This window comes from Escherichia sp. E14S1 (assembly GCF_004211995.1).
In the GTDB taxonomy this organism is placed as follows: Bacteria; Pseudomonadota; Gammaproteobacteria; order Enterobacterales; family Enterobacteriaceae; genus Escherichia.
The window spans coordinates 57071-287756 of record NZ_RHJQ01000010.1 but is presented as its reverse complement, the minus strand read 5'-3'; the positions used below and the strand labels follow the sequence as shown (position 1 = coordinate 287756).

The following is a 230686-nucleotide window of genomic DNA, read 5'->3' as shown; positions in this document are numbered from 1 at the left end:
GAAAAACAATTTAGCGATTGATTATTTGCTTATAAAAAAAAGAACGTATGTCACTGTTATCAATAAATAAAACACGTCAGTAATGGCGATGATATTTTGTGATTAACTATTTAAGTTGAATATAATAAACAGGTTGACAATCCCCCTGTAAAGCAGAAGAGAATAACAAATTTTTTGCGGTGAATATTGACTAGCATGATAGTTTTGCGCTTGATTATTTATGGCGATAAATATGTTTTTAAATCAAACAGGGGCGCATTTATCACCGTATATATTTTCCGTGGAAACTATTATTAAATTAAAAAATAATGATGGGGATTATCATTCGCTAACCAATAACTGTGCACACTGATAAGGAAGTGCCTCGCATGAAGGCACTTCCAACAACCAACGAGCCCACTCTGGATTCAGAGTGGTTTGTTAATCGCGTCATAAAGATGGTTCAACGTTGTTAAGCGCTTTCTGTATATTTCTCTCAGGCAGGGTTTGTCACTGCCACAACGGCGTCGTTCTGTCAGCCACTGTGCCTGTGATTCTTTTAGTTCCCCGGCGGCACCCATTGCGTAAAGCCCATGGAGAAATTTATATTTAACGCTCATCTCCACATCCATGTCATTGAGGGTACGAGATGCACAAATCGCTTTTTCATCCGCACTGCGGGCCAGTCGACAGTCAAAACTGGCTGCCGTGACAGAGAAAGCAGGCAACGTAATGATGAGAAATGCCGTAAGTATATTTTTCACTGGTTGGCTCCTTCAGATCGAATAACTGGCCCTGGAGCCATGGTCAGGGCTCTGTTTCTCGTCAGCCTGAATCCTGTTGCTTCCCCGGTTTTTACTGACAGTTGGCATTCGAAGTGAAACGGCGTCCAGCTAATCCCCCTACGGTACTGGCCATTGCCTGTCAGTAGTGCAGGTGAGAGCAGTCGCTGCATATTATGTTTTCCCTGATCGAAAATAACCTTATCTACGTCGGGGTACTGCTTCTGCAGCTCTTTTAGTGCGAGCGGTCGGCAAATAAATTCGGCTACGCGCTGAGCTTCAGTCCAGTTGTTATTAACAAAATTACGGTCATTCGTCCCTTTTACCTCACGATTGATAACACTATTCAGATGTTTTACCTGGACAGAGTTCAATGTGACGTTCGTTGCAAATGCAAATCCGGTATACATACAGGATATCGCAGTAATAACAACCAAATACTTACTAATCCGAAATACTCCATTACGCATAAGTACCTACTTTTACTGTGCAATTACAATGTCTATGTGAATATAAGTGGTGAAAATAAATAATTTGCTGCGCTGCATCAATGTTTATGCTTAATCAGAGTATTCCTGAAGAGGCTTTTGGATGCAAAAATGCAAAATTCCGATTGTCTTAAATAAAAATATTAATAAGTAAACCTTCTTTCTACGGTATTTAACCTAATAGAAACTGGTTTGACTTTAAGCTGGAGCGTGCAAAGAGAAAATGCCAGTGCACGGTGAATATTCACGGTTTACTTTAGTGATAGGTTTTATATACAAACGAATTACTTCGATATTACATCGCAAAAACACTCAGGGCTGCCGCCTGAGGACCATGAAGAATGTTGTTATATAATAAGTCAACATTTCGCACTTTGTACAATCTGGGTTAGGGTATAAAAAATAATGTAGTTACGTAATGAAAATATAATTCAGAACATGTATAGAGTCGTTTTTAATTGCTTGATATGTCTGAAGTTATTTTTGTTTTTTGGCAGATTTCTTATTGTTTTTTATACTCAATTTATTGATCTATATTGTTTTTTTGAAATTGATATTGCCCTAGTATCTGGTTAAGGAAATATTGTTATTAATTTGACTTTAACTGAATTACGTGAGGGAACTATGAGTGACAGCTTCCAGCGGGAGATCCCGAAGGCCCGTATTAATCTAAAATTAGAACTGCATACAGGTGGCGCAAGCAAAAAAATGGAATTACCCCTTAAGTTACTTATTGCGGGTGATTTTAGTAATGGTCAGGAATCCGCGCCATTATCAGAACGTAAAAAAGTTAATCTTAACAAAAATAACTTTGATGCAGTCCTTTTTGATTATTCGCCAAAAGTAAATCTTATCGTTAAAAATACGCTTGCTGATGACGATAGCGAAGACAGCATCAAACTGACATTCCGCAGTATAAAGGATTTCTCCCCGGAACAAGTCTCCCGACAAATACCGCAGCTGAAGGCTATGCTTTCCATGCGTAATTTACTTCGTGATTTAAAAGCAAATCTTCTGGATAACCAGGCTTTCCGCAAAGAACTGGAAAATATTCTGCTGGACCCGGCATTAAGCGCAGAACTCAGAGCCGAACTCTCAGCCCTGGCCCCAAAACAGCCATAACGATCATGACGATTTAACGGATTAATAAGGAATATGTTGATGTCTGTAAATAATGAGAATGCCACTGCTGGCGAGAGTGTGGTCCTTGAACGTCCTGTGGCAAGTGGAGTTTATGCGTCCCTGTTTGAAAAAATTAATCTGAGCCCAGTCTCAGAGTTGAGTGCACTGGATATTTGGCAGGATGCACAGGCGATGTCGGATGCGACCGCGGATGAACGTTTAACGGCCGGGATGCAAGTGTTCCTAGAATGTCTGACTAAATCCGGCTCTAAAGTTGAAAAGCTCGACAAAAATTTGATTGACCACCATATCGCTGAACTGGATTACCAGATAAGTCGTCAACTTGATGCAGTTATGCATCATGAGGCCTTTCAGGCGGTAGAAAGCCTGTGGCGGGGCGTGAAATCGTTGGTTGATAAAACCGATTTCCGCCAGAACGTGAAAGTTGAACTGCTGGATATCTCTAAAGAAGACCTGCGCCAGGATTTTGAAGATAGCCCGGAAATTATCCAGAGTGGTTTGTACAAACACACATACATCGATGAGTATGACACTCCGGGCGGCGAGCCGATTGCCGCGCTGATTTCCTCTTACGAGTTTGATGCTTCTGCGCAGGACGTGGCGCTGATGCGTAATTTGTCAAAAGTGTCTGCTGCGGCACATATGCCCTTTATCGGTTCTGCGGGGCCGAAATTTTTCCTGAAAGAGTCAATGGAAGAGGTCGCGGCCATCAAAGATATTGGTAACTACTTTGATCGCGCCGAGTACATTAAATGGAAAAGTTTCAGGGATACGGATGACTCCAGATACATGGGGCTGGTCATGCCTCGCGTGCTGGGCCGTTTGCCGTATGGCCCGGACACAGTACCGGTACGTAGTTTTAACTATGTTGAAGAAGTAAAAGGCCCGGATCACGATAAATACCTGTGGACCAATGCCTCCTTCGCTTTTGCGGCCAACATGGTGAAAAGCTTCATCAACAACGGCTGGTGCGTGCAAATCCGTGGCCCACAGGCCGGTGGTGCAGTGCAGGACTTGCCCATTCATCTGTATGATCTCGGCACGGGTAATCAGGTAAAAATTCCGTCAGAGGTGATGATCCCGGAAACCCGCGAATTTGAGTTCGCAAATCTTGGATTTATTCCCCTGTCGTACTACAAAAACCGCGATTATGCCTGTTTCTTCTCGGCGAACTCCACGCAAAAACCTGCGCTCTACGACACTGCTGATGCCACTGCAAATAGCCGCATCAATGCGCGTTTGCCGTACATCTTCCTGCTGTCGCGAATCGCTCATTACCTGAAGCTGATTCAACGGGAAAACATTGGTACAACCAAGGATCGTCGTCTGCTGGAACTGGAGCTTAATACCTGGGTTCGTGGTCTTGTGACAGAAATGACCGATCCGGGCGATGACTTGCAGGCTTCTCACCCGCTGCGTGACGCGAAAGTGCTGGTGGAAGATATCGGGGATAACCCAGGCTTCTTCCGCGTGAAACTCTTTGCTATCCCCCACTTCCAGGTGGAAGGGATGGACATCAACCTATCACTGGTTTCCCAGATGCCAAAAGCCAAGTCGTAAGGCGAGGGGAAATCAAGGATGAAAATTTTTCGCCCACTTTGGGAGGACGGGGCTGCGCTGGCCCCGCAACAGTTCCAGCAGCAGGCCCGCTGGAATGCGCACGTTGCCGATACCGTTGCAAGGATGGGGATTTCCCATCCCTGGGGCGTGGTGAATGCTGAATTTGACACCGCCGCCCTGGCGCTGTCACGGCTAAATGCTACCCGTCTGGTGGTACGTTTCCAGGATGGCACGATTGTTGATACCGACCTGGCGGATAATCTTCCTCCGGTTTGTGATTTATCCGTCGCAATGTCGGCGACCACCTTGCCTTATACCACCATCTTACTGACACACCGGCAGAACCTAAACTCCAGGCCCAACAGCGTCTGCGCGCTGATGGTGCACTGCTGGATGACTGGCATCGTCGCGGTGAGCCTGTGCGTTATCGCCTCGGACTGTATCAGGGACTGCGTCTTGTACCTGTTATTGAAGCCGTCATGGATGACCTGGCACCACCGTCGTTCTCTTCACCTGTTATCCAAAAAATCGTCCCGGGGCAGAAGATTATCCGCCTCGACAGTATGTCGCTATTTGATTCCGGCAAATCGGTGCTGAAGGCCGGGGCCACCAAAATGTTGGTTAATTCACTGGTGGGAGTCAGAGCAAAACCGGGCTGGTTGATTGTGGTCGCTGGCCACACGGATAACACCGGGAACGCACAACTAAACCAGACGCTTTTTCAGAAACGTGCCGAAGCGGTGCGCGTCTGGATGCATGAAACCGGTGACGTACCGGAAAGCTGTTTTGCGGTACAGGGCTATGGCGAAAGCCGTCCGGTCGCAACCAATGACACCCCAGAGGGCCGTGCGCTCAACCGGCGTGTCGAAATCAGTCTGGTACCGCAGGCTAATGCCTGTCAGATACCTGGACACACCCTGGCGTCATCGCAGGATGATGGCGCATCACAACATAATGGAGAGTAATTCCATGGCAATACCTGTTTATCTTTGGCTGAAGGACGATGGCGGCGCGGACATCAAAGGGTCTGTGGACGTTCAGGATCGTGAAGGCAGCATCGAAGTCGTGGCTCAGGAACACAACCTGTACATCCCGACTGATAACAACACAGGCAAACTGACCGGCACCCGTATCCATACCCCGTTCCTGTTCACCAAGGAAATCGACTCCTCCAGCCCGTACTTGTACAAGGCAGTGACCACCGGTCAGACCCTCAAGTCTGCCGAATTCAAGTGGTACAAAATCAACGACGCAGGCCAGGAAGTGGAGTACTTCAACACCAAACTTGAGAACGTGAAAGTGGTGAAGGTGAATCCTGAAATGTATGACATCAAGGATCCTTCTAAAGAGAAGCACAACCACCTTGAGCGCATTGAACTGCGTTACGAAAAAATCACCTGGACCTACAAAGACGGCAACATCATTCATTCCGATTCCTGGAACGAACGCGCCACCGCCTAAGCCACGAGCGGACAGAGTTTCTCTGTCCGTTTTTTGTTTTTGCTGAACGTCTGAAGCCAACGGGCTTTCAGCAAAAACTCCACAATCTGTCAGCACGACCGTATGCGCTTTGGTCTTCCTCACGGAAAACAGCGAGGGGCGGTAGTGTGTTCAGAAACCGACAAAGAGAGATATTCATGGAAAATCCAGCCATTTTGCTGCGACGTCTGAATCCTTATTGCGCCCGTGCGATGGAAGGCGCGGCTTCACTCTGTCAGATTCGCGCGCATGCGGAAATTTTGCCAGAGCACTGGCTGCTGAAACTTCTTGAGCAGGGCGAGGGGGATCTCACCGTGCTGGCACGCCGCTACGAGTGGGACATGGACACTCTCTGGCAAGATTTGCTTGCCTGGCTCGACAAACAACCGCACTCGGTGCGCCATCGCCCGCAGCTTTCAGAAAATATCCAGGTATTGATGCAACAAGCCTGGCTGATTGCCTCACTGGCGGGAGAAGAACAGATTCGAAGTCACCACCTGCTGATGGTGATGGTGGCTAACCAGAAGCTGGTGCGCTGCGATGGTCTGTGGCCATTGCTGACTCTGGGACAGAGCCAGTTAGAGTGCCTGCGCCCGCTACTGGATGCTCAGTCAGACGAGCGTGCGCAAGTACAGCAGGAAGCCGAAATTACGGGGAGCCATGGTGGGGACGTGGAGTTTATCGGGCGTCCAGTAGGGAGTGAGATGAAAGATGGGGAACTGAGTCCGGCGCTGCAGAATGCGCTGGATAAATTCACCCATGACGTCACCGCCCAGGCGCGTGAAGGTAAAATTGATCCGGTATTTGGCCGCGATAGTGAAATCCGCCAGATGGTGGACATTCTTTCTCGTCGCCGAAAAAATAACCCAATCCTGGTCGGTGAGCCAGGTGTCGGGAAAACCGCACTGGTTGAAGGTCTGGCGCTCAGAATCTCTGACGGTAATGTCCCTGAATCCCTCAAACCGGTGGTGCTACGCACTCTTGACCTCGGGCTGCTGCAGGCGGGGGCGGGAGTGAAGGGGGAATTTGAGCAGCGCCTGAAAAACGTGATTAATGCTGTACAGCAGTCTCCGGTACCTATCTTGCTGTTTATCGATGAGGCCCATACCATCATCGGCGCAGGTAACCAGGCTGGTGGTGCTGATGCTGCCAATCTGCTGAAACCAGCCCTTGCGCGCGGTGAGTTACGTACCATCGCCGCGACGACCTGGTCTGAGTATAAACAATACTTTGAGCGCGATGCCGCACTCGAACGCCGCTTCCAGATGGTGAAAGTTGACGAGCCGGACGACGACACGGCTTGTCTGATGTTGCGTGGCCTGAAATCCCGTTATGCCGAACATCATAATGTGCACATCACTGATGATGCGGTGTGCGCTGCCGTTACGTTATCCCGACGTTATCTGACAGGCCGTCAACTCCCGGACAAAGCCGTTGACCTGCTCGACACTGCAAGCGCTCGCGTGCGTATGAGTCTCGACACCGTACCCGAACAGTTGACCCGTATCCGTTCCCGGATTACCTCTCTTAAAATGGAGAGACAAGCTCTACAGGAAGACATTACCGTCGGTAATCAAAACCACGGTGAACGCTTGACGGCAATTGAACAGGAAGAGAAAAACGTCATCGTTGAACTCCACGAACTTGAAACCCAGTACGGCCAGGAACTGAAACTTACTGAACAACTACGGGAATGCCGCCAGGACATTTCCCGTCAGAGCGAAACGCATGCCCTGCAACAGGAGCTGAACGGTTTACAGCAGGGCAATCCGTTGTTGTCGGTGGATGTGGATGTACGCACTGTTGCAACAGTGATTGCCGACTGGACCGGCGTGCCGCTTTCTTCGCTGATGAAAGACGAACAGACTGAACTGCTTACCCTGGAAAATGAAATCGGTAAACGTGTAGTCGGTCAGAATATTGCGCTTGAAGCCATCGCCCGGCGCCTGCGCGCCGCTAAAACTGGCCTCACCTCTGAGAACGGTCCACAGGGTGTATTCCTGCTGGTTGGTCCAAGCGGTGTAGGAAAAACTGAAACCGCGCTGGCGCTGGCGGATGTGCTGTACGGTGGCGAAAAATCGCTGATTACCATTAACCTGTCGGAATACCAGGAGCCACACACAGTTTCCCAGCTGAAAGGTTCTCCACCTGGTTACATCGGCTACGGCCAGGGCGGCATCCTTACCGAAGCCGTACGTAAGCGTCCGTACAGTGTGGTGCTGCTCGATGAAGTCGAAAAAGCGCACCGTGACGTGATGAATCTCTTCTATCAGGTATTCGATCGTGGTTTTATGCGCGACGGCGAAGGGCGAGAAATTGACTTCCGCAATACCGTTATTTTGATGACCTCCAACCTTGGTAGCGACCACCTGATGCAGTTGCTGGACGAACAACCGGAAGCCACCGAGGCAGACCTGCACGAACTGCTGCGCCCGATACTGCGCGACCACTTCCAGCCCGCGCTGCTCGCCCGTTTCCAGACCGTGATTTACCGTCCGCTGGCAGAAGCAGCCATGCACACGATTGTGGAGATGAAACTCTCCCAGGTCAGCCAGCGCTTACAGCGCCACTACGGCCTGACCACGCTGATTGACGAAAGTCTGTACGACGCGCTGACCGCAGCCTGCCTGTTACCGGACACCGGGGCGCGCAATGTCGACAGCTTACTCAACCAACAAATTCTGCCGGTGCTGAGTCAGCAATTGCTGACTCATATGGCGGCGAAACAAAAGCCAGCGTCGTTGACGCTGGGGTGGAATGATGAAGAAGGGGTTGTGCTGGAGTTTAAATATGACTGAAGGAACCTTATGAGTCTGACAGATACCATCTTCAGCACGGCGAAAGTGGTAGTGACAGACCCGGTCGCCAGCACGAACCGTGATGCGGTGGAGGTCAATTGATGAGCACGTTAAATGCCCTGGTTAGCGCCTGTCAGACAGAGCCGACGACACTCCTTGACGCTACCCGTGAGCGAGTGGTGCAGTGGAGCAATTGGCTGCAGCCGTTACCCGGAGAGTCATCAGTGGGGGATGACCCAGGTTATGACGATGGCTTCCAGCAAATGCGCGAGGAGGTCAACAAACTTTCCGGGGCGGATACTGAGCTTATCTGCCAGTTGGCGGAGAAAGTGCTCACCACCACCGCTAAAGACATTCGTGTGGCGACGTATTACTGCTGGGCCAGGTTGCATCGTGAAGGCGAGCAGGGGCTGGCAGAGGGACTCGAACTGCTGGCGGGTCTGATAGACCGTTTCGGTGCGCAACTGCATCCACAGCGCAACCGCAGCCGTAAGGCAGCACTGGAGTGGCTGGCAGGTTCACGCATGACGGATTCTCTTTCACTGTATCCGGAAGTGGTCAGGGAAGATGCGCTGCGCACCATCGGTGCGCTGCTGCTGATAGCGCAGCTCACCGAAAATGAGCCGGATGAAACCCGCCCAGAACTTAACGCGCTGTATGGTGCGCTGGAAAACCGCCTGCAGAAAGCGGGCGGTGTGGATGCAGTTGTACCGCAGAACGCCAGCACTACTGAGACACTTTCCACTGCGAGTCACAGCGATGCTCCAGCTATCGGGAGAATCACTTCCGGTCAGGATTTGCTGGCGCAGGCGCGCACACTCAGCGAATACCTGCGCGAACAGCCCGACGGTTGGTTGTCGGCGCACCATCTGATGAAAAGTCTGCGTCACGATACCCTGCAGGCTATTCCGGCTCCAGACGCACAGGGGCGAACTCGCATCGAACCCCCAAGAGCAGACCAGCGAGCGCTGCTCAAACGTCTGTACCTGCAGCAAAACTGGGCTGAAATTCTGGAAACGGCAGACAGTACCTTTTCCCGCGGTGCTAACCACCTGTGGCTGGATCTGCAATGGTATATCCACCAGGCGCTGACGAAGTCCGGTAAGGAGATAGTGGCTGACATTATTGCCGCTGATCTGAAGGGGCTACTGACTCGACTATCCGGGCTGGAGACGCTGGCATTCAGTGACGGTACGCCGTTTGCTGATGAAGTGACGCTTAACTGGATCCAGCAGAGCGTACTGGATACTACTGCTGGGTGGGGCAATGAAACGCCTTCCGCCCGTATGGCCGAAGTGAACGACGACATTCTGGCGCTGGAGTCGGAAGCCGTGGCGCTGGCGGACAGCGAAAGCCCGGATGCGGCACTGAGCTGGTTACAGCATCGACCAGGCATCGCCACTGCGCGGCAGCAGTGGCTGCTGCGCCTGCTAATGGGGCGTATTGCAGAACAGTACGGAAAAAATGAGCTCGCGGTGCACCTGTTTGCAGAGCTGGGTGAGCGTGCCACAGAAGTGGCCCTTAGCGACTGGGAACCCGAGCTGCTGTTTGAGGTACAGGCCCGTCATCTGAAACTCCTCAGACTGAAAGCCAGTCGCAGTGAGGCTGACAAGATTCGCCTCGGGCCTGCTATGGAAAAATTGCTAGGCGGGCTGATTCAGCTCGATCCGGCGCGGGCCGCGGTGTTATGTGGTTAGAGAAAGTTATTGGCTGGATAAAAGGAGGATGAATAAGTGTGGCTCATAATTTATAGCAAGGTACTTTCTCACATTTTTTATCTGGTCAGTCATTCAGAAAAATAACTACTGAATTTGAGATTTTAAATGAGGAGATAAAACCTATGTCTCTGACTACTCGCGAAGTGGTGAGATAACTTCCACTTTTGGGGAAGAAAACATTGTTTCCTATATTTTGAGTAACTATTTTATGGAAAATTTAACCCCGCGTTATTACGACGCAGAAATGCGCTACCTGCGTGAAGCCTCGAAAGAGTTTGCACACAATCATCCGGACCGGGCAGCGATGTTAGACCTGGATAAGGTCGGCACTCCGGATCAGGTGAATAACACCTGGCGGATCGTGTTGAGTCGTGACGACCTTGACCCGGATTCAGCCAGAATCATTGAAGCAGGGAGTGAACGGTTGACTCTGAAGGCGTTGAAAGATGAATGACACTCCGCGTCCGTCGCTATATGAAACCCTGTTTGGGAATTTTACCGGAGGTCTGGATCTGAATCAGGTTAGCGAGCAGAACCAGATAATCCTCTCAGTACTGGACAATATGCAGCGCATTCTTAACAGTCGTGCCGGCACGCTGGCACATCTGCCGGACTATGGTCTACCGGATATGACCAAAATTCTCCAGGGAATGCCGGGGACGGCGCATGAAATGATGGGGACGTTATCTACCGTACTGCTCAAATATGAGCCGCGTCTGAAAAAAATAACCGTTGTTCTGCTGGAACAGGCAGTCCCTGGCGAGCTGTGCTATGCCATTGACGCTGAACTCAAAGATGTTGGTCTGGTGCGTTATGGCACTGAATTTATGCCTGAAGGGCGAGTCCTGTTGAGACACCTGAAACAGCAGTATCTCGACACGGCAGCTCGTATTTAAGGTCTGGTTTTAGCGTTTCTCCCTAACCCCGTCAGTATCTGCTACGCCCTGAATATGCAGAACACCAAGCTGCATAAACAATCATCTTCTATAACCGCAAGTACGTCAGATGGATAACTGGTCATGAATGACATTACCCCACGTAGAATTAAAACCGGCGGTGACCCGCGAAGGCTACCGGATTATGCCGCTTTGTGTGATGAACTCAATAAGCTAACGCATCCGGCACGTCCGGATGTGAACTGGCGTTATGCTGAAAAACTGTGTCTCTCACTGTTTGAGCAAAATGGTGTTGAGCTGCAGACTGCGGCCTGGTATACGCTGGCCCGTACGCAGCTGGCCGGATTGTTTGGTCTGAATGAAGGGTTGGCAATACTGGAGGCTCTGATAAGCCATCAGTGGGGCGTGCTTTGGCCACAGCCTGTCCATGTTCGGATTGAGATCCTCAGTAATCTGAGCCAGCGTTTGCAACAACGGATGCGCTCACTCCCGCTGAAATACAGCGACCTTAGCCAACTCTATCGGGCAGAGCAACTGCTTACCCGTTTGGGGGCAGTTTTACAGCGCCTGGAACTCAGACATCTCAGTCAGCTGGATACATTGCGTACCCTGATACATAACAACGCTGTCAGGCTGGAGAACAGCGATGACACAATCTGTACAGGGGCGACAATTCAGTCGGGTATCGTTTCGCATGCTCCGGTCATGAATGACGTGGGTATAACAACAGGTTCCCATACTGGTCGTTCGTTTGAAGATATCCGGGCGCCAGACAGTGCAGTGCAATGGGTGTACGTTACACAGCCGAACGTGGAGGTACTGCCGGCAATACCTGAGCCAGTAAAAAAATGGAAATCTTTTGTCGGTGGGATGTGTACCATGCTGGTGATAGGTGCAGCAACGCTATGGACGTGGCAGTTTTTGCATCGGCCGGACCCGTTACAAACCCAGTTTACTGCCTCTCTGGCACCGTTACCCGCAGTACTCACGCCTGAACAATTGGATTTATTGCGTCAGCAATCTCCGTTGCCACAAGCTTTAATTACGCAAACACAACAGCAGCTTACGCTTCTGGACAAGCTACCGCCGGACTGGCTCATAACCCGGGAAAGGCAGCTTGTCGAACAGGCCCAGGTGATATGGCCGGAGCGCGCAAAGCCCCTGATACAGCAGTGGCAGCAACAATTTAATGTCGCTGCGTTGCCGACAGAAAATTTGAATGGCTGGCATCAGGGAATGGTTACGCTACAGAAACTGAGTGAACGACTGAACGGACTGGATGAGCATAAGGGGAAATACATGACGGTCAGTGAGCTGAAGTCAGTGGTGTTTTCAACGATACAGTCTTTTAATCAATCCATACCGGCTGAAGAGCAACTGCGGATACTGGAACAGTCGTCGGCAGGACAACCACTTCCTCCTGCCGCAGGGGCTGAGGCAGAGATGCATCTGAAACAGCTCATCGCCAGATATGCCGACATTAGACAGAATGCTTTGAAATTAAAAGGCGTTAACGATTACGAATGACCTGTAGCAACGATCTGAAATTTACCGTAGCCAGAAAAAGAAAAAGCCCCGCTTTGCAGCGAGGCCTTATAAATTTGGTGCCCGGACTCGGAATCGAACCAAGGACACGGGGATTTTCAATCCCCTGCTCTACCGACTGAGCTATCCGGGCAACGGGGCGCATTAAACCTGATTCGCCTCGTCTCGTCAATCAAATTTCTTCAATTTACGGCAGACTGCACAATCTATCATCAGTTTGCCGTTATCGCTCGAAATGTCAGGCAAACCAGGTGGTCCAGGCGGCGGAAAGCGGCATTGCCAGAAGGAGGGCAGGAAGCATATTGACCACCGGAAACATTTTTATGCCGCAGATGCGTAAGCCGGTTGCCAGCAGCAATAAACCACCTACGGCGCTGAAGTCCGCCATCATCGACGGTGTGGTCAGCGGTAATATCAGCGCAGCAGCCCACGCCAGCGTTAACTGGATGATGAGCAATGGAATACTAATCACCGATACCGCAATGCCAAGTGAACAGGCGAAGATCATCGCTGTAAAGAAATCAAGAAATGACTTGGCGATTAAAATACTCGGATCGCCTGTCATCCCTTCATTCATCGCGCCGAAGATCCCGGTGCCGCTGGCACAAAACAGGACAATAATTGCGACAAAATTCTGAATAAAAGATTCATGCGCAGATTTCTTGCTCGAGTGACGAAACAGATTCTGCGCTTTAGCGACCGCAGTGTTGACGCCTTTTTCCAGCAGACAAATTTCGCCGATTAATGCCCCGAGTAGCGTAGCTAAAACCATCGCCGGAAGGTTGGCACATTTCACGACCAGTAAAATACCAATTCCCAGCGACGCCAGGCCAAAAATGGACGTCATAGAGACGCGGATGTGTTCCGGTAAGCGTTGGCTAAGCAGTGCGCCGAGGGCGCCACCCAGTAATACTGCACTTGCGTTGATAAAAGGGCCGATGACCACAATAGTTCCTGTTAATTGTGTTGTTTGATGTTTTTATTATGAACTTTTTGCCCCGTCGATTGCTTGTCTGGTCGCAAAGTCCTGGCTTGCACGCGTTAGCGAAAAGTGCCATGATTGCGCGAATTTTCTCCTTCCTGTACGGAGCTTGCCTGATGCACGCCGCCTCCTTACATTCTTTCGCTTATCGCCGTTTCGCGCGAAATGTCTCCTGTTCTGTGACGCTGCTTTTTATGCGGTGACGTTAACGTATGCTCACTGCAGGGCAACAGTAAAATCAGAGCGTTTCTGCTTTTACTGATGTCTGGCGGTCGGAGCTGGTGACCAGTTTGACCCACATCTCATGGGGCAGGGGGGTCCACCTTGCCCGGTATTTTTACTTCCCCGAAACGGGTTTTGCGCTTATGAAATCAATGAGTATTGCCGCCAGTGGTGAACTGGTTTCCCGACTTTCTACCCATCGCCGCGTGGTGGCGCTGGAAGATACTGATTTTACGGACGTCGCGGCAGTCGTCATTACCGCTGCGGATAGTCGTAGCGGCATTCTTGCGTTACTTAAGCGCACCGGTTTTCATCTGCCGGTGTTTTTGTATTCTGAAGATGCGGTTGAATTGCCCGCGGGCGTTACGGCTATCATCAACGGCAATGAGCAGCAGTGGCTGGAGCTGGAATCCGCAGCCTGTCAGTATGAAGAGAATTTGCTGCCGCCATTTTATGACACGCTGACCCAGTACGTTGAGATGGGCAATAGCACCTTTGCTTGTCCTGGGCATCAACATGGTGCGTTCTTTAAAAAGCATCCTGCCGGACGCCATTTTTACGATTTCTTTGGCGAGAACGTCTTTCGCGCAGATATGTGTAACGCTGACGTAAAACTGGGCGATTTGCTTATTCATGAAGGTTCCGCAAAGGATGCACAGAAATTCGCTGCCAAAGTCTTTCATGCCGATAAAACCTATTTTGTGCTGAACGGCACATCGGCGGCGAATAAGGTTGTGACGAATGCACTGTTAACGCGTGGTGATCTGGTGCTCTTCGACCGTAACAACCATAAGTCGAATCATCACGGTGCGCTGATTCAGGCGGGGGCGACGCCGGTCTATCTGGAAGCCTCACGCAACCCATTCGGGTTTATCGGCGGGATTGATGCGCACTGTTTTAATGAAGAGTATCTGCGCCAGCAAATTCGCGACGTTGCGCCAGAAAAAGCCGAACTGCCGCGCCCGTTCCGCCTGGCGATTATTCAGCTGGGAACCTATGACGGCACTATCTACAACGCCCGCCAGGTGATCGATACCATTGGGCATCTGTGTGATTACATTCTGTTTGATTCTGCATGGGTAGGGTACGAGCAGTTTATCCCGATGATGGCGGATTGCTCACCGTTGCTGTTAGAACTTAACGAAAACGATCCGGGGATCTTTGTGACCCAGTCGGTGCACAAACAGCAGGCGGGATTCTCGCAGACGTCGCAGATCCATAAAAAAGATAACCATATCCGCCGACAGGCGTGTTTTTGCCCGCATAAACGGTTGAACAATGCTTTTATGCTGCACGCCTCTACCAGCCCGTTTTACCCGCTGTTTGCTGCGCTGGATATTAACGCCAAAATTCATGAAGGGGAGAGTGGGCGTCGGCTGTGGGCTGAGTGTGTTGAGATAGGGATTGAAGCGCGGAAAGCGATTCTTGCGCGCTGTAAGCTGTTCCGCCCGTTTATACCGCCAGTTGTTGATGGCAAATTGTGGCAGGATTATCCGACGTCAGTGTTAGCCAGCGACCGCCGTTTTTTCAGTTTTGAGCCGGGGGCGAAGTGGCACGGCTTTGAAGGATATGCTGCGGATCAGTATTTTGTTGATCCCTGCAAGCTGTTACTCACTACGCCGGGTATCGATGCCGAAACCGGCGAATATAGCGATTTTGGCGTTCCAGCGACGATTCTGGCGCACTATCTGCGTGAGAACGGCATTGTGCCGGAGAAGTGCGATCTCAACTCCATTCTGTTCTTATTAACTCCGGCGGAAAGCCACGAGAAGCTGGCACAGTTGGTGGCGATGCTGGTGCAGTTTGAACAGCATATTGAAGATGACTCGCCGCTGTCTGAAGTCTTGCCGAGCGTTTATAACAAATATCCGGTGCGCTATCGCGACTACACCCTGCGCCAGTTGTGTCAGGAGATGCACGATCTGTATGTCAGTTTCGACGTCAAAGACCTACAAAAAGCGATGTTCCGCCAGCAGAGCTTCCCGCCAGTGGTGATGAATCCCCAGGACGCGCATAGCGCTTATATTCGTGGTGAAGTGGAGTTGGTGCGCATTCGTGATGCCGAAGGGCGAATTGCGGCGGAAGGCGCGCTGCCGTATCCACCTGGCGTGCTTTGCGTGGTGCCTGGAGAAATGTGGGGCGGAGCGGTCCAGCGTTATTTCCTTGCGCTGGAAGAAGGCGTGAATTTGCTGCCGGGATTTTCGCCGGAGCTACAAGGTGTCTATAGCGAAACCGATGCGGATGGAATGAAACGGTTATACGGTTATGTGTTGAAGTAAGAATAAAAAACGGGGCACCTTCTGGCGCCCCGTTTTTCTTTGCGTAATTAGTGGTTAACAGTTTGTGTACCGGCAGGGACACGAACGTGTTTGTATTTAAACATCGCCATGAATGCGAAGGCCAGAATCACGGAGTAACCTGCGAAAATCAGCCATACGGTCTGCCAGTCGGTAATGCCGTTTTGGGTGTACATCTCAACCACTTTACCGCTCACGATGCCACCGAGGATACAGCCGAAGCCGTTGGTCATCATCAGGAACATCCCTTGCGCACTGGCGCGAATCGCCGGGCTAACTTCTTTTTCGACAAACACCGAACCAGAGATGTTGAAGAAGTCGAACGCACAGCCGTAAACAATCATCGACAGAACCAGCAGTACGGTGCCGAACGGAGTCGGGTCGCCGTAAGCAAACAGCGCAAAACGCAGGATCCACGCCACGATACTGATCATCATTACGTTCTTAATGCCGTAGCGGCTTAAGAAGAACGGGATGGTCAGAATGAACAGGGTTTCAGAGATTTGCGAAATCGACATGATGATTGACGCATGCTGCACGATGAAGCTGCTGGCGAACATCGGATCTTTGTCGAAGCTGTGCAGGAAGGTATTACCGAACATGTTGGTAATCTGCAGTTCCGCGCCCAGCAGCATCGAGAAGATGAAGAAAATCGCCATACGCTTGTTTTTAAACAGCGCGAATGCATCGAGGCCGAGCAGCGTCGTCCAGCTCTGATTAGCTTGCTGTTTAGCAACCGGAATATACGGCAGCGTAAAGGTGAACAGCACCAGAACGGCGGAGAGTGCTGCGCCAATATATAGCTGCATGTGGCTCAATTCAAAGCCAGACAGGCTCACAACCCACATCGCCATGATAAAGCCGATGGTGCCCCAGATACGGATTGGCGGGAAATCAGTCACGATATCCATTCCGGCATTTTGCAGGCGATAGTAGGAGATGGTGTTGATTAACCCAAGCGTTGGCATATAAGCAAACGAGTTAATCAATATCACGAGGAACATCGCCTCCGGAGTGGTAACTTGTGCCGCCATGAAGAGGGTGATTGCGCCGATGGTGTGACAAATAGCATACACCCATTTCGCACTTAACCATTTGTCGGCCACAATGCCCAGCAAAGCAGGCATAAAGACCGCAGCGATACCCAGTGAGCTATAAACAGCGCCAATGGAAGCACCGTCGAACTTCAGGGTAACGAACATATATGAGCCGAGGGTCGTCAGCCAACTTCCCCACAGACAGAACTGCAGAAAAGAGAGGATTTTCAGCTGCAGCTTAAGATTCATGTTAATTTCCTCACATCGTGATGCGGATGAGTGTTTTAAAAAGCACATTTGACCGTGCAAGATGATGCGATTCTATCAACTTCACTGACTGTTTTTTTGTTATCCGTAGCAAATAATTGCAAATAAACTCAATTTGCAAGGCAAAATTGTGATGCGTATAACACTTTGTCTCGGAGTATTGTCAGAGGCAAAGATGAAATTATCGGCGGCGGTAAGATTTCTGGGCCATGTTCACTTTATAAAGATAGCGACGAGATTCCGCAGACGGATGGCGGGTTGTCAGCGTCTGATAAACATCGCCCGGCGTCATAGTATTTATAATAGCGGCAGCCTGAATTTTATCGTTCGAGAAGACGCGTAATACGCTGCCTGCACCACCGTTATAGGCGGTGATGACGGCATAACGCCGCGACGTTGGGTTATCAATTCCGCCGAGATAAACATTATTCAGCATCGCCAGATACGCGGTGCCGGTATCAATATTGCTGGCAGGATCAAACAAGAAACTGCGGCTCGGCGTGCCGGATTTCCCCTGTGAGCGGAACACATCTTTCCCGGCAGTATGTTGTACCACCTGCATTAATCCCAGCGCATCGGAACGGCTGACCGCATACGGGTTAAAGGAAGATTCGGTCTGCATAATCGCCAGAATCAGCGACTCATCAACGCCATATTTCCGTGATGCCTGGCGGACCATGCCGAGATATTTGTGCGCACGTTTATCAAGGTGGTTCGGCACCATGTTAATGGTGACGCTGTAGATGATACGCAGCCCGTTGCTGCGGCTTTTGAGGCGGTTTTTCAGCAGATAATCCGCGAAGTTACTCGCACGGCCTTCCCAGCGAATCGGCTGCCCGGTGTTATCCACCACCTGACCGTAAAGGAAAGGTTCTTTCGAAATCGTAATATCATCAACGTCGGAATAGAGATCGACCGAACTCGGATCGTCGCCCATCAATAATGTTTTGATGATTGCCCGGCGCAAATGCGCAGCAGGTTCTGTCCCGGCGATGGTTTCGATAGTAATCGTGCCGTCATCAAAGTTGATGTGGCTGCGGGTCTGATATTGATCGGTGTATTTCACGTAGTCCTTAGGACCGGCGATCACCACCTCTTTGAATCCCCAAATGTTCTCAATATTGTGGGCAAATTGCCCCATCAGAATATCAAAACCGTTGGTATCTTTGACCCAGGCTTCATTATAGGTATCGCCTTTTTTGGTCGTCGAACAGGAGATGAGCAACGGCGCAATCAAAGCCAGCGCGAGATATTTTTTCATCATACCGGGTGCGTGTTGTGTTTGTATTTATGCAAGTTGCCGGAGGCGTGCTCCGGCACTGTTTTTATTTTTTATCTTCCGGCGTATAGCCCTCGATATGCACCTCTTTACCTTCGAACAGGAAGTTAACCATCTCCTGCTCCAGCAGCTTGCGGTGCTCGGCATTCATCATGTTGAGTTTCTTTTCATTAATCAGCATGGTTTGTTTGTGCTGCCACTGCGCCCAGGCTTCTTTGGAGATCTCGTTATAGATGCGTTTTCCCAGTTCGCCGGGGTACAGCTGAAAATCCTGACCTTCTGCTTCACGTTGCAGGAAAGTACAAAAAATCGTTCTGCTCATAAATCATCCTCTTTATCGACTCACGCGCTAAACCGGCGCGCCAGTGCGTAACTGCTGTAACAAACGCTCCACGGGAGCCGCCAGGCCAACTGACGGCGGTTGCGCTAAGTTATACCAGAGCGCATTGCCTTCATCCATGCAGCCGGTGAATGACGACACGGGAAGCCACATAGGCACAATATCTAAGTGGAAATGGCTGAAGGTATGACGAAACGCGGTCAGTTGCGTCAGGTTATCGGCAGCAATCTGCCGTTGTGCCAGCCATTGCCGCAAACTTTCTTCGTCGGCAAACTGTGGGAAACAGTATAAACCGCCCCACAATCCGCTCGGCGGACGCTGCGCCAGCAATACTTCATCTTCGTGCTGTAACAGCAGAAAGTAGCCGGTGCGCTCCGGCAGCGTCTGTTTCGGCTTTTTGCCCGGATAAAGCGACCAGCTATTATTGGCGGCGGCAATACAACCGTTTTGCAGCGGGCAGAGCGAGCATTTCGGCTTCGAACGCGTACAAATCATCGCACCTAAATCCATCATCGCCTGATTAAACCGCTCCACGCCAACCGCGGGCGTCACCTGCTCGCTCAAACTCCATAATTTATTCTCGACCTCTTTTTTCCCAGGCCAGCCGCTTACAGCATAGCAGCGCGCCAGCACGCGTTTGACGTTACCGTCGAGAATCGGAAAGTGCTTACCCAGAGAAAGTGAGAGAATCGCGCCAGCAGTGGAACGCCCGACGCCCGGTAACGCCGCGACTTCTTCAAAGGTTTCCGGGAAATTACCGCCGTGTAAGGTGGCAACTTGTTGTGCCGCTTTATGCAGATTGCGCGCGCGGGCGTAATAGCCAAGCCCGGTCCACAAGTGGAGAACTTCGTCGAGCGGCGCGTTGGCGAGATCGGTCACCGTCGGGAAGCGCGCCATAAAGCGTTCAAAATAGGGGATAACGGTCGCAACCTGAGTTTGTTGCAACATCACTTCTGAGAGCCATACTTTGTAGGGCGTCTTGTCAATTTGCCAGGGCAGCGTTTTCCGCCCGTATTTATCGTACCAGTCCAGAACCTGGGCTGAAAATTGCGACGCTTGCATGGTCACCGAATTCACTGTTGTTGGGGGCAAGATTGCAGCACAGCCGCGGCGGGGTGTAAACCGGAACTTTCCGCAGCCACGGCCTTATCATGCTTGCATCCGGCAACTAACTTTGGATAATGCCCGTTTTCAGAACACTTTCACAAGCGACTAAATCTTTATGAAAAACGACGTCATCTCACCGGAATTTGATGAAAACGGCCGCCCACTGCGCCGTATCCGTAGTTTTGTGCGCCGCCAGGGGCGACTGACCAAAGGCCAGGAACATGCGCTGGAAAACTACTGGCCGGTGATGGGCGTTGAATTCAGCGAAGATATGCTGGATTTCCCTGCGCTGTTTGGCCGTGAAGCGCCGGTGACGCTTGAGATTGGTTTTGGCATGGGGGCGTCGCTGGTGGCAATGGCTAAAGATCGCCCTGAGCAGGACTTCCTCGGCATTGAAGTGCATTCACCGGGCGTTGGGGCTTGCCTGGCTTCCGCGCATGAAGAGGGCTTAAGCAACCTGCGCGTGATGTGTCACGACGCGGTCGAAGTGCTGCATAAAATGATTCCTGACAATTCATTGCGCATGGTGCAACTCTTTTTCCCTGACCCGTGGCACAAAGCGCGCCATAATAAACGCCGTATCGTTCAGGTGCCGTTTGCTGAACTGGTAAAAAGCAAACTGCAGCTGGGTGGCGTATTCCATATGGCGACCGACTGGGAACCTTATGCGGAACATATGCTCGAAGTGATGTCTTCTATTGACGGTTATAAAAACCTATCAGAGAGCAATGATTACGTACCGCGTCCGGCATCACGTCCGGTGACGAAATTTGAACAACGTGGTCATCGTCTTGGTCACGGAGTATGGGACTTAATGTTCGAGAGGGTGAAATAATGGCAAAGAACCGTAGCCGTCGTCTGCGTAAAAAAATGCACATCGACGAATTCCAGGAATTAGGATTTTCGGTGGCATGGCGATTCCCGGAAGGTACATCGGAAGAGCAGATTGATAAAACCGTTGATGACTTTATTAACGAGGTTATCGAACCGAACAAACTGGCCTTTGACGGCAGCGGTTATCTGGCCTGGGAAGGTCTGATCTGCATGCAGGAAATCGGCAAATGCACCGAAGAACATCAGGCGATTGTGCGTAAGTGGCTGGAAGAGCGCAAACTGGATGAGGTTCGCACCAGCGAACTTTTCGACGTTTGGTGGGACTAATAAAGCATACGGGCGATGACAAATGCAAAACTGCCTGATGCGCTACGCTTATCAGGCCTACAAAGATGCACGATCGAGTAGGCCGGATAAAGCATTTACGCCGCATCCGGCATGGACAACGTGTACTTTGTTATCAATCTGGGGCCAGCAAATGCTGGCCTGATTTGTTCTTGAGGGAAGACTATGATGCGCAAAATGCTGCTGGCGGCAGCACTTTCAGTGACGGCAATGACCGCTCACGCCGACTACCAGTGCAGCGTCACGCCGCGTGACGATGTGATTGTCAGCCCGCAAACCGTGCAGGTGAAGGGCGAAAACGGCAATCTGGTGATCACGCCAGACGGCAATGTGATGTACAACGGCAAGCAATATTCACTGAACGCCGCCCAGCGCGAGCAGGCGAAGGATTATCAGGCCGAACTGCGCAGCACGCTGCCGTGGATTGATGAAGGTGCGAAAAGCCGCGTAGAGAAAGCACGCGTTGCGCTGGATAAAATTATCGTTCAGGAGATGGGCGAAAGCAGCAAAATGCGCAGCCGTCTGACCAAACTTGATGCGCAGCTGAAAGAGCAGATGAATCGCATTATCGAAACGCGCAGCGATGGCCTGACGTTTCACTATAAAGCCATTGATCAGGTTCGCGCCGAAGGTCAGCAGTTAGTGAATCAGGCGATGGGCGGAATTTTGCAGGACAGCATTAACGAAATGGGCGCGAAAGCGGTGCTGAAAAGCGGCGGCAACCCGTTACAGAATGTGCTGGGAAGCCTGGGGGGACTGCAATCCTCAATCCAGACCGAGTGGAAAAAACAGGAAAAAGATTTCCAGCAATTTGGCAAAGATGTTTGTAGCCGTGTTGTGACTCTGGAAGACAGCCGTAAAGCTCTGGTCGGAAATTTGAAATAATCCTCTAGTTTAAGACGGCATAATGCTTTTTTATGCCGTTTAATTCTTCATTTTGTTACCTGCCTCTAACTTTATAGATCTCCAAAATCTATTCACAAAGTAAATTGTTTAACGTCAAATTTCCTATACAAAGCTAAGGGATAATACGTAGCGTTCACGTAACTGGAGGAATGAAATGGAGTTTTTCAAAAAGACGGCACTTGCCGCACTGGTTATGGGTTTTAGTGGTGCAGCATTGGCATTACCCAATATCACCATTTTAGCGACTGGCGGGACGATTGCCGGTGGTGGTGACTCTGCAACCAAATCTAACTACACAGCGGGTAAAGTTGGCGTAGAAAATCTGGTCAATGCGGTGCCGCAACTGAAGGACATTGCGAACGTTAAAGGCGAGCAGGTCGTTAATATCGGCTCCCAGGACATGAACGATAATGTCTGGCTGACACTGGCGAAAAAAATTAACACTGACTGCGATAAGACTGACGGCTTCGTTATTACCCACGGTACCGACACGATGGAAGAGACTGCTTACTTCCTCGATCTGACGGTGAAATGCGACAAACCGGTGGTGATGGTCGGCGCAATGCGCCCATCCACCTCCATGAGCGCAGACGGTCCATTCAACCTGTATAACGCGGTAGTGACCGCCGCTGATAAAGCCTCCGCCAATCGTGGCGTGCTGGTAGTGATGAACGACACCGTACTGGACGGTCGCGATGTCACCAAAACCAACACCACCGACGTAGCGACCTTCAAGTCTGTTAACTACGGCCCTCTGGGTTACATTCACAACGGTAAGATTGACTATCAGCGTACCCCGGCACGTAAGCACACCAGCGACACGCCGTTCGATGTCTCTAAGCTGAATGAACTGCCGAAAGTCGGCATTGTTTATAACTACGCTAACGCATCCGATCTTCCGGCTAAAGCCCTGGTAGATGCGGGCTATGATGGCATCGTGAGCGCTGGTGTGGGTAACGGCAACCTGTATAAATCCGTGTTTGACACTCTGGCAACCGCCGCGAAAAACGGCACTGCGGTAGTGCGTTCTTCCCGCGTACCGACGGGCGCTACCACTCAGGATGCCGAAGTGGATGATGCGAAATATGGTTTCGTTGCCTCCGGCACGCTGAACCCGCAAAAAGCGCGCGTTCTGCTGCAACTGGCTCTGACGCAAACCAAAGATCCGCAACAGATCCAGCAGATCTTCAATCAGTATTAATCACCTCGCCCCGGTATCGTGCCGGGGCTTTTTCACTTCAGACTCACGTCCATTGCCAATTTTCATTACCCTAATGATAATCACCGGAATAAATTATTCCGTGCGAGGGTTTTCGGGTGAAAAAGCAATGGATTGTTGGTACGGCGCTGCTTATGTTGATGACTGGTAATGTCAGGGCAGATGGCGAATCGCCAACTGAAAATATCTTAAAAGATCAATTCAAAAAGCAGTATCACGGCATTCTCAAGCTTGATGCCATCACCTTAAAAAATCTTGATGCTAAGGGTAATCAGGCCACCTGGTCAGCGGAAGGCGATGTCTCTTCCAGTGACGATCTCTATACCTGGGTCGGTCAGTTGACAGATTATGAACTGCTGGAACAGACCTGGACGAAAGATAAACCAGTAAAATTCTCGGCGATGTTAACCAGTAAAGGAACACCCGCGTCTGGCTGGACGGTGAACTTTTACTCTTTTCAGGCGGCAGCCAGCGATAGTGGGCGGGCGGTCGACGATATCAAAACGAATAATAAATATCTGATCGTAAATAGCGAAGATTTCAATTATCGCTTTAGTCAGCTTGAATCAGCGTTGAATACCCAGAAGAACTCGATTCCTGCGCTGGAAAAGGATGCAAAAGAGCTTGATAAGCAAATGGTGGCGGCGAAGAAAGCAGCAGATGCATATTGGGGAAAAGATGCAAATGGCAAGCAAATGACCCGCGAAGACGCCTTTAAAAAAATTCACCAACAGCGTGATGAGTTTAATAAACAGAATGATAGCGAGGCGTTCGCGGTTAAATATGACAAAGAGGTTTATCAACCGGCGATTGCGGCATGTCATAAACAGAGTGAAGAGTGTTATGAAGTGCCGATTCAGCAGAAGCGAGATTTTGATATCAACGAACAACGGCGACAGACTTTTCTGCAATCACAAAAACTTAGCCGTAAATTGCAGGATGACTGGATAACGCTCGAGAAAGGGCAATATCCATTAACGATGAAGGTTTCAGAAATAAATAGTAAAAAAGTCGCGATTTTGATGAAAATTGACGATATCAACCAGGCTAATGAACGCTGGAAAAAAGATACCGAACAACTGCGGCGCAATGGGGTGATTAAGTAATTTTTGCGATGATGCATGACTTGTATCCGGATGCTGCGCACACGCCGCATCCGGATACACAAATTTACTCCACCAGAAAAAGCTCCAGCAGCGAATTTAAAAACAACTTCCCATGTTCCGTTATCTGCCAGTAATCCGCACATTCTGTGAGATAGCCCTGAGCGATAGCCTCGTCTAACTGAGAGCGAATAACTTCTTCAGAAAGGCCAGTAAACTGGCTAAACTCCACGCGCGGCGCGGCCTCCAGCAGACGGAAGCGATTCATAAAGAACTCAAACGGCTTATCTGCGGCTTCGACATCACGCTGGCTTTCCAGATACCGCCCCTGCATAAAACCGCGCGGATGTCGCGTTTTGGTGGTACGCAGAATGCGCCCATCCGGGAAGGTCACTTTGCCGTGCGCGCCGCAGCCAATACCGATGTAGTCGCCAAATCGCCAGTAGTTGAGATTGTGCTGGCACTGATAACCGGGCTTGGCGTAAGCGGAAGTTTCATATTGCTGATAGCCTGCCGCGGTTAACAACTGATGCCCCTGTTCGAAAATATCCCATAACGCATCATCGTCCGGCAGTACGGGAGGGCGCGAGCCAAACAGCGTATTGGGTTCGATGGTCAGTTGATACCAGGAAAGATGCGGCGGATTCAGTTCAATGGCCTGGCGCAGATCGCCTAGCGCCTCTTCCAGTGATTGATCCGGCAGCCCGTGCATCAAATCGAGGTTAAAGCTACGCAGCCCCAGTCCGCTTGCCAGTTTTGCTGCACGTTTCGCTTCTTGCGGGCCATGAATGCGTCCAAGTCGTTTCAGCTTTTCTTCGCTAAAACTCTGCACACCAATAGAGATGCGGTTCACACCAGCACGCTGATAATCAACAAAGCGATCGGTTTCAACCGTACCAGGGTTCGCTTCCATAGTAATTTCTGCATCCGCTGCCAGCGGCAAACGCGCACGTACGCCGTCCAGCAGCGTTTGCATCGCCGGGCCGGAAAGCAGGCTCGGCGTACCGCCGCCAATAAAGATTGTCTGCACTTCACGGCCCTGAGCGTAAGCCACATCGTTGTCCAGATCGCAAAGCAGATGCTGAACGTAATCGTCGTGCGGCACTTCCCCTTTCAACGCGTGAGAGTTGAAATCGCAGTACGGGCATTTCTGCACGCACCACGGGATGTGAATGTAGAGACTCAGCGGCGGTAATTTAACCATTACGTAAAGCGTCCAGCAGCAGTTTCAACGCCCGACCACGGTGAGAAATGGCGCTCTTTTCTTCGCGGGTCAGTTCGGCAGCGGTTTTCCCTTCGGAAGGTACGAAGAAGATTGGATCATAACCAAAGCCGCCAGTACCCGCTGGTTCACGAGTAATCACGCCCGGCCAGCTGCCGTGGCACACCAGCGGAGTGGGATCTTCCGCGTGACGCAGATATACCAGCACGCAGTGGAAACGCGCCTGACGTTGGTCGTCCGGTACGTCTTTCAGTGTTTCCAGCAGTTTTTGCAGATTCTTTTGATCGGTCGCGTCTTCACCGGAATAACGCGCGGAGTAAATACCCGGCGCGCCACCCAGCGCATCTACCGCCAGACCGGAGTCGTCGGCAATTGCCGGTAAACCGGTCACTTTTGCCGCATGGCGCGCTTTCAGAATCGCGTTTTCGATAAATGTCAGGCCGGTTTCTTCAGCGGAATCTACGCCGAGGTCTGTTTGGGCCACGATATCAAGACCGAAGTCGCTAAGCAGCGACGCCAGCTCACGCACTTTACCGGCATTGCCGGTTGCGAGGACAACTTTTTGCATAGGATACCTAATTAATTAACGCCGCGATTTCTGGCGGGATTTGTTGCGGATTAATGATTTTAATTTGTTTGTGGCGGCCAAGTTCGCCTTTCTCAATCACCACCTGGCTTTTGGCAACCCGGAATTGCTTACCGAGAAACTTCACCAGATGGCTGTTGGCCTGACCGTCAACTGGCGGCGCGGTAATGGCGACTTTTACCTCGTCGCCATGTAAACCGACAATAGAATCACGGCTGGCTTTCGGCTGAATATAGAGCCGTAAAACCAGACCGTCATCATTAACTGTTACGGCACTCATAACGCCATCCACAGCCCCGGCAGCAGCATGTTTCCGGTCGCCTGCAGCACTTCTGCGACACCCATATTAATGACATACAGTAGCAGAACGAGGATCATCGGCGAAAAATCAATCCCACCCATTGCCGGTAGCAGGCGGCGAATCGGACGCAGCAGTGGATCGGCAAGTTGAATCAGCACATATTCAATTGGGCTACGACCCTGGCTTACCCAGCTCATAATCGCCATCACCAGCAGGACCCAGAAAATCAGCAGGCCGATGGTTTTCAGCAGAATCAATAAACCGGCAATCCAGATGATCGGCAGGAAGGTCACCACTTTAAACAGCACGATGGCTTTGATGAAACTGAGAATATAGGCAACCAGCAGCGAGGCGCTATCAATTGGCCCCATTGCCGGAATAACGCGGCGCAGTGGCCCGATAATCGGTTGTGTCACCTTCACCACAAACTGTGAGAAAGGGTTATAAAAATCACAATGAGCCCACTGCATCCAGATGCGTAATAACAGCACCATGGTATACAGCTCAATGACCGTTGAAAGCAGGAAAGTCAACGTATTCATGGCGTTCTTAAGATTCCTTATTTTTTAGAGTAATCACGTGCACCAAAGATGGCAGTGCCGATACGAACCATCGTGCTACCTGCCGCAATGGCGGCTTCCATATCGTCCGACATTCCCAGAGAGAGCGTGTCGATATCCGGGTAGCGCGTTTTCAGTCCGGCAAATGCTACAGCCATTTGGCGTGCAACTTCAAACTGCCTTACATATTCTGACTCAGGCGCCGGGATTGCCATCAGCCCGCGTAGACGTAAACGCGGTAGTTCAGCGACCGCAGCTGCCAGCTCGTCCAGTTCCGCCAGTTGAATCCCTGACTTGCTGTTTTCATCACTAATATTAATTTGAATCAGCACGTTAAGAGGGGGAAGTTCTGCCGGTCGCTGGTCGTTCAGGCGTGTGGCGATACGCAAACGGTCGATGGTATGACACCAGTCGAAATGCTCTGCCACCAGGCGGCTTTTATTAGACTGCAACGGGCCAATAAAATGCCATTCTAATCCTGTTACGCCCAGCTCCTGAAAGTGGCGAATTTTATCTACCCCTTCCTGAACGTAGTTTTCACCAAATTGACGCTGCCCGGCATCAATGGCTTCTGCGATGGCGCTCGCAGGTTTTGTTTTACTGACTGCAAGCAGCGTAATTTCTTCTGGAGAACGGCCGCAACGCGTTGCAGCCGCTGAGATTTTGTCCCGGACCTGTGCCAGGTTATGCGCAATATCGTTCATTTTCCGAGGATCTTAGTATGAATATGGAAGAAATTGTGGCCCTTAGTGTAAAGCATAACGTCTCTGATCTACACCTGTGCAGCGCCTGGCCCGCACGATGGCGCATTCGCGGCAGAATGGAAGCTGCGCCGTTTGATGCGCCGGACGTCGAAGAGCTACTGCGGGAGTGGCTGGATGACGATCAGCGGGCAATATTGCTGGAGAATGGTCAGCTGGATTTTGCCGTGTCGCTGGCGGAAAACCAGCGATTGCGCGGCAGTGCGTTCGCGCAGCGGCAAGGCATATCTCTGGCGTTACGGCTGTTACCTTCGCACTGCCCGCAGCTCGAACAGCTTGGCGCACCACCGGTATTGCCGGAATTACTCAAGAGCGAGAATGGACTGATTCTGGTGACGGGGGCGACGGGGAGTGGTAAATCCACCACGCTGGCGGCAATGGTTGGCTATCTCAATCAACATGCCGATGCGCATATTCTGACGCTGGAAGATCCTGTGGAATATCTCTATGCCAGCCAGCGATGTTTGATCCAGCAGCGGGAAATTGGTTTGCACTGTATGACGTTCGCATCGGGATTGCGGGCCGCATTGCGGGAGGATCCTGATGTGATTTTGCTCGGAGAGCTGCGTGACAGCGAGACAATCCGTCTGGCGCTAACGGCGGCAGAAACCGGGCACCTGGTGCTGGCGACATTACACACTCGCGGCGCAGCGCAGGCAGTTGAGCGACTGGTGGATTCGTTTCCGGCGCAGGAAAAAGATCCCGTGCGTAATCAACTGGCAGGTAGTTTACGGGCGGTGTTGTCACAAAAGCTGGAAGTGGATAAACAGGAAGGACGCGTGGCGCTGTTTGAACTACTGATTAACACACCTGCGGTGGGGAATTTGATTCGCGAAGGGAAAACCCACCAGTTACCACATGTTATTCAAACCGGGCAGCAGGTGGGGATGATAACGTTTCAGCAGAGTTATCAACAGCGGGTGGGGGAAGGGCGTTTGTGACGTTGCTGTGCCTGATACGAATTGTAAACATGCCCGATGCGCAAGCTTATCAGGCCTACAAACGTAGTCATTCACACCGCATCCGGCAATGAACGTCTGATGCGACGCTGATGCGTCTTATCAGACCTACGACCGCTGCCACATGTGGGCTGGATAAGGCGTTCACGCCGCATCCGGCAAGATGGCGGGATGACGGTAACGACTATCCGCCAGGCTTTTAAATCGCCTTAATATCCTTGCTCGAAATAACTTTCGAGAATAATAACCGCAGAGGCAGAGTCGACTTTGCCTTTGTTGAGCGCCCGATAGCCGCCCTGTTCAAACAGACCGGAACGCGCTTCCACGGTGCTAAGACGCTCGTCATGGAGCTTTACTTCAACACCGAAACGGCCATGAATACGGTTGGCAAATTTACGCGCTCTGGCAGTCAATGGTTGCTCGGTGCCGTCCATATTCAGCGGCAAACCGACGATGATTTCGTCTGGTTGCCACTCTTTCAGTAAACGCTCGAGGATGTTCCAGTCCGGCGTACCGTCCTGTGCTTTAATTGCGGGCAGCGGGCGAGCGGTGCCGGTAATGCGTTGGCCGACCGCTACGCCAATGCTTTTGGTGCCGAAGTCGAAGGCGAGTAATGTTCTGCTCATCAGGCATGCCCTGCCACACCAGGCATGGTGAGAATATCAACACCAATCAGCCTTGCCGCATCGCGCCAGCGGTCGGCTATCGGTGTTTTGAACAGAATATTCAGATCTGCCGGGGCGGTTAACCACGCGTTATCGAGAATTTCTTGTTCCAGTTGGCCTTTATCCCAGGAGGAGTAACCAAGGGCTACCATCACGTCAGCAGGTTGTTTATCGGTGCCGAGTGTTTCCAGCACATCGCGGGAAGTGGTCATCACCGTGTTATCTGAAATGCGAATGCTGGACGCAAAATTGGATGGAGGGGTATGCAAAATAAACCCGCGATCTTCAGCCAGCGGGCCGCCAAGCATAACCGGTTTGTCCAGACGGACAGATTCATCACGCGGCTCCGGCGTGATCTTCAGCTTTTCCAGAATCCCTTCAATTTTGAGATTTTCCAGTGGCTTGTTAATGATGATCCCCATTGCTCCATTGGTATTATGTTCGCAAATGTAGACCACGGAACGACGGAAAATCGGATCCTGGAGAGCAGGCATGGCAATAAGAAAGTGATGCTGTAAATTCATTGTCAGAGGTTCTGTTTCCTGGTTCAAAAAAGCAACAGCGCCCAGTATGCGTGGAAAGTATGGCGCTGTCACTCATAGTCTCAACGAGATCCCTCTCGCTAAACAGGGTTACTGCTGCTGTAATCGTGCTTCAATAGCATCCATTAACATTCCGGTGATAGACACCGGAAACTCTGCTTCAATCTCACGAATACAGGTTGGGCTGGTGACGTTAATTTCAGTCAGGCGGTCACCGATGATATCCAGACCAACAAAAATCAGCCCTTTTTCTTTCAGCGTCGGTCCTACCTGACGGGCGATTTTCCAGTCGCTTTCCGTTAGCGGACGAGGTTCGCCACGACCACCGGCAGCCAGATTGCCACGGGTTTCGCCGCCCTGTGGAATACGCGCCAGACAGTACGGTACTGGTTCGCCATCCACCACCAGCACACGCTTATCACCATCTTTAATCGCTGGCAGATAATTTTGTGCCATGCAGTAGCGAGTGCCGTGCTCAGTCAAGGTTTCGGCAATCACACCAAGGTTCGGATCGCCTTCTTTCACGCGGAAAATCGACGCGCCACCCATACCGTCCAGCGGCTTAAGAATGATGTCGCTGTGTTTTTCCCAGAACGCTTTCAACTGCGCTTTATTGCGCGTGACCAGCGTTTCTGGCGTTAAGTCAGAGAACCAGGCGGTAAACAGCTTCTCGTTACAGTCGCGCAGGCTCTGCGGCTTGTTAACAATCAGCGTTCCTTTCTCTTCGGCGCGTTCCAGAATATAGGTCGCGTAGATAAACTCGGTATCAAACGGCGGATCTTTACGCATCAGAATCACGTCGAGATCGGCCAGTTGCAGATCCTGCTCACCCGTGAACTCGTACCATTTATCGTAGTTCTGTTCGACGCTCAAAGTACGGGTACGAGCGCGAGCCTCACCATTGATCAAATAGAGATCGGCCATCTCCATATAGTGGAGTTCGTAACCACGACGCTGTGCTTCCAGCAACATAGCGAAACTGGAATCTTTCTTGATGTTGATGCTTGCGATGGGGTCCATCACGATGCCGAGCTTGATCATTATTCTTCTCCGTTAGCCCAGATCGCCAAAACGCACTTGTAGCGCGGTAATGGCGGTGAGCGCAGTTGTCTCAGTACGCAGAACGCGAGGTCCCAACAGGATATCAGTAAATTGATAGCGGGCAGTCATGGCAATTTCATCTGCCGATAAACCGCCTTCCGGGCCAATCAGCAGGCGGACGCGTTCGACTGGTAACGGCAGCGTGTTGATGCTGTTACTGGCGCGCGGGTGAAGATTGAGTTTCAAGCCTTCATCTTGCTCTGCACACCAGGCTTCCAGATCCATCGCCGGACGGATTTCTGGTACCCGATTACGACCACACTGCTCGCAGGCGGCAATTGCAATTTTCTGCCACTGCTGGAGCTTCTTGTTCAGACGTTCACTATCCAGTTTAACGCCGCAGCGTTCAGAAAAAAGTGGCGTAATGAGGCTTACGCCAAGTTCTATCGATTTCTGGATAGTGAATTCCATTTTTTCTCCGCGCGACATCACCTGACCGAGGTGAATATGCAAGGGAGATTCACGATCGTCTACCTGGCCTTCCAGCACTTTAACTTCCACGCTTTTTTTGCTGGCGCTGGTGATTTCTGCGTCAAAGACCTGGTTGCTGCCGTCAAATAACTGTAATGCCTGACCTGGCCCCATACGCAGGACGCGCCCGATATGGTTAGCGGCATCTTCACAAAGCGCGATCTGCGAATTGCTGGTGAGTGGTTCAGGATGATAAATGCGGGGGATACGCATGGTTAAATATCCGCGTCGTCTCCCCACGCGGTTGCGCGCGTGGGGTAGGGTTAACAAAAAGAATTTCGCTAGTGTAGGTTAGCTCTTTCGCGCCTGGCAAGCGCGTTGCACATACGGGTTGTGATTGCCTTGCACCTTCGCGATGCGTTCGTCACGCTCACACTCCCAGTCGGTGACCGGATACATTTTGTTCCAGGCGTTAAACAGCTGCGTTTGCTGGCGTGAGAGTGTCAGGTTGTACTGGTCACGCATGTAGAAGTAAATCCGCGCAATGGAACCACGGGCATGAGCTGGCGGTTCAGCAACTTTTTCTTTGAAATCAATCTTCATGGCGCACTGCCCATACTGGCCCTCGCCGCCATTCCACTGGCTGTACATAAAGTTGCCGCGATCGCCGTTCACTTCACCTATCGCGGGCTGCAGGTTATGCATATCGCTTTCCATTTGGCGATAAACCGGATCTTTAGCGCAGTTTTTACGACCGCCTTCCTGCCAGCACTGACGCTGGTGGCCGAACTGCCAGGCGGGAACAACATGTTCCCACTCTACGCGGCTGGCGCGGTTTTCATTTTTGCGCACCTGATACCCGCACGACTCCAGATCCACGATGCCTTTTTTACCCTGCCAGTTGATTTTACATCCGCAGTAAAATGTTCCCGGCACATCAGCGTAGACTTTTACCGCTGCTGTTTTCGCCTGGGAAAAACTATTGATGCCTTCGGCTAACGCCGTGCCGGATAATGCTGCGCTCAGTACCACCGCAGCCACAGACAAATTACGGTACATCACTTACTCCGTGTTAAAACGAGCGAGCAACGTAGCGAAAGTTGTTTTGGTATGCAATCAGCCAGATCAGTAAAATTCCTGATAGTTCTGCTGGTTATTGAGCAACCAGTTGTTCGCCGCAGTGAACACAGCGATAGACGGCTTCGCCTCGTACCACGCGGTTATGACGACGTACGGTAAGCTGATGCTCCTGGCATTTGCAACGGTAGGGGAAAGTGTTACGGCGCACGGATTGCAGTTCAAACTGATGCGTACGGCGGGCGGGAACGCCCAGCACGCTTTCCATCATCCACTTCCACTCTTTGCCATGTGGCGCTACGCGACCAAAGTGTTTCCATACCAGCAAATGCGCCAGTTCGTGTGGCACCACTTCTTCTATAAAAGCCTCGCTGTTTTCCATCAGCAACACCGGATTGAGGCGAATTTCATAGCTTTCCAGCCAGGCCGTTCCGGCGGATGTGCCACGCTGGGTATAAGAGAGTTTTGGCTCCGGATAGTTACGCCCCAGCTTCAGGTTGGCCTGGGCGAGTTTTTCCCGCAGGCGACGCATAACAGCCTGTTGGATGGCGATAGGGAGACGGGATGTTTTCATAGCGGCAGAGGATAGAGCGAAGAAAAGATGACTGCAAGAGGTGGCTTCCTCCGCGACGGGAGGAAGCCTGAGGAGATTAATCGTGAGCGCCGATTTCGCGCAGTTTACGACCTTTCATCAGATTACGTTCAATGTGTTCCAGCGAAACGTGTTTGGTTTCCGGCACCAGCCACAGTGTCAGCAGGATAAACAGCACGTTCAGACCTGCGTAAACCCAGAAGGTATTGGCGTTGCCCAGCGTGTTGAGCATAGTCAGGAAGGTTGCGCCGACAATCATGTTGGCAATCCAGTTGGTAGCGGTGGAGCAGGTGATACCGAAGTCGCGGCCTTTCAGCGGCTGGATTTCAGAACACAGTACCCAAATCAACGGACCCGCGCTCATGGCAAAACCGACAATAAACATCAGCAGCATGGCGATGGCGAAATATTGCGCCGACGGTGAGTGAATACCGATATGCATCATTGTACCCAGTACGCCCATGCCCACAGCCATCACCATGAAGCCCAGCGTCAACGTTGGTTTACGTCCCCAACGGTCAACAAGACCGATTGCGATAAAGGTGGCAAGTACGTTGGTCAGGCCGACAATCACGGTCCCCCACATTTGTTCCGTCGTGTTGGTATATCCCGCCAGTTCGAAGATTTTTGGCGCGTAATACATGATGACGTTCATCCCGGTGAATTGCTGCATCACCTGCAATAGTACACCCAGGAACACCGCGCGACGGAAGTTACTGTTCTCTTTAAACAGCGCCCAACCGCTCTGTTTAACCTGCAAACTTTCACGGATTTCATCCAGTTCACGTTTCGCTTCCGCGCTGGTGTCGCGCAGGCGCAGTAGCACGCGTTCGGCATCAACAAAGCGGCGTTTAGCGGCAAACCAACGTGGGCTGTCTGGCAGGAAGAAGACGCCAATCAGTAGCAGAATTGCCGGGATGATAATCACACCCAGCATCCAGCGCCATGCGCCGGTGTAGCTGAAGGCGGTATCAGAAAGATAAGCACCGAGGATCCCGATAGTGATCATCAACTGATACATCGAGATCATACTGCCGCGAATTTTCTCTGGCGCAATTTCAGAGAGGTACAGCGGCGCGGTATAGGAGGCCACACCTACCGCCAGTCCCAGCAGCACGCGGGAAAGAATCAGCACTTCAACGTTCGGTGCAGCAGCAGAGAACAGCGAACCGGCAACAAACAGGATTGCGCCGATCATCAGGCTCTTTTTGCGCCCGAGTTTAAAGGAGAGCCAGCCGCTACCCACCGCACCGACTGCCGCACCGAACATCATGGAGCTTACGACCCATTCTTGCGTGTGCGAAGTAATCTGGAATTCATCTGCAATAAACGGCAGTGCGCCAGCAATTACACCGATATCCAGGCCAAAGAGTAATCCCGCCAGAGCAGCAAGGAAGCAGACGAAAAACGTCATTGCCTTGTTTGACCGCCCCTGTTTTTTAGCGTCAGGCATGATGCCCTCCAATATGGTTATTTTTTATTGTGAATTAAGATAGGTGAGTACGACGTAAAAAGATGTGAAGCAAATCACATCAGTGTAATCGATTACACTAACATTCATTATGATTATAATTTAAGTGTATGAAAATAATTGAGTTATATAATCATAGGTTAAACATAGTTATCTGCATTTAAGACTTTACTGAAAGGAAATGTAACGATTATAAAAAATGAATCATACGATGAAAATATTGTGAACATTTGCTCTGTGTTGCTGGTGTAATCGGTTTCAATCGTGATGATGATTTGCGGGTAAAACGTGTTCAGGAAGAATGATATCATTGCGCGGGCGGCTTTTTGCCGGATGCGGCGTGAACGCCTATCCACCGCGGTGAGGTAAAAGAAAAGGCCAGCGCGAGGCTGGCCTTTGAAAGCAGGTGAAGAAAGATTACTTCAGACCGGCAGCTTCACGCAGCAGTTGCGCTTTGTCGGTTTTTTCCCACGGGAAATGTTCGCGACCAAAGTGACCGTATGCTGCGGTTTCTTTGTAAATCGGGTGCAGCAGATCCAGCATCTGAATCAGACCGTATGGACGCAGGTCGAAGAACTCACGTACCAGCAGGGTCAGCTGTTCAGAAGGCACTTTCTCGGTACCGAAAGTTTCCACCATGATGGAGGTCGGTTCAGCCACGCCAATTGCGTAGGAAACCTGAATTTCGCAACGGTCAGCCAGGCCAGCAGCAACGATGTTTTTCGCGACATAACGTGCTGCGTACGCTGCGGAACGGTCCACTTTTGATGGATCTTTACCGGAGAACGCACCGCCACCGTGACGCGCCATGCCGCCGTAGGTATCTACGATAATTTTACGACCAGTCAGACCGCAGTCACCCATCGGGCCGCCGATAACAAAACGTCCGGTCGGGTTGATGAAGAATTTGGTTGCGGAAGTCAGCCATTCAGCCGGCAGAATCGGCTTGATGATCTCTTCCATTACCGCTTCTTGCAGCGATTTCTGGTCGATATCTTCAGAGTGCTGAGTGGAAAGCACAACAGCATCGATGCCGACGATTTTGCCGTCGTCATACTGGAAAGTCACCTGGCTTTTCGCGTCCGGGCGCAGCCACGGCAGAGTGCCGTTTTTACGCACTTCAGCCTGACGCTGTACCAGACGGTGTGCATAGGTGATAGGTGCTGGCATCAGCACGTCGGTTTCGTTGGTTGCGTAGCCAAACATCAGACCCTGGTCGCCCGCGCCCTGTTCCAGCGGATCGGCACGGTCAACGCCCTGGTTGATGTCAGGAGATTGTTTGCCGATGGCGCTCAGGACCGCACAGGAGTTAGCGTCAAAGCCCATGTCGGAATGTACATAGCCAATTTCGCGAACGGTGTTACGGGTGATCTCTTCAATGTCTACCCAGGCGCTGGTGGTGATTTCACCGCCAACTAAAACCATGCCGGTTTTTACGTAGGTTTCGCAAGCAACGCGTGCTTTCGGATCCTGTTCGAGGATCGCGTCTAAAACGGCATCAGAGATTTGGTCAGCAATTTTGTCAGGATGCCCTTCAGAGACGGACTCGGACGTAAAAAGGTGTTTTGCCATATTTAATATCACCTAAAGAGAATTTGGTTAGCTCAAACTGTTGTGTGGATTTTCTGTGGTAGCGGATCCTACCACGACTCGACAGGTTAAAAACACTGGCAGTCTGAGTGTTAATCAGTATGGATGGATTAACATCTGGATGGCTATTTTAGGTCAATCCTTCACCCGATTTCCACTTTTTTTTGAATCGTGTCTCATTCTGTTAAAAACGTGGCTGGAAATTTTTCCTGACAATGCTGGCATTCTTTGTATTTATCTTTTGCAATTTTCTGCCATTGTGGGGTATAAAACGCGACGCGCGGCTTAAATAAAAAGCACACGACGTTTCTTTCGTGTTGCCACTTCCAGCCGGGTTGAAATCAGAGTTTTGGCTTGTGGGTTCGTCTTAACGGGCGACCGTGGAGGTGATACGAAATAATGAACCGTTGTCTGCTGCTTAACCTGTCTCACCGTTCTGGTGAAGATTCGTTCCCCGCACTCTGCATCTCTGCTTTGCATACCTGCCGATGTTATACCCATCTCGGCGCTTCTCAGGATTCAAGAGCTGGTTACAGTTACTGAGGACTGAACAAGGGCGCTCTTGTAAAAACAAGAGTTTTCTCGTGGTTTCGCCGAACTGTCACACTTACGTTCGGTTATGTGCTTAATAATGTTATGAAAAAGAAACCGGTTGCGCAGTCGGAGCGTCAGCATACACTGCTAGAAAATCCATGTGCTTATGGGTTGTTATCGCAGTTTCAGGCTGCGATAGTGGTTAACTGTTTTACACTTAATAAAATAATTTGAGGTTCGCTATGTCTGACGACATGTCTATGAGTTTGCCTTCGTCAGCGGGCGAACACGGTGTACTACGCTCCATGCAGGAGGTTGCAATGAGCTCCCAGGAAGCCAGCAAGATGCTGCGTACTTACAATATTGCCTGGTGGGGCAATAACTACTATGACGTTAACGAGCTGGGCCACATCAGCGTGTGCCCGGACCCGGACGTACCGGAAGCTCGCGTCGATCTCGCGCAGTTGGTGAAAACCCGCGAAGCACAGGGCCAGCGTCTGCCTGCACTGTTCTGTTTCCCGCAGATCCTGCAGCACCGTTTGCGTTCCATAAACGCCGCGTTTAAACGTGCGCGGGAATCCTACGGCTATAACGGCGATTACTTCCTCGTTTATCCGATCAAAGTTAACCAGCATCGCCGCGTGATTGAGTCCCTGATTCATTCTGGCGAACCGTTGGGGCTGGAAGCAGGCTCGAAAGCAGAGTTGATGGCGGTGCTGGCGCATGCTGGCATGACCCGCAGCGTGATTGTCTGTAATGGTTATAAAGACCGCGAATATATCCGCCTGGCATTAATTGGCGAGAAGATGGGCCACAAGGTCTATCTGGTCATTGAGAAGATGTCAGAAATCGCCATTGTGCTGGATGAAGCAGAACGTCTGAATGTCGTTCCTCGTCTGGGCGTACGTGCACGTCTGGCTTCGCAGGGCTCGGGTAAATGGCAGTCCTCCGGCGGGGAAAAATCGAAGTTCGGCCTGGCAGCGACTCAGGTACTGCAATTGGTTGAAACGCTGCGTGAAGCCGGGCGTCTCGACAGCCTGCAACTGCTGCACTTCCACCTTGGTTCGCAGATGGCGAATATTCGCGATATCGCCACGGGCGTTCGTGAATCCGCGCGCTTCTATGTTGAGCTGCATAAGCTGGGCGTCAATATTCAGTGCTTCGACGTCGGCGGTGGTCTGGGCGTGGACTATGAAGGTACCCGTTCGCAGTCCGACTGCTCCGTAAACTATGGCCTCAATGAATATGCCAACAACATCATCTGGGCGATTGGTGATGCGTGTGAAGAAAATGGTCTACCGCATCCGACGGTAATCACCGAATCGGGTCGTGCGGTGACTGCGCATCACACCGTGCTGGTGTCTAATATCATCGGCGTGGAACGTAACGAATACACGGTGCCGACCGCGCCCGCAGAAGATGCGCCGCGCGCACTGCAAAGCATGTGGGAAACCTGGCAGGAAATGCACGAACCGGGAACTCGCCGTTCTCTGCGTGAATGGTTGCACGACAGCCAGATGGATCTGCACGATATTCATATCGGCTACTCTTCTGGCACCTTTAGCCTGCAAGAACGCGCATGGGCTGAGCAGCTTTATTTGAGCATGTGCCATGAAGTGCAGAAGCAACTGGACCCGCAAAACCGCGCTCATCGCCCGATTATCGACGAGCTGCAGGAACGTATGGCGGACAAAATGTACGTCAACTTCTCGCTGTTCCAGTCGATGCCGGATGCGTGGGGGATCGACCAGTTGTTCCCGGTACTGCCGCTGGAAGGGCTGGATCAAGTGCCGGAACGCCGCGCTGTGCTGCTGGATATTACCTGTGACTCTGACGGTGCTATCGACCACTATATCGATGGTGACGGTATTGCCACGACAATGCCAATGCCGGAGTACGATCCGGAGAATCCGCCGATGCTCGGTTTCTTTATGGTCGGCGCATATCAGGAGATCCTCGGCAACATGCACAACCTGTTCGGTGATACCGAAGCGGTTGACGTGTTCGTCTTCCCTGACGGCAGCGTAGAAGTGGAACTGTCTGACGAAGGCGATACTGTGGCGGACATGCTGCAATATGTACAGCTCGATCCGAAAACGCTGTTAACTCAGTTCCGTGATCAAGTGAAGAAAACCGATCTTGATGCTGAACTGCAACAACAGTTCCTGGAAGAGTTCGAGGCAGGTTTGTACGGTTATACCTATCTTGAAGATGAATAATTAAGATTATTCCGCTGGCGGGTCGATTTATTTACGTAAATTGGCCCGCTTTCTTTTTATATATTCTTAAAAATAATTTAGCTGCTTTTCTTATTAAATAATCTCCCTACAATCGCTGCATTAATTAAATGCAGAGGGAACGGTTATGAAAAAATGGAAAGTACGTAGCGCGTTGGTGGCATTAATCGTGCTGCTGGCAGGTTGCGCAAGTAATGCGCAGTATAATAGCAGTGCATCGGGCAATGTCGGCACCGCCTGGGGTGGAGATGTGCACTCAACGGTTCAGGGCGTATCTGCTGAGCGAGCCTGGCGCGATCCGGCGGAGATGATCGTTATTAGTTATTCGACTAATGTTCCTTCCGGCTACGACCGCGTTTATAGCATTCGTATTAACGAACTGGAATATGCTATTCGCGATGGTAATTTTAATTCTCTACCTATTACGCGGGTTTATGATTCATCAAATAATGAACCACGCTATATTGTCCATGCCAGAGTAGGAATGAATTATCAATTATATGTCCGCAATTACAGTCGTAACACCAACTACGAGATCGTTGCTACGGTTGATGGCCTGGATGTTCTGAACGGTAAGCAAGGTTCGCTGAATAACAACGGTTATATTGTGAATGCCGGAGATTCGTTAGCGATTAAAGGATTCCGCAAAGATAAACATACCGAAGCGGCTTTTCAGTTCGCCAACGTTGCTGATTCCTACGCAGCCAATTCGGCGCAAGGCGATGTGCGTAATATCGGTGTAATCGGCTTTGCCGCCTTTGAATTACAAGGCCCGGCGCAAAACGCGCTGCCGCCGTGCTCTGGGCAAGCGTTTCCGGCGGACAACAATGGCTATGCGCCGCCGCCGTGCCGTAAATAGTAACCTTGCTTGATGCCTCGCCCATTTAGGGCGATAATTAGCACAAACTTGTGTTTCGCAAATCCAACCCTTCCTCGTCGGGCCTAACGACGCGGAAGGGTTTTTTTATATCGACTTTGTAATAGGAGTCCATCCATGAGCACCTTAGGTCATCAATACGATAACTCACTGGTTTCCAACGCCTTTGGTTTTTTACGCCTGCCGATGAACTTCCAGCCGTATGACAGCGATGCTGACTGGGTGATTACTGGCGTGCCGTTCGATATGGCCACTTCTGGTCGTGCGGGTGGTCGTCACGGTCCGGCAGCTATCCGTCAGGTTTCGACGAATCTGGCCTGGGAACACAACCGCTTCCCGTGGAATTTCGACATGCGTGAGCGTCTGAACGTGGTGGACTGCGGTGATCTGGTATATGCCTTCGGCGATGCCCGTGAGATGAGCGAGAAGCTGCAGGCGCACGCCGAGAAGCTGCTGGCTGCTGGTAAGCGTATGCTCTCCTTCGGTGGTGACCATTTTGTTACGCTGCCGCTGCTGCGTGCACATGCGAAGCATTTCGGCAAAATGGCGCTGGTACACTTTGATGCCCACACCGATACCTACGCGAACGGTTGTGAATTTGACCACGGCACCATGTTCTATACCGCGCCGAAAGAAGGTCTGATCGACCCGAATCATTCCGTGCAGATTGGTATTCGTACCGAGTTTGATAAAGACAACGGCTTTACCGTGCTGGACGCCTGCCAGGTGAACGATCGCAGCGTGGATGACGTTATCGCCCAGGTGAAACAGATTGTGGGTGATATGCCGGTTTACCTGACCTTTGATATCGACTGCCTGGATCCTGCTTTCGCGCCGGGAACCGGTACGCCGGTAATTGGCGGCCTGACCTCCGATCGCGCCATTAAACTGGTACGCGGCCTGAAAGATCTCAACATCGTTGGGATGGACGTAGTGGAAGTGGCTCCGGCATACGATCAGTCGGAAATCACCGCTCTGGCAGCGGCGACGCTGGCGCTGGAGATGCTGTATATTCAGGCGGCGAAAAAGGGCGAGTAAGTAATCTGCCAGGTTGAATTTTTTGCACAGTCCCTTGTCTGGCACAAGGGACTTATCATTTAAAACCTATCCTGTTAATTAAGTCATCTTTACCCTGACTGCTGTTTTTTAATGGATTGTTATTATCGCGTTTTTAATGGAATAAATAGATGAAACGCACTCTTCCCTGGAAGCCTCTTCTTTGTTTGTTATTTCTTTTATCAACTGGCTGCGATAGAGCAGAAAAACAGAAAATTGCCGCACAGCTGCAACAAGACAAAGAGGCCATTTCCTCTGTCGTCAAAAAGAGTTATCACGCATTATGTGGCCCTGAGTTTGTCACCAGCACAGATTCGCACGATCGCCTTGCGGAAATGCAGCAAGTATTTACGCCTGCTTTAATGGAGCCTGTACTGAAATACTGGCAAGAGTCACCCAAAACGTGTAAACGACGTTTCCCCAGTTATAGCGATCCTTTAGCGACCTTCGTCGAAGGCGACAAGGCGCAGATTGGTGCTTTTTTTGGTCACCAATCTGATATTGATATTCCAATGGAATTAATCCGGGAAGGGGATGGTAAATGGAAGATTGCTGCGATTGATATTGCATCGTTACACGAGTTTGAAAAAAACGGTCGGGTTACTGATGAGGTGCAGAAAAAAATAGATTTGCTTAAAAAACGCTCATTCAAGCAACATATGGATTCCCCTGTGTTGACGAGGACCGCGCCAGACCGGGTCAGTGAGTCCCCTTTGACATCGGTGGAGCAAACAGTTACGGAGCAAGACTCTTCCTGGCTGGATGTCTTACTGACAATAGGAAAATATGCCCTTTATCTGGTAGCGATAATACTTATTCTCGCATTTGTGGCTGTTTTGTGGATTGGTTATGGCCTGGTGTTCGCCGGACATCGCCTTTTCAAAGCATCCTGTAAAGATCCCTCAATTCAAAAAATTCCTGCGGCTGAACGTTGGGCGATGGCAGTCGGCGCGCCTTATGCCATTGCGGGTAACAATCACTGGGCGCGACGAGTCGTTAATGATGATTCCGTGGAAGCAGAGAATGATTGCAAAAGTGAAGTTGAGTCACTTGCTGACATGTGGGGCGTCTTTGATCGGGATTCGTTACTTGAGCAACTCTTAGCTTTGTTTGTAGCAGGGCATCGTTCAGTTTATGAAGAACAGATCAAAAACGATAGCGAAATGCCGGATGCTGAGTATCGCGCGTTCGCTCAGCAATTAGCTCAGAACGCGAAATCAAGTAGCGAAGCGAAAGAGCGTTTGTGGCAGCTACAGATGGTCAGAAAAAATCGACGTAAAATATGCGACATAGATTTTTGTGCCTGGGATATGGTGCGTTTTGTCATGCTATGTAATAGCGGGGCGCAAGTGGGATACATTACCCAGCGTGAAATGGTCGATTTTTCGATGCTGGCAGCCAGACGCGTGCAGCAACATTATAGAAGCTGGCGCGAATTGGCCGGACATTTTTTGCTGGCCCGTTGGTACTGGAAAGCAACGGATAAACGGCACCTGATTACCCATATTCTTTTTAAGAAAGCCATTACATCTTTATTAAAAGAGCAGGGGAGTCCGTGGCGTACTTTACCCTGGGATACTCCATTACCTGAAGGAACAGAGACGGCTTTTGCCTGGGCTTGTGGCGTAAGCACTGCCGATGTAGTAGAGGTGCGATTGGATACACCAGAGAAAGCAATCTACGAAGCGAATTGATGCCCCAAATGATTGAGCTTGTTTAATGACTGTGGCCGGCCCTGAATGAAAATTTCTCCGACATTCCTGTCGGAGAAATATGAAATCACTTTATCCCATCCGCGCTCATACGATCGCGAATATGCTGGGCGCGTTCGGCGGATGCCGGATGGTCGTCAAACATTGAGCTTTGGCGGCCTTCTTCCAGTTTCGCCAGTTTTTCAAAGCTGGTGGCAAGGCCTGCCGGGCTGATGCCGCGTTGACGCAGCAAATCGTAGGAATAATCATCCGCCTCTGCTTCCTGGCGCTGGGAGAATTGCGAGTTGACTAATTTTTCGCCCAAGTCACCGAGTTGTGATTGCGATAAACTGCCGACAATCCCGCCCGCAGAGGCCGCAGCTACTCGTACGGCATTTGTACCAAGCGCTACCTGCATCCCTTTCTTCACATGGCCTAACGCCACATGGCCCATTTCATGGCCGATCACCGCTTCAACTTCGTTATCGGTCATCATATCCATCAGGCCGCTATAGACGCGGATACAGCCGTTTGCCATCGCAAAGGCATTCACATCCTTCGCCATATACACTTTGTAATTTACCGGCTGGCCGTTGATGTTATTTCCCAGCGCATTAGCAATAGTGGTCAGACGTTTAGCGTATTCGCTACCGTCTGGCGCAATCGTCGCCTTGCTGTCCATCTCCTGGCACGCCTGATCGCTCAGGGCTTTTACCTGCGCATCGCTCAAACTGTAAGCCTGAAAAGCTTCCGCTCCTGATGAGAGCAGTCCACTGGAGTCCATATTCTGGCAACCGGTCAGTACCGTTGCCATGCTCATTGCTACCAATAAGACGCGAATTTTCATGTTTTCTCTTCCGCACAAGGTCAGGATTATTCTAAAAATGCGCCGTTTGCAGGTGAATCGACGCTCGTCCTAAGTATAAGAAAAAGCGCAGCGGACGGGCGAGCAGATTGCGCAACATGCGAGCATGATCCAGAGATTTCTGAAACGGCAAAAGGATGTTCCATGTACATGACGCGCGGCTTGCGGTAAATTGTTGGCAAATTTTCCGGCGTAGCCCAAAACGCGCTGTCGTCAAGTCGTTAAGGGCGTGCCCTTCATCATCCGATCTGGAGTCAAAATGTCCTCACGTAAAGAGCTTGCCAATGCTATTCGTGCGCTGAGCATGGACGCAGTACAGAAAGCCAAATCCGGTCACCCGGGCGCCCCTATGGGTATGGCTGACATTGCCGAAGTCCTGTGGCGTGATTTCCTGAAACACAACCCGCAGAATCCGTCCTGGGCTGACCGTGACCGCTTCGTGCTGTCCAACGGCCACGGCTCCATGCTGATCTACAGCCTGCTGCACCTTACCGGTTACGATCTGCCGATGGAAGAACTGAAAAACTTCCGTCAACTGCATTCCAAAACTCCGGGCCACCCGGAAGTGGGTTACACCGCTGGTGTGGAAACCACCACTGGTCCGCTGGGTCAGGGTATTGCCAACGCAGTCGGTATGGCGATTGCAGAAAAAACGCTGGCGGCGCAGTTTAACCGTCCGGGTCACGACATTGTCGACCACTACACCTACGCCTTCATGGGTGACGGCTGCATGATGGAAGGCATCTCCCACGAAGTTTGCTCTCTGGCGGGTACGCTGAAGCTGGGTAAACTGATTGCGTTCTACGATGACAACGGTATTTCTATCGATGGTCACGTTGAAGGCTGGTTTACCGACGACACCGCAATGCGTTTCGAAGCCTACGGCTGGCACGTTATTCGCGACATCGACGGTCATGACGCAGCATCCATCAAACGCGCAGTAGAAGAAGCGCGCGCAGTGACCGACAAACCGTCCCTGCTGATGTGCAAAACCATCATCGGTTTCGGTTCCCCGAACAAAGCCGGTACGCACGACTCCCACGGTGCGCCGCTGGGCGACGCTGAAATTGCCCTGACCCGCGAACAGCTGGGCTGGAAATATGCGCCGTTCGAAATCCCGTCTGAAATCTATGCTCAGTGGGATGCGAAAGAAGCAGGCCAGGCGAAAGAATCCGCATGGAACGAGAAATTCGCTGCTTACGCCAAAGCTTATCCGCAGGAAGCCGCTGAATTTACCCGTCGTATGAAAGGCGAGATGCCGTCTGACTTCGACGCGAAAGCGAAAGAGTTCATTGCTAAACTGCAAGCTAATCCGGCGAAAATCGCCAGCCGTAAAGCGTCGCAGAATGCTATCGAAGCTTTCGGTCCTCTGTTGCCGGAATTCCTCGGCGGCTCCGCTGACCTGGCACCGTCTAACCTGACCCTGTGGTCTGGTTCTAAAGCAATCAACGAAGATGCTGCGGGTAACTACATCCACTACGGTGTTCGCGAGTTCGGTATGACCGCGATTGCTAACGGTATCTCTCTGCACGGTGGTTTCCTGCCGTACACCTCCACCTTCCTGATGTTCGTGGAATACGCACGTAATGCCGTACGTATGGCTGCGCTGATGAAACAGCGCCAGGTGATGGTTTACACCCACGACTCCATCGGTCTGGGCGAAGATGGCCCGACTCACCAGCCGGTAGAGCAGGTCGCTTCTCTGCGCGTGACCCCGAACATGTCTACATGGCGTCCGTGTGACCAGGTTGAATCCGCGGTCGCGTGGAAATACGGCGTTGAGCGTCAGGACGGCCCGACCGCGCTTATCCTCTCCCGTCAGAACCTGGCGCAGCAGGAACGTACTGAAGAGCAGCTGGCAAACATCGCGCGCGGTGGTTATGTGCTGAAAGACTGTGCCGGTCAGCCGGAACTGATCTTCATCGCCACCGGTTCTGAAGTTGAACTGGCGGTTGCTGCCTACGAAAAACTGACTGCCGAAGGCGTGAAAGCGCGCGTGGTTTCCATGCCGTCTACTGATGCATTCGACAAACAGGATGCGGCTTACCGTGAATCTGTACTGCCGAAAGCGGTTACTGCTCGTGTTGCAGTAGAAGCAGGCATTGCTGACTACTGGTACAAGTATGTTGGCCTGAATGGCGCTATCGTCGGTATGACCACCTTCGGTGAATCTGCTCCGGCTGAACTGCTGTTTGAAGAGTTCGGCTTCACCGTTGACAACGTTGTTGCGAAAGCAAAAGCGTTGCTGTAATCGGTAAGATGCTTTGTGAGAAGGGCCGCGAAAGCGGCCCTTCAGATTATTGGCAAAGTGCGCGTTGTTCATGTCGGATGCGGCGTGAACGCCTTATCCGACCTACAAGATCGTGCAAATTCAATATATTGCAGGAAGTATGTAGGCCTGATAAGCGTAGCGCATCAGGCAGTTTTGCCTTTGCCATCATTCTCAAGGGCCGCGAAAGCGGCCCTTTTTTTACTTAGTAGAGATAAACGGAACTGTGCTACCTGGAATCATGGTATCGGGCAGCTTACCGTCCCAGCGCTCAGCAGTGGTGAGGGCAACAAGTCCGGGATTATCTCGCAGAGCTTCCCCGCGCAGGCGGATAGCTTCTGCTTCAGCCGCACTTTTTAAACGAATAGTTTCAGCTTCGGCCGCGCCTCTTACGCGAATAGTCTCTGCTTCTGCTTTGGCTGCCGCCAGTTTACTGTCTGCTTCTGCCTGGGCCTGAGTTACCGCAATTTGCGCCTGGATTTTCTCTGTTTCCAGATTTTGCTTACGCGTGGCAATGGCGACTTCTGCTTTCATTCGGTCTTCAATCGACTTTTCATAAGCGTCAGAAAAATCGATGTTTTCAATCTGGACCCCGTCAATTACCACTGGCCCAACAACGGCTTTGCGCATGGCATTTTGCAGATCCTGAACCAGTTTTGTACGATCCTGTACGGCGCTGATGGCGGTATATTGGCCGAAAACGTTCTCCAGTTGAGTTGGCAACTGACGGACAATCAGACGATCTTTTAATGCTTCAATGGTGTTGTAGGTGGTATAAACCGCGCCTGCTTCTGAAGGTTTTATGTGGAAGCTGACTGATACTGTCATTTGTGCCGGTTGCTGGTCGCGGCTGTAGGCCTGTAATCCCTGATAGACCACAGCCTGATTACGCGTGGAAATTTTCTCCACGCTTTCCATAAAAGGGATCTTAAAACCCAGACCCGGCTCGGCAACTTTTACGATTTTTCCGTAGCGCAGCAAAATGCCGCGTTCACCTTCATTAACGGTGTAATACGAGAGAAATGGCAGCACAACCACGGCAAGCACGCCAATGGCGATAGCAATAGATTTTTGTGGGCGAAATGAGGTTATAGAAACAGGTGCTTTCATGACAATCTTCCTTGAGTAAAGTATGGGAATATGTCACATGAGGTGAGGAGAAAACAGCCGACAGGTGAGAATTCAGAATCTATAAAGGGGTATAGCGAAAAAACATTGCATTAGAAAAGTATGTTTTCGAACATTCAATAAACAAATAGAGATATGCATCACAAATACAATAACAAACAAAATATTGATTTTGTGACAAACATGACAAATACAAAGTTGACTTTAAAAATATCAATTTCATATTGTTGTTATTTAAGGTTTTATTATTTTGGTTTATGGGGTTTTTCTTCTCGCGTACCCAATTGCTTTCATTAAACCGCACGAGTATTTTATTTTTACCGCCGGACGGTACCCTAAAAATAAAATAAGGATAATTTATGCGGCTTATTGATTATTTTCCAGAATCATCAATCTCAGTTATACATTCAGCAAAAGACTGGCAGGAAGCTATCGATTTCTCGATGGTATCATTGCTGGATAAAAACTATATCAGCGAGAATTACATTCAGGCAATTAAAGATTCCACCATTAACAATGGCCCTTATTATATTCTCGCAACAGGCGTGGCAATGCCTCATGCGCGACCGGAATGTGGGGCGCTTAAAACCGGGATGTCACTGACATTACTCGAACGACCAGTGTATTTCCCGGGGAATGACGAACCGATTAAATTACTCATCGGGCTTTCGGCTGCCGATGCTGATTCGCACATTGGCGCTATTCAGGCGTTAAGTGAATTACTGTGCGAAGAAGGAATACTCGAACAACTATTAACAGCAATATCAGAAAAACAATTAGCGGACTTAATCAACCGCGGATAATTACTCTCTCCTCTACAGGATAATATTATGGAAAACAAGTCTGCTCGTGCAAAGGTCCAGGCTTTTGGGGGCTTTTTGACGGCAATGGTCATCCCCAATATTGGTGCTTTTATTGCCTGGGGTTTTATTACTGCATTATTTATTCCTACGGGTTGGCTGCCTAACGAACATTTCGCCAAAATTGTCGGCCCGATGATTACCTATTTATTGCCCGTGATAATTGGTTCTACAGGTGGTCATCTGGTCGGTGGTAAACGCGGTGCGGTCATGGGCGGAATAGGGACGATTGGCGTTATTGTCGGTGCTGAAATTCCGATGTTCCTTGGCTCAATGATCATGGGACCGTTAGGTGGGCTGGTCATAAAATATGTCGATAAAGCACTGGAAAAACGCATACCTGCTGGTTTTGAGATGGTTATCAATAACTTCTCATTAGGTATCGCGGGGATGATTCTCTGTCTGCTGGGTTTTGAAGTCATCGGCCCGGCGGTGTTAATTGCCAATACTTTCGTCAAAGAGTGTATTGAAGCACTGGTACATGCAGGCTATCTGCCTTTGCTGTCAGTCATCAATGAACCGGCGAAAGTGCTTTTCCTCAATAACGCGATAGATCAGGGCGTCTATTATCCGCTGGGGATGCAACAGGCATCAGTTAATGGCAAATCCATCTTCTTTATGGTGGCATCCAACCCTGGGCCCGGCTTAGGACTGCTGCTGGCATTCACTCTGTTTGGTAAAGGGATGAGTAAGCGCTCTGCACCTGGTGCGATGATTATTCACTTCCTCGGTGGGATCCACGAACTGTATTTCCCGTATGTGCTGATGAAGCCGTTGACCATTATCGCCATGATTGCGGGCGGTATGTCTGGCACCTGGATGTTTAACTTACTGGACGGTGGTCTGGTTGCAGGCCCAAGCCCAGGTTCTATCTTTGCTTACCTGGCGCTGACGCCGAAAGGCTCGTTCCTGGCGACAATTGCCGGAGTTACGGTAGGCACGCTGGTGTCCTTTGTCATCACTTCCCTGATACTGAAGATGGAAAAAACAGTGGAGACTGAGAGCGAAGATGAATTTACCGAGTCAGCCAATGCGGTTAAAGCAATGAAGCAGGAAGGCGCATTCTCGTTAAGCCGTGTTAAGCGTATTGCCTTTGTTTGCGATGCAGGGATGGGCTCCAGCGCGATGGGCGCAACCACCTTCCGTAAACGCCTGGAAAAAGCAGGGCTGGCAATTGAAGTAAAACATTACGCCATAGAAAACGTGCCTGCGGATGCGGATATCGTCGTTACTCATGCCAGTCTGGAAGGGCGCGTGAAACGTGTGACGGATAAAACGCTGATATTGATTAATAACTATATTGGCGATCCAAAACTCGACACTTTATTTAATCAATTAACCGCCGAACATAAAAACTGATTGCAGAGGTAAAAATGAAAACCAAAGTTGCTGCTATTTATGGCAAGCGGGATGTCCGTCTGCGCGAATTTGAATTGCCAGAAATTACCGATAATGAACTGTTAGTGAGTGTAATTTCTGACAGCGTCTGTTTATCGACCTGGAAAGCGGCGTTACTCGGTAGTGAACATAAACGCGTACCCGACGATTTAGAAAATCATCCGGTCATTACCGGGCATGAATGTGCCGGGGTTATTGTCGAAGTGGGTAAAAATCTCACCGACAAATATAAAAAAGGTCAGCGTTTTGTATTGCAACCGGCGATGGGGTTACCAAGCGGATATTCAGCGGGCTACAGCTACGAATATTTTGGCGGTAACGCCACCTATATGATTATTCCAGAGGTAGCCATTAATTTGGGCTGCGTATTACCGTATCACGGCTCTTATTTTGCTGCGGCGTCGCTGGCAGAGCCTATGTGCTGCATTATTGGCGCTTATCATGCCAATTATCACACCACGCAATATGTTTATGAGCATCGCATGGGCGTCAAACCTGGCGGCAATATTGCACTGCTGGCGTGTGCAGGTCCGATGGGAATTGGCGCTATCGATTATGCCATTAACGGCGGCATACAACCGTCGCGGGTGGTGGTGGTCGATATCGACGACAAACGTCTGGCGCAGGTGCAGAAGTTGCTGCCAGTGGAGCTGGCGGCCAGTAAAGGCATTGAGCTGGTGTATGTGAATACCAAAGGGATGAGCGATCCTGTCCAGATGCTACGGGCGCTGACGGATGATGCCGGGTTCGATGACATTTTTGTTTATGCGGCGGTGCCTGCTGTTGTTGAAATGGCGGATGAATTACTGGCGGAAGATGGCTGCCTGAACTTCTTTGCCGGTCCGACGGATAAAAACTTCAAAGTGCCGTTTAATTTCTACAACGTCCATTACAACAGCACTCACGTCGTCGGTACATCCGGTGGTTCAACGGACGACATGAAAGAGGCGATTGCCCTTAGCGCCACGGGGCAGTTGCAGCCGTCGTTTATGGTGACCCATATCGGTGGCCTGGATGCGGTGCCAGAAACCGTGCTCAATCTGCCGGATATCCCCGGCGGCAAAAAACTCATTTATAACGGCGTGACCATGCCGCTCACTGCCATTGCCGATTTTGCCGAAAAAGGCAAAACCGATCCGCTGTTTAAAGAGCTGGCGCGGCTGGTTGAGGAAACGCACGGCATCTGGAATGAACAGGCCGAGAAATATCTGCTGGCGCAATTTGGCGTTGATATTGGGGAGGCCGCGCAATGATGTTCCTGGCGTGGCCATTATTTCGCGTTACGGAACAGGCAGCGTTGGCTGCCTGGCCGCAAACCGGCTGTGGCGACAAAAATAAAATTGATGGCCTGGCGGTCACCGCGATGCGCCAGGCGTTGAACGACGTCGCTTTTCGTGGGCGAGTGGTTATCGGCGAGGGAGAAATTGACCATGCGCCGATGCTGTGGATTGGCGAAGAGGTGGGCAAAGGCGATGGGCCAGAAGTCGATATCGCGGTTGATCCCATTGAAGGCACGCGGATGGTGGCGATGGGGCAGAGCAATGCGCTGGCGGTCATGGCTTTCGCCCCTCGAGATAGCCTGTTACATGCGCCCGATATGTATATGAAAAAGCTGGTTGTTAATCGACTGGCTGCCGGGGTGATTGATCTGTCTTTGCCCCTGGCGGACAACCTGCGCAACGTGGCGAAAGCGTTAGGCAAACCGCTGGACAAGCTGCGCATGGTTACGCTGGATAAACCGCGCCTGAGAGCCGCAATTGAGGAAGCAACACAGCTGGGCGTGAAGGTTTTTGCCCTGCCGGATGGCGATGTCGCCGCCAGCGTGCTGACCTGCTGGCAGGATAATCCTTACGATGTGATGTACACCATCGGTGGCGCACCGGAAGGCGTTATTTCTGCCTGTGCTGTTAAAGCGTTGGGTGGGGATATGCAGGCGGAATTAATCGATTTTTGCCAGGCCAAAGGTGACTACACCGAAAATCGGCAAATCGCAGAACAGGAGCGTAAGCGTTGTAAGAATATGGGTGTTGAAGTCAACCGTGTGTACTCACTCGACGAACTGGTGAGGGGGAACGATATCCTCTTTAGCGCTACGGGCGTGACGAGCGGCGAGCTGGTGAACGGTATCCAACAGACGGCGAATGGGGTGCGGACGCAGACATTACTGATCGGCGGCGCGGACCAAACGTGTAATATAATAGACTCCCTGCATTGATGGTGATCTATCGGAAGACGAATGGCGACGCTGACAGAAGATGATGTGCTTGAGCAACTGGACGCACAGGACAATTTATTGTCATTTATGAAAACTGCGCATTCTATTTTGCTCCTGGGGATACGCCAGTTTCTGCCGTCGCTGTTTGTCGATAACGATGAAGAGATCGTCGAATATGCAGTGAAGCCGTTACTCGCCCAAAGCGGCCCGCTTGACGATATTGATGTTGCGCTGCGTTTGATTTATGCGTTGGGGAAAATGGATAAATGGCTGTATGCCGATATCACGCACTTTTCCCAGTTCTGGCATTACCTGAACGAACAGGATGAAACGCCCGGATTTACCGATGATATAACCTGGGATTTTATCAGCAACGTCAATAGCATAACCCGCAATGCGACGCTCTATGATGCGTTAAAAGCGATGAAGTTCGCCGATTTCGCCGTCTGGTCAGAGGCGCGTTTTAGCGGGATGGTCAAAACGGCGCTGACGCTGGCAGTAACGACAACTTTAAAGGAATTAACGCCGTGAAAATCGAACTGACGGTGAATGGACTAAAGGTACAGGCGCAGTACTCTGATGATGAAATTGAGAATGTACATAAACCGCTACTGCGTATGCTGGCGGCCTTACAGGCGGTAAATCCGCAGCGACGTACGGTGGTTTTTCTTTGCGCTCCGCCGGGGACGGGTAAATCTACATTAACTACCTTCTGGGAATATCTCGCGCAACAAGACCCTGAATTACCCACTATCCAGACGCTCCCGATGGATGGTTTTCATCATTACAATAGCTGGCTGGATGCGCATCAATTACGCCCCTTCAAAGGTGCACCAGAGACATTCGACGTTGCGAAACTGGCGGAAAATCTGTGCCAGGTCGTGGAAGGGGATTGTACGTGGCCGCAGTACGATCGACAAAAACATGATCCGGTAGAAGATGCGTTGCTCGTTACCGCACCAATAATCATCGTCGAAGGAAACTGGTTGTTGCTGGATGATGAGAAGTGGCGCCAGCTTGCGCAATTTTGTGATTTTTCGATCTTTATCAACGCGCCCGCAGCTGCATTGCGTGAACGGCTGGTGGGGCGCAAGCTGGCGGGGGGGTTATCGCTGGCAGACGCAGAAGCCTTTTATGAACGTACCGACGGTCCGAATGTTCGCCGGGTGCTTGAAGAGAGTCTGCCTGCAAATTTGACCTTAATGATGACAGCTACGGGTGAATATCGACGCTGCATCAGTCATATTCTGATATAAGTCAGGGTTTATGACGGCACAACGAAAAGATTTTGCTACGCTTATTCGTGATTCTGCAAAGTGGAATAAATTCCAACGCATCAGGCCGGAAAACGTGACGCAAGTCAGATAATTGTCTTCTTTGACTGGACAATCATTCCTTTTATTCCATGTTTCGCTTATCCTAGCTGAAGCGTTTCAGTCGATTAAATGTTCGACAATTAACCAATCAGTCGCAGTTTGCGACAGGTAAGGTTTCCCCGAACGATTTGCTGGATTACTCTGTCTGGCAAATTTGCTCAGGGAAAGCCTTGCAGGAGATCTATGACCGTACGCGTAGCGATAAATGGCTTCGGTCGCATCGGGCGTAATGTGGTTCGTGCTTTGTATGAATCAGGACGCCGGGCGGAAATTACCGTGGTGGCAATCAACGAACTGGCGGATGCTGCGGGCATGGCGCATTTGTTGAAATATGACACCAGTCATGGCCGTTTTGCATGGGAAGTCCGTGAGGAACGTGATCAACTTTTTGTTGGTGATGATGTCATCCGCGTATTGCATGAACGTTCACTGCAATCGCTTCCCTGGCGTGAACTAGGCGTTGATGTGGTTCTCGACTGCACCGGCGTATATGGCACCCGCGAGCATGGCGAAGCGCACATTGCCGCCGGGGCCAAAAAAGTGCTCTTTTCACATCCTGGCAGTAACGATCTCGACGCGACCGTTGTTTACGGCGTCAATCAGGATCAACTTCGTGCGGAACACCGCATCGTTTCTAACGCTTCCTGTACCACGAATTGCATAATTCCTGTCATCAAATTGTTGGATGATGCGTACGGTATTGAGTCCGGCACTGTGACTACAATTCACTCCGCCATGCACGATCAACAGGTTATTGATGCATACCATCCTGACCTGCGCCGCACCCGGGCAGCCAGCCAGTCGATCATTCCGGTCGATACCAAACTGGCCGCCGGTATCACACGATTTTTTCCGCAATTTAACGATCGCTTTGAAGCGATTGCGGTACGTGTGCCAACCATAAATGTGACGGCAATCGATTTAAGCGTGACGGTGAAGAAACCTGTAAAAGCCAATGAAGTCAACCTGTTGCTGCAAAAAGCAGCACAAGATGCATTTCATGGTATAGTTGACTATACGGAATTACCGTTGGTCTCTGTAGATTTTAACCACGATCCGCACAGTGCCATTGTCGATGGCACCCAAACCCGGGTCAGTGGCGCACACCTGATCAAAACGTTGGTCTGGTGCGATAACGAATGGGGCTTTGCTAACCGAATGCTCGACACGACGTTAGCTATGGCTACTGTTGCTTTCAGGTAAGACGCAAGCAGCGTCTGCAAAACTTTTAGAATCAACGAGAGGATTCACCATGTCTGTAATTAAGATGACCGATCTGGATCTTGCTGGGAAACGTGTATTTATCCGTGCGGATCTGAACGTACCAGTAAAAGACGGGAAAGTAACCAGCGACGCGCGTATCCGTGCTTCTCTGCCGACCATCGAACTGGCCCTGAAACAAGGCGCGAAAGTGATGGTAACTTCCCACCTGGGTCGTCCTACCGAAGGCGAGTACAACGAAGAATTCTCTCTGCTGCCGGTTGTTAACTACCTGAAAGACAAACTGTCTAACCCAGTTCGTCTGGTTAAAGATTACCTCGACGGCGTTGACGTTGCTGAAGGTGAACTGGTTGTTCTGGAAAACGTTCGCTTCAACAAAGGCGAGAAGAAAGACGACGAAACCCTGTCCAAAAAATACGCTGCACTGTGTGACGTGTTCGTAATGGACGCATTCGGTACTGCTCACCGCGCGCAAGCTTCTACTCACGGTATCGGTAAATTCGCTGACGTTGCGTGCGCAGGCCCGCTGCTGGCAGCTGAACTGGACGCGCTGGGTAAAGCACTGAAAGAACCTGCTCGCCCGATGGTGGCTATCGTTGGTGGTTCTAAAGTATCTACCAAACTGACCGTTCTGGACTCCCTGTCTAAAATCGCTGACCAGCTGATTGTTGGTGGTGGTATCGCTAACACCTTTATCGCGGCACAAGGCCACGATGTGGGTAAATCTCTGTACGAAGCTGACCTGGTTGACGAAGCAAAACGTCTGCTGACCACCTGCAACATCCCGGTTCCGTCTGATGTTCGCGTAGCGACTGAGTTCTCTGAAACCGCTCCGGCTACTCTGAAATCTGTTAACGATGTGAAAGCTGACGAGCAGATCCTGGATATCGGTGATGCTTCCGCTCAGGAACTGGCTGAAATCCTGAAGAATGCGAAAACCATTCTGTGGAACGGTCCGGTTGGCGTGTTCGAATTCCCGAACTTCCGCAAAGGTACTGAAATCGTGGCTAACGCTATCGCAGACAGCGAAGCGTTCTCCATCGCTGGCGGCGGCGACACTCTGGCAGCAATCGACCTGTTCGGCATTGCTGACAAAATCTCCTACATCTCCACTGGCGGCGGCGCATTCCTCGAATTCGTGGAAGGTAAAGTACTGCCTGCAGTAGCGATGCTCGAAGAGCGCGCTAAGAAGTAAAAAATCACAGGGCAGGGAAACCTGCCCTTGTTGCAGCGCGCTTTTAAAGCACGCACTTTTTCATACTCTAAATAATTCGAGTTGCAGCACAGCAACTTGAGGTATGGCGAGTATAAGGCCCGACGATACAGGACAAGAGACATGTCTAAGATTTTTGATTTCGTAAAACCTGGCGTAATCACTGGTGATGACGTACAGAAAGTTTTCCAGGTAGCAAAAGAAAACAACTTCGCACTGCCAGCAGTAAACTGCGTCGGTACTGACTCCATCAACGCCGTACTGGAAACCGCTGCTAAAGTTAAAGCGCCGGTTATCGTTCAGTTCTCCAACGGTGGTGCTTCCTTTATCGCTGGTAAAGGCGTGAAATCTGACGTTCCGCAGGGCGCTGCTATCCTGGGTGCGATCTCTGGTGCGCATCACGTTCACCAGATGGCTGAACACTATGGTGTTCCGGTTATCCTGCATACCGACCACTGCGCGAAGAAACTGCTGCCGTGGATCGACGGTCTGCTGGACGCGGGTGAAAAACACTTCGCTGCGACCGGTAAGCCGCTGTTCTCTTCTCACATGATCGACCTGTCTGAAGAATCTCTGCAAGAGAACATCGAAATCTGCTCTAAATACCTGGAGCGCATGTCCAAAATCGGCATGACTCTGGAAATCGAACTGGGTTGCACCGGTGGTGAAGAAGACGGCGTGGACAACAGCCACATGGACGCTTCTGCACTGTACACCCAGCCGGAAGACGTTGATTACGCATACACCGAGCTGAGCAAAATCAGCCCGCGCTTCACCATCGCAGCTTCCTTCGGTAACGTACACGGTGTTTACAAGCCGGGTAACGTTGTTCTGACTCCGACCATCCTGCGCGACTCTCAGGAATATGTTTCTAAGAAACACAACCTGCCGCACAACAGCCTGAACTTCGTATTCCACGGCGGTTCCGGTTCTACTGCTCAGGAAATCAAAGACTCCGTAAGCTACGGTGTAGTTAAAATGAACATCGATACCGACACCCAATGGGCGACCTGGGAAGGTGTACTGAACTACTACAAAGCGAACGAAGCTTACCTGCAGGGCCAGCTGGGCAACCCGAAAGGCGAAGATCAGCCGAACAAGAAATACTACGATCCGCGCGTATGGCTGCGTGCCGGTCAGACTTCGATGATCGCTCGTCTGGAAAAAGCATTCCAGGAACTGAACGCGATCGACGTTCTGTAAGATATTCCTCTCTGCTTATCTCAAGGCCCGCTCTGCGGGTCTTTTTTTCGCCAAAAGCAAAATTGCCTGATGCGCTACGCTTATCAGGCCTACAAGTGTCCTGCAATATATTGAATTTGCAGGTTTTTGTAGGTCGGATAAGGCGTTCACGCCGCATCCGGCATGACAAAGTGCACATTGTCATCTGTCTGAGGCCCGCTCTGCGGACTTTTTTTCGCCAAAAGCAAAATTGCCTGATGCGCTACGCTTATCAGGCCTACACGTATCCTGCAATATATTGAATTTGCAGGTTTTTGTAGGTCGGATAAGGCGTTCACGCCGCATCCGGCATGACAAAGCGCTCTTTGTCATCTGTCTGAGGCCCGCTCTGCGGGTCTTTTTTTCGCCAAAAGCAAAATTGCCTGATGCGCTACGCTTATCAGGCCTACACGTATCCTGCAATATATTGAATTTTCAGGTTTTGTAGGCCGGATAAGGCGTTCACGCCGCATCCGGCATGACAAAGCGCTCATTGTCATCTGTCTGAGGCCCGCTCTGCGGACCTTTTTTTCGCCAAAAGCAAGGTGATGTACTTAAGAAATCTGTGATCTATTTGGCAAAATTATGCTTTATTGTTTACCCTTGTCAGACTGCCCGTCGTGAGGCGGCGGAGTATGTTTCTCCAATTTAAGTCAGTTGAAAAGGAATATTGAATGGAAGATTTGAAAGTTGTCGATAGCATAAACGGCGCAGGATCCTGGTTGGTAAATAACCAGGCGCTGTTGCTGAGTTATGCTGTAAACATCGTGGCGGCACTCGCGATCATCATCGTTGGTTTGATTATCGCGCGGATGATTTCCAACGCGGTGAATCGCCTGATGATCTCCCGTAAAATCGATGCCACCGTTGCTGATTTTCTTTCTGCATTAATCCGTTACGCAATTATCGCCTTTACGTTAATTGCAGCACTGGGCCGCGTGGGCGTACAAACCGCATCGGTCATTGCCGTACTCGGTGCCGCAGGTTTAGCTGTAGGTCTGGCCTTGCAGGGGTCACTATCTAACCTGGCTGCTGGCGTTTTGCTGGTTATGTTTCGCCCGTTCCGTGCAGGAGAATATGTTGACCTCGGCGGCGTTGCCGGTACTGTGCAGAGTGTGCAGATTTTCTCCACCACCATGCGTACCGCAGACGGTAAAATAATTGTTATTCCGAACGGTAAAATTATTGCCGGTAATATTATTAACTTCTCTCGTGAGCCGGCGCGCCGTAACGAATTTATTATTGGCGTAGCGTATGATTCTGATATCGATCAGGTTAAGCAGATCCTGACCGATATTATTCAGTCCGAAGATCGTATTTTAAAAGATCGTGAAATTACAGTACGCCTGAACGAACTTGGCGCATCGTCGATTAATTTCGTCGTTCGTGCCTGGAGCAACAGTGGCGATCTGCAAAACGTGTACTGGGATGTGCTGGAACGTATTAAACGTGAATTTGATGCTGCTGGCATCAGCTTCCCGTATCCGCAAATGGATGTGAACTTCAAGCGGGTGAAAGAGAGCAATAGCTAATTATGTACGAGGGCTTATCAAGGTGATAAGCCCTCATTTTTAACAACTAAAATCAAACCTCATATTTTTAAAGTCCAGCCAGGCATTACCTGCACCGAAATTATACCCACCGAAATACTCTTCAAACTCAATATAATAAGGCGACATTCCGTTTGGTATAGACTGCACGGGCGCCATTGAACCACCGAGATGATTGTGCAGATGTGCACTATGCCACCGGTGAGTTTCACATTTACTTTTTCCCTCTGCATCTTTAGAAAAATAACGAATGGACTGATATTCCATATTATTTCTTTCTGTGGGGCTAATTCCCACATTAGGATCAAAAGCGCGCGGCTCGCATGAAATCGCCAGATTGAAAGCCAGCGACTGCTCAGGAATGGTGCCCATTTTACGGTATACAAAATTGCTTTCAGGCGTATCTTTTGGCCTGACGTTAGCCTGAAAATAACTAAACGCACTGCCAATAGTCAGCCATTCTGGCGTATCTTGCTGGTCGCGATAGTGGTTAGGTATAAGTTCAGGCGGCTCACAAAATGGGCCGTTGAACTCGTGCTGGGTGAGTAAAATCACCGCATAAGAACAGCCTAATATATCTTCCATCCGAAATAGCCGTGGATGTCGTTGCTTTTCTGCCTGCCAGAAAACATAAAGATCTGGATCTTCAGGTGGGGGGCAGGATTCAAAATTCTCAAACACATCCAATATTTCTTCTGTACATGGTGTTCCGCCATCGTTGTGCTCGGGCGCAACAGCAAAGAAAGATAACGCGACAATCTCTGGCCCATAAATCCGATAATCTTCCGGCAACAGCAGGGTAAATCCATGATTCAATGGGAAACCATTATTTGGATCCAGCGGCCACTGTTCGGGCGTTATGCCTGGCGGTAGGCCAAAGCACCAACCTTGTTGGCGCGGTATATTTTCGTGGATAGGGTAGGGGAGAAGAGTGAGATCATAGGCTTGCATAGTGTTAGTCCTTTACAACGCTAGCAGGAAAGAGAGCCATAACGCCGTTTATGTTATGGGGGAATGATGAGATCTTTATCCTAAAATCAGTTACCGAATAGAATTATTTATTTTTTTATTAAAATTATTTATATGCTATTAGCATTATAAATTTTATCTAATAACAATCCCGCGCTATAGTCTCTTTATCAGATAATCAGTTCGGAATATTCAACGTGTTTTCTTATTATTTTCAAGGTCTTGCACTTGGTGCTGCTATGATTCTGCCGCTTGGCCCGCAAAATGCTTTTGTGATGAATCAGGGCATTCGTCGTCAGTACCACATTATGATTGCTTTGCTCTGCGCGATAAGCGATTTGGTCCTGATTTGTGCCGGGATTTTTGGTGGTAGCGCGTTATTGATGCAGTCACCGTGGTTGCTGGCGCTGGTGACCTGGGGCGGTGTGGCCTTCTTGCTGTGGTATGGCTTTGGTGCTTTTAAAACGGCGATGAGCAGCAATATTGAGCTGGTCAGTGCTGAAGTCATGAAGCAAGGCAGATGGAAAATTATCGCCACCATGCTGGCGGTGACCTGGCTGAATCCACATGTTTACCTGGATACCTTTGTGGTATTAGGCAGCCTGGGCGGACAGCTTGATGTAGAACCAAAACGCTGGTTTGCGCTCGGGACGATCAGTGCCTCTTTCCTGTGGTTTTTTGGTCTGGCGTTATTAGCCGCCTGGCTGGCGCCGCGTTTGCGTACCGCCAAAGCGCAGCGCATTATCAATCTCGTGGTGGGCTGCGTTATGTGGATTATCGCCCTACAACTGGCGAAAGAGGGTGTTGCTCATGCACAAGCCTTGTTCAGTTAGGCGCTATCTGATGGAAAAATAAAACAGAGACGCTAAGCTTGCCTCCAGAGGTCCTGAATTTTGGGCAAGTCAATTAACACGGAGAGACTAACGTGAAGTTCAAAGTTATCGCCCTGGCGGCATTGATGGGTTTCAGCGGGATGGCTGTGCAGGCCAATGAACTACCGGATGGTCCGCACATTGTCACTTCAGGAACGGCAAGCGTTGATGCGGTGCCAGATATCGCTATTCTTGCTATTGAAGTTAACGTGACGGCGAAGGATGCCGCTTCTGCCAAGAAGCAGGCGGATGAGCGTGTCGCGCAATATATCTCTTTCCTTGAACTCAATCAGATCGCGAAAAAAGATATCAGTTCCGCGAATTTGCGTACCCAGCCAGACTACGATTACCAGGATGGTAAAAGTATCCTGAAAGGCTATCGTGCCGTGAGAACGGTGGAAGTCACGCTTCGTCAGTTAGACAAACTGAATTCCTTGCTGGATGGCGCGCTGAAGGCCGGACTCAACGAAATTCGTTCTGTGTCGTTGGGCGTGGCACAGCCAGATGCCTATAAAGACAAAGCGCGTAAGGCAGCGATTGATAACGCGATTCATCAGGCTCAGGAGCTGGCGAACGGCTTTAATCGCAAACTGGGGCCGGTATATAGCGTGCGCTACCATGTTTCCAATTATCAGCCCAGCCCAATGGTACGCATGATGAAAGCCGATGCCGCGCCGGTTTCCGCCCAGGAAACATACGAGCAGGCCGCTATTCAGTTTGATGATCAGGTCGATGTGGTCTTTCAGTTAGAACCAGTGGATCAACAACCCGCTAAAACACCTGCCGCACAATAATACCTGTAGCCCGACTCATTTGTCGGGCTAATGTCTTTATCTGATATCGCCTCTTTTTTCTGTAATTTTCTGTAAAACCATGACGTAAACACCTATCTTTGCTTGCGATTTCATTAAGGATTAACTTACTGAAACGGTTAAGCGGACAGGGATGTTTGGAGGAAGCGGCGATGGATATTTTTATTTCGAAAAAGATGCGCAATTTTATTTTATTAGCACAAACCAATAATATTGCCCGAGCGGCAGAAAAGTTACATATGACTGCTTCACCGTTCGGCAAAAGTATTGCCGCGCTAGAGGAGCAAATTGGTTATACATTATTTACCCGTAAAGATAATAACATCAGCCTTAATAAAGCCGGGCAGGAGCTTTATCAAAAGCTTTTCCCGGTTTACCAACGGCTTTCTGCGATCGATAATGAAATTCATAATTCTGGACGTCGTTCTCGTGAAATTGTGATAGGTATCGATAATACCTATCCGACGATTATTTTTGATCAGTTAATTAGCCTGGGTGATAAGTATGAAGGCGTGACGGCCCAGCCGGTTGAATTCAGCGAAAATGAGGTTATCGACAATCTCTTCTATCGTCAGCTTGATTTTATTATCTCTCCGCAGCATGTTTCCGCTCGTGTACACGGGTTGGATAATCTAACAATGAGTGAACTGCCGCCGCTGCGACTGGGGTTTCTCGTTTCTCGCCGTTATGAAGAGCGTCAGGAGCAGGAGTTGTTACAGGAGTTGCCCTGGTTACAGATGCGCTTTCAAAACCGTGCTAATTATGAAGCGATGATTGATGCGAACATGCGCCCTTGTGGGATCAATCCAACAATTATTTATCGCCCATACAGTTTTATGGCCAAAATCAGCGCCGTTGAGCACGGACATTTTCTTACGGTGATCCCACATTTTGCATGGCGGCTGGTGAACCCAGCTACGTTGAAATATTTTGATGCACCGCATACGCCAATGTATATGCAGGAATACCTTTATTCACTGAAAAATCATCGCTATACCGCCACGCTGCTACAGCAAATTGCTGAAGATCGTGACGGTACGAGCGATTAACCTAGCATTGAGCCCGTTTCGATCAAATTGCGATGCAGATCGAAAACGTGGCTAAGATCGTGGTGAATATGCCCGCCGGGTGCATTCTCCAGATAGCGATGCAGATAGTCACGGTACATCGGATGTGCGCAGTTATCGATGATAGTGCGCGCGCGCTGAAGTGGGGAGAGGCCACGTAAGTCGGCGATCCCTTGTTCTGTGATGATCACTTTCACGCTGTGTTCGCTGTGATCAACATGGCTGCACATAGGCACGATGGTTGAGATCTTGCCTTCTTTAGCAATCGACGGTGCCATAAAGATCGACAGATACGCGTTGCGTTCAAAATCACCGCTACCGCCGATACCATTCATTAAATTAACGCCGACGACGTGCGTGGAGTTGGCGTGTCCGTAAATATCAAACTCGAGGCCGACATTCAGAGCGATAACACCAAGGCGGCGGATAATTTCTGGATTATTGGAAATTTCTTGCGGACGTAACACAATGCGACTGGCGAAGTAATCCATATTGGCGTAAATCTTGCGCAGTGAATCGGCAGAAATTGTCAGACTGGAGGCGCTGGCCCCGGTAATTTTGCCGGTTTCCAGAAGATGAACCACAGACTCCTGTAGCACTTCCGAATACATCATAAACGGAGGAATTTCCGGGTTTTCCCCCAGACGCGCCATTACCGCATTATTGATGTTGCCTACCCCGCTTTGCAGTGGCAGAAATTCCCGTGGAATACGCCCCTGCGCCATTTCACGCAACAAGAAGGTGACCACATTGTCGGCGATTTGCTGGCACACAGGATTTTGTTTATCCAGCGAGTTACCTGCATCAGGTAAGTTAGTTTCCACGACGGCGACAATTTTTTTCGGATCGATTTGTACATAGCGGGTACCGACGCGATCCATCGCATGGAAGATCGACACGCTATTGCGCCGCGGTGGTGCGCCAGGAGTCACAATATCTGCCAGTTCTGCAACGCGCGGATCGTGATAATGATTGAGTTCAATGATCACTTTCTTTGCGTGCAGCAACCAGGTCGGGGCATTACCGATCCCACTGGTTAACCAGACGCGACCATCCGGAGCGAGGGCTGAGGCTTCAATTACCGCAACATCGATGTCGCCGAAAAAGCCGTAGTTGACCATTTGCGCAACTTCGCTCAAATGCAGATCAACAAAACTAACCGATCCCTGATTGATCTTTTTACGCAATCCCAATGATGTCTGGTATGGCGCGCGCCATGAAACGGCGTCAGCTTCAGAGAGTATGTCATCGGCGGCGGCGCTAATCGACGCTCCGGTCAGCAGGCGAATTTGATACGGTTTTTTCGCCTCATGTTGTTCATTGGCGCGACGGGCAATGGCGACAGGAAGAGCCTTGGGCGAACCCGCAGGGGTAAAACCACTGAATGCCACCATATCGTTGTGCTGGATTATTTCCGCCGCTTCATCGGCGGTCATCCTTGTCCGGGTAATATTCATCCTTTGCTCCTTAGTTCGTGGATCATTAATGACCGACGAAATTAGGTTTACGTTTTTCCAGGAAGGCGTTCATACCTTCCTGATAATCTTCGCTGTCATAAACCGCCCGGCGCATCCCTTGAATACGCTCAAATTCATCTGAATTCATAGTGTGCGCTTCACCCAACACGCGCAGCTCTTCCTTGATTACTGCAATGGCTAACGGTGCTTTTTCGGAAATGTGGTGAGCCGTTTGTAAGGTGAAATCTTCAAGTTCATCGGCCTCAACAACGTGGTTAAGAATGCCAACAGCCAGCGCGCGTTGGGCGGTGATTGGCGAAGCGGTAAAAATCAGCTCTTTGACAATGTGGAAGCCCGCGTCGCGAGTCAGGTTGTGGATCCCCACCAGGTTATACGGTACGCCCAGGTTGACTGGCGTCATTGAGAAGGTAGATGTACTGGCGGCGATGATCAGATCAGAGCTCATGATCATTTCAAATGCGCCACCCCAGACGCTACCTTCGACCATCGAAATTACTGGTTTAGGGCATTTTTGGATCACGCGGGTAATTTGACGTAGCGGATCATCGTAAGAGAGCGGATCGCGACCTCCTGACGGCAACTCATGAATGTCGTGACCTGCGGAAAAGACTTTGGAACCACTTGGGGCACGCAGAATGATGCAGCGGATTTCTGGACGATTGAGATCGTTTAATGCCTGAATCAGGTCATCAATAAAGACTTTACTTAACGCATTGAGTTTGCGGGCATAGTTAAACTCAATGACCGCCACTTTGTTGATGATGGCTACATTAACATACTGATAAGACATAAAAATTCCCTTAATTAAAATATTGAGTCTGGATAAAATCACTGAGCTGCCGCAAACCTGTGCGCGGCGAGAGCATATTATTTTTGACCGCTAGTAGCGTTTGGCTGTAATAGCGATCGAAATCTTCATTAGTGAACAGGTGGCGTAGCACTTCTTCTTCGGTCTGTTTACGCAGCCATTCCACCGATTGTTGTTGCCGCACCTGTTGTAAACGACCGCTGGTAGTCAGTGCGGTTTTGAAATCGATAATTGCGCGCCATATCTCATCGATACCGCATTTTTCCAGTGCGCTACAGGTGAGGACCTGTGGCTGCCATTCGTCATATTTGCGGCGCAAAATATGCAGAGCGCTTTCGTACATATGGCGGGCAATGGCAACATTGGTGTGGTTATCACCATCATCTTTGTTGATGACAATCAGATCCGCCATCTCCATCAAACCCTTTTTAATGCCCTGGAGATCATCGCCACCACCGGCAATCTGTAGCGAGATAAAGCAGTCCACCATGCGGGCGACTTCCGTTTCTGACTGCCCGACGCCGACGGTTTCAACGATCACCACGTCATAACCCGCCGCTTCACATAACAGCATTAACTCCCGCGCCCGCTGACTGGCGCCGCCAAGGTGACCAGATGACGGAACCGGGCGAATAAACGCTGCATCGGCACGCGCCAGTTCGGTCATGCGAGTCTTATCCCCAAGGATGCTGCCACCGGTCACTGGACTGCTGGGATCGACCGCGATAACCGCGACCTTAAGCCCCTGGCGAATCAGTAACATGCCAAAGGCTTCAAGAAAGGTACTTTTTCCTGCTCCTGGCGTGCCGGTAACGCCCAGTCGCAGGGCGTTGCCACAAAACGGCATGATGGCATCAAGCAGTTGAGTGCTGAGTGCCTGATGGCGAGGGTGACGGCTCTCAACCAGCGTCATGGCCTGGGCGAGCGTGGCTCGCTCACCCAGACGTAGGCGTCGAATGCTGTCTGCCAGCGTGGCTTCGTTAATCATGATGTTGGCTAATCCGGTTGAGCACATCACGCACGCTGTCGAGCATGGGAGTACCAGGACCATAAATCGCCGCCACGCCACGCTCTTGCAGGAAGGCATAATCTTGCGGCGGAATAACGCCACCGGCGACCACGCAAATATCTTCGCGCCCCCATTTTTTCAGGGCTTCAACCAGTTCCGGGATCAGCGTTTTATGTCCTGCTGCAAGCGAGGATGCGCCCACCACATGAACGTCGTTTTCCACTGCCAGGCGGGCGATCTCTTCCGGCGTGGAGAACATGGGACTCAAATCAACGTCGAAACCAAGATCGGAATAGGCGCTGGCAATGACTTTCGCTCCGCGATCGTGTCCATCTTGTCCCATTTTGGCGATCAGAATGCGCGGGCGACGACCATTGTCGGCAAGGAACAGCTCCGTTTGCGCAACAATGGCATCAAACTCGAAGGCTGATTTTTCCGACTGATGATAGCTTTGCGCAATGACACCGGTAACACACTGGCTCGGTACCAGATAACGGTCAAAAGCGGCTTCCAGCGCATCGGATATTTCACCCAGCGTCGCGCGAACGCGAGCCGCATTAACAGCGGCAGCCAGCAGGTTTTCGTTATGCTGTGCAGCGTGAGTCAGAGCGTTCAACGCGGCGGTTACGGCGGCATCATCACGGGTGGCGCGAATGCGTTCCAGCGAAGCAATTTGCTCGTTACGCACCATCACGTTGTCGATTTCAAGGACATCAGTTTCATCTTCGTGATCCAGTTTGTACTTGTTGACGCCGACGATCACGCGTTTGCCCTGGTCGATCAACGACTGTTCACGAGCAGACGCTTCTTCGATCATCCTTTTTGGCAGACCTGCTTCGATCGCCTTCGCCATGCCTCCGGCTTCGTCGATCTGATCAATGATGGCTCTGGCCTGTTTCACGATCTGATCGGTTAGTGACTCAACGTAATAAGAACCGGCCAGCGGATCGACGGTGCGACAGAGTTCTGACTCTTCCTGAATAATGATCTGGGTGTTACGGGCAATACGTGCCGAAAAATCGGTCGGCAAACCAAGCGCTTCATCAAAGGCATTTGTATGCAGCGACTGGGTTCCGCCAAGGGTAGCTGCCAACGCTTCAATGGTGGTGCGGATAACGTTGTTATACGGATCCTGTTCGGTGAGACTCCAGCCGGAGGTTTGACAGTGGGTGCGTAGCGCCAGCGATTTCGGATCTTTAGCACCAAACCCGCTTACTGCTTCGCTCCAGAGATAGCGTGCGGCGCGCAGCATGGCGACGTTCATAAACAGGTCCATGCCGATACCAAAGAAGAACGACAGGCGCGGGGCGAAGTCATCAATTTTTAAGCCAGCAGAGAGAGCTGCTTTGATGTACTCAATCCCATCGGCGAGAGTAAACGCCACCTGTTGCACACAGTTCGCACCGGCTTCGCCCATGTGGTAGCCGCTGATGCTAATGGTATTGAAGCGCGGCATATTGCCGGAACACCAGGCGATAATGTCAGCGATAATGCGCATAGAAGGTTTCGGTGGGTAAATATAGGTATTGCGGCAGAGGTACTCTTTGAGGATATCGTTCTGAATTGTACCCGTCAGTTTATCGGGGGGAACGCCTTGCTCTTCTGCCGCCACGATATAAAAGGCCAGCACTGGCAGGACTGCGCCGTTCATGGTCATCGAAACCGACATTTTATCCAGCGGGATTTGGTCGAAGAGCACTTTCATATCTTCTACGGTGTCGATAGCGACGCCCGCTTTGCCAACATCGCCCGCCACGCGCGGGTTATCGGAGTCGTAGCCACGGTGGGTGGCAAGGTCAAACGCCACGGAAAGACCTTTTTGCCCGGCAGCCAGGTTACGGCGATAAAAAGCGTTGGACTCTTTGGCTGTCGAGAAACCGGCATACTGACGGATGGTCCACGGTTGGGCGGTATACATGGTGGCGCGGGGACCACGAACGTACGGCGGCAAGCCAGGAAGGGTACCGGTCACTTCCAGATTGTCGAGATCGGCTTCGGTATACAGTGGCTTGATGGCGATCCCTTCCGCCGTTTGCTGAACCAGTGAGTCGACGGTTTTCTCCCGACGGCTCAACTCCTTGTTGGCAAGCTGTTGCCACTCTTGCACGTTTGACATTATTTGCTCCATAAAACGCAATAAAAATGAGGGTGTTTGCGCTTACGGTGAGCTTTTTATACGGGTTTGTCGCCAGCAAAAAAAATGGAATGGGGCGTCGTTTTTTGCCGTGTGAGATTTGTCTGTTTTGTGACGTTATTCAAAGAATAAAAAAGAAAAAAAGAAAAACGCCTGATATGTGCTATCAGGCGTTAACTGATTGATTAATCCTGACGAAGCACTTTGTGACCATAGTCGAGCAAAGCATCAGTGACTTTACGCATCATGCGGCTTTCAGGGGCAAAGCGATGCCAGTAGAGCATTCGCCGTTGGAATAGCCCGGGCGTCAGATCAATCAACTCTCCGCTGGCCAATTCTTTTTCAATTTGCAGGTGTGGGATCATACAGCAGGTTGTACCCTGGCGAGCGAGCTGCACGAAGGCTTCGGACGAGTTAACGATATGGCACGGTACGCTACCAGGCGGCAGATCGAAGTTTTGCTGCAAAAATGCCTGGTGCATATCGTCAAGATGGTCAAACGCGACTACTGGTGCTTTGAGCAGCGCAGAACGACTTACTCCGTTGGGGAAGTATTTCTCGGCAAACGGTTTGGAGCTGACGAACAGATAGTCGAGCGCGCCAAGTTTATCGACCAGGCAACTGGGCAGCGCCTGATGTTGAATACTCACCGCGCCGACCACTTCACCTCGACGCAGACGCTCCTGGGTGCGAGTTTCATCTTCCACCTGTAAGTTCAGGCGAATAGGCGAATCAGCCAGTACAGGAGCCAGTGCCGGAAGCAACCAGGTTGCCAGACTGTCGGCGTTGACTGCCAGCGAGAGCAGTAGTGGGGTGGAACCGGTTTGTTCATCGCCCAGCCACTCTTCTTCCAGCAGCTCGACCTGGCGAAGCAGTGCCAGTAATTTTTGCCCTTGTTCTGTCGGGCGCGGGGGAACCGTTCGCACCAACAGCGGCTGCCCGAACATATTTTCCAGCTGCTTAATGCGCTGTGAGACGGCTGATTGCGTAATGCACAATTTCTGTGCCGCGCGCTCAAATCCTCGTTCACGTATCACCGCATCCAGTGCCTGTAATGTCCTGTAGTCCGGGCGTTTCATTGCTTTAACCTGCTCCTCAAATTTTCTTATGCCGAACTATGACATAATTTTGCTTTGGGTACAGAGCATTTAACGTATGCAAAAGCAGTCATAATGGAAATTTTGGTTGGCTTTATCGTGCTTTTTTAGTCTTTGTGAGGCGCGAAACCCGCAATGGATATTATTCATATTCGTCATATTATCAAGCCCCTGGCTTACCAGGGCAAAAGAGGATGTCCGGTGTTACCTGTTATTTCATGGATAAATGCGTCGCCGACTTGCTGACGGGGTCCGGGTCGCTTTTTTTGTATATAATGCGTGTGAAATTTCATACCACAGGCGAAACGATCATGACGCAGGATGAATTGAAAAAAGCAGTAGGATGGGCGGCACTTCAGTATGTTCAGCCCGGTACCATTGTTGGCGTAGGTACAGGTTCCACCGCCGCACACTTTATTGATGCGCTCGGCACGATGAAAGATCAGATTGAAGGGGCAGTTTCCAGCTCGGATGCATCCACTGAAAAACTGAAGAGCCTCGGCATTCACGTTTTTGATCTCAATGAAGTAGACAGCCTCGGCATCTACGTTGATGGCGCAGATGAAATCAACGGCCACATGCAAATGATCAAAGGCGGCGGCGCGGCTCTGACCCGTGAAAAAATCATTGCTTCGGTTGCGGAAAAATTTATCTGTATTGCAGACGCTTCCAAGCAGGTTGATATTCTGGGCAAATTCCCGCTGCCAGTAGAAGTTATTCCGATGGCACGTAGTGCAGTGGCGCGCCAGCTGGTGAAACTGGGCGGTCGTCCGGAATACCGTCAGGGTGTGGTGACCGATAATGGCAACGTGATCCTCGACGTCCATGGCATGGAAATCCTTGACCCGATCGCGATGGAAAACGCTATAAATGCGATTCCTGGCGTGGTGACCGTTGGCTTGTTTGCTAACCGTGGCGCGGACGTTGCGCTGATTGGCACACCTGACGGTGTCAAAACCATTGTGAAATGATCTGACGGGGGAATCTCCCCCGTTAAAAAAATTCTCTTCATTAAATTTAGTGACATGTGTCACGTTTTTACCAGGCTATTGTCGATTGCTCTAAATAAATCCTCTAAACCAGCATATTCATCCAAGAAATATCTTTGCGTGATATTTCCTCAACATCGCGACGCAAACGTTCATATTGCCGCAATATTATTTTTTGATATGTTGAAAGGCGGACGCAAATCCGCACACAACATTTCAAAGACAGGATTGGGTAAATGGCAAAGGTATCGCTGGAGAAAGACAAGATTAAGTTTCTGCTGGTAGAAGGCGTGCATCAAAAGGCGCTCGAAAGCCTTCGTGCGGCAGGTTACACCAACATCGAATTTCACAAAGGCGCGCTGGATGATGAACAATTAAAAGAATCCATCCGCGATGCCCACTTCATCGGCTTGCGATCCCGTACCCATCTGACCGAAGACGTGATCAACGCTGCTGAAAAACTGGTCGCTATTGGCTGTTTCTGCATTGGGACCAACCAGGTTGATTTGAATGCTGCGGCAAAACGCGGGATCCCGGTATTTAATGCCCCGTTTTCAAATACGCGTTCCGTTGCTGAGCTGGTGATTGGCGAACTTCTGCTGCTATTACGCGGAGTGCCGGAAGCCAACGCCAAAGCGCACCGTGGCGTATGGAACAAGCTGGCCGCAGGTTCTTTTGAAGCGCGCGGCAAAAAGCTGGGCATTATTGGTTATGGTCATATTGGTACGCAACTGGGCATTCTGGCAGAATCGCTGGGGATGTATGTTTACTTCTATGATATTGAAAACAAACTGCCGTTGGGCAACGCCACTCAGGTGCAACATCTTTCCGACCTGCTGAATATGAGCGATGTAGTGAGTCTGCATGTGCCAGAGAATGCGTCTACCAAAAATATGATGGGCGCGAAAGAGATCTCGCTGATGAAGCCGGGCTCGCTACTGATTAACGCTTCGCGCGGAACGGTGGTTGATATTCCGGCGCTGTGTGACGCTCTGGCGAGCAAACATCTGGCAGGGGCCGCAATCGACGTGTTCCCGACGGAACCGGCGACTAACAGCGATCCATTTACCTCTCCGCTGTGCGAATTCGACAATGTTCTGCTGACGCCACACATTGGCGGTTCGACTCAGGAAGCACAGGAGAATATCGGCCTGGAAGTTGCGGGCAAATTAATCAAGTACTCTGACAATGGCTCAACGCTCTCTGCGGTGAACTTCCCGGAAGTCTCTCTGCCACTGCACGGTGGGCGTCGTCTGATGCACATCCACGAAAACCGTCCGGGCGTGCTGACTGCGCTGAACAAAATATTTGCCGAGCAGGGCGTTAACATCGCTGCCCAGTATCTGCAAACTTCTGCCCAGATGGGTTACGTCGTTATTGATATTGAAGCTGACGAAGACGTTGCCGAAAAAGCTCTGCAGGCTATGAAAGCTATTCCGGGTACCATTCGCGCCCGTCTGCTGTACTAATTCCCCTTCTTTGACAATCAACGGGCAGGTCACTGACTTGCCCGTTTTTTTATCCCTTTTACCGCGCTAATTACGGCATTTGCATCGCTGTGTAATCGCCTTTGCGAGCCTGCTCGAAGAAATAAATTAAAGCCAGATCAATGCGTTGTGTTTATTCAAAGAGGATTTACGATGGCGGGGCAGCACAGGGCTGTAACGGTAAAGCCCTCACCGAAGCGAGGGCTTAAAAGAGAAGGGTTATGATGCGACTTGTCATCATACTGATTGTACTGTTACTCATAAGTTTCCCAGCTTATTAACAGTCAGTCTCAGGGGAGGAGCAATCCTCCCTTACCCTTACTCACTAAATTAGGTTAAAGAATCAACTATGTCAATCAGGGCGATGCAGGTGTGTCGCTCTCACCACTCCCAGATTTTCGATGGCGTAACCACCGCAGGCAGCGGGACGTCCCATTCTTCTACGGGGAGTTTTTCCACCAACTGGCAATCATGGGCATAACCTACTGGCTGCATGTTGTAGTGCTGCCAGTTTTGCAATGTCCGATCATAAAATCCACCGCCCATTCCCAGCCGTTGACCGAACTCATCAAAGGCGACCAGCGGCGTTATCAGGACGTCTAATCGGGAAAGGGGTAGCACGTCACGCACGTCCAGTTTTGGCTCGTGGATCTTCAACCTGTTCATTACCAGTTCACTCTTAGGATGATAATTCAGGAACAGTAAATTACCGGCACTAAAGGGATGCAAAACGGGAAGATACACGCGCTTACCTGCGCGCCAGAGTTGCTCTATGAGCGGCTGGGTGTCGAGTTCGCCATCAAAAGAGAGGAATACAGCGACCGTATGCGCCATCACAACAGGGGGATAACTCATCATCCGCATGGCAGCCTGCTGGCCCATTTCACGTTGTTGTTCCGGCGTTAACGCACGACGACGTTGCCGAATCATTTTGCGGATTTCTTGTCGGGATAATGTCAGTGGGAGTTCTGGTAGTTGTGTCATGGCTGGTGCCAGATAAGAAGGGAATCTCCGAGATGCCGCCGCAGGCTGTAACCCTTGAACCCTTGGTTCAAGGTGAATGTGTCGTCGCAGTTTTAAGGCTTCTCGGACGGACCGAGCATGCTCACCAACCACGGAGCGCCACATTCTTGTGGTATGAAATATCGGCTCAGGGGACTGGCCCGCTTGCGAACATCTCAGAGAAATTTTGTCTTCACGGTTACTCTACCACAGTAAACCGGAAAGTGTCATTCAAAGTTTTGGTTCGTTTTTTCGGTGATGCGACCTTGTTCAAGTAACGCTTGTTCTATGGTCTGTTGCAGCATCCGAATACGCTGTTCCATACTTGCCGCGTAGTCACGAGTCTTCGCTTTTTCTTGCGCTAACTCGTAGCTGATATTCAATGCGGCAATGAAAACCAACTGTTCAGTATTTGTGACTCTAGTGCGTTCTTTCAGATCTTGCAACCGTTGGTTCAGATCGTCCGCAGCCTGATTCAACGCATCCCTTTGGTCAGGCGGGCAGTTCACACGCAGTGAACGGCCAAAAATTTGGATATCGACGGGTTGTGCAGACATGCCACCTTCCTGCTGATTGACTGCGCTGCCTTCGCCTTCAGACCTTTGGTCTGCGAAGGGGCGAAACTATAGCTACCCTGGTGCAATGAGACAAGCCCTTTTCTGGTCCACCAGGGTCCAAAGTGATAGCATATCATGAATCTTCCTCCCTTTGATGCCGAATGCTTATGTCAATACAGAACGAAATGCCTGGTTACAATGAAATGAACCAGTATCTGAACCAACAAGGGACAGGTCTGACCCCTGCTGAGATGCATGGTTTAATCAGTGGGATGATATGTGGCGGTAATGATGACAGCTCCTGGCTGCCGCTGCTTCACGACCTGACGAACGAAGGTATGGCTTTCGGGCATGAACTTGCCCAAGCATTGCGCAAAATGCACTCTGCCACCAGTGATGCCTTGCAAGATGACGGCTTCCTTTTTCAGCTTTATCTGCCTGATGGCGATGGCGTTAGCGTTTTCGATCGCGCTGATGCGTTGGCAGGCTGGGTAAATCACTTCCTGCTCGGTCTTGGCGTCACTCAGCCGAAGCTGGATAAAGTGACTGGCGAAACTGGTGAAGCCATTGACGATCTGCGTAACATCGCACAACTGGGCTACGACGAAGACGAAGATCAAGAAGAGCTGGAAATGTCGCTTGAAGAGATCATCGAGTACGTCCGTGTTGCTGCGCTGTTATGCCATGACACCTTTACTCATCCGCAACCGACCGCACCAGAAGTACAAAAACCGACTCTACACTAAAAACAAAAAACGTAAGGAGAGTGTTATGAGTGAGATATCTCAGCAGGAATTTCAGCGCCGCCGTCAGGCCCTGGTGGAGCAAATGCAACCCGGCAGCGCCGCGCTGATTTTTGCGGCACCAGAAGTGACCCGAAGCGCCGACAGCGAATACCCCTATCGTCAGAACAGCGACTTCTGGTACTTCACCGGCTTTAATGAACCGGAAGCGGTACTGGTGCTGATTAAAAGCGATGACACTCATAACCACAGCGTTTTGTTTAACCGCGTGCGCGACCTGACGGCGGAGATCTGGTTTGGCCGTCGTTTAGGTCAGGATGCCGCGCCAGAGAAACTGGGCGTTGATCGCGCTCTGGCGTTCAGTGAAATTAATCAGCAACTTTATCAACTGCTTAACGGTTTGGATGTGGTTTACCACGCCCAGGGCGAATATGCATATGCTGATGAAATCGTGAATAGTGCGCTGGAAAAATTGCGTAAAGGCTCGCGGCAAAATCTCACCGCGCCAGCAACGATGATCGACTGGCGTCCCATTGTTCATGAAATGCGCCTGTTCAAATCGCCGGAAGAGATTGCCGTACTTCGCCGCGCGGGTGAAATCACCGCACTGGCGCATACCCGGGCGATGGAAAAATGCCGTCCGGGGATGTTCGAGTACCATCTGGAAGGCGAAATTCACCACGAATTCAACCGCCACGGTGCGCGCTATCCTTCCTATAACACCATTGTCGGCAGCGGTGAAAACGGCTGCATTCTGCATTACACCGAAAACGAGTGTGAACTGCGCGACGGCGACCTGGTGTTGATTGATGCTGGTTGTGAATATAAAGGTTACGCGGGCGATATCACCCGTACCTTCCCGGTCAATGGCAAATTCACCCAGGCCCAGCGCGAAATCTACGACATTGTGCTGGAATCTCTCGAAACCAGCTTGCGCCTGTATCGTCCGGGAACATCCATTCAGGAAGTCACCGGTGAAGTGGTGCGCATCATGATTAGCGGCCTGGTAAAACTCGGCATCTTGAAAGGTGATGTTGATGAACTGATCGCTCAGAACGCACATCGTCCTTTCTTTATGCATGGCCTTAGCCACTGGTTAGGACTGGATGTCCATGACGTTGGCGTTTATGGCCAGGAGCGCTCGCGCATTCTGGAACCGGGCATGGTACTGACCGTAGAGCCAGGGCTGTATATTGCGCCGGATGCAGAAGTGCCAGAACAATATCGCGGTATCGGCATTCGTATTGAAGACGACATTGTGATTACCGAAAACGGCAACGAAAACCTCACCGCCAGCGTGGTGAAAAAGCCGGAAGAAATCGAAGCATTGATGGCAGCTGCGAGAAAGCAATGAGCGTAATCATCGTCGGTGGCGGCATGGCTGGCGCGACGCTGGCGCTGGCTATTTCCCGGTTAAGTCACGGGACGCTGCCGGTACATTTGATTGAAGCGACCGCGCCAGAGTCTCATGCTCATCCGGGCTTTGATGGACGGGCTATTGCGCTGGCGGCGGGCACCTGTCAGCAGCTGGCGCGCATCGGTGTCTGGCAATCTCTGGCTGATTGCGCAACCGCCATCACCACCGTGCATGTCAGCGATCGTGGTCATGCCGGATTCGTCACCCTCGCCGCAGAAGATTACCAACTGGCGGCGCTGGGGCAGGTTGTCGAATTGCACAATGTCGGGCAACGGCTGTTTGCGCTGTTGCGCAAAGCGCCTGGCGTAACGCTGCATTGCCCGGATCGCATTGCTAATGTTGTTCGTACCCCAGCTAACGTTGAAGTGACGCTGGAGAGTGGCGAGACGCTGACGGGCCGCGTGCTGGTGGCGGCTGACGGTACGCATTCCTCGTTAGCTACTACCTGTGGCGTTGACTGGCAGCAGGAGCCCTACGAACAACTGGCTGTGATTGCGAACGTTGCAACTTCCATTGCGCATGAAGGGCGCGCTTTTGAACGCTTTACGCAACATGGCCCGCTGGCGATGTTGCCGATGTCTGAAGGACGCTGTTCGCTGGTCTGGTGTCATCCACTGGAACGGCGCGAAGAAGTGTTGGCGTGGAGCGACGAGAAGTTTTGCCGTGAACTCCAGTCGGCCTTTGGCTGGCGACTGGGGCAAATTACCCACGCCGGTAAACGCAGTGCTTATCCGCTGGCGTTAACCCGCGCCGCCAGACCGATTACCCATCGCACCGTGCTGGTGGGCAATGCGGCACAAACCCTGCACCCGATTGCCGGGCAAGGATTTAACCTCGGTATGCGTGATGTGATGAGCCTTGCGGAAACCCTGACCCAGGCGCAGGAGCGCGCAGAAGACATTGGTGATTACGGCGTATTGTGCCGTTATCAGCAGCGTCGACAGAGCGATCGCGAAGCAACCATCGGCGTCACGGACAGTCTGGTACATCTTTTTGCCAACCGTTGGGCGCCGTTGGTTGTCGGGCGCAACATCGGGCTGATGACGATGGAATTATTCACCCCGGCACGCGATGTGCTGGCGCAGCGCACCCTCGGTTGGGTGGCGCGTTGAAGGCGGTTTTAAGGAATAAACAATGCAAAGTGTTGATGTAGCCATTGTTGGCGGCGGCATGGTGGGGCTGGCGGTTGCCTGCGGCTTACAGGGGAGCGGCTTACGCGTTGCCGTACTGGAGCAGCGCGTACCGGAATCTCTGGCGGCGGATGCACCACCACAACTGCGCGTTTCGGCTATCAATGCCGCCAGCGAAAAATTACTCACCCGTCTTGGCGTCTGGCAGGACATCCTCTCTCGCAGAGCCAGCTGTTATCACGGTATGGAAGTGTGGGATAAAGACAGTTTTGGTCACATCTCGTTTGACGATCAAAGCATGGGTTATAGCCATCTTGGGCATATCGTTGAAAACTCAGTGATTCACTACGCGCTGTGGAACAAAGCGCTGCAGTCGTCAGATATCACCCTGCTGGCCCCCGCAGAATTACAACAGGTCGCCTGGGGGGAAAACGAAACCTTCCTGACGCTGAAAGATGGCAGCATGTTAACGGCGCGTCTGGTAATTGGTGCGGACGGCGCTAATTCCTGGTTGCGCAACAAGGCCGATATTCCGCTGACTTTCTGGGATTATCAGCATCACGCGTTGGTGGCGACCATTCGCACGGAAGAACCGCATGATGCGGTGGCGCGGCAGGTTTTCCATGGCGAAGGCATTCTGGCCTTTTTACCGCTTAGCGATCCGCATCTTTGCTCGATTGTCTGGTCACTGTCGCCAGAGGAAGCGCAGCGGATGCAGCAGGCAGGGGAAGACGAATTTAATCGCGCGTTAAATATCGCTTTTGATAATCGACTGGGCTTATGCAAGGTTGAGAGCGAGCGTCAGGTGTTCCCGCTGACGGGGCGTTATGCGCGCCAGTTTGCCGCGCACCGTCTGGCGCTGGTGGGCGACGCCGCGCATACCATCCACCCGCTGGCGGGGCAGGGGGTAAATCTCGGCTTTATGGATGCTGCAGAGCTGATTGCTGAACTGAAACGACTGCATCGTCAGGGTAAAGACATCGGGCAGTACATTTACCTGCGTCGCTATGAGCGTAGCCGCAAGCACAGCGCGGCACTGATGCTGGCAGGTATGCAAGGATTCCGCGATCTGTTTTCTGGAGCTAATCCAGCGAAAAAACTGCTGCGTGATATTGGTCTGAAACTGGCCGACACGCTTCCTGGCGTTAAACCGCAACTTATTCGTCAGGCAATGGGATTAAACGATTTGCCTGAATGGCTGCGTTAAAAATTTCTCATCTTTTGTTTATTTGATACCCATCACACTTTCATCTCCCGGTTTTTCGCCGGGAGATTTTCCTCATTTGAAATAAACTAATTTCACCCGTAATTTCGCATTATATTTTCTAATATCGTGAATTTTTGATTTAGCGATTTTTGACAATTTTTTAGTTCTTAATATCGATTTATTCAAAATTGTTTTATTAACTCGTTATGTTTGTTTGCGTGTATCGCGTTATTTGGTTTTTTGTCCTGTTGTCATTTTTGAGATTTTTAACCATAAGCTAATGTGATGATCAATTTTTCCTTATGGTTAACCGTCTGTTTCGGTGGTAAGTTCAGGGAAAAGAGAACGATTGCGTTGGGGACCGGGAGTGGCTCCAGTGCTGGGTTTCGTGGTGACAATTTCACCACGAAAAGTTGTCAGCCCCGCTTATTCAATGAGGACAAGATGGCACAACAGACTCCTTTGTACGAACAACACACGCTTTGCGGCGCTCGCATGGTGGATTTCCACGGCTGGATGATGCCGCTGCATTACGGTTCGCAAATCGACGAACATCATGCGGTACGTACCGATGCCGGAATGTTTGATGTGTCGCATATGACCATCGTCGATCTCCGCGGCAGCCGCACCCGGGAGTTTCTGCGTTATCTGCTGGCGAACGATGTGGCGAAGCTCACCAAAAGCGGCAAAGCCCTTTACTCGGGGATGTTGAATGCCTCTGGCGGTGTGATAGATGACCTCATCGTCTACTACTTTACTGAAGATTTCTTCCGCCTCGTTGTTAACTCCGCCACCCGCGAAAAAGACCTCTCCTGGATTACCCAACACGCTGAACCTTTCGGCATCGAAATTACCGTTCGTGATGACCTTTCCATGATTGCCGTACAAGGGCCGAATGCTCAGGCAAAAGCTGCCACACTGTTTAATGACGCCCAGCGTCAGGCGGTGGAAGGGATGAAACCGTTCTTTGGCGTGCAGGCGGGCGATCTGTTTATTGCCACCACCGGTTACACCGGTGAAGCGGGCTACGAAATTGCGCTGCCCAATGAAAAAGCGGCCGATTTCTGGCGCGCGCTGGTGGAAGCGGGCGTTAAGCCATGTGGCTTGGGCGCGCGTGACACGCTGCGTCTGGAAGCGGGTATGAATCTTTATAGTCAGGAGATGGACGAAACCATCTCTCCTTTAGCCGCCAACATGGGCTGGACTATCGCCTGGGAACCGGCAGATCGTGACTTTATTGGTCGTGAAGCTCTGGAAGCGCAGCGTGAACATGGCACAGAAAAATTAGTTGGCCTGGTGATGACCGAAAAAGGCGTGCTGCGTAATGAACTGCCGGTACGTTTTACCGACGCGCAGGGCAACCAGCATGAAGGCATTATCACCAGCGGTACTTTCTCACCGACGCTGGGCTACAGCATTGCGCTGGCGCGCGTGCCGGAAGGCATTGGCGAAACAGCGATTGTGCAAATTCGCAACCGTGAAATGCCGGTTAAAGTGACGAAACCTGTTTTTGTGCGTAACGGCAAAGCCGTCGCGTGATTTACTTTTTTGGAGATTGATTGATGAGCAACGTACCAGCAGAACTGAAATACAGCAAAGAACACGAATGGCTGCGTAAAGAAGCCGACGGCACTTACACCGTTGGCATCACCGAACACGCTCAGGAGCTGTTAGGCGATATGGTGTTTGTTGACCTGCCGGAAGTCGGCGCAACGGTTAGCGCGGGTGATGACTGCGCGGTTGCCGAATCAGTAAAAGCGGCGTCAGACATTTATGCGCCAGTAAGCGGTGAAATTGTGGCGGTAAACGACGCACTGAGCGATTCCCCGGAACTGGTGAACAGCGAACCGTATGCAGGCGGCTGGATCTTTAAAATCAAAGCCAGTGATGAAAGCGAACTGGAATCACTGCTGGATGCGACCGCATACGAAGCATTGTTAGAAGACGAGTAACGGCTTTAATCCTCTTCTGCGGGAGAGGATCAGGGTGAGGAAAATTTACGCCTCACCCTCACTCTCTTCGCAAGGAGAGAGGTTCACAATTCACTGCACGTTTCAGGAACCATCGCTCATGACACAGACGTTAAGCCAGCTTGAAAACAGCGGCGCTTTTATTGAACGCCATATCGGACCGGACGCCGCGCAACAGCAAGAAATGCTGAATGCCGTTGGCGCACAATCGTTAAACGCGCTGACCGGCCAGATTGTGCCGAAAGATATTCAGCTTGCGACCCCGCCGCAGGTTGGCGCACCGGCGAACGAATACGCCGCGCTGGCTGAACTCAAGGCTATTGCCAGTCGCAATAAACGCTTCACGTCTTACATTGGCATGGGTTACACCGCCGTGCAGTTGCCGCCGGTTATTCTGCGTAACATGCTGGAAAATCCGGGCTGGTATACCGCGTATACTCCGTATCAACCTGAAGTCTCCCAGGGCCGCCTCGAAGCACTGCTCAACTTCCAGCAGGTAACGCTGGATTTAACCGGGCTGGATATGGCTTCGGCTTCTCTTCTGGACGAGGCCACCGCTGCCGCCGAAGCAATGGCGATGGCTAAACGCGTCAGCAAACTGAAAAATGCCAACCGCTTCTTTGTTGCTTCTGACGTTCATCCGCAAACGCTGGATGTGGTACGTACTCGTGCCGAAACCTTTGGTTTTGAAGTGATTGTCGATGACGCGCAAAAAGTGCTCGAGCATCAGGATGTGTTCGGCGTGCTGTTACAGCAGGTCGGCACTACTGGTGAAATTCACGACTACACTGCGCTTATCAGCGAACTGAAATCACGCAAAATTGTGGTCAGCGTCGCCGCCGATATTATGGCGCTGGTGCTGTTAACCGCGCCGGGTAAACAGGGCGCGGATATTGTTTTTGGTTCGGCGCAACGCTTTGGCGTACCGATGGGCTACGGTGGCCCGCACGCAGCATTCTTTGCGGCGAAAGATGAATACAAACGCTCAATGCCGGGTCGTATTATTGGCGTATCGAAAGATGCCGCGGGTAATACTGCGCTACGCATGGCGATGCAGACTCGCGAGCAACATATCCGCCGTGAGAAAGCGAACTCCAACATTTGTACTTCCCAGGTACTGCTGGCAAACATCGCCAGCCTGTACGCCGTTTATCACGGTCCGGTTGGCCTGAAACGTATCGCTAACCGCATCCACCGCCTGACCGATATTTTGGCGGCGGGCCTGCAACAAAAAGGTCTGAAGCTGCGCCATGCGCACTATTTCGACACTTTGTGTGTGGAAGTAGCCGACAAAGCGGGCGTACTGGCGCGTGCCGAAGCGGCTGAAATTAACCTGCGTAGCGATATTCTGAACGCGGTTGGGATCACCCTTGATGAAACAACCACGCGCGAAAACGTGATGCAGCTTTTCAGCGTGCTGTTGGGCGATAACCACGGGCTGGAGATCGACACGCTGGATAAAGACGTGGCTCACGACAGTCGCTCTATTCAACCTGCGATGCTGCGTGATGACGAAATCCTCACCCATCCTGTGTTTAATCGCTACCACAGCGAAACCGAAATGATGCGCTATATGCACTCGCTGGAGCGTAAAGATCTGGCGCTGAATCAGGCGATGATTCCGCTGGGGTCCTGCACCATGAAACTGAACGCCGCCGCCGAGATGATCCCGATCACCTGGCCGGAATTTGCCGAACTGCACCCGTTCTGCCCGCCGGAACAGGCCGAAGGTTATCAGCAGATGATCGCGCAGCTGGCTGACTGGCTGGTGAAACTGACCGGTTACGACGCCGTTTGTATGCAGCCGAACTCTGGCGCACAGGGCGAATACGCGGGCCTGCTGGCGATTCGTCACTATAATGAAAGCCGCAACGAAGGGCATCGCGATATCTGCCTGATCCCGGCTTCTGCGCACGGAACTAACCCTGCTTCTGCACATATGGCAGGAATGCAGGTGGTAGTTGTGGCGTGTGATAAAAACGGCAACATCGATCTGACTGATCTGCGCGCGAAAGCGGAACAGGCGGGCGATAACCTCTCCTGTATCATGGTGACCTATCCTTCCACCCACGGCGTGTACGAAGAAACGATCCGTGAGGTGTGTGAAGTCGTGCATCAGTTCGGCGGTCAGGTTTACCTTGATGGCGCGAACATGAACGCCCAGGTTGGCATCACCTCGCCGGGCTTTATTGGCGCGGACGTTTCGCACCTTAACCTACATAAAACTTTCTGCATTCCGCACGGCGGTGGCGGCCCAGGTATGGGACCGATCGGCGTGAAAGCGCATCTGGCGCCGTTTGTGCCGGGCCATAGCGTGGTGCAAATCGAAGGCATGTTAACCCGTCAGGGCGCGGTTTCTGCGGCACCGTTCGGTAGCGCATCCATTCTGCCAATCAGCTGGATGTACATCCGCATGATGGGCGCAGAAGGGCTGAAAAAAGCAAGCCAGGTGGCAATCCTCAACGCCAACTATATTGCCAGCCGCCTGCAGGATGCTTTCCCGGTGCTGTATACCGGTCGCGACGGTCGCGTGGCGCACGAATGTATTCTCGATATTCGCCCGCTGAAAGAAGAAACCGGCATCAGCGAGCTGGATATTGCCAAGCGCCTGATCGACTACGGTTTCCACGCGCCGACGATGTCGTTCCCGGTGGCGGGTACGCTGATGGTTGAACCGACTGAATCTGAAAGCAAAGTGGAACTGGATCGCTTTATCGACGCGATGCTGGCTATCCGCGCAGAAATCGACCAGGTGAAAGCCGGTGTCTGGCCGCTGGAAGATAACCCGCTGGTCAACGCGCCGCACATTCAGAGCGAACTGGTCGCCGAGTGGGCGCATCCGTACAGCCGTGAAGTTGCAGTATTCCCGGCAGGCGTGGCAGACAAATACTGGCCGACGGTGAAACGTCTGGATGATGTTTACGGCGACCGTAACCTGTTCTGCTCCTGCGTACCGATTAGCGAATACCAGTAATTCACTGATTCGACTATCTTCTAAAGGCGCTTCGGCGCCTTTTTACTTGCTGACAATTTGCTCAAGCGTAAATGATGGTACGGTTTTCCCCCTCGCCCTTTTAGGGCGAGGGAACTGATCGTGCGTTCTTTTGGCTTTGTCATCAGTCTTAATTTATGGGGAAAACAAATGGCTATAGCACTTGTGACCGGCGGCAGTCGTGGTATTGGGCGGGCAACTGCGTTACTGTTGGCGCAAGAAGGGTATACGGTTGCGCTTAATTATCAGCAAAACCTCCACGCGGCGCAGGAAGTGGTGAACTTAATAACGAAAGCCGGTGGCAAGGCATTTGCACTCCAGGCGGATATCAGCGACGAAAACCAGATCGTCGCAATGTTTACAGCAATCGACCAGCGTGATGAACCGCTAGCCGTGCTGGTCAACAATGCCGGGATCTTGTTTACCCAGTGCACCGTAGAAAACCTTACCGCAGAGCGAATCAACCGAGTATTTTCCACCAACGTAACGGGATATTTTCTCTGCTCACGCGAGGCGGTAAAACGCATGGCGTTTAAAAACGGCGGCAATGGCGGCGCTATCGTCAATGTCTCTTCGGTAGCCTCACGGCTGGGATCGCCGGGGGAATACGTTGATTATGCGGCATCGAAAGGGGCGATTGATACGTTAACCACCGGACTATCGCTGGAAGTCGCCGCGCAGGGAATTCGCGTCAATGGCGTGCGACCCGGTTTTATCTATACCGAAATGCACGTCAGCGGTGGTGAACCCGGACGCGTCGATCGCGTGAAATCGAACATTCCGATGCAGCGTGGCGGACAGGCGGAAGAGGTCGCGCAGGCCATTGTCTGGCTGATTAGTGATAAAGCATCTTATGTCACGGGAAGTTTTATCGATTTGGCAGGTGGGAAATAAAACAGGAAAGTTGTCTGACCGGATGCAACGCAGCAAGTATTGCATCCGGTACTTTATCTACTTAAAGCTTCTCGCCGTTGCTGGCAATCACCTCTTTGTACCAGTTAAAGCTCTTCTTACGTGAACGCGACATATCGCCAGTACCGTCGTCATGTTTATTCACATAGATAAAGCCGTAGCGTTTGCTGTACTGCCCGGTAGTGAACGACACGCAGTCGATGCAGCCCCACGGCGTGTAGCCCATCAGATCCACGCCATCGTAAGTCACCGCTTTTTTCATCTCTTCAATATGGGCGCGCAGGTAGTCAATACGGTAGTCATCGATGATGCTGCCATCTTCTTCTACTTTGTCGTAAGCGCCAAAACCGTTTTCGACAATAAACAGCGGCTTCTGATAACGCTCATACAATTCGCATAGTGCATAGCGCAGACCCACCGGATCAATCTGCCATCCCCAGTCCGACGCTTTAACAAATGGGTTCGGTACACTGCCTTCAAAACCAGAGATCGCATCGCCGGTGCCGCCTTCGGCCTTCACCGCGTTGGTCATGTAATAACTGAAGCCAAGATAATCGCAGGTGCCTTCGCGCAGTATATCCAGATCGCCATCTTCCATCTTGATGTTAAATCCGCGACGCTCCCACTCGTTCAACACATAGGACGGGTAATAGCCACGCAGCTGCACATCGGTAAAGACGTAGCGCTCGCGCATCGACTCCTGAGCGAACATCACATCGTCCGGGTTACAGGAGTAAGTATAGAGCGGCACCATCGCCAGCATACAACCGACTTTCATCTCCGGGTTGATGCGATGCGCGGCTTTCACCGCCAGGGCGCTGGCGACAAACTGATGATGCAGCACCTGATACATCGTCTCTTCCGGGTTTTCATGCTCGGTATACACCACGCCGGAGCAGCAGTAACCGAACAGCGGCGCACGCCAGTTACGCTGGTTGTTAATTTCGTTGAAGGTCATCCAGTATTTGACTTTATGCTTATAGCGTTCAAATACCACTTCCGCGAAACGCACAAAGAAATCAACCACTTTACGGTTGGTCCAGCTACCGTATTGCTGCACCAGATGCAGTGGCATTTCAAAGTGGGAGAGGGTGATCACCGGTTCGATGTTGTATTTCAGCAGTTCATCGAACATATCATCGTAGAACTTCAGCCCTTCTTCGTTTGGCTGTGTTTCATCGCCTTTTGGAAAAATGCGCGTCCAGGCGATGGATGTACGAAAACATTTGAAGCCCATTTCGGCAAACAGCTTGATGTCTTCTTTGTAGCGGCCATAAAAATCAACGGCTTCATGGTTCGGATAGTATTTGCCGGGCAAAACTTCTTTGGTGATTTCGCGCGGCACGCCGTGTGCGCCACCGGTTAGCACGTCGCAAATACTCGGCCCTTTGCCGCCTTTGTTCCAGCCGCCTTCGACCTGATGAGCGGCAACTGCGCCACCCCATAAGAAATCTTTCGGTAAGGTGAGTTTTTTCACTATCATAGGCTCCAAATGAGTCAATTCTTACAGGAAATAGTACCATGCAGCCAAACGACATCACTTTTTTTCAACGTTTCCAGGATGACATTCTGGCTGGGCGTAAAACCATCACTATTCGCGACGAGTCTGAATCGCACTTTAAACCGGGCGATGTGCTCCGCGTCGGGTGCTTTGAAGATGACGGCTATTTTTGCACCATTGAAGTTACCGCAACTTCAACCGTAACGCTGGATACTCTCACAGAAAAACATGCACAACAGGAAAATATGACCCTGCCTGAACTGAAAAAAGTCATTGCCGACATCTATCCTGGTCAGACACAGTTTTATGTAATTGAATTTAAATGCCTTTAAGTTGAACTCACGCCTGTTAGTTGAAATTTAACATTTAATTTCATGATTTTTCGGAGATTACTCTCAAATCAGAATTTATTTTAGCTAACAGGTGTTCACTGGAACTATTCTCAGTTACGCTGGAGAAGTGTTCACGTGCGTGTACGTTTCTCCGGAGTAAGTTATGGTTCAGAAGCCTCTCATTAAGCAGGGATATTCGCTGGCAGAGGAAATTGCCAACAGCATCAGTCACGGCATCGGGCTGGTGTTTGGTATCGTCGGGTTGGTATTGCTACTGATTCAGGCGGTGGATCTTAATGCCAGCGCCACGGCGATAACCAGTTACAGCCTTTATGGCGGCAGTATGATCCTGCTGTTCCTCGCTTCGACGCTTTATCACGCCATTCCCCATCAACGGGCAAAAATGTGGCTGAAGAAATTTGACCATTGCGCCATTTACCTGTTGATTGCCGGAACCTACACGCCGTTTTTGCTGGTGGGGCTGGATTCTCCGTTAGCGCGCGGGTTGATGATTGTTATCTGGAGCCTGGCATTGCTGGGGATTCTGTTCAAACTGACCATCGCGCACCGATTCAAAATTTTATCTCTGGTGACTTATCTGGCGATGGGTTGGCTGTCACTGGTGGTGATTTATGAAATGGCAGTTAAACTCGCGGCGGGCAGCGTTACCTTACTGGCAGTAGGCGGTGTGGTTTACTCGCTTGGGGTGATTTTCTACGTCTGCAAACGCATCCCCTACAACCACGCCATCTGGCACGGCTTTGTGCTCGGCGGCAGTGTGTGCCATTTCCTGGCGATCTATTTGTATATTGGACAGCCGTAATGGCTGTGTCTTTGTCGGCATGAAAAGACGCACCAGCGTCGCATCAGGCATCGGAGCGCAACTGCCGGATGCGGCGTGAACGCCTTATCCGGCCTACGGGCCGCTTTCCATTTGTGAAAAAGGCACCAAGTTGAAGGCCTGATAAGACGCACTAGCGCCGCATCAGGCATCGGAGTACAACTGCCGGATGCGGCGTGAACGCCTTATCCGGCCTACGGGCCGCTTTCCATTTGTGAAAAAGGCACCAAATCCCAGGCCTGATAAGACGCGCCAGCGTCGCATCAGGCATCGGAGCGCAACTGCCGGATGCGGCGTGAACGCCTTACCCGACCTGCGGACCGCTTTCCATTTGTGAAAAAGGCACCAAGTTGAAGGCCTGATAAGACACGCGAGCGTCGCATCAGGCAATAGATGCCCGAAGCGATACAGCGATTTACTCTTCCAGCGAATACGGCAGCGGCTCGATACGCAATGTATTCGCATCATCACGAACGCGGAAGATGCTGTCCGGTTCCATATCGTTATTCATGACGACCTGAACCACTACCTGACCATCTTCCAGTTTTACCGCAGCCAGCACTGTACCGGTACGACGCCAGTTTTCGCCCATTTTCAGCTCTAAGTCTTCACCAGCTGCCGGCAAACGGCTGGCGCTACCCGCCAGCAACCAGAGCGCGCGTTTGTTGGCTCCGCGGAACTTAGCTCGTGCCACCATCTCTTGCCCGGTATAGCAGCCTTTCTTAAAGCTGATACCGCCCAGCGCCTGAAGGTTAGTCGCCTGCGGGATAAACTGCCCACTGTTAGCAGCGTCAATAACAGGGAAACCCGCTTCAATGTTTAATGCCAGCCACTGTTGGCTATTGTTCAGTTCCGCTTCACCGCGCAGTTTATCGGTCAAAGTATTAGCGGTAGCTTCATCGGTTACGATCAGAAAACGTTCTGCCGGATGTTCAAACCATAGCAGTGTGGTCGCACCTTCTCTAACTACCTGTTTTTCCTTCGAAGGCATTTCGCTGAAGAGATTTTCCAGCGCGGCGCGTGCCTGAAAACCGGCAACACCGAGCAGCACACGTTCATCGTCCGGCACGATGGTCACTTTAGAAAACACCGCATATTTTTTCAGTTCAGTCAGCTGCGAATCACGCACGCTGCGGCGTTCAATCCACGCAAAGCCATCGCCGTCGCGGAACAGACGCAAATTGCTCCACATTTTACCTTTGGCGTCGCAATGCGCGGCGAGCAAATGCTGGTCTTCTGACATCTGGCTGACGTCTGCTGTCACTTGGCCCTGCATATATTTTTCGCTGTCCGCGCCAGTAATGGTGGCAAGCGCCCAGTCATCAAGCGTCATCAGCGTCAGTGGTAAACGGGCAGAAGCCGTAGGCTGACGGGGAGGAAAAGGTGTAAAAGCCATAATGGAGTCCTGTGTAACAAACGGCGTATTAATGACTAATGGTAAAAGAGCTATGAGGCAATGCAAGTGCTTTCACTACGCGATCTGTGCCTTCTGATATGCTTTGCGAGGCGACATCCAAAAAAATGAAGCCATTGAATTGTTGCGGATTAATTTCGCGATCGCGATTGTGTTTACCGATATTCCCGCAAAAGAAGTCGAAAAACACGTTACAATAGCCTGGTACTGGATTTTCGTGAGACAGGAAGAAGATGGACATTAACAACAAAGCCCGCATTCATTGGGCATGCCGCCGTGGTATGCGCGAACTCGATATTTCAATCATGCCGTTTTTCGAACATGAGTACGACAGCTTAAGTGATGACGAAAAACGCATCTTTATTCGTCTGCTGGAATGCGACGACCCGGACCTGTTCAACTGGCTGATGAATCACGGTAAACCGGCCGATGCAGAACTGGAAATGATGGTCCGACTTATCCAGACACGGAACCGGGAACGTGGTCCTGTGGCAATCTGATCTGCGCGTCTCCTGGCGCGCACAGTGGCTTTCCTTGCTGATTCATGGGCTGGTTGCCGCTGTTATTTTACTCATGCCCTGGCCGCTCAGTTACACCCCGTTATGGATGGTGTTGCTTTCGCTAGTGGTGTTTGATTGCGTTCGCAGCCAGCGGCGCATTAATGCTCGTCAGGGGGAAATTCGCCTGTTGATGGACGGGCGTTTGCGTTGGCAAGGGCAAGAGTGGAGCATCGTCAAAGCGCCATGGATGATTAAAAGCGGTATGATGTTGCGTTTACGCGCTGATAGTGGCAAACGTCAACATTTATGGCTGGCAGCAGACAGCATGGACGAAGCCGAATGGCGGGATTTACGGCGAATTTTGTTGCAACAAGAGACGCAAAGGTAAACATGACGGCAACGCTAATGCGCAAAGCCGTCAGTCACATCAGGCGTAATACTCTGCCATTTCGTTAAGGATTTGCTCACACCAGCTCTGAATACGCTCGTCGCTAAGGTCATACTGGTTAGTTTCATCCAGCGCCAGACCCACGAACAGCTGTCCGTCAGCAATCACCGGTTTCGGGCTGGTAAACTCATATCCTTCCGTTGGCCAGTAGCCGACGAACTTCACGCCTTTGGTCGAGAGTTTGTCATGCAGCATGCCGAGCGCATCAAGGAACCACTCGCCGTATCCCAGCTGATCGCCAAGCCCATATAACGCAACAATTTTACCTTCGAGGTTCAGGTCGTCGAGCTGATCCCAGACGGCTTCCCAGTCTTCCTGGATTTCGCCAAAATCCCAGGTCGGGATACCCAGAATGAGCACATCGTACTGCTCCATTAATTTCGGGGAGTCGTCCTTGAGGTTATGTAAGGTCACCAGTTCTGGGCCGATAATATCGCGGATTTTTTCCGCCGCCATTTCGGTGTAACAGGTGCTGGAACCGTAAAAAAGACCCATATTCATAACGTAAGCTTCTCGATTCTGCTGTGGCTTTTGCGGCTAGTGTATCAGAATCGCTTTAGTCACGGCACAATAAGGCATAATGGATCAAACGAGTAACGATAAGGGGCGCAAGTGAAACAAGATCTGGCACGCATCGAGCAGTTTCTGGATGCCCTGTGGCTGGAAAAAAATCTCGCCGAAAATACGTTGAACGCATACCGTCGCGATCTGTCAATGATGGTGGAGTGGTTGCATCATCGTGGGCTGACGCTGGCAACGGCACAAAGTGACGATTTGCAGGCATTACTGGCAGAACGGCTGGAGGGCGGGTATAAAGCCACCAGTTCAGCACGTTTGCTGAGTGCGGTGCGCCGATTGTTCCAGTATCTTTATCGCGAAAAGTTTCGTGAAGACGATCCCAGTGCACATCTGGCTTCGCCGAAATTGCCCCAGCGTTTGCCGAAAGATTTAAGCGAAGCGCAGGTTGAAAGATTATTACAGGCACCTTTAGTCGATCAGCCTCTGGAGCTTCGCGACAAAGCCATGCTTGAAGTGTTGTATGCTACCGGGCTGCGTGTCTCGGAACTGGTCGGGCTGACAATGAGTGATATCAGCCTGCGCCAGGGCGTGGTACGGGTCATTGGTAAAGGCAACAAAGAACGCCTGGTGCCGTTAGGTGAAGAGGCGGTCTACTGGCTGGAAAACTATCTGGAACACGGGCGGCCATGGCTATTGAACGGTGTGTCGATTGATGTGCTGTTTCCCAGCCAGCGCGCGCAGCAGATGACGCGCCAGACCTTTTGGCACCGCATTAAACATTATGCCGTGCTGGCGGGTATCGATAGCGAAAAGCTGTCACCGCATGTGTTGCGTCATGCCTTTGCCACTCATTTGTTAAATCATGGTGCGGACTTACGCGTGGTGCAGATGTTGTTGGGCCATAGCGATCTCTCCACCACGCAAATTTATACGCATGTCGCTACCGAGCGTCTGCGGCAACTTCATCAACAGCATCACCCACGGGCGTGATGTCTGAAAAGAACGGGAAGATTTATGAAGAAAGGTTTTATGTTGTTTACTTTGTTGGCGGCGTTTTCAGGCTTTGTTCAGGCGGATGACGCGGCAATTCAACAAACGTTAGCCAAAATGGGCATCAAAAGCAGCGATATTCAGCCCGCACCCGTGGCTGGCATGAAGACAGTTCTGACTAACAGCGGTGTGTTGTACATCACCGATGATGGTAAACATATCATTCAGGGGCCAATGTATGACGTTAGCGGCACAGCTCCGGTCAATGTCACCAATAAGATGCTGTTAAAGCAACTGAACGCGCTTGAAAAAGATATGATTGTTTATAAAGCGCCGCAGGAAAAACACGTCATCACCGTGTTCACCGATATTACTTGTGGCTACTGCCACAAGCTGCATGAGCAGATGGCAGACTACAACGCGCTGGGGATCACCGTGCGTTATCTCGCTTTCCCGCGCCAGGGGTTGGAGAGCCAGGCTGAGCAACAAATGAAAGCCATCTGGTGTGCGAAAGATAAAAACAAAGCGTTTGATGATGTGATGGCGGGTAAAAGCGTCGCGCCAGCCAGTTGCGACGTGGATATTGCCAACCATTACGCGCTTGGCGTCCAGCTTGGCGTCAGCGGTACTCCGGCGATTGTGCTGAGCAACGGTACTCTGGTGCCAGGCTACCAGCCGCCGAAAGACATGAAAGAATTCCTCGACGAACACCAAAAAATGACCAGCGGTAAATAATTCGCGTGAAACAACAGATAAAACTTCGTCGCCGTGAAATCGATGAAACGGCAGACCTGCCTGCTGATCTGCCGCCCTTGCTGCGTCGTTTATACGCCAGCCGGGGCGTGCGTAGCGCGCAGGAACTGGAACGCGGTGTTAAAGGGATGCTGCCCTGGCAGCAACTGAGCGGCGTCGAAAAGGCCGTTGAGATCCTTTACAACGCTTTTCGCGAAGGAACGCGGATAACTGTGGTCGGAGATTTCGACGCCGACGGCGCCACCAGTACCGCCCTTAGCGTGCTGGCGATGCGTTCGCTTGGCTGCGCCAACATCGACTTCCTGGTGCCGAACCGTTTTGAAGACGGTTACGGCTTAAGCCCGGAAGTGGTTGAGCAGGCGCATGCCCGTGGCGCGCAGTTGATTGTGACGGTGGATAACGGCATTTCCTCTCACGCGGGCGTTGAACACGCTCGCACGCTGGGCATTCCGGTTATTGTTACCGATCACCATTTGCCGGGCGATACGTTACCCGCGGCGGAAGCCATTATTAACCCTAACTTGCGTGACTGCGACTTTCCATCGAAGTCACTGGCAGGCGTAGGCGTCGCATTTTATCTGATGCTGGCGCTGCGCACCTTTTTGCGCGATCAGGGCTGGTTTGATGACCGTGGCATTGCAATCCCTAATCTGGCGGAATTGCTGGATCTGGTGGCGCTCGGGACGGTGGCGGACGTGGTGCCGCTGGATGCGAATAACCGTATCCTGACCTGGCAGGGCATGAGCCGAATCCGCGCCGGGAAGTGCCGCCCAGGGATTAAAGCGCTGCTGGAAGTGGCAAACCGCGATCCGCAAAAACTCGCCGCCAGCGATTTAGGTTTTGCGCTGGGGCCACGTCTCAATGCTGCCGGGCGACTGGATGATATGTCCGTCGGAGTGGCGCTGTTACTGTGCGACAACATCGGCGAAGCGCGTGTGCTGGCAAATGAACTCGACGCCCTAAACCAGACGCGCAAAGAGATTGAACAGGGAATGCAGGTTGAGGCGCTAACTCTGTGCGAGAAACTGGAGCGCAGTCGCGACACGCTGCCCGGCGGGCTGGCAATGTATCATCCTGAATGGCATCAGGGGGTTGTCGGTATTCTGGCTTCGCGTATTAAAGAGCGTTTTCACCGTCCGGTTATTGCGTTTGCGCCAGCGGGAGACGGTACGTTAAAAGGTTCTGGACGCTCCATTCAGGGGCTGCATATGCGCGATGCGCTGGAGCGCTTAGACACGCTCTATCCGGGCATGATGCTCAAGTTTGGCGGCCATGCGATGGCGGCAGGCCTGTCGCTGGAAGAGGATAAATTCGAACTTTTTCAGCAACGCTTTGGCGAACTGGTTACCGAGTGGCTGGACCCCGCATTATTACAGGGTGAAGTTGTCTCCGACGGCCCGTTAAGCGCTGAAGAGATGACCATGGAAGTGGCGCAGCTGCTACGTGATGCTGGCCCGTGGGGGCAGATGTTCCCGGAACCACTGTTTGATGGCTATTTCCGCCTGTTGCAACAGCGGTTGGTAGGCGAGCGTCATCTGAAAGTGATGGTCGAACCGGTCGGTGGTGGCCCGTTGCTGGATGGTATTGCGTTTAACGTTGATACGGCCCTCTGGCCGGATAACGGTGTGCGTGAAGTGCAACTAGCCTATAAACTGGATATCAACGAGTTTCGCGGCAACCGCAGCCTGCAAATTATCATCGACAATATCTGGCCTGTCTGACGAATTTAGTATGTATAAAATTGAGCCGGGATCCGGTACAATCCCGCTCTTATCACCGCATTTTGACTAGCTCAATAAAAGAAATCAGACCATGTTTGAAATTAATCCGGTAAATAATCGCATTCAGGACCTCACGGAACGCTCCGACGTTCTTAGGGGGTATCTTTGACTACGACGCCAAGAAAGAGCGTCTGGAAGAAGTAAACGCCGAGCTGGAACAGCCGGATGTCTGGAACGAACCCGAACGCGCACAGGCGCTGGGTAAAGAGCGTTCCTCCCTCGAAGCCGTTGTCGACACCCTCGACCAAATGAAACAGGGGCTGGAAGATGTTTCTGGTCTGCTGGAACTGGCTGTAGAAGCTGACGACGAAGAAACCTTTAACGAAGCCGTTGCTGAACTCGACGCCCTGGAAGAAAAACTGGCGCAGCTTGAATTCCGCCGTATGTTCTCTGGCGAATATGACAGCGCCGACTGCTACCTCGATATTCAGGCGGGGTCTGGTGGTACGGAAGCACAGGACTGGGCGAGCATGCTTGAGCGTATGTATCTGCGCTGGGCTGAATCGCGTGGTTTCAAAACTGAAATCATCGAAGAGTCGGAAGGTGAAGTGGCGGGTATTAAATCCGTGACGATCAAAATCTCCGGCGATTACGCTTACGGCTGGCTGCGTACAGAAACAGGTGTTCACCGCCTGGTGCGTAAGAGTCCGTTTGACTCCGGCGGTCGTCGCCACACGTCGTTCAGCTCCGCGTTTGTTTACCCGGAAGTTGATGATGATATTGATATCGAAATCAATCCGGCGGATCTGCGCATTGACGTTTATCGCGCGTCCGGCGCGGGTGGTCAGCACGTTAACCGTACCGAATCTGCGGTGCGTATTACTCACATCCCAACCGGGATCGTGACCCAGTGCCAGAACGACCGTTCCCAGCACAAGAACAAAGACCAGGCCATGAAGCAGATGAAAGCGAAGCTTTATGAACTGGAGATGCAGAAGAAGAATGCCGAGAAACAGGCGATGGAAGACACCAAGTCCGACATCGGCTGGGGCAGCCAGATTCGTTCTTATGTCCTTGATGACTCCCGCATTAAAGATCTGCGTACCGGGGTAGAAACCCGCAACACGCAGGCCGTGCTGGACGGCAGCCTGGATCAATTTATCGAAGCAAGTTTGAAAGCAGGGTTATGAGGAACCAACATGTCTGAACAACACGCACAGGGCGCTGACGCGGTAGTCGATCTTAACAATGAACTGAAAACGCGTCGTGAGAAGCTGGCGAACCTGCGCGAGCAGGGGATTGCCTTCCCGAACGATTTCCGTCGCGATCATACCTCTGACCAATTGCACGCAGAATTCGACGGTAAAGAGAACGAAGAACTGGAAGCGCTGAACATCGAAGTTGCCGTTGCTGGCCGCATGATGACCCGCCGTATTATGGGTAAAGCGTCTTTCGTTACCCTGCAGGATGTGGGTGGCCGCATTCAGCTGTACGTTGCCCGTGACGATCTGCCGGAAGGCGTTTACAACGAGCAGTTCAAAAAATGGGATCTCGGCGATATTATCGGCGCGAAAGGTAAACTGTTCAAAACCAAAACCGGCGAACTGTCTATCCACTGTACCGAGCTGCGTCTGCTGACCAAAGCACTGCGTCCGCTGCCGGATAAATTCCACGGCTTGCAGGATCAGGAAGCGCGCTATCGTCAGCGTTATCTGGATCTCATCTCTAACGATGAATCCCGCAACACCTTTAAAGTGCGTTCGCAAATTCTGTCCGGTATTCGCCAGTTCATGGTGAATCGCGGCTTTATGGAAGTTGAAACCCCGATGATGCAGGTGATCCCGGGTGGTGCCGCTGCGCGTCCGTTTATCACCCATCACAATGCGCTGGATCTCGACATGTACCTGCGTATCGCGCCGGAACTGTACCTCAAGCGTCTGGTGGTCGGTGGCTTCGAGCGTGTATTCGAAATCAACCGTAACTTCCGTAACGAAGGTATCTCCGTACGTCATAACCCAGAGTTCACCATGATGGAACTCTACATGGCTTACGCAGATTACAAAGATCTGATCGAACTGACTGAATCGCTGTTCCGTACTCTGGCACAGAATATTCTCGGTAAGACGGAAGTGACCTACGGCGACGTAACGCTGGACTTCGGTAAACCGTTCGAAAAACTGACCATGCGTGAAGCGATCAAGAAATATCGCCCGGAAACCGACATGGCAGATCTGGACAACTTCGACTCTGCGAAAGCGATTGCTGAATCTATCGGTATCCACGTTGAGAAGAGCTGGGGTCTGGGCCGTATCGTTACCGAGATCTTCGAAGAAGTGGCAGAAGCACATCTGATTCAGCCGACCTTCATTACTGAATATCCGGCAGAAGTTTCTCCGCTGGCGCGTCGTAACGACGTTAACCCGGAAATCACTGACCGCTTTGAGTTCTTCATTGGCGGTCGTGAAATCGGTAACGGCTTTAGCGAGCTGAACGATGCCGAAGATCAGGCGCAGCGCTTCCTGGATCAGGTTGCAGCGAAAGATGCAGGCGACGACGAAGCAATGTTCTACGACGAAGATTACGTCACCGCACTGGAACATGGTTTGCCGCCGACAGCTGGTCTGGGAATTGGTATCGACCGTATGGTAATGCTGTTCACCAACAGCCATACCATCCGCGACGTTATTCTGTTCCCGGCAATGCGTCCGGTAAAATAAGCGTTACGCGTATGCACTTAACCCCGGCATTTGTCGGGGTTTTTTATTCTCTCTTTGCGAAAACAGATAATACATTTCTGGCTTTGCTATTGGCTGCCTGCATCACCATCCACGGACTAAACGCCCACGACGTAGCATCAATAGCGCGCAAAACATCTGATAAATCACACCATTGATAATCCATCACTTCATCACCGTTGGGCTGTAACGCGCTGGTAATTCGTGCGGCAAAGACTGGACACATTTCATTTTCGACAATGCCATTCGGGTCAGTGGCGCGATAGTGGAAGTCTGGATAAACCGATTCGGGTGACGTTATTTCCACGCCCAGTTCATAGCGGCAACGGCGGATTACCGCCTCTTCATTGCTTTCGCCCAGTTGTGGATGACCGCACACCGAGTTAGTCCACACGCCTGGCCACGCTTTTTTGCTAAGTGCGCGGCGGGTAACCAGCAGTTGTCCCTTAGCATTAAACAGCCAGCAGGAGAACGCGAGATGTAAGGGGGTGTCTGCCGTGTGTGCGGCATATTTTTCCAGCGTACCCGAGGGGACTCCCTGTGCATTCAGTAAAATGACGTGTTCCGTTTGCATAATTTCTCACATGTAATTCTAATCACTCGTCATTATAGATAACTGAAGAGTCAAATGATTAACCAAGTGAGTGTTTATCGGCATCCGCCCGTTTTGAGCGGATGCTGACAGAGAAAGGTCATTTAAAAAAGCAGCATCATATAGTTGAAGCGACTTTCAATAGCCATTGCCACGCAGTCAGAAATGACAGGGATGGAGATCATTAAGAGTAATAACAGACTGAATATAGTGCGTATTAATAGGTTCATATCATTCACCATGCTCATTTTTCTTTAGCTTGCGCATCAAAAGCCACATACGCACTGTTCTGACTTTTAAATCTTTATCAGAAACAGATTCCTTCACCAGATCGGCATGATGCTGATAACCATTGAAAAAGACGTTCAGCACCACCGCACTGATAGTCGCCAACATAATGCCGCTATGTAACAACGGTTGCAGTACAGCCGGTAACTTAGAAAAGAAATCATGAGAAAGCGTCGGGGTCATACCCACGCCAAGGCTAATAGCCACGATATAAAGGTTGTAGCGGTTGGTGGTGTAGTTACAGCGCGACAGAATGCGGATCCCCGTCGCCAGCACCATACCGAACATTACTAATCCTGCACCGCCTAGTACAAATTGCGGAATGGAAGCCACCAGCACCGCCATTTTGGGTACCATCCCGAACATGATTAATATAATCCCGGAAGAGATACACACCCAGCGACTGTGAACGCGCGTCACGCTGACCAGGCCAACGTTTTGCGAAAAGGAAGTATGCGGGAAGCTGTTAAACGTGCCGCCAATCATTGTCCCTATGCCATCTACGCGTAGCCCGCGAATAATGTCTTGTGAAGAAAGTTTTCTACCGACAATTTCCCCCAAGGCCAGGAACATCCCCATCGACTCAATAAATACGATGATTAACACTGCGGTCATGGTCAGAATGGAAACCGGATCGAAAACTGGCGTACCAAACGACATTGGCGTGACAATGGCGAACCACGAAGCATCATTCAGCCCAGACAGATTCACTTCATTCATCATCCACGACAACAAGAAGCCAAATACAATCCCCAGTAATACGGCGACATTGGACATAAATCCTTTGGCGTAACGGGTGATAAGCAAGATGAAAATTAAGACGGCGAAGGAAATGGTTAAATAAACCGGATTGCCATATTGTGGATTTCCTTTACCGCCAGCAGCCCAGTCAATGCCTACCTGAATAATACTCAGGCCGATAGAGGTAATAACCACACCGGTAACTAACGGTGGGAATAAAGGCATTAAGCGACCAATAAGTGGTGCTAATAGCGTGGTGATAAAACCGGCCGCAATGGTCGCGCCAAAAATCCCCAGCAGACCGATATCCGGGTTCATCCCAATGGCAATCATTGGTGTTACAGCCGCAAAGGTAACCGACATAATCACCGGCAGGCGAATTCCCATAAAGCGACCAATGCCGATACATTGCAATAATGTGACGATACCGCAGCAAAAGAGATCGGAGCTAATCAGCATTGCGATAGCTTCTTTCGAGAGTCCGAGTCTGTCACCAATCATCAGTGGGACGGCGACTGCGCCTGCGTACATAACAAGGACGTGTTGCAGACCGAGTATGATCAGCTTTCCTGGTGATAATATGCGGTCCACCTCATCCGTTGGGCGGTCTTGCCCTGAAGATGAGGGAATTTGAGAATCTATGGCGCTCATCAGTCTTTCTCCTTTCGCTCGCCAGAGTAAAAAGCAACCGTTTACGTTCACTAAAACTCTTTAATGACATGCTCGTGGGATGCCAGTTTTCACAAGGAGGGGACGTTACAAGATGGAAATGCGGGGGCAATCACATAATCGGGGTTAAACCGAGAAAATGAGAATAAAAATAGACAATGAAATTATCTTTAATTTTCTCATATTGATATTTCATTAATCATTCTGGCATGTCGCACTCTCGTATTTAATACTTTTTATCCGGATGGCATTTTTTTGAACGGCGATGTTTAAATATTGAAAACGGCACAGATTGAGGGGCGATAATTTGATATCTCTCACAAAATTATAATTAAAACTGACTCGTTTCCTCATATATGCCCGTTTATTGCATTGCGACATTTGAGAAGACATAACTCATCAAATGAAAGGGATGCAAATGAACAAGTTTATCGCTGCTGATGCTGCGGAATGTATAGGCTGTCATGCCTGTGAAATTGCCTGTGCGGTGGCTCATAATCAAGAAAACTGGCCGCAGAGTCATGGTGATTTTCGACCCCGTATCCACGTTGTTGGGAAAGGTCTGGCTGCAAATCCAGTGGCTTGCCATCATTGCAACAATGCCCCCTGCGTTACGGCTTGCCCTGTAAATGCTCTGACTTTCCAGCCCGATAGCGTACAACTGGACGAACAAAAATGCATTGGTTGTAAAAGATGCGCAATCGCTTGCCCCTTTGGGGTAATTGAGATGGTCGATGCTATTGCGCAGAAATGTGACCTTTGTAACCAGCGCAATTCCGGCGCGCAAGCCTGTATTGAAGTCTGCCCAACCCAGGCGTTGCGGCTGATGGATGAGAGCGGCTTGCAGCAGATGAAAACGCTGCGACAGCGCAGGACGGCGGAGGGAAAAGCATCGGAAAAACCACAATCATCGCGTCGCGAGGCATTGCTGCCTGTCACTCCACGCAAAGGGGCGGATAAAGTTACAGCAAGCGAGCGGAAGACCCACTTTGGCGAAATTTATTGCAGCCTTGATCAAAAACAAGCAGCGTATGAAAGCGACCGTTGTGTCTATTGCGCCGAAAAAGCCAACTGTAACTGGCATTGCCCGCTGCATAACGCTATCCCTGATTACGTCCGCCTGGTGCAGGAAGGGAAGATTATTGAAGCGGCAGAACTCTGCCACCAGACCAGTTCATTACCGGAAATTTGCGGTAGGGTGTGTCCGCAGGACCGGCTTTGTGAAGGCGCATGTACTTTAAAAGATCACTCTGGCGCAGTCTCTATCGGTAATCTGGAACGCTATATTACTGATACTGCGCTGGCGATGGGCTGGCGTCCTGATGTCAGCCAGGTTGTTCCCCGCATAGAAAAAGTGGCGGTAATTGGCGCAGGACCCGCGGGGCTGGGATGTGCCGACATTCTGGCGAGGGCGGGTGTTCATGTTGATGTCTTTGATCGCCATCCAGAAATTGGCGGTATGCTGACTTTTGGCATTCCTCCGTTCAAGCTCGATAAAATGGTATTAAGCCAGCGGCGGGAGATATTCACCGCAATGGGAATCGACTTTCATCTCAATTGTGAAATTGGCCGCGATATCTCTTTCAACGAATTAACGGCGGAATATGATGCTGTTTTCCTCGGCGTGGGGACTTACGGCATGATGCGTGCAGATCTGCCGCATGAAGATGCGCCGGGCGTCATTCAGGCGCTCCCGTTCCTGACTGCCCATACCCGCCAGCTTATGGGACTGCCGGAGTCTGAAGAGTATCCGCTGACGGATGTTGAAGGTAAACGCGTCGTGGTTTTGGGTGGCGGCGATACGACAATGGATTGTTTGCGTACTTCCATCCGCCTCAATGCTGCCAGTGTGACCTGCGCGTATCGCCGTGATGAAGTCAGTATGCCCGGTTCGCGTAAAGAGGTAGTCAACGCGCGCGAGGAAGGCGTTGAGTTTCAGTTCAATGTTCAGCCGCAATATATTGCTTGTGACGATGATGGGCGTTTAACTGCGGTGGGCCTGATTCGTACCGCAATGGGCGAGCCGGGACCAGATGGGCGCCGTCGTCCACGTCCGGTGGCGGGCTCTGAGTTTGAACTGCCCGCCGATGTTCTGATTATGGCGTTTGGTTTTCAGGCACATGCAATGCCGTGGTTACAGGGGAGTGGAATAAAACTCGATAAATGGGGACTGATTAAAACCGGTGACGCGGGATATTTCGCTACTCAGACGCATCTGAAAAAGGTCTTTGCCGGGGGGGACGCGGTTCATGGTGCGGATCTCGTTGTCACTGCAATGGCGGCAGGACGGCAGGCGGCGCGCGATATGTTAACTATGTTTGATACGAAGGCATCGTGATGAAATCGTTAATTATCGTTAATCCGGCTGACTGTATTGGCTGTCGCACTTGTGAAGTAGCCTGTGTTGTCGCCCATCCGTCAGAGCAGACTTTAAATGCCAGCTTCTTTTTGCCTCGCTTAAAGGTGCAGCGTTTGGATCGAATTAGTGCTCCGGTGATGTGTCACCAGTGCGAAAATGCGCCTTGCGTTGGGGCCTGCCCCGTGCAGGCGCTGACGATGGGTGAGCAGGTGGTGCAGGCAAATTCTGCCCGTTGTATCGGCTGCCAGAGTTGCGTCAGCGCGTGTCCGTTTGGGATGATCACAATTCAAATGTTGCCGGGAAATGTTCGGCCAGAAATCGTGAAATGTGACCTTTGCGAACAGCGGGAAGAGGGACCGGCTTGCGTTGCATCTTGCCCGACGCAGGCGTTGCAGTTGTTAACCGAAGGAGAACTCAGGCGAGTCCGCCTGCAGCGTATTGCTGCCAGCGGCAAGAATCCACTCTGACAAAACTCCGCGCTGTATGGCGCGGAGGTTCTTCTAGATAGCCCAGCCACCCGCGTAAAACGCGACTAGGGCGACAGTTATGATGACAGTACCAATATTGAGTTTGTTCCATTCGCGAGCAAAAACACGACCCACTACGAGAGTTACAAAGCCCAGCATAATGCCGGTGACGATATTACAGGTCAGGACGATAAAGACAGCGCAAACCAGGCCCGCCATCGCATCAATAAAGTCATTGAAGTCCAGTTTTGAGACGTTACTTAGCATCAGCAGACCCACGTACATCAGTGCGGGCGCTGTGGCATAACCGGGGATCAGAAACGATAACGGTGATAAAAACAGAATCAACAGGAACAGTAAGCCAACAATCGTCGCTGTCAGACCTGTTTTGCCACCCGCAGCTGTTCCTGCAGCAGATTCGATATAGACCGCCGCAGGCGCAGCACCTACCAGCCCAGAAAATATCGAGCTGACGGAATCGCTGGTCAGGGCTTTACCACCGTTGATTATCTGGTTGTCTTTATCCAGGAGATTCGCCTGACCGGCTACTGCGCGGATGGTGCCGGTGGCATCAAATACGGCGGTCATCACCAGTGCCAGTACACTCGGGAGAACGGTTGGCTGGAGTGCACCCATAATGTCGAGGCTGAAAATTAGTGACTTACCATCTTCTCCTGTCAGGCTCGGCATCGCCACCAGACCGTGGTATTCCACCGCGGGGTCAAAGATTAAGCCGATTATCGAGATGGCGATAATTACCAGTAAGATCCCTCCTGGTACGCGGCACTTCTCCAGACCAAAAATTACCGCTAATCCCAGCAAGCTCATCATCACAGGGAAAGAGGTAAATGCCCCGAGCGCTACCGGTAAACCTTCAATCGGGTTTTTGATAACCATACCAACGCCGTTAGCTGCAATCAGCAGCAGGAACAGGCCGATACCAATGCCTGTTCCGTGGGCGATACCCATCGGTAAATTGCGTAAGATCCAGGTTCGTATACCGGTTACCGAGATGGCGGTGAAGATGAGGCCCATCAGGAAGACCGCGCCCAGCGCGACGGGAACGCTAATTTGTTGCCCGAGTACCAGACTGAATGCGGTAAATGCCGTCAAGGAGATGGCGCAGCCGATCGCCATTGGCAAATTGGCCCACAGCCCCATTAGCAGCGAACCGAAGCCCGCGACCAGACAAGTAGCAACAAAGACTGCAGCAGGGGGAAAACCAGCTTTGCCCAACATGCCGGGAACCACGATTACAGAATAAACCATGGCCAGAAAGGTGGTTAAGCCTGCCAGTACTTCCTGGCGAACGGTACTGCCACGAGCGGTTATTTTAAAATAACTATCCAGCGCGCCCTGTGGCTTTGGTGCGACCGGTGTTTGTAGGATGTCTCCAGACATAATGATGTCCTCACGAGGATGTTAAGGTTTTATTATTAGTTGCGTTCGTACACCAGACGACCATCAACGTAGGTGCGGTAGATCGAACGGTCATCGCCCAACGTCATCATCACGAACAATTTGTCGACTAAAGAAACAGAGTTGTCATAGCGCAGCTGCTGTAGTGGTGTGGCCGTGGGTTCCATCACCACAAAATCAGCCTCTTTGCCGGGTAAAAAGTTGCCGATAAGGTCATCAAGGCCCAGAGATTTCGCGCCACCAAGGGTGGCAAGGTAAAACGCTTCATACGCGGAGAGGCGGTATCCCTGTAACTGCAATACTTTGTAGGCTTCATTCAACGTTTGCAGCATGTTGAAGGTGGTTCCGGCACCAATGTCAGTTCCCATGCCCACTTTGACTTTTTTCTTCCAGGCTTTTTGTAGGTTGAATAGACCACTGCCCAGGTAGAGGTTTGAAGTTGGGCAGAAAGCGATGCTGGATTTGGTTTCGCTAAGACGATCCCACTCTTTTTCTTCGAGATGGACGCAGTGAGCAAAGACGCAGTTTTTCCCTGTCAGCCCGTACTGGTGGTAAACATCCAGATAACCATCATGTTCAGGATAGAGTGATTTCACCCAGGCAATTTCATCTTTGTTTTCACAGAGATGGGTATGTACCCACGTATCTGGATACTCTTCTTTCAGGCGTTGCGCCATCGCCATCTGTTCAGGTGAAGATGTTGGGGCGAAGCGTGGTGTAATGGCATATAACAGACGACCATTTTTGTGCCAGCGTTCGATCAGTTCTTTGCTTTGGTGATAGCTGCTTTCGGCAGTATCGAGCAGATAATCCGGTGCGTTGCGGTCCATCATCACCTTACCGGCAATCATGCGCATATTGATATGACTGGCGGCTTCAAACAGCGCATCAACGGATTGCGGATGGACGGTACCAAACACCAGCGCCGTGGTGGTTCCGTTACGTAAAAGCTGCTTGATGAAGAACGCCGACATTTCGCGGGCGTACTCTAAATCCTCATAACGGCGCTCAGTAGGGAAGGTGTGTTTATTCAGCCATTCCAGTAACTGCTCGCCATAGGCACCGACCATTTCACTTTGCGGATAATGAATATGCGTATCGACAAAGCCCGGTACTATCAGTTTGCCGCGATAATCACGGACGCGAATGGTGTCCGGGATTTGATGCTTGCCCTGTTCCCATTCACCAAACCATTCCACTTTCCCCTGTTTAATGAGTAATAAACCATCCTCAATAAATCGCAGCGCAGAAGCGATCTCTTCTGGATTATCGACAGTACGGATGACATCAATAAAACTGCCTCGTACTGCTTTTAACGTGTGTTCCCCTGACATCATTGACTCCTTTACTGTTAATCCATCTCTTCCGCAGAGGTAATACCCGGCAGAACGTTTTCCTGTCAGTAGCCACCAGGGAGGATAATATTTAATAAAATCGCAGTTAGGCCTCCGGCACAAATAGGATTTTCAACTAATACATATATTGAGGCGGGCAATATTTTAAAAATTTCGGGGTCATAAGAAACACCAAGTCCTAAACCTAAAGAAGTGGCGACAATAAGTGTTTCACGGCGCTTTAATCCGTTGGTAATAATGATGCGGATACCCGCAATGGCAATCATGGAAAACATCAACGTCATTGCACCACCCAGAACTGCCGAGGGAATAGTGGTGAAGAAGCCGCCGATCATCGGAAATAATCCAAGGATAACCAGCATTACCGCAATGCTGCGCCCGATATAACGTGAAGCGACGCCAGTCATCTGTATTACGCCATTATTTTGTGCAAAAGTGGTTAATGGTAATGAACCGACGGCGGAGGCGATAACCGAAACCAGACCATCTGCCAGCACGCCGCCTTTCAGGCGTGACTGATATTCTTCTCCCTGGATAGGGCGGCGGGAAACCATTGCTGTGGCGGTGATATCCCCTACCGCTTCCAGCACACTAAGCAGATAAATGGTGCCGACCACCAGGAACTGATGGAGGTTGAAATTAAATCCGTATTTGAAAGGATGGGGAATAGTAATGAGGGGGAGATTGCGTAAACTGCTGAAGTCCACCATGCCAAGGCATAATGAAACCGCATAACCCACGCACAGACCAATGGCGATTCCGCCCATACGTAGTAGCGGACTGCGACAACAGTTAAAGCCAATAACCACAATCAGCACCAGTAAACCAACACCAAGATGCTCGTAGTTGCCGAACGTGCCACTGCTCTTGGCGGCAAAACCACCGCCAAAATCAATAATGCCAACTTTAATCAGGCTTAAGCCGATCATCAGTACAACAATACCACTGACAGTGGGAGTAATTACTCTGCGTAAATAAGGAAGAATAAAAGAGGCTCCGACCACCAGAAAGGCACCAACGAAGGAGACGCCGAGGAGTGACGACATGATTAATTCTTCATGAAAACCGTCGCTTTTCATGCTGCTACCCAGCGCAATCATGACTGTCACAAATGAAAAATTGACTGACTGAATTGAGAGTAGACCAGAACCGACGATGCCATAACGATTTACCTGCAACCAGGTACCAATGCCAGAAGCGATCATCGCCATGGAAACCAGGTAGGCTGTGGTTTCTGCGGAAAGTTGTAAGGCCGCCCCCACAATTAGCGCAGGTGTTACCATTGGGACGAAAATTGCCAATAGATGGGTAATGGCACCAACGATAGCCTGATGAAAAGGAGGGCGATCCTCCAGTTCAAATATAAGGTCAGAACCTGCATGGTTTATATCAGACATCCCTTCACTCCTTTATAAAGTAAATTTGATCATCTGAATCAGTAAAATAAATTCCCACGAATTTGGGGCGCAGGACGCCTTGAGAACGGCTTATCTCATTTTCGCAGTTACTAATTAGTTATCTTTAATACAAGGGAAACTGGCCGCCGAAGCGGCCATTTATTATTTATATTTTTTTCAGTGCAGTGAGTATTTTCTCCGGTGTGAAATGCCATTCGCGTAACCAAATGCCGCAAGCATCGTGAATTGCGGTAGCAATTGCCGGTGCTGCACCGTTCACGCCGATCTCCGAGATTGATTTCGCCCCGAATGGGCCGACTTTATCGTCACTCGGCACCAGCACAGCGCGGAAATCACGCGGAATGTCGCCAATTTTCGGCGCGCCATAGCTGCGTAAATCACGCGTTAATGGGTGTCCTTTGGCGTCATAAATGATCTCTTCGCTCATGCTGTGGCCGATAGCTCGGAGGGTAGCGCCGTAGATCTGCCCCAACGCTAACTCCGGGTTGACCGGAGTACCGCAATCCAGCAAGGCGTAGAATTTATCCAGGCGGATTTCACCGGTACGTGTATTGACGGCCACTTCAGCGAAGTTTGCCCCATACGGGAAGGCGAAATCAGGCGTGATGTAACTGGCTGTTCCCACCAGTGAACCAAAGCCAGTACCAGTTTCGCCTTTATGGGCAATATCCCCGAAACTGACTTCGCCTTTCTTGCCGCGAACGACACCCGGCGTTGCCAGTTGAACATCTTCCAGTGGCTCACCCAACATTTGCGCGCCGTGGAAAAGGATTTTGTCGCGTAAATTTTCCGCTGCCATACGTGCGGCGTTGCCTGAGAAGCAAGTGCCGGACGAGGCATACGCGCCTTTATCAAACAACGCATGATCGGTATCACCGGAGATAACATGCACGTCCTGCGGTGGGCAGTACAGCACTTCTGCCGCCAGTTTGGTCACCACAGTATCCAGACCCGTACCGATGTCAGCACCACCAGAATGGACGATAAATGTACCGTCTGATTCCAGTTTGATCATGCAGTTAGCCTGATCGATATCAGGGATACCTGATTTCTGCATAATAATGGCGACGCCACGACCCACGCACCAGTCACCTTCCTGCGCTTTAGGTGAAGACCATTGGATCATCTCACGCCCCTGACGCAGGATCTCTTCCAGTGCGCAGCTGGCAGCAGAAGGAACGGAGGTCGGCGCTTTACCTTCGCCAATTGCGCCGAGAATCTTCAGCTCTTGCCCTTCGTGTACCCGGTTACGTTCGATAATTTCCAGCTGGTCGATCTGCAACTGTTCAGCCAGTTCTGCTAATGCCATAGTGATAGCGAAGTTACCTTTCGGTGCGCCATAACCCTGATAAGCACCATTTGGGCAGATGTTGCTGTAGTAGGTGGTGACCTGGAAATCGACGTTATCGCACGGATATAACGGCAGTGATAGCGCCGGTCCGTTACACGGTACGGTGAGTGAGTGGTTGCCGTAAGGTCCTGTGTTGGCGCGGAAATCCATCTTCACTGCCGTCAGGCGACCATCTTTTTTGGCCCCCAGTTTTACGGTAACTTTCGCGACGTGACGAGAGGTGTTAGCAATAAACTCTTCTTCACGGGTGTAGCGGAACAGTACCGGACGCCCGGTCACGCAGGTTGCCCAGGCGCACACTTCTTCCAGCAGGATGTCCTGTTTAGACCCAAAACCGCCGCCTACGCGTTCTTTAATGACATGAACTTTATGCTGTTTCATGCCCACGAGACGCGCAACCTGGCGACGCAGGTGCCACGGTACTTGAGTGGACGCGTGGATAACCAGACGATCGCCGTCCATGCGGGTAAAGCAGATGTGTGTTTCAGTCGGGCACTGTTGTGCCTGAGTTGAATTATAGGTTCGTTCAATGATCACATCGGCGTCGGCAAAGCCTTTGTCCATATCACCAATATGACCATGAATACTGGCGGCGATATTTTTGCGAGGGCGAGAACCGATAGGGAAGTTGATGATCATATGCTCGCCGCGCTGGGCTGCATGGCTGTTATCGTCTTCCAGAGTATCTGGCGCACCAGCAACATACACCACCGGTTCATCGTGTACGACAGGCGCATCTTCCGCCATTGCCTCGTCAATCGACATTACTGGCTTAAGCACCTCATATTCAACGTCGATGAGCTTCAGTGCTTCGAGCGCAATTTCTTCATTTTCAGCTACGACCGCAGCCACGCGATCGCCGACGTGGCGCATTTTCTTGCCGAACATACGGCGGTCAAGCGGTGACGGTTCCGGTGCGCTCTGACCACCAGGTGTGTAGTAGATATCCGGGCAATTCAGGTGAGTAATAACGTGAACAACGCCCGGTAAAGCCTCGGCTTTACTGACATCCAGATGGGTAATCAGTGCGTGAGCGTGTGGGCTACGTAACATTTTAATGACGCAGGCGTCAGCGGTTACGCGGTCTTCAACATAGCAGGGTTTCGCCTGCACCATTTTGGCAGCGTCGGTTTTCGGGTAATGTTTACCAATAACTTCAAGGTCATCGCGGAAAGTTGGGGCGATATCAATCGTAGCCTGTGGGTTATTTTTACGTGCAACCGCCAGTTCAATGACCTGGTAGTATTGCTGCCAGCCAGCATCGCGGCTGAACAGACCAGAAAGCGCGTCGTCGATCTCCTCGCGGGTTGGTGTGGCGATGCGATCGAGAAGATCGGTGATAATCAGGGCCGCAGCCGGATCGTTATAACCAGACTGCACCACGCCGACATCAACCATTGCCTGTTGAACCAGACTTAATTCATTCCATTTGCCTAAGGATTCAGTGGTGAGAATGTCTGCGTTTTCTAACTGTGCTGCTATCAACAGGGAGGCGTTAAGGATATTACCGTTAAAAAGAATCGCGTCAGAACCGGCAAAACCGAAGCCATCATCACTGTTGCGCACAGAGTGCATACCCATGCCAAACAACAGCTTTTGCACGTTCTCACCAGGATTGGCCTTTAGCTCCTGGGGCGCGCCATTTAAAGTAAAGTGGATATTCATACGGCTTCCTCCCCAGCCTGTTGGCAGTCGGCATACAGGTCGGCTACCAGAACTCCCGTGATATAGCGTTTATAGGCCACGCTGCCTCGCAAATCTTCCTGCGGGAAAATGGCGTTGGCGACAGCCTGTTCAAGTGCATAGCCTTCCAAATTTTGTTTTTCGACATCGAGCAGACGCAGTGCTTTACTGGTGACGCCATCCAGCGCAATTCGCATACCGTCGTGGTCGGTCAACGCTACGGCTGCTGTCACTACCGTTAATCCAGCCTGGGAACGGCTAATTTTGCGAGTCGCACAGGTGCGGTACGGATCTTTAATGATGATTTCGGTTAGCAGGCGACCGCATGGGCAGGCCAGGTACTCTTCGATTGACAGTGTTTCACCATTGCCAAAAACCAGTTCAGCATCCAGAGCCAGCAGAACGGGAAGCAACACCGATTCTTCCTGCTGGGCGGCGATTTCGCCACCAATAGTCGACTGATTACGAACATGGCGAGAGTAAACAAAACCGAGTGCTTCGCGCAGTGCCGCAGGAATAAAGCGCGCATCACGCAGTGGCTGTAAGCGAGACATTGCACCAATACGCAGTGCGCCGTTATCCCAGTCAACCCAGTCCAGTTCCAGATCCTGTAAGGAAATGGCAATCTTTTTATCGGTGCGGGTTGGCGTGGCGTTGAGTTTGCTGCCGCCGGCAAACCAGACGGCTTCATCCTGGTAGCGGCGCTTCAGTTCCAGCGCCTGTTCGACAGAGTCGGGCCTGAAAAATTGTTCAATCATCTTCTTTCCTTATTTAACCCTCTTCCCTGAAGGAAGAGGGTTTTTGTCATTTATGCCAATGCATCCATACGACGCCACATACTGGCAGCGGCTTTTCTGGCTTGCGCATAAATGGAATCGCAATCGAAGTTAAACTGACGATCTTCATAGACCATCACGCCGTTGACCATCACGCTGTGAACGCTGCCTGACCCCATACCAAAGGCGATATGTCCGGCGATATTGTCTGCCAGCAGCGGCGTCGGCGAGTTGTAATCGCAAATGGTTAAATCTGCTTTATAACCGGCTTCCAGGAGGCCAAATTTCGCGCCAAAGTTGCGGCTTATCAGTTCGTTGCCGTTAGTCAGGGCTTTGGCAAAACTGTCTGGCCATAGCGGACCACCCGCATCGCGATGTTTAAAGAAGGCGAATTTCATCTCTTCAAACATATCTGAACCAATGCCGTCGGTTCCCAACGCCAGATTGCGAATATCGCTAAGGTGATGGTTGTAGCCGACGTGGTTGTTCATGTTGGAACGAGCGTTATGCACCAGGAACGCATCGCGCTGATTGAGCAGAGCAATATCTTCTTTTGACAAATACAGACCGTGAGCAACCAGCGTTTTGCTGTCGATGAGATCGTATTCTGCCAGCCGTACCAGCAGGTCTTTGCCGTACCAGTGGTGACTGTGAGAAACGTCGTAAAGGTCTTCAGCGGCGTGAATGTGTAAACCACGCCCGGTAGCTTTCACTGCTTCGCGCAGCATTTCCAGTCCAGCATCCGGCACGGTAAACGGGGCGTGAGCGCCGATATGCGCTTCTACCAGATACGGCTCGGTTGCCGCTTTCTTCGCATCATCAATCTGACGGGCGAAGCGGATATTTTCTTCTACCCCTTCCTGTAACTCTTTAATGCCGTTGTTACGGTCAGTGGTTTCAAAACAGGTCATCGCGCGCAGGCCAACTTTTAAAAATGCGTTGCGCAGCGTTGAGAGCGACCCGCCGATATACGCCGGAGAAGCATGGTGATCGATAACCGATGTACATCCGCTCTTGATTGCTTCCAGTGAACAAATCAGTCCGCTGTAGTAGAGAGATTCTTCATCAAGGGCGCGATCGAGCCGCCACCACAGGTTTTTCAGCGTCGAGATGAAGTCCGGGCAGGGGGCGATGTTTGCCATAATTCCGCGGGAAAGCCCCGAGTAAAAATGGTTGTGCGAGCAGACAATCCCCGGCATTACAATCCGACCATGCATCTCTTTGTAGTTGGCTTCAGGGTAGCGGTGTGTCAGGGCGTTGCCGATAGCGATAATCACATCATTTTCGATGGCGATATCGACGCCTTCCTGCACTTTCGCCGGGTGTAGCTGTACTGCGGTGACATTCTTCAGAATCAACATGATTACACCTCCACGCGGCCCAGCAGATAATGATGATGCTGGTGGACATGGCTAATGATGCGGCACATATCGTTCAGCTCTGGCGGTACGTTGTTGAACTGGCCTTCGCTGTCGATGTTTAACACCCAGCTTTGGTTATTCAGACGCACGCGTACTCGGCAATCTTCCACCAGGAAGCCTGGGTTGCTGCTGTTATCAAAATCTTGCGACAGGCTAAAGACGGTGATTTTGTCTTTGTACGGTTTACCGTTCCACGGGCAGAAATGGGCGCAGTTGCCGCATTCGTTGCAGTAGGCGTCCAGGTGCAGTGTCTGGAAACGGTTCTGGAATCCAGGGACCGCAATTGACACGTTGGCGCGGTTCGGGCAGACATCCACACACTTGCTGCAAACGTAGTTACATTCAAGACAACGTGCGGCTTCCTGAGCGACAAACGCGTCACGATCATCGCTGTTCACCAGGGTGACAGAGATATCGCCTTTGCGTTGGTAGATTTCCGTCGGGTTGACGTTGTTCCAGTATTTATCGCTTTGGTGTGAACGGATATTTTCCCGGCTAAGAATGGCATCCGATGCCCGACGAGCTGTGCCGACAGCCGCGACAATGGAGGAAGGTCCGCGCTGTACGTCACCGATCATAAAGACATTAGTCAGGCGGGTTTCACCGTTATGGTCGACGTCTGGCCAGCCGTTGTTGTCCAGCGGCACGCCCATCGTATTCAGGGCTTCAGTATCCTGTTGTTCGCCAATGGCGGTAATCAAACTGTCTACGTGCAGTGTTACCGTTTCGTTGGTTTCTACCGGGCGGCGACGACCTTTCTCATCAGGTTCGCCAAGTGACATGACGCGCAACGTTAAGGTGCCATCAGCATCGAAGCGTTCAGGATTGTTCAGGAAACGGAACTCCACGCCATCGTGCAGTGCTTCTTCATACTCTTCGCGCCATGCTGGCATCTCTTGCAGTGAACGACGGTAAACGACGGTTGCTTTTTCAACGCCAGGCACGCGTAATGCCGCACGGGCGCAGTCCATTGCGGTGTTACCCGCCCCGACAACCACCACATGTTTACCCAGCTTGAGCGCAGTACCCTTGTTGTACTCGCGCAGGAAGGGGAGAGATTTCCAGACATTCTGGTTGTCGCCCGCCAGTTTCACACCGCTATTTTTATCAGTACCTGTGGCAATCAGAACGTAGTGGAAGCCCTGATTTTTTAACTGTTCGACGGTCAGGTCCGGCGAGCAACCGTACTCAAATTTCACGCCGTGATCGGCAACAAAATCGATATCGTGCTGAATTAACTCAGCCGGGATACGGAACTGAGGAATGATATTTTTCACCACGCCGCCCGCGTTAGCTTCGCGTTCAAACAGCGTGACCGGATGACCTGCTCTGGCAAGGAAGTAACCTGCAGCCAGGCCCGCCGGACCGGCGCCAATTACAGCAACCGGATGACGAGAACCAGAACCGGCTGGTTTGTGCCAGCGTTGCTTATATTCATCCCAGCCTTTTTCCAGGGCGACTTTTTTCAGTTCGCGGATATTCAACGCACTGTCGTAATCCAGACGAGTACAGTTGTACTGGCACTGGTGATCGCAAATATGGCCGGTAATCGCGGGCAGGGCGTTGCGTTGGTAGATAAGTTCCAGCGCGTCGGCATAGCGATGTTCCCCCAGCAGGCGAATATATTCCGGAATATCCTGTTTGATGGCACAAGCAGTAACACAGGGGGCAACGTAGCAGTCGGTCAGTGGCAGGTCTTCTGCCACTTCAATACGCTCTTCTGGCTTCCAGTGTTTCTGGGTGTATTCCATAGTTAGCGCATCTGCTGCCAGCCTGTTTAGCCGTTCGACGTCAACACGGTTAAGCTCCCAGGCGTCTGACCCTTCCAGTTCGCGCATGCAAGCGCTTAAGCGCAGATAGCCACCAGGTTTCAGCAGGTCAGTTGCCATGGTTATCGGGCGAATACCGGTATCGAAAATATCGCGGATAGTTAACTGGCTGGCGCCACCGGAATAAGAGATAGGCAGTTTGCCGTCAAAGGCGCGGGAAAGAACTGCAGCGACATTGATGGAGAGCGGGAACAGCGCACGCCCGGACATATACATCTCTTCGCCAGGCAGTGCGCCTTTATTGTTGATGGTGCCGAGGGTATTAGTCAGTTTGACGCCAAATCCGAGCGATTTTTCTTTCGCCAGCGCCATCAGGCGTTCCAGCATTTCCAGCGCCTGGGTTAGCTTGAGATCGTGATCAAATGACTCTTCTTTTAAGCCAATGTAATCGAAACCACAGCTATCGAGAATCTCGCGCACTCGCGCGTAACCCAATAAAGTCGGGTTGAGTTTCACGAAGGTATTGAGCTCTTTTTCTTCCAGCATGTAACGGCAAATGGCTTCGATTTCATGTGGAGGGCAGCCGTGCATCGTGGAGAGGGTAACGCCTTGTACCATGCTGGTGGGGATACGTGCCGATAAGGCCTGCAAGCTTTCACGTTTTTCCTGCAAACCGTGGCGGGCTAAAAATGCGTCATCCTGGAGTAGTTTATGAAGCGTATCGCGGTATTGTGCGAACTTCGGATGTGCAGACGCGTCCATCATATTATCGATGAACTGCTGCATGGGTGGTTGTTTAATGCCTTCGAGGTTGTAACCGACGCTCATATTAAAGATGAATGATTTACCGGACTCGGACGGCTGGAACATAGCTTCGAGAAGATGCAGGGCGAACCAGGCTTTGAGGTATTCATCCCACGCTTTAAGCAGGGTAAATTCGGTGGACCATTCGGTGTTAAAACACTCGTCTTCGGCGTCGATACAGGGCTTTTCCAGCTCCAGACGATCGAGGATTTGTACTGTTTTAAGTTCGATGAAGCGTCCGCCAGTCAGCCAGGAAGTGACGATGTTTTGTGCGAGTTGCGTGTGCGGACCTGCGGCGGGGCCGACTGGTGTCGCACAGGTTTCACCGAAAACACCGACAGATTTACCTTTTGCGGGTGAGTAAAACTGTTGCTCGGGAATACCAAAGATTGAGCGTTGTTGTTGGTATTCATCAAATATGCGCGTCAAAAGTTCCTCAAACGGAATGGGACGCATAATATCCCCCATAACCCTCTCCTTAGCTTACACAGATATCATTGAGTGACCGGTATTGAGAAATCCGGTGGTTTAGGGGGATAGAGCAACAATCACACCACTCTTGCCATGTTCGCCAGGAAATATAAAAAAATGTGAAGCGCCTCGAAACTTAAGGGGCTTTTGTGAATGATCTCACAGGAGTTAAATGAGAATTAAAATCACTCCTGGGTATTATTGTTGTCATGCGTTTTATCACTTTTTCTCATTTCTCAAAATCAGTGATTCTGTATCATTATGATAAAGATGTACTGAGTGGATTTAATATTTGAACGCAATCGTTTAACTGGCTTTTCTAAATTTTAGTATACTTTTTTTGCGCATCAATAAAGTCATTTGGAGTATCAATATCTAAAATTATTTCTTCATTTTCCATTTCGACGAAATAATGTTCGCCCACGAGTAATGCCTGGCGCATATGGGTAACATTAGGTTGTTTGACCGCCTGCATCAGGCAGGATTTTGACACTAAAATCGGATGGCCAGGCGTACCATTATGGAGCGGGAGTATGGCTCCGTTGTTTCGTAACTTCCAGATTTTTAGAAAGATATCTCTGTTGATGGTTGGCATATCACCATGAGTGAGAAAACAATGTTCTGTTTGTACCGCTGGCGCTGCGGCTTTTACCGAAGTCAGTAACCCCTGCGCATAATCTGGATTGTAGATAATACTAATGTTGCTATGGCTAGCGTAGCGATTATGCAGTTCATTGCCGCGATAACCAGTGACCAAAATAATTCGGCTACAAAACTGCAACGCATTTTTGATACTCGCGTCAAGAATTGTTCCCTGTTGCCAGGGTAACATCATTTTCCATTGCCCCATTCTTGATGATAATCCGGCCGCGGTAATTATACAGTCGATGGCTGACATAGTGGTTCCATTATTATATGGGCTAATAACGCCTGAAAATGTGTTACTCCCTGATTAATGCGTATTTACCTCAGAGAGGTCCATGAAGACTCGTGAAAAGTATAATTGACCCATCGGCGTTATTCATTGATTTAGGCGCGCAGAAACACCCCACTGTGATTTCTGTTGTTGGCGCCGGGGGGAAAACCAGTCTGCTTTTTTGGCTGGCGCAGTTATTTCAGTCCATAGGCAGGCGCGTGTTAATTACTACGACCACACATATGTTTATGCCAGATTCTCACTGGCCCGTGGTTTTCTGTCGTGATCCCGCAATGCTTCCTCACTCGTCTCTCAAATTCCCCATTTCATTTTGTTTTCACCGCTGGAAAGCGAACCAGGGAAAAGTGCAGGGATTTACGCCAGAAGTGATTGATGCACTGGTGCAACGACCAGAGTGTGACGTAATTCTCATTGAGGCAGATGGCTCGCGTGGAATGCCGTTAAAAGCGCCTGATGAGCACGAACCTTGCATACCCAAAAGCAGTTGCTGCGTGATTGCTGTGATGGGAGGGCATATTTTGGGCGCGCAAGTTGGCACGGAAAATGTCCATCGCTGGTCGCAGTTTGCTGATATTACCGGGTTAACACCTGATGCAACCTTGCAACTGAGCGATCTCGTTGCGCTGGTTTGTCACCCTCAGGGCGCGTTTAAAAACGTACCACAAGGCTGTCGACGAATCTGGTTCATTAACCGTTTTTCTCAATGTGAGAATGCGATTGCGCAAAGCGAGCTACTTCAGCCGCTGCAACAACATGACGTAGAGGCAATCTGGCTGGGCGATATACAAGAACATCCTGCAATCGCGCGCAGATTTGTGAATTAGCGGCCCGGGCCTTCCGGGTTACTGAATGGATATCGATTGAGGTTGGTATGAATATTTTCACAGAGGCTGCAAAACTCGAAGAGCAAAATTGTCCTTTTGCAATAGCGCAAATTGTAGATAGCCGAGGCTCTACTCCCCGCCATTCTGCACAAATGTTAGTGCGCGCCGATGGTTCTATCGTCGGTACAATTGGTGGGGGAATGGTTGAGCGGAAGGTGATTGAAGAGTCGCTTCAGGCATTGCAGGAACGTAAGCCACGATTATTCCATGGACGCATGGCGCGTAACGGCACGGATGCCGTCGGCTCAGATTGCGGAGGCGCAATGTCAGTGTTTATCAGCGTACATGGTATGCGACCCCGGCTGGTGTTGATCGGCGCGGGGCATGTTAACCGGGCGATAGCCCAAAGCGCAGCACTGCTGGGGTTTGATATTGCTGTTGCCGATATTTATCGCGAAAGCCTGAATCCTGAACTTTTCCCGCCATCAACTGCGCTTGTTCATGCTGAGTCGTTTGGCGCGGCCGTGGAAGCACTGGATATTCGCCCTGATAATTTTGTCCTGATTGCCACGAATAATCAGGATCGTGAAGCCCTCGATAAACTCATTGAACAACCCATTGCATGGTTGGGGTTGCTGGCAAGTCGCCGCAAGGTTCAGCTTTTCCTGCGTCAATTGCGTGAGAAAGGCGTGGCTGAAGAACATATTGCCCGTTTGCACGCACCGGTGGGCTACAACATAGGTGCTGAAACGCCGCAGGAGATCGCTATCAGCGTTCTGGCAGAAATATTACAGGTGAAAAATAACGCGCCGGGTGGGCTGATGATGAAACCTTCTCATCCTTCCGGACACCAGCTGGTGGTGATTCGCGGTGCGGGGGATATCGCCAGTGGTGTGGCGCTACGTCTGTATCATGCTGGTTTTAAAGTGATCATGCTGGAAGTGGAAAAACCGACGGTGATTCGTTGTACCGTGGCGTTTGCCCAGGCCGTGTTCGATGACGAAATGACGGTTGAAGGCGTCACCGCCCGACTGGCAACCAGCGCTGTAGAGGCGATGAAACTGACTGAGCGTGGGTTTATTCCCGTGATAGTTGACCCCGACTGTTTACTGCTTGATGAGCTGAAACCACTTTGTGTGGTGGACGCTATTCTGGCGAAACAGAATTTGGGTACGCGTGCAGACATGGCTCCAGTGACGATCGCGCTTGGGCCGGGCTTTACCGCAGGTAAAGATTGTCATGCGGTGATTGAAACAAATCGTGGGCATTGGTTGGGACAGGTTATTTACTCTGGTTGCGCACAGGAGAACACTGGCGTTCCCGGTAATATTATGGGGCATACCACCCGGCGAGTTATTCGCGCTCCGGCGGCAGGTATCATGCGGTCCAACGTGAAGTTAGGCGATCTGGTACAAGAGGGCGATGTTATTGCCTGGATTGGCGAGCATGAAATAAAAGCGCCGCTGACGGGAATGGTGCGTGGTTTACTTAATGACGGGCTGGCGGTGGTCGGTGGCTTTAAAATCGGTGATATCGATCCTCGTGGTGAAACGGCTGATTTCACCAGCGTTTCTGATAAAGCCCGGGCGATTGGTGGTGGCGTACTTGAGGCGTTAATGATGTTGATGCATCAGGGCGTTAAAGCGACGAAAGAAGTACTGGAAGTGGCTTAAATGCAAATGGCCGGATGGTATTACCCACCCGGCCTGAGACTGATGACAAACGCCAAATTGCCTGATGCGCTGCGCTTATCAGGCCTACAAATGCTTTGCAAACCATTGAATATTAGGTGTTTTGTAGACTGAGTAAGGCGTTCACGCCGCATCCGGCATCAATAACGCGCACTTTGTTAACAATCTTTGGCCGAATGGCATCGCCACCCGGCCAATAAATTACTGAGAAATCACCGTTCCGGTTTTTCCTTCAATCCCTTCTTTCGCTTTGCTCAACACGGTAATCAGTGCTTCGCGACCTGCGCGAGAGCGGGCAAATGATGCGGCGGCTTCCACTTTCGGCAGCATAGAACCTTTTGCAAAATGCCCTTCTTCGATAAAGCGTTCTGCATCGGCCAATGACAGGCGATCGAGCCACTGCTCATTCTCTTTACCGAAGTTAATCGCCACTTTTTCTACAGCAGTCAGAATGATCAGCATATCGGCATCGATCATTTCTGCTAAACGGGCGCTGGCCCAGTCTTTATCGATAACCGCACTGGCACCGCGCAGATGGTTACCTTCTCGAATCACAGGAATACCGCCACCGCCAACGGTGATCACAACCTGTCCTGCATCTACCAGCGCTTTAACTGTCTCTTTTTCAACAATATCTACCGGCTTAGGCGAAGCAACGACACGACGATAGCCGCGACCCGCATCTTCTTTCAGGGTATAGCCTTGTTTTGTCAGTTGCTCTGCTTCCTGCTCGGTAAAGAACGAACCGATCGGTTTGGTTGGGTTGAGGAAGGCCGGATCGTTAGCGTCGACTTCGACCTGGGTAACCAGCGTTGCAACGGGTTTATTAATGCCACGAGAAAGCAGTTCTTCTCTTAAGGCGTTTTGCAGATCGTAACCAATATATCCCTGACTCAACGCAACACAGACAGACATTGGCAGCATCGGTGAATGCGCTTCAGTTTTTGCAGCGGCTTCGAATGCCTGGTTAATCATGCCTACCTGTGGTCCATTACCATGAGTGACGATAACTTCATGTCCCTGGGCAATTAAATCAACAATTGCCTGAGACGTAATTTTTACCGCTTTCATTTGTCCAGCCAGATCGTCGCCCAGCGCATTCCCGCCGAGGGCGAGAACAATTTTCTTACTCATTTTTCCTCACTCATCATTCTTGATTGTGTATAGATCCCTGGCAGTGGTTAGAGCACGGGAGGGACAAACGGTTTGCGTCGCAGGAAACGTCCTCGTCCGGCTTTGCCTGTAAAGGTGCCGTCACAGAAAATCGTTTCACCACGGGATAAGGTTCTGACAATCGCGCCCTGACAGGTAAAGCCCTCCCAGGGAGAGTAGTCGGCGTTGTCGTGGAGATGGCGATGCTGAATTTGTTGGCTATGGCGTGGGTCGATAATCACCACGTCGCCATCGGAACCGGGTGCTAATAATCCTTTTTGTGGCCACAGGCCAAACAGCCTTGCGGGCATCGCACTGGTTAATTCAACAAAACGCTCCGGTGTGATACGTCCCGTCATTACGCCACTGGAGAACAGCAACTGCATGCGATTTTCCACACCGGGCAAGCCATTTGGACAGCGGCTGAAATCGCCTTTAGAAATTTGTTGGCGCTGGGCCATCGAGAAGGTGCAGTGATCGGTCGCCACCACGTCAATCGCACCATCGCTGATGCCACACCACAGCTTGTCCTGCTCGCGAACGTTGCGCAGCGGTGGGCTAAGAATGAACTTCATGCCATCTTCTGTATCGTAACTGCGTTCGTCCAGCAGGAGATATTGCGGGCAGGTTTCAACCCAGACTGGCTGGTGATTCGCGCGAGCAAGGCGCAGATAATCCAGACCTAAGCCGTTAGACAAGTGCACGATATAGAGCGGGGCGTTACCGGCAATTTGTGCCAGGTTAATCATTCTGGCGATGGCTTCGGCTTCGCATTCCAGAGGTCGGCTCAAGGCGTGGTAGCGCGGCGCGGTTAACCCGGCGGCGATAAACTCCGCTCGCTTACTGGCGATTGCGGCGTCATTTTCTGGGTGTACAGTGGTCAGCGCGCCGGATTCATGCAGGCGGCGTAATGCCTGTAGGACTTCATCATCGTTGAGTTTGTATTGATAGGTTAAATAGAGTTTAAAACTGCTCAGCCCTTCTTCTACCATCATCGGAATTTCGTCGAGTATGGCGTGATTAATATGCTGGATAACACCGTGAAAGCTGTAGTCGATGACCGCTTTATGGGCGGCATAACCACGATAAACTTCCAGTTGATGGCGTAATCGGCAGCCATTCGGGCCAAATCCCATATGATCAATAATGGTTGTTGTACCGCCACACGCGGCTGCGCGGGTACCGGTAAAAAAATCATCACAACTGCGCGCGATGCCGACATCAATATTGAAATGTGTATGGACATCTACGCCGCCAGGGAAAACATAACAGCCAGTGGCATCAATTTCTTCACAGGGGAGTTGCGGCGAAATATCTTTGCCTAACTGGCGGACAATACCGCTTTCAATCAGCAAGTCCTGTTTGGCTTGTCCATCTGCGTTAACGACAGTGCCGTTTTTGATCAATACGCGCATAGCAAACTCCAAAAAACCCTCCGGCGAACCGGAGGGAAATAGGTGAAGAGTAATTATTCTGTTGCCAGCCAGCTTAACGGGATTGCAGCGTACATAGCGGCACAGGTCACCAGGTGAGATTTCCAGGTTTTTTCGTTTGGCGCGTGCGCTTCAGGTTCTTTACCCGGTCCAAAGCCGATGACCGGAATGCCGTGACGGCCCATAATGGATACGCCGTTAGTTGAGAACGTCCACTTATCAACGACCGGTGCTTTGCCAAACAGACCTTCGTAGGCATTCACCAGCGTTTTAACGGTGAAATGATCTTCTTCCACTTTCCAGGTCGGGAAGTAGCATTCGGTTGGGTAAACCAGGCCAGTCCAGGACGGACGGTCGTAGTTGTACATAGAAACGACAGCATTGGCTTTCTGTACCGCAGGCAGGGCGCGGATTTCATCCAGCGCGCCTTCCCAGGTTTCGCCCCAGGTCAGGCGACGGTCGATGGAAACGGCACAGCTGTCTGCTACTGCGCAACGACTTGGTGAGGTGAAGAAAATTTCGGAAACAGTCAGAGTGCCTTTGCCGAGGAATTCGTCATAGCCCAGACGTTGGGACAGTTCTTGTAACTCGCCAAGAATCGGACCCATTTTGAAAATGGCGTTATCACCGCGTTCTGGTGCTGAACCATGGCAGCTAACGCCCTGAACATCAATGCGAATTTCCATACGACCGCGCTGACCACGATATACCTGGCAGTCGGTTGGTTCGGTACTGACCACAAATTCCGGGCGAATGCCGGATTGTTCAATAATGTACTGCCAGCACAGACCGTCGCAGTCTTCTTCCTGTACCGTACCGGTAACGAGCAAGGTGTATTCATCTTCCAGACCGAGGTCTTTAATGATCTTACCGGCATAAACCATTGATGCCATGCCGCCTTCCTGGTCGGAAGTACCACGGCCACCGATCAGCTCGTCGGTTTCCATACCTTCGTACGGGTCGAATTCCCAGTTTTTGATGTTACCAATGCCTACGGTGTCGATGTGAGCGTCCATCGCAACCAGACGCGGACCGTGGCCGATATAGCCGAGAACGTTACCCATCGGATCGATTTCAACTTTATCGAAGCCGACTTTTTCCATCTCTTCTTTAATACGATGTACTACACGTTTTTCGTCGCAGCTTTCACTGGGAATAGCAACCATATCGCGCAGGAAGCGAGTCATGTCTGCCTGGTAATCTTTTGCTTTTTCAAGAATCAGTTTGAATGGAATATTCTTAGCCATTATTTTTCTCCAGATTTTTTACTCCCCGTTTGGCGGGGAGTTGTTCCAATAGGGTGATTAAGGTGCTACAGAGTGTTTGCCTTCCCAGACAACTTCGCGGTAGTGCTTCACGTCGGTGTCGCCTTCGGTGCTGATAACCAGGACGACGGCATCTTTGTTCAGCGCCAGTTTTTCCATCAGGCTTTGACGTTGCGGGTGATAATGAACAGCCGCGAGAATGCCCAAACCGACAGCGCCAGATTCACCAGAAATGATGCGTGGATCGTTGCCGTATGGATTACCCAGCACGCGCATACCTAATGCGGCAACGCTGTCCTGACAGGAGATAAATTGGGTGGCACAGTTACGTAAGATTTCCCAGCCCAGAGGGTTAGGTTCGCCGCAAGCCAGGCCCGCCATAATAGTGGCCATATCGCCGCCAACGTTGACGATGTCTCCTTTGACGCCGGAGCGATAAATACAGTCAGCTTTGTCAGGTTCAACAATGATGCTGTGCAGATTTTGCGGGCTATAGACGTCGACCAGATAACCCAGCACACCACCGGCCATTGCACCGACACCGGCTTGCAGCAGAACGTGCGTCGGGGTTACGCCCATTTCACGCATTTGCTCGACGGCTTCATCTGCCAGAGTGGCGTAGCCCTGCATGATCCAGGTTGGAATTTTGGTGTAACCTTCCCAGGCGGTATCTTGCACCACTTCCCAGCCGTGTTGCTGCGCGTGTTGCATGGTCATGCGAACGGTATCGTCATAGTTCATATCAGTGACGATGCACTCGGCTCCGAGGTTCAGAATGGCGTCAACGCGTTCTTGAGCGGAACCTTTCGGCATGTAAATTACCGCGTTCTGACCGAGTTGCTGTGCTGCCCAGGCAACACCGCGCCCGTGGTTGCCGTCGGTCGTTGTAGCGAATGTCATTTTTTCGCCGATGGCATTTTTCAGATGCTCGAATGACAGCGTTTCGATATCAAGATGATATTTTTCACACAATAATTGAGCGATGGCGTACGCACCGCCGAGCATTTTGAAGGCGTTCAGACCGAATCGTTTTGATTCGTCCTTAACGAGAATTTTCTTCACACCAAAAAGGTTTGCGAGATCGTCCAGCGCACAAAGCGGTGTTGGGCGATAGCCAGCAATTTTCTGGTGGAACTGGCGCGCCAGTTTTGCCTGGCTTTGCGAAAAGAGCGGTGATGTTTCGCCGTTGAAAAATTTGTTATCGGCGATATCAATCTTCAATGAGAAAACGGACATATCCTATCCTTTTGGCCTCTGGAAATAGAGAGCCGACCTGTCGATCGGCCCGAGGGGGTTATTTCACGCGTTCTTGCGCTTCTTTAAGCAGTTGTTCGAGCAGTGCGCCTGGTTTGGAATATTTACGGGACAGGATCATCGCGGCGATGATGTATGGCTTCCAGCTGGCTTCTTTGTAGGTCGCGATACGGTATTTTTCGAATACGCCTTCAGTGACTTCACCTTCTTTGCAGGATACGCCGCTGATATCGGCTGGCAGGCAGTGCATATACAGGGCTTCGCCATCACGGGTCAGCTCCATCATCTCTTCAGTACAATGCCAGTCTTTGTGCTGTGCGTTCTGTGCCAGACACTGTTTTTCCAGCGCTTTCAGTCCTTCGTGATCGTTAGCGCGCAGCAGTTCAGTACGCTCTTCCATCACTTTGTAAGGTGCCCAGGACTTCGGATAAACGATGTCAGCGTCTTTGAATGCTTCTTCCATGCTTGTTACCTGACGGAAGCTGCCGCCGGATGCTTTAGCATTGTTTTTAGCGACTTCAACGACATCCGGGATCAGGTCATAACCTTCTGGATGGGCAAGGGTGACATCCATACCGAAGCGGGTCATCAGACCGATGATGCCCTGTGGTACAGACAGCGGTTTGCCATAGCTTGGGGAGTAGGCCCAGGTCATGGCGATTTTTTTACCTTTCAGGTTTTCCAGTGAACCAAAGTGTTCACGTAACCATGCCAGGTCAGCCATTGATTGAGTCGGATGGTCAATATCGCATTGCAGGTTAACTAAAGCCGGGCGCTGCGGCAGTACGCCTTGCTTGTAGCCATCGTCGAGTGCCGCGCCAACTTCACGCATATAGGCGTTACCCGCGCCCAGATACATATCGTCACGAATACCGATAGCGTCAGCGCAGAAGGAGATCATATTAGCGGTTTCACGGACAGTTTCGCCGTGCGCAATCTGTGATTTACCTTCATCAAGATCCTGCTGTGCAAGGCCGAGCAGGTTAAGCGCAGAAGCATAAGAGAAGCGGGTACGAGTGGAGTTGTCGCGGAATACGGAAATACCTAATCCACTATTAAAGACTTTGGTAGAGATGTTTTCAGCACGCAGTGCTTTTAATGCTGCGGCAACGTCCAGTACTTGTTTCAGTTCATCTGGCGTCTGTTCCCACGTTAACAAAAAATCTTTCTCGTGCAGGTGAGAGGTCAGCGAATTGATATCCTTAATCAGCTCATTAACAGTTTTCATCATAAAGTCCCGGTAGTGGAATGACAGGCAAAGTGGTTTATTTCACTGTGACTTGCCAAAGTGATTGGTGTTTTCACAGCTATACCAGGGACTAACAATAAACATGCCAGAATTATCTACGCGGTCACGAAGCGCTAATCTGACAGGGGATATGTGGGATTGATCACAAATTATCGCCACACTACGGAAGTTAAAAATATACGGAAACGTTTGGCTTTTTTAACGCAGTTATTTATTTGCTGCTAAGTATCAGAAATAAGATAAAGGGACAGGTGAAAACTCGTCAGTTTGATAAACTCACTCCCGTAATTCTCATATTGATATAGAAATGTGATATCACTTCCATAATTTCATTAGAAAGTGATAAAAATCTTATGTTTTTAGCAAAGCGATTTTTGCCTGAGTTAATATCGTTATGATCTGTGAACCATCAACGTCTTCAATGATCGACTTTTAAGTGATTCTGGAAGGTAAAGCTATGGAGCTTGCTAATACGCAGTCAGTTTTGATGCAAATTCAACCAACAATTCAGCGTTTTGCCAGAATGCTAGCCAGCGTTTTGCAGCTTGAGGTTGAGATCGTTGATGAAAACTTGTGTCGCGTCGCTGGAACCGGCGCATACGGGAAATTTCTTGGTCGCCAGTTGAGTGGCAACTCACGCTTGCTCCGCTATGTCCTCGAAACGAAAACCGAAAAGGTCGTGACACATTCTCGCTTCGATCCCCTTTGTGAAGGCTGCGACAGTAAAGAGAGTTGTCGTGAGAAGGCGTTCCTGGGGACGCCCGTTATTCTGCAGGATCGTTGTGTCGGAGTGATAAGTTTGATTGCTGTTACTCATGAGCAACAAGAACATATCAGTGATAATTTACGCGAATTTTCAGATTACGTTCGCCATATATCGACTATTTTTGTCTCGAAACTCCTGGAAGATCAGGGGCCGGGAGATAACATCAGTAAAATATTTGCTACCATGATCGATAATATGGATCAAGGTGTATTAGTTATTGATGAGGAAAATCGTGTTCAGTTCGTTAATCAGACTGCATTAAAAACACTTGGCGTTGTGCAAAATAATATGGTTGGGAAACTTATCCGTTTCAGGCCATTAACATTTGAGAGTAATTTTACTCATGGACATATGCAACATATTGTCTCGTGGGATGATAAAAGTGAATTGATAATTGGTCAGTTGCATAACATTCAGGGACGACAGCTATTTTTAATGGCGTTTCACCAATCCCATACCAGTTTTTCCGTGGCAAATGCATCTGATGAACCGCATATTGAACAATTGGTTGGCGAGTGCCGTGTTATGCGGCAATTAAAACGGCTGATTAGCCGCATCGCACCTAGCCCCTCCAGCGTCATGGTTGTTGGTGAAAGCGGGACCGGAAAAGAAGTGGTGGCCCGTGCTATTCATAAGTTGAGTGGGCGACGGAACAAACCCTTTATCGCTATCAACTGCGCGGCGATTCCGGAACAGCTTCTGGAGAGTGAGCTGTTTGGTTATGTTAAAGGCGCATTTACTGGCGCTTCTGCCAACGGTAAAACAGGGCTGATTCAGGCAGCAAACACGGGAACGCTGTTTCTTGATGAAATTGGCGATATGCCTTTAATGCTTCAGGCAAAACTGCTGCGGGCGATTGAAGCGCGTGAGATCCTGCCTATTGGCGCCAGTAGCCCAATACAGGTCGACATCCGCATCATTTCTGCAACAAACCAGAATCTGGCTCAGTTCATAGCCGAAGGTAAATTCCGCGAAGATCTTTTCTACCGACTTAACGTTATTCCTATCACTCTGCCACCGCTACGTGAGCGTCAGGAAGATATTGAACTGCTGGTGCATTACTTTTTACATCTCCATACCCGTCGTCTGGGATCGGTTTACCCGGGTATTGCTCCCGATGTTGTTGAGTTACTGCGTAAGCATCGTTGGCCAGGAAACCTGCGAGAGTTAAGTAATTTGATGGAGTATCTGGTCAACGTCGTTCCTTCGGGCGAAGTCATCGACAGTACGCTACTACCACCAAATCTGGTTAATAACGGTACGGCGGAGCAAAGTGAGATGCCAGAAGCCAGCGAGGCACATTTGGCTCTTGATGATGCTGGCGGCACAGCGCTGGAGGAGATGGAAAAGCAGATGATTCGCGAAGCGCTCTCACGGCATAACAGTAAGAAGCAAGTCGCTGATGAGCTTGGTATTGGCATCGCCACGCTTTATCGTAAAATTAAGAAATATGAATTGTTAAGCGAATAGTCATCAAAAAATCCGGCCTGAATTCAGGCCGGATTGCGTTTTACTTCGTTTCTTCACAGTCCAGAACAGTATTCACAATCATTTGATATCCGGTACAGCGACACAGATTCCCGGCCAAGCCACGGCGAATTTCCGTAATGGTTAACGGTTTCTCTCGAGGTTTTGCCAGCATTGCCGTAGTGGCCATAATCAGCCCCGGCGTACAAAAACCACACTGTACAGCGCCAGATTTCGCATAAGCCTGTTGTACATGAGAAAGTTTGCCGCCTTTCGCTTCGCCTTCCAGCGTGCGGATCTGTTTTCCTTCAGCCCATGCGGCCAGGTATAAGCAGCTGTCTATCGCGGTTCCGTCAACCAGCACCGTACAGGCACCGCATTCACCAACGCAGCATCCTTGTTTGACACTAAGCAGCCCTTGTTCGCGGAGCAGTTCCGAAAGCGGCATACCTGGCGCGGCGTGAAGCTGAAAAGGCATATCGTTAATGATGCATTCAATAGTAATACTTTCGCTGTGATTCATTGCAATTTTCCCCCCGCCGCAGCGACGGCTTCGCTAATCACTTTTTTGGTCATCGTCTGAATGAGATGCAGACGGAACTCTTTACTTGCTCGCCATGAAGAACGCGGTGCGACATCCTGTAGGACAGATTCGCAGATGGCCTCCAGTGTTTGCTGGTTTAATGGCGCATTTTGTGCAGCCTGTTCGGCATGTTGGCAGCGAATCGGCGTTGGTGCGGCAACACCAAATGCCAGACGCAACTCGCTGAAGTAGCCGTTGTTCAATCGACAGTGAGCGGCACACCCGATTGTTGAAATATCCATCGCATCGCGCATGGCATATTTATAATGTGCGCTACCTGCGTGTTCTTTTGGCTGCGGAGGAAAATGAAACGCGACCAGAATTTCATCATGCTCAAGGGAAACCTTGCCTGGTCCGGTATGAAAACCATTAATCGAGACGAAACGAACCCCACGCGGTGAATGGATTTCCAGCTTCGCGTCATAAATCAGTGTTGGTGTTGCTGAATCTGCGCTGGTGGCGCCGTTGCAAATATTTCCGCCGTAGGTCGCGACGTTACGGATTTGCGGGCCGGCAATAGACGAAGCCGCAGCGCATAAGGCCGGGAGATGATGTTGCGTTAACTGATTTTCTATTAACTGAGTAAAGGTCGTCGCAGAGCCGATGCGTAGTGCACCATCTTCCGCCAACGTAATACCCCGAAGCTCCGCCAGATTGTGGATATCAACAATATGGCGATAGCGATCATTGTGGTGGTGGAGTTGAATCAGTACGTCAGTGCCACCGGCGAGCAGTTTGGCCTGCGGATTTTGAGCCAGCAGGTTGGTTGCATCGGCAACGGTCGTTGCGCGATGGTAAGAAGCAAAATCAAACATGATGTTATCCTCAAATCAATCCTGCCAGATGGAACTCTTCATATAACCGTTTTGGTGTCAGCGGCAGCGTATTGATTGCGACACCGGTAGCCATCTTCACCGCATTACGAATTGCAGCGGCAACAGGAATAATTGGCGGCTCACCCAGTGACTTATGTCCGTATGCAGATTGTGGTTCATTAATTTCGACAAACGCACTTTCCAGTTGTGGCAGATCCGGCATGGTCGGCATTTTGTAATCCAGTAAATTTGGGTTACGCACCACGCCACTTTTCGCGTCGATGATCATCTCTTCAAAAAGCGCCCAGCCGATGCCCATCCCCATCCCGCCGTGTACCTGACCTTCAGCCAGCAGCGGATTAAGAATATGGCCCGAATCATGAACGTTGAGGATGCGGTTGATGGTGACCTTACACAGCGCGATATCGACTGTCAGATCAACAAAGGTACAGCCAAACGCAGGTGGGTTCGTGGTGGTTTTGATCGAGCTTTCGGCAGAAAGTTGCCCGCCACGTTCAGGATGATAAAACGCATCCATTGCCAGGTCTTTTAACGACAGTAACGCCTCTTTCGGCCTTTCAACCAGTACGATATGGCCTTTTATCAGGGTTAGATTCATCGCCGACAGATGCAGCATTACTGCGGCGTGAGCGATGATTTTCTCTTTTAATAACAGTGCCGCACTGCGCAGCGCAGGCGCGGCAACATAGCTCTGACGTGAGGCAAATGCGCCTGGATCGAATGGCGTAATATCGGTATCTTGCGTCGAAATTACGCGTACATCACTGACCGGAACGCCCACGGTTTCAGCTACCATTTGCGAGAACACCGTGTCGGCACCCTGACCGATTTCCGTCGCGCCGCTCTGCACGTTGATGGTTCCATCCTGATTCATCAACAGGCGCGCGCCAGCGATTTCTACACCGACAGGCCAGGTGTTAGAGGTGTAGCTAAAACAGGCGACGCCAATGCCGCGGCGCAGATTGCCCTGCGGGTTCTGGCACTCTGCACGGCGTTTTTCCCATTCAAAGATTTCCTGCCCTTTTTCCAGGCACTCTGGCAATCCGGCACTGTAGATGCGTTTGCCTGTGAGTGGATTTGTATCGCCTTCGCGGGCGGCATTGCGTAAACGAATTTCAACCGGGTCAATACCCAGCGCTTCAGCAGCGTCATCCAGCATAGATTCAACAGCAAAAACCACCTGCGGTGCGCCATAGCCACGCATCGCACCCGCTGAGGGTAGATTGGTATAGCAAGTCTTTGAGCTATAAGAATAGGCACAGCGCGGGTAGAGATAAGCAACTTTATTGCCGCCTGCAGAAGCGATGGAATGACCGTGTGAAGCGTAAGCGCCGGTGTTAGACAGAACATCCAGGCTATAGCCTTTTAGCGTACCATCGCGGTTGACGCCCATTTGTCCGTCAATGGTAAAAGCGTGGCGAGTGCGGGTCGCCAGAAAACATTCTTCGCGGCTTAGGGAAACTTTAACCGGAATGCCGCCGAGTTTACTGGTCAGAAATGCCGCCATCGGCTCTTCCAGTACATCTTGTTTATTACCAAAACCACCGCCGACAAAGGGCTTGATAACCCGCACGCACGACCAGGGAATATCCAGCGCCTGACCGACAACGCGGCGGACAATGTGCGGGATTTGGGTGCTGGAAACGATGGTAATTCGTGAATCGTCTTCCATCCACGCCAATGAGGTCACACTTTCCATATGACAATGTTGAATGACCGGCGTCTGATAATGCCCCTGCACCTGGTAATCGGCAGCGTCGATTGCTTGCTGGACATTACCTGTCGACATTGTGCTTTGTTTCAGTAAATTGCCACCGCTATGGATTGGCGCTGCGTCTTCTGCCAGTGCCGCTTCTGGCGTGGTAATGACGGGTAATTCTTGCCATTCGATGTGAACAAGTTGCGCTGCTTTTTCCGCTGTGAGTTCATCACGGGCAACGACAATAGCAACCGCATCGCCATGATGGCGGACGTGGCGTGTTAACAGGGCGCGATCGGCGGTATCGCGTTTATTCTCATCCAGAGTCCAGGCATGGCCCGCCGTGGCAAAGGAAATATCAGGAACATCTTCCCAGGTAAATACGGCCAGTACGCCTGGTAAACTTCTGGCTTGTTCATCGTTAATGCTCACCGCATAACCATGTGCAATTGGGCTACGTACATATTTCGCGTAACACATGCCCGCCATAACATAATCGTCAGTATATCGTGCCCGCCCGGTGACCTTCGCAATGGCATCGACGCGCATGCATGATTCACCTGTAGCGGTTGCTTCCCGCGCTTCCATAGAAATCCCCTTGATTTGAACATTTGGTTCTTATGGCAATGATTAAGTCTTTGCAGGCAAGAATTACGCCAGAAACGACTATAAACACGAGGGGAGAGGGGAAGTGTGATGTCGTTAAAAAAACGCTACGGATGATGCATTTTTATCAGCAAAGAAAGTGAGTGCAGTTTATCAATATGAGCGTGATAAAAATCATTGTGATAAATGAGTATTAGAGGTCAATCAGGATGGTTCCGATGTTTGCCAACGGTGCTAATTGATTCTTTAACAGTTATTGATTCGTACATGCCTGTTCCCACGCAATGGATTGGGGATCTGACGGGGGGCTGCTATGATATAGCGTTTTGTTTTTTAGCGAGGAAAGATTTTGAGCGCAGGACGCCTGAATAAAAAAAATCTGGGTATCGTGATGCTGTTATCGGTAGGGCTGCTTCTGGCTGGCTGCTCGGGTAGCAAATCATCAGATACAGGAACGTATTCCGGCTCCGTTTACACCGTGAAACGGGGGGATACGCTTTATCGTATTTCACGCACCACGGGAACCAGCGTAAAAGAGCTAGCCCGACTCAACGACATCTCCCCCCCCTATACCATAGAAATCGGCCAAAAGCTGAAACTGGGTGGGGCGAAAAAAAGTAGTAACGGCACGCGCAAATCCACCGGCAAATCGACGACAAAAACAGCGTCAGTGACACCGTCTTCGGCCGTTTCGAAATCTTCATGGCCGCCGGTTGGGCAACGTTGCTGGTTATGGCCAACGAGCGGAAAGGTTATTATGCCTTACTCAATGGCAGATGGCGGCAATAAAGGGATTGATATTGCGGCGGCACGCGGGACGCCAATATACGCTGCAGGTGCCGGGAAAGTGGTATATGTGGGTAATCAGCTGCGTGGTTACGGTAATCTTATAATGATTAAACACAGTGAAGATTACATTACTGCTTATGCCCATAACGACACGATGTTGGTGAACAATGGGCAAAGTGTTAAGGCTGGGCAAAAGATAGCAACTATGGGAAGTACTGATGCGGAATCCGTGCGGCTACATTTCCAGATTCGCTACCGTGCTACGGCAATAGATCCTTTGCGCTACTTGCCGCCACAGGGTAGCAAGCCAAAGTGCTGATGGCGAATTAATCAGCAGTCAGTAGCAAGGCACTTGCTTAGGAGAGCGTAAGGTTTATAATGCCTTACGCATCTCGAAGCGGGCGTAGTTCAATGGTAGAACGAGAGCTTCCCAAGCTCTATACGAGGGTTCGATTCCCTTCGCCCGCTCCAGTTTCTTACTTTTTCTCTTTTTCAGTTTTTTCCTTAGTCATCGAATTCTTCCGTTATTGTTGATACGTTCACGTCAGATGTAGATAAATCCAATATCCCCTATAAAAATAGAGTGTATAGCTCAAAATATAGAGCGCTATTCTGCTTATGATATTTATTGCAGATCAAGCGACCTCATATTGAGCATTAAAATCAATAATGCTGTTAACTTCTGTCAATTGCTTCAATTTTTGAATGTTATTGATAATAACTAAATGATATTCTTTCTCTGTTCCGTGATAAGAGAACGCATTTCTTTCATTGTGTGTTGTAGAAACATATACATCAATGCATTTTTTTATTATAGCGGCTTTATGTCTTTTTGGTTCAAGTAGCAGTGACTGGTCTATACAAGCGATAGCATCTTCAATTCTTTCATTATATATATTTACCAGTGTCTTATAGTAATACAAGGAGGCTACATCTAATACTTGTGTCTGTGCATGGTCAAAAAAAATGCGTGATGCAGTTGTTTGTCCGGAAAGACCGGTTATCAGTCCCATAATTCCTAAAATATTTCCATCGAAAATATTTTTATCAGATACCTTATCTATAAAGGCCAATGCTTTTTGAGTTGCATGTTTAAGTTCGTATAGACCATGAAGTGCCATAGACATATGACACTCAGCCAACAGGCAGTAGCATTCATTGGTTATTGACTGAGCATTAGTTTTATTTTTAACACTTTCAAATATAGTTATTGCATTGGCAATGCTTTCAGGCGTGAATTCATTCAGTTCATTTTTCCCGGCAGACATTTCGGCTGATAAAATATTTTCATCAGAAGGTACGTGTCGGGACATAAAACCTGGTTCTACTTTAGTTTTCTTCATTGCCAGATATAAGTTACTAATTATAAAGTGTGAGATTTTTTGTATGTCATCTGCCTCAAGATGTGTGCTGGCAATAAGATAAAAACTTTTTGCATCGATTACTTCAATATATAAACTATTTGAAGCATCATATTTGCTGATTCTTCCTGTGACAAAATAATCGGGTTTGAACCTGGCCAGGAAGGCTGTCTGAGATTTATTATCTATGCAATACTGGGTTGCAGCCATTGGATATACATATAGATCATCGGTTTTTTTATTTGAGATTAGTTGTACAAGTTCCTGATTAAGTGCTAATGGATCCTGACTGCTGTGAGATATTGTAAATGGAAATAAAGCAATAGTGCTGCCTGGAACATTATCTTGATTTTCTTTTATCTTGAATACTTGCCCACTGAATCGATAACCTTTTCTATATATGGTTTCAATGCAACGGTTGTAGCCAATTCTTTCAAAAATACATCTTAATGAATAGATGCATCGTGTAAGGGATTCGTCACTTACAATTACATTTTTCCATACAGATTCGATGATCGCATCTTTGGATACAACATTTCCCGCCGATTCAAGCAATACAAATAATACACCGAGTTCTTTCGGCGGGATGTAAAATTCCTCATTCCCTTTTGTAAGAATGCCATCTTCTGTAAGTATGATTCCATCAGGGAAATGATATGAGAACTTATTTTCTAAATCCATTAGCTCACCTCTATTAAGTTTGTGGTTTTTGGCATCCTGCATGAGTAACAGATATAACTGATATTCATATATTTCATTTAATATTTCTTTTTACTAAATTCATCATGATTGTTTAAGTTAATTTATATTAGCTTGATGTGATTGTAATCTGAAATATTCTTAATTAATGATTTGTTAATCATGTAAGTATATAACCAATTGAAAATAATCGATAAAGTTATGATTATCACATTTCTTAATTTAATGTGATTGTTCATTTAAGATAAAATGATAGGCTGTGAGGAATAGCTATGCGTCGACTTACAATCTGGTGTGAAAGAATTATTGCAAGAGTAATTTTATTTATTAGCAACTATTATGTTTATGTGCTCTATTAAATATCTCTGTGCGAACCAGCGTTTATTTTTACACCATTATTGTCATAGTGGAGTGCGGAAGGGTTTTTTAATGACGGATGTAATTTGAATGGGGGAGGGGATTACCGCATAAACTGTCAGGGATGAAGATGGATATAAGAATATATAAAGATTATATTCCAATGCCTGAAATGTTACATTTGTTGTTTGGACTTTTAATTACAGATGCATCATCAAGTTGTTTTGTTACCTTGCGCAATACATAATTGCTCTATTGCCAATGCTTAAAAGAAAATCATGATTGTTCTGTTTTTGAACATTATAGCTTATCATTTTTCCCGGAAATATATAAAAATCAGGCAGGAGTTGTGCAAGATTATCGTCTGAAATTTGATCGATAATATCAAATTTATTTATTTTGGTAGAGGTAAGATGCAAAGTGTCATAATTTTCGATCCACGTATATTCAATATCTCGGCGAAATGATTTATAAGTGTTCGTGTTTTGTTTCCAGGTACCGCTAAGTGCAACAGTTCCTGTCTTTTTATTTTTATTATACATAAAGTCAATAGTGAGATTAGCCCTCCCTTGGTCATTAAATATAATCCAATTGGCCGTGCATTTCTCATTGTATACTATTTGTTCTTTGGAATAATGATAGGCAATAAAAAAAATGAAGCCACTGAGAAAGCATAAAATAATAAACAGCATTTTTTTATAACGAATCATGGTTAACTCCGCGATACGATAGAGTTAAACAGTCTGCAACTGTGTTATTACTATGGTTCTTTTTGCATGCCATAACAATCAATCCGGGAGATGACTTATCGAGAGGGAAATATAGCCAGGGGTATTTTTTACAATCAATTCCAGATCCTAATATACGGTTCTTATATTTATCGAGATCTTTCAGCCCATCAATGCTATCTTCTGTAACATTGAAATGACAACCATTTATTTGTGCAACAGTTTTGTAATCTTTAAAGAATGATTTGGGTTGACTATTGTGCCAGAGAAAAAATGCGGTAAGCAAACCTACGGCAAATGCACTTAGCATGGGTAAATAATTTTTAGATAGCCTGACTATATTTCTGAGATAATTATCTGGATGAGCACTTGTCTCTTTAAACTCATCTTTAACGTTCAAGCATTGGGGAGATATGGTCTTTTGTGCATCTGCAGAAGGGATTATTACATGGTTTTCTATGTTTATATCATTACTGAGCTTAAAACCTTTTCTCGGCACGGTTGCAATAAGCGAATGGTTGGTTTCACCAACCGTGCGAAACCCGCGTCTGATAATCGATATATTTTGATATAACGTGTTGACCGGTACTCGCATGCCTTCTTCTTCCCAGACTCTGGAGAAAAAATCCTGTTGTGCAACCACATCAGGAAAGGCTTCAAGTAGCAGCGATAAGCACCTGCTTGCTGGCGTTGTCAGAACGGCGTTAAGCTCGGCGTCATGTACCGAAATTAATTTTCTGTGCTCTGGCCAGAACTCAATATTATCGTTAATAATCCAGTACATACGTCAATGAAACATAAAATTAAGTAAATTGAAATTATATAGTTTGATAAGTATATTAGTATTCATGGAATAAATATATATTAATTTTATATTTATCATGCAAACTATAGTTATAGCATATCAATGCAACTTAAAGTTCCATGTGAATTAACAAATTTAACACTCTTAACCGTTGTCTTTATGCCTTCTTCTCGCAATATCTTTTCATTTTTGCGGTAGCGCGTAAGGTGACATAATTAAATAAGCGCTCAAATAAACTGAATTAAAAGTTCATGTGATAAAATACGGGCATCTTTATAAGTGCCCGTATATACAATGCTTATTATTATCGACAGTTATGTTTCAGTGCTGAACGGAGTGTGAACGGATAAATAATTCGTTTATTTTACCACCCATCCTTTTTTCAATTCTTTGCTTGTAGGCGTAGATGCTACGGATATCCATATCAAGAACCTCTGCAATCTGATATGGATTATAACCAGAAACCATATGTCCCATAATGGTGAATTCCATTTGAGTTAACGTATTGCCTCTGGTAAATGACAAATAACGACCAATGAATAGTTGCCTGATCTTTTCGTTGGCAATATCCAGGCCATCATCATTATATATAATGGCTGATATCGCGGAGTTGTGTTTCCTCCAGTAATTAGCAAGAGATTGCATATTTCGATCGCTTACTAACACTATTCCCATCTCAGTACTCGTAAGATAGTCGATCCAGTCACTCTCTAAAAAAAGGCGTAAAAAGCTTACTGAAAAATCTACAAAAATATATCCGCTTAATCGAGCGTTGTGGTTTTTACTTAATATACCTTCAACCACGCCACGATTAAAATACGAACTCTCTTCGGGCCACATACAAAAACATGCATTTGCACAATACTGCAAACGTGGTGATTTTTCTGGCATTATTTGGCAATGCATTGAGCAACTATTGCATGTAAGACTTTTATAGCGACTACAAAGCCTCATGTTAATAACCTCCCTATTCATAGATAATTGCATAATTTCATTGGTTATTGATGATGTCAATACACTCTGATTTAGTAAGCTTTTTATGAAAAATTGTGTTTAATCCGTATTTGTCATTATTCTTAATGGTATATTTAAGCGTGCATCATTAAGCTTTAAATGTGATTGGATTTCACTCAGTTAATCATATTGCCCTTATTGCAAATCAGACAAGTGCCTAATGTATTAAGAATATCTATACTGCAAATTGTTTTCGAATGACCAGAAGATATCTTGTAAATCTAAGTGATGCATCTTAAATAGTCTTAATTAAGATGTTCAGATTTTTATTTAGGATAACAGCTTGATAATGCTCGTTTAAGTTATGGAGCGTTTGGGGAGTGTGAACAAAGCAAGATGTGCATTGTAAGAATTGGAATGGTTCAAAATAGTGGTTATTTTGAACCATTCACATCAGTGATTAGCTAAAGAACATTACCGATACGCACAGGATACCGACGATCAACGTAATTAGATTTCCGATGGAACGCCAGGGCTTAAGTGCCGGGATGAGATATGTTGACAGCGTTGGCATGATAAAAAGAATCATGGCAATAAGTGGACCACTGATCGCATAAATCATCGAAATTGCATTAGGGTTGATGCAGCAAACGATGAAAGTAATCAGTGATACTAACATAATTGACAGCGCGCGGTTAAATGCACGGCTTTTTTTAACCCCTGCCTGCTGTAGCGTTGTTTTGACTAATTCCGTTGCACCTTCAATAACACCAAAGTAGGTACCTAAAAATGATTTAGACATTGCTACAACCGCGACAATTATTCCCGAAATCGACAACCATGTAGGGGCATTTGGCAGCATAGAAAGTGCCGATAAAATGGTAACACCCTCTTCTTTAGCTGTTTCAATATAAGATGGTGGTATTGATAACAGGCAGCTAAAGACGAAGAAAAGCACGCTCACACAAATGATGAGATAAGCGATTTTCATAATTTTTTTGCATTTATCCATAGCGTGTTCGCCATATTTTTCACGTCTATCAATAGCAAACGTAGAAATAATGGGCGTATGGCTAAAGGCGAAAACCATCACGGGAATCGATATCCATATCTGGTGAAGGGTATTCTGATTGAACTCTACTTGGGTAGTTAATAGAGCTGGTTGCCAGCTACCGACGAGGTAGAAAGAAAGAAATAAGAAATAGGCAATTAGTGGAAACACCAAAAATCCCATTACCCGAATTGTGGCATGGCGCCCCATCAGAAAAATGAGATTCAGAATTAACACAACACCCAGACTCACCAGCATACGAATGCGTAGGTCGATGACCATATGCTTTGCCAGCTGTTCTGTCAGCGAATTGGTGATCGCCACTGCATATATCAACACGACGACAAAAAAAGCAATGAAGTAAAGAGTGGTAATCAGATTGCCGATCTTCTTGCCATAGTAATGAGTTACTGCGCCAGTAATCCCTTCGCCTGCGGATGTTTTTGAAGAAAGGATGAACTGGCACAGGGCCTTATGTGGCCAATATGTTAAAGGCCATGCGACCATTGCTGTAATAAACAGGACTACCGCTCCCGCTGAACCTAGCTGAATAGGGAGAAAGAGCGTGCCTGCGCCAACGGCTGTGCCGTAAAGTGCGAAGCTCCAGAGAGTTTCTTCTTTTGACCAAATTCTAGACATTATTTGAACGTATCATCTACAAATTAAGAAAAATGGAGGGCAATTTACCATAAACCAGGTCAAATATGGGAGATTAACGCTATATCACCTCATGGATTCATAGGTTAGTAGATGCAAACCTTGCGTGCCAGTTGGGTATCCATCCCTCATTCCGGTGAATTTCCTTTGTGATAAAAATCACTATTCTTAAACATTTAAAATAATTTTTATTAACAATCATTTACTATTGCGCTGTTAATCTGTGCGAGGTTGTGATGAAAGACGTTGTGATTGTCGGTGCGTTACGAACACCTATCGGCTGCTTTCGTGGGGCGTTGGCTGGCCATTCTGCCGTAGAACTTGGTAGCCTGGTCGTGAAAGCGTTATTAGAACGCACTGGCGTTGCTGCACATGCGGTGGATGAAGTGATTCTGGGGCAGGTTCTGACCGCAGGGGCTGGGCAGAATCCAGCACGGCAATCGGCCATTAAAGGTGGTCTACCCAACAGTGTTTCGGCAATTACGATTAATGATGTTTGTGGTTCCGGGTTAAAAGCACTGCATCTTGCCACACAAGCGATCCAGTGTGGCGAGGCTGATATTGTCATCGCCGGTGGTCAGGAAAACATGAGTCGCGCACCACATGTCCTGACTGATAGCCGTACCGGAGCACAGCTTGGCGATAGCCAACTGGTTGATAGTCTGGTGCATGATGGCTTATGGGACGCGTTCAATGATTACCATATTGGTGTCACTGCCGAAAATCTGGCGCGTGAATATGGCATCAGCCGTCAATTACAAGATGCCTATGCACTTAGTTCACAACAAAAAGCGCGGGCGGCCATTGACGCTGGACGATTCAACGATGAGATTGTCCCGGTAAGAACGCAAAACAATGGGCAGCTGCTGATTGTTGATACCGATGAACAGCCGCGTACGGATGCCAGTGCAGAAGGGCTGGCTAGCTTAAACCCATCATTTGATAGCCACGGTTCTGTTACTGCGGGTAATGCTTCATCTATTAATGATGGTGCTGCTGCAGTAATGATGATGAGCGAAGCCAAAGCGCGAGCATTGAATTTACCCGTGCTGGCACGTATTCGCGCCTTTGCCAGTGTTGGTGTCGATCCTGCGCTGATGGGGATTGCTCCGGTATATGCGACTCGCCGTTGCCTTGAGCGTGTGGGCTGGCAGCTTTCTGATGTCGATCTTATTGAGGCTAATGAAGCGTTTGCCGCGCAGGCGCTTTCTGTTGGCAAAATGCTCGAATGGGATGAACGTAGGGTCAATGTTAACGGTGGCGCAATTGCGTTGGGTCACCCGATTGGCGCATCCGGTTGCCGTATTCTGGTTTCTTTGGTCCATGAAATGGTAAAACGCAACGCGCGTAAAGGGCTGGCTACACTTTGTATTGGCGGTGGTCAGGGCGTGGCGTTAACTATTGAACGTGACGACCCGATCTAAATTCCTTTCTATTCGTTAAACATCTGCCGCCATCAAGCCATTTCATGATGATGGTTGGCACGTCTGCGCGCATACTCCATAGACGCTGAGTTTTGCCTTCACCTGACTTATTCGTGATCGACGCGACACTTTTCTCAATCCCTTATCTAAAAATGAAACAATGTTTTATTTTTGATTGAAAAGCGCACTGTGCAGGCATATCATCCTTTAAAGAATAAAACGAAACGATGTTTCACAATCGTTGTAATTTTACAGTTCAATGATTATCGGAGGTTGATGTGGACGTAAGACAGAGCATCCACAGTGCGCATGCAAAAACGCTGGATACACAGGGGCTGCGCAATGAATTTTTGGTTGAAAAGGTATTCGTCGCGGATGAGTACACGATGGTTTACAGCCACATTGACCGCATTATTGTTGGCGGCATTATGCCGGTAGCAAAAACGGTTTCTGTTGGCGGGGAAGTTGGAAAACAACTGGGCGTGAGCTACTTCCTGGAGCGTCGCGAGCTGGGCGTTATTAATATTGGCGGCGCTGGTACGATTACCGTCGATGGTCAATGCTACGAAATCGGTCACCGCGACGCTCTCTATGTTGGCAAAGGTGCAAAAGAAGTGGTCTTTGCCAGCATTGATAGTGCCACTCCGGCGAAGTTTTATTACAACTGCGCACCTGCTCATACGACGTATCCCACTAAAAAAGTGACCCCGGCTGAAGTCGCTCCGGTTACGCTGGGCGATAACATCACCAGTAATCGTCGCACAATTAACAAATATTTTGTGCCAGATGTGCTGGAAACCTGCCAGTTGAGCATGGGGCTAACGGAGCTGGCTCCGGGAAACCTGTGGAATACCATGCCATGCCACACCCACGAGCGTCGGATGGAAGTTTACTTCTATTTCAACATGGATGATGACGCCTGCGTTTTCCACATGATGGGGCAACCGCAAGAAACGCGTCACATTGTGATGCATAACGAGCAGGCAGTCATTTCCCCGAGTTGGTCTATCCACTCCGGCGTAGGGACCAAAGCTTATACCTTTATCTGGGGCATGGTCGGTGAAAACCAGGTCTTCGATGATATGGACCACGTTGCCGTTAAAGATCTGCGCTAGTTGCGGGCAAAATGAATAAGGTATTATCATGATTTTAAAAGAATTTTCTCTTGATGGTAAAGTCGCGGTAGTCACTGGCTGTGACACTGGACTGGGGCAGGGGATGGCGCTGGGACTGGCGCAAGCGGGCTGTGATATCGTCGGCATTAATATCGTTGAACCGACAGAAACCATTGAACAGGTCACGGCGCTGGGGCGTCGTTTTTTAAGCCTGAACGCCGATCTACGTCAGATTGATGGCATTCCTGCACTGCTGGATCGTGCAGTAGCAGAGTTCGGCCATATTGATATCCTGGTCAATAACGCCGGATTGATTCGCCGTGAAGATGCACTCGATTTCAGTGAAAAAGACTGGGACGATGTGATGAACCTGAACATCAAAAGTGTATTCTTCATGTCTCAGGCGGCGGCGAAACACTTCATCGCACAGGGCAACGGTGGCAAGATTATCAATATCGCATCCATGCTCTCATTCCAGGGCGGGATCCGCGTACCTTCGTATACCGCATCAAAAAGCGGCGTGATGGGCGTGACCCGTCTGATGGCGAACGAATGGGCAAAACATAACATCAACGTTAATGCGATTGCTCCGGGCTATATGGCGACCAACAATACCCAACAACTGCGGGCTGATGAACAGCGTAGTGCGGAAATTCTTGACCGCATCCCGGCAGGGCGTTGGGGATTGCCGAGCGATCTGATGGGGCCGGTGGTATTCCTTGCCTCGAGTGCTTCAGACTATGTGAATGGTTATACCATCGCCGTAGATGGCGGCTGGCTGGCGCGTTAAGTTATTCAATTCACTTTTATGGCCCTGCCGTATGGCAGGGTTTTTTATACCTGCAGATCATCATAATCCATATCTCGGTTATGAAATAATCCATATCAATTATCAATTAATAAATTTTATGAGTTTTATCTGCTTTAAAATTATGTAGTTAATAATAACGTCAATAATTTTACTTAATTTTAAAATTGGAATATCCATCACATAACCGCATGTCGTAGCAATTTAATCCATATTTATGCTAATTCCGACCTGACACCTGTATGAGTTGTTCACGTATTTTTTCACTATGTCTTATTCTCTGCTGGCAGGAAAAAATGGTGACTATCAATACGGAATCTGCTTTAACGCCGCGTCCTCTGCGAGATACGCGTCGTATGAATATGTTTGTTTCGGTAGCTGCTGCGGTCGCAGGATTGTTATTTGGTCTTGATATCGGGGTTATCGCCGGAGCGTTGCCGTTCATTACCGATCACTTTGTGCTAACCAGTCGATTACAGGAATGGGTGGTCAGTAGCATGATGCTCGGCGCGGCAATTGGTGCACTGTTCAATGGTTGGCTGTCGTTCCGCCTAGGGCGTAAATACAGTCTGATGGCAGGGGCTATCCTGTTTGTGCTCGGTTCGATAGGGTCGGCTTTTGCGACCAGCGTAGAAATGTTAATCGCCGCTCGTGTGGTGCTTGGTATTGCCGTGGGGATTGCTTCTTATACAGCTCCACTATACCTCTCTGAAATGGCGAGTGAAAACGTACGTGGCAAGATGATCAGTATGTACCAGTTGATGGTAACGCTGGGCATCGTGCTGGCGTTTTTATCCGACACGGCATTCAGCTATAGCGGTAACTGGCGTGCAATGTTAGGTGTTCTTGCCTTACCGGCAGTCCTGCTGATTATTCTGGTTGTTTTCCTGCCAAATAGCCCGCGCTGGCTGGCGGAGAAAGGGCGTCATATCGAGGCGGAAGAAGTGCTGCGTATGCTGCGCGATACATCAGAAAAAGCGCGAGAAGAACTTAACGAAATTCGTGAAAGCCTGAAATTAAAACAGGGCGGTTGGGCGCTGTTTAAAATCAACCGTAACGTCCGTCGCGCGGTGTTCCTCGGTATGTTGTTGCAGGCGATGCAACAATTTACCGGTATGAACATCATCATGTACTACGCGCCGCGTATCTTCAAAATGGCGGGCTTTACGACGACCGAACAGCAGATGATTGCGACTCTGGTCGTGGGGCTAACCTTTATGTTTGCTACTTTTATTGCGGTGTTTACGGTAGATAAAGCCGGGCGTAAACCGGCACTGAAAATTGGTTTCAGCGTGATGGCGTTAGGCACTCTGGTGCTGGGCTATTGCCTGATGCAGTTTGATAACGGTACGGCTTCCAGTGGTTTGTCCTGGCTCTCTGTTGGCATGACGATGATGTGTATTGCCGGTTATGCGATGAGCGCCGCGCCAGTGGTGTGGATCCTGTGCTCTGAAATTCAGCCGCTGAAATGCCGCGATTTTGGTATTACCTGTTCGACCACCACGAACTGGGTGTCGAACATGATTATCGGCGCGACCTTCCTGACGCTGCTCGACAGCATTGGTGCTGCCGGTACGTTCTGGCTCTACACCGCGCTGAACATTGCGTTTGTGGGCATTACCTTCTGGCTCATTCCGGAAACCAAGAATGTCACGCTGGAGCATATCGAACGTAAACTGATGGCAGGCGAGAAATTGAGAAATATCGGCATCTGATGTCTCTGGCCGGATGTGCTGTACATCTGGCCTTTTTTTCGCTAATAGAGATCGGGGGCCAGGCCGTTGAGTTCCTTATTCAGCCTTGCTGCATTAACTCACTAGTCAGGAGAAAGGAATGAAAACAATTGGTCTGCTAGGGGGGATGAGCTGGGAATCCACTATTCCTTACTATCGTCTGATAAATGAAGGCATTAAACAGCGACTTGGTGGGCTTCACTCTGCGCAAGTGCTGCTACATAGCGTTGATTTTCATGAAATAGAAGAGTGTCAACGTCGCGGGGAGTGGGATAAAGCAGGAGAAATTCTGGCTGAAGCGGCACTTGGCTTACAGCGGGCGGGGGCTGAAGGCATTGTGTTATGTACCAATACGATGCACAAAGTAGCGGATGCTATCGAATCCCGTTGTTCACTGCCTTTCTTACATATTGCGGATGCCACTGGACGTGCAATTACCCGTGCCGGAATAACTCGTGTGGCGCTGCTGGGGACACGCTACACCATGGAACAGGATTTTTATCGTGGGCGACTGGCGGCGCAATTTTCCATCGACTGTCTGATCCCTGAAGCGGATGAACGGGCGAAAATTAACCAGATTATTTTTGAAGAACTGTGTCTGGGGCATTTTAGCGAAACATCACGCACTTATTATGTGCAAGTGATTGCTCGCCTCGCAGAACAGGGCGCGCAGGGTGTCATTTTTGGCTGTACGGAAATTGGTTTGCTGGTGCCAGAAGAGCGCAGTGTTCTGCCTGTGTTTGATACTGCGGCTATTCATGCCGAGGATGCAGTAGCCTTTATGCTGTCGTAATTCACTACAAAATAGCCTCAAGAGCGGCAACCAGTTTTGGTAAACCGGTTTGTAAATGCTTGCTGAATGCCTGCACCAGTGCTGATGACGGACGATGTAGAGGGCGAATCAGGCTGACGGTGAAGGGAACCGCAATACTAAATCGCCGCACCACTAACCCACTTGCCGCATAATCCAGAGCGGTGAGTGGGTTAACTACCGAAACTCCCGCTCCCGCCCGTACCATCGCGCAGACTGACGCGGCGCTGTGGGTTTCTACTATCATGCGTCGTTTAACCTGATTCTCACTAAACAACTGATCCAACAGCTGGCGATAGCTGTCAGTACGGGAAAGGCTGATGTAGTTCTCACCGTGAAAATCTTCCGGTGTTAATACCTTTTTTACCGCCAGCGGATGGCCCGGCGGTAAAACACACACTTCGTCTAAAGACAGTAATTCGGTGCGTTCCGTACCCGCAGGCGTATGCAGCGTTTCGGTGAGCCCTAGATCATGACGCTGTGCCGAAAGCCACTCTTCAAGTAGCGGTGATTCCTGCGGGACAATGTTTAAGCTGACTTCAGGATAACGGGCCAGAAACGGTTGTAGCAGCGGCGGCAAAAAAGACTGCGAAAAGACCGGCAGGCAGGCAATAGACAGTTCTCCCTGGCGAAACTCGCGCAGACTTTCGGCGGCGCTGACGATGCGATCCAGCCCGTACCAGGAGCGCTGCACCTCTTCAAACAGACGCAGCCCTTGAACGGTAGGGTGTAATCGACCGCGTACGCGTTCAAACAGTTTCAACCCGATCACCTTTTCAAAGCGCGCCAGTTCGCGGCTGACGGTTGGCTGTGAAGTATGCAGCAGTTGTGCCGCCTCAGTCAGGCTTCCGGCGGTCATAACCGCATGAAAAATTTCAATATGACGTAAGTTAACGGCGGCCATTAGCATTCTCTCGCAATCCGGTAATCCATATCATTTTTGCATAGACTCGACACAAATCGATATTTTTTATTCTTTTTATGATGTGGCGTAATCATAAAAAAGCACTTATCTGGAGTTTGTTATGCCACATTCACTGTTCAGCACCGATACCGATCTCACCGCCGAAAATCTACTGCGTTTGCCCTCAGAATTTGGCTGCCCGGTGTGGGTTTACGATGCGCAAATTATTCGTCGGCAGATTGCAGCGCTGAAACAGTTTGATGTGGTGCGATTCGCGCAGAAAGCCTGTTCCAATATTCATATTTTGCGCTTAATGCGTGAGCAGGGTGTGAAAGTAGATTCCGTCTCATTGGGGGAAATCGAGCGTGCGCTGGCGGCGGGATATAATCCGCAAACGCATCCCGATGACATCGTCTTTACCGCGGATGTTATCGATCAGGCAACGCTTGAGCGCGTCAGTGAATTGCAAATTCCGGTGAATGCGGGGTCTGTTGATATGCTCGATCAACTGGGTCAGGTTTCGCCAGGACATCGGGTATGGCTGCGCGTTAACCCGGGGTTTGGTCACGGACACAGCCAAAAAACCAATACCGGTGGCGAAAATAGCAAGCACGGCATCTGGTATACCGATCTTCCGGCCGCGCTGGAAGTCATACAACGTCATCATATGCAATTGGTTGGCATTCACATGCACATCGGTTCTGGTGTTGATTATGCGCATCTGGAGCAGGTGTGTGGCGCGATGGTGCATCAGGTCATCGAATTCGGTCAGGATTTACAGGCTATTTCTGCGGGGGGCGGGCTTTCTGTTCCGTATCAGCAGGGAGAAGAGGCGGTTGATACTGAACATTATTATGGTCTGTGGCATGCTGCGCGTGAGCAAATCGCCCGCCATCTCGGTCACCCAGTGAAACTGGAAATCGAACCGGGCCGCTTCCTGGTAGCGCAGTCTGGTGTGTTAATTACCCAGGTGCGGAGCGTCAAACAAATGGGGAGTCGCCACTTTGTGCTGGTTGACGCTGGATTTAACGATCTGATGCGCCCGGCAATGTATGGCAGTTATCACCATATTAGCGCGCTGGCGGCTGATGGTCGCTCTCTTGAACATGCGCCAACGATGGAAACCGTTGTCGCAGGGCCATTATGTGAATCGGGCGATGTCTTTACCCAGCAGGAAGGGGGGAATGTCGAAACCCGTGCCTTACCGGAAGTGAAGGCTGGCGATTATCTGGTGCTGCATGATACCGGCGCATATGGTGCGTCAATGTCATCTAACTACAATAGTCGCCCACTGTTGCCAGAAGTTCTGTTTGATAATGGTCAGGCGCGGTTGATTCGCCGCCGCCAGACCATTGAGGAATTACTGGCGCTCGAGTTGCTTTAATCGCGGCTAGTCGCTGGCTGCGTTATGACTTGCATCCAGCGACGGTGTTGAAACTGAATGGCGACGTACCAGCGTAGGACTAAAAACGTTGGTGATTTCTGGCAGTGGGCGATTATCCGCCAGCGCCAATGCCAGTTCTGCAGCCTGGGTCGCCATTGTCACTATTGGGTAACGGACCGTGGTCAGCCGTGGGCGTACATAACGTGACACCAGCACATCATCAAAACCAATCAGCGAAATTTCACCTGGTACATCAATCCCATTGTCATTGAGCACGCCCATCGCGCCTGCCGCCATTGAGTCGTTATAACAAGCCACGGCGGTGAAATTTCTGCCTCTTCCCAACAGTTCTGTCATCGCCTGCTCGCCACCGCTTTCGTCCGGTTCGCCGAAAGTCACCAGCCGATCATTAGCCGGAATACCGCTTTCGGCAAGGGCATCGTAATACCCTCGCAGACGATCTTCGGCATCAGAAATAGAGTGGTTAGAGCAGAGATAACCAATGCGTGTATGACCCTGCTGAATTAAATGGCGCGTCGCCAGCCAGGCACCGTAGCGATCGTCCAGAGCGATACAACGACTCTCAAAACCCGGAAGGATCCGGTTGATTAACACCATGCCGGGTATTTGCTTCATCAATGAGGACAAATCGGCATCCGGGATCATTTTGGCATGGACGACCAGCGCGGCGCAGCGATGGCGAATCAACTGCTCAATGGCCTGGCGTTCTTTTTGTTCGTTGTGGTAACCGTTGCCAATTAATAAGAAATTACCGGTATGGTAAGCCACCTGTTCGACCGCTTTCACCATTGCACCGAAAAACGGATCGGAAACATCACCAACGACCAGGCCAACCGTTTCAGTGGTCTGTTGCGCCAACGCGCGGGCGTTAGCGTTCGGGTGATAACTCAGAGATTCCATTGCGCTATGCACAGCCAGACGAGAAGCTTCGCTGGCTTTTGGAGAGTTATTAATGACGCGGGAAACGGTGGCGACTGAAACGCCTGCCAGTCGGGCTACATCCTTAATGGTCGCCATGAAAATACCTTTGTGGGTAAACGCTTACATTCTGCCAGTGTTACGGAAAACGCCCGTTGGTTCAAGGGGCGTTGTGATTTCAGCGTGGGAAGTGTGCGCGAAGCGAGAATACGTAAGGAAAAAAAGAGATTGCAAACCTTTGGTTACACTTTGCGAAACGCTGTTGCGATTGACTGCTGGTGGCATTTGTCTACAGGTTGATAAAGTGGTGATCCCAGAGGTATTGATAGGTGAAGTCAACTTCGGGTTGAGCACATGAATTACACCAGCCTGCGCAGATGCGCAGGTTTTTTTTGCCTGTCGCAAATCTGTAACAGTAACCGACAATTTACACACCTCGTTGCATTTCCCTTCATTCCTTTGCTTTTTCTCGCTGGCGAAGCGTCGTCGTGCGGACCACAATCAAGATCCCAGAGGTATTGATTGGTGAGATTATTCGGTACGCTCTTCGTACCCTGTCTCTTGCACCAACCTGCGCGGATGCGCAGGTTTTTTTTCGCACCGACTTTACTGTCGCTCGAGCCCTTCATCTCGTGTAATCTCACCGCATTCGCATTTAATGAATAATGAGCAAAGGGAGTTGAAATGCTTTTTAGCTTTTTTCGAAATTTGTGCCTTGCTCTGTACCGCGTTCGCGTGACAGGTGACACCCAGGCGCTGAAGGGCGAGCGCGTTCTTATCACGCCCAATCACGTCTCTTTTATTGATGGCATTCTGTTGGCGCTATTTTTACCCGTTCGCCCAGTGTTTGCTGTTTACACCTCCATCAGCCAGCAGTGGTATATGCGTTGGTTGAAATCATTTATCGACTTCGTTCCTCTCGATCCGACACAGCCGATGGCAATCAAACATCTGGTTCGTTTGGTGGAACAAGGCCGTCCAGTAGTGATTTTCCCTGAGGGGCGCATCACGACCACCGGTTCGCTGATGAAAATTTACGATGGCGCCGGTTTTGTGGCGGCGAAGTCAGGCGCGACGGTTATTCCGGTGCGAATTGAAGGGGCGGAGCTTACGCACTTCAGTCGCTTGAAAGGTCTGGTTAAACGGCGCTTGTTCCCGCAAATTCATCTGCATATTTTGCCTCCCACGCAGGTGCCGATGCCAGATGCACCGCGCGCCCGTGACCGCCGTAAAATCGCGGGGGAAATGCTGCACCAAATTATGATGGAAGCGCGTATGGCGGTACGCCCACGTGAAACGCTGTACGAATCACTACTGAGCGCAATGTACCGTTTTGGGGCCAGGAAAAAGTGTGTCGAAGACGTCAACTTTACCCCAGATACCTATCGCAAGTTGCTCACTAAAACACTGTTTGTTGGTCGCATCCTCGAAAAATATAGCGTTGAAGGGGAAAGAATCGGCTTAATGCTGCCCAATGCAGGCATCAGTGCGGCAGTGATTTTTGGGGCCATCGCCCGTCGCCGTATTCCGGCAATGATGAACTACACCGCCGGGGTAAAAGGGCTGACCAGCGCCATTACGGCGGCTGAAATCAAAACTATCTTCACTTCTCGTCAGTTCCTCGACAAAGGCAAACTCTGGCATCTGCCGGAGCAGCTGACTCAGGTACGCTGGGTGTATCTGGAAGATTTAAAAGCGGATGTCACCACTGCCGACAAAGTGTGGATCTTCGCCCATCTGTTGATGCCGCGTCTGGCACAGGTAAAACAGCAACCAGAAGAAGAGGCGCTGATCCTCTTTACCTCCGGTTCTGAAGGCCATCCGAAAGGCGTCGTCCATAGCCATAAAAGCATTCTGGCGAACGTCGAGCAGATTAAAACGATTGCCGATTTCACCACCAACGATCGCTTTATGTCGGCGTTACCGCTGTTTCACTCCTTTGGTTTAACTGTTGGCCTGTTTACGCCCCTGCTGACGGGCGCAGAAGTCTTCCTTTACCCCAGTCCATTGCATTACCGCATTGTGCCTGAACTGGTGTACGACCGCAGTTGTACGGTGCTTTTCGGTACTTCGACCTTCCTTGGTCATTACGCGCGCTTCGCCAACCCGTATGACTTCTATCGTCTACGCTATGTGGTGGCTGGCGCGGAGAAACTACAAGAAAGCACCAAACGACTTTGGCAGGATAAATTTGGCCTGCGTATTCTTGAAGGCTACGGCGTGACTGAATGCGCGCCAGTGGTGTCCATCAACGTACCGATGGCAGCGAAACCTGGCACCGTCGGGCGTATTTTGCCGGGGATGGATGCACGTCTGCTGGCGGTTCCGGGTATTGAAGAAGGTGGTCGCCTGCAACTAAAAGGGCCGAACATAATGAACGGCTACCTGCGGGTGGAGAAACCAGGCGTGCTGGAAGTGCCAACGGCTGAGAACATCCATGGTGAAATGGAGCGCGGCTGGTATGACACTGGCGATATTGTGCGGTTTGATGAACAGGGATTTGTGCAGATTCAGGGGCGGGCAAAACGCTTCGCCAAAATTGCCGGAGAGATGGTTTCACTGGAAATGGTGGAACAACTGGCACTTGGTGTTTCGCCAGATAAAGTCCATGCCACCGCGATTAAGAGCGACGCCAGTAAAGGCGAGGCGCTGGTATTGTTCACTACAGACAGCGAACTGACGCGCGATAAACTACAGCAATACGCCCGCGAGCACGGCGTACCGGAACTTGCCGTACCGCGTGACATTCGCTATCTGAAGCAGATGCCATTACTGGGCAGCGGCAAGCCTGACTTTGTCACGTTGAAAAGTTGGGTAGACGAAGCGGAAAAACACGATGAGTGAGTCAGTGCACACTAACACTTCGCTATGGTCGAAGGGAATGAAAGCAGTTATTGCCGCGCAGTTTCTCTCTGCGTTTGGCGATAACGCGCTGCTGTTTGCCACTCTGGCGCTACTGAAAGCTCAGTTCTACCCGGACTGGAGTCAGCCAATCCTGCAAATGGTGTTTGTGGGCGCTTACATTCTTTTTGCGCCATTTGTCGGTCAAGTGGCGGATAGCTTTGCGAAAGGCCGGGTAATGATGTTTGCCAACGGCCTTAAGTTGCTGGGGGCTGCCAGTATCTGTTTTGGCATTAATCCGTTTCTCGGTTATACGCTGGTGGGCGTCGGTGCAGCGGCTTATTCTCCGGCGAAATACGGTATTCTTGGCGAGTTAACAACCGGTAATCAGTTAGTGAAGGCTAACGGCTTGATGGAAGCCTCCACTATTGCGGCGATTTTGCTCGGCTCCGTAGCCGGTGGCGTGCTGGCGGACTGGCATGTTCTTGCCGCGCTGGCGGCCTGTGCGCTGGCTTATGCTGGCGCGGTAGCTGCAAATCTCTATATTCCGAAACTGGCGGCGGCGCGTCCGGGACAGTCGTGGAATCTCATCAACATGGCCCGCAGCTTTATCTCTGCTTGCGCCGTATTATGGCACAACGGTCAAACACGATTTTCGCTGGTGGGAACCAGTTTATTCTGGGGCGCGGGTGTCACGTTGCGTTTCCTGTTGGTGCTGTGGGTGCCGGTGGCGCTGGGCATTACCGATAACGCGACCCCGACCTACCTCAACGCGATGGTAGCGATTGGCATCGTGGTTGGTGCGGGGGCGGCAGCAAAACTGGTCACCCTGGAAACCGTATCACGCTGCATGCCAGCCGGCATTTTGATTGGCGTGGTGGTGCTGATTTTCTCCCTGCAACACGAACTGCTGCCAGCCTATGCCTTGTTGATGTTGATTGGCGTACTTGGAGGCTTTTTTGTGGTACCGCTCAATGCATTATTACAGGAGCGAGGCAAAAAAAGCGTCGGGGCGGGGAATGCGATTGCAGTACAGAATCTCGGCGAAAACAGCGCCATGCTGCTGATGTTGGGAATTTACTCGCTGGCAGTAATGGTAGGCATCCCAGTCGTGCCCATAGGCATTGGCTTTGGTGCGCTGTTTGCGCTGGCAATAACGGCGCTGTGGATCTGGCAACGCCGTCATTAATCTTTTGCCAGATGGCACATTCAGCCATCTGGCGAAGGTCACATTCCCGAAGGGTGCATACCTTTCGGATACTTCACGCTGTAAGAGAATGGCAGACTCACGTTCTCTTTGCCTGACAGTTTCAGCGTCCAGGTCAGTTCACCCGTTTTTGCATCAAACTGCGCCTGCCCGTACTGCATTTTTTCTACCGTAATATCACTATTAGCACTGACTGGGATCTGGTCGAGCAGAGTAATATCCACCGCTTCGCCGTAGCTGTTCTTCACATTAAGGGTGTAACTGAAGTTACGTATTGCGCTGTCATTAAAGATAGATAACGCATTCTCTTTTTTGAGTGCGGCTTTACGCTGAATAATCAACTTAGGATCGCGGTTAAGCTGAATATCCAGCGACTTGCCATCTTCCGGCGGCTGTAAATAACCCACGCCGGTACGGTTATTGCCAAAGAAGATCTGACTTTCGCCGGGGATTAAATTTAACTGTTCCCACTCTTTAATTTGCACCTGGAGCCAGGCGTCATTACTGATCTTTGGAATAGCAAAGAAGCGATATTTACCGTTGACTGACTCTTCCTTAATGACCACCGTGCGCGCGGTATTATCGCTGTCGATTTGCCACGGCAGCGAAAGTGCATAGCGAACATTTTGCGCGATGAAACTTTCTGGTTGCGGTGAAACGGGCGCTGCCGATGCCGCATACATGCGCCCGGCTCGTTGCTCCCTTGTTTTTTGCATCTCTGCCCCCAGGGCTTTCTGCAATTCTGAGGCATCCTGGTCAGACGAATTTTCCGAACGCTGTTTCATCACAGGTGATGCTGAAAGCGAGCCGTTTACACTTCCATACTCCGGAACATCCACATACTGGGGTTCCAGTTGCGGCAAGGTGAGGTGAGTATCAGGTTCATTGGTCGAGAGCACGAGATTAACGTTTTTCCATGTAAGCCCGGTGTACTGGCGAATATTAGCCTTGTAAACCAGACGCAGCGGCTGGTTTATGGCCGTGGCGTGAATATCATAGAGCGGCGTCCATGTAGCATCAGGGGTCATATAACGCACCACCGCTTTCGCAGTGACGGCTTTTGGGACATATACCTTAGCGATGATAACCTGCGGATCATTGGCAGCTTCTGAATCGCCGTTACTCATGCTCTCGCGTTGCTCCAGCTTTTCAATTTCCAGCTGGTTATCAGCAAGTTTCTGCGTCAGTTCATTGTCAACACGTAATAGCTCACCATTTTTCTCTTTCATCATCTGCAGATACTTGCCAACTTCGGCGGCACTTTTATTTGTTAATGTGCTATTTGCCTCTAATACCTTAATTTGAGCCGCGATATTGTCTTTCTCGGCGGTCAGTTTTGCCTGTTCCTGTCTGGCAGCTTTTAACTGTTGCTGAATATCTGACGGCAGCGTATTCGGTTGTGTTCCCTGTAACTCAATACGTGAGGAAAGCACAGTCACTCCGTTATCGATAGAGATGGCGATGCTGTCGTCGGTTACCGAATTGGCGATATTAGTGAAGATAATTTCGCTTTCTCCGGCTGGTAAATTAAGTGTCTCTTCACCTTGCAGGCTGGCACCATGCAGATAAACCGTGACGTCTTTCAGCGTTAACGGTTGGGTTAATTGCGCACCCCAAACGGAAGAAACGCAACCGACAAACAGCATAGCGAGAGGAAGTGGTCTTAGAATCAACATGGTTATCCTTAACAAGCATTGAAACGCGCGCTGGCGTTGACCGAAAGAGTCTATTGCGCTTTGTCAGGAGAGAGGCGGCGAAAAGTAGTGAATATATTCTGAAAAAGTTGTGACAAGAGATGCCTGGCGCAGAACGCCAGGCGGAAGATTTAAGGTGCCGGATAAGTATAAACCTGATGCACTGCTTCAATTTCTGACAACACGTCTTCGCTTAACTCCAGATGCAAACTTTCGACGTTAGTTTTCAGCTGTTCCATCGTTGTTGCGCCCAGCAGAGTGCTGGCAACAAACGGTTGACGACGCACAAAGGCCAGCGCCATCTGAGCAGGATCCAGACCATGACGTTTGGCGATATCAACATACGCCGCGACGGCTTTTTGCGTTTGCTCACCGCTGTAGCGAGTGAAGCGGCTAAAGAGTGTATTGCGCGCGCCAGCCGGTTTTGCGCCGTTGAGATATTTCCCGCTCAACGTGCCAAAACCAAGACACGAATAAGCCAGTAACTCGACGCCTTCATATTGGCTGACTTCCGCCAGACCCACTTCAAAGCTGCGATTTAACAAGCTGTAGGGGTTTTGAATGGTGACGATACGCGGCAGGTCGTGTTTATCCGCGAGATGTAAATAGCGCATTACGCCAAATGCGGTTTCATTCGACACGCCGATATAACGAATTTTCCCCGCGCGTTGGTACTCTGCCAGTGCGTCCAGCGTATCCAGCAGAGAGACCGCGGGTGCGGAATCAGTCCAGCTATAACCGAGCTTGCCAAAGCAATTGGTCGGGCGCTGTGGCCAGTGCACCTGATAGAGATCGAGATAATCAGTCTGCAGACGCTTGAGGCTGTCATGCAGAGCTTCGCGGATATTCTTCCTGTCCAGCGCCTGATCCGGGCGGATCCCCTTGTCATTATTACGCGACGGTCCGCTCACTTTGGAGGCGATAATTAACTTTTCGCGGTTGCCATGTTTTGCCAGCCAGTTACCGACATAGGTCTCGGTTAACCCCTGAGTTTCGGGGCGTGGCGGTACCGGGTACATCTCGGCAACGTCGATAAGGTTAATGCCCTGAGCAACGGCATAGTCGAGTTGTGCATGGGCGTCGGCTTCGCTGTTCTGTTCACCAAACGTCATCGTGCCAAGCCCCAGCGTGCTGACTTCCAGCGAGCTGTGGGGTATACGGTGATATTGCATAGCCGTTTCCTTTTTATAATCACGACATAAGGAATATAAAAATGGCAGAGGGAAGGGAAAAGGGAAAGAGAAAAATCTTAAGGCCAGCCGGATGCTGACCTTATTTTTTAACGTTCAATAATTTGCGAAACATCATCACGGTTTATTTGCATCGCGTTACCTTGCTGATCGTGATAACTCACCAGCCCGGTGTCATCATCAATTTCCGGTTTTCCATCTGTCAAAATCATACGGCCATCTTTGGTCGCCATGACGTAATCACTGGAACAGCCGGAAACGGCAAATGCCAGTCCGACTGCAGAAATTAATACTGCCCATTTTTTCATCCGGTCATCCTCACCTATTTTGCCCATTAATGATAATAGACTGTTTATAATCTGACGTTATACATCATGAAAGCAGGAAAATCTTAAACTGTGAGGAGGAGAGCTGGCCGAACGCTCTCCCGCAGGAGAGCGAACGGAATATCAGAGCGGATTCTTTTTGTTGCGAATCAGGTTGAGGCTTTCAACCGCAATAGAGAAGAACATCGCGAAGTAGATGTAACCTTTCGGTACGTGGATATCGAAACTTTCCAGAATCAGGGTAAAGCCCACCAGAATCAGGAAAGAGAGCGCCAGCATTTTTACCGAAGGGTGGCGTTCGACAAAATCACCAATCGAGCGCGCGGCGAACATCATCACGCCTACGGCAATTACCACTGCTGCCATCATTATGAATAAGTGATCTGACAGGCCCACAGCGGTAATCACCGAGTCGAGGCTGAAAATAATATCCAGCAGCATAATCTGCACGATAGCGCCGAGGAATGATGAAACGCGAGTTTTCAACCCTTCTTCTTCGCCTTCAATGGATTCGTGGATTTCCTTGCTGGCTTTCCAGATAAGGAACAGACCGCCGAGTAACAAAATTAAATCGCGAGCGGAAATTTCCTGACTGAATATTGTAAAAAGCGGATTCGTCAGACGTGTGACCCAGGCAATAGACGCCAGCAGCGCCAGACGCATGACCATCGCCGCTGCCAAACCCAGACGCCGCGCGTGGCCACGTTGTGCTGTAGGTAGTTTTGCCACCACCAGCGAGAGGAAAATAATATTATCGATCCCAAGAACGATCTCCAGCAGCGTCAGCGTACCGAGCGCAAGCCAGGCGTTAGGATCGGTTACCCATGCAAATAACATCAAACAAAGCCCTGCCAAAAAAATGAAGCGGTAATTATATGCCCGGAATGCGGCAGGTCAAAGCGATGGGTGCTGGATCAAAAAATGACGAGCCAATAGCGCACTGGTGAAATTCTTCTTTAAATAAAAGCCGCGTGGCAGTGTCAGAATCGGTTCACCCTGGGCGCCAATGGCTTCGGTGAGCGCTTTCGCATTCGCCGCTTTAGGTCTTATCTGTAAATATTCCCCGTGACGAGCGGTAATTCTTTCAACCTGACCAAGAACAATCATATCCATCAATTCTTCCCAGTCTTCGCGTAACTGCCGTTCCTCTTCGTCATTTGGACTCCACAGTAATGGTGACCCTACGCGCCGCTGCGCCAGAGGAATACTGCGCTCGCCTTCTACAGGTATCCACAGCACGCGTTTTAACTTGTGACGTACATGGCTGGTTTCCCAGGTGACGCCGCTATTGCCGGTTAAAGGCGCCACGCAAACGAAAGTGGTTTCCAGAGGACGGCCAAGGCTATCCACAGGAATCGTTTTTAGCTCTACGCCCAGGGCCGCAAAATCTTGTTCAGGTTTACTGCCCGCGCTGGCGCCAAGCCAAATTTCCAGCAACACGCCTATCCAGCCTTTATCGCGCTTTAAATTCTCCGGTGCAACCAGCCCGGCAAGTGCCGCCAGCTCACCCAATGTGTAACCGGAAAGTTGCTGTGCTTGCGCAAATAACTGCGCTTCAGTTTCTGGTGGAGAGAGCAATGGGCGAGGCTGGAGCATGGTGTTATACCTTGATTAAAAATTGAGCAGCAATTTTATACCGGATATACCAAGTGTAACTTTTTCCACGCGTGTTATTCAATTGCATGATTTATATTGCTTTTTAGGTTTCAGATAACCACGTTGCGCAACGTATGTGGAGGTTTTCCAAATCTGGTCACTGAAAATAAACAGGATCTTACACCATGTTATCCACAGAAAGCTGGGATAACTGTGAAAAACCCTCACTACTGTTTCCATTTACAGCCTTGACGTGCGACGAAACTCCAATTTTTAGTGATGCGGTGCTTAACTTATTGGCACATTCTGTGGATAAATACGACATTGGTTGATTTTTCACCACCTCGTATACAGTGAGTGTGATACAGGTCACGATTTTACCTGTTTGGTAGCGATTTAAGCACCTAGTTCATTGATTAGTAACTATTATTTTGTAATGCCTGAATCAGGGTTGTTCAGAATGCTCTGGGTTTTCCCGCAGTAATTCCGTACTTCTTCACAACTCTATCCACAGAAAAGGTGAATAAAAACGGTGATGTTCCCCCTCTGCTGTTTATAACTCTGCACTTAACTGTGAGTTATTCAATTGTTATTAGTGTGTAATGCCTTGCAGAGAGTGGTTTACCGCCTTCCAGGAGTATGAAACAATCATTCGCATATAAAGTTTTATTTTGAGGTAGTCCGGTGATTGATGACGATGGCTACCGCCCAAACGTAGGTATCGTGATTTGTAATCGTCAGGGGCAAGTAATGTGGGCCCGTCGATTTGGTCAGCACTCCTGGCAATTTCCGCAAGGCGGAATTAACCCCGGAGAATCCGCAGAACAGGCGATGTACCGTGAATTGTTTGAAGAAGTAGGATTAAGCCGCAAAGACGTTCGAATCCTTGCTTCAACGCGTAACTGGTTGCGCTACAAATTACCAAAACGTTTGGTGCGTTGGGACACGAAGCCGGTGTGTATCGGCCAAAAACAAAAATGGTTTCTCTTGCAGCTGGTGAGCGGCGATGCGGAAATCAATATGCAAACCAGCAGTACACCAGAGTTTGACGGCTGGCGTTGGGTAAGTTACTGGTATCCGGTCAGACAGGTGGTGTCATTTAAACGTGATGTCTACCGCAGGGTAATGAAAGAGTTTGCGAGTGTTGTGATGGCGCTACAGGACAATACGCCTAAACCACAAAACGCATCTACTTATCGACGTAAAAGAGGTTAAGTCACGCCAATTATGCTCACTCGCCTGCGCGAAATAGTCGAAAAGGTAGCCAGTGCTCCCCGCCTTAACGAGGCGTTGAATATTCTGGTTACCGACATCTGTCTTGCGATGGATACCGAAGTCTGTTCGGTCTACCTGGCCGATCACGACCGACGTTGTTACTACCTGATGGCGACTCGGGGGCTGAAAAAACCGCGAGGTCGCACCGTAACGCTCGCGTTTGATGAAGGGATCGTCGGCCTGGTTGGCAGGCTGGCGGAACCGATAAACCTTGCGGATGCGCAAAAACACCCCAGCTTCAAATATGTCCCCTCCGTAAAAGAAGAGCGTTTCCGTGCTTTCTTAGGCGTTCCGATTATTCAGCGTCGCCAATTGCTTGGCGTGCTGGTGGTGCAGCAACGAGAGCTACGCCAGTACGATGAAAGCGAAGAATCCTTTCTGGTGACGCTCGCCACCCAGATGGCGGCCATTCTTTCCCAGTCGCAGTTGACTGCCTTATTCGGACAATATCGCCAGACGCGAATCCGCGCATTACCGGCTGCACCCGGCGTGGCGATTGCCGAAGGTTGGCAGGATGCCACTTTACCCTTAATGGAACAGGTGTATCAGGCATCAACGCTGGATCCAGCGCTGGAACGTGAGCGCCTGACCGGAGCGCTGGAAGAGGCAGCTAACGAATTTCGTCGTTACAGCAAACGCTTTGCTGCCGGGGCGCAGAAAGAAACTGCGGCCATTTTCGATCTTTACTCGCACCTGCTTTCTGACACCCGTCTGCGTCGCGAACTGTTTGCCGAGGTGGATAAGGGCTCGGTCGCAGAGTGGGCTGTGAAAACGGTCATTGAAAAATTTGCTGAACAGTTTGCCGCGCTAAGTGATAACTATCTCAAAGAGCGCGCTGGCGATTTACGCGCGCTGGGCCAGCGGTTGCTGTTTCACCTTGATGATGCAAATCAGGGGCCGAACGCCTGGCCGGAACGTTTCATTCTGGTGGCAGATGAATTGTCGGCGACGACCCTTGCGGAGTTGCCCCAGGATCGCTTAGTCGGCGTCGTCGTACGCGATGGTGCGGCCAACTCCCATGCGGCGATTATGGTGCGCGCGCTGGGTATTCCTACCGTGATGGGGGCGGACATTCAACCTTCAGTGCTGCATCATCGGACGCTGATTGTTGATGGTTATCGCGGGGAATTACTGGTCGACCCGGAACCGGTGTTGCTACAAGAATACCAACGGCTAATTAGCGAAGAAAATGAGCTAAGCCGGCTGGCGGAAGATGACGTCAATTTACCCGCACAGTTAAAAAGCGGTGAGCGCATTAAAGTCATGCTCAATGCGGGTTTAAGCCCGGAACATGAAGAAAAACTGGGCAGTCGCATTGATGGTATCGGCCTTTATCGCACTGAAATTCCTTTCATGTTGCAAAGCGGTTTCCCGTCGGAAGAAGAGCAGGTGGCGCAATATCAGGGCATGTTGCAAATGTTCAATGATAAGCCTGTCACGCTGCGCACGCTGGATGTTGGTGCTGATAAGCAACTGCCTTACATGCCTATCAGCGAAGAGAATCCATGTCTGGGTTGGCGTGGGATCCGCATTACGCTCGATCAGCCGGAGATCTTTTTGATCCAGGTGCGGGCGATGCTGCGTGCTAATGCAGCAACGGGCAACCTGAACATCTTATTGCCGATGGTCACAAGCCTCGATGAAGTTGACGAAGCACGCCGCCTGATTGAACGTGCCGGACGTGAAGTCGAGGAGATGATCGGCTATGCGATCCCGAAACCGCGGATCGGTATCATGCTGGAAGTGCCATCGATGGTGTTTATGTTGCCTCACCTGGTAAACCGGGTCGATTTTATCTCTGTTGGCACCAACGATCTGACTCAATACATTCTGGCTGTTGATCGTAACAACACGCGAGTTGCGAACATTTATGACAGCCTGCATCCTGCGATGTTACGTGCGCTGGCAATGATCGCCCGGGAAGCGGAAACGCAAGGAATAGATCTCCGTTTGTGTGGCGAAATGGCGGGAGATCCTATGTGCGTAGCAATCCTCATTGGGCTTGGGTATCGCCATCTGTCTATGAACGGGCGTTCTGTTGCGCGCGTAAAATATTTGCTGCGGCGCATTGATTTTGCCGAAGCAGAAAACCTTGCGCAGCGCAGCCTGGAAGCACAACTGGCGACTGAAGTTCGTCATCAGGTTGCGGCATTTATGGAGCGTCGCGGCATGGGTGGGCTGATTCGCGGGGGGCTATAGCGCGGATCGTATACATATCTTTTAACGGTATCCGGCAACCAGCCTGGTCCCCTTGTGCTATTATTCGCACCTTTGGAGCGCCTGGAACCTGCGGCGCGCATTTCAATCGCTGTTCTCTTTCAGCGAAATAACAAGAACTTGTGGTGACAGATGACCAGTAGCTATCTGCATTTTCCGGAATTCGATCCGGTCATTTTCTCAATAGGACCCGTTGCGCTTCACTGGTACGGCCTGATGTATCTGGTAGGTTTCATTTTTGCGATGTGGCTGGCAACACGTCGGGCGAACCGTCCGGGGAGCGGCTGGACCAAAAATGAAGTTGAAAACTTACTCTATGCGGGTTTCCTTGGCGTTTTCCTTGGCGGACGTATTGGGTATGTTCTGTTCTACAACTTCCCGCAGTTTATGGCCGATCCGCTGTATCTGTTCCGTGTCTGGGACGGCGGCATGTCCTTCCACGGCGGCCTGATTGGCGTGATTGTGGTGATGATTATCTTCGCCCGCCGCACCAAACGTTCCTTCTTCCAGGTCTCTGATTTTATCGCACCGCTTATTCCGTTTGGTCTTGGCGCCGGGCGTCTGGGCAACTTTATTAACGGTGAATTGTGGGGCCGCGTTGACCCGAACTTCCCGTTTGCCATGCTGTTCCCGGGTTCCCGTACCGAAGATATTCTGTTGCTGCAAAACAATCCGCAGTGGCAGTCCATTTTTGATACTTACGGCGTGCTGCCTCGCCACCCGTCACAGTTGTACGAACTGCTGCTGGAAGGTGTGGTGCTGTTTATTATCCTCAACTTGTATATTCGTAAACCGCGCCCGATGGGGGCCGTGTCTGGCTTGTTCCTGATTGGCTACGGCGCGTTTCGCATCATTGTTGAGTTTTTCCGCCAGCCCGACGCGCAGTTTACCGGTGCCTGGGTGCAGTACATCAGCATGGGGCAAATTCTTTCCATCCCGATGATCGTCGCGGGTGTGATCATGATGGTCTGGGCATATCGTCGCAGCCCACAGCAACACGTTTCCTGAGGAACCATGAAACAGTATTTAGAACTGATGCAAAAAGTGCTCGACGAAGGCACACAGAAAAACGACCGTACCGGAACCGGAACGCTTTCCATTTTTGGTCATCAGATGCGTTTTAACCTGCAGGATGGATTCCCGCTGGTGACAACCAAACGTTGCCACCTGCGTTCCATCATCCACGAACTACTGTGGTTCCTGCAGGGCGACACCAACATTGCTTATCTGCACGAAAACAATGTCACCATCTGGGACGAATGGGCTGATGAAAACGGTGACCTCGGCCCGGTATATGGCAAACAGTGGCGCGCCTGGCCAACGCCGGATGGACGTCATATTGACCAGATAACCACAGTGCTGAACCAGTTGAAAAACGACCCGGATTCCCGCCGCATTATTGTTTCGGCGTGGAACGTGGGGGAACTGGATAAAATGGCACTGGCTCCATGCCATGCGTTTTTCCAGTTCTATGTCGCAGACGGCAAACTCTCTTGCCAGCTTTATCAACGCTCCTGTGACGTCTTCCTGGGGCTGCCGTTTAACATCGCCAGCTATGCGTTACTGGTGCATATGATGGCGCAGCAGTGCGATCTTGAAGTGGGTGATTTTGTCTGGACCGGTGGCGACACGCACCTGTACAGCAACCATATGGATCAAACCCATCTGCAATTAAGTCGCGAACCGCGTCCGCTGCCGAAGCTGATTATTAAACGTAAACCCGAATCCATCTTCGACTACCGTTTCGAAGACTTTGAGATTGAAGGCTACGATCCGCATCCGGGCATTAAAGCGCCGGTGGCTATCTAATTACGAAACATCCTGCCAGAGCCGACGCCAGTGTGCGTCGGTTTTTTTTACCCTCCGTTAAATTCTTCGAGACGCCTTCCCGAAATTTTGCAACGCCCTGCAACAGGGTAAATAGTCCGGAAGACGGGCCGAAGAAATAGAAACTGGCACTCGTCTTTTTTTCTCCGCGCCGCATACTGCCGGCATGAAAAAACAACGTGGTTATACGCTGATTGAAACACTGGTCGCGATGCTGATTTTGGTCATGCTAAGTGCAAGTGGACTCTATGGCTGGCAGTACTGGCAGCAGTCGCAACGGTTATGGCAAACCGCCAGCCAGGCGCGAGACTATTTGCTCTATTTACGTGAGGATGCCAACTGGCATAACCGCGACCACAGTATCAGTGTCATCAGGGAGGGAACGTCATGGTGTCTTGCGAGTGCCGCCGCTGGGGCGAATACCTGTCATGGCAGTTCACCGCTGGTCTTTGTGCCTCGCTGGCCCGAAGTCGAAATGAGCGACCTGACACCTTCGCTCACTTTCTTTGGCCTACGCAATACCGCATGGGCCGGACATATTCGCTTCAAAAATTCAGCGGGCGAGTGGTGGTTGGTGGTTTCGCCGTGGGGAAGGCTCCGGCTTTGTCAGCAAGGAGAAACAGAAGGATGCCTGTAAAAGAGCAAGGTTTTTCTCTGCTGGAAGTGCTGATTGCTATGGCAATCAGTAGCGTACTGCTGCTGGGAGCTGCGCGATTTCTGCCCGCTTTACAGCGTGAAAGTTTGATTACTACTCGCAAGCTGGCGCTGGAAGATGAAATCTGGCTGCGGGTATTTACAGTCGCGAAGCATCTCCAGAGAGCAGGTTATTGTCATGGAACCTGCCCCGGTGAAGGTCTGAAAATTGTTGGGCAGGGTGACTGCATCATTGTGCAGTGGGATGCGAACAATAACGGTATCTGGGAGCATGGGCCGGGAAAAGAATCCGACCAGATTGGATTTCGACTAAAAGACAATGTCCTGGAAACGCTACGCGGCACGACATCCTGTGAAGGTAAGGGCTGGGATAAATTGACCAACCCAGATGCCGTCGTTATCGACACTTTTCAGGTTACCCGACAGGATAACAGCGGTTTCCCTCCGGTGCTGACGGTTAATATGCACGCTGCCAGCAAGGCTGATCCACAAACCGTGGTGGATGCCAGCTATAGCGTGACAGGATTCAACCTGTGAACCGCGAAAAGGGTGTTTCATTGCTGGCACTGGTCCTGATGCTGCTGGTTTTGGGCAGCTTGCTGTTACAAGGAATGAGCCAGCAGGATCGCAGTTTTGCCTCTCGCGTGACTATGGAAAGCCAGTCATTACGCCGTCAGGCCATTGTGCAGTCGGCGCTTGAGTGGGGGAAAATGCATGCCTGGCAGGTACAGCAAGCTGTTCAGTGTTCGCAATACGCCGCAACGGGTGCTCGAGCTTGCCTGCGAAGACTTGCGGATAATAAAACCTTGCTAATAGCTGGTTATGAAGACGTATCATTATGGCGAATGGGGGAAGTCATCGATGGGAATATCGTATTTTCGCCACATGGCTGGAGTGATTTTTGTCCGCTGAAAGAGGAGGCGTTATGTCAGCTTCCCTGAAGAATCAGCAAGGTTTTAGCCTGCCGGAGGTGATGTTGGCGATGGTACTGATGGTGATGATTGTCACTGCGTTATCTGGTTACCAGCGAACATTAAGCACCAGTCTTGCCAGCAGAAACCAGTACCAGCAGCTCTGGCGGCACGCCTGGCAGCAAGCACAACTGCGCGCGATTTCGCCACCTGCAAACTGGCAGGTCAACCGAATGCAGACATCGCAGGCGGGATGTGTCAGCATCAGCGTTACGCTATTTTCACCCGGGGGCAGAGAAGGCGAGATGACCCGCCTGCATTGCCCGAATCGTCAGTAGTCAGGAGCCGCTATGTTAAGGGTCTACCATTCCAATCGTCTGGACGTACTGGAAGCGTTGATGGAGTTTATTGTCGAACGCGAACGGCTGGACGATCCTTTCGAGCCAGAAATGATTCTGGTGCAAAGTACCGGTATGGCACAGTGGCTGCAAATGACCCTGTCGCAGAAGTTCGGCATTGCGGCAAACATTGATTTTCCGCTGCCTGCGAGCTTTATCTGGGATATGTTTGTCCGGGTATTACCAGAGATCCCCAAAGAGAGCGCCTTTAACAAGCGGAGTATGAGCTGGAAACTGATGACTCTGCTGCCACAACTGCTGGATCGCGAAGATTTTACACTATTGCGTCATTACCTGACTGACGATAGCGACAAGCGAAAACTGTTTCAGCTTTCCTCAAAAGCGGCGGACCTGTTTGACCAATATCTGGTCTATCGCCCGGACTGGCTGGCGCAGTGGGAAGCCGGGCATCTGGTTGAAGGGCTGGGAGAAGCGCAGGCCTGGCAAGCGCCGTTGTGGAAGGTGCTGGTGGAATATACCCATGAACTCGGGCAACCGCGCTGGCACCGTGCCAATCTCTATCAACGCTTTATCGAAACACTGGAGTCTGCGACGACCTGCCCACCCGGCTTACCTTCGCGCGTCTTTATATGCGGTATTTCCGCGTTACCGCCTGTTTATCTCCAGGCGCTACAGGCGCTGGGTAAACATATTGAAATCCATCTCCTGTTTACCAACCCTTGCCGTTATTACTGGGGCGATATTAAAGATCCTGCTTATCTGGCGAAACTGCTGACCCGCCAGCGTCGACACAGTTTTGAAGATCGCGAATTGCCGCTATTTCGCGATAGCGAAAATGCAGGACAGCTCTTTAACAGCGACGGTGAACAGGATGTCGGCAACCCGCTACTGGCCTCCTGGGGTAAGTTGGGGCGCGACTACATCTATCTCCTTTCTGACCTGGAGAGCAGCCAGGAGCTGGACGCTTTTGTCGATGTTACGCCAGATAACCTGCTGCATAACATACAGTCCGACATTCTGGAACTGGAAAACCACGCCGTTGCTGGTGTGAACATCGAAGAGTTTTCCCGTAGCGATAACAAACGCCCGCTTGACCCGCAGGATAGCAGTATCACCTTCCACGTTTGCCATAGCCCGCAGCGTGAAGTTGAAGTTTTGCACGATCGCTTACTGGCGATGCTGGAGGAAGATCCGACACTTACTCCGCGAGATATCATCGTGATGGTGGCCGACATCGACAGCTACAGTCCGTTTATTCAGGCCGTGTTTGGCAGTGCGCCAGCGGATCGGTATCTGCCATATGCCATTTCCGACCGTCGGGCGCGGCAGTCGCATCCGGTACTGGAAGCGTTTATCAGCCTGTTATCGTTGCCGGACAGCCGCTTTGTGTCGGAGGATGTGCTGGCATTACTGGATGTGCCGGTGCTGGCGGCGCGGTTTGACATTACCGAAGAAGGGCTGCGTTACTTGCGCCAGTGGGTCAACGAATCCGGCATTCGTTGGGGCATAGATGACGATAACGTTCGTGAGCTGGAACTCCCCGCCACCGGACAACACACCTGGCGATTTGGCCTGACGCGCATGTTGCTGGGCTACGCGATGGAAAGTGCTCAGGGGGAATGGCAATCGGTTCTACCTTACGATGAATCGAGCGGCCTGATTGCAGAGCTGGTAGGACACCTGGCGTCACTGCTAATGCAGCTAAACATCTGGCGTCGCGGGCTGGCGCAGGAACGCCCGCTTGAGGAGTGGCTGCCGGTTTGCCGCGATATGCTCAATGCCTTCTTCCTGCCGGATGCGGAAACCGAAGCGGCGATGACGCTTATTGAGCAACAATGGCAGGCGATTATCGCTGAAGGTTTAGGTGCGCAGTATGGCGACGCAGTGCCGCTATCGTTGTTGCGTGATGAACTGGCACAACGCCTGGATCAGGAACGTATCAGCCAGCGTTTTCTCGCGGGGCCAGTTAACATTTGTACTCTGATGCCGATGCGTTCAATTCCGTTCAAAGTGGTTTGCCTGCTGGGAATGAACGACGGCGTTTACCCGCGCCAGCTTGCACCATTAGGTTTTGACCTGATGAGTCAGAAACCGAAGCGCGGTGACCGTAGCCGTCGCGATGATGACCGCTATCTGTTCCTGGAAGCGTTAATATCCGCGCAGCAAAAACTCTATATCAGCTATATCGGCCGCTCTATTCAGGATAACAGCGAACGATTCCCGTCAGTTCTGGTGCAGGAACTGATCGACTACATCGGGCAAAGCCATTATCTACCGGGCGATGAAGCGCTTAACTGTGATGAAAGCGAGGCAAGGGTAAAAGCGCATCTTACTTGCCACCATACCCGGATGCCGTTTGACCCGCAAAACTATCAGTCCGGTAACTTACAAAGCTATGCGCGCGAGTGGCTACCCGCGGCCAGCCAGGCAGGTAAGGCACATTCTGAATTTGTTCAGCCGCTACCGTTTACCTTGCCGGAAACCGTGCCGTTGGAAACGCTACAACGATTCTGGGCGCATCCGGTGCGGGCGTTTTTCCAGATGCGTTTGCAAGTGAACTTCCGTACCGAAGACAGCGAAATTCCCGACACCGAACCTTTTATTCTTGAAGGGATTAGTCGTTATCAAATCAACCAGCAGTTATTAAATGCACTGGTTGAGCAGGATGATGCCGAACGCTTGTTCCGCCGATTTCGGGCGGCAGGTGATTTGCCGTATGGTGCCTTTGGTGAAATTTTCTGGGAAACACAGTGCCAGGAGATGCAGCAGCTTGCAGACAGAGTCATTGCCTGCCGTCAGCCGGGCCAGAGCATGGAAATCGATCTCGCCTGTAACGGCGTGCAAATAACGGGCTGGTTGCCGCAGGTCCAGTCAGATGGCCTGTTGCGCTGGCGTCCCTCTTTATTAAGTGTGGCGCAGGGAATGCAACTTTGGCTGGAACACCTTGTCTACTGTGCCAGCGGTGGTAATGGTGAAAGTCGCCTTTTTCTACGCAAAGACGGCGAGTGGCGTTTTCCGCCGCTTGCTGCCGAACAGGCTTTGCATTACCTCTCACAGCTGATTGAAGGGTATCGTGAAGGTATGTCCGCGCCATTGCTGGTGTTACCTGAAAGTGGCGGTGCATGGCTAAAAACCTGTTATGACGCAGAAAACGATGCCATGCTGGACGACGAATCCACGTTGCAAAAAGCTCGTTCGAAATTCCTTCAGGCTTACGAAGGCAACATGATGGTGCGTGGCGAAGGTGATGATATCTGGTATCAACGGCTATGGCGGCAATTAACGCCAGAGACAATGGAAGCCATCATTGAACAGTCGCAACGTTTCCTGTTACCGCTGTTTCGCTTTAATCAGTCATGAGTGTTGTATAAAAATTGCGCAATTCATTTGCTTACTTTATGATGCGCATCAGTCACGGACTGATGGTTATATAGACATAGGCTGACTCGTGCAGCACAAGATTAAGTCCTGCCAGATGATTTTCATTAACGTGTTGAATCTGGGTGGAAAATAAAGTTGATAATGAGGTCCGTGAATGCCCCGCAGCACCTGGTTCAAAGCATTATTGTTGTTTGTTGCCCTTTGGGCACCCTTAAGTCAGGCAGAAACTGGATGGCAGCCGATTCAGGAAACCATCCGTAAAAGCGATAAAGATAACCGCCAGTATCAGGCTATACGTCTGGATAACGGTATGGTGGTATTGCTGGTTTCAGATCCGCAGGCGGTTAAATCGCTTTCGGCGCTGGTGGTGCCCGTTGGGTCGCTGGAAGATCCTGAGGCTTATCAGGGGCTGGCGCATTACCTTGAACATATGAGTCTGATGGGATCGAAAAAGTACCCGCAGGCTGACAGTCTGGCTGAATACCTCAAAATGCACGGCGGCAGTCACAATGCCAGCACCGCGCCGTATCGCACGGCTTTCTATCTGGAAGTTGAGAACGACGCCTTGCCTGGTGCGGTAGACCGCCTGGCCGATGCTATCGCTGAACCCTTGCTCGACAAGAAATATGCCGAACGTGAGCGTAATGCGGTGAACGCTGAATTAACCATGGCGCGTACGCGTGACGGGATGCGCATGGCACAGGTCAGCGCAGAAACCATTAACTCGGCACACCCCGGTTCAAAGTTTTCTGGTGGTAACCTGGAAACTTTAAGCGATAAACCTGGTAACCCGGTGCAGCAGGCGCTGAAAGATTTCCACGAGAAGTACTATTCCGCCAATCTGATGAAGGCGGTTATTTACAGTAATAAACCGTTGCCGGAGTTGGCAAAAATGGCGGCGGACACTTTTGGTCGCGTGCCGAACAAAGAGAGCAAAAAACCGGAAATCACCGTGCCGGTAGTCACCGACGCGCAAAAGGGCATTATCATTCATTACGTCCCGGCGCTGCCGCGTAAAGTTCTGCGCGTTGAGTTTCGCATCGATAACAACTCAGAGAAGTTCCGTAGTAAAACGGATGAATTGATTACCTATCTGATTGGTAATCGCAGCCCAGGTACACTTTCCGACTGGCTGCAAAAACAGGGATTGGTTGAGGGCATTAGCGCCAACTCCGATCCTATCGTCAACGGCAACAGCGGCGTTTTAGCGATCTCAGCCTCTTTAACCGATAAAGGCCTGGCGAATCGCGATCAGGTTGTGGCGGCAATTTTTAGCTATCTCAATCTGTTACGTGAAAAAGGCATTGATAAACAATACTTCGATGAACTGGCGAATGTGCTGGATATCGACTTCCGTTATCCGTCAATCACCCGTGATATGGATTACGTCGAATGGCTGGCGGACACCATGATTCGCGTTCCTGTGGCGCATACGTTGGACGCGGTCAATATTGCCGATCGGTATGATGCTAAAGCAGTAAAAGAACGTCTGGCGATGATGACGCCACAGAATGCGCGTATCTGGTATATCAGCCCGAAAGAGCCGCACAATAAAACGGCTTATTTTGTCGATGCGCCTTATCAGGTCGATAAAATCAGCGAACAAACTTTCGCTGACTGGCAGCAAAAAGCCGCCAATATTGCGCTCTCCTTACCGGAGCTTAACCCCTATATTCCTGACGATTTCTCGCTGATTAAGTCAGAGAAGAAATACGACCATCCAGAGTTGATCGTGGATGAATCGAACCTGCGTGTGGTGTATGCGCCGAGCCGTTATTTTGCCAGCGAGCCAAAAGCCGATGTCAGCCTGATTTTGCGTAATCCGAAAGCCATGGACAGCGCCCGCAATCAGGTGATGTTTGCGCTCAATGATTATCTCGCAGGGCTGTCGCTTGATCAGTTAAGCAACCAGGCGTCGGTTGGCGGCATTAGTTTTTCCACCAATGCTAACAACGGCCTAATGGTTAATGCTAATGGTTACACCCAGCGTCTGCCACAGCTGTTCCAGGCATTGCTCGAGGGGTACTTTAGCTATACCGCTACGGAAGATCAGCTTGAGCAGGCAAAATCCTGGTATAACCAGATGATGGATTCCGCAGAAAAGGGCAAAGCGTTTGAGCAGGCGATTATGCCTGCGCAGATGCTCTCCCAGGTGCCTTACTTCTCGCGTGATGAAAGGCGCAAAATTTTGCCTTCCATTACCTTGAAAGAGGTGCTGGCCTATCGCGACGCCTTAAAATCAGGGGCTCGACCAGAGTTTATGGTTATTGGCAACATGACCGAAGCTCAGGCAACAACGCTGGCGCGCGATGTGCAAAAACAGTTGGGCGCTGATGGCTCAGAGTGGTGTCGTAACAAAGATGTACTGGTTGATAAAAAACAATCCGTCATCTTTGAAAAAGCCGGTAACAGCACCGACTCTGCGCTGGCAGCGGTATTTGTACCGACTGGCTACGATGAATACACCAGTTCAGCATATAGTTCTCTGCTGGGGCAGATTGTACAGCCGTGGTTCTACAATCAGTTGCGTACCGAAGAACAGTTGGGCTATGCCGTGTTCGCGTTCCCAATGAGCGTAGGGCGTCAGTGGGGCATGGGCTTCCTGCTTCAAAGCAACGAAAAACAGCCATCGTACCTGTGGGAGCGTTACAAGGCGTTTTTCCCGATAGCAGAAGCGAAATTGCGGGCGATGAAGCCAGAAGAGTTTGCGCAAATCCAGCAGGCGGTAATTACCCAGATGCTGCAGGCACCGCAAACGCTCGGCGAAGAAGCATCGAAGTTAAGTAAAGATTTCGATCGCGGCAATATGCGCTTCGATTCGCGTGATAAAATCGTAGCCCAGATTAAACTGCTGACGCCGCAAAAACTGGCCGATTTCTTCCATCAGGCGGTAGTCGAGCCGCAAGGCATGGCTATCCTGTCGCAGATTTCCGGCAGCCAGAATGGGAAAGCAGAATATGTACACCCTGAAGGTTGGAAAGTGTGGGAGAACGTCAGCGCGTTGCAGCAAACAATGCCCCTGATGAGTGAAAAGAATGAGTGATGTCGCCGAGACTCTAGATCCTTTGCGCTTGCCCTTACAGGGCGAGCGCCTGATTGAAGCCTCTGCCGGCACAGGCAAAACCTTTACGATCGCGGCGCTCTATTTGCGCCTGTTACTTGGACTAGGCGGTTCTGCCGCCTTTCCCCGCCCGCTGACCGTTGAAGAACTGCTGGTGGTGACCTTTACCGAGGCGGCCACTGCAGAATTGCGCGGTCGTATCCGTAGCAATATCCACGAGTTGCGCATCGCCTGTTTGCGTGAAACCACCGACAATCCTCTTTATGCACGCCTTCTGGAAGAGATCGACGATAAAGCACAGGCCGCGCAGTGGTTGCTGTTAGCCGAACGGCAGATGGATGAAGCGGCAGTCTTTACCATTCACGGTTTTTGCCAGCGTATGCTCAACCTGAATGCCTTTGAATCCGGCATGTTGTTTGAGCAGCAACTGATTGAAGATGAATCGTTACTGCGCTACCAGGCCTGCGCCGATTTCTGGCGTCGCCATTGCTACCCGTTACCGCGTGAAATTGCTCAGGTAGTGTTTGAAACCTGGAAAGGGCCGCAGGCGTTACTGCGCGATATTAATCGTTATTTGCAAGGCGAAGCACCGGTTATCAAAGCACCGCCGCCCGATGATGAAACGCTGGCTTCCCGCCACGCGCAAATTGTGGCGCGTATTGATACGGTAAAACAGCAGTGGCGCGACGCTGTGGGGGAACTGGATGCGCTGATCGAATCTTCTGGCATTGATCGACGCAAGTTTAACCGTAGCAATCAGGCTAAATGGATAGACAAGATCAGTGCCTGGGCAGAAGAAGAGACAAACAGTTATCAGTTGCCAGAGTCGCTGGAAAAATTCTCTCAGCGTTTCTTAGAAGATCGCACGAAAGCCGGGGGGGAAACCCCGCGACATCCGCTGTTTGAGGCGATCGATCAACTGCTTGCAGAACCATTGTCGATCCGCGACCTGGTGATCACCCGCGCGTTGGCTGAGATCCGCGAAACGGTAGCGCGTGAAAAACGTCGCCGTGGCGAACTGGGTTTTGACGACATGTTAAGTCGGCTCGATTCCGCGCTGCGTAGCGAAAGCGGTGAGGCTCTGGCGACAGCGATCCGTACGCGATTCCCGGTGGCAATGATCGACGAATTTCAGGACACGGACCCGCAGCAGTACCGGATTTTTCGCCGTATCTGGCACCATCAGCCGGAAACCGCATTGCTGCTGATTGGTGATCCGAAACAGGCCATATATGCGTTCCGTGGTGCGGATATCTTCACTTATATGAAAGCGCGTAGCGAAGTTCTCGCGCACTACACCTTAGATACCAACTGGCGTTCTTCACCAGGAATGGTGAACAGCGTAAACAAGCTTTTCAGCCAGACTGATGACGCGTTCATGTTTCGCGAAATACCGTTTATTCCTGTGAAATCAGCCGGGAAAAATCAGGCACTGCGTTTTGTATTTAAAGGTGAAACGCAGCCAGCGATGAAAATGTGGTTGATGGAAGGCGAAAGCTGCGGCGTTGGCGAATATCAAAGTACGATGGCGCAGGTATGTGCCGCGCAAATCCGCGACTGGTTACAGGCCGGGCAGCGCGGGGAAGCGTTGCTGATGAACGGCGATGATGCACGTCCGGTACGTGCCTCGGACATCAGTGTGCTGGTGCGCAGCCGCCAGGAGGCCGCCCAGGTGCGCGATGCCTTAACGTTGCTGGAAATCCCTTCCGTTTACCTTTCGAACCGCGACAGTGTTTTTGAAACTCTGGAAGCGCAGGAAATGCTTTGGTTGTTGCAGGCGGTGATGACGCCCGAACGTGAGAATACCCTGCGCAGTGCGCTGGCAACGTCAATGATGGGGCTGAATGCGCTGGATATCGAAACGCTGAACAATGACGAAAATGCGTGGGACGCGGTGGTTGAAGAGTTCGATGGTTATCGGCAAATCTGGCGCAAACGCGGCGTCATGCCAATGCTGCGAGCGCTGATGTCGGCGCGCAACATTGCAGAAAACCTGCTGGCAACGGCCGGTGGCGAGCGGCGTCTTACTGACATCTTGCATATCAGCGAACTGCTACAAGAAGCGGGAACGCAGCTGGAAAGTGAACATGCTTTGGTACGTTGGTTATCGCAACATATCCTTGAGCCAGACAGTAATGCCTCCAGCCAACAAATGCGCCTCGAAAGCGACAAACATTTGGTGCAGATCGTCACGATCCACAAATCGAAAGGGCTGGAATATCCGCTGGTCTGGCTGCCGTTTATCACCAATTTCCGTGTACAGGATCAGGCGTTCTATCACGATCGAGGCTCGTTTGAAGCAGTTCTGGATCTTAACGCTGCGCCAGAAAGCGTAGATCTCGCTGAAGCCGAACGTCTGGCTGAAGATCTGCGTTTGCTTTACGTGGCGCTCACGCGTTCGGTCTGGCATTGCAGTCTCGGTGTTGCGCCGCTGGTGCGCCGTCGTGGCGATAAAAAAGGTGACACCGACGTTCATCAAAGTGCGCTCGGGCGCTTGCTGCAAAAAGGTGAACCGCAAGATGCGGCAGGGCTTCGCGCCTGTATTGAAGCATTGTGCGATGATGATATAGCCTGGCAAACGGCACAAACTGGTGATAACCAACCCTGGCAGGTTAATGATGCTTTAACTGCAGAACTGAATGCCAGGACGTTACAACGATTGCCCGGCGATAACTGGCGCGTCACCAGTTACTCTGGTTTGCAACAGCGTGGTCACGGTATCGCCCAGGATTTGATGCCTCGGCTGGATGTCGATGCTGCAGGCGTTGCCAGCGTCGTTGAAGAACCGACGTTAACACCACATCAGTTTCCGCGCGGTGCGTCACCGGGGACGTTCTTGCACAGTTTGTTTGAAGACCTGGATTTTACCCAGCCGGTTGACCCGAACTGGGTGCGGGAAAAACTGGAGCTTGGCGGTTTTGAAGCGCACTGGGAACCTGTGTTAACTGAGTGGATCACCGCTATTCTTCAGGCACCACTCAATGAAACGGGTGTTAGCCTGAATCAGCTTTCCGACCGCGATAAACAGGTGGAGATGGAGTTTTATCTGCCGATTAGTGAACTGCTTATCGCCAGTCAGCTTGATACGTTAATCCGCCAGTTTGACCCGCTATCCGCAGGCTGCCCGCCGCTGGAGTTCATGCAGGTGCGCGGCATGTTAAAAGGTTTTATTGACCTGGTGTTTCGCCACGAAGGGCGTTATTACCTGCTCGACTATAAATCCAACTGGTTGGGTGAAGACAGTTCGGCTTACACCCAACAGGCTATGGCAGCGGCGATGCAGGCACACCGCTATGATCTGCAATATCAGCTTTATACCCTGGCGCTGCACCGTTATCTGCGCCATCGCATTGCTGATTACAACTATGATCGTCACTTTGGCGGCGTTATCTATCTGTTCCTGCGTGGCGTTGATAAAGAACATCCGCAACAAGGGATCTACGCGACCCGACCCAACGCCGAGTTGATTGACCTGATGGATGAGATGTTTGCCGGTATGACCCTGGAGGAGGCGTAATGAAATTGCAAAAGCAATTACTGGAAGCTGTGGAGCACAAACAGCTACGCCCGCTGGATGTGCAATTTGCCCTGACCGTGGCGGGAGATGAACATCCTGCCGTCACCCTCGCGGCGGCACTGTTAAGTTATGATGCCGGAGAGGGACACGTCTGTTTGCCGCTTTCACGACTGGAAAATAACGAGGCGTCGCATCCGCTGTTGGCGACCTGTGTCAGTGAAATCGGTGAGCTACAAAATTGGGAAGAATGCTTGCTGGCTTCACAAGCGGTCAGCCGGGGAGATGAACCAACGCCGATGATCCTCTGTGGCGATCGCCTTTATCTGAATCGCATGTGGTGTAACGAGCGTACGGTGGCGCGCTTCTTCAATGAGGTGAATCATGCGATCGAGGTGGATGAAGCGTTGCTGGCGCAAACGCTAGATAAACTCTTTCCGCCTGGTGATGAAGTTAACTGGCAAAAAGTGGCGGCAGCAGTGGCACTGACGCGGCGCATTTCGGTAATTTCCGGCGGCCCCGGCACAGGTAAAACGACGACCGTGGCGAAGTTGTTGGCTGCGTTAATTCAGATGGCCGACGGTGAACGCTGTCGTATCCGCCTGGCTGCGCCAACGGGGAAAGCTGCCGCACGCTTAACAGAATCTCTCGGCAAGGCTCTGCGCCAGTTACCGCTGACCGATGAACAAAAGAAACGCATACCAGAAGACGCCAGCACCTTGCACCGCCTCCTGGGCGCGCAGCCAGGTAGCCAGCGTTTACGCCATCATGCGGGTAACCCGCTGCATCTTGATGTGCTGGTGGTGGATGAAGCGTCAATGATTGATCTGCCTATGATGTCTCGGCTGATCGATGCCTTGCCCGATCATGCGCGAGTGATCTTCCTCGGCGATCGCGATCAACTGGCCTCCGTTGAGGCTGGAGCTGTGCTGGGCGATATCTGTGCTTATGCCAATGCGGGCTTTACCGCAGAGCGTGCCGGGCAGTTGAGCCGCCTGACGGGAAGCCACGTTCCGGCGGGAAGCGGCACAGAAGCGGCATCATTGCGCGATAGTCTCTGCCTGCTGCAAAAGAGTTACCGTTTCGGCAGCAACTCTGGCATTGGTCAGCTTGCGGCGGCTATTAATCGTGGCGATAAGACGGCAGTGAAAACAGTTTTTCAGCAGGATTTTACTGATATCGAAAAACGGCTTTTACAGAGCGGCGAAGATTATATTGCGATGCTTGAGGAAGCTCTTGCGGGTTACGGACGCTACCTGGATCTGCTTCAGGCACGTGCCGAGCCGGATTTAATCATTCAGGCGTTCAATGAGTATCAGCTTTTGTGCGCCCTGCGGGAAGGGCCGTTTGGCGTGGCAGGACTGAATGAGCGAATTGAACAGTTTATGCAACAGAAGCGCAAAATTCATCGTCATCCGCACTCGCGTTGGTACGAAGGCCGGCCGGTGATGATTGCCCGTAATGACAGTGTGCTTGGGTTGTTTAATGGTGATATCGGTGTCGCTCTGGATCGCGGGCAGGGGACGCGCGTCTGGTTTGCAATGCCGGATGGCAATATCAAGTCGGTGCAACCGAGTCGCCTGCCGGAGCACGAAACCACGTGGGCGATGACAGTACATAAATCGCAGGGATCGGAGTTCGACCATGCGGCGTTGATTTTACCGAGCCAACGCACGCCGGTAGTAACGCGAGAGCTGGTTTACACCGCGGTGACCCGCGCGCGTCGGCGTTTGTCATTGTATGCCGATGAACGCATTTTAAGTGCGGCAATCGCTACGCGCACCGAGCGGCGTAGCGGGCTGGCAGCGTTGTTTGGTTCGCGGGGATAAATGTGATTGCCTGATGCGACGCATGTGCGTCTTATCATGCCTACGAGTGTTACGCATGTCGCATCTGGCGATTTCCATCGCTTACCCTAAATCCGCCATCAACACTTTGATTTTCCGTCGGTCGGATAAGGCGTTCACGCCGCATCCGACGATGAGTGCCGATGCCTGATGCGACGCATGCGCGTCTTGTCATGTCTGGGGGCATTGCGCATATCGCATCCGGCGATTTCCATCGCTTACCCTAAGTCCGCCATCAACACCTTTGATTTTCCGTAGGTCGGATAAGGCGTTCACGCCGCATCCGACGATGAGTGCCGATGTCTGATGCGACGCATGTGCGTCTTATCATGCCTACGAGTGTTACGCATATCGCATCCGGCGATTTCCATCGCTTACCCTAAATCCGCCATCAACACCTTTGATTTACGCTGGTAGTTGTACAACTGCTTTTTGCTCTCCGGCAGCAAATCAATATCCACCGGGGTAAATCCGCGTTCCTGGAACCAGTGAATACTGCGCGTAGTCAGTACAAACAATTTGCTTAAGCCGCTCTGCTTCGCCTGGGCTGCAATGCGTTCCAGCAAAACCTCGCCCCTTGATGAACTGCGGTAATCCGGGTGAACTGCCACACAGGCCATTTCACCTATCTTCTCTTCCGGGAATGGATAGAGCGCGGCGCAGGCAATAGTCGTGTTATCGCGCTGAATAATAGTGAATTTGTCGATTTCCATCTCCAGTTGCTCGCGAGAGCGACGCACCAGAATACCTTGCTGCTCCAGCGGGCGAATCAACTCCAGAATACCGCCAATATCGTTGATTGTTGCGCGACGAATCTGTTCGGCGCTTTCCATCACAATCTGCGTACCGATACCGTCGCGTGAGAACAACTCTTGCAACAGCGCGCCATCTTCCTGATAACTGATTAAATGACAGCGACGCACGCCGCTGCGGCAGGCTTTCACTGCGCCACGCAAAAAGCGCACCGTACCGGAGTTGTAATCGCCTTTCTCTTCCTGGACTTCTACCCGCGCTTGCGCTTCGTTAGGGAAAAGTTCGGAGACAATATCACCGTCGTCATTAGTGACACCCTGTGAAGAGCAAAAACCAATCATCTTCTCAGCTTTCAGTTTGATGGCCAGTTGAGTGGCAATCTCTTCCGAGGTCAGGTTAAAGCTCTCGCCAGTGACCGAAACCGCCACCGGCCCCATCAGCACAATCGCACCGCTGTCCAGTTGGCGATGAATCGCTTCTTCATCAATCCGCCGGATGCGCCCGCTATGGCAGTAATCCACACCATCATCCACGCCCAGCGGCTGGGCAATAATAAAATTGCCGCTGACGACGTTGATATGCGCGCCTTGCAACGGCGTGTTGTTGAGGCTCATTGACAGGCGAGCGGTAATATCCAGTTGTAACGTACCCGCAGCCTGCTTCACCAGCTCCAGCGTTTTGGCGTCGGTCACGCGCGTATTCTTGTGATATAGCGGCTCGTGGTGATGCGCTGCAAGATTTGCGTCGATCTGGGGACGTGCGCCATAAACCACCACCAGACGGATGCCGAGGCTGTGCAACAACCCAATATCATTGACAATACTGGAGAAATTTTCATGCTCAATGGCTTCTCCGCCGAGCATGATGACAAACGTTTTTCCCCGGTGGGTATTGATATAGGGAACCGAATGGCGGAATCCCTCGACCAGCTCGGTTTTACGTTCCTTTACCACGGCAAACCTCTTTGCATTATTATTCGAAATTATTGTATTTTTATTCTGTTTTTTCGCCGTGCGCAAGTGCAAATTTTATGCGAGTGCGACTTTTTTATCAGTAATACCGTGAATATAAATAGAATGTTTACCGTTTTATAGATGACAGATTATGCGTCTTTCGCTAAAGTTTCCGGTCAAATTGGTCGTTTACTTGTTACACAGCTTAGATTTCTTTTGCTCGGGAGAGGCATGTCAGGATCCAACACTGCAATCAGCCGTCGTCGTTTACTGCAAGGCGCGGGCGCCATGTGGCTATTGAGCGTAAGCCAGGTGAGTCTGGCTGCGGTCAGCCAGGTCGTGGCGGTGCGCGTCTGGCCTGCGTCCAGCTACACCCGCGTGACGGTAGAATCAAATCGTCAGCTGAAATATAAGCAGTTCGCGTTGAGTAACCCTGAACGCGTGGTGGTGGATATCGAAGATGTAAACCTGAACTCGGTGCTCAAGGGGATGGCTGCGCAAATCCGCGCTGACGACCCGTTCATCAAGTCGGCACGCGTCGGCCAATTTGATCCGCAAACCGTGCGGATGGTTTTTGAGTTAAAGCAAAATGTAAAACCGCAGATGTTTGCCCTCGCGCCGGTCGCCGGGTTTAAAGAACGTCTGGTGATGGACCTTTATCCGGCCAATGCTCAGGACATGCAAGACCCATTGCTGGCGCTGCTGGAAGATTACAACAAAGGCGACCTCGAAAAGCAGGTGCCGCCAGCGCAGAGTGGCCCACAGCCAGGCAAGGCCGGGCGCGATCGTCCGATTGTCATTATGCTCGACCCTGGCCACGGCGGCGAAGACTCCGGCGCGGTGGGGAAATACAAAACGCGCGAAAAAGACGTGGTATTGCAAATAGCTCGCCGTCTGCGCTCTCTGATCGAGAAAGAGGGCAATATGAAGGTTTACATGACGCGTAATGAAGACATCTTCATTCCGTTGCAAGTGCGCGTAGCAAAAGCACAGAAACAGCGTGCTGATTTGTTTGTCTCTATTCATGCCGACGCCTTTACCAGTCGCCAGCCGAGCGGTTCCTCGGTGTTTGCGCTCTCTACCAAAGGCGCAACCAGTACTGCGGCAAAATATCTGGCACAAACCCAGAACGCCTCGGACTTGATTGGTGGTGTGAGCAAAAGCGGCGACCGCTATGTCGACCACACCATGTTCGATATGGTGCAGTCGTTGACCATTGCCGACAGCCTGAAGTTTGGTAAGGCCGTGCTAAATAAGCTGGGGAAAATCAACAAACTGCATAAGAATCAGGTTGAGCAGGCCGGGTTTGCTGTGCTGAAAGCGCCAGATATTCCTTCCATTCTGGTCGAAACGGCGTTTATCAGTAACGTTGAGGAAGAACGCAAATTGAAAACGGCGACTTTCCAGCAGGAAGTTGCGGAGTCTATTCTTGCGGGAATTAAAGCGTATTTTGCCGATGGGGCGACGCTGGCGAGAAGAGGATGATAAAAAGGCGCTGAATGGCGCTTTTTTTATGGGAGAATAGAAACAAAAAAACACCCGTTAGGGTGTTCAATAATTGGTTGCGGGGGCCGGATTTGAACCGACGACCTTCGGGTTATGAGCCCGACGAGCTACCAGGCTGCTCCACCCCGCGTCACCGTACTGCTATTACTTCATCAAATTTTGATTGGTTGCGGGGGCCGGATTTGAACCGACGACCTTCGGGTTATGAGCCCGACGAGCTACCAGGCTGCTCCACCCCGCGTCACCGTACTGCTTTACTTCATCAAATTTTAATTGGTTGCGGGGGCCGGATTTGAACCGACGACCTTCGGGTTATGAGCCCGACGAGCTACCAGGCTGCTCCACCCCGCGTCCGTGGATGCGCACTATACTCCGCTCGCGTTTTCATGCAACCTTTTTTTTACTCTGATCACGTATTTGGCATGATTTTGAACAAAAACAAAGCATTGAAGTCTATTTTTTGTACAAAATTTGCATCAGGGAATACTACGGATTTCATTAAAGGCGACGGTTTGTTATCTTCATTAACGCCTTATTTTTTAACCTGAAGAAGAGAACAATGAAAGGACGTTGGGTAAAGTACCTTCTTATGGGCGCGGTTGTGACGATACTGGCCGCCTGCTCCTCCAAACCAACCGATCGCGGACAGCAATATAAAGACGGGAAATTTAACCAGCCTTTCTCTCTGGTGAACCAACCAGATGCTGTTGGCGCGCCGATTAACGCCGGTGATTTTGCCGAACAAATTAACCATATCCGCAACGCGTCGCCGCGTCTGTATGGCAACCAGAGTAGCGTTTATAACGCCGTGCAGGAGTGGCTGCGTGCAGGCGGTGATACCCGCAATATGCGCCAGTTCGGCATTGACGCCTGGCAGATGGAAGGTACGGATAATTACGGTAACGTACAGTTTACGGGCTATTACACGCCGGTGATTCAGGCGCGCCATACTCGTCAGGGCGAGTTCCAGTATCCTATTTATCGAATGCCGCCAAAACGTGGGCGTTTGCCGTCTCGCGCGGAGATCTACGCGGGAGCATTGAGCGATAAATACATCCTCGCTTACAGCAACTCACTGATGGATAACTTCATTATGGATGTGCAGGGTAGTGGGTATATCGACTTTGGTGATGGCAGTCCGCTTAACTTCTTCAGCTATGCCGGAAAGAATGGTCATGCCTATCGCAGTATTGGCAAGGTGTTGATCGATCGTGGCGAAGTGAAAAAAGAAGATATGTCGATGCAGGCGATTCGTCACTGGGGTGAAACACACAGTGAAGCCGAAGTTCGCGAGCTGCTGGAACAGAACCCGTCTTTCGTCTTCTTTAAACCGCAGTCTTTTGCACCGGTGAAAGGGGCAAGTGCGGTGCCGCTGGTTGGTCGCGCTTCAGTTGCCTCCGATCGTTCCATTATCCCGGCAGGTACAACCTTGCTGGCAGAAGTGCCGCTGCTGGATAATAACGGCAAATTTAACGGTCAGTACGAACTGCGTTTGATGGTGGCGTTAGATGTCGGTGGTGCAATCAAAGGCCAACACTTCGATATCTACCAGGGGATTGGACCTGAAGCCGGACACCGCGCAGGTTGGTACAACCACTATGGACGTGTCTGGGTGCTGAAAACCGCCCCGGGCGCAGGTAACGTCTTTAGTGGTTGATGTGTTATTCTTTATGCCGTTTTTACGGATAAGGCAGGGTGAGGAATAACCTCACATCCTGATTGTTGACTAAGTGCGCGTTGTTCATGCCGGATGCGGCGTGAACGCCTTATCCGGCCTACAAATCATGCAAATTCAATATATTGCAGGAGTTATGTAGGCCTGATAAGCGTAGCGCATCAGGCATTTATGCGTTTAGGGTGAGGGATAACCTCGCCCTTTTTAATTCTGAGGTGCTATGTCTGTTGTAATTAGTGATGCATGGCGTCAGCGTTTTGGTGGCACAGCGCGTCTGTATGGTGAAAAAGCGTTGCAACTGTTCGCTGATGCGCATATTTGTGTGGTGGGTATCGGTGGTGTCGGTTCCTGGGCTGCGGAAGCGCTGGCGCGCACGGGGATTGGCGCAATCACGCTTATTGATATGGATGATGTGTGCGTCACTAATACCAATCGGCAAATTCATGCGCTGCGCGATAACGTCGGGCTGGCAAAAGCGGAAGTGATGGCGGAGCGCATTCGCCAGATTAACCCTGAGTGCCGTGTAACAGTAGTAGATGACTTCGTGACGCCGGATAACGTAGCGCAATACATGAGTGCAGGTTATTCGTATGTAATTGATGCCATTGATAGCGTGCGACCCAAAGCGGCGCTGATTGCTTATTGTCGGCGCAATAAAATTCCGCTAGTCACGACCGGTGGCGCTGGTGGGCAGATTGATCCGACGCAGATTCAGGTTACCGATCTGGCGAAGACGATTCAGGATCCGCTGGCGGCGAAGCTGCGCGAGCGCCTGAAAAGCGATTTCGGCGTGGTGAAAAACAGTAAAGGTAAGCTCGGCGTGGATTGCGTGTTCTCTACCGAAGCACTGGTGTACCCGCAGTCAGACGGCACGGTTTGTGCAATGAAAGCCACGGCGGAAGGGCCAAAGCGGATGGATTGCGCATCTGGATTTGGCGCCGCGACGATGGTAACCGCCACCTTTGGGTTTGTTGCGGTTTCTCATGCGCTGAAGAAGATGATGGCGAAAGCGGCGCGCCAGGGGTAAACATTAGGTCGGATGCGACGTCTGGTGTGTCTTATCCGACCAGGATCTGTGTAACATCAAGCTTGCTTCGCCGCAGCGAGAATTGCCTCGCTTAACGCATTCAACCCCTGACTGCGAGAGGCGCTAAGTTGCGCACGCAATCCCAGCTCATCAAACAATGCCAGCGGCGACAGTGCTTGTAACTCGGCGGCAGTTTTGCCCTCAACGGCAGTCAGCAATACGGCCAGCAGACCGCGCACAATGCGCCCTTCGCTATCACCAAAGAAATGCATCCTGCCGTTTTCTGCGACGTTAAATCCAAGCCAGACGCGGTTTTCACATCCGGCAATTTCTTTGGCCTGTGCTTTTAATTCGTCTGGCAACGCAGGAAGCTGTTTCCCCAACATAATCAGCTGGCGATATTTGTCTTCCCATTGCGTCAATGGCGCGAAAGTATCGCGTAACGTCTCTACGGTAACGGTTGTGCCGAACGGATGTCCGGCGAATTGCGGGTTCGTCATTAATCCACCAATAATTCCAGCGCGCGGTCAACGGCATTCACCAGCGCATCCACATCACTCTTTGTATTATATGGCGCAAAAGAGGCGCGCAGGGTGCCGGTTACGCCTAATTCTGCCAACAGCGGTTGAGCACAGTGTTGCCCGGCGCGCAGGGCAATACCATATTCCGCCAGTAGCGTCACCATATCGCTGTGATGAACACCCGCGAAATCAAAGGCCAGCAGGCTGGAGTCCTGACAGCGGAATGAACGAAAGCCTGGACGTTTTGCCAGAGCGTCTTCTGCAAGCGTCGCCAGGCTACGGCTCCAGCTTTCTGCCTGGTCGATATCATAATCGGCCAGCCATTCCAGCGCCGCGCTTAATCCTATGACACCAGCGACATTTGGCGTTCCGGCTTCCAGTTTCCACGGCGCGGATTGAGTAGTGAAGCCGTCAAAACTCACTTCGTGAATCATTTTGCCGCCGCCCAGCCAGGGCGACATCGCTTCCAGCAGTTCTGGTTTGCCGTAAAGCACGCCGATACCCGTCGGGCCATACAGTTTGTGACCAGAGAAAGCATAGAAATCGATATCCAGTTGCTGAACATCGGCAGGGAAATGCACTGCGCCCTGTGCACCATCAACCATCACCACCATCCCGGCAGAATGAGCAAAGGTAATCGCTCGCGCCAGATCCGGGCAACCGCCAGTGACGTTCGACATCTGGCCCAACGCCAGAATTCGACTACGGGGAGTAATTAACTCCGGCAATAAATCGACATCCGGCAACCGCTGCGCATTAAGCGGCAGTTTCACTATTTTGGCTCCGGTTTGTTGGGCAACCATTAGCCAGGGAACGAGGTTAGCGTGATGCTCTGCCACGCTGACAATAATCTCATCGCCCGGTTGCAGACGCGGACGGGCATAGCATTGTGCCACCATGTTGATGGATTCGGTGGTGCCGCGCGTCCAGACGATAGTTTTATCATCCGGTGCATTTAGCAATTGCGCTACTTTTTCCCGTGCAGCTTCATAACGTGCGGTCAGGCGTTGGGCTTCGGCAAACTGGCTGCGATGGACGTTTCCGGCGCTCAGGCTATAGAACTGCCGGGTTGCTTCAACCACAGCTTCGGGTTTGAGTGCGGTCGCTGCACTATCGAGATAAACGCCCGCATCCTGTAGCGCGGGAAACTGGGCGCGAAATTGCGCGGGATTAAAAACGTTCATGAGACTCCTCGGCTTGATTCGCCGATCGTGACGCAAAATTCACTTTGAAACAAGGTGAGTGCTAACCATCGGAATCGTCTGGATATCCTGTCGAAGCCGCGTCAGTAACATATGCTGAATAGTGTTAGGCGTTAATTTTAGCCTGTTAATCAATATTATTAAGATTTAGTAATCGCTTTAAGGAGAAGAAGATGAAAAAGACTGCCGCCATTATCTCTGCCTGTATGCTAACTTTTGCCCTTAGCGCCTGCTCCGGTTCGAACTATGTGATGCACACCAACGACGGACGTACCATTGTATCTGATGGTAAACCGATGACGGATGATGAAACCGGTATGATTTCTTATAAAGACGCTAATGGCAACAAACAGCAGATCAACCGTACCGACGTGAAAGAGATGGTCGAACTGGATCAGTAATTCGCGATCGCAAGGTAAAAAAAAGCACCGCAATTAGGCGGTGCTACATTAATCACTATGGACAGACAGGGTAAATGTACAGGAAGTGAAAAAAGGTAGCTTTGCTACCATGGTCTGAATCGCAGACCAATTGCAAACACAACAACACAACATCACAACCGTAAGCCAAAAGTTCACCAGAACACGCATTCCGATAAAACTTTTCGTTCCGGCTCAGGAAGTGCCGCCACTATAGGTATTTGCTGGTAGAAGCTCAACGGACAATTTATAATGGCTCAGATTAAAAAAACTAATAGGTTACACAGTGTGATCTAATTGTTAAATTCATTTAACATCAAAGTTTAAAAGCCATGTCTAAACGATTACCACCGCTAAATGCCTTACGAGTTTTTGATGCCGCAGCCCGCCATTTAAGCTTCACGCGTGCAGCAGAAGAGCTTTTTGTGACCCAGGCCGCAGTAAGTCATCAAATCAAGTCCCTTGAGGATTTTTTGGGGCTAAAACTGTTCCGCCGCCGTAATCGTTCACTTCTATTGACCGAGGAAGGGCAAAGCTATTTTCTCGATATCAAAGAGATATTTTCGCAATTAACCGAAGCGACGCGTAAACTCCAGGCCCGTAGCGCCAAAGGGGCATTGACGGTTAGCTTACTCCCCAGTTTTGCCATCCACTGGCTGGTACCGCGACTTTCCAGCTTTAATTCAGCTTATCCGGGAATTGATGTTCGAATCCAGGCGGTCGACCGACAGGAAGATAAACTGGCGGATGATGTCGATGTGGCGATATTTTATGGCCGAGGCAACTGGCCGGGGCTGCGGGTGGAAAAGCTTTACGCCGAATACCTGTTGCCAGTGTGTTCGCCTTTACTATTAACCGGTGAGAAATCCTTGAAGACGCCGGAAGATCTGGCTAAACATACGTTATTACACGATGCATCCCGGCGAGACTGGCAGACATATACCCGCCAGTTGGGGCTGACTCATATTAACGTTCAGCAAGGGCCTATCTTCAGCCATAGCGCCATGGTGCTACAAGCCGCCATTCACGGGCAGGGGGTGGCGCTGGCAAATAACGTGATGGCGCAATCTGAAATCGAGGCCGGACGCCTTGTTTGCCCGTTTAATGACGTATTGGTCAGTAAAAATGCTTTTTATCTGGTATGTCATGACAGCCAGGCAGAACTGGGTAAAATAGCCGCCTTTCGCCAATGGATCCTGGCGAAAGCCGCTGCTGAACAAGAAAAATTCCGCTTTCGTTATGAACAATAATTTATGTAGGGTACGACCATGACCAGCCGTTTTATGCTGATTTTCGCCGCCATTAGCGGCTTCATTTTTGTCGCTCTGGGTGCTTTTGGTGCGCATGTTTTAAGTAAAACCATGGGCGCCGTTGAAATGGGCTGGATCCAGACCGGCCTCGAATACCAGGCATTTCATACGCTGGCAATTTTAGGTCTGGCGGTGGCAATGCAACGTCGCATCAGTATCTGGTTTTACTGGAGTAGTGTCTTTCTGGCGCTAGGTACGGTGCTGTTCAGCGGCAGCCTTTATTGCCTGGCGCTGTCTCATCTGCGTTTGTGGGCGTTTGTCACTCCGGTCGGCGGTGTGAGTTTTCTCGCGGGCTGGGCGTTAATGTTAGTTGGTGCTATCCGTTTAAAGCGCAAGGGCGTAAGTCATGAATAAAATTGTATTGTTGTGCCGTCCGGGCTTTGAAAAAGAGTGCGCCGCAGAAATTACCGATAAAGCCGGGCAGCGGGAAATATTCGGTTTTGCCCGTGTAAAAGAGAATGCGGGTTATGTGATTTATGAATGTTATCAAGCGGAAGATGGCGATAAGTTAATCCGTGAACTGCCATTTAGTTCATTAATTTTTGCCCGCCAGTGGTTTGTGGTGGGGGAACTGCTCCAGCATTTGCCGCAGGAAGACCGCATTACGCCAATAGTTGGCATGTTGCAGGGGGTGGTAGAGAAGGGCGGCGAACTGCGTGTTGAAGTCGCGGACACCAACGAAAGTAAAGAGTTACTGAAATTCTGCCGCAAATTTACTGTACCGTTACGGGCTGCCTTGCGTGATGCGGGCGTCCTGGCGAGCTATGAAACGCCGAAGCGTCCAGTGGTGCATGTGTTCTTTATCGCGCCAGGCTGCTGTTATACCGGCTACTCCTACAGCAATAATAACTCGCCGTTCTATATGGGCATTCCGCGCCTGAAGTTTCCGGCAGATGCGCCAAGTCGTTCCACGCTCAAGCTGGAAGAGGCATTTCATGTGTTTATTCCTGCGGATGAATGGGATGAACGCCTGGCGAACGAGATGTGGGCGGTGGATTTGGGCGCTTGCCCGGGCGGCTGGACCTACCAACTGGTGAAGCGCAACATGTGGGTTTATTCCGTCGACAACGGCCCGATGGCGCAAAGTCTGATGGATACCGGACAAGTAACGTGGCTGCGGGAAGATGGTTTTAAATTCCGCCCGACACGTAGCAATATCTCGTGGATGGTGTGTGACATGGTGGAAAAACCGGCGAAGGTCGCGGCTTTGATGGCGCAGTGGCTGGTTAATGGCTGGTGTCGTGAAACTATCTTCAACCTTAAATTGCCGATGAAAAAACGCTACGAAGAAGTATCACACAATCTGGCGTACATTCAGGCACAGCTTGATGAACATGGCATTAACGCCCAGATTCAGGCGCGTCAGTTGTATCACGATCGCGAAGAAGTGACGGTGCATGTCCGTCGCATCTGGGCTGCGGTAGGTGGTCGTCGCGACGAGCGCTAATCGCTGACTCCGTGTGCCGGAAGCTATAACTGTCTGCTCCCGGCATTGGTTTATCAGCGTTTAAGTCTTAGCTGCTGTAAATTGCCGTCGATATGCAAATCAGTCTGTAAGCGGGCGATATCACGGCACAGGAACGCCATCTCTTTATGGGCTTCTAATTTCTTGCGCCACTTTTCGGCAACCACTTCCAGATTCTCATAGATCCCTTCCAGACTCTGAAACTCGACCAGCAACTGCGTGGCGCTTTTGGGCCCAATTCCCGCAACGCCTGGCACCTTTGAACTACTGATCCCCGCCAGCCCCCAGTAATCGGGCAATTGCTGCGGTTGAACGCCAAATTCTTTATCGATAAACGGTGCATCCAGCCAGCGTTTCTGGAAGTAATCGCGAATACGTAATGTAGGTGAAAGTAGCTGACAGTAGCCTTTATCTGTCGAAACGATGGTTGCCTGATGCCCCGCCTGGGTCACTTTGACCGCCAGCGTGGCGGCTAAGTCATCGGCTTCGTTGCCGCTGGCTGACCAGCACGGGACACCGCGTTGCTCAAAGGCTGCACGTAACGCGGGCATCTCGTTGTGCAACTCTTCCGGCATTGGCGGGCGACCCGCTTTATAATCAGGCAGGCGCTGATGACGCCAGCCGCTACTGCGGTTTTCATCATCAAAAACGGCGACGGCGTGGGTCGGCTGGCTGTGCATAATAAGTTGATCAAGGGCGTGCTGACAGGTTTCCACGCAGGGTGAACCCTGCACGGCATGAATGCGACGAATAAGATTCAGTGCATCGACAATAAGCAAATGAACAGCCACGATAACCCCCTTAAAGATCAGGCGATAAGGGTAACATTCGATGCCGGAACAGGCTATGGCTGGATGAGAAAACAGGAAGAGGGCTCGCAAAACGAGATCTGATATTGATGACAACGCCAAATTGCCTGATGCGCTGCGCTTATCATGCCTACAAAAGAATCGCAATCTATTGAATTTGCGCTGTTTTATAGGTCTGATAAGGTGTTTGCGCCGCATCCGACATAAACAACAGGTACATTCTCAACAATGTGAGGCCTCGCAAAACGAGGCCTCTGGAGAGCGATTAATCGCAGGCAACGATCTTCATTGCCAGGCCGCCGCGAGAGGTTTCGCGGTACTTGGCGTTCATGTCTTTACCTGTTTCGTACATGGTTTCGATAACTTTATCGAGGCAGACGCGCGGTTCGCTGGTACGGCGCAGTGCCATACGCGCGGCGTTCACCGCTTTCACTGCCGCAATGGCGTTACGCTCAATGCACGGTACCTGAACCTGTCCAGCAACCGGGTCACACGTCAGGCCGAGGTTATGCTCCATAGCGATTTCCGCCGCGATGCACACCTGCGCCGGGCTTGCGCCTAACAGTTCTGCCAGACCCGCCGCCGCCATTGAGCACGCCACGCCAACTTCACCCTGGCAACCCACTTCGGCACCAGAAATCGACGCGTTCATCTTATAAAGAGAACCAATGGCGCTGGCTACCAGCAGGTAACGAGCCAGTGAGTTAGCGTTCACTTCACGGATAAACTTGTCGTAGTACGCCAGCACTGCCGGGATAATCCCGCATGCACCGTTAGTCGGCGCAGTCACCACACGACCGCCCGCAGCGTTCTCTTCGTTCACTGCCAGTGCGAACATGTTGATCCAGTCAACAACCGCCATCGGGTCAGTGGTGGTTTTATCCTGGCTGACCAGCATCCGGCGCAGTGCCGCGGCGCGACGTGGAACACGCAGTTTGCCCGGCAGCACACCTTCGGTGGAAATACCGCGTTCAATACCGCCACGCATCACTTCCCAGACGTTCGCCAGGTGCTGTTCCAGCTCTTCTTTGCTGTGCAGCGCCAGCTCGTTTTTCATCATCAGACCAGAGAGTGACAGCCCGGTTTCCTGGCAATGTTTTTGCAGGTCGGCTGCTGAACTGTAAGGATATGGAACTTCAACCGGTGCGCTATCCTGCTGGCCAAAATGCTCTTCATCAACGATAAAGCCGCCGCCGATGGAGTAATACGTCTGGCTGTAAACAACTTTATCGCCCGCCAGCGCGGTAATGCGCATGCCGTTCTCATGCAGAGAAAGGTTATCGGCATGGAAGTTCATGCATTCATCAACCGGAAACTCGACTTCGTGCTGACCGTTTGCCAGCATCAGGCGACCGTGAGTATTCACATCCTGAATAAAACCAGGGATGGAATCGATATCCACGGTATCCGGCAGATTCCCTGCCAGGCCCATAATAATGGCGATATCAGTGTGGTGCCCTTTGCCGGTCAGAGAGAGCGAACCATAGACGTCAACCACCACGCGGGTCACGTCTTTAAGCAGGTTACGGGCAATCAGATCGTCGGTAAATTGTTTACCCGCTTTCATTGGTCCAACGGTATGAGAACTGGAAGGGCCAATGCCGATTTTGAAAATATCGAATACGCTAATCATAGGAAATACATCGCGTTAAAACGGAGGAAGCGCCGCCCGAAAGCGGCGCGAAAGGACTTAGCTGAACAGAGAGTAGAAGATTGCGGAGATTGCAATCAGACCCATCACGACAACGAATACGTTGCTGATGTGACCGCTGTATTTACGCATTGCCGGTACTTTCTGAATGGCGTACATCGGCATCAGGAACAGGATCATCGCGATGATTGGGCCGCCCAGGGTTTCAATCATACCCAGGATGCTCGGGTTCAGGGTGGCAACAATCCAGGTCGTTACCAGCATGAACAGCGCAGTGATACGGTTCAGCTTGTTGATTTCGATAGACTTACCTTTACCACGCAGTGATTTGATCACCATACCGTTGAAACCTTCACGTGCGCCCAGGTAGTGGCCCAGGAAGGATTTGGTGATAGCGATAATCGCGATAATCGGAGCCATCCACGCGATGATCGGCGCGTTAAAGTGGTTAGCCAGGTAAGACAGAATCGAGATGTTCTGCTCTTTAGCCGCAGCCAGGTCTGCCGGAGTCAGGCTCAGTACGCAGCTGAATACGAAGAACATTACGGTCAGCACCATCATGATGTGAGCGAATGCCAGGATCTTCGAGCATTTCTGTTCTGCCATATCGCCGTACTCTTCACGCTTCGCAACGGCGAAAGAAGAGATGATCGGAGAGTGGTTGAACGAGAACACCATTACCGGAATTGCCAGCCACAGGGTCATCCACAGACCGTTTCCGGTTGCAGATGCTGTGTCCAGAGACAGAGTTTCCAGTGCTGCGCCGTTCCACTGCGGGATCAGGTACAGAGCCAGCAGCATCAGTACGCCAACAAACGGGAATACCAGAATACTCATCGCCTTAACGATCATTTGCTCACCGAAGCGAACGATGGTCATCATACCCACGATCAGGATCAGTGACAGAATCGCACGCGGCGGCGGCGTCATACCCAGCTGGTGAGACATGAAGCTTTCAACCGTGTTGGTGATTGCCACGCTGTAAACCAGCAGAATCGGGTAGATAGCGAAGAAGTAAAGCAGGGTAATCAGTTTACCTGCGCCAATACCAAAGTGTTCTTCTACTACCTCGGTGATGTCTTCGCCTGGGTTTTTACCAGACAGCACGAAGCGAGTCAGGCCACGATGCGCAAAGTACGTCATCGGGAACGCAAGGATAGCCATGATGATCAGCGGGATCATACCGCCAACACCGGCGTTGATTGGCAGGAACAGCACGCCCGCGCCGATCGCCGTGCCGTAAAGGCCCAGCATCCACATGGTATCTGTCTTGCGCCAGGCACTGCGAGAGTCTTTCGACGCAATCGTGCTGGTTTGAGTCGTTTCCATCTATTTCTCCTGGAGGAATGCAAATAATTCAGCTTTTAGCCAGTTCAGCCCGGGAAGGTGCCTGGCCGTAAAAATGAAATCTGTCTATCGGCGATGGCTTAATCATTTTCCGCCGTAATAATTTGAGGGCGGAAAGATACACACAAGTTATGTATCTATCAGTGATCTTGATCTCAAATACAATAATCTACTTGGAAGATAGATAATCCCAATGCTTTACTCTGTAAATCAAAAGTAAAAGAGAATTTAAGGGCAATATTTGGCAGATTAACGACATCTGGCCTCTTCCGGGGCGCGCAATATATGTAGGTTGAACTGCAAAAATCAATACTTTTAGTTAATGATTACAAGATTTTCTTTTTTGCGGAGATAAAATGCGGTCTTCAAATGAAGGGAAACGTTTGCGTTGCAACATAAATTGTATGACATATTACAGGTGGTGATATTAATGACATGATGACGCGCTTAAACATTCATATAACAAATGAAATAGATTGATTAGTGAGCGACCAAAAAAGAGAAAAACCCGGCAACAAACGTTACCGGGGAAGGGAGGATTAGGTGCAGATTTCGTAGCAAGGGATGTAGGCAGAGCCTGGTAACTTCATACGATGTTGGGCAACAAACCCCTGAAGCAGGTCGTCCATACGGCGCATGATCTCTTTATCACCGTTGATTTTGTATGGCCCAAACTCTTCAATGGCGCGAATGCCGACTTCTTTTACGTTCCCCGCCACAATGCCAGAAAACGCACGACGCAGGTCGGCAGCCAGCACTTCAACTGGCTGGTCCGGGTAAAGCTTCAGATTAGCCATATTCTCGTGAGACGGCTCAAACGGCATTTGCAAATCTGGCGTAATACGCATTGACCAGTTAAAGCTGTAGGCATCGCCCGTATCGCGACGGTTTTCTTTCACCTGCGCCATCGCTTTTTTCATCTGACGGGCTACTTCTGCAGCGTCATCAATGATGATGCGATAATGGCGGCGCGCGTTTTCTCCCAACGTATGCACGACAAACTCGTCCAGTACGCGGAAGTAATCAGCACTCTCTTTCGGGCCGGTGAGGATCAATGGCAAGACCTGATCTTTGTTGGCCGGATTCATTAAAATTCCCAGCAAATACAGTAGCTCTTCCGCTGTACCCACACCGCCAGGGAAGATAATGATGCCGTGGGCGATACGGACAAACGCTTCCAGACGTTTTTCGATATCCGGCATGATGATCAGTTCGTTAACCAGCGGGTTAGGCGGTTCAGCGGCGATAATTGATGGTTCAGTCATACCAATAAAACGGCTGTCTTTGTAACGCTGTTGGGCGTGTCCAACCGCTGCGCCTTTCATCGGCGCTTCCATCGCGCCTGGACCACAGCCAGTGCAAATATTTAACTCACGCAGCCCCAACTGATTACCAACGCGACGGGCATACAAATACTCGTTTTCGTTGATGGAGTGACCGCCCCAGCACACCACCATATTGGGCGCTTCGCCCACGTGCAGCGCGCGAGCATTGCGCAAGATAGAAAAGACCAGGTTGGTAATATGAACAGAGTTGTCGAGATTCAGATTTGGAAAACGAACGGTGTTATGGATTTGCCCATAGACGAAGAGAATGTCGCGCAGAACGGCAAACAAGTTGGCCTGCAAGGAGCGAATGATACGCCCATCGACAAAAGCTTCTTCCGGGGGATTGATCAGTTCTAACTTAACGCCGCGTTCACGGCGTAGCACGTTAATGTCGAAATTCTCAAAACGGGACAGCAATTCTTTGCTGTTATCGGTGAGGCTACCGGAGTTCAGAACAGCGAGTGAACAGTTGCGAAATAATTGATAGAGGTCGCTGCTGGCGGTGCGTTTAAGCATGTCCACTTCCAACTGCGACAACATATCCATGGAGCCAAGAGGGCTAATATGTGTAATCAAGAAAAACTCCTTATGGGACGATTATCGTCATTCCCTTTGATTACAATAGCCCTGCCTGATGACCTTTCACAACCTTATGCGTGAATCCAGCCCGCAAAATTGAGAAAAATTTTATTGCCGTGCCAGACGGGTTGTCGATGGGACAAAATTACAGTTACTGCGCCATGGGTTAATGTCCAGACCGCCACGACGGGTATAACGTGCGTAAACGCTTAATTTCTCTGGCTGGCAGAAGCGTAACAGGTCATTAAAAATGCGCTCTACGCACTGTTCATGGAACTCGTTATGATGACGGAAAGAAACCAGATAACGCAGCAGTTTTTCCCTGTCAATCTTGCGTCCACGATACTGAATCTGGATAGATCCCCAGTCTGGTTGATGAGTAATCAGGCAGTTTGATTTCAGCAGGTGGCTAACGAGTGTTTCTTCCACCACTTTCTCGCCGCTGATGGCATTCTCAAGATAGTCAGTGGTGAATTCATAGTTATCGATAGCGATATCCTGGTCATCAATGCAGGTGCCATTGAAATGCCCCACCGGCTGACCTTCCAGTTCATCAAGACGATATAACGCCACGCTAACGTTACCCTGGGCGCAAGTGCTTAAGTCGCGCTCCAGCGTCTGGCGCACTTCATCCCAATTGTTAAAGCGTGTCTGGTTAAAGCTGTTGAGATAGAGCTTAAAACTCTTCGACTCAATGAGATTTACGCTGGTGTAATCAAGTTCAACATGACCCACGGCAACCTGCGGCAAACCTTTCGCATTCAGCCAGGAAAGTTCATATAGCGTCCAGATATCCGTACCGTGAAAAGGCAGATTATCTGCTTTCAGGCCCAGCGGATCGCGATTCAAACTACGTGGAACGCCTTGTAGCAGGCTGGCGTCATAGGTATCCCGGTAATCGGTTGATTTTCCAAGAGTCAGGCCCGCAAGTGCCTGATGGTTTGCATAAGAAGACATGTTTCACCGTCATAAACCAGATAAACTAAACGACAAGTGTATCTGGTTTAAGTGAAGAGAGAAATTAGTGGACGAATTGACCGCACAAGCCTTGAGAGATTTTACCACGCGTTACTGTGATGCATGGCACGAACAGCACAATAGTTGGCCGTTAAGCGAGGAGCTGTATGGCGTTCCTTCACCGTGCATTATTTCAACCACTAATGATGCTGTGTTCTGGCAACCGCAGCCGTTTAGCGGTGAGCAAAATGTAAACGCGGTTGAGCGTGCGTTTGATATTGTGATACAACCCGCAATTCATACCTTCTATACGACCCAGTTTGCCGGGGATATGCATGCGCAGTTTGGCGATATCAAACTGACATTACTGCAAACCTGGAGCGAAGATGACTTCCGCCGGGTGCAGGAAAACCTGATTGGACATCTGGTTACCCAGAAACGTCTGAAACTGCCCCCCACGTTATTTATCGCCACACTGGAAGAGGAGCTGGAAGTGATTTCGGTATGTAATCTCTCTGGCGAAGTATGCAAAGAGACGCTGGGGACGCGGAATCGTATGCATTTAGCCTCAAATCTTGCGGAATTCCTTATGCAGCTTAAGCCTCTTCTGTAATCCAAATACCCCGTCTGGTTGTGAGAGATCTCTTACAGACCCTGTAGGAGATCGCCAGGAAGTAAGTGAATACTTAAAAAGATAAGAATCGATATTTCTATTTTAAATCAATGTATTGAAGAAAGATCCTTAACTTTCATATGAAATTTTCCTTAAGGCATTGTCTGTAAGCGCCTTGTAAGACTCAGCGAAAAAGACGATTCTATCTTCGTCGACAGGGAGTCAGACAACGAAGTGAACATCAGGATGATGACACTTCTAAAGGACACGCCAGGATGGTGCTTCAGGGAAAGGCTTCTGGATGAAGCGAAGAGGAAAACGCTGGATGCGTTAAAGGACACCTCCAGGACGGAGAATGAGAACCGGTCAGGATGATTCGGTGGGTCAGGATGGCCAGGGACACTTCAGGATGAAGTATCACATCGGGGTGGTGTGAGCAGGAAGCATTAGTTCAGGATGAACGATTGGTCGCAAGACCACAGGAAAAGTTGTCAAGGATGAGCAGGGAGCAACAAAAGTAGCTGGAATGCTGCGAAACGAACCGGGAGCACTGTTAATACAGTGCTCCCTTTTTTTATTCCTGCTATCCTTCGCGGCAGTTTTTTCTTCTTGAGGTTGTTTTATGACCACTCATGACCGCGTTCGTCTTCAGTTGCAGGCGCTTGAAACATTACTGCGTGAACATCAGCACTGGCGGAGCGATGAACCGCAGCCGCATCAATTCAACAGTACCCAACCTTTCTTTATGGATACGATGGAGCCACTGGAATGGTTGCAATGGGTACTGATCCCGCGAATGCACGATCTCTTAGATAATAATCAGCCATTGCCAGGGGCTTTCGCCGTGGCGCCGTATTATGAAATGGCGCTGGCGACGGACCACCCCCAGCGCGCGCTTATTCTGGCGGAGCTGGAAAAACTGGATGCGCTTTTTGCGGATGATACAAACTGATGCTGGAAATACTCTACCAGGATGAATGGCTGGTTGCGGTTAACAAACCGTCTGGCTGGCTGGTTCACCGCAGCTGGCTGGATCGTGACGAAAAAGTGGTGGTCATGCAAACCGTACGTGACCAGATTGGTCAGCACGTGTTTACCGCGCATCGGCTGGACCGACCGACTTCCGGCGTATTGCTGATGGGATTATCCAGCGAGGCCGGACGGCTGTTAGCGCAACAGTTTGAACAGCACCAAATCCAGAAATGTTACCATGCGATTGTGCGTGGCTGGCTGATGGAAGAAGCGGTGCTGGATTATCCGCTGGTGGAAGAACTGGATAAAATCGCCGATAAGTATGCCCGCGAAGATAAAGACCCGCAGCCAGCAGTGACGCATTATCGCGGTCTGGCGACGGTTGAAATGCCAGTTGCGACCGGGCGTTACCCGACGACACGCTACGGTCTGGTGGAACTGGAGCCGAAAACCGGACGCAAACATCAGCTTCGTCGCCATCTTGCCCATTTGCGCCATCCGATTATTGGCGACAGCAAACATGGCGATTTGCGCCAGAATCGCAGCGCGGCTGAACATTTTGGCCTCCAGCGGTTAATGTTGCACGCCAGTAAGTTGTCACTGACGCATCCTTTTACTGGCGAGCCGCTGACTATCCACGCCGGTCTGGACGACACCTGGATGCGGGCATTATCACAATTTGGCTGGCGCGGTCTGCTTCCTGAAAATGAAAGGGTTGAGTTCAGCGCGCCATCGGGTCAGGATGATGAGTTAAGTTCCTAATCCAGGGAGAAAACGGTATGGCGGAAATTGGTATTTTTGTAGGCACCATGTACGGGAATTCACTGCTAGTGGCCGAAGAAGCGGAAGCGATTCTGACCGCACAGGGCCACAAAGCAACGGTGTTTGAAGACCCAGAATTAAGCGACTGGTTACCCTATCAGGACAAGTATGTTCTGGTAGTTACGTCCACCACCGGGCAGGGCGACCTTCCTGACAGCATTGTGCCACTCTTTCTGGGCATAAAGGATAACCTCGGTTTCCAGCCGAACCTGCGTTACGGCGTGATTGCGCTCGGCGACAGTAGTTATGTGAATTTCTGCAACGGTGGCAAACAGTTTGATGCTTTGTTACAGGAACAGAGCGCGCAGCGGGTAGGGGAAATGCTGCTGATCGATGCCAGTGAAACCCCGGAACCAGAAACGGAATCCAATCCGTGGGTTGAGCAGTGGGGGACGCTGTTGCCCTGATTTGTTCAGCGATCGGCAAAATACCGTTTTAGCGGTGCTGAATCGAGTCTTTTCAGGCAAATGCCTGTAAAAACTGCTTCTTAGCGCGGATTTTTACTGGCGTTTGCCTGGAGTCAAGCGATCCATTTCATACTCTTCTTTATTTCTCCGATTTAACCCTTCCTTTCTTGTTCTTGTTTTCATTTCCGTGAAGTGGATTCCACCGTCCAGGGCTAATGCCAAAATCGAGCCTCATTGAACGCATTAATGTTGTGTTGTTGCACGGTGAGCCGCTATGGCGCGCTTTTTATACTGCTATTGCCAGATATAAAACACGCGCCGCATTCGGCGAACGACCTATAAAAACGGCAAAAACACCCTACGTCACCTCTGATTTCCTGGCGATGTCGCAGTCCAGAGTGAGCGTGGCTAACGCGAATTTTCAGGAGTGCAACAATGAGTTCTTTAAGTCAGGCTGCGAGCAGTGTGGAAAAACGCACGAATGCTCGTTACTGGATAGTGGTGATGCTGTTTATCGTCACATCTTTCAACTACGGCGATCGCGCTACGCTCTCGATCGCCGGTTCGGAAATGGCCAAATATATCGGTCTTGATCCAGTGGGTATGGGCTATGTGTTCTCTGCTTTCTCATGGGCTTATGTTATTGGGCAGATCCCTGGCGGCTGGTTGCTGGATCGCTTTGGTTCAAAACGCGTCTACTTCTGGTCAATCTTTATCTGGTCGATGTTCACCTTGCTGCAAGGTTTCGTCGATATCTTTAGTGGATTCGGCATTATCGTTGCCTTGTTTACTCTCCGCTTCCTGGTAGGGCTTGCCGAAGCACCTTCTTTTCCCGGCAACAGCCGAATCGTGGCAGCCTGGTTCCCGGCGCAGGAAAGGGGAACGGCGGTGTCGATTTTTAACTCCGCCCAATACTTTGCAACGGTGATCTTCGCGCCGATTATGGGCTGGCTGACTCATGAAGTGGGTTGGTCACACGTCTTCTTCTTTATGGGCGGTCTGGGCATTGTCATCAGTTTTTTCTGGCTGAAAGTCATCCACGAGCCAAATCAACATCCGGGCGTAAATCAGAAAGAGCTGGAGTACATCGCCGCTGGCGGCGCGCTGATCAATATGGATCAGCAAAACACCAAAGTTAAAGTGCCGTTCAGCGTGAAGTGGGGGCAGATCAAACAGCTGCTCGGTTCGCGGATGATGATCGGTGTTTATATCGGTCAGTATTGTATCAACGCCCTGACTTACTTCTTTATTACCTGGTTCCCGGTTTATCTGGTGCAGGCGCGCGGGATGTCGATTCTGAAAGCGGGCTTTGTGGCTTCCGTTCCTGCTGTTTGCGGTTTTATCGGCGGCGTGCTGGGGGGGATTATTTCCGACTGGCTGATGCGCCGCACGGGCTCGCTGAACATTGCGCGTAAAACACCGATCGTGATGGGCATGTTGCTGTCGATGGTGATGGTGTTCTGTAACTACGTCGATGTTGAGTGGATGATCATCGGTTTCATGGCGTTGGCCTTCTTCGGTAAAGGCATCGGGGCGCTGGGTTGGGCGGTAATGGCAGATACTGCGCCAAAAGAGATCAGCGGTCTTTCCGGCGGCCTGTTCAATATGTTCGGTAACATTTCCGGTATCGTCACGCCAATCGCAATTGGTTATATCGTTGGCACGACTGGCTCCTTTAATGGGGCGCTGATTTATGTCGGGGTTCATGCCTTAATTGCGGTGCTGAGCTACCTGGTGCTGGTGGGCGATATTAAACGTATTGAGCTGAAACCTGTCGCGGGGCAATAAGATGACGACACAATCCAGTCCAGTCATTACTGATATGAAAGTCATTCCGGTCGCCGGACATGACAGCATGTTGCTCAATATTGGTGGTGCACATAACGCATATTTCACCCGCAACATTGTGGTACTCACCGATAATGCCGGACATACCGGCATTGGTGAAGCACCGGGCGGAGAGGTGATTTATCAAACGCTTGTCGATGCTATTCCGATGGTTCTGGGCCAGGAAGTCGCGCGACTGAATAAAGTGGTCCAGCAGGTGCATAAAGGTAATCAGGCCGCCGATTTTGATACCTTCGGCAAAGGTGCCTGGACCTTTGAATTGCGCGTTAACGCCGTGGCGGCGCTGGAAGCCGCTTTGCTTGACCTGTTAGGTAAGGCGCTGAATGTTCCGGTCTGTGAACTGCTTGGCCCAGGTAAGCAACGCGATGCTATTACCGTCCTCGGTTATCTGTTTTATATCGGTGATCGGACTAAAACCGATCTTGCTTATCTGGAAAGTACACCAGGTAACCATGAGTGGTATCAGTTGCGTCACCAGAAAGCGATTAACAGCGAAGCCGTTGTGCGTCTGGCGGAGGCTTCACAGGATCGCTATGGCTTTAAAGATTTCAAACTCAAAGGTGGCGTATTACCTGGCGAGCAAGAAATCGACACCGTTCGTGCATTGAAGAAACGCTTCCCTGATGCGCGGATTACCGTTGATCCCAACGGTGCCTGGCTGCTTGATGAAGCCATTTCTTTGTGTAAAGGCCTGAATGATGTGCTGACCTATGCGGAAGACCCGTGCGGCGCTGAGCAGGGGTTCTCCGGTCGTGAAGTGATGGCGGAGTTTCGGCGGGCGACCGGCTTGCCCGTCGCGACCAACATGATCGCCACCAACTGGCGTGAAATGGGTCATGCGGTGATGCTCAATGCGGTAGATATTCCACTTGCCGATCCGCACTTCTGGACTCTCTCTGGCGCGGTGCGTGTCGCGCAACTGTGTGATGAATGGGGACTAACCTGGGGCTGTCATTCCAACAACCACTTCGATATCTCTCTGGCGATGTTTACCCATGTGGGCGCGGCGGCACCGGGTAATCCCACCGCTATCGATACCCACTGGATTTGGCAGGAGGGCGATTGTCGCCTGACCAAAAATCCGCTGGAGATTAAAAACGGAAAAATTGCCGTTCCTGATGCGCCCGGCCTGGGCGTGGAACTGGACTGGGAACAGGTACAAAAGGCGCACGAAGCCTATAAACGTCTGCCTGGCGGCGCGCGTAACGACGCGGGTCCGATGCAGTACCTGATCCCCGGCTGGACCTTTGACCGTAAACGTCCCGTTTTCGGCCGTCATTGATTTTGAATAAGGATATAAATATGAATTCTCAATTTACGACGCCTGTTGTTACTGAAATGCAGGTCATCCCGGTGGCGGGTCATGACAGTATGCTGATGAATCTGAGTGGCGCACACGCACCGTTCTTCACGCGTAATATTGTGATCATCAAAGATAATTCTGGTCACACCGGCGTAGGGGAAATTCCCGGCGGCGAGAAAATCCGTAAGACGCTGGAAGATGCGATTCCGCTGGTGGTAGGTAAAACGCTGGGTGAATACAAAAACGTTCTGACGCTGGTGCGTAATACTTTTGCCGATCGTGATTCTGGCGGGCGCGGTTTACAGACTTTTGACCTGCGTACCACTATCCATGTAGTTACCGGGATAGAAGCGGCAATGCTGGATCTGCTTGGGCAACACCTTGGAGTTAACGTGGCATCCTTGCTGGGCGATGGTCAACAGCGTAGCGAAGTCGAAATGCTGGGTTATCTGTTCTTTGTCGGCAATCGCAAAGCCACACCGTTACCGTATCAAAGCCAGCCGGATGACAAATGCGACTGGTATCGTCTTCGTCACGAAGAAGCGATGACGCCGGATGCGGTGGTGCGCCTGGCGGAAGCGGCGTATGAAAAATATGGCTTCAACGATTTCAAACTGAAGGGCGGTGTACTGGCCGGGGAAGATGAAGCCGAATCTATTGTGGCACTGACGCAACGCTTCCCGCAGGCACGTATTACGCTCGATCCTAACGGTGCCTGGTCGCTGAACGAAGCGATTAAAATTGGTAAATACCTGAAAGGTTCGCTGGCTTATGCAGAAGATCCGTGTGGTGCGGAGCAAGGTTTCTCCGGGCGTGAGGTGATGGCAGAGTTCCGTCGCGCGACTGGTCTGCCGACTGCAACCAATATGATCGCCACCGATTGGCGGCAGATGGGCCATACGCTCTCCCTGCAATCTGTTGATATCCCGCTGGCGGACCCGCATTTCTGGACGATGCAGGGTTCGGTACGTGTGGCGCAAATGTGCCATGAATTTGGCCTGACCTGGGGTTCACACTCTAACAACCACTTCGATATTTCCCTGGCGATGTTTACCCATGTTGCCGCAGCTGCACCGGGTAAAATCACCGCGATTGATACGCACTGGATCTGGCAGGAAGGTAATCAGCGCCTGACTAAAGAGCCTTTTGAGATCAAAGGCGGTTTGGTACAAGTGCCGGAAAAACCGGGTCTGGGTGTAGAAATCGATATGGATCAGGTGATGAAAGCCCACGAGCTGTATCAGAAATACGGGCTTGGCGCGCGTGATGATGCGATGGGGATGCAGTACCTGATTCCTGGCTGGACGTTCGATAACAAGCGTCCGTGCATGGTGCGTTAAGACAGAAAACAAAAACCGGCTCTGTCAGGAGCCGGTTTGAGACTGATGCCAAACACAAAATTGCCTGATGCGCTACGCTTATCAGGCCCACATGCTTTTTTAATTCATTGAATTTGAATGGTTTCGTAGGCCGGTAAGGCGTTTTCGCCGCATCCGGCATAAACACAGGCACCTTGTCACCAGTCTGAAATCGGCTTCATAAGAAGCCGATTTTTACTCGATAAAATATTTATTACCCAAGAATTTTACTGGCTTCGCGTGCCACATTATCCATCTCGTCCAACAATTCCAGTAGCTCCGGCTCCAAATCTTCTTCTTTAGTACCGCTTCGTAGCTGTTGTTCGATAAGTTGACAGAGATTCTTCATACGCGGCACACCGCTATAGCCGCAACTGCCATGCAGTTTATGAATCAAATCAACCAGGCCTTCCGGGTTTTCCCCAACCAGTTGTTCCTCAACTTTGTTACGAACTTCTGGCAGGAAATCGAGCAACATTTGCAGCATATCGCGCGCCAGATCGGTTTTGCCAGCGGCCTGGCGTAGCGCCAGTTGCCAGTCCAGAGTCGCATTCTGGTTCACCACAATTTCGTTCACTTCTGGCGTCACAACGCGGGAAGAAATGCCGCTGCCGGGTTTGTAGCGCAGCAGCAAATTATGCAATCGCTCTTCTTCTATCGGTTTCGCCAGATAATCGCTCATCCCCGCGCCAAGTAATTTCTCTTTTTGCCCAGCCATCGCATGTGCAGTCACCGCGATGACTGGCGTTTGTTGCTGGTGCGGAAGCTGGTGGATAAGTTCGCATGCACGAATGCCGTCCATGTCCGGCATTTGAATATCCATTAAGATTAAATCGAACGGCATCTGTTTTGCTCGTTCAACCGCCTGATGTCCGCTATCGCACAACTCCACATGCTGAACCATGTCCTCCAGCAATGCGCCGATAAGTTTCAGGTTGGCGGGATTATCATCAACAGCCATAACCGTCATTACCAGCTTACTTTCGTCGGTGACAGGCAACAGCGTATTTTGTGTTTGATGGCAAAACTCGGTCAGTACAGGTAACAGACGTGTAGGCGTCAGGGGTTTCAGCAGACACGCGCCGATACCATCTTGCTTGAGTTTTTCGGCATTGACCTGTGCATGGCACGGAAGGGCGAGCATCAGAAAATCGGTCATCGACACCGCTTTCGCTAACCGCTCATGTTGCATCGTTAGCGGTTCGCGGAAAGTCACCGCAATCCCTAACAACATCATGTCGTAATGCGCGGGAGGGAGTGCCGAGAAGCTTGGGCTGTAGACCACCTCAAGCGGTGTTTCGCTTAAAATATCCAGCGTGCACTGCGCGGCTGCCGAGTTCGGTTCGACATAAGCCAGGCGTTTGCCTGTGAGGCATTGGGTGGATGGTCCTTCAATAATAATATTCGGGTTCAGATCGAGATTAATATGGAACCAGAAGGTTGAGCCACGATTCGGCTGGCTATGGAACGAGATATCTCCGCCCATCTCATTAACCAGTTTTTGCGTAATTACCAGCCCCAGCCCGGTGCCGCCATGACGGCGTGAAATACTGGCATCTGCCTGCCTGAAAGCCTGGAACAGGCGCGATTGATCGCGTTCAGGAATACCAATACCGGTATCGCGGATCTGCACTTCAATCTGAACTTTGGTATTACTCAGCGCTCGTTTTTCCACCAGAATATCGATGTTGCCATTCTCGGTGAATTTAATCGCATTCCCTACCAGGTTAGTGATGATTTGCTGTAAACGCAGCGGATCGCCTATCACGTTATCTGGCACGTCGCTCTTAATATTGAGCGTCAATTCCAGCCCTTTATCGTGAGAAGAATGCGCCAGAAGAGTAACCACTTCATCCAGCGTGCTGCGCAGCGGGAACGGAATACTTTCCAGAATCAGCTTGCCCGCTTCCAGTTTCGAGAAGTCGAGAACATCATTAATAATTGCCAGCAAATTATTTGCCGAGCGTTCAATCGTGTTCAGGTGATCGCGCTGCGTTGGCGTTAATTCTGTTTTCAGCGTCAGGCGGGTAAAGCCAATAACCCCATTCAGCGGTGTACGCAGCTCATGTGACATGTTCGCCAGAAACTCGGACTTAATACGCGCCGCTTCCTGGGCGCGCTTTTTCGCCAGGTCCAACTCAACGTTCTGAATTTCCATCTGCTCCAGCGTTTCACGCAGATCGGACGTCGCCTGGTCGATATTGTGCTGCATCTCTTCGTGATAAGCCGCCAGAGACATTGCCATCGAGTTGATGCCGTTTTTCAGCATATCCAACTCGCCGAGCATAAATCCTTCCACCCGGCTGTCGAGTTGTCCTCGGCGGATGCGGTCGACAGTATTCACCATGTTGCGAATCGGGCCGGTTACATCGCGCATGAGTCGCCAGCCAAAAATAAGCGCAATACCAATACAGAACAGCATCATCACGCTGGAAATAAAAATCTCTTTATATTGCTGTAAGCGCACCGATTTAAGGTCCAGCTCAAGAGCAATATACCCCAGCATATTCTGACTATTTTTGGCATCGCTAATGGGCGATTCGTCGGGAGAATAACTCTCGGAGATAATCGGCGTACGCAAAATCATAATATCGCCATCACGTGTGACAGTGAGCTGGCGCGGAAATGGCACGTTACTACCGAGCTGCATTGCTGAAGGGTCGAGATGAAAATTGGAGGTGACAAAGAGTCGGTTATTTTCATCGTAAACTGAAATGGCGCGAACAATATCAGAATGGCGACGATGCAAAACGCTTATCAACTGACCGATAGATTCGCGATTTTGCAGGCTCATGCCATATTCAGTAGAAACTGCAAGCGGCTCAATAATGCTGGCACCGGCATCTTCCAGTTGACGCTGCAAGTCGTTATAGCGATGCACGACGAAAAAGATACTGAGCAATAAACCAATAAGGACGGTCGGCGCCAGGATCAGAATCATCATGCGTGCGCGCAGGCTGTAGTTGGTCATGGAGTTCCGTTATGGGACAATTAAGGTCACACTGTTAAATTGAGAAAGTCTCGCCAATGGCGCAATTCTACTCTGCAAAACGACGCGTGACGACGCGTCAGATCATAACCGTTTCAGTCAACGACCTCGACTCTTTTGGTCAGGGCGTGGCACGACATAACGGAAAAGCGTTATTTATCCCCGGGCTATTGCCGCAGGAAGACGCGGAAGTTACTGTTACTGAAGATAAAAAACAGTATTCCCGCGCTAAAGTCGTGCGCAGGCTAAGCGACAGCCCGGAACGCGAAACGCCACGCTGCCCTCATTTTGGCGTATGCGGTGGCTGTCAGCAACAACACGCCAGCATCGAACTACAGCAGCGAAGCAAAAGTGCGGCGCTCGCCCGGTTAATGAAGCACGACGTCTCTGAAGTGATCGCCGATGTTCCCTGGGGGTACCGTCGCCGCGCGCGCTTAAGCCTGAACTATCAGCCGAAAACACAACAATTACAGATGGGATTTCGCAAAGCGGGTTCCAGTGACATTGTCGATGTTAAGCAATGCCCCATTTTAGCGCCCCAACTTGAAGCATTGCTGCCCAAAGTCAGGGCATGCCTGACCAGCTTACAAGCCATGCGCCATCTTGGTCACGTTGAACTGGTGCAGGCAACCAGCGGCACGCTGATGATTTTACGCCATACCGCACCGCTAAGTTCGGCTGATCGTGAAAAACTGGAACGCTTTTCGCATTCTGAAGGCCTGGATCTGTTTCTCGCCCCCGATAGTGAGATACTCGAAACCGTCTCTGGCGAGATGCCCTGGTATGACTCAAACGGGTTGCGTTTAACTTTTAGCCCGCGTGATTTTATTCAGGTCAACGCGGGTGTGAACCAGAAAATGGTGGCACGCGCGCTGGAGTGGTTGGATGTGCAGGCTGAAGACAGCGTGCTTGATCTGTTCTGCGGTATGGGCAATTTCACACTGCCATTAGCGGCACGAGCGGCTAGCGTGGTAGGGGTAGAAGGTGTTGCGGCGCTGGTGGAGAAAGGTCAGGAAAATGCGCGACTTAATGGTTTACAAAATGTGACGTTTTATCATGAAAATCTTGAAGATGATGTCACAAAGCAGCCGTGGGCTAAAAACGGCTTTGACAAAGTGTTGCTGGACCCGGCGCGAGCAGGTGCTGCTGGCGTCATGCAGCAAATTATAAAACTGGAACCCATTCGTATAGTTTATGTATCCTGTAACCCTGCGACGCTGGCTCGGGATAGCGAGGCGTTATTAAAAGCAGGATATACCATTGCGCGACTGGCGATGCTGGATATGTTCCCACACACGGGGCATCTGGAATCGATGGTGCTTTTTTCGCGCGTTAAATAGTTACGATTTGCTGATTTCGGCAGGTCAGGTCCCTAAAGGAGAGGACAATGGTTGCGGTAAGAAGTGCACATATCAATAAGGCTGGTGAATTTGATCCGGACAAATGGATCGCAAGTCTGGGGATTGCCAGCCAGAAGTCGTGTGAGTGCTTAGCCGAAACCTGGGCGTATTGTCTGCAGCAGACGCAGGGGCATCCGGATGCCAGTTTGCTGTTGTGGCGTGGTGTCGAGATGGTGGAGATCCTCTCGACATTAAGTATGGACATTGACACGCTGCGGGCGGCGCTACTGTTCCCTCTGGCCGATGCCAACGTAGTCAGCGAAGACGTACTGCGCGAGAGCGTCGGTAAGTCGGTCGTTAATCTTATTCACGGTGTGCGCGATATGGCGGCAATCCGCCAGCTGAAAGCGACGCACACTGATTCTGTTTCCTCCGAACAGGTCGATAACGTTCGCCGGATGTTATTGGCGATGGTCGATGATTTCCGCTGCGTGGTCATCAAACTGGCGGAGCGTATTGCTCATCTGCGCGAAGTAAAAGATGCGCCAGAAGATGAACGCGTACTTGCAGCAAAAGAGTGCACCAATATCTACGCGCCGCTGGCGAACCGTCTCGGGATCGGGCAACTGAAATGGGAACTGGAAGATTACTGCTTCCGTTATCTCCACCCGACTGAATACAAGCGCATCGCCAAATTGCTGCATGAACGCCGTCTCGACCGCGAACACTATATCGAAGAGTTTGTCGGTCATCTGCGCGCTGAGATGAAAGCTGAAGGCGTTAAAGCTGAGGTGTATGGTCGTCCGAAACACATCTACAGCATCTGGCGCAAAATGCAGAAAAAGAACCTCGCCTTCGATGAGCTGTTTGATGTCCGTGCAGTACGTATTGTTGCCGAGCGTTTACAAGACTGCTACGCCGCGCTGGGGATAGTGCACACTCACTATCGCCACTTGCCGGATGAATTTGATGATTACGTCGCAAATCCGAAACCAAACGGCTATCAGTCTATTCATACTGTGGTACTGGGGCCGGGTGGCAAAACCGTTGAGATCCAAATCCGCACCAAACAGATGCATGAAGATGCAGAGCTGGGTGTCGCTGCGCACTGGAAATACAAAGAAGGTGCGGCTGCTGGCGGGGCGCGTTCGGGACATGAAGACCGGATTGCCTGGCTGCGTAAACTGATTGCGTGGCAGGAAGAGATGGCTGATTCCGGCGAAATGCTCGACGAAGTACGCAGCCAGGTCTTTGACGACCGGGTATACGTCTTTACGCCGAAAGGTGATGTCGTTGATTTGCCTGCGGGATCAACGCCGCTGGACTTCGCTTACCACATCCACAGTGATGTCGGACACCGCTGCATCGGGGCAAAAATTGGCGGGCGCATTGTGCCGTTCACCTACCAGCTGCAAATGGGCGACCAGATTGAAATTATCACCCAGAAACAGCCCAACCCCAGCCGTGACTGGTTAAACCCAAACCTGGGCTATGTCACAACCAGCCGTGGGCGTTCGAAAATTCATGCCTGGTTCCGTAAACAGGATCGTGACAAAAACATTCTGGCTGGACGACAAATCCTTGATGACGAACTGGAACATCTGGGAATCAGCCTGAAAGAAGCAGAAAAACACCTGCTGCCGCGTTACAACTTCAATGATGTCGACGAGTTGCTGGCGGCGATTGGGGGCGGGGATATCCGGCTCAATCAGATGGTGAATTTCCTGCAATCGCAATTTAATAAGCCGAGTGCCGAAGAGCAGGACGCCGCCGCGCTGAAGCAGCTTCAGCAAAAAAGCCATGCCCCGCAAAACCGCAGTAAAGATAACGGGCGCGTGGTAGTAGAAGGTGTCGGCAATCTGATGCACCACATCGCGCGCTGCTGTCAGCCGATTCCTGGTGATGAAATTGTTGGTTTCATTACTCAGGGACGCGGTATTTCTGTGCACCGCGCCGATTGTGAACAACTGGTGGAGCTACGCTCCCATGCGCCAGAACGCATTGTTGATGCAGTATGGGGCGAGAGCTACTCCGCCGGATATTCGCTGGTGGTCCGCGTGCTGGCTAATGATCGTAGTGGGTTGTTGCGTGATATCACGACCATTCTCGCCAACGAGAAGGTGAACGTGCTTGGCGTTGCCAGCCGTAGCGATACCAAACAGCAACTGGCAACCATCGATATGACCATTGAGATTTATAACCTGCAGGTGCTGGGCCGCGTGCTGGGTAAACTCAATCAGGTGCCGGATGTTATCGACGCGCGTCGACTGCACGGGAGTTAGGCCGAAATTTGCTCGTATCTACAATGTAGATTGATATATACTGTATCTACATATGATAGCGGTTTGAGGAAAGGGTTATGATCCACAGTAGCGTAAAGCGTTGGGGAAATTCTCCTGCAGTGCGGATCCCGGCTACGTTAATGCAGGCGCTCAATCTGAATATTGATGATGAAGTGAAGATTGACCTGGTGGATGGCAAATTAATTATTGAGCCAGTGCGTAAAGAGCCCGTATTTACGCTTGCTGAACTGGTCAACGACATCACGCCGGAAAACCTCCACGAGAATATCGACTGGGGGGAGCCGAAAGATAAGGAAGTCTGGTAATGGTAAGCCGATACGTACCCGATATGGGCGATCTGATTTGGGTTGATTTTGACCCGACAAAAGGTAGCGAGCAAGCCGGACATCGTCCGGCTGTTGTCCTGAGTCCGTTCATGTATAACAACAAAACAGGTATGTGTCTGTGTGTTCCTTGTACAACACAATCAAAAGGATATCCGTTCGAAGTTGTTTTGTCCGGTCAGGAACGTGATGGCGTAGCGTTAGCTGATCAGGTAAAAAGAATCGCCTGGCGGGCAAGAGGAGCAACGAAGAAAGGAACGGTTACCCCAGAGGAATTACAACTCATTAAAGCCAAAATTAACGTGCTGATTGGGTAAGTGTTACTAACTCACTTCTATTCTGGTCACAGGCTTCCACCTGACAGACCCGCAATTTTCAGGACATTCCAATGAATCAAATCGACCGTTTACTCACTATCATGCAGCGCCTGCGCGATCCGGAAAACGGCTGCCCGTGGGATAAGGAGCAGACATTTGCGTCTATTGCGCCTTATACCCTTGAAGAAACCTACGAAGTGCTGGACGCCATTGCCCGCGAAGACTTTGACGATCTGCGCGGTGAACTGGGCGATCTGTTGTTCCAGGTGGTGTTTTACGCGCAAATGGCCCAGGAAGAAGGGCGCTTTGACTTTAATGATATTTGTGCTGCGATCAGCGATAAATTAGAGCGTCGCCATCCGCATGTTTTTGCTGATAGTTCTGCCGAAAACAGCAGTGAAGTTCTCGCCCGTTGGGAGCAGATCAAAACCGAAGAACGCGCGCAGAAAGCACAGCATTCGGCGCTGGACGATATTCCTCGCAGTTTGCCGGCTTTAATGCGCGCACAAAAAATCCAGAAACGTTGTGCCAACGTTGGCTTCGACTGGACGACGCTTGGCCCGGTGGTTGATAAAGTCTACGAAGAGATCGACGAGGTGATGTACGAGGCGCGGCAGGCTGTTGTCGACCAGGCTAAACTGGAGGAGGAAATGGGCGACCTGCTGTTTGCCACGGTTAATCTGGCTCGCCATTTAGGGACGAAAGCAGAAATCGCATTGCAAAAAGCGAACGAAAAATTCGAGCGTCGTTTTCGCGAAGTGGAGCGTATTGTTGCCGCGCGTGGACTGGAAATGACAGGTGTTGACCTCGAAACAATGGAAGAAGTCTGGCAACAGGTAAAACGGCAGGAAATTGATCTCTAAGGGAATTACGCGGTCAAGCGCCATTTGTGTCATTTTTTAAATGACAAGCGCTTGATTTGCGTCAAAAACATTTACCCCAAAGGGGCTATTTTCTCACTCCTGATTTCAATGGTGCGCTGGCGAAGAGGAGGGATAATGAAAGTTTGTGGCACAGGTCATGTTCGGGTATACTGCTTTCCCGTCCTGGTTATTCCATCGTCTTTTCAACCTAACTTCTCAGGTTCAGCATGACAACGAACTATATTTTTGTGACCGGCGGGGTCGTATCCTCTCTGGGTAAAGGCATTGCCGCAGCCTCCCTCGCAGCCATTCTTGAAGCCCGTGGCCTCAATGTGACTATCATGAAACTGGATCCGTACATCAACGTCGATCCAGGTACTATGAGCCCAATCCAACACGGGGAAGTGTTCGTTACTGAAGACGGCGCTGAAACCGACCTGGACCTGGGTCACTACGAGCGTTTCATTCGTACCAAAATGAGCCGCCGCAACAACTTCACCACGGGTCGTATCTACTCAGACGTTCTGCGTAAAGAACGCCGCGGTGACTACCTCGGCGCAACCGTACAGGTTATTCCACACATCACTAACGCTATCAAAGAACGCGTTCTTGCAGGTGGCGAAGGCCACGACGTGGTTCTGGTCGAAATCGGCGGTACCGTAGGTGACATCGAATCCCTGCCGTTCCTCGAAGCGATTCGCCAGTTGGCTGTTGAAATTGGCCGTGAGCACACTCTGTTTATGCACCTGACGCTGGTGCCGTACATGGCAGCGTCTGGTGAAGTCAAAACCAAACCGACCCAGCACTCTGTAAAAGAGCTGCTCTCCATCGGTATCCAGCCTGACATCCTGATTTGTCGTTCAGATCGCGCTGTACCGGCGAACGAACGTGCGAAGATTGCATTGTTCTGTAATGTTCCGGAAAAAGCGGTTATTTCTCTGAAAGACGTCGATTCCATCTATAAAATTCCGGGCCTGTTGAAATCTCAGGGGCTGGACGATTATATTTGTAAACGATTCAGCTTAAACTGCCCGGAAGCGAATCTGTCCGAATGGGAACAGGTTATCTTCGAAGAAGCGAATCCGGTGAGTGAAGTCACCATCGGTATGGTCGGTAAGTACATTGAACTGCCGGACGCTTACAAATCAGTGATTGAAGCACTGAAACACGGCGGGCTGAAAAATCGTGTCAGCGTCAACATCAAACTGATCGATTCACAAGATGTTGAAACGCGCGGTGTTGAAATCCTTAAAGGTCTGGACGCGATCCTCGTACCTGGCGGTTTCGGCTATCGTGGCGTAGAAGGCATGATTACTACCGCGCGCTTTGCGCGTGAGAACAATATTCCTTATCTGGGCATTTGCCTGGGTATGCAGGTGGCGTTAATTGATTACGCTCGCCATGTTGCCAACATGGAGAACGCCAACTCTACGGAATTTGTGCCAGACTGTAAGTACCCGGTTGTGGCGCTGATTACCGAGTGGCGCGATGAAAACGGCAACGTTGAAGTTCGTAGCGAGAAGAGCGATCTCGGTGGCACCATGCGTCTTGGCGCACAGCAGTGCCAGCTGGTTGACAATAGCCTGGTTCGCCAGCTGTACAATGCGCCGACAATTGTTGAGCGTCATCGTCACCGCTACGAAGTCAACAACATGCTGCTGAAACAGATTGAAGATGCAGGTCTGCGCGTTGCGGGCCGTTCCGGGGATGATCAGTTGGTCGAGATCATCGAAGTTCCGAATCACCCGTGGTTCGTGGCTTGTCAGTTCCATCCGGAGTTTACTTCTACTCCACGTGATGGCCACCCGCTGTTTGCTGGCTTTGTAAAAGCCGCCAGCGAGTTCCAGAAACGTCAGGCGAAGTAAGTAAAAAAGTTAGAACGGCAACGCGTACCCTGGGTACGCGTTGTTTGTCTGGAGTTTCAGTTTAACTAGTGACTTGAGGAAAACCTAATGTCCAAAATCGTAAAAATCATCGGTCGTGAAATCATCGACTCCCGTGGTAACCCGACTGTTGAAGCCGAAGTACATCTGGAGGGTGGTTTCGTCGGTATGGCAGCTGCTCCATCAGGTGCTTCTACTGGTTCCCGTGAAGCTCTGGAACTGCGCGATGGCGACAAATCCCGTTTCCTGGGCAAAGGCGTAACCAAAGCTGTTGCTGCGGTTAACGGCCCGATCGCTCAGGCGCTGATTGGCAAAGATGCCAAAGATCAGGCTGGCATTGACAAGATCATGATCGACCTGGACGGCACCGAAAACAAATCTAACTTCGGCGCAAACGCAATCCTGGCTGTATCTCTGGCTAACGCCAAAGCTGCTGCAGCTGCTAAAGGTATGCCGCTGTACGAGCATATCGCTGAACTGAACGGTACTCCGGGCAAATACTCCATGCCGGTTCCGATGATGAACATCATCAACGGTGGTGAGCACGCTGACAACAACGTTGATATCCAGGAATTCATGATTCAGCCGGTTGGCGCGAAAACTGTGAAAGAAGCCATCCGCATGGGTTCTGAAGTTTTCCATCACCTGGCAAAAGTTCTGAAAGCGAAAGGCATGAACACTGCAGTTGGTGACGAAGGTGGCTATGCGCCGAACCTGGGTTCCAACGCTGAAGCTCTGGCTGTTATCGCTGAAGCTGTTAAAGCTGCTGGCTATGAACTGGGCAAAGACATCACTCTGGCGATGGACTGCGCAGCTTCTGAATTCTACAAAGACGGTAAATACGTTCTGGCTGGCGAAGGTAACAAAGCTTTCACCTCTGAAGAATTCACTCACTTCCTGGAAGAACTGACCAAACAGTACCCGATCGTTTCTATCGAAGACGGTCTGGACGAATCTGACTGGGACGGTTTCGCATACCAGACCAAAGTTCTGGGCGACAAAATCCAGCTGGTTGGTGACGACCTGTTCGTAACCAACACCAAGATCCTGAAAGAAGGTATCGAAAAAGGCATCGCTAACTCCATCCTGATCAAATTCAACCAGATCGGTTCTCTGACCGAAACTCTGGCTGCAATCAAGATGGCGAAAGACGCTGGCTACACTGCAGTTATCTCTCACCGTTCTGGCGAAACTGAAGACGCTACCATCGCTGACCTGGCTGTTGGTACTGCTGCAGGCCAGATCAAAACTGGTTCTATGAGCCGTTCTGACCGTGTTGCTAAATACAACCAGCTGATTCGTATCGAAGAAGCTCTGGGCGAAAAAGCACCGTACAACGGTCGTAAAGAGATCAAAGGCCAGGCATAAGTCTGACTTTATCTGATTTAAAAATGCCAGCCTTCGGGCTGGCATTTTTTATGGTCGAGTTACCAGCGGCCTGAGGAACCACCGCCTCCAGATGAACCACCACCTCCGCTAAATCCGCCGCCGCCGCTAAACCCGCCACCACTTGAGCCTCCACCGGAAGAGGATGAAGAAGAACCTTTTCTTGAAGCTCTTTCTTTACCGAGTTTCTTATATTTGGCGCGTAGTTTTTTACTAACGATAAGCCAAAAGATAAGCAGCACTACGATCGCAAAAGGCGTTAACATACCGCAGGCAACGATTAAATTCGTCCATGGTCCTGGCTCTGCAACATAGAGGAATACCATCCCGTAAATGGCGCCAGTGAGTGCTATCCAGGGGAGATTTGACGGATCGGTAAAAACAATAAAATATGAAAGCACCGCCAGTAATATAATTACAGCAAGCGATAATGGAATAGGGGGATTGATACTGTAGTAATTCCCCCTGTTTTCCGGTAATTCACCATTCAGCAGAAGTGCGCCAATATTTTCGCTTGCCAGTGTTAACCCACCCATAAGGTCATCACTTTTGAAAGCAGGGATTAATATATCACGGATAATCTTCGCCGCTTGCAGGTCGGTAACCACCCCTTCCAGCCCGTAGCCCACTTCAATGCGAACTTTACGATCTTCCCAGACGACCAGGATCAGAATACCATCGTCACGCCGCTCATCCCCCAGTTTCCAGCTATCAAAAACGCGAGTTGCATATTGTTCAATGGTATCGTCCCCGGTGGATGGCACAATTAATACGGCGACCTGGGCTCGTGTTTTTTGTGTAATATCCTGCAGCTGCTGTGTCAGTGATTGTTGTTCAGACGAGCTTAACGTACCAGTAATATCGGTCACCTGGTGGCGCAACTCCGGCACAGCAATTTGCTGGGCAAGCACCGGAAGGCACCACAAAGCGAGTAAAATAAAGATTAAGCGCATTACGATCACCAGCGCCCGGAAGCGCCACCGCCACCAGACGAACCGCCACCACCGCTGAAATTGTCATTGTCGAAAGAGGATGAAGAGGAAGATGACGACGATGATGAAGAATGCCAGGAGGCCGAGTTGCTTCTTTCGTAACGTGACGGTCGGTTGGCACTACGCATTGAATCACGCACCTTTCTGCCGAAAGGTGTGAAAGCGATAGCTACGGCCAGGAACGGTGTGGCGAAACATAATAATGTGGCAGGAACTCCCCTGCTCCCGCTATATCCAGCGATGGGAAGTACAAAAGCCAGTACTATGGCAGCAAAGCAAATCACTCCCAGCGTTTTGACATATCCTCTGGCAGAAATAAACGTCAGTGCTATCGCCCAGACTAACAAAGCCCACCAACCGCTAAAGGGTAAAGGGTGATCGGGCGATGTGTTATAGACTAAATCATTTCCTGATAGTCGGGTTTCAATATCACTGATACCCTGTTGCAAGCCGCCAGTAAGGTCGCCTTTTTTAAACGCTGGAATAATACTGTTGCGAATAATTTGCCCGGACTGTGCATCCGTAAGAATACCCTCAAGCCCGTAACCGATTTCAATATGAACTGTATGATCTTGCCAGGCAACTACCAGTAAAATACCGTCATCACGACCTTTATGGCCGGGCTGCCAACTCTCGAACACACGTGTTGCATATTGCTCGATGGTTTCTTCGCCTGTGGTTTCAACCACCAATACCACAAGCTGCGTCTGTTCTTTTTGCGTCAGGGCTTTAATCTGGCTGGTCAGCGTACTTACTTCCCCTCTGGTTAATGTCCCTGTTAAATCATTCATATATTTAGGTAATTCAGGTACTGGAACTTGCACTGCAAACGCAGATGAACAGACCAGAACAAGAAGTAAGATAAAATTTTTCATATAATTAACTCACCTAATGAGCATTAGCATTCTGGCTAAAATCTATTGTTGGGGCTTTGCTTACTGCGGCGACATCATCCGGCAAATAATTTTTCTTTGGTGTGTAATCCATGACCTTTGCGGTTAACACTGCGGGAAATTTGCGGATAGTGACATTATATTGTTCAATGGCTTTAATATATCTTCCTCGCGCGACAGCAATTCGATTTTCGCTTCCTTCGAGTTGTACCATTAAATTTTGATAGAGTTCCTGAGCCTTTAATTCTGGATAACGTTCACTAATAATCGTTAACTGCCCGAGAGTGCGAGTTACCTGCGCCTGAGCTTGTTGCCAGGCTTGTAATTTTTGCTCATCTCCCGGAGCTTGCTGAAGATCGCTGCTGGCACGATTAGCTTGACTACGAGCTAACGTAACGGCCTCCAGTACCTCTTTTTCATGGCTGGAATAACCTTTAATGCTGGCGACAAGATTAGGAATAAGATCTGCACGGCGTTGATACTGATTCAATACTTCTGACCAGGAGGCATTGACCTGTTCATCATAGGTTTGAATATCGTTATAACCGCAACCTGATAAATTGAAAATAAATATAAATACGATGAATATTCTAAACATGTTTAAATCCCTTTTATTTAATTCCTTAAAACATAATACGCCGCTTCATTTTATTCTTAATGATCTGATTCACTTTTTACCTTAAACCCGCCTGTAACAGAATGTTAATAAAGCATGAATATTGCGGCAGGATCTGCAATAATTAACAATTATCCACTTCTCAGAGAATGCTATGCAGTACCCGATTAACGAGATGTTCCAGACCCTGCAAGGTGAGGGTTACTTTACCGGCGTCCCCGCCATTTTTATTCGTTTACAGGGATGCCCGGTCGGCTGTGCCTGGTGCGACACCAAACACACATGGGAAAAGCTTGAGGATCGGGAAGTTTCCCTTTTCAGCATTCTGGGGAAAACGAAAGAGAGTGATAAGTGGGGAGCAGCAAGCAGTGAAGACTTGCTCGCAGTCATCGGTCGTCAGGGATACACCGCGCGTCACGTGGTGATTACGGGTGGTGAACCTTGTATTCATGACTTGATGCCACTAACTGACCTGCTCGAAAAGAACGGTTTCAGTTGCCAGATAGAAACCAGCGGTACTCATGAAGTGCGTTGTACGCCGAATACCTGGGTCACCGTGTCGCCAAAACTGAATATGCGTGGCGGTTATGAAGTATTGTCGCAAGCCCTGGAGCGAGCTAACGAAATCAAACACCCAGTTGGACGCGTACGGGATATCGAAGCACTGGATGAATTGCTGGCGACGCTGACCGATGATAAACCGCGAATCATTGCACTTCAGCCAATTAGCCAGAAGGAAGATGCTACGCGTTTGTGCATTGAAACTTGCATTGCGCGTAACTGGCGTTTGTCGATGCAAACACATAAATATTTAAATATTGCCTGATTAAACATTTATAAGCGTTGTAAATGGGTGGGGTTTGTAAAGACTCCCACTCATTTATATTTTTTGTCGCCTCTGAACACTCATCCATTTTGCCCATTCCGGGCTAATCATTGTCATTCTCTACAAATTCTGTGGCGTTAATTTTTCACTGGAGTGAAAATTATTACGTCGGAGTTTGGTAGATTTTAGTTTGTATAGAGTTATTTTATATATTTATCTTTTCAATCAATGGATTAAGTGCTCTTTAACATAATGGATATGTTGTTTGTGTGATTCTGTAAAGTTGGTAGATTGTGACTGGCTTAAAAATCATTAATTAATAATAGGTTATGTTTAGAGAGTTCCCCGCGCCAGCGGGGATAAACCGAATATCAAGGAAGTCATGAAGACTTCGACTATGAGCTCCCCGCGTCAGCCGGGGATAACCATTCAGGTATGTTCTGGCCGGGCAGTTTCCCGCCCGGTCTTCCTCATTTACGCATTCGACCAGCTCTGGATTGAATCCGCATTCCCCAGCTCACCATGCATCACTTCATACGATTTTTTCAGGATCACATCAGTATGTTTGGTTAAATCTTTGAAAATACCTTTATTCATCGCATCGTAGCGTTTGGCATTGCTCTCAATCGGCATAAAGACATCTTTCACGCGAACCATTTTGTCGACAGCCGTTGCGTAATCTGGATACAGACCAAGCCCTACAGCCGTGTTGATCGCCGCCCCCAGGCTTGCACAACCGTTAATGGCATTACGGCGCGCCGGAAGATTGAATACATCGGCAAAAATCTGCATAAACAGATCGCTGTTCGAACCACCGCCAGTAATGATCACATGCTTCGCAAAGTGATTCATTTCATTACACATATTGTCGTAATTGTTCTTCAGCGTTAGCGCCACGCTTTCCAGTATCGAGCGATATATCCATGCGTAATCCATGCTGGAATCAAAGCCGATCATAATCCCACGCTTGTAGGGTTCCCACGGATTGGTCAGCCAGTCCAGCACTGTCATCAGACCATTACAGCCAGGTGGCACACAAGAAGCTTTTTTGTTGAGCAAATCTTCCGGTGAAAGATCTTGTGCTTTGGCATCCTGAATTAACGACTCGCCTAACATGTCGCGCAGCCAGCTCACCGTCCACATGCCTTTTCGGATACCGTAACCTTCATAAAGCAACGTTTGCGGAATAGAAGACATAATCGGCCAGTACGCCAGCGGATCTTTCGGCAGTGCTTTACCGTTCATCATCAATGCGATGTAAGTGCCAAGAGAAATTACTGCCGTTTCATCATCCAGTAACCCGGCTCCCAGAGCTTCTACCGGTTTATCGCTGGTGGTACAAACTACGGGCAGCCCAGCCGGGAAATGCGTTGCCAGCGCGGCTTGAGGTGTGATATGCCCAAGAACAGTGCCTGGCATTTGCACATCAAAAAGCATCTGGCGGGGGATATTAAACTTCTCCATTACCGCAGCATCTTCACTCCATGCCCAGCTCTTATAATCCACCGGCCACTGACCAAAATAGTTGGCGATATTATCTTTTAATTCCCCCGTTAAACGGTGCGTCAGATAACCCGAAAAAGAGGTGACATACGCCACGTCAGGATTCGTATGTTCGTAAGGGCGTGTAACGCGTGCATCCTGCCAGCTAATCAACGGAGCAGCAGGCGTGCCATCGGCTTTTAGTAACGCACGGCAGCAACGGATTGATCCCAGGCCGATGCCAACAATATCTTCTTTATTCCCGGCAAACTGGCTCATTAAATCGTGACCGGCAAAACATAATGATGCCCATAAATCGTCGTCAGGATGTTCTGCGGTATCGGCATCCGGCGTGTGCATCGGCTGTAATAAGCCTTTACCTTCGCAAACTACATTACCTTCCAGATCGTACATCACTACTTTTGTGCTCTGACTTCCGCCATCAATCCCTATGATGTATTTCTTCGACATGATTTTTCTCCTGTAATTTTTCTGGCTTACTTGCTGTTAGCCGTTGCGGGGGCGATATCAGCAGTACGAATTTTTTGGAACAGCAAAAAGGTAAAGACGATCACCATGCCGAGGGCCGCCATGCCCATCAGCCACATGTTGCGGTAGGCTTCTGCAGCGGGCAGGGTGTCCTGCCAGTGACCGATAATCGGGTAAACGAAGACATCCGGCAGGAATCCAATCACCGAACAAATACCTACCGTGGTACCCATAATGTAAGACGGTGTTCTCGCTTCGCCGGGGCAGGCCCAGTACAGCCCGCGTGAGGCGTAACAGGTGAATCCCAGTAGTAAAATCAGGCCAATCCCCATCGCGACCGATTGCGGGTTAGAGTTGGTAACGAGTAGGGCAGTCAGTGCCAGCAGGCCGATGATGGAAAGGATTTGGATCACGCGGGTAGGGGATTTCACTTTGCTGTAGGTGGTGATGATGCCGCCAAGTGGACCGCACAGTGCGCGGAAGATTTTGTTGATCACAATCCCCATGTAGCTCGCCGCCACCAGCGACATGCCGTACATCTCGGTCAGATAGTTGGTGGAGTAACTCAGAATGGCGTAGATGGTGAAGACGCCAAAAATCACCATGCTGCAATACCAGGTGGTGCTGATGCGCAAAACGGCCAGGATGTCGCTAAGCTGGAATGACTGTTTTTCTTCGTTATTGGCACTGCGCAGGTTGTTGTTATCGCTAACAAAAAACCAGCACAGAATCCCCAATAAGATGTAAACCACACTGTAGATAATAATGACCGTTTTCAGGCTGGCGCTGTCATCCGGTGCAAAGCGAGAAAAGACCCACATGGTAAACACCGCCAGCGACATTACACCGACGCCGCGCAGCCCTTCCATCCAGCCCATGATCTTCCCTTGCTCGCTATGATCGCCAAGTAATGAGGCGGCTTTAATCGACACTGACCACAGCATTAAAATAGTGGTTATCGCAAAGGCGACCTGAATACAGAGCATTACCCAGAGTGGTGGATAGGTTGCCATTATCAGGCCCAGCAACCCGGTAATGATCATCGCGGAAGTAATCATTTTGCGGTGTGAAAATTTATCGGCAATAACGCCGCTGGGGGCATAAAGAATAATGGCCGCAATACCAAATGTACTCATTATTAAACCTATCTCGGTATTGCTGAATCCCATAAATTTCGCCATGGGAATTTGATAAATATAACGTAAATAAGCCAGATCAAAACTTACGCCGCCGCTAAAACTAATTATCGCGAGGGTTATCCAACGGCGATATGAGTTGTGTTGCATATCGTATTCCCATTTGTAATAGACAAAAAAAGAGAAAAGTAAGCCGCCCTTTCAGGTGGATTACTTTTCTCAGGTCTCTAGTAATTGCGATAAGAAATAACATGGAAAGCAGAGGTGTTGTGTGAGAGTAATCACGCTTCTGCTTTTTAAAACTATTTTATAATACGAACAGCACACTGTGATTACGATCACATTAGCAGTTATGCCCTTATGCTAAAAATTATCTCCAGTTACCAGAGATAATGAGAAAGGTAACTTCCCTCTCGCGGGGGAAGTTACCTTTCTTTTTTTTTGCCTTACGGAAATTGGAGCTAACTATGTCAATCGAATCTCTCAATGCGTTCTCAATGGATTTTTTCTCCCTGAAAGGTAAAACAGCAATTGTTACCGGCGGGAATAGCGGTTTAGGTCAGGCATTTGCAATGGCGTTGGCCAAAGCTGGCGCAAATATTTTTATTCCAAGTTTTGTCAAAGATAACGGCGAAACAAAGGAAATGATTGAAAAACAGGGTGTTGAAGTGGACTTTATGCAGGTGGATATCACCGCAGAAGGCGCACCGCAGAAGATTATCGCTGCCTGCTGTGAGCGCTTCGGTACCGTTGATATTCTGGTTAACAATGCCGGTATTTGTAAGCTGAATAAAGTGCTGGACTTCGGTCGTGCCGACTGGGATCCAATGATTGATGTGAACCTGACCGCCGCATTCGAGTTAAGCTATGAAGCGGCAAAAATTATGATCCCGCAGAAAAGCGGTAAAATCATTAATATCTGTTCATTGTTCTCTTACTTAGGTGGACAATGGTCACCTGCATATTCTGCCACTAAACATGCTCTTGCCGGATTCACCAAAGCCTATTGCGATGAATTAGGTCAATATAATATTCAGGTGAATGGTATTGCTCCGGGATATTACGCTACCGATATCACTCTGGCGACCCGTAGTAATCCAGAAACTAACCAGCGCGTTCTTGATCATATTCCGGCAAACCGTTGGGGCGACACTCAGGATTTAATGGGCGCAGCCGTATTCCTCGCAAGTCCGGCTTCAAATTATGTCAACGGACATTTATTAGTGGTTGATGGCGGTTATTTAGTGCGCTAATCCATAACGGTGGTTTCTGTTTTCTCTTATTAATGATTATTCCATTTTTATTACCAGGAAGGAATTACTATGTCTTTATCTCGCGCAGCGATTGTCGACCAGCTAAAGGAAATTGTTGGTGCAGATCGCGTAATTACCGATGAAACAGTATTAAAGAAGAACAGTATTGACCGTTTTCGTAAATTTCCGGATATTCATGGCATTTATACTTTGCCGATTCCGGCAGCGGTCGTAAAACTCGGTTCCACAGAACAAGTCTCCCGTGTGCTGAATTTTATGAATGCGCACAAAATTAATGGTGTGCCGCGTACCGGCGCTTCCGCCACCGAGGGGGGACTGGAAACCGTTGTGGAAAACTCGGTGGTGCTCGACGGCTCCGCCATGAATCAAATCATTAATATTGATATTGAGAATATGCAGGCCACGGCGCAATGTGGCGTTCCGCTGGAGGTGCTGGAAAACGCGTTGCGTGAAAAAGGTTACACCACAGGGCATTCTCCGCAATCAAAACCGCTGGCGCAGATGGGCGGCCTGGTAGCAACCCGCAGTATCGGGCAGTTCTCCACACTCTACGGCGCAATCGAAGATATGGTCGTTGGTCTGGAAGCAGTATTGGCTGATGGCACCGTGACACGCATTAAAAACGTGCCACGCCGCGCGGCTGGCCCGGACATTCGTCACATCATCATCGGCAACGAAGGTGCATTGTGCTATATCACTGAAGTAACAGTGAAAATCTTTAAATTCACCCCAGAAAACAACCTCTTCTACGGCTATATCCTGGAAGACATGAAAACCGGCTTCAACATCCTGCGTGAAATCATGGTGGAAGGGTATCGTCCGTCGATCGCTCGTTTGTATGACGCTGAAGATGGCACCCAACACTTCACCCATTTTGCCGACGGTAAATGCGTGCTGATCTTTATGGCTGAAGGTAACCCTCGCATTGCGAAGGCGACGGGCGAAGGGATTGCGGAAATCGTTGCCCGCTACCCGCAATGCCAGCGTGTAGACAGCAAACTGATTGAAACCTGGTTTAACAATCTGAACTGGGGACTAGATAAAGTTGCCGCCGAACGTGTGCAGATCCTCAAAACCGGCAACATGGGCTTTACCACCGAAGTCTCCGGCTGCTGGAGCTGCATCCACGAAATCTACGAAAGCGTTATTAACCGTATTCGTACCGAGTTCCCGCACGCCGACGACATCACCATGCTGGGCGGTCACTCCTCTCATAGCTACCAGAACGGCACCAACATGTACTTCGTCTACGACTACAACGTCGTTGACTGTAAGCCGGAAGAGGAAATCGACAAGTACCACAATCCGCTCAACAAAATCATCTGCGAAGAAACTATTCGCCTCGGTGGTTCGATGGTGCACCACCACGGCATTGGTAAACATCGCGTTCACTGGAGCAAGCTGGAACACGGCAGCGCGTGGGCGTTGCTGGAAGGGCTGAAAAAGCAGTTCGATCCTAACGGCATTATGAATACGGGTACTATCTATCCGATTGAAAAATAATGTGTCAGGCAGCGTCCCGTGATGTCGGGGCGTTGCCTTTTCGGCTTCTCAACCGGGAAGCCGTTCTTATTACCGGACAATGAAGGGGTAAAGATGAACACTTCACCGGTGCGAATGGATGATTTACCACTTAACCGTTTTCACTGCCGCATTGCTGCGCTCACTTTCGGTGCGCACCTGACCGACGGTTATGTCCTCGGCGTCATTGATTACGCCATTATTCAGCTTACTCCAGCCATGCAACTGACGCCGTTTATGGCGGGTATGATTGGCGGCTCGGCGTTACTTGGCCTGTTTATCGGCAGCCTGGTTTTGGGGTGGATCTCCGACCATATTGGGCGACAAAAAATCTTCACCTTCAGTTTTTTGCTGATTACGCTTGCTTCGTTTTTACAATTTTTTGCCACCACGCCAGAGCATCTTATTGGACTGCGCATTTTGATTGGCATTGGTCTGGGAGGCGATTACTCAGTAGGTCATACCTTGCTGGCTGAATTTTCCCCGCGCCGCCATCGCGGTATTTTGCTGGGCGCGTTCAGCGTGGTGTGGACCGTAGGCTATGTGTTGGCAAGTATTGCCGGACATCACTTTATTTCCGAAAACCCGGAAGCCTGGCGCTGGCTGCTGGCATCGGCAGCTCTGCCCGCGTTGTTGATTACGTTATTACGCTGGGGAACGCCAGAATCGCCACGCTGGCTACTTCGCCAGGGACGTTTTGCAGAAGCTCACGCTATCGTACATCGCTATTTTGGTCCCCATGTTTTATTGGGCGATGAAGTGGCAGCGGCGACCCATAAACACATCAAAACCTTGTTCTCTTCGCGCTACTGGCGGCGCACGGCGTTTAACAGCGTCTTCTTTGTCTGCCTCGTAATCCCATGGTTTGTGATTTATACCTGGCTGCCGACCATTGCCCAAACTATTGGTCTGGAAGATGCGCTGACTGCCAGCCTGATGCTTAATGCGTTGTTAATTGTGGGCGCGCTGCTGGGATTAGTTCTGACGCACTTGCTGGCACATCGCAAATTTTTGCTGGGAAGTTTTTTGCTGCTGGCGGCAACGCTGGTAGTGATGGCCTGTTTGCCTTCCGGCAGTTCATTAACGCTGCTGCTTTTTGTTCTCTTCAGTACCACCATTTCGGCGGTCAGTAATCTGGTGGGCATTTTGCCTGCGGAAAGTTTTCCTACTGACATTCGCTCGCTGGGCGTCGGTTTTGCCACTGCCATGAGTCGACTTGGCGCGGCGGTAAGTACGGGTCTGCTGCCGTGGATTCTGGCGCAGTGGGGGATGCAAGTTACCTTATTGATCCTGGCGGCAGTGTTGTTAGTTGGTTTTGTCGTGACCTGGCTATGGGCACCAGAAACTAAAGCCCTCCCGCTGGTGGCGGCGGGAAATGTATGAGGTGCGAATGAACATACTGTTAGCGTTTAAAGCCGAACCGGATGCCGGGATGCTGGCGGAAAAAGAGTGGCTGGCGGCGGCTCAGGGTAATAGCGGACCGGATGTTTCGCTACTGCGAAGTTTACTCGGTGCTGATGAACAGGCCGCAGCCGCGCTGTTGTTGGCGCAGAGAAAAAATGGCACGCCGATGACTTTAACCGCGTTGAGCATAGGCGATGAACGGGTGTTGCACTGGCTGCGCTATCTCATGGCTCTTGGGTTTGAGGAAGCTGTATTGCTGGAGACGGCGGCAGATCTGCGCTTTGCGCCGGAATTTGTCGCCTGGCATATTGCCGAATGGCAGCGCCAGAATCCGCTGGATCTGCTAATTACCGGCTGCCAAAGCAGCGAAGGACAGAATGGGCAAACGCCATTTTTGCTGGCGGAAATGCTGGGCTGGCCCTGTTTCACCCAGGTGGAGCGTTTCACTCTCGACGCGCCGTTTATCACCCTCGAACAGCGTACTGAAAATGGGCTGCGCTGTTGTCGTGTCCGCTTGCCCGCGGTGATTGCTGTGCGCCAGTGTGGCGAAGTGGCCTTGCCAGTACCGGGAATGCGCCAGCGTATGACGGCGGGGAAAGCGGAAATTATCCGCAAAACTGTTGCTGCTGAATCGCCAGCGATGCAGTGCCTGCAACTGGCAAGGCCAGAGCAACGACGCAGAGCGACGCTGATTGATGGGCAAACGGTAGCAGAAAAAGCGCAAAAGCTATGGCAGGACTATTTACGCCAAAGGATGCAGCCATGAATATCGCAATTGTGACAATAAATCAGGAACATGCCGCAATAGCGGGCTGGCTGGCGGAGCAGGATTTCAGCGGCAGCACACTAACGCACTGGCAAATCGAGCCGCAGCCGATGGTCGCGGAACAGGTGCTGGATGCGCTGGTAGAACAGTGGCAGCGAACGCCTGTGGACGTTGTTCTCTTTCCGCCGGGAACGTTTGGTGATGAACTGTCGACCCGGCTGGCCTGGCGTTTACATGGTGCAAGCATCTGCCAGGTGACTTCGTTAGATATTCCAACCGTAAGCGTGCGCAAATCCCACTGGGGAAATGCGCTAACGGCGACGTTGCAAACAGAAAAACGCCCGCTATGCCTTTCGCTGGCTCGTCAGGTGGGAGCAGCGAAAAACGCCACGTTGCCCTCTGGTATGCAGCAACTGAACATTGTTCCCGGGGCGCTTCCCGACTGGCTGGTTAGCACAGAGGATCTTAAAAATGTTACCCGCGATCCATTAGCTGAGGCCAGACGAGTACTGGTAGTGGGGCAGGGCGGCGAGGCAGATAGCCATGACATCGCTACACTGGCTGAAAAGCTGGGGGCAGAAGTGGGCTACAGTCGGGCGCGAGTGATGAACGGTGGCTTTGAAGCCGAAAAGGTCATTGGCATTTCCGGGCATTTGTTGGCGCCAGATGTTTGCATTGTGGCGGGCGCATCCGGTGCGGCAGCGTTAATGGCGGGCGTACGTAATAGTAAGTTTGTGGTGGCGATTAATCATGACGCCAGCGCGGCGGTATTTTCGCAGGCAGATGTTGGTGTGGTAGATGACTGGAAAGCCGTGCTGGAGGCACTGGTGACAAACATTCACGCAGATTGCCAATAACGTACAGCCGGATGCGGCGTGGACGGGGGCCAGGCTCGGGACTTGTTGGCCTGATAAGACGCGTCAAGCGTCGCATCAGGCGCTGAATGCCGGATTTGGCGTGCAGCCTACAAATCACACAAATTCAATTCGTTACGATTATCCCGTCAAAGCAATTTTTTCGCTAACGTCCAGACCCCGGTATTCGTGGTGGAAAGCGCCACGACACCCGCGTTAATCGCATTACGCGCATCTTCTTCATCGCACACCAACCCACCAGCAATCAGCGGTTGGCGGATTTTCTCCGTCACCCAGCCCAGCACTTTGGGCATGCAGCCTGGGAGGATCTCAATACAATCTGGGTTCGATTGCGCAACCTGCTTATCAATGTTGTGAAACGAAATCGAATCGACAATAAACAGGCGATGAATACAGAAAAAACCTTCCGCTCTTGCCGCTTTCAGCATCGATGCTTTCGTGCTGATAATGCCGTCCGCTTCGGTCACCAGTTTCAGAAACTGAATCACCACTTCTTTGTTCGATGCACCTTCCAGCAAATCGACATGAATAAAGGCATATTTCCCGGCGTTCTTAATTTTTTTAACGATATGGCTGATGGTGCAGATATTGCCGTACAACACGGAAATAAACTGGCATTCAGAATCGATTGCCAGTTGCAGGCTGGCATTATCTTTAACGGCAGCAATCACCGGATTCTGGCGGAGCAGGTGTAGGAGGGACATAAATTATCCTTATTATTTATCCAAAGCGGTAGGTGATGCCGAATCCGGAAGGCGGATAGCGCCACTGTTGTAGTGTTTTTTCGTCGCACAGCAAACGGCAGGTTCCGCACTCAAGGCAACCGCGATAATCAACACGCAAGTCCCCTTCCGGCGTGAGCGAAAAAAGACCTGCCGGACAGGCGTTAATCAATCGTTCTGCCGTCTGACGCTCAACGGAGTCAGCCGGAACAATGTGCGGCGCATCAGCAACGCGCCAGAGATTACGGGCTACAGACATCGCAGACTCCTGATAACATCGCCCGCCAGATGCCACAGGCCATGACGACGTATATGACGCCAGAGTAACTGGCGCAGCGGCGGAACAGGTTTATCCCCCTGATTCCATAAATCACGGGAAATATCCTGCATTAACGCAGGCCACGCACGGTACCATCCCGGGCGTTGCAAAAGCGCCGGAACATGCTGATAACGTTGTAGAACATCCCACAGCTGACTGCGTTCTATGTTTTGATGATAAAGCGGAAACAGATTTTGCGGCTCGCGGTGCTGGCAGGCGCTTATCAGCGTTTGTGCCGCCGCCTGTGCGCCAGTCAGCGCCATATCCATGCCGCGTACGGAAATTCCGGTATTGACGCAACTGCGTAACGCATCGCCCACCAGTAGCCAGCCGTTACCGGCGTATTGCACCGGCATACTGTGCAGGCCACCTTCTGGCACCAGATGCGCGCCATACTCCAGCGATTCCGTGTTTTTGATAAGCGGGCGCACTGCTGGATGCGTTTTAAAGCGGGCCAGCAGCTCGCTTGCCGGAACACGACTTTGCGTAAGGGAAGAGAGCGGGCAAACAATCCCTAACGAGAGCGTTTGTTGATTAGTATAAAGAAATGCGCCGCCGGGCAAGTCATCACAGATTTCGCCGCTGAACAGCAACGCTGCGCCTTCGTTATTCTCCAGATGAAAACGTTCTTCAATAGCGGATGGTTCCAGCGCCAGCACTTCTTTGATTCCTAACGCCATTGATTCGCCAGCAGGGCGGGTAACTAATCCGTGGCGTTCCGCCAGGAGGCTATTGGCACCTTCTGCCAGGACGACATAACGGGTGCGGAGAATATCGTCACCACAGATAACGCCACACACTCTGCCGTTTTCTTCATACAGCGCATCTACCGTCGCACCAGGGATACACTCGACACCTTCTTTTTCGGCTTCGGCAACCAGCCACGGATCGAATCGCGGGCGTAACACGCTCCATGACTCGCCGTTGGGCAGTAAGCTGGAAAATGTCGTGGCACCATCTGGTGTTAATAAAGAAAGGCTTTCGTGGGTGATGCGACGCTCAAGGGGCGCGGTCAGATGAAATTGCGGGAGGAGTTCAGCGAGCGCATGGGTATATAAACGCCCGCCGGAAAGGTTTTTACTGCCGGGAATTTCAGCGCGTTCCAGTAACAGAACGGACAAACCTGCCCGCGCGCAACGTAAAGCACAAGCGGTGCCTGCTATACCCGCACCGATGATAATAATGTCGCAGTCATCTTCCATGGTGTGCTCCAGATATCCTGAGCGCAACACCCTAACATAGCGTTACTTAAGGGAAATTGACCGCCGACACACTCTTATCATTCGCCGCGATAGATACAGCCTGCAGTGCAGGTTTCTTTCACCATCACCGCACTTAATAGCGGCACAACGGGTTTAACTTGATCCCAAATCCATTTTGCTAAAACTTCGCTAGTTGGGTTTTCCAGACCGGGTATATCATTGAGGTAATAGTGGTCGAGGCGATCGTAGGTTGGTTTAAACGCCGCTTTCAGTTCAGCGAAATCGATAATCCAGCCCGTATGTGGATCGACTTCCCCTGTGATTTCCAGTCGCACCATAAAAGAATGCCCGTGTAAGCGCCCGCACTTATGTCCCTGTGGGACGTGCGGCAGACGGTGAGCGGCTTCGAAGGTGAAATCTTTAAATAACGTGGTGGACATCATAATTTCTCTACAGGACGATAAAACCGCCGTAGAGTACCGGAAAGCCTGTTTTTTCGCATTACTAAAAACGGGTTTGTTGCGCAAAATGACCGATTTAACTTAATTGCGGTCGATATTTATTTATTTTTCATTGAGTTAATAAATCTATTTTGTTGTTAAAGACTATTGCTAAAACAGGTTAGTCGATTTGGTTATTAGTTATCGCTATCCCGTCTTTAATCCACCCCCTTCGCGCCGTTAACCTTACCTTCTCTTCTGTTTTATGGGCGCTGACAGGGCCGATAAACAGCTTTGCTTACTGGAACATAACGACGCATGACGACACAGGTCCCACCTTCCGCTTTGCTTCCGCTGAACCCGGAGCAACTGGCACGCCTCCAGGCGGCCACGACCGATTTAACGCCCACCCAGCTTGCCTGGGTTTCTGGCTATTTCTGGGGCGTGCTCAATCAGCAGCCTGCTACGCTTGCAGCGACGCCAGCGCCCGCCGCAGAAATGCCGGGTATTACTATTATCTCCGCTTCGCAAACCGGCAATGCGCGTCGGGTCGCCGAAGCGTTACGCGATGACTTATTAGCGGTAAAACTGAACGTTAAGCTGGTGAACGCGGGCGACTATAAATTCAAACAAATCGCCAGCGAAAAACTGCTTATCGTGGTGACGTCAACACAAGGGGAAGGGGAACCGCCGGAAGAAGCCGTCGCGCTGCATAAGTTTCTGTTCTCCAAAAAAGCGCCGAAGCTGGAAAACACCGCGTTTGCCGTGTTTAGCCTTGGCGATAGCTCTTATGAATTTTTCTGCCAGTCCGGGAAAGATTTCGACAGCAAGCTGGCGGAACTGGGCGGTGAACGCCTGCTCGATCGCGTTGATGCGGATGTGGAATACCAGGCCGCTGCCAGCGAGTGGCGCGCCCGCGTGGTTGATGCGCTTAAATCGCGCGCGCCTGTCGCAGCACCTTCACATTCCGTCGCTACTGGCGCACTAAATGAAATCCACACCAGCCCGTACAGCAAAGACGCGCCGCTGGTGGCTAGCCTTTCGGTTAACCAGAAAATTACCGGGCGTAACTCTGAAAAAGACGTTCGTCATATCGAAATTGACTTAGGCGACTCTGGCCTGCGTTATCAGCCGGGTGACGCGCTGGGTGTCTGGTATCAGAACGATCCGGCACTGGTGAAAGAACTTGTCGAACTGCTGTGGCTGAAAGGCGATGAACCTGTCACCGTTGAGGGCAAAACCCTGCCGTTGAATGAGGCGCTACAGTGGCACTTCGAACTGACCGTCAACACCGCCAATATCGTTGAGAACTACGCTACCTTAACGCGCAGCGAAACGCTGCTGCCGCTGGTGGGCGATAAAGCGAAGTTGCAGCATTACGCCGCGACCACGCCGATTGTCGACATGGTGCGTTTCTCTCCGGCACAACTGGATGCCGAAGCGCTGATTAATCTGCTGCGCCCGCTGACCCCGCGCCTCTATTCCATCGCCTCCTCGCAGGCGGAAGTCGAGAACGAAGTACACGTCACCGTTGGCGTGGTGCGTTACGACGTGGAAGGCCGCGCCCGTGCCGGTGGTGCCTCCAGCTTCCTCGCGGACCGCGTGGAAGAAGAGGGCGAAGTCCGCGTCTTTATCGAACATAACGACAACTTCCGCCTGCCTGCTAACCCGGAAACCCCGGTGATTATGATTGGCCCAGGTACTGGTATTGCGCCGTTCCGCGCCTTTATGCAGCAACGTGCCGCCGACGAAGCGCCGGGCAAAAACTGGCTTTTCTTCGGCAACCCACACTTTACGGAAGATTTCCTCTACCAGGTGGAATGGCAGCGTTACGTGAAAGAAGGCGTGCTGACGCGCATCGATCTCGCCTGGTCGCGCGATCAAAAAGAAAAAGTTTACGTACAAGACAAACTGCGCGAACAGGGCGCGGAGCTGTGGCGCTGGATCAATGACGGTGCCCACATTTATGTCTGCGGCGACGCTAATCGCATGGCGAAAGACGTTGAACAGGCACTTCTGGAAGTGATTGCCGAATTTGGTGGCATGGACACCGAAGCGGCGGATGAATTTTTAAGTGAGCTGCGCGTAGAGCGCCGTTATCAGCGAGATGTCTACTAATGAGCGAAAAACATCCAGGGCCTTTAGTGGTCGAAGGTAAACTGGCAGACGCCGAGCGCATGAAGCTTGAAAGCAACTATCTGCGCGGCACGATTGCTGAAGATTTAAATGACGGCCTGACCGGTGGGTTTAAGGGCGATAACTTCCTGCTGATCCGTTTCCACGGTATGTATCAGCAGGATGACCGTGACATCCGCGCTGAACGTGCTGAGCAGAAGCTGGAACCGCGCCACGCCATGATGCTGCGCTGCCGTTTGCCTGGCGGTGTTATCACCACCAAACAGTGGCAGGCGATCGATAAATTTGCGGTGGAAAACACCATTTACGGTAGCATCCGCCTGACCAACCGTCAGACGTTTCAGTTCCACGGTATTCTGAAAAAGAACGTCAAACCTGCGCACCAGATGCTGCACTCGGTCGGTCTGGATGCGTTAGCCACCGCCAACGACATGAACCGTAACGTGCTGTGCACCTCGAACCCGTTCGAGTCGCAGCTGCATGCGGAAGCCTATGAATGGGCGAAGAAAATCTCTGAACATCTGCTGCCGCGTACTCGCGCTTACGCGGAGATCTGGCTCGATCAGGAAAAAGTCGCCACTACTGATGAAGAGCCGATCCTTGGTCAGACCTACCTGCCGCGTAAGTTTAAAACCACGGTAGTGATCCCGCCGCAGAACGATATCGATCTGCATGCCAACGACATGAACTTCGTGGCGATCGCTGAAAACGGCAAGTTGGTGGGCTTTAACCTGTTGGTGGGCGGTGGGCTTTCCATGGAGCACGGTAACAAGAAAACCTACGCCCGCACGGCGAGCGAGTTTGGCTATCTGCCGCTGGAGCATACGCTGGCGGTGGCGGAAGCCGTCGTGACAACTCAGCGTGACTGGGGTAACCGAACCGATCGTAAAAATGCCAAAACCAAATACACGCTGGAGCGCGTGGGTGTTGAGACGTTTAAAGCGGAAGTGGAACGTCGCGCGGGGATCAAATTTGAACCGATCCGTCCGTATGAGTTTACCGGACGCGGTGATCGTATTGGCTGGGTTAAGGGCATTGATGATAACTGGCATCTGACGCTGTTTATCGAAAATGGTCGCATCCTTGATTATCCTGGGCGTCCGCTGAAAACCGGCTTGCTGGAGATCGCGAAGATCCACAAAGGCGATTTCCGCATTACGGCGAACCAGAATCTGATCATCGCCGGTGTACCGGAAAGTGAGAAAGCGAAGATCGAGAAGATCGCCAAAGAGAGCGGGTTGATGAATGCCGTCACGCCGCAGCGTGAAAACTCAATGGCTTGCGTGTCATTCCCGACTTGCCCGCTGGCGATGGCGGAAGCGGAGCGTTTCCTGCCGTCGTTTATCGATAACATCGATAATTTAATGGCGAAACATGGCATTAGCGATGAGCATATCGTGATGCGTGTAACAGGCTGCCCGAATGGTTGTGGTCGCGCGATGCTGGCGGAAGTGGGTCTGGTGGGTAAAGCGCCGGGTCGCTACAACCTGCATCTTGGCGGCAACCGCATGGGGACACGTATCCCACGAATGTATAAAGAAAACATCACCGAGCCGAAAATCCTGGCGTCGCTTGATGAACTGATAGGGCGCTGGGCGAAAGAGCGTGAAGCGGGTGAAGGCTTCGGCGACTTTACGGTGCGTGCGGGCATCATTCGCCCGGTGCTCGACCCGGCGCGCGATTTGTGGGATTAACCATCAGCCCGGTCTTGTAGGCCTGATAAGACGCGTGAGCGTCGCATCAGGCAAGGCAAACAGTGAGGAATCTATGTCCAAACTCGATCTAAACGCCCTGAACGAACTGCCGAAGGTAGATCGCATTCTGGCACTGGCGGAAACTAACGCCCAACTGGAAAAACTGGACGCTGAAGGCCGCGTTGCCTGGGCACTGGATAATCTGCCCGGTGAATATGTGCTTTCTTCCAGCTTCGGCATTCAGGCGGCGGTGAGCCTGCATCTGGTGAATCAGATTCACCCGGACATTCCGGTGATCCTCACCGATACCGGTTATCTGTTCCCGGAAACTTACCGCTTTATTGACGAGTTAACGGACAAACTCAAGCTCAACCTGAAAGTGTACCGTGCTACCGAAAGCGCCGCCTGGCAGGAAGCGCGCTACGGTAAACTGTGGGAGCAGGGCGTTGAAGGCATTGAAAAATACAATGACATCAACAAAGTTGAACCGATGAACCGGGCGCTGAAAGAACTGAATGCGCAAACCTGGTTTGCTGGCCTGCGCCGCGAGCAATCCGGAAGCCGCGCCAATTTACCGGTACTGGCAATTCAGCGTGGCGTATTTAAAGTGCTGCCGATTATCGACTGGGATAACCGAACTATTTATCAGTACCTGCAAAAACATGGCCTGAAATATCACCCATTATGGGATGAAGGATATTTATCTGTAGGAGATACCCATACAACCCGTAAATGGGAACCTGGCATGGCGGAAGAAGAAACGCGTTTCTTTGGCTTAAAAAGGGAATGTGGATTACACGAAGGGTAAATATTTCCGGATAAAATAAACGCCTCTGTTAGAAATGATGGGGGCGTTTTTATTTTGCGAGCAACATTCCGGCATTTAAACGTGAGCGTCGCAGGGAGAATTAACAGGTATAGAATGGCATTGGGTGCTTGAGGCTGTCTGGCGTTAAGCATTCGCGAGGTTCCAGATGGACAAAAGCCCCAGGCGATATTTCTATCAACCTGAGGCTTACGTTCGAACCCAAACAATTCGAATGTTAGTCTCTTCTTTGCAGGGAGGCAAGACATGCTGACAAAATATGCCCTTGTGGCAATCATCGTACTGTGCTGTACAGTACTGGGATTCACGCTGATGGTAGGCGACTCGTTGTGTGAGTTGAGTATCAGAGAACGTGGTATGGAGTTTAAGGCAGTTCTCGCTTACGAATCGAAGAAGTAGCCACCACGCGGGGGTAAAACCCCGCGTACTGAATTGTGATGGTTTGGTCTCCTGCACCCTTTTTTAATTTATATTTTTCATGTGAATATTATGCCTGTGTCTATTATTCATATATAGTACAGATGAAAATCATTGAGTTATTCATAATGCAAATATTTTATTGAACGATATATATCACAGATAATTTTTAATATATGCGTAAATATCCTTTAAGTTTTACTGAAGGATAAAAAACATTGTGACTTTCTTTGATTTCTGGGGAAAAACCCGACGTGGCGAGAAAGAGGGTGGCGACGACTATCACCTTCTTTGCTGGCATTCGCTTGATGTAGCCGCAATGGGCTATTTAATGGTCAAAAGCAATTGCTTCGGGCTGGCTGACTATTTTCGTCAATTAGGTATTTCAGATAGGGAACAGGCGGCACAATTTTTCGCCTGGTTGCTGTGCTGGCACGATACTGGAAAATTTGCCCGCTCTTTTCAGCAACTTTACCTGCATCCACAACTCAAGGTTCCGGAAGGCGCCAGAAAGAATTACGAAAAGATCTCTCATTCAACGCTGGGCTATTGGTTATGGAATCATTATTTAATTGAATGTGAAGAGTTGCTTCCTTCCTCTTCACTCTCTTCCCGCAAACTTAAACGGGTAATAGCGATGTGGATGCCCATGAGCACGGGGCATCATGGTCGCCCACCTGACCGCATTGATGAACTGGCTAATTTTCTTCCTGAAGACAAAGCTGCCGCGCGAGATTTTCTCCTTGCAATTAAGCCACTGTTTCCGCGAATAGAGCTCCCCGCATTCTGGGATGATGACGAGGGCGTTGAACTTTTAAAACAACTTTCCTGGTATATCTCTGCAACCGTCGTACTCGCAGACTGGACGGGTTCGTCAACGCGGTTTTTTCCACGCGTCGCACGTGCTATGGATATTGAAGATTACTGGCAGAAAATTTTAGTTCAGGCTCAAAACGCATTAACCGTCTTTCCTCCAAAAGCAGAAACTGCACCTTTCACCGGAATTAATACGCTGTTTCCTTTTATTGAGCACCCGACACCGTTACAGCAAAAGGTGCTGGATCTGGATATCAGCCAGCCAGGGCCGCAGTTATTTATCCTGGAGGATGTAACCGGTGCAGGTAAAACAGAAGCGGCGCTTATCCTGGCGCACAGGTTGATGGCTGCGGGGAAAGCTCAGGGTTTGTTTTTTGGCTTGCCAACAATGGCAACGGCCAATGCTATGTACGATCGGCTGGTCAAAACCTGGCTTGCTTTCTATTTGCCTGAATCCCGCCCCAGCCTGGTGCTGGCACACAGTGCCCGCACATTAATGGACCGCTTTAATGAATCACTCTGGTCCGGTGATTTAGTCGGGTCAGAAGAACCGGATGAACAAGCGTTCAGTCAGGGATGTGCGGCTTGGTTTGCCGACAGTAACAAGAAGGCGCTACTGGCTGAAATTGGTGTCGGCACGCTGGATCAGGCGATGATGGCGGTGATGCCGTTTAAACATAATAATCTGCGGCTTCTGGGGTTGAGTAACAAAATCCTGCTGGCTGATGAGATCCACGCCTGTGACGCTTACATGTCGTGCATTCTTGAAGGGCTGATTGAGCGGCAGGCGCGTGGCGGAAACAGCGTCATTTTGCTTTCTGCCACGTTATCTCAACAGCAGCGTGACAAACTCGTCGCTGCCTTTGCGCGGGGTACAGAGGGCCAGCAAGAACCCCCGTTCCTGGAAAAGGATGATTACCCCTGGCTGACGCATGTCACGAAATCGGATGTGAATTCACACCGGGTAGCGACGCGCAAAGACGTTGAACGTAGCGTGAGCGTGGGTTGGCTCCATAGTGAACAAGAGTGTATTGCGCGTATCGAATCGGCGGTAAGTCAGGGGAAATGCATCGCCTGGATTCGGAATTCTGTCGATGACGCTATTAAGGTTTATCGTCAGTTACTTACCCGCGGTGTAATTCCTGCTTCCAGCCTTTCACTTTTTCATAGCCGCTTTGCTTTTAGCGATCGCCAGCGAATTGAAACGGTGTTCCCCGCGCCAGCGGGGATAAACCGTAAAGAAAGGCACCGATGAGGCGAATAGGTCCGTGTTCCCCGCGCCAGCGGGGATAAACCGCGCTGGAAATATTATCCAGTCTGGAAATTAATGTGTTCCGCGCGCCAGCAGGGATAAACCGAGCGGCAAGTAAAGATTTCGCGGGCTGCAAAAGTGTTCCCCGCGCCAGCGGGGAACTCCCAACTCCCATTTTCAACCCCATCAAGACGCCTTCGCCAGCTCCTTCACCAACGGTAACATTATCCGCATAACATCACGGCAGCGGCGTTCTATTCTTCCAGGAAGTGCCTTATCTATATGCTGTTGATTATCCAGTCTTACGTCATGCC

Annotated in this window: 197 protein-coding genes, 5 tRNA genes, 1 other RNA gene and 4 pseudogenes (1 of these 207 only partly in view); 119 read left to right on the top strand and 88 right to left on the bottom strand. The window is 50.6% G+C overall.

The genetic code is table 11. The annotated features are described in order from the left end of the window. Positions 1 to 407: 407 nt before the first annotated feature. Positions 408 to 743 carry a lysozyme inhibitor LprI family protein gene (locus tag D9734_RS12945; protein WP_130207945.1) on the bottom strand — a complete coding sequence of 112 codons (336 nt, stop codon included), beginning with the start codon at positions 741 to 743 and terminating at the stop codon, positions 408 to 410. Beyond that, positions 740 to 1231 carry a hypothetical protein gene (locus tag D9734_RS12940; RefSeq protein WP_130207943.1) on the bottom strand — a complete coding sequence of 164 codons (492 nt, stop codon included), beginning with the start codon at positions 1229 to 1231 and terminating at the stop codon, positions 740 to 742. Before D9734_RS12940 ends, D9734_RS12945 begins: the two co-directional genes overlap by 4 nt. A 642-nt stretch (positions 1232 to 1873) precedes the next feature. On the opposite strand from D9734_RS12940, the gene tssB reads away from it, so the two are divergent. The 10 genes and pseudogenes from tssB to D9734_RS12890 all read left to right on the top strand — a co-directional run bounded on the left by tssB (position 1874) and on the right by D9734_RS12890 (position 12370). Then, the gene (gene tssB, locus D9734_RS12935) at positions 1874 to 2371 is read left to right on the top strand and encodes a type VI secretion system contractile sheath small subunit (RefSeq protein ID WP_130207941.1); all 498 of its coding nucleotides are present in this window, start codon (positions 1874 to 1876) and stop codon (positions 2369 to 2371) included. A gap of 33 nt (positions 2372 to 2404) precedes the next feature. Next, positions 2405 to 3952, top strand: coding sequence for a type VI secretion system contractile sheath large subunit (gene tssC, locus D9734_RS12930; RefSeq protein ID WP_130207939.1), 1548 nt, complete (start codon positions 2405 to 2407; stop codon positions 3950 to 3952). 18 nt (positions 3953 to 3970) lie between these two features. After that, positions 3971 to 4237 (top strand): annotated as a pseudogene (gene tssK / locus D9734_RS12925) (type VI secretion system baseplate subunit TssK); the annotation flags it as partial. Between the two features lie 2 nt (positions 4238 to 4239). Then, positions 4240 to 4917, top strand: a pseudogene (locus D9734_RS12920) (OmpA family protein); the annotation flags it as partial. Between the two features lie 4 nt (positions 4918 to 4921). After that, positions 4922 to 5413 carry a type VI secretion system effector Hcp gene (hcp, locus tag D9734_RS12915; protein ID WP_024558534.1) on the top strand — a complete coding sequence of 164 codons (492 nt, stop codon included), beginning with the start codon at positions 4922 to 4924 and terminating at the stop codon, positions 5411 to 5413. Positions 5414 to 5589: 176 nt separating this feature from the next. Then, the gene (tssH, locus tag D9734_RS12910) at positions 5590 to 8229 is read left to right on the top strand and encodes a type VI secretion system ATPase TssH (protein WP_130207937.1); all 2640 of its coding nucleotides are present in this window, start codon (positions 5590 to 5592) and stop codon (positions 8227 to 8229) included. A gap of 101 nt (positions 8230 to 8330) precedes the next feature. Further along, entirely contained in the window at positions 8331 to 9926 is a 1596-nt protein-coding gene (tssA, locus tag D9734_RS12905; RefSeq protein WP_130207935.1) for a type VI secretion system protein TssA, read from the top strand. A gap of 229 nt (positions 9927 to 10155) precedes the next feature. Next, complete coding sequence (locus D9734_RS23735; protein ID WP_130207933.1) at positions 10156 to 10401, top strand: type VI secretion system baseplate subunit TssF; 246 nt, start codon at positions 10156 to 10158, stop codon at positions 10399 to 10401. Next, positions 10394 to 10843 (top strand): type VI secretion system baseplate subunit TssE, encoded by a 450-nt coding sequence (tssE, locus tag D9734_RS12895; protein WP_130207931.1) that lies wholly within the window; start codon positions 10394 to 10396, stop codon positions 10841 to 10843. The genes D9734_RS23735 and tssE overlap by 8 nt, the downstream gene beginning before the upstream one ends. 123 nt (positions 10844 to 10966) lie before the next feature. Then, positions 10967 to 12370, top strand: coding sequence for a VasL domain-containing protein (locus D9734_RS12890; protein WP_130207929.1), 1404 nt, complete (start codon positions 10967 to 10969; stop codon positions 12368 to 12370). A 75-nt stretch (positions 12371 to 12445) separates the two neighbouring features. On the opposite strand, the gene D9734_RS12885 is transcribed toward D9734_RS12890, so the two are convergent. Both D9734_RS12885 and D9734_RS12880 read right to left on the bottom strand, forming a co-directional pair. Beyond that, positions 12446 to 12521, bottom strand: a tRNA-Phe gene (locus tag D9734_RS12885). Between the two features lie 105 nt (positions 12522 to 12626). Beyond that, positions 12627 to 13334: a DUF554 domain-containing protein gene (locus D9734_RS12880; protein ID WP_130207927.1), complete on the bottom strand. Its 708-nt coding sequence runs from the start codon at positions 13332 to 13334 to the stop codon at positions 12627 to 12629. A gap of 401 nt (positions 13335 to 13735) precedes the next feature. On the opposite strand from D9734_RS12880, the gene speC reads away from it, so the two are divergent. Continuing rightward, positions 13736 to 15871, top strand: a complete 2136-nt coding sequence (gene speC / locus D9734_RS12875; RefSeq protein ID WP_130207925.1) for an ornithine decarboxylase — start codon at positions 13736 to 13738, stop codon at positions 15869 to 15871. Positions 15872 to 15918: 47 nt separating this feature from the next. Here the strand turns inward: speC and nupG are convergent, their stop codons facing one another. The 4 genes from nupG to mutY form a co-directional block, all read right to left on the bottom strand. Next, positions 15919 to 17175 carry a nucleoside permease NupG gene (gene nupG, locus D9734_RS12870; RefSeq protein WP_130207923.1) on the bottom strand — a complete coding sequence of 419 codons (1257 nt, stop codon included), beginning with the start codon at positions 17173 to 17175 and terminating at the stop codon, positions 15919 to 15921. Positions 17176 to 17374: 199 nt separating this feature from the next. Beyond that, complete coding sequence (mltC, locus tag D9734_RS12865; protein ID WP_130208053.1) at positions 17375 to 18454, bottom strand: membrane-bound lytic murein transglycosylase MltC; 1080 nt, start codon at positions 18452 to 18454, stop codon at positions 17375 to 17377. A gap of 64 nt (positions 18455 to 18518) precedes the next feature. Continuing rightward, the gene (locus tag D9734_RS12860; RefSeq protein WP_000091700.1) at positions 18519 to 18794 is read right to left on the bottom strand and encodes an oxidative damage protection protein; all 276 of its coding nucleotides are present in this window, start codon (positions 18792 to 18794) and stop codon (positions 18519 to 18521) included. A 27-nt stretch (positions 18795 to 18821) separates the two neighbouring features. Then, entirely contained in the window at positions 18822 to 19874 is a 1053-nt protein-coding gene (gene mutY, locus D9734_RS12855) for an A/G-specific adenine glycosylase (RefSeq protein ID WP_130207921.1), read from the bottom strand. Positions 19875 to 20034: 160 nt separating this feature from the next. Between mutY and trmB the strand changes: the two genes are divergently transcribed. The 5 genes from trmB (at position 20035) to D9734_RS12830 (ending at position 24329) form a co-directional block, all read left to right on the top strand. Then, positions 20035 to 20754 (top strand): tRNA (guanosine(46)-N7)-methyltransferase TrmB, encoded by a 720-nt coding sequence (gene trmB / locus D9734_RS12850; RefSeq protein WP_000786911.1) that lies wholly within the window; start codon positions 20035 to 20037, stop codon positions 20752 to 20754. Beyond that, entirely contained in the window at positions 20754 to 21080 is a 327-nt protein-coding gene (locus tag D9734_RS12845) for a YggL family protein (RefSeq protein WP_001107564.1), read from the top strand. The genes trmB and D9734_RS12845 overlap by 1 nt, the downstream gene beginning before the upstream one ends. Positions 21081 to 21263: 183 nt before the next feature. Beyond that, positions 21264 to 21983: a DUF2884 family protein gene (locus D9734_RS12840; RefSeq protein WP_000984799.1), complete on the top strand. Its 720-nt coding sequence runs from the start codon at positions 21264 to 21266 to the stop codon at positions 21981 to 21983. 175 nt (positions 21984 to 22158) lie between these two features. After that, positions 22159 to 23205, top strand: a complete 1047-nt coding sequence (gene ansB / locus D9734_RS12835) for an L-asparaginase 2 (protein ID WP_000394125.1) — start codon at positions 22159 to 22161, stop codon at positions 23203 to 23205. A 116-nt stretch (positions 23206 to 23321) separates the two neighbouring features. Continuing rightward, on the top strand, positions 23322 to 24329 hold the full coding sequence (locus tag D9734_RS12830; protein WP_130207919.1) for a DUF1202 family protein: 1008 nt from the start codon (positions 23322 to 23324) through the stop codon (positions 24327 to 24329). Between the two features lie 64 nt (positions 24330 to 24393). Here the strand turns inward: D9734_RS12830 and hemW are convergent, their stop codons facing one another. Genes hemW through yggS form a run of 5 tightly spaced genes read right to left on the bottom strand, consistent with a single transcriptional unit; the run spans position 24394 to position 27699 of the window. Beyond that, a complete protein-coding gene (hemW, locus tag D9734_RS12825; RefSeq protein WP_130207917.1) occupies positions 24394 to 25530 on the bottom strand; it encodes a radical SAM family heme chaperone HemW in 1137 nt (378 codons plus the stop codon). Continuing rightward, positions 25523 to 26116 carry an XTP/dITP diphosphatase gene (locus D9734_RS12820; protein WP_130207915.1) on the bottom strand — a complete coding sequence of 198 codons (594 nt, stop codon included), beginning with the start codon at positions 26114 to 26116 and terminating at the stop codon, positions 25523 to 25525. Before D9734_RS12820 ends, hemW begins: the two co-directional genes overlap by 8 nt. A 7-nt stretch (positions 26117 to 26123) precedes the next feature. Beyond that, entirely contained in the window at positions 26124 to 26414 is a 291-nt protein-coding gene (gene yggU / locus D9734_RS12815) for a DUF167 family protein YggU (protein ID WP_001277222.1), read from the bottom strand. Next, complete coding sequence (gene yggT / locus D9734_RS12810; protein ID WP_001094831.1) at positions 26411 to 26977, bottom strand: osmotic shock tolerance protein YggT; 567 nt, start codon at positions 26975 to 26977, stop codon at positions 26411 to 26413. Before yggT ends, yggU begins: the two co-directional genes overlap by 4 nt. 17 nt (positions 26978 to 26994) lie before the next feature. After that, the gene (gene yggS / locus D9734_RS12805) at positions 26995 to 27699 is read right to left on the bottom strand and encodes a pyridoxal phosphate homeostasis protein (RefSeq protein WP_130207913.1); all 705 of its coding nucleotides are present in this window, start codon (positions 27697 to 27699) and stop codon (positions 26995 to 26997) included. A gap of 17 nt (positions 27700 to 27716) precedes the next feature. On the opposite strand from yggS, the gene D9734_RS12800 reads away from it, so the two are divergent. After that, complete coding sequence (locus tag D9734_RS12800; protein WP_001349546.1) at positions 27717 to 28697, top strand: type IV pilus twitching motility protein PilT; 981 nt, start codon at positions 27717 to 27719, stop codon at positions 28695 to 28697. A 227-nt stretch (positions 28698 to 28924) separates the two neighbouring features. Here D9734_RS12800 and ruvX read toward each other — a convergent pair whose 3' ends face one another. The 8 genes from ruvX to metK form a co-directional block, all read right to left on the bottom strand. After that, positions 28925 to 29341, bottom strand: coding sequence for a Holliday junction resolvase RuvX (gene ruvX / locus D9734_RS12795; protein ID WP_130207911.1), 417 nt, complete (start codon positions 29339 to 29341; stop codon positions 28925 to 28927). Further along, positions 29341 to 29904: a YqgE/AlgH family protein gene (locus tag D9734_RS12790; protein ID WP_130207909.1), complete on the bottom strand. Its 564-nt coding sequence runs from the start codon at positions 29902 to 29904 to the stop codon at positions 29341 to 29343. The genes ruvX and D9734_RS12790 overlap by 1 nt, the downstream gene beginning before the upstream one ends. Positions 29905 to 30012: 108 nt before the next feature. Further along, positions 30013 to 30963, bottom strand: a complete 951-nt coding sequence (gshB, locus tag D9734_RS12785; RefSeq protein ID WP_130207907.1) for a glutathione synthase — start codon at positions 30961 to 30963, stop codon at positions 30013 to 30015. Between the two features lie 12 nt (positions 30964 to 30975). Then, positions 30976 to 31707 carry a 16S rRNA (uracil(1498)-N(3))-methyltransferase gene (rsmE, locus tag D9734_RS12780; protein ID WP_130207905.1) on the bottom strand — a complete coding sequence of 244 codons (732 nt, stop codon included), beginning with the start codon at positions 31705 to 31707 and terminating at the stop codon, positions 30976 to 30978. A gap of 78 nt (positions 31708 to 31785) precedes the next feature. Next, the gene (gene endA / locus D9734_RS12775) at positions 31786 to 32493 is read right to left on the bottom strand and encodes a deoxyribonuclease I (protein WP_130207903.1); all 708 of its coding nucleotides are present in this window, start codon (positions 32491 to 32493) and stop codon (positions 31786 to 31788) included. Between the two features lie 94 nt (positions 32494 to 32587). Then, on the bottom strand, positions 32588 to 33085 hold the full coding sequence (locus D9734_RS12770; protein ID WP_130207901.1) for a SprT family zinc-dependent metalloprotease: 498 nt from the start codon (positions 33083 to 33085) through the stop codon (positions 32588 to 32590). Positions 33086 to 33161: 76 nt separating this feature from the next. After that, positions 33162 to 34556 (bottom strand): galactose/proton symporter, encoded by a 1395-nt coding sequence (galP, locus tag D9734_RS12765; RefSeq protein WP_130207899.1) that lies wholly within the window; start codon positions 34554 to 34556, stop codon positions 33162 to 33164. 435 nt (positions 34557 to 34991) lie between these two features. Then, positions 34992 to 36146 (bottom strand): methionine adenosyltransferase, encoded by a 1155-nt coding sequence (metK, locus tag D9734_RS12760; protein WP_130207895.1) that lies wholly within the window; start codon positions 36144 to 36146, stop codon positions 34992 to 34994. 55 nt (positions 36147 to 36201) lie between these two features. Between metK and D9734_RS23730 the strand changes: the two genes are divergently transcribed. From D9734_RS23730 to D9734_RS12725, 7 genes are all read left to right on the top strand, one after another. Further along, complete coding sequence (locus tag D9734_RS23730) at positions 36202 to 36453, top strand: hypothetical protein (protein WP_130207893.1); 252 nt, start codon at positions 36202 to 36204, stop codon at positions 36451 to 36453. Between the two features lie 110 nt (positions 36454 to 36563). Beyond that, positions 36564 to 36707, top strand: coding sequence for a protein YqgG (gene yqgG / locus D9734_RS23725; protein ID WP_001297404.1), 144 nt, complete (start codon positions 36564 to 36566; stop codon positions 36705 to 36707). Between the two features lie 93 nt (positions 36708 to 36800). Further along, the gene (gene yqgB / locus D9734_RS12745; protein ID WP_001338822.1) at positions 36801 to 36932 is read left to right on the top strand and encodes an acid stress response protein YqgB; all 132 of its coding nucleotides are present in this window, start codon (positions 36801 to 36803) and stop codon (positions 36930 to 36932) included. Positions 36933 to 36940: 8 nt separating this feature from the next. After that, complete coding sequence (speA, locus tag D9734_RS12740; protein ID WP_010347927.1) at positions 36941 to 38917, top strand: biosynthetic arginine decarboxylase; 1977 nt, start codon at positions 36941 to 36943, stop codon at positions 38915 to 38917. Between the two features lie 145 nt (positions 38918 to 39062). Further along, positions 39063 to 39794: a hypothetical protein gene (locus D9734_RS12735; protein WP_130207889.1), complete on the top strand. Its 732-nt coding sequence runs from the start codon at positions 39063 to 39065 to the stop codon at positions 39792 to 39794. Between the two features lie 135 nt (positions 39795 to 39929). After that, complete coding sequence (gene speB, locus D9734_RS12730; RefSeq protein WP_000105566.1) at positions 39930 to 40850, top strand: agmatinase; 921 nt, start codon at positions 39930 to 39932, stop codon at positions 40848 to 40850. Positions 40851 to 40999: 149 nt separating this feature from the next. After that, complete coding sequence (locus D9734_RS12725) at positions 41000 to 42562, top strand: DUF1266 domain-containing protein (RefSeq protein WP_130207887.1); 1563 nt, start codon at positions 41000 to 41002, stop codon at positions 42560 to 42562. Between the two features lie 85 nt (positions 42563 to 42647). Here the strand turns inward: D9734_RS12725 and loiP are convergent, their stop codons facing one another. Continuing rightward, the gene (gene loiP / locus D9734_RS12720) at positions 42648 to 43406 is read right to left on the bottom strand and encodes a metalloprotease LoiP (protein ID WP_130207885.1); all 759 of its coding nucleotides are present in this window, start codon (positions 43404 to 43406) and stop codon (positions 42648 to 42650) included. Between the two features lie 277 nt (positions 43407 to 43683). On the opposite strand from loiP, the gene tkt reads away from it, so the two are divergent. Further along, a complete protein-coding gene (gene tkt / locus D9734_RS12715) occupies positions 43684 to 45675 on the top strand; it encodes a transketolase (RefSeq protein WP_000098613.1) in 1992 nt (663 codons plus the stop codon). A 219-nt stretch (positions 45676 to 45894) separates the two neighbouring features. Here tkt and D9734_RS12710 read toward each other — a convergent pair whose 3' ends face one another. Beyond that, positions 45895 to 46803, bottom strand: a complete 909-nt coding sequence (locus tag D9734_RS12710; protein ID WP_000646923.1) for a prohibitin family protein — start codon at positions 46801 to 46803, stop codon at positions 45895 to 45897. A 377-nt stretch (positions 46804 to 47180) separates the two neighbouring features. On the opposite strand from D9734_RS12710, the gene cmtB reads away from it, so the two are divergent. From cmtB to mscS, 10 genes are all read left to right on the top strand, one after another. Further along, positions 47181 to 47624 carry a PTS mannitol transporter subunit IIA gene (gene cmtB / locus D9734_RS12700; protein ID WP_130207883.1) on the top strand — a complete coding sequence of 148 codons (444 nt, stop codon included), beginning with the start codon at positions 47181 to 47183 and terminating at the stop codon, positions 47622 to 47624. Positions 47625 to 47651: 27 nt separating this feature from the next. Next, positions 47652 to 49040 (top strand): PTS mannitol transporter subunit IICB, encoded by a 1389-nt coding sequence (gene cmtA, locus D9734_RS12695; protein WP_130207881.1) that lies wholly within the window; start codon positions 47652 to 47654, stop codon positions 49038 to 49040. A 14-nt stretch (positions 49041 to 49054) separates the two neighbouring features. Further along, on the top strand, positions 49055 to 50332 hold the full coding sequence (locus D9734_RS12690) for a zinc-binding dehydrogenase (RefSeq protein WP_130207879.1): 1278 nt from the start codon (positions 49055 to 49057) through the stop codon (positions 50330 to 50332). Continuing rightward, positions 50329 to 51294: a class II fructose-bisphosphatase gene (gene glpX / locus D9734_RS12685; protein ID WP_130207877.1), complete on the top strand. Its 966-nt coding sequence runs from the start codon at positions 50329 to 50331 to the stop codon at positions 51292 to 51294. Before D9734_RS12690 ends, glpX begins: the two co-directional genes overlap by 4 nt. A gap of 21 nt (positions 51295 to 51315) precedes the next feature. Further along, positions 51316 to 51825 (top strand): fumarase E, encoded by a 510-nt coding sequence (gene fumE / locus D9734_RS12680; protein WP_130207875.1) that lies wholly within the window; start codon positions 51316 to 51318, stop codon positions 51823 to 51825. After that, the gene (locus D9734_RS12675) at positions 51822 to 52550 is read left to right on the top strand and encodes a nucleoside/nucleotide kinase family protein (RefSeq protein WP_130207873.1); all 729 of its coding nucleotides are present in this window, start codon (positions 51822 to 51824) and stop codon (positions 52548 to 52550) included. The genes fumE and D9734_RS12675 overlap by 4 nt, the downstream gene beginning before the upstream one ends. A gap of 303 nt (positions 52551 to 52853) precedes the next feature. After that, complete coding sequence (epd, locus tag D9734_RS12670; protein ID WP_130207871.1) at positions 52854 to 53873, top strand: erythrose-4-phosphate dehydrogenase; 1020 nt, start codon at positions 52854 to 52856, stop codon at positions 53871 to 53873. 49 nt (positions 53874 to 53922) lie between these two features. Next, positions 53923 to 55086 carry a phosphoglycerate kinase gene (pgk, locus tag D9734_RS12665; protein ID WP_000111269.1) on the top strand — a complete coding sequence of 388 codons (1164 nt, stop codon included), beginning with the start codon at positions 53923 to 53925 and terminating at the stop codon, positions 55084 to 55086. 141 nt (positions 55087 to 55227) lie between these two features. Continuing rightward, positions 55228 to 56307, top strand: a complete 1080-nt coding sequence (gene fbaA, locus D9734_RS12660; protein ID WP_000034372.1) for a class II fructose-bisphosphate aldolase — start codon at positions 55228 to 55230, stop codon at positions 56305 to 56307. Between the two features lie 692 nt (positions 56308 to 56999). After that, positions 57000 to 57857, top strand: a complete 858-nt coding sequence (mscS, locus tag D9734_RS12655; protein WP_130207869.1) for a small-conductance mechanosensitive channel MscS — start codon at positions 57000 to 57002, stop codon at positions 57855 to 57857. 39 nt (positions 57858 to 57896) lie between these two features. On the opposite strand, the gene D9734_RS12650 is transcribed toward mscS, so the two are convergent. After that, a complete protein-coding gene (locus tag D9734_RS12650; RefSeq protein ID WP_130207867.1) occupies positions 57897 to 58826 on the bottom strand; it encodes a hypothetical protein in 930 nt (309 codons plus the stop codon). Positions 58827 to 59041: 215 nt separating this feature from the next. Here D9734_RS12650 and argO point away from each other — a divergent pair, with 215 nt between their 5' ends. From argO to D9734_RS12635, 3 genes are all read left to right on the top strand, one after another. Then, the gene (argO, locus tag D9734_RS12645; RefSeq protein ID WP_130207865.1) at positions 59042 to 59677 is read left to right on the top strand and encodes an arginine exporter ArgO; all 636 of its coding nucleotides are present in this window, start codon (positions 59042 to 59044) and stop codon (positions 59675 to 59677) included. A gap of 92 nt (positions 59678 to 59769) precedes the next feature. Continuing rightward, positions 59770 to 60510 carry an oxidative stress defense protein gene (locus D9734_RS12640; protein ID WP_064529765.1) on the top strand — a complete coding sequence of 247 codons (741 nt, stop codon included), beginning with the start codon at positions 59770 to 59772 and terminating at the stop codon, positions 60508 to 60510. 170 nt (positions 60511 to 60680) lie between these two features. Then, the gene (locus D9734_RS12635) at positions 60681 to 61577 is read left to right on the top strand and encodes a LysR family transcriptional regulator (RefSeq protein WP_130207863.1); all 897 of its coding nucleotides are present in this window, start codon (positions 60681 to 60683) and stop codon (positions 61575 to 61577) included. On the opposite strand, the gene scpC is transcribed toward D9734_RS12635, so the two are convergent. The 5 genes from scpC to argP all read right to left on the bottom strand — a co-directional run bounded on the left by scpC (position 61574) and on the right by argP (position 68103). After that, positions 61574 to 63052 carry a propionyl-CoA:succinate CoA transferase gene (gene scpC, locus D9734_RS12630; RefSeq protein WP_130207861.1) on the bottom strand — a complete coding sequence of 493 codons (1479 nt, stop codon included), beginning with the start codon at positions 63050 to 63052 and terminating at the stop codon, positions 61574 to 61576. The two genes, D9734_RS12635 and scpC, sit on opposite strands and share 4 nt — an antisense overlap. 25 nt (positions 63053 to 63077) lie before the next feature. Then, a complete protein-coding gene (scpB, locus tag D9734_RS12625) occupies positions 63078 to 63863 on the bottom strand; it encodes a methylmalonyl-CoA decarboxylase (RefSeq protein ID WP_130207859.1) in 786 nt (261 codons plus the stop codon). A 10-nt stretch (positions 63864 to 63873) separates the two neighbouring features. Continuing rightward, positions 63874 to 64869 (bottom strand): methylmalonyl Co-A mutase-associated GTPase MeaB, encoded by a 996-nt coding sequence (gene meaB / locus D9734_RS12620; RefSeq protein ID WP_130207857.1) that lies wholly within the window; start codon positions 64867 to 64869, stop codon positions 63874 to 63876. Next, positions 64862 to 67006, bottom strand: coding sequence for a methylmalonyl-CoA mutase (scpA, locus tag D9734_RS12615; protein ID WP_130207855.1), 2145 nt, complete (start codon positions 67004 to 67006; stop codon positions 64862 to 64864). The genes meaB and scpA overlap by 8 nt, the downstream gene beginning before the upstream one ends. A gap of 203 nt (positions 67007 to 67209) precedes the next feature. Then, positions 67210 to 68103: a DNA-binding transcriptional regulator ArgP gene (argP, locus tag D9734_RS12610; RefSeq protein ID WP_000828349.1), complete on the bottom strand. Its 894-nt coding sequence runs from the start codon at positions 68101 to 68103 to the stop codon at positions 67210 to 67212. Positions 68104 to 68432: 329 nt separating this feature from the next. On the opposite strand from argP, the gene rpiA reads away from it, so the two are divergent. From rpiA to ibsC, 3 genes are all read left to right on the top strand, one after another. Further along, positions 68433 to 69092 (top strand): ribose-5-phosphate isomerase RpiA, encoded by a 660-nt coding sequence (rpiA, locus tag D9734_RS12605; protein WP_130207853.1) that lies wholly within the window; start codon positions 68433 to 68435, stop codon positions 69090 to 69092. A 254-nt stretch (positions 69093 to 69346) separates the two neighbouring features. Continuing rightward, entirely contained in the window at positions 69347 to 70579 is a 1233-nt protein-coding gene (gene serA, locus D9734_RS12600; protein ID WP_064529774.1) for a phosphoglycerate dehydrogenase, read from the top strand. Positions 70580 to 70818: 239 nt separating this feature from the next. After that, the gene (ibsC, locus tag D9734_RS12595; RefSeq protein ID WP_071525914.1) at positions 70819 to 70878 is read left to right on the top strand and encodes a type I toxin-antitoxin system toxin IbsC; all 60 of its coding nucleotides are present in this window, start codon (positions 70819 to 70821) and stop codon (positions 70876 to 70878) included. Between the two features lie 100 nt (positions 70879 to 70978). On the opposite strand, the gene D9734_RS12590 is transcribed toward ibsC, so the two are convergent. The 3 genes from D9734_RS12590 to zapA all read right to left on the bottom strand — a co-directional run bounded on the left by D9734_RS12590 (position 70979) and on the right by zapA (position 72156). Further along, on the bottom strand, positions 70979 to 71581 hold the full coding sequence (locus D9734_RS12590) for a 5-formyltetrahydrofolate cyclo-ligase (protein ID WP_130207850.1): 603 nt from the start codon (positions 71579 to 71581) through the stop codon (positions 70979 to 70981). A 20-nt stretch (positions 71582 to 71601) separates the two neighbouring features. Beyond that, positions 71602 to 71785, bottom strand: a non-coding RNA gene (ssrS, locus tag D9734_RS12585) — 6S RNA. Positions 71786 to 71826: 41 nt separating this feature from the next. Then, complete coding sequence (gene zapA, locus D9734_RS12580) at positions 71827 to 72156, bottom strand: cell division protein ZapA (protein WP_001276008.1); 330 nt, start codon at positions 72154 to 72156, stop codon at positions 71827 to 71829. A 167-nt stretch (positions 72157 to 72323) separates the two neighbouring features. Here zapA and ygfB point away from each other — a divergent pair, with 167 nt between their 5' ends. The 8 genes from ygfB (at position 72324) to D9734_RS12540 (ending at position 82509) form a co-directional block, all read left to right on the top strand. Next, positions 72324 to 72902: a UPF0149 family protein YgfB gene (gene ygfB / locus D9734_RS12575; protein WP_135383206.1), complete on the top strand. Its 579-nt coding sequence runs from the start codon at positions 72324 to 72326 to the stop codon at positions 72900 to 72902. A gap of 25 nt (positions 72903 to 72927) precedes the next feature. Beyond that, the gene (pepP, locus tag D9734_RS12570; protein WP_130207846.1) at positions 72928 to 74253 is read left to right on the top strand and encodes a Xaa-Pro aminopeptidase; all 1326 of its coding nucleotides are present in this window, start codon (positions 72928 to 72930) and stop codon (positions 74251 to 74253) included. After that, positions 74250 to 75428, top strand: a complete 1179-nt coding sequence (gene ubiH, locus D9734_RS12565) for a 2-octaprenyl-6-methoxyphenyl hydroxylase (RefSeq protein WP_130207844.1) — start codon at positions 74250 to 74252, stop codon at positions 75426 to 75428. The genes pepP and ubiH overlap by 4 nt, the downstream gene beginning before the upstream one ends. Positions 75429 to 75450: 22 nt before the next feature. Further along, the gene (gene ubiI, locus D9734_RS12560) at positions 75451 to 76653 is read left to right on the top strand and encodes an FAD-dependent 2-octaprenylphenol hydroxylase (RefSeq protein ID WP_130207842.1); all 1203 of its coding nucleotides are present in this window, start codon (positions 75451 to 75453) and stop codon (positions 76651 to 76653) included. Between the two features lie 444 nt (positions 76654 to 77097). Then, positions 77098 to 78192, top strand: a complete 1095-nt coding sequence (gene gcvT, locus D9734_RS12555) for a glycine cleavage system aminomethyltransferase GcvT (RefSeq protein WP_000068706.1) — start codon at positions 77098 to 77100, stop codon at positions 78190 to 78192. 23 nt (positions 78193 to 78215) lie between these two features. Beyond that, complete coding sequence (gene gcvH, locus D9734_RS12550; protein WP_001295377.1) at positions 78216 to 78605, top strand: glycine cleavage system protein GcvH; 390 nt, start codon at positions 78216 to 78218, stop codon at positions 78603 to 78605. A 118-nt stretch (positions 78606 to 78723) separates the two neighbouring features. After that, the gene (gene gcvP / locus D9734_RS12545; RefSeq protein ID WP_130207840.1) at positions 78724 to 81597 is read left to right on the top strand and encodes an aminomethyl-transferring glycine dehydrogenase; all 2874 of its coding nucleotides are present in this window, start codon (positions 78724 to 78726) and stop codon (positions 81595 to 81597) included. 168 nt (positions 81598 to 81765) lie between these two features. Further along, complete coding sequence (locus D9734_RS12540) at positions 81766 to 82509, top strand: SDR family oxidoreductase (RefSeq protein WP_130207838.1); 744 nt, start codon at positions 81766 to 81768, stop codon at positions 82507 to 82509. A gap of 61 nt (positions 82510 to 82570) precedes the next feature. Here the strand turns inward: D9734_RS12540 and bglA are convergent, their stop codons facing one another. After that, positions 82571 to 84004 (bottom strand): 6-phospho-beta-glucosidase BglA, encoded by a 1434-nt coding sequence (bglA, locus tag D9734_RS12535; RefSeq protein ID WP_165383280.1) that lies wholly within the window; start codon positions 84002 to 84004, stop codon positions 82571 to 82573. A 44-nt stretch (positions 84005 to 84048) separates the two neighbouring features. On the opposite strand from bglA, the gene yqfB reads away from it, so the two are divergent. Then, complete coding sequence (yqfB, locus tag D9734_RS12530; protein ID WP_130207834.1) at positions 84049 to 84360, top strand: N(4)-acetylcytidine aminohydrolase; 312 nt, start codon at positions 84049 to 84051, stop codon at positions 84358 to 84360. A gap of 163 nt (positions 84361 to 84523) precedes the next feature. Then, a complete protein-coding gene (locus D9734_RS12525; RefSeq protein ID WP_130207832.1) occupies positions 84524 to 85183 on the top strand; it encodes a hemolysin III family protein in 660 nt (219 codons plus the stop codon). Between the two features lie 433 nt (positions 85184 to 85616). On the opposite strand, the gene ygfZ is transcribed toward D9734_RS12525, so the two are convergent. Continuing rightward, complete coding sequence (gene ygfZ, locus D9734_RS12520; RefSeq protein WP_130207830.1) at positions 85617 to 86597, bottom strand: tRNA-modifying protein YgfZ; 981 nt, start codon at positions 86595 to 86597, stop codon at positions 85617 to 85619. 251 nt (positions 86598 to 86848) lie between these two features. Between ygfZ and sdhE the strand changes: the two genes are divergently transcribed. Together sdhE and D9734_RS12510 are read left to right on the top strand one after the other, a co-directional pair. Continuing rightward, the gene (gene sdhE / locus D9734_RS12515) at positions 86849 to 87115 is read left to right on the top strand and encodes an FAD assembly factor SdhE (protein WP_000354046.1); all 267 of its coding nucleotides are present in this window, start codon (positions 86849 to 86851) and stop codon (positions 87113 to 87115) included. Next, positions 87096 to 87503 carry a protein YgfX gene (locus tag D9734_RS12510; protein WP_064529790.1) on the top strand — a complete coding sequence of 136 codons (408 nt, stop codon included), beginning with the start codon at positions 87096 to 87098 and terminating at the stop codon, positions 87501 to 87503. The genes sdhE and D9734_RS12510 overlap by 20 nt, the downstream gene beginning before the upstream one ends. 39 nt (positions 87504 to 87542) lie before the next feature. Here D9734_RS12510 and fldB read toward each other — a convergent pair whose 3' ends face one another. Beyond that, positions 87543 to 88064 carry a flavodoxin FldB gene (fldB, locus tag D9734_RS12505; protein ID WP_130207828.1) on the bottom strand — a complete coding sequence of 174 codons (522 nt, stop codon included), beginning with the start codon at positions 88062 to 88064 and terminating at the stop codon, positions 87543 to 87545. Between the two features lie 111 nt (positions 88065 to 88175). On the opposite strand from fldB, the gene xerD reads away from it, so the two are divergent. The 5 genes from xerD to lysS all read left to right on the top strand — a co-directional run bounded on the left by xerD (position 88176) and on the right by lysS (position 94263). Beyond that, positions 88176 to 89072: a site-specific tyrosine recombinase XerD gene (xerD, locus tag D9734_RS12500; RefSeq protein ID WP_064529792.1), complete on the top strand. Its 897-nt coding sequence runs from the start codon at positions 88176 to 88178 to the stop codon at positions 89070 to 89072. A 24-nt stretch (positions 89073 to 89096) separates the two neighbouring features. Continuing rightward, a complete protein-coding gene (gene dsbC / locus D9734_RS12495; RefSeq protein WP_130207826.1) occupies positions 89097 to 89807 on the top strand; it encodes a bifunctional protein-disulfide isomerase/oxidoreductase DsbC in 711 nt (236 codons plus the stop codon). A 5-nt stretch (positions 89808 to 89812) separates the two neighbouring features. Continuing rightward, positions 89813 to 91546, top strand: a complete 1734-nt coding sequence (recJ, locus tag D9734_RS12490) for a single-stranded-DNA-specific exonuclease RecJ (protein ID WP_130207824.1) — start codon at positions 89813 to 89815, stop codon at positions 91544 to 91546. Between the two features lie 91 nt (positions 91547 to 91637). Beyond that, a protein-coding gene (gene prfB / locus D9734_RS12485; RefSeq protein WP_096179399.1) for a peptide chain release factor 2 occupies positions 91638 to 92736 on the top strand; the annotation gives its coding sequence in 2 pieces (ribosomal slippage) (positions 91638 to 91712 and positions 91714 to 92736; 1098 coding nt in all). Positions 92737 to 92745: 9 nt separating this feature from the next. Further along, the gene (gene lysS, locus D9734_RS12480; RefSeq protein WP_130207822.1) at positions 92746 to 94263 is read left to right on the top strand and encodes a lysine--tRNA ligase; all 1518 of its coding nucleotides are present in this window, start codon (positions 92746 to 92748) and stop codon (positions 94261 to 94263) included. 43 nt (positions 94264 to 94306) lie between these two features. Here the strand turns inward: lysS and idi are convergent, their stop codons facing one another. After that, on the bottom strand, positions 94307 to 94855 hold the full coding sequence (gene idi, locus D9734_RS12475; RefSeq protein ID WP_130207820.1) for an isopentenyl-diphosphate Delta-isomerase: 549 nt from the start codon (positions 94853 to 94855) through the stop codon (positions 94307 to 94309). Positions 94856 to 94909: 54 nt separating this feature from the next. Between idi and D9734_RS12470 the strand changes: the two genes are divergently transcribed. Then, entirely contained in the window at positions 94910 to 94963 is a 54-nt protein-coding gene (locus D9734_RS12470; RefSeq protein WP_123057966.1) for a hypothetical protein, read from the top strand. 14 nt (positions 94964 to 94977) lie between these two features. Here D9734_RS12470 and D9734_RS12465 read toward each other — a convergent pair whose 3' ends face one another. Together D9734_RS12465 and uacT are read right to left on the bottom strand one after the other, a co-directional pair. Next, positions 94978 to 95103: a hypothetical protein gene (locus D9734_RS12465; protein WP_130207818.1), complete on the bottom strand. Its 126-nt coding sequence runs from the start codon at positions 95101 to 95103 to the stop codon at positions 94978 to 94980. A gap of 1 nt (position 95104) precedes the next feature. Next, entirely contained in the window at positions 95105 to 96553 is a 1449-nt protein-coding gene (gene uacT, locus D9734_RS12460; RefSeq protein ID WP_130207816.1) for a urate/proton symporter UacT, read from the bottom strand. 436 nt (positions 96554 to 96989) lie between these two features. Here uacT and ygfT point away from each other — a divergent pair, with 436 nt between their 5' ends. Together ygfT and D9734_RS12450 are read left to right on the top strand one after the other, a co-directional pair. Continuing rightward, on the top strand, positions 96990 to 98909 hold the full coding sequence (ygfT, locus tag D9734_RS12455) for a formate-dependent uric acid utilization protein YgfT (protein WP_130207814.1): 1920 nt from the start codon (positions 96990 to 96992) through the stop codon (positions 98907 to 98909). Continuing rightward, on the top strand, positions 98909 to 99397 hold the full coding sequence (locus tag D9734_RS12450; protein WP_130207812.1) for a 4Fe-4S dicluster domain-containing protein: 489 nt from the start codon (positions 98909 to 98911) through the stop codon (positions 99395 to 99397). The genes ygfT and D9734_RS12450 overlap by 1 nt, the downstream gene beginning before the upstream one ends. 33 nt (positions 99398 to 99430) lie before the next feature. Here D9734_RS12450 and ghxQ read toward each other — a convergent pair whose 3' ends face one another. The 8 genes from ghxQ to mocA form a co-directional block, all read right to left on the bottom strand. Continuing rightward, on the bottom strand, positions 99431 to 100798 hold the full coding sequence (ghxQ, locus tag D9734_RS12445) for a guanine/hypoxanthine transporter GhxQ (protein WP_130207810.1): 1368 nt from the start codon (positions 100796 to 100798) through the stop codon (positions 99431 to 99433). Positions 100799 to 100833: 35 nt separating this feature from the next. Further along, positions 100834 to 102150, bottom strand: a complete 1317-nt coding sequence (guaD, locus tag D9734_RS12440) for a guanine deaminase (RefSeq protein ID WP_130208049.1) — start codon at positions 102148 to 102150, stop codon at positions 100834 to 100836. A gap of 65 nt (positions 102151 to 102215) precedes the next feature. Further along, positions 102216 to 103568, bottom strand: a complete 1353-nt coding sequence (xanQ, locus tag D9734_RS12435; protein ID WP_130207808.1) for a xanthine/proton symporter XanQ — start codon at positions 103566 to 103568, stop codon at positions 102216 to 102218. A 166-nt stretch (positions 103569 to 103734) separates the two neighbouring features. Beyond that, positions 103735 to 106605, bottom strand: coding sequence for a molybdopterin-dependent oxidoreductase Mo/Fe-S-binding subunit (locus D9734_RS12430; protein WP_130207806.1), 2871 nt, complete (start codon positions 106603 to 106605; stop codon positions 103735 to 103737). After that, a complete protein-coding gene (gene ygfM, locus D9734_RS12425) occupies positions 106602 to 107381 on the bottom strand; it encodes a molybdopterin-dependent oxidoreductase FAD-binding subunit (RefSeq protein ID WP_130207804.1) in 780 nt (259 codons plus the stop codon). The genes D9734_RS12430 and ygfM overlap by 4 nt, the downstream gene beginning before the upstream one ends. 50 nt (positions 107382 to 107431) lie before the next feature. Further along, positions 107432 to 108760, bottom strand: a complete 1329-nt coding sequence (gene ssnA / locus D9734_RS12420) for a putative aminohydrolase SsnA (protein ID WP_130207802.1) — start codon at positions 108758 to 108760, stop codon at positions 107432 to 107434. 2 nt (positions 108761 to 108762) lie between these two features. Beyond that, positions 108763 to 111861, bottom strand: coding sequence for a putative selenate reductase subunit YgfK (gene ygfK / locus D9734_RS12415; RefSeq protein WP_130207800.1), 3099 nt, complete (start codon positions 111859 to 111861; stop codon positions 108763 to 108765). Between the two features lie 322 nt (positions 111862 to 112183). Further along, complete coding sequence (mocA, locus tag D9734_RS12410) at positions 112184 to 112762, bottom strand: molybdenum cofactor cytidylyltransferase (RefSeq protein ID WP_130207798.1); 579 nt, start codon at positions 112760 to 112762, stop codon at positions 112184 to 112186. Positions 112763 to 112854: 92 nt separating this feature from the next. On the opposite strand from mocA, the gene yqeC reads away from it, so the two are divergent. Continuing rightward, on the top strand, positions 112855 to 113625 hold the full coding sequence (gene yqeC / locus D9734_RS12405; RefSeq protein ID WP_130207796.1) for a selenium cofactor biosynthesis protein YqeC: 771 nt from the start codon (positions 112855 to 112857) through the stop codon (positions 113623 to 113625). Positions 113626 to 113672: 47 nt separating this feature from the next. Beyond that, positions 113673 to 115298 (top strand): selenium-dependent molybdenum cofactor biosynthesis protein YqeB, encoded by a 1626-nt coding sequence (gene yqeB / locus D9734_RS12400; RefSeq protein ID WP_130207794.1) that lies wholly within the window; start codon positions 113673 to 113675, stop codon positions 115296 to 115298. 219 nt (positions 115299 to 115517) lie between these two features. Here the strand turns inward: yqeB and arcC are convergent, their stop codons facing one another. From arcC to ygeW, 5 genes are read right to left on the bottom strand one after another with little or no spacing between them, the layout of a single operon-like run. Next, positions 115518 to 116450, bottom strand: coding sequence for a carbamate kinase (gene arcC / locus D9734_RS12395; protein ID WP_130207792.1), 933 nt, complete (start codon positions 116448 to 116450; stop codon positions 115518 to 115520). A gap of 47 nt (positions 116451 to 116497) precedes the next feature. Then, the gene (hyuA, locus tag D9734_RS12390; RefSeq protein ID WP_130207790.1) at positions 116498 to 117883 is read right to left on the bottom strand and encodes a D-phenylhydantoinase; all 1386 of its coding nucleotides are present in this window, start codon (positions 117881 to 117883) and stop codon (positions 116498 to 116500) included. A 53-nt stretch (positions 117884 to 117936) separates the two neighbouring features. Then, positions 117937 to 119148, bottom strand: coding sequence for a YgeY family selenium metabolism-linked hydrolase (locus tag D9734_RS12385; protein ID WP_064529812.1), 1212 nt, complete (start codon positions 119146 to 119148; stop codon positions 117937 to 117939). A 57-nt stretch (positions 119149 to 119205) separates the two neighbouring features. After that, on the bottom strand, positions 119206 to 120402 hold the full coding sequence (gene dpaL / locus D9734_RS12380; protein ID WP_130207788.1) for a diaminopropionate ammonia-lyase: 1197 nt from the start codon (positions 120400 to 120402) through the stop codon (positions 119206 to 119208). A 58-nt stretch (positions 120403 to 120460) separates the two neighbouring features. Next, positions 120461 to 121648, bottom strand: a complete 1188-nt coding sequence (ygeW, locus tag D9734_RS12375; RefSeq protein ID WP_001360948.1) for a knotted carbamoyltransferase YgeW — start codon at positions 121646 to 121648, stop codon at positions 120461 to 120463. 478 nt (positions 121649 to 122126) lie between these two features. Here ygeW and D9734_RS12370 point away from each other — a divergent pair, with 478 nt between their 5' ends. Next, on the top strand, positions 122127 to 123905 hold the full coding sequence (locus tag D9734_RS12370; protein ID WP_130207786.1) for a sigma-54-dependent Fis family transcriptional regulator: 1779 nt from the start codon (positions 122127 to 122129) through the stop codon (positions 123903 to 123905). Between the two features lie 40 nt (positions 123906 to 123945). Here D9734_RS12370 and xdhC read toward each other — a convergent pair whose 3' ends face one another. The 3 genes from xdhC to xdhA are packed head-to-tail and all read right to left on the bottom strand — an operon-like array spanning position 123946 to position 127608. Then, the gene (xdhC, locus tag D9734_RS12365; protein ID WP_130207784.1) at positions 123946 to 124425 is read right to left on the bottom strand and encodes a xanthine dehydrogenase iron sulfur-binding subunit XdhC; all 480 of its coding nucleotides are present in this window, start codon (positions 124423 to 124425) and stop codon (positions 123946 to 123948) included. Beyond that, on the bottom strand, positions 124422 to 125300 hold the full coding sequence (gene xdhB / locus D9734_RS12360) for a xanthine dehydrogenase FAD-binding subunit XdhB (RefSeq protein ID WP_130207782.1): 879 nt from the start codon (positions 125298 to 125300) through the stop codon (positions 124422 to 124424). Before xdhB ends, xdhC begins: the two co-directional genes overlap by 4 nt. Before the next feature lie 10 nt (positions 125301 to 125310). Further along, positions 125311 to 127608 carry a xanthine dehydrogenase molybdenum-binding subunit XdhA gene (xdhA, locus tag D9734_RS12355; RefSeq protein WP_130207780.1) on the bottom strand — a complete coding sequence of 766 codons (2298 nt, stop codon included), beginning with the start codon at positions 127606 to 127608 and terminating at the stop codon, positions 125311 to 125313. 367 nt (positions 127609 to 127975) lie between these two features. Between xdhA and actS the strand changes: the two genes are divergently transcribed. Together actS and D9734_RS12345 are read left to right on the top strand one after the other, a co-directional pair. Further along, positions 127976 to 128734, top strand: coding sequence for an amidase activator ActS (gene actS, locus D9734_RS12350; protein ID WP_130207778.1), 759 nt, complete (start codon positions 127976 to 127978; stop codon positions 128732 to 128734). Positions 128735 to 128812: 78 nt separating this feature from the next. Further along, positions 128813 to 128886: transfer RNA gene (locus D9734_RS12345), tRNA-Gly, on the top strand. Between the two features lie 164 nt (positions 128887 to 129050). Here D9734_RS12345 and D9734_RS12340 read toward each other — a convergent pair. The 5 genes from D9734_RS12340 to D9734_RS12320 form a co-directional block, all read right to left on the bottom strand. Then, positions 129051 to 130457 carry a winged helix-turn-helix domain-containing protein gene (locus tag D9734_RS12340; protein ID WP_130207776.1) on the bottom strand — a complete coding sequence of 469 codons (1407 nt, stop codon included), beginning with the start codon at positions 130455 to 130457 and terminating at the stop codon, positions 129051 to 129053. A gap of 602 nt (positions 130458 to 131059) precedes the next feature. Further along, positions 131060 to 131542 (bottom strand): hypothetical protein, encoded by a 483-nt coding sequence (locus tag D9734_RS12335; protein WP_130207774.1) that lies wholly within the window; start codon positions 131540 to 131542, stop codon positions 131060 to 131062. Continuing rightward, positions 131529 to 132344: a transcriptional regulator gene (locus D9734_RS12330; RefSeq protein ID WP_130207772.1), complete on the bottom strand. Its 816-nt coding sequence runs from the start codon at positions 132342 to 132344 to the stop codon at positions 131529 to 131531. Before D9734_RS12330 ends, D9734_RS12335 begins: the two co-directional genes overlap by 14 nt. A gap of 342 nt (positions 132345 to 132686) precedes the next feature. Continuing rightward, a complete protein-coding gene (locus D9734_RS12325; protein WP_130207770.1) occupies positions 132687 to 133319 on the bottom strand; it encodes a helix-turn-helix transcriptional regulator in 633 nt (210 codons plus the stop codon). A gap of 460 nt (positions 133320 to 133779) precedes the next feature. Then, the gene (locus tag D9734_RS12320; protein ID WP_130207768.1) at positions 133780 to 135009 is read right to left on the bottom strand and encodes an amino acid permease; all 1230 of its coding nucleotides are present in this window, start codon (positions 135007 to 135009) and stop codon (positions 133780 to 133782) included. 254 nt (positions 135010 to 135263) lie between these two features. Here D9734_RS12320 and D9734_RS12315 point away from each other — a divergent pair, with 254 nt between their 5' ends. The 5 genes from D9734_RS12315 (at position 135264) to D9734_RS12295 (ending at position 140900) form a co-directional block, all read left to right on the top strand. Then, positions 135264 to 136451 (top strand): acetyl-CoA C-acetyltransferase, encoded by a 1188-nt coding sequence (locus D9734_RS12315; RefSeq protein WP_130207766.1) that lies wholly within the window; start codon positions 135264 to 135266, stop codon positions 136449 to 136451. Between the two features lie 278 nt (positions 136452 to 136729). Next, positions 136730 to 137566, top strand: a complete 837-nt coding sequence (kduI, locus tag D9734_RS12310; RefSeq protein WP_130207764.1) for a 5-dehydro-4-deoxy-D-glucuronate isomerase — start codon at positions 136730 to 136732, stop codon at positions 137564 to 137566. A 28-nt stretch (positions 137567 to 137594) separates the two neighbouring features. Beyond that, positions 137595 to 138356: a 2-dehydro-3-deoxy-D-gluconate 5-dehydrogenase KduD gene (kduD, locus tag D9734_RS12305; RefSeq protein WP_130207762.1), complete on the top strand. Its 762-nt coding sequence runs from the start codon at positions 137595 to 137597 to the stop codon at positions 138354 to 138356. 314 nt (positions 138357 to 138670) lie between these two features. After that, positions 138671 to 140089 (top strand): arabinose-proton symporter AraE, encoded by a 1419-nt coding sequence (gene araE / locus D9734_RS12300; RefSeq protein WP_130207760.1) that lies wholly within the window; start codon positions 138671 to 138673, stop codon positions 140087 to 140089. Between the two features lie 118 nt (positions 140090 to 140207). Beyond that, a complete protein-coding gene (locus D9734_RS12295; protein WP_130207758.1) occupies positions 140208 to 140900 on the top strand; it encodes an aspartate/glutamate racemase in 693 nt (230 codons plus the stop codon). 4 nt (positions 140901 to 140904) lie between these two features. Here D9734_RS12295 and lysR read toward each other — a convergent pair whose 3' ends face one another. Then, the gene (gene lysR, locus D9734_RS12290; RefSeq protein WP_130207756.1) at positions 140905 to 141822 is read right to left on the bottom strand and encodes a DNA-binding transcriptional regulator LysR; all 918 of its coding nucleotides are present in this window, start codon (positions 141820 to 141822) and stop codon (positions 140905 to 140907) included. Positions 141823 to 141943: 121 nt separating this feature from the next. Between lysR and lysA the strand changes: the two genes are divergently transcribed. Further along, the gene (gene lysA / locus D9734_RS12285) at positions 141944 to 143206 is read left to right on the top strand and encodes a diaminopimelate decarboxylase (protein WP_130207754.1); all 1263 of its coding nucleotides are present in this window, start codon (positions 141944 to 141946) and stop codon (positions 143204 to 143206) included. Positions 143207 to 143212: 6 nt separating this feature from the next. On the opposite strand, the gene galR is transcribed toward lysA, so the two are convergent. After that, entirely contained in the window at positions 143213 to 144244 is a 1032-nt protein-coding gene (gene galR / locus D9734_RS12280; RefSeq protein WP_130207752.1) for an HTH-type transcriptional regulator GalR, read from the bottom strand. Between the two features lie 585 nt (positions 144245 to 144829). On the opposite strand from galR, the gene aas reads away from it, so the two are divergent. After that, on the top strand, positions 144830 to 146989 hold the full coding sequence (aas, locus tag D9734_RS12270) for a bifunctional acyl-ACP--phospholipid O-acyltransferase/long-chain-fatty-acid--ACP ligase (RefSeq protein WP_130207748.1): 2160 nt from the start codon (positions 144830 to 144832) through the stop codon (positions 146987 to 146989). Next, entirely contained in the window at positions 146982 to 148175 is a 1194-nt protein-coding gene (gene lplT / locus D9734_RS12265) for a lysophospholipid transporter LplT (RefSeq protein WP_130207746.1), read from the top strand. The genes aas and lplT overlap by 8 nt, the downstream gene beginning before the upstream one ends. A 38-nt stretch (positions 148176 to 148213) precedes the next feature. Here lplT and D9734_RS12260 read toward each other — a convergent pair whose 3' ends face one another. From D9734_RS12260 to mutH, 5 genes are all read right to left on the bottom strand, one after another. Further along, positions 148214 to 149869: a DUF4139 domain-containing protein gene (locus D9734_RS12260; protein WP_130207744.1), complete on the bottom strand. Its 1656-nt coding sequence runs from the start codon at positions 149867 to 149869 to the stop codon at positions 148214 to 148216. 149 nt (positions 149870 to 150018) lie between these two features. Further along, positions 150019 to 151059: an NADP(H)-dependent aldo-keto reductase gene (locus tag D9734_RS12255; protein WP_130207742.1), complete on the bottom strand. Its 1041-nt coding sequence runs from the start codon at positions 151057 to 151059 to the stop codon at positions 150019 to 150021. 107 nt (positions 151060 to 151166) lie between these two features. Beyond that, positions 151167 to 151385 (bottom strand): lipoprotein YgdR, encoded by a 219-nt coding sequence (gene ygdR / locus D9734_RS12250; RefSeq protein WP_000758660.1) that lies wholly within the window; start codon positions 151383 to 151385, stop codon positions 151167 to 151169. A 141-nt stretch (positions 151386 to 151526) separates the two neighbouring features. Further along, entirely contained in the window at positions 151527 to 152240 is a 714-nt protein-coding gene (locus tag D9734_RS12245) for a TerC family protein (protein WP_064529833.1), read from the bottom strand. A 57-nt stretch (positions 152241 to 152297) separates the two neighbouring features. Next, entirely contained in the window at positions 152298 to 152999 is a 702-nt protein-coding gene (mutH, locus tag D9734_RS12240; protein ID WP_130207740.1) for a DNA mismatch repair endonuclease MutH, read from the bottom strand. A 185-nt stretch (positions 153000 to 153184) separates the two neighbouring features. Between mutH and D9734_RS23720 the strand changes: the two genes are divergently transcribed. The 13 genes from D9734_RS23720 (at position 153185) to recD (ending at position 172027) form a co-directional block, all read left to right on the top strand. Further along, positions 153185 to 153331, top strand: a complete 147-nt coding sequence (locus tag D9734_RS23720; protein ID WP_276319965.1) for a hypothetical protein — start codon at positions 153185 to 153187, stop codon at positions 153329 to 153331. Between the two features lie 352 nt (positions 153332 to 153683). Beyond that, positions 153684 to 154214 (top strand): RNA pyrophosphohydrolase, encoded by a 531-nt coding sequence (gene rppH / locus D9734_RS12230; protein WP_130207736.1) that lies wholly within the window; start codon positions 153684 to 153686, stop codon positions 154212 to 154214. A 12-nt stretch (positions 154215 to 154226) separates the two neighbouring features. Beyond that, on the top strand, positions 154227 to 156473 hold the full coding sequence (gene ptsP, locus D9734_RS12225; RefSeq protein WP_130207734.1) for a phosphoenolpyruvate--protein phosphotransferase: 2247 nt from the start codon (positions 154227 to 154229) through the stop codon (positions 156471 to 156473). 150 nt (positions 156474 to 156623) lie between these two features. Next, complete coding sequence (lgt, locus tag D9734_RS12220; RefSeq protein WP_032239304.1) at positions 156624 to 157499, top strand: prolipoprotein diacylglyceryl transferase; 876 nt, start codon at positions 156624 to 156626, stop codon at positions 157497 to 157499. 6 nt (positions 157500 to 157505) lie between these two features. Beyond that, positions 157506 to 158300 (top strand): thymidylate synthase, encoded by a 795-nt coding sequence (gene thyA / locus D9734_RS12215; protein WP_000816232.1) that lies wholly within the window; start codon positions 157506 to 157508, stop codon positions 158298 to 158300. Between the two features lie 184 nt (positions 158301 to 158484). Further along, positions 158485 to 158955 (top strand): prepilin peptidase-dependent protein, encoded by a 471-nt coding sequence (locus D9734_RS12210; RefSeq protein ID WP_130207732.1) that lies wholly within the window; start codon positions 158485 to 158487, stop codon positions 158953 to 158955. Beyond that, entirely contained in the window at positions 158946 to 159509 is a 564-nt protein-coding gene (locus tag D9734_RS12205; protein WP_130207730.1) for a prepilin peptidase-dependent protein, read from the top strand. The genes D9734_RS12210 and D9734_RS12205 overlap by 10 nt, the downstream gene beginning before the upstream one ends. Next, entirely contained in the window at positions 159506 to 159913 is a 408-nt protein-coding gene (locus D9734_RS12200; RefSeq protein ID WP_130207728.1) for a DUF2509 family protein, read from the top strand. The genes D9734_RS12205 and D9734_RS12200 overlap by 4 nt, the downstream gene beginning before the upstream one ends. Beyond that, positions 159898 to 160221: a prepilin-type N-terminal cleavage/methylation domain-containing protein gene (locus D9734_RS12195; protein ID WP_130207726.1), complete on the top strand. Its 324-nt coding sequence runs from the start codon at positions 159898 to 159900 to the stop codon at positions 160219 to 160221. The genes D9734_RS12200 and D9734_RS12195 overlap by 16 nt, the downstream gene beginning before the upstream one ends. A 12-nt stretch (positions 160222 to 160233) precedes the next feature. Continuing rightward, positions 160234 to 163602 carry an exodeoxyribonuclease V subunit gamma gene (gene recC / locus D9734_RS12190; protein WP_130207724.1) on the top strand — a complete coding sequence of 1123 codons (3369 nt, stop codon included), beginning with the start codon at positions 160234 to 160236 and terminating at the stop codon, positions 163600 to 163602. Positions 163603 to 163777: 175 nt separating this feature from the next. After that, positions 163778 to 166666 carry a pitrilysin gene (gene ptrA, locus D9734_RS12185; protein WP_130207722.1) on the top strand — a complete coding sequence of 963 codons (2889 nt, stop codon included), beginning with the start codon at positions 163778 to 163780 and terminating at the stop codon, positions 166664 to 166666. Continuing rightward, complete coding sequence (gene recB / locus D9734_RS12180; protein ID WP_130207720.1) at positions 166659 to 170201, top strand: exodeoxyribonuclease V subunit beta; 3543 nt, start codon at positions 166659 to 166661, stop codon at positions 170199 to 170201. The genes ptrA and recB overlap by 8 nt, the downstream gene beginning before the upstream one ends. Beyond that, positions 170201 to 172027, top strand: a complete 1827-nt coding sequence (gene recD, locus D9734_RS12175) for an exodeoxyribonuclease V subunit alpha (RefSeq protein ID WP_130207718.1) — start codon at positions 170201 to 170203, stop codon at positions 172025 to 172027. The genes recB and recD overlap by 1 nt, the downstream gene beginning before the upstream one ends. Positions 172028 to 172419: 392 nt before the next feature. Here the strand turns inward: recD and argA are convergent, their stop codons facing one another. Next, positions 172420 to 173751 (bottom strand): amino-acid N-acetyltransferase, encoded by a 1332-nt coding sequence (argA, locus tag D9734_RS12170; protein ID WP_130207716.1) that lies wholly within the window; start codon positions 173749 to 173751, stop codon positions 172420 to 172422. Between the two features lie 231 nt (positions 173752 to 173982). Between argA and amiC the strand changes: the two genes are divergently transcribed. Further along, entirely contained in the window at positions 173983 to 175236 is a 1254-nt protein-coding gene (gene amiC / locus D9734_RS12165) for an N-acetylmuramoyl-L-alanine amidase AmiC (protein ID WP_044189882.1), read from the top strand. A gap of 74 nt (positions 175237 to 175310) precedes the next feature. Here amiC and D9734_RS12160 read toward each other — a convergent pair. The 3 genes from D9734_RS12160 to D9734_RS12150 all read right to left on the bottom strand — a co-directional run bounded on the left by D9734_RS12160 (position 175311) and on the right by D9734_RS12150 (position 175608). Next, a tRNA-Met gene (locus tag D9734_RS12160) sits at positions 175311 to 175387 on the bottom strand. Positions 175388 to 175421: 34 nt separating this feature from the next. Beyond that, a tRNA-Met gene (locus D9734_RS12155) sits at positions 175422 to 175498 on the bottom strand. Positions 175499 to 175531: 33 nt separating this feature from the next. Beyond that, positions 175532 to 175608 (bottom strand) — tRNA-Met (locus tag D9734_RS12150). 208 nt (positions 175609 to 175816) lie between these two features. Here D9734_RS12150 and mltA point away from each other — a divergent pair. Together mltA and tcdA are read left to right on the top strand one after the other, a co-directional pair. After that, positions 175817 to 176914: a murein transglycosylase A gene (gene mltA, locus D9734_RS12145; RefSeq protein ID WP_130207714.1), complete on the top strand. Its 1098-nt coding sequence runs from the start codon at positions 175817 to 175819 to the stop codon at positions 176912 to 176914. 238 nt (positions 176915 to 177152) lie between these two features. Next, a complete protein-coding gene (tcdA, locus tag D9734_RS12140) occupies positions 177153 to 177959 on the top strand; it encodes a tRNA cyclic N6-threonylcarbamoyladenosine(37) synthase TcdA (protein WP_000117724.1) in 807 nt (268 codons plus the stop codon). A 56-nt stretch (positions 177960 to 178015) separates the two neighbouring features. Here the strand turns inward: tcdA and csdE are convergent, their stop codons facing one another. Together csdE and csdA are read right to left on the bottom strand one after the other, a co-directional pair. After that, a complete protein-coding gene (csdE, locus tag D9734_RS12135; RefSeq protein ID WP_130207712.1) occupies positions 178016 to 178459 on the bottom strand; it encodes a cysteine desulfurase sulfur acceptor subunit CsdE in 444 nt (147 codons plus the stop codon). Beyond that, positions 178459 to 179664, bottom strand: a complete 1206-nt coding sequence (csdA, locus tag D9734_RS12130) for a cysteine desulfurase CsdA (protein ID WP_130207710.1) — start codon at positions 179662 to 179664, stop codon at positions 178459 to 178461. Before csdA ends, csdE begins: the two co-directional genes overlap by 1 nt. 191 nt (positions 179665 to 179855) lie before the next feature. On the opposite strand from csdA, the gene D9734_RS12125 reads away from it, so the two are divergent. The 4 genes from D9734_RS12125 (at position 179856) to rlmM (ending at position 182858) form a co-directional block, all read left to right on the top strand. Then, on the top strand, positions 179856 to 180083 hold the full coding sequence (locus tag D9734_RS12125) for a YgdI/YgdR family lipoprotein (RefSeq protein WP_130207708.1): 228 nt from the start codon (positions 179856 to 179858) through the stop codon (positions 180081 to 180083). Positions 180084 to 180433: 350 nt separating this feature from the next. Next, a complete protein-coding gene (gene gcvA, locus D9734_RS12120) occupies positions 180434 to 181351 on the top strand; it encodes a glycine cleavage system transcriptional regulator GcvA (RefSeq protein WP_130207706.1) in 918 nt (305 codons plus the stop codon). An 18-nt stretch (positions 181352 to 181369) separates the two neighbouring features. Further along, positions 181370 to 181765, top strand: coding sequence for a DUF423 domain-containing protein (locus D9734_RS12115; RefSeq protein WP_000203905.1), 396 nt, complete (start codon positions 181370 to 181372; stop codon positions 181763 to 181765). Beyond that, on the top strand, positions 181758 to 182858 hold the full coding sequence (gene rlmM, locus D9734_RS12110; protein WP_130207704.1) for a 23S rRNA (cytidine(2498)-2'-O)-methyltransferase RlmM: 1101 nt from the start codon (positions 181758 to 181760) through the stop codon (positions 182856 to 182858). The genes D9734_RS12115 and rlmM overlap by 8 nt, the downstream gene beginning before the upstream one ends. A 53-nt stretch (positions 182859 to 182911) precedes the next feature. On the opposite strand, the gene xni is transcribed toward rlmM, so the two are convergent. From xni to queF, 5 genes are all read right to left on the bottom strand, one after another. Beyond that, positions 182912 to 183667, bottom strand: a complete 756-nt coding sequence (gene xni / locus D9734_RS12105; RefSeq protein ID WP_130207702.1) for a flap endonuclease Xni — start codon at positions 183665 to 183667, stop codon at positions 182912 to 182914. Positions 183668 to 183950: 283 nt separating this feature from the next. Continuing rightward, a complete protein-coding gene (sdaB, locus tag D9734_RS12100) occupies positions 183951 to 185318 on the bottom strand; it encodes an L-serine ammonia-lyase II (protein ID WP_130207700.1) in 1368 nt (455 codons plus the stop codon). 57 nt (positions 185319 to 185375) lie between these two features. Beyond that, complete coding sequence (gene sdaC, locus D9734_RS12095; RefSeq protein WP_064528228.1) at positions 185376 to 186665, bottom strand: HAAAP family serine/threonine permease SdaC; 1290 nt, start codon at positions 186663 to 186665, stop codon at positions 185376 to 185378. A gap of 557 nt (positions 186666 to 187222) precedes the next feature. Beyond that, the gene (ppnN, locus tag D9734_RS12090) at positions 187223 to 188587 is read right to left on the bottom strand and encodes a nucleotide 5'-monophosphate nucleosidase PpnN (RefSeq protein WP_130207698.1); all 1365 of its coding nucleotides are present in this window, start codon (positions 188585 to 188587) and stop codon (positions 187223 to 187225) included. A 111-nt stretch (positions 188588 to 188698) separates the two neighbouring features. After that, positions 188699 to 189547 (bottom strand): NADPH-dependent 7-cyano-7-deazaguanine reductase QueF, encoded by an 849-nt coding sequence (queF, locus tag D9734_RS12085; RefSeq protein ID WP_130207696.1) that lies wholly within the window; start codon positions 189545 to 189547, stop codon positions 188699 to 188701. Positions 189548 to 189614: 67 nt separating this feature from the next. Here queF and syd point away from each other — a divergent pair, with 67 nt between their 5' ends. From syd to gudD, 7 genes are all read left to right on the top strand, one after another. Beyond that, positions 189615 to 190160: a SecY-interacting protein gene (syd, locus tag D9734_RS12080; RefSeq protein WP_130207694.1), complete on the top strand. Its 546-nt coding sequence runs from the start codon at positions 189615 to 189617 to the stop codon at positions 190158 to 190160. Between the two features lie 622 nt (positions 190161 to 190782). Beyond that, positions 190783 to 191112, top strand: coding sequence for a YqcC family protein (locus tag D9734_RS12075; protein ID WP_130207692.1), 330 nt, complete (start codon positions 190783 to 190785; stop codon positions 191110 to 191112). Continuing rightward, positions 191112 to 191894, top strand: a complete 783-nt coding sequence (gene truC, locus D9734_RS12070; protein WP_130207690.1) for a tRNA pseudouridine(65) synthase TruC — start codon at positions 191112 to 191114, stop codon at positions 191892 to 191894. Before D9734_RS12075 ends, truC begins: the two co-directional genes overlap by 1 nt. 17 nt (positions 191895 to 191911) lie before the next feature. Continuing rightward, positions 191912 to 192361, top strand: coding sequence for a flavodoxin (locus tag D9734_RS12065; protein WP_130207688.1), 450 nt, complete (start codon positions 191912 to 191914; stop codon positions 192359 to 192361). Positions 192362 to 192796: 435 nt separating this feature from the next. Beyond that, a complete protein-coding gene (gudP, locus tag D9734_RS12060; RefSeq protein ID WP_130207687.1) occupies positions 192797 to 194149 on the top strand; it encodes a galactarate/glucarate/glycerate transporter GudP in 1353 nt (450 codons plus the stop codon). A gap of 1 nt (position 194150) precedes the next feature. Next, positions 194151 to 195491, top strand: a complete 1341-nt coding sequence (locus D9734_RS12055) for an enolase C-terminal domain-like protein (protein ID WP_130207686.1) — start codon at positions 194151 to 194153, stop codon at positions 195489 to 195491. A gap of 20 nt (positions 195492 to 195511) precedes the next feature. Continuing rightward, on the top strand, positions 195512 to 196852 hold the full coding sequence (gudD, locus tag D9734_RS12050) for a glucarate dehydratase (RefSeq protein ID WP_130207685.1): 1341 nt from the start codon (positions 195512 to 195514) through the stop codon (positions 196850 to 196852). Positions 196853 to 197084: 232 nt separating this feature from the next. Here gudD and barA read toward each other — a convergent pair whose 3' ends face one another. Next, positions 197085 to 199841 carry a two-component sensor histidine kinase BarA gene (barA, locus tag D9734_RS12045; RefSeq protein WP_130207684.1) on the bottom strand — a complete coding sequence of 919 codons (2757 nt, stop codon included), beginning with the start codon at positions 199839 to 199841 and terminating at the stop codon, positions 197085 to 197087. 56 nt (positions 199842 to 199897) lie between these two features. Here barA and rlmD point away from each other — a divergent pair, with 56 nt between their 5' ends. The 7 genes from rlmD (at position 199898) to eno (ending at position 208256) form a co-directional block, all read left to right on the top strand. Further along, on the top strand, positions 199898 to 201199 hold the full coding sequence (gene rlmD / locus D9734_RS12040) for a 23S rRNA (uracil(1939)-C(5))-methyltransferase RlmD (RefSeq protein WP_130207683.1): 1302 nt from the start codon (positions 199898 to 199900) through the stop codon (positions 201197 to 201199). 47 nt (positions 201200 to 201246) lie between these two features. Beyond that, complete coding sequence (gene relA, locus D9734_RS12035) at positions 201247 to 203481, top strand: GTP diphosphokinase (protein ID WP_130207682.1); 2235 nt, start codon at positions 201247 to 201249, stop codon at positions 203479 to 203481. 77 nt (positions 203482 to 203558) lie between these two features. After that, on the top strand, positions 203559 to 203807 hold the full coding sequence (gene mazE, locus D9734_RS12030; RefSeq protein WP_000581937.1) for a type II toxin-antitoxin system antitoxin MazE: 249 nt from the start codon (positions 203559 to 203561) through the stop codon (positions 203805 to 203807). Continuing rightward, the gene (mazF, locus tag D9734_RS12025; protein WP_130207681.1) at positions 203807 to 204142 is read left to right on the top strand and encodes an endoribonuclease MazF; all 336 of its coding nucleotides are present in this window, start codon (positions 203807 to 203809) and stop codon (positions 204140 to 204142) included. Before mazE ends, mazF begins: the two co-directional genes overlap by 1 nt. 71 nt (positions 204143 to 204213) lie before the next feature. Further along, positions 204214 to 205005, top strand: coding sequence for a nucleoside triphosphate pyrophosphohydrolase (gene mazG / locus D9734_RS12020; RefSeq protein WP_112912024.1), 792 nt, complete (start codon positions 204214 to 204216; stop codon positions 205003 to 205005). 227 nt (positions 205006 to 205232) lie between these two features. Further along, positions 205233 to 206870, top strand: coding sequence for a CTP synthase (glutamine hydrolyzing) (pyrG, locus tag D9734_RS12015; RefSeq protein ID WP_130207680.1), 1638 nt, complete (start codon positions 205233 to 205235; stop codon positions 206868 to 206870). A gap of 87 nt (positions 206871 to 206957) precedes the next feature. After that, positions 206958 to 208256, top strand: a complete 1299-nt coding sequence (gene eno / locus D9734_RS12010; RefSeq protein WP_064528183.1) for a phosphopyruvate hydratase — start codon at positions 206958 to 206960, stop codon at positions 208254 to 208256. Positions 208257 to 208315: 59 nt separating this feature from the next. Here the strand turns inward: eno and D9734_RS12005 are convergent, their stop codons facing one another. From D9734_RS12005 to D9734_RS11995, 3 genes and pseudogenes are all read right to left on the bottom strand, one after another. After that, the gene (locus D9734_RS12005; RefSeq protein ID WP_130207679.1) at positions 208316 to 209236 is read right to left on the bottom strand and encodes a YgcG family protein; all 921 of its coding nucleotides are present in this window, start codon (positions 209234 to 209236) and stop codon (positions 208316 to 208318) included. Positions 209237 to 209469: 233 nt separating this feature from the next. Next, a pseudogene (locus D9734_RS12000) lies at positions 209470 to 210141 on the bottom strand (YgcG family protein); the annotation flags it as partial. A gap of 13 nt (positions 210142 to 210154) precedes the next feature. Continuing rightward, positions 210155 to 210757 (bottom strand): LemA family protein, encoded by a 603-nt coding sequence (locus tag D9734_RS11995; RefSeq protein ID WP_130207677.1) that lies wholly within the window; start codon positions 210755 to 210757, stop codon positions 210155 to 210157. A gap of 172 nt (positions 210758 to 210929) precedes the next feature. Here D9734_RS11995 and queE point away from each other — a divergent pair, with 172 nt between their 5' ends. After that, entirely contained in the window at positions 210930 to 211601 is a 672-nt protein-coding gene (queE, locus tag D9734_RS11990; protein ID WP_130207676.1) for a 7-carboxy-7-deazaguanine synthase QueE, read from the top strand. A gap of 474 nt (positions 211602 to 212075) precedes the next feature. Here the strand turns inward: queE and D9734_RS11985 are convergent, their stop codons facing one another. Both D9734_RS11985 and D9734_RS11980 read right to left on the bottom strand, forming a co-directional pair. After that, entirely contained in the window at positions 212076 to 213554 is a 1479-nt protein-coding gene (locus D9734_RS11985) for an FGGY-family carbohydrate kinase (RefSeq protein WP_130207675.1), read from the bottom strand. Between the two features lie 26 nt (positions 213555 to 213580). After that, the gene (locus D9734_RS11980; RefSeq protein ID WP_130207674.1) at positions 213581 to 214858 is read right to left on the bottom strand and encodes an MFS transporter; all 1278 of its coding nucleotides are present in this window, start codon (positions 214856 to 214858) and stop codon (positions 213581 to 213583) included. A gap of 317 nt (positions 214859 to 215175) precedes the next feature. Here D9734_RS11980 and D9734_RS11975 point away from each other — a divergent pair, with 317 nt between their 5' ends. The 5 genes from D9734_RS11975 (at position 215176) to D9734_RS11955 (ending at position 220530) form a co-directional block, all read left to right on the top strand. After that, positions 215176 to 215961 carry an SDR family oxidoreductase gene (locus tag D9734_RS11975; protein WP_000021321.1) on the top strand — a complete coding sequence of 262 codons (786 nt, stop codon included), beginning with the start codon at positions 215176 to 215178 and terminating at the stop codon, positions 215959 to 215961. Positions 215962 to 216030: 69 nt separating this feature from the next. After that, a complete protein-coding gene (locus D9734_RS11970; RefSeq protein WP_130207673.1) occupies positions 216031 to 217485 on the top strand; it encodes an FAD-binding oxidoreductase in 1455 nt (484 codons plus the stop codon). Between the two features lie 21 nt (positions 217486 to 217506). Continuing rightward, positions 217507 to 218886, top strand: a complete 1380-nt coding sequence (locus D9734_RS11965; protein ID WP_165383282.1) for an MFS transporter — start codon at positions 217507 to 217509, stop codon at positions 218884 to 218886. Positions 218887 to 218893: 7 nt separating this feature from the next. Then, positions 218894 to 219673 (top strand): electron transfer flavoprotein subunit beta/FixA family protein, encoded by a 780-nt coding sequence (locus tag D9734_RS11960; protein ID WP_130207671.1) that lies wholly within the window; start codon positions 218894 to 218896, stop codon positions 219671 to 219673. Beyond that, positions 219670 to 220530, top strand: a complete 861-nt coding sequence (locus tag D9734_RS11955) for an electron transfer flavoprotein subunit alpha/FixB family protein (protein WP_130207670.1) — start codon at positions 219670 to 219672, stop codon at positions 220528 to 220530. The genes D9734_RS11960 and D9734_RS11955 overlap by 4 nt, the downstream gene beginning before the upstream one ends. Positions 220531 to 220676: 146 nt before the next feature. Here D9734_RS11955 and D9734_RS11950 read toward each other — a convergent pair whose 3' ends face one another. From D9734_RS11950 to queD, 4 genes are all read right to left on the bottom strand, one after another. Then, positions 220677 to 221252, bottom strand: a complete 576-nt coding sequence (locus tag D9734_RS11950; protein WP_130207669.1) for a glycerol-3-phosphate responsive antiterminator — start codon at positions 221250 to 221252, stop codon at positions 220677 to 220679. A gap of 16 nt (positions 221253 to 221268) precedes the next feature. Next, on the bottom strand, positions 221269 to 221529 hold the full coding sequence (locus D9734_RS11945) for a ferredoxin family protein (RefSeq protein WP_130207668.1): 261 nt from the start codon (positions 221527 to 221529) through the stop codon (positions 221269 to 221271). Next, positions 221520 to 222791, bottom strand: a complete 1272-nt coding sequence (locus D9734_RS11940) for an FAD-dependent oxidoreductase (RefSeq protein WP_130207667.1) — start codon at positions 222789 to 222791, stop codon at positions 221520 to 221522. The genes D9734_RS11945 and D9734_RS11940 overlap by 10 nt, the downstream gene beginning before the upstream one ends. Positions 222792 to 222868: 77 nt before the next feature. Continuing rightward, positions 222869 to 223234, bottom strand: a complete 366-nt coding sequence (queD, locus tag D9734_RS11935; protein WP_016159619.1) for a 6-carboxytetrahydropterin synthase QueD — start codon at positions 223232 to 223234, stop codon at positions 222869 to 222871. Positions 223235 to 223549: 315 nt separating this feature from the next. Here queD and cysJ point away from each other — a divergent pair, with 315 nt between their 5' ends. The 5 genes and pseudogenes from cysJ to cas3 all read left to right on the top strand — a co-directional run. Further along, complete coding sequence (cysJ, locus tag D9734_RS11930; RefSeq protein ID WP_130207666.1) at positions 223550 to 225349, top strand: NADPH-dependent assimilatory sulfite reductase flavoprotein subunit; 1800 nt, start codon at positions 223550 to 223552, stop codon at positions 225347 to 225349. Beyond that, positions 225349 to 227061, top strand: coding sequence for an assimilatory sulfite reductase (NADPH) hemoprotein subunit (cysI, locus tag D9734_RS11925; RefSeq protein WP_130207665.1), 1713 nt, complete (start codon positions 225349 to 225351; stop codon positions 227059 to 227061). Before cysJ ends, cysI begins: the two co-directional genes overlap by 1 nt. A gap of 73 nt (positions 227062 to 227134) precedes the next feature. Next, entirely contained in the window at positions 227135 to 227869 is a 735-nt protein-coding gene (gene cysH / locus D9734_RS11920) for a phosphoadenosine phosphosulfate reductase (RefSeq protein WP_000039859.1), read from the top strand. Between the two features lie 264 nt (positions 227870 to 228133). After that, the gene (locus tag D9734_RS11910) at positions 228134 to 228286 is read left to right on the top strand and encodes a Hok/Gef family protein (protein WP_000956458.1); all 153 of its coding nucleotides are present in this window, start codon (positions 228134 to 228136) and stop codon (positions 228284 to 228286) included. Positions 228287 to 228480: 194 nt separating this feature from the next. After that, positions 228481 to 230324 (top strand): annotated as a pseudogene (cas3, locus tag D9734_RS11905) (CRISPR-associated helicase Cas3'); the annotation flags it as partial. Between the two features lie 234 nt (positions 230325 to 230558). Here cas3 and iap read toward each other — a convergent pair. After that, on the bottom strand, positions 230559 to 230686 hold the 3' end of the coding sequence (iap, locus tag D9734_RS11900; protein WP_130207664.1) for an alkaline phosphatase isozyme conversion aminopeptidase. Its footprint extends 910 nt past the window's final position; only the last 128 of its 1038 coding nucleotides appear in the window; its start codon lies off the right edge, out of view — the gene reads right to left on this strand; the stop codon is at positions 230559 to 230561.

Excerpts from the sequence above, each read along its gene's own strand:
- D9734_RS12940 (WP_130207943.1), bottom strand. The coding sequence starts at position 1,231 with ATGCGTAATGGAGTATTTCGGATTAGTAAGTATTTGGTTGTTATTACT.
- tssB (WP_130207941.1), top strand. The coding sequence starts at position 1,874 with ATGAGTGACAGCTTCCAGCGGGAGATCCCGAAGGCCCGTATTAATCTA.
- tssC (WP_130207939.1), top strand. The coding sequence starts at position 2,405 with ATGTTGATGTCTGTAAATAATGAGAATGCCACTGCTGGCGAGAGTGTG.
- hcp (WP_024558534.1), top strand. The coding sequence starts at position 4,922 with ATGGCAATACCTGTTTATCTTTGGCTGAAGGACGATGGCGGCGCGGAC.
- tssH (WP_130207937.1), top strand. The coding sequence starts at position 5,590 with ATGGAAAATCCAGCCATTTTGCTGCGACGTCTGAATCCTTATTGCGCC.
- tssA (WP_130207935.1), top strand. The coding sequence starts at position 8,331 with ATGAGCACGTTAAATGCCCTGGTTAGCGCCTGTCAGACAGAGCCGACG.
- D9734_RS23735 (WP_130207933.1), top strand. The coding sequence starts at position 10,156 with ATGGAAAATTTAACCCCGCGTTATTACGACGCAGAAATGCGCTACCTG.
- tssE (WP_130207931.1), top strand. The coding sequence starts at position 10,394 with ATGAATGACACTCCGCGTCCGTCGCTATATGAAACCCTGTTTGGGAAT.
- D9734_RS12890 (WP_130207929.1), top strand. The coding sequence starts at position 10,967 with ATGAATGACATTACCCCACGTAGAATTAAAACCGGCGGTGACCCGCGA.
- speC (WP_130207925.1), top strand. The coding sequence starts at position 13,736 with ATGAAATCAATGAGTATTGCCGCCAGTGGTGAACTGGTTTCCCGACTT.
- nupG (WP_130207923.1), bottom strand. The coding sequence starts at position 17,175 with ATGAATCTTAAGCTGCAGCTGAAAATCCTCTCTTTTCTGCAGTTCTGT.
- mltC (WP_130208053.1), bottom strand. The coding sequence starts at position 18,454 with ATGAAAAAATATCTCGCGCTGGCTTTGATTGCGCCGTTGCTCATCTCC.
- D9734_RS12860 (WP_000091700.1), bottom strand. The coding sequence starts at position 18,794 with ATGAGCAGAACGATTTTTTGTACTTTCCTGCAACGTGAAGCAGAAGGT.
- mutY (WP_130207921.1), bottom strand. The coding sequence starts at position 19,874 with ATGCAAGCGTCGCAATTTTCAGCCCAGGTTCTGGACTGGTACGATAAA.
- trmB (WP_000786911.1), top strand. The coding sequence starts at position 20,035 with ATGAAAAACGACGTCATCTCACCGGAATTTGATGAAAACGGCCGCCCA.
- D9734_RS12845 (WP_001107564.1), top strand. The coding sequence starts at position 20,754 with ATGGCAAAGAACCGTAGCCGTCGTCTGCGTAAAAAAATGCACATCGAC.
- D9734_RS12840 (WP_000984799.1), top strand. The coding sequence starts at position 21,264 with ATGATGCGCAAAATGCTGCTGGCGGCAGCACTTTCAGTGACGGCAATG.
- ansB (WP_000394125.1), top strand. The coding sequence starts at position 22,159 with ATGGAGTTTTTCAAAAAGACGGCACTTGCCGCACTGGTTATGGGTTTT.
- hemW (WP_130207917.1), bottom strand. The coding sequence starts at position 25,530 with ATGGTTAAATTACCGCCGCTGAGTCTCTACATTCACATCCCGTGGTGC.
- D9734_RS12820 (WP_130207915.1), bottom strand. The coding sequence starts at position 26,116 with ATGCAAAAAGTTGTCCTCGCAACCGGCAATGCCGGTAAAGTGCGTGAG.
- yggU (WP_001277222.1), bottom strand. The coding sequence starts at position 26,414 with ATGAGTGCCGTAACAGTTAATGATGACGGTCTGGTTTTACGGCTCTAT.
- yggT (WP_001094831.1), bottom strand. The coding sequence starts at position 26,977 with ATGAATACGTTGACTTTCCTGCTTTCAACGGTCATTGAGCTGTATACC.
- yggS (WP_130207913.1), bottom strand. The coding sequence starts at position 27,699 with ATGAACGATATTGCGCATAACCTGGCACAGGTCCGGGACAAAATCTCA.
- D9734_RS12800 (WP_001349546.1), top strand. The coding sequence starts at position 27,717 with ATGAATATGGAAGAAATTGTGGCCCTTAGTGTAAAGCATAACGTCTCT.
- ruvX (WP_130207911.1), bottom strand. The coding sequence starts at position 29,341 with ATGAGCAGAACATTACTCGCCTTCGACTTCGGCACCAAAAGCATTGGC.
- D9734_RS12790 (WP_130207909.1), bottom strand. The coding sequence starts at position 29,904 with ATGAATTTACAGCATCACTTTCTTATTGCCATGCCTGCTCTCCAGGAT.
- gshB (WP_130207907.1), bottom strand. The coding sequence starts at position 30,963 with ATGATCAAGCTCGGCATCGTGATGGACCCCATCGCAAGCATCAACATC.
- rsmE (WP_130207905.1), bottom strand. The coding sequence starts at position 31,707 with ATGCGTATCCCCCGCATTTATCATCCTGAACCACTCACCAGCAATTCG.
- endA (WP_130207903.1), bottom strand. The coding sequence starts at position 32,493 with ATGTACCGTAATTTGTCTGTGGCTGCGGTGGTACTGAGCGCAGCATTA.
- D9734_RS12770 (WP_130207901.1), bottom strand. The coding sequence starts at position 33,085 with ATGAAAACATCCCGTCTCCCTATCGCCATCCAACAGGCTGTTATGCGT.
- galP (WP_130207899.1), bottom strand. The coding sequence starts at position 34,556 with ATGCCTGACGCTAAAAAACAGGGGCGGTCAAACAAGGCAATGACGTTT.
- metK (WP_130207895.1), bottom strand. The coding sequence starts at position 36,146 with ATGGCAAAACACCTTTTTACGTCCGAGTCCGTCTCTGAAGGGCATCCT.
- yqgG (WP_001297404.1), top strand. The coding sequence starts at position 36,564 with ATGAACCGTTGTCTGCTGCTTAACCTGTCTCACCGTTCTGGTGAAGAT.
- yqgB (WP_001338822.1), top strand. The coding sequence starts at position 36,801 with ATGAAAAAGAAACCGGTTGCGCAGTCGGAGCGTCAGCATACACTGCTA.
- speA (WP_010347927.1), top strand. The coding sequence starts at position 36,941 with ATGTCTGACGACATGTCTATGAGTTTGCCTTCGTCAGCGGGCGAACAC.
- D9734_RS12735 (WP_130207889.1), top strand. The coding sequence starts at position 39,063 with ATGAAAAAATGGAAAGTACGTAGCGCGTTGGTGGCATTAATCGTGCTG.
- speB (WP_000105566.1), top strand. The coding sequence starts at position 39,930 with ATGAGCACCTTAGGTCATCAATACGATAACTCACTGGTTTCCAACGCC.
- D9734_RS12725 (WP_130207887.1), top strand. The coding sequence starts at position 41,000 with ATGAAACGCACTCTTCCCTGGAAGCCTCTTCTTTGTTTGTTATTTCTT.
- loiP (WP_130207885.1), bottom strand. The coding sequence starts at position 43,406 with ATGAAAATTCGCGTCTTATTGGTAGCAATGAGCATGGCAACGGTACTG.
- tkt (WP_000098613.1), top strand. The coding sequence starts at position 43,684 with ATGTCCTCACGTAAAGAGCTTGCCAATGCTATTCGTGCGCTGAGCATG.
- D9734_RS12710 (WP_000646923.1), bottom strand. The coding sequence starts at position 46,803 with ATGAAAGCACCTGTTTCTATAACCTCATTTCGCCCACAAAAATCTATT.
- cmtB (WP_130207883.1), top strand. The coding sequence starts at position 47,181 with ATGCGGCTTATTGATTATTTTCCAGAATCATCAATCTCAGTTATACAT.
- cmtA (WP_130207881.1), top strand. The coding sequence starts at position 47,652 with ATGGAAAACAAGTCTGCTCGTGCAAAGGTCCAGGCTTTTGGGGGCTTT.
- D9734_RS12690 (WP_130207879.1), top strand. The coding sequence starts at position 49,055 with ATGAAAACCAAAGTTGCTGCTATTTATGGCAAGCGGGATGTCCGTCTG.
- glpX (WP_130207877.1), top strand. The coding sequence starts at position 50,329 with ATGATGTTCCTGGCGTGGCCATTATTTCGCGTTACGGAACAGGCAGCG.
- fumE (WP_130207875.1), top strand. The coding sequence starts at position 51,316 with ATGGCGACGCTGACAGAAGATGATGTGCTTGAGCAACTGGACGCACAG.
- epd (WP_130207871.1), top strand. The coding sequence starts at position 52,854 with ATGACCGTACGCGTAGCGATAAATGGCTTCGGTCGCATCGGGCGTAAT.
- pgk (WP_000111269.1), top strand. The coding sequence starts at position 53,923 with ATGTCTGTAATTAAGATGACCGATCTGGATCTTGCTGGGAAACGTGTA.
- fbaA (WP_000034372.1), top strand. The coding sequence starts at position 55,228 with ATGTCTAAGATTTTTGATTTCGTAAAACCTGGCGTAATCACTGGTGAT.
- mscS (WP_130207869.1), top strand. The coding sequence starts at position 57,000 with ATGGAAGATTTGAAAGTTGTCGATAGCATAAACGGCGCAGGATCCTGG.
- D9734_RS12650 (WP_130207867.1), bottom strand. The coding sequence starts at position 58,826 with ATGCAAGCCTATGATCTCACTCTTCTCCCCTACCCTATCCACGAAAAT.
- D9734_RS12635 (WP_130207863.1), top strand. The coding sequence starts at position 60,681 with ATGGATATTTTTATTTCGAAAAAGATGCGCAATTTTATTTTATTAGCA.
- scpC (WP_130207861.1), bottom strand. The coding sequence starts at position 63,052 with ATGAATATTACCCGGACAAGGATGACCGCCGATGAAGCGGCGGAAATA.
- scpB (WP_130207859.1), bottom strand. The coding sequence starts at position 63,863 with ATGTCTTATCAGTATGTTAATGTAGCCATCATCAACAAAGTGGCGGTC.
- meaB (WP_130207857.1), bottom strand. The coding sequence starts at position 64,869 with ATGATTAACGAAGCCACGCTGGCAGACAGCATTCGACGCCTACGTCTG.
- scpA (WP_130207855.1), bottom strand. The coding sequence starts at position 67,006 with ATGTCAAACGTGCAAGAGTGGCAACAGCTTGCCAACAAGGAGTTGAGC.
- argP (WP_000828349.1), bottom strand. The coding sequence starts at position 68,103 with ATGAAACGCCCGGACTACAGGACATTACAGGCACTGGATGCGGTGATA.
- rpiA (WP_130207853.1), top strand. The coding sequence starts at position 68,433 with ATGACGCAGGATGAATTGAAAAAAGCAGTAGGATGGGCGGCACTTCAG.
- serA (WP_064529774.1), top strand. The coding sequence starts at position 69,347 with ATGGCAAAGGTATCGCTGGAGAAAGACAAGATTAAGTTTCTGCTGGTA.
- D9734_RS12590 (WP_130207850.1), bottom strand. The coding sequence starts at position 71,581 with ATGACACAACTACCAGAACTCCCACTGACATTATCCCGACAAGAAATC.
- zapA (WP_001276008.1), bottom strand. The coding sequence starts at position 72,156 with ATGTCTGCACAACCCGTCGATATCCAAATTTTTGGCCGTTCACTGCGT.
- ygfB (WP_135383206.1), top strand. The coding sequence starts at position 72,324 with ATGTCAATACAGAACGAAATGCCTGGTTACAATGAAATGAACCAGTAT.
- pepP (WP_130207846.1), top strand. The coding sequence starts at position 72,928 with ATGAGTGAGATATCTCAGCAGGAATTTCAGCGCCGCCGTCAGGCCCTG.
- ubiH (WP_130207844.1), top strand. The coding sequence starts at position 74,250 with ATGAGCGTAATCATCGTCGGTGGCGGCATGGCTGGCGCGACGCTGGCG.
- ubiI (WP_130207842.1), top strand. The coding sequence starts at position 75,451 with ATGCAAAGTGTTGATGTAGCCATTGTTGGCGGCGGCATGGTGGGGCTG.
- gcvT (WP_000068706.1), top strand. The coding sequence starts at position 77,098 with ATGGCACAACAGACTCCTTTGTACGAACAACACACGCTTTGCGGCGCT.
- gcvH (WP_001295377.1), top strand. The coding sequence starts at position 78,216 with ATGAGCAACGTACCAGCAGAACTGAAATACAGCAAAGAACACGAATGG.
- gcvP (WP_130207840.1), top strand. The coding sequence starts at position 78,724 with ATGACACAGACGTTAAGCCAGCTTGAAAACAGCGGCGCTTTTATTGAA.
- D9734_RS12540 (WP_130207838.1), top strand. The coding sequence starts at position 81,766 with ATGGCTATAGCACTTGTGACCGGCGGCAGTCGTGGTATTGGGCGGGCA.
- yqfB (WP_130207834.1), top strand. The coding sequence starts at position 84,049 with ATGCAGCCAAACGACATCACTTTTTTTCAACGTTTCCAGGATGACATT.
- D9734_RS12525 (WP_130207832.1), top strand. The coding sequence starts at position 84,524 with ATGGTTCAGAAGCCTCTCATTAAGCAGGGATATTCGCTGGCAGAGGAA.
- ygfZ (WP_130207830.1), bottom strand. The coding sequence starts at position 86,597 with ATGGCTTTTACACCTTTTCCTCCCCGTCAGCCTACGGCTTCTGCCCGT.
- sdhE (WP_000354046.1), top strand. The coding sequence starts at position 86,849 with ATGGACATTAACAACAAAGCCCGCATTCATTGGGCATGCCGCCGTGGT.
- fldB (WP_130207828.1), bottom strand. The coding sequence starts at position 88,064 with ATGAATATGGGTCTTTTTTACGGTTCCAGCACCTGTTACACCGAAATG.
- dsbC (WP_130207826.1), top strand. The coding sequence starts at position 89,097 with ATGAAGAAAGGTTTTATGTTGTTTACTTTGTTGGCGGCGTTTTCAGGC.
- lysS (WP_130207822.1), top strand. The coding sequence starts at position 92,746 with ATGTCTGAACAACACGCACAGGGCGCTGACGCGGTAGTCGATCTTAAC.
- idi (WP_130207820.1), bottom strand. The coding sequence starts at position 94,855 with ATGCAAACGGAACACGTCATTTTACTGAATGCACAGGGAGTCCCCTCG.
- D9734_RS12465 (WP_130207818.1), bottom strand. The coding sequence starts at position 95,103 with ATGAACCTATTAATACGCACTATATTCAGTCTGTTATTACTCTTAATG.
- uacT (WP_130207816.1), bottom strand. The coding sequence starts at position 96,553 with ATGAGCGCCATAGATTCTCAAATTCCCTCATCTTCAGGGCAAGACCGC.
- ygfT (WP_130207814.1), top strand. The coding sequence starts at position 96,990 with ATGAACAAGTTTATCGCTGCTGATGCTGCGGAATGTATAGGCTGTCAT.
- D9734_RS12450 (WP_130207812.1), top strand. The coding sequence starts at position 98,909 with ATGAAATCGTTAATTATCGTTAATCCGGCTGACTGTATTGGCTGTCGC.
- ghxQ (WP_130207810.1), bottom strand. The coding sequence starts at position 100,798 with ATGTCTGGAGACATCCTACAAACACCGGTCGCACCAAAGCCACAGGGC.
- guaD (WP_130208049.1), bottom strand. The coding sequence starts at position 102,150 with ATGTCAGGGGAACACACGTTAAAAGCAGTACGAGGCAGTTTTATTGAT.
- xanQ (WP_130207808.1), bottom strand. The coding sequence starts at position 103,568 with ATGTCTGATATAAACCATGCAGGTTCTGACCTTATATTTGAACTGGAG.
- D9734_RS12430 (WP_130207806.1), bottom strand. The coding sequence starts at position 106,605 with ATGAATATCCACTTTACTTTAAATGGCGCGCCCCAGGAGCTAAAGGCC.
- ygfM (WP_130207804.1), bottom strand. The coding sequence starts at position 107,381 with ATGATTGAACAATTTTTCAGGCCCGACTCTGTCGAACAGGCGCTGGAA.
- ssnA (WP_130207802.1), bottom strand. The coding sequence starts at position 108,760 with ATGTTGATTCTGAAGAATGTCACCGCAGTACAGCTACACCCGGCGAAA.
- ygfK (WP_130207800.1), bottom strand. The coding sequence starts at position 111,861 with ATGGGGGATATTATGCGTCCCATTCCGTTTGAGGAACTTTTGACGCGC.
- mocA (WP_130207798.1), bottom strand. The coding sequence starts at position 112,762 with ATGTCAGCCATCGACTGTATAATTACCGCGGCCGGATTATCATCAAGA.
- yqeB (WP_130207794.1), top strand. The coding sequence starts at position 113,673 with ATGAATATTTTCACAGAGGCTGCAAAACTCGAAGAGCAAAATTGTCCT.
- arcC (WP_130207792.1), bottom strand. The coding sequence starts at position 116,450 with ATGAGTAAGAAAATTGTTCTCGCCCTCGGCGGGAATGCGCTGGGCGAC.
- hyuA (WP_130207790.1), bottom strand. The coding sequence starts at position 117,883 with ATGCGCGTATTGATCAAAAACGGCACTGTCGTTAACGCAGATGGACAA.
- D9734_RS12385 (WP_064529812.1), bottom strand. The coding sequence starts at position 119,148 with ATGGCTAAGAATATTCCATTCAAACTGATTCTTGAAAAAGCAAAAGAT.
- dpaL (WP_130207788.1), bottom strand. The coding sequence starts at position 120,402 with ATGTCCGTTTTCTCATTGAAGATTGATATCGCCGATAACAAATTTTTC.
- ygeW (WP_001360948.1), bottom strand. The coding sequence starts at position 121,648 with ATGAAAACTGTTAATGAGCTGATTAAGGATATCAATTCGCTGACCTCT.
- D9734_RS12370 (WP_130207786.1), top strand. The coding sequence starts at position 122,127 with ATGGAGCTTGCTAATACGCAGTCAGTTTTGATGCAAATTCAACCAACA.
- xdhC (WP_130207784.1), bottom strand. The coding sequence starts at position 124,425 with ATGAATCACAGCGAAAGTATTACTATTGAATGCATCATTAACGATATG.
- xdhB (WP_130207782.1), bottom strand. The coding sequence starts at position 125,300 with ATGTTTGATTTTGCTTCTTACCATCGCGCAACGACCGTTGCCGATGCA.
- xdhA (WP_130207780.1), bottom strand. The coding sequence starts at position 127,608 with ATGGAAGCGCGGGAAGCAACCGCTACAGGTGAATCATGCATGCGCGTC.
- D9734_RS12340 (WP_130207776.1), bottom strand. The coding sequence starts at position 130,457 with ATGGATTTAGAAAATAAGTTCTCATATCATTTCCCTGATGGAATCATA.
- D9734_RS12335 (WP_130207774.1), bottom strand. The coding sequence starts at position 131,542 with ATGATTCGTTATAAAAAAATGCTGTTTATTATTTTATGCTTTCTCAGT.
- D9734_RS12330 (WP_130207772.1), bottom strand. The coding sequence starts at position 132,344 with ATGTACTGGATTATTAACGATAATATTGAGTTCTGGCCAGAGCACAGA.
- D9734_RS12325 (WP_130207770.1), bottom strand. The coding sequence starts at position 133,319 with ATGAGGCTTTGTAGTCGCTATAAAAGTCTTACATGCAATAGTTGCTCA.
- D9734_RS12320 (WP_130207768.1), bottom strand. The coding sequence starts at position 135,009 with ATGTCTAGAATTTGGTCAAAAGAAGAAACTCTCTGGAGCTTCGCACTT.
- D9734_RS12315 (WP_130207766.1), top strand. The coding sequence starts at position 135,264 with ATGAAAGACGTTGTGATTGTCGGTGCGTTACGAACACCTATCGGCTGC.
- kduD (WP_130207762.1), top strand. The coding sequence starts at position 137,595 with ATGATTTTAAAAGAATTTTCTCTTGATGGTAAAGTCGCGGTAGTCACT.
- araE (WP_130207760.1), top strand. The coding sequence starts at position 138,671 with ATGGTGACTATCAATACGGAATCTGCTTTAACGCCGCGTCCTCTGCGA.
- D9734_RS12295 (WP_130207758.1), top strand. The coding sequence starts at position 140,208 with ATGAAAACAATTGGTCTGCTAGGGGGGATGAGCTGGGAATCCACTATT.
- lysR (WP_130207756.1), bottom strand. The coding sequence starts at position 141,822 with ATGGCCGCCGTTAACTTACGTCATATTGAAATTTTTCATGCGGTTATG.
- lysA (WP_130207754.1), top strand. The coding sequence starts at position 141,944 with ATGCCACATTCACTGTTCAGCACCGATACCGATCTCACCGCCGAAAAT.
- galR (WP_130207752.1), bottom strand. The coding sequence starts at position 144,244 with ATGGCGACCATTAAGGATGTAGCCCGACTGGCAGGCGTTTCAGTCGCC.
- aas (WP_130207748.1), top strand. The coding sequence starts at position 144,830 with ATGCTTTTTAGCTTTTTTCGAAATTTGTGCCTTGCTCTGTACCGCGTT.
- lplT (WP_130207746.1), top strand. The coding sequence starts at position 146,982 with ATGAGTGAGTCAGTGCACACTAACACTTCGCTATGGTCGAAGGGAATG.
- D9734_RS12260 (WP_130207744.1), bottom strand. The coding sequence starts at position 149,869 with ATGTTGATTCTAAGACCACTTCCTCTCGCTATGCTGTTTGTCGGTTGC.
- D9734_RS12255 (WP_130207742.1), bottom strand. The coding sequence starts at position 151,059 with ATGCAATATCACCGTATACCCCACAGCTCGCTGGAAGTCAGCACGCTG.
- ygdR (WP_000758660.1), bottom strand. The coding sequence starts at position 151,385 with ATGAAAAAATGGGCAGTATTAATTTCTGCAGTCGGACTGGCATTTGCC.
- D9734_RS12245 (WP_064529833.1), bottom strand. The coding sequence starts at position 152,240 with ATGTTATTTGCATGGGTAACCGATCCTAACGCCTGGCTTGCGCTCGGT.
- mutH (WP_130207740.1), bottom strand. The coding sequence starts at position 152,999 with ATGCTCCAGCCTCGCCCATTGCTCTCTCCACCAGAAACTGAAGCGCAG.
- D9734_RS23720 (WP_276319965.1), top strand. The coding sequence starts at position 153,185 with ATGTTATCCACAGAAAGCTGGGATAACTGTGAAAAACCCTCACTACTG.
- ptsP (WP_130207734.1), top strand. The coding sequence starts at position 154,227 with ATGCTCACTCGCCTGCGCGAAATAGTCGAAAAGGTAGCCAGTGCTCCC.
- lgt (WP_032239304.1), top strand. The coding sequence starts at position 156,624 with ATGACCAGTAGCTATCTGCATTTTCCGGAATTCGATCCGGTCATTTTC.
- thyA (WP_000816232.1), top strand. The coding sequence starts at position 157,506 with ATGAAACAGTATTTAGAACTGATGCAAAAAGTGCTCGACGAAGGCACA.
- D9734_RS12210 (WP_130207732.1), top strand. The coding sequence starts at position 158,485 with ATGAAAAAACAACGTGGTTATACGCTGATTGAAACACTGGTCGCGATG.
- D9734_RS12205 (WP_130207730.1), top strand. The coding sequence starts at position 158,946 with ATGCCTGTAAAAGAGCAAGGTTTTTCTCTGCTGGAAGTGCTGATTGCT.
- D9734_RS12195 (WP_130207726.1), top strand. The coding sequence starts at position 159,898 with ATGTCAGCTTCCCTGAAGAATCAGCAAGGTTTTAGCCTGCCGGAGGTG.
- recC (WP_130207724.1), top strand. The coding sequence starts at position 160,234 with ATGTTAAGGGTCTACCATTCCAATCGTCTGGACGTACTGGAAGCGTTG.
- ptrA (WP_130207722.1), top strand. The coding sequence starts at position 163,778 with ATGCCCCGCAGCACCTGGTTCAAAGCATTATTGTTGTTTGTTGCCCTT.
- recB (WP_130207720.1), top strand. The coding sequence starts at position 166,659 with ATGAGTGATGTCGCCGAGACTCTAGATCCTTTGCGCTTGCCCTTACAG.
- recD (WP_130207718.1), top strand. The coding sequence starts at position 170,201 with ATGAAATTGCAAAAGCAATTACTGGAAGCTGTGGAGCACAAACAGCTA.
- amiC (WP_044189882.1), top strand. The coding sequence starts at position 173,983 with ATGTCAGGATCCAACACTGCAATCAGCCGTCGTCGTTTACTGCAAGGC.
- mltA (WP_130207714.1), top strand. The coding sequence starts at position 175,817 with ATGAAAGGACGTTGGGTAAAGTACCTTCTTATGGGCGCGGTTGTGACG.
- tcdA (WP_000117724.1), top strand. The coding sequence starts at position 177,153 with ATGTCTGTTGTAATTAGTGATGCATGGCGTCAGCGTTTTGGTGGCACA.
- csdE (WP_130207712.1), bottom strand. The coding sequence starts at position 178,459 with ATGACGAACCCGCAATTCGCCGGACATCCGTTCGGCACAACCGTTACC.
- csdA (WP_130207710.1), bottom strand. The coding sequence starts at position 179,664 with ATGAACGTTTTTAATCCCGCGCAATTTCGCGCCCAGTTTCCCGCGCTA.
- D9734_RS12125 (WP_130207708.1), top strand. The coding sequence starts at position 179,856 with ATGAAAAAGACTGCCGCCATTATCTCTGCCTGTATGCTAACTTTTGCC.
- gcvA (WP_130207706.1), top strand. The coding sequence starts at position 180,434 with ATGTCTAAACGATTACCACCGCTAAATGCCTTACGAGTTTTTGATGCC.
- D9734_RS12115 (WP_000203905.1), top strand. The coding sequence starts at position 181,370 with ATGACCAGCCGTTTTATGCTGATTTTCGCCGCCATTAGCGGCTTCATT.
- rlmM (WP_130207704.1), top strand. The coding sequence starts at position 181,758 with ATGAATAAAATTGTATTGTTGTGCCGTCCGGGCTTTGAAAAAGAGTGC.
- sdaB (WP_130207700.1), bottom strand. The coding sequence starts at position 185,318 with ATGATTAGCGTATTCGATATTTTCAAAATCGGCATTGGCCCTTCCAGT.
- sdaC (WP_064528228.1), bottom strand. The coding sequence starts at position 186,665 with ATGGAAACGACTCAAACCAGCACGATTGCGTCGAAAGACTCTCGCAGT.
- queF (WP_130207696.1), bottom strand. The coding sequence starts at position 189,547 with ATGTCTTCTTATGCAAACCATCAGGCACTTGCGGGCCTGACTCTTGGA.
- D9734_RS12075 (WP_130207692.1), top strand. The coding sequence starts at position 190,783 with ATGACCACTCATGACCGCGTTCGTCTTCAGTTGCAGGCGCTTGAAACA.
- truC (WP_130207690.1), top strand. The coding sequence starts at position 191,112 with ATGCTGGAAATACTCTACCAGGATGAATGGCTGGTTGCGGTTAACAAA.
- D9734_RS12065 (WP_130207688.1), top strand. The coding sequence starts at position 191,912 with ATGGCGGAAATTGGTATTTTTGTAGGCACCATGTACGGGAATTCACTG.
- gudP (WP_130207687.1), top strand. The coding sequence starts at position 192,797 with ATGAGTTCTTTAAGTCAGGCTGCGAGCAGTGTGGAAAAACGCACGAAT.
- D9734_RS12055 (WP_130207686.1), top strand. The coding sequence starts at position 194,151 with ATGACGACACAATCCAGTCCAGTCATTACTGATATGAAAGTCATTCCG.
- gudD (WP_130207685.1), top strand. The coding sequence starts at position 195,512 with ATGAATTCTCAATTTACGACGCCTGTTGTTACTGAAATGCAGGTCATC.
- barA (WP_130207684.1), bottom strand. The coding sequence starts at position 199,841 with ATGACCAACTACAGCCTGCGCGCACGCATGATGATTCTGATCCTGGCG.
- rlmD (WP_130207683.1), top strand. The coding sequence starts at position 199,898 with ATGGCGCAATTCTACTCTGCAAAACGACGCGTGACGACGCGTCAGATC.
- relA (WP_130207682.1), top strand. The coding sequence starts at position 201,247 with ATGGTTGCGGTAAGAAGTGCACATATCAATAAGGCTGGTGAATTTGAT.
- mazE (WP_000581937.1), top strand. The coding sequence starts at position 203,559 with ATGATCCACAGTAGCGTAAAGCGTTGGGGAAATTCTCCTGCAGTGCGG.
- mazF (WP_130207681.1), top strand. The coding sequence starts at position 203,807 with ATGGTAAGCCGATACGTACCCGATATGGGCGATCTGATTTGGGTTGAT.
- mazG (WP_112912024.1), top strand. The coding sequence starts at position 204,214 with ATGAATCAAATCGACCGTTTACTCACTATCATGCAGCGCCTGCGCGAT.
- pyrG (WP_130207680.1), top strand. The coding sequence starts at position 205,233 with ATGACAACGAACTATATTTTTGTGACCGGCGGGGTCGTATCCTCTCTG.
- eno (WP_064528183.1), top strand. The coding sequence starts at position 206,958 with ATGTCCAAAATCGTAAAAATCATCGGTCGTGAAATCATCGACTCCCGT.
- D9734_RS11995 (WP_130207677.1), bottom strand. The coding sequence starts at position 210,757 with ATGTTTAGAATATTCATCGTATTTATATTTATTTTCAATTTATCAGGT.
- queE (WP_130207676.1), top strand. The coding sequence starts at position 210,930 with ATGCAGTACCCGATTAACGAGATGTTCCAGACCCTGCAAGGTGAGGGT.
- D9734_RS11985 (WP_130207675.1), bottom strand. The coding sequence starts at position 213,554 with ATGTCGAAGAAATACATCATAGGGATTGATGGCGGAAGTCAGAGCACA.
- D9734_RS11980 (WP_130207674.1), bottom strand. The coding sequence starts at position 214,858 with ATGCAACACAACTCATATCGCCGTTGGATAACCCTCGCGATAATTAGT.
- D9734_RS11975 (WP_000021321.1), top strand. The coding sequence starts at position 215,176 with ATGTCAATCGAATCTCTCAATGCGTTCTCAATGGATTTTTTCTCCCTG.
- D9734_RS11970 (WP_130207673.1), top strand. The coding sequence starts at position 216,031 with ATGTCTTTATCTCGCGCAGCGATTGTCGACCAGCTAAAGGAAATTGTT.
- D9734_RS11965 (WP_165383282.1), top strand. The coding sequence starts at position 217,507 with ATGTCGGGGCGTTGCCTTTTCGGCTTCTCAACCGGGAAGCCGTTCTTA.
- D9734_RS11960 (WP_130207671.1), top strand. The coding sequence starts at position 218,894 with ATGAACATACTGTTAGCGTTTAAAGCCGAACCGGATGCCGGGATGCTG.
- D9734_RS11955 (WP_130207670.1), top strand. The coding sequence starts at position 219,670 with ATGAATATCGCAATTGTGACAATAAATCAGGAACATGCCGCAATAGCG.
- D9734_RS11950 (WP_130207669.1), bottom strand. The coding sequence starts at position 221,252 with ATGTCCCTCCTACACCTGCTCCGCCAGAATCCGGTGATTGCTGCCGTT.
- D9734_RS11945 (WP_130207668.1), bottom strand. The coding sequence starts at position 221,529 with ATGTCTGTAGCCCGTAATCTCTGGCGCGTTGCTGATGCGCCGCACATT.
- D9734_RS11940 (WP_130207667.1), bottom strand. The coding sequence starts at position 222,791 with ATGGAAGATGACTGCGACATTATTATCATCGGTGCGGGTATAGCAGGC.
- queD (WP_016159619.1), bottom strand. The coding sequence starts at position 223,234 with ATGATGTCCACCACGTTATTTAAAGATTTCACCTTCGAAGCCGCTCAC.
- cysJ (WP_130207666.1), top strand. The coding sequence starts at position 223,550 with ATGACGACACAGGTCCCACCTTCCGCTTTGCTTCCGCTGAACCCGGAG.
- cysI (WP_130207665.1), top strand. The coding sequence starts at position 225,349 with ATGAGCGAAAAACATCCAGGGCCTTTAGTGGTCGAAGGTAAACTGGCA.
- cysH (WP_000039859.1), top strand. The coding sequence starts at position 227,135 with ATGTCCAAACTCGATCTAAACGCCCTGAACGAACTGCCGAAGGTAGAT.
- D9734_RS11910 (WP_000956458.1), top strand. The coding sequence starts at position 228,134 with ATGCTGACAAAATATGCCCTTGTGGCAATCATCGTACTGTGCTGTACA.